Source organism: Pseudomonas sp. NFX71 (assembly GCF_048079215.1).
Taxonomy (GTDB): Bacteria; Pseudomonadota; Gammaproteobacteria; order Pseudomonadales; family Pseudomonadaceae; genus Aquipseudomonas; species Aquipseudomonas fluorescens_B.
Genome location: NZ_CP182230.1, coordinates 2,077,642 through 2,305,932 on the forward strand (window position 1 = coordinate 2,077,642; position 228,291 = coordinate 2,305,932).

A 228,291-nucleotide genomic window follows, 5' to 3' on the forward strand; every position below is an offset into this window, starting at 1 on the left:
GCCGGGTGCTCGCGGGCGGTTCATCGCCGATGACCCGATGCACTCGGCGATCGCTGTGCAACTCATTGAAGTCGACACCAACGGTGCGGCCTATGTCGATCAGGAAGCGCTGACGTCCGACCACCACGGGCCGATTGCCGTGCGCCGGGATCCGCAGCAGCGGGCCGAGCCGGTGCAAGGGCAATATGGTGCGCGTATGAGCAGTCTCGATGAGGCGCCAACACCTGTGCAACCGTTGCGCGGCGTGGTGGTGTTGCAAGGGCGCGGCGAATCGGTGCTGGGTGTTGCATGGCGGCGCATGGCCGCGCTGGGTGTCAGGGAAAGCGGTTTCTAGGGAGAGCAGCGATGGCGAATACGGACTCCGTGGCGGTCGAGGGTTTGGTGGTGCGACCGTCGCGAACCAGCGATGGGCCTTTTCTACACAGCCTCTATCAGTCGGCACGAGCGGACCTGCAATGGATCGACGGCGAGCGAGAGGTCGTCGAACACGTGGTGTCCCAACAATTCCAGGTACAGGAACAAGGGCTGGAGGAGCACTTTCCCAATGCCATGCACTACGTGATCGAGAAGCTCGGCACGGCCATCGGCGCGTTGACCACCGACTTTGGCCCCAATGAAATTCGCGTGCTGTACCTGGCGTTTCTCCCGCTGGCTCGCGGGCAGGGTTACGGTCGTGCAGTGCTGCAAGGCGTGCAAAAAGCCGCGCAGCAGATTCGCTGCCCGGTGGCCACGGTGGTCTGGGCCAACAATACCCATGCGCGCCAGCATTACCTGGCGCTGGGGTTTCAGGTTGTTGAGCGTAATCCGGCGGCGGAGCGGTTGGTGTGGTATCCCGTCTAGGCCTGTCGGCCTTTTCAGTTTTTCAGTTGAATGCGATGCAGAAGTAACCCAAGCCCGGATCGCGGCCCATGGCGGGGACCCGGGAGACAAAAATATCCTCCACTTGGCCCAGTGCCGGTAACTCCAGCGCGCACAATCCATCGACGAACTCCGTGGCTTGCAGGCTGTTGAGCTCGACTCGGAACGGCATGCGCTCGCTGTTTGGCATCCGCGATCGAGGCGTTTCCACCAGGCTTTCGATATGGATCGGCAGCTCGCTGCCATCTGGCAGCCGCAGCGTGCGAGTCTTGCCCAGCAGCGTCTGGAAATGTTGGTGTTGAACCTGTTGCAGCATGGCGTCACTCCCAAAAATGAAAGTGACCGGGGGGTGAATCCCCCCGGCCGAACCTCAACCGCGCGAAGGGAAAAGCCCCTCGAGGGCAATGCTGAAGTTGAGCACCAGGAACGGGTTCATCGTGTCCATGGGCAGGCCGTTGCCGGCCGACGAGATTTCCCCGGTGACCGTCGTGGCTACACCCTTGAGGGGTACGGCCGCAGCACCTTGCTGATCGGAGTAGATGCTCGCCGAGCCCGGTCCGCCGCCCGAAGCGCCGATGTACGAGTTGGTCGCGGTGGGAGTGGTGACCGGGTTGCTCGCCGGGCTGGCCAGTTGCAGGGTGGTGGTGGCCGTCAGCCCGGAGAGGGCGTGGGTGTGATTGGGCAGGTTGGTGATGGTCGCGGTGACGTTCTCGGTCCCGGAGAATTCGCCGATGACCCGTGGGGTCAGGTTCAGCCCGTTACCCATGCAAACAGGCATTCGGCCTTGCAGGTTGGGCAGCATGAAATTGGTCGAGCCATTGCCGCCGAAGTTGACCCCCAGCAGCGCGAACAGTGCGTTGTATTGCTGGACGGAAAGCGTCTGGCCATTACACAAGGCCCAGCCGCTGGGCGCGTAGTTAAAGGCGAAAGGCTGAATTGTGCCGATGAATACTTCCATAGTTCCTCATCCCTCAGGTTAGTTGTCTGGCGCGCTGCAAGGGTGGCCCGGACATCCAGGCCCATCGTTGCAATCAGCCGACTCCATTCATTTCCCTGGCTGAGTCACGCCAAGCCAGAGCGTAGTTGATGCGCATCACGGCCGAATGTCGTTGGTCGCAAAGCCAGCATCGACGACGTCCGTGCGCCGTCCTACAGTGTTCATCAGGTGTTGTGGTCGGGGGCTCGTTTCAGGGGGAAGCAATGGAGGCGCGCAGAGAAACACCGCTTGGCGGCACCCAGGAGCCGCACGCAGCGCCCGGCGTCTGGGCAATGGTTCAGCGCTGGTTGCGATGGGCGCAGGAGCATTGGCTGTTGCCGATCCTGGCATTGGCGACGCTGGTGCGTTTCTATGACCTGACGGCGGCGGCCATCTGGGGCGACGAAGGGTCCAGCCTGCTGCTGAGCCGGTTTTCACTGACCGATATCTGGGTACACGCGGCGCACGACGTGCATCCACCGCTGTATTTCCTGCTGCTGCATGGCTGGGTCGAGTTGTTCGGCGAAGGCATTTTTTCGATCCGCAGCCTCAGCGCCTTACCTGGCATCGCCACGGTGTGGCTCGGCGTGTGGCTGATGGACTTGCTCGCCACGCGCCGTGCGGCGTTGCTGGCCGGTTTCCTGTTGGCACTGTTGCCCACGGCAGTGCGTTACAGCCAGGAAGTGCGCATGTATTCGTGGCTGGGGTTGTGGCTGGTCGGCGCCACGATTGCCTTGGTCTACTGGATAAGAAACCCGCATCGCACGCGATATCTGGTGGCGTATGCGCTGTTGATGACTGCCGCGTTCTACACCCATTACTTCGCGGCCCTGTGCGTGTTGTGCCACTGGTTGTATCTGGGGGTGATCCGCGTACAGCCGGGTTATCGATTGCGGCATATTCAACGCCCCGCTTGGTGGCTGGCTAACGCGGCGATCGTGTTGTTGTTCCTGCCGTGGATGCCGAGCCTGATCGATCTGCTCCAGCACATGGATCAGCTCAAGGCCAATGGCGACGTGGGTTGGGAAACACCGGTCACGTTCGGCTCGTTGCCTTCGATGGTTTGGTCGTTCCTGATCCAGGACGATGGAGAAAACCTGCCGACGCTGCTTTTCATCGCACTGCCGCTGGCGTTGCCGGTCATTGCGGGCGTGGGGGTGGCGCGGGACCGCAGTGTCTTTCGTGGCAGTGTCCTGCTGGCGATCTACACGGCGTTACCGTTGTTGCTGGTGTTCGGGGTGTCGTTTATCACACCGGTGTTTATCGAGCGCTACCTGACGGCCTATGCGTTGGGACTGCCGATGATTATCGCGTTGGCGGTTGATCGACTGTATTCAGGTTTTCGGGTTCTGGCCGTGACGGTGTTGGTGCTGTTCGTCGGCGTTGAGCTGATGGGCCTGAAGAACAACGCCACGGTGGACACCCGTGATCAGATCAACGTCATGGTCGATTACGTCAACCAGCACTTCATGACCGGTGACCGGATCGTCACCAGCGATATGCTCTGGTACCTCAGTTACGTCTATTACAATCGCACCGACACCCAGCCGTTGCTGTACACGCCGCCATTGCCCAATGGCGTTTCGAGCCGGCCGAATGCCTATGGTTTCGGCACGTTGGTGACCCGGGACACATACCTCGACAGCCTCGACAGCTTGCCCAAGGGCAGCGGTCGGGTCTGGCTGATCGGCACCGTCGATGCGCCGGACGAGTTCGCGCCGTTGCCCGCCGGCTGGCAGCGTGTTGGCGAAACCCAGGCGGGCGGCGTCAATGCGCGCCTGTTCGTGCGGCAATGAGGCTGTAACGAAAGTTGCAGTTTCCCATCGGCTTAGCTTCGATTTGATATCAAAGCATCGCCGCTCATAAAGCCATTCATGGTCTACGCTCCGTCATACATAAAGGACTTATGATCAGGGGTGAAGGGATTGCACACATTCCATTTTATTTCCGGCTTGCCGCGCTCGGGCTCGACCCTGCTTTCTGCGATCCTTTTGCAAAACCCGCGTTTCCATGCCGGCATGACCAGCCCCGTTGGCGCGCTCTTTTCCGGTGTCCTTGAACAGTGCAGCGCCGGCAGCGAGTTCGGCGCGGTGATCGACACCGATATGCGCCGCCGTCTGCTTCGCGGCCTGTTCGATTCCTATTACGCCGACAAGGCTGACAAACCGGTGGTGTTCGACACCAACCGCTTGTGGAGTTCGCGCCTGCCGGCGATCAGTGATTTGTTCCCTCAAGCGAGGGTGATTGCCTGTGTGCGCAATGTCGCCTGGGTCATGGACAGCATCGAACGTCTGTATCGCGCCAACCCATTCGAAAACACCAAGCTGTTTGGCGATGCGGTCGAACGCAATACGGTCTACAGCCGCTGCGAAACCCTGGCCCAGCGCAATCGCCTGGTCGGTTTTGCCTGGGCTGCGCTCAAGGAAGCCTATTACGGCGAGCACGCCGACTCGCTGCTGATCGTCGATTACGACCTGCTGACCCAGGCGCCTGACCGGGTGATGCGGCTGGTCTACGACTTCATTGGCGAACCCTGGTTCGAGCACGATTTCGACAACCTGGCGTATGACGCGCCGGAGTTCGATCAAGCCTTGGGTGTGTCGGGCCTGCACAAGGTCAAACCCAAAGTCGAGTTGCAGTCACGGCGCACGATCCTGCCGCCGGATTTGTTCAAGCAGTACGCCGAATTGTCCTTCTGGCTCGACGGCTCAGCCAGCGCCGCCAATGTCATTCGTATGAAAGCCGATGCCGCGATCAGTTGATCGCGGCGTTTTCGTTTACGCAGCAAAAACGTTCGAGTCCGGGTGAGCAACATGTGGTGGAGCAACGGCAAGTCGCGGGTAACCCAAGGCGCACGAGCGCTGGCCTCGCCAATGATCATGTCCCTGGAGCCGCGCATGCTGTTCGACGGCGCGGTCGCAGCCACCGTGGCCGATACCGCCCAGGCTGACAGCCACACAACGGCTGACGCGGCGAAACCACCGGTCGCCGAGAAACCGGTCGCCAGTCAGGACACCCACGGCCAGGCCGACGCCACCCCCGCGGTGGCGCCCGTTGCCGTGCCGGGACAGAGCGTGGTGTTCGTCGATTCCCGGGTCAAGGATGCCGACAGCCTGCTCAAAGGCGTCGCCCCCGGCACCCAGGTGGTTCAACTCGACGCCACCAGGGACGGCTTGCAGCAGATTGCCGACTATCTGGACACCCATCAGGGCATCAGCTCGGTGCAGATCATCGCCCACGGCAATGCGGGCGATTTGTGGCTGGGCAACAGTTACCTGTCGGCCGACAACGTCGCGGCCCGCAGTGCGGTGCTGGCGGAAATCGGCAAGGACATGAACGTCGGTGGCGACATCATGATCTACGGCTGCTACACCGCCGAAGGCGAACGGGGTTTGAGTTTCGTCGACTCCCTGGCGCAACTGACCGGTCGTGATGTGGCGGCGTCCAGCAACCGCACCGGCGTGGGCGGCGACTGGGATCTGGAGATCGCCACCGGCACTATCGAAAGCGCCAACGTGCTGTCGACAATGGCCATGACCGACTATCAGTGGGGCCTGGCCACCTGGACGGCCACTAACAATGGCAACACGGGCGTCGGCTCGTTGCGTGCCGCGATCGCTTCGGCGCAGAACGGCGATACCGTCACCTTCAATGGCAGCATGACGGTGCAACTGACCTCCGAACTGCTGATCAACAAAAACATCACCGTTGATGGCGACTTGAACAATGACGGTGCGGCGGATGTGATTCTCGATGGCCAGTACCGGACCCGGGTCATCGAAGTGACGTCTGGCAGTACCGTGACGCTCGATGGTCTGGTGATCACTCGTGGTCTGGTAACGGGCAACGGTGGCAATGGTGGCTACGGTGCCACGGGCGCGATGGCCGGGGGGATTTTCAACGCCGGGATCCTGACCCTGAAAAACGTGACCGTGACCTCCAACGCCGCTTCCGGTGGCGGCGGTGGCGGCGGGGTGACGGGGGCGTTTTACGGCGGTGGCGGTGGCGGTGGTGGCGGTCTGGGTGGCCAGGGCGGCGGGCATGGCGGTTCGGCCGGGCCAGGCACCGGCACATTGGGCGGCCAGGCGGGCAGCGGTGGCGCTGGCGGTTACGGCGGCGGTTATGACGCGACCCACATGGGCGGCCGCGGCGGTACCAGCACGGGCGGGGCTGGCGGGGTGGGCGTTTCCTATTACAGCAACGGCGGTAACGGTGCGACGGCCACCAATGGCACGATTTCCATTGGCGGCGGTGGCGGCGGCGCCGGTTGGGACAAGGTCGGTGGCGCGGGCGGTAACGCGGTGGGCGGGATCTATAACGCCAGCAGCGGCGCCATCACCATCGTCGGCACGTCGACCATCAGCAACAACATCGGCGCCGGTGGGGGCGGTGGCGGTGGCGGTGGTCAAGGCAGCAATGCCAGTAATGGCGGCATCGGTGGCCGAGGCGTCGGCGCGATCTGGAACAAGGGCACTTTGCTGATCACCGCCGCCAACTTCGCGGCCCTGGCCGGTAATGCCGCCGGCAGTGGTGCCGGTGGCACTGCGCAGGGCGGTGGGACAACAGGCACCTCGCCGACCTCCGTGGCGACCATCTACAACGATGGCGGCATACTCAACACTGCGTATGCGCCGCCGCCGACCGCAACCATTGTGGTCGCCGATACCACGTTGAGCATCGGTGAAACGAGCCTGGTGACGATCACCTTCTCCGAAGCAGTGACCGGTTTCACCAATGCCGACCTGACCCTCACCAACGGCACCTTGAGTGCGGTCAGCAGCAGCGACGGCGGTATCACCTGGACGGCAACGTTCACGCCGACCGCCAGTATTTCGGACACGACCAACGTCATCACCCTCGACAACACCGGGGTAATCAACGGTCTGGGCACTGCAGGCGTCGGGACCACCAGCTCCAATAACTACGTCGTCGACACGGCGCGGCCAACCGCCAGCATCGTATTCACCGATACGGCCCTCAAGGTTGGCGAAACGTCGTTGGTGACCATCACCTTCAACGAAGCGGTCACCGGTCTCACCAACGCCGACCTGACGATTGCCAACGGCACGCTGAGTGCGGTGAGCAGCAGCGATGGCGGCATCACCTGGACGGGGACCTTCACCCCGGCGGCCAGCATGACTGACGCGACTAACCTGATCACCCTGGACAACACCGGGGTCAGCGACCTGGCAGGCAACGCCGGTAGCGGCACGACCGATTCCAGCAACTACGCCATCGATACGGTGCGGCCAACCGCGACCGTCGTGGTGACGGACACGGCACTGAAAATTGGCGAAACCTCGCTGGTGACGATCACCTTCAGCGAAGCGGTCAGCGGTTTCACCAACGCCGACCTGACCCTCGCCAACGGTACGCTGACCTCGGTCAGCAGCAGTGACGGCGGCATCACCTGGACTGCCACATTCACCCCGAACGCGAGCATCAACGACACGACCAACCTGATCACCCTGAACAACACCGGGGTCAGCGACCTGGCGGGCAACGCCGGGAGCGGCACGACCGATTCCAATAACTATGTCATCGATACACTCCGGCCGACCGCGACCATCGTGGTGGCGGACAACGCGCTGAAAATCGGTGAGACCTCGCTGGTGACCATCACCTTCGCCGAGGCGGTGAGCGGTTTCACCAACGCGGACCTGACCATTGCCAACGGTACGCTGACCGCAGTGAGCAGCAGCGACGGCGGCATCACCTGGACGGCGACTTTCACGCCAACTGCCAGCATCACTGACACGACCAATCTGATCACCCTGAACAATACGGGTGTCAGCGACCTGTCGGGTAACGCCGGCAGCGGCACGACCGACTCCAACAACTACGCCATCGATACTGTGCGGCCAACAGCAACCATCGTGGTCGCGGACACGGCGCTGAGAATCGGCGAAACGTCGCTGGTGACCATCACCTTCAGTGAAGCGGTGAGCGGTTTCACCAATGCCGACCTGACCATCGCCAACGGTACGCTGACGGCGGTGAGCAGCAGCGACGGCGGCCTCACCTGGACCGCAACGTTTACCCCGAGCGCCAGTATCAACGACACCACCAATCTTATTACCCTGAATAACACGGGAGTCAGTGATCTGTCGGGTAACGCCGGCAGCGGCACCACCGATTCCAACAACTACGCCATTGATACCGTACGCCCGACCGCCACGATTGTGCTGGCGGATACGGCGCTGACCGCAGGCGAAACGTCGCTGGTGACCATCACCTTTTCCGAAGCAGTGACCGGTTTCACCAACGCCGACCTGAGCATCGCCAACGGCACGTTGACGGCGGTCAGCAGCAGCGATGGCGGGATTACCTGGACCGCCACGTTTACCCCGACAGCAGGCATCATCAGCGCGACCAATGTCATCAGCCTGGCGAACACCGGCGTGGCCGACCTTTCGGGTAACACCGGCAGCGGGATCAGCTCCTCGGGCAACTATGCCATCGACACCGCTCCACCGACCGCGACGATCGTGCTGGCCGACAATGCCCTGAGAATCGGTGAAACGTCACTGGTGACGATTACCTTCAACCAGGCCGTGACCGGTTTCACCAACGCCGACCTGAGCATTGCCAACGGCACGTTGACGGCGGTGAGCAGCAGCGACGGCGGTATCACCTGGACCGCCACGTTCACCCCGACCGCCAGCATTACCGACACGACCAATCTGATTGTCCTGGACAACAGCGGCGTGCAGTCCGCCGCCACCGGCAACGTGGGGAGCGGCACTACCGATTCCAACAACTACGCGATTGACACCGTGCGCCCGACGGCAACCGTCGTGGTCGCGGACACGGCGCTGAGAATCGGCGAAACCTCGCTGGCCACCATCACTTTCAGCGAGGCGGTCAGCGGTTTCACCAACGCGGACCTGACGATTGCCAACGGCACGTTGACGGCGGTGAGCAGCAGCGACGGCGGCCTCACCTGGACGGCGACGTTTACGCCGAGCGCCAGTATCAACGACACCACCAACCTGATCACCCTGGCCAACACCGGCATCAGCGACCTCTCGGGTAACGCCGGCAGCGGCACCACCGATTCCAACAACTACGCCATCGACACGCTTCGACCCACCGCGACCATCGTCCTGGCAGACCCGACCCTGAGTGCTGGCGAAACCTCACTGGTCACCATCACCTTCAGCGAAGCGGTCAGCGGTTTCACCAATGCCGACCTGAGCATCGCCAACGGCACGTTGACCTCGGTCAGCAGCAGTGACGGCGGCATTACCTGGACGGCGACGTTCACGCCAACGGCGGGTGTGAACGATGGAACCAACGTCATCACCCTGGCCAATACCGGCGTGGCCGACCTTTCCGGCAACACGGGCAGCGGCACCACCAACTCCGGCAACTACACGATCGATACCGTGGCGCCGACGGCTACCATTGTCGTTGCCGACAACGCACTGAAAATTGGCGAAACGTCCCTGGTCACCATCACGTTCTCCGAGGCGGTCACCGGTTTCAGCAACGCCGACCTGAGCATCGCCAATGGCACGTTGAGTTCCGTCAGCAGCAGTGATGGCGGCATCACCTGGACGGCAACGTTTACCCCGACCAGCGCCATCACCGACACCAGCAACGTCATTACGCTGGACAACAGCGGTGTGCAAAACGGCTCGGGCAACGCGGGTAGCGGCACCACCGATTCCAACAACTACGCCATCGACACCGTGCGGCCAACGGCAACCATCGTCGTCGCGGATTCGGCGCTGGCGGTGGGTCAAACATCGGTGGTGACCATCACCTTCAGCGAGGCGGTGACAGGATTTACCATTGCCGACCTGACGGTGAGCAACGGCACCCTGAGCAATCTCAGTACCAGCGATAACATCACCTATACCGCCACGCTGACGCCAACGGCGAGCATCACCGATACCACCAACCTGATCACCCTGGACAACACCGGAGTGATCGATGGGGCCGGCAATACGGGCAGCGGTACCACCGATTCCAACAACTACGCCATCGACAGCCAGCGCCCGACCGCTACGATCGTCGTCGCCGACAGCACCCTCAGTGCGGGCGAAACCTCGTTGGTGACCATCACCTTCAGTGAGGCGGTGAGCGGTTTCGACAACAGTGACCTGAGCATCCCCAACGGCACGTTGAGTGCGGTGAGCAGCAGCGATGGCGGTATCACCTGGACCGCTACCTTCACACCGACGGTCGGCATCAAGGACACCAGCAACCTCATCACTCTGAACAATACCGGGGTGGCCGACATTGCCGGCAATACGGGCAGCGGGAGCACCAACTCGGCGAACTTTACGATCGATACGGTGCTGCCGACCGCCACTCTCGTGGTCGCCGACACGGCGCTGAAAGCGGGTGAAACGTCACTGGTGACGATCACCTTCAGCGAAGCGGTGAGCGGCTTCTCCAACGCCGACCTGACGATTGCGAATGGCACGCTCAGCAACGTGTCGTCGACCGATGGCGGTATCACCTGGACGGCGACGTTCACCCCGACGGCGAGCATCACCGACACCAGTAACCTGATCACACTGGACAACAGCGGCGTGCAAAACGCTTCGGGCAACGCCGGCAGTGGTACCACCGACTCCAACAATTTCGCCATCGACACCGCGCTGCCCAGCGCCACGATCGTGGTTGCCGACAATCGCCTGGGCATCGGCGACACCACCACGGTGACCATCACCTTCAGCGAAGCGGTGAGCGGTTTCGACCTGTCGGACATCAGCGTGGCCAACGGCGTGCTGTCGAACCTGATCAGCAGCGACGGCGGCATCACCTGGACGGCGACCCTGACACCGACCGCCGGCATGAACGACGCGACCAACCTGATCGTGCTCGACACCGGTACCGTGCAGGACGCCGCCGGCAACGTCGGTGCGAGCATCGCCATTTCCAACAACTATGCGCTGGACGCGTCCCGGCCGACGGTGAGCATTGCGGTCGCCAACCCGAACATGGGGGCTGGCCAGAGCACGGTGGTGACCTTCACCTTCAGCGAAGCGGTGAGTAATTTCGACCTGTCGGACTTGAGCGTGACCAATGGCGATTTGACCAACCTGAGCAGCAGCGACGGTGGCAAGACATGGACCGCCACCTTCACGCCCGCTGCCAATGTCAGCGACCCGAGCAACTTCATCGCCCTCGACACCAGCAACGTCACCGATCTGGCCGGTAACGCAGGTGACAGCGTGTCGGTCTCCAACAATTACGCGATAGGCATCGTGTCGGTGACCGCGGATCCGCAACTCATCAGCAGCGACCCGGTGACCGTGGCCGATCAACCCAACGTGCCGCTGCAACCCATCGTGTTCACCCCACCCACCGGGGATCTCGGTTCACCGCTGACCTTTGCACCGCTGTTCGAAGACCGGGTTATCGGCAACGGCATCCGGCCGCTGGGCGACATTTTCATGAACAACGGCGCGCTGGCGCAGAGCTTTATCGCCCAAGTGTTCAGCAGCAGCGAAAGCGGCGGCGACGGTGCAGGCCACGGCTTCCTCGGTTTCGGCGGCGGCGATGGCGGGGTGTTCAGCACCAGCACGTTGTCGAGCCTGTTCAATCAGGACGTTGGCAATGAGCGGGATTCGCTGAACTCATTCGGCAGTCATTCGATCAAGGCCAGTGATGTTTCCCAGGGCCTGCGCGGCGTGTTTGGCGCGCCCAGTCTCGTCCAGCAGTTGCAACAGCTCAAAGACACCGAGCAGCGGCAGGTCAACGACCTGGCCACTGCTTTGAAACAGGCCGGTATCAGCGAAATGCAGGCCTGACACAACAATTAAAACGGGCGACACCCAGGGGCAGTCAAGGATGAAGAGAAGTCAGAAGTTGTTCGTCGCGAGCCTGCTCGCGCTGGCAGTCAGTGGATGTGCAGTCAAAAGTGAACCGATCGAACGCAGCGTCAGCGAGCAACGCGCCAAGAGCGATCTGCAAAGCATGTACAAGGGCCAGGAACCCCTCAGCGGTCCGCTGACCCTGCATCAGGCCATGGCCCGCGCGGTGAAATACAACCTTGAAGGCCGGCTGAAGATCATGGAAGAGGCCCTGGCCAAGCGCCAACTCGACCTGGCCAGCTTCGACATGTTGCCGCGCATGGCGCTGGACGCCGGGTACGTCGGCCGCAACAACGTCAACGCCTCCAGCAGCCAGAGCGTACGGACCGGCACTCAGTCGCTGGAGCCATCGACTTCACAGGACCGCGACCGTGAAGTCGCCGACCTGACCATGGTCTGGAACGTGCTGGATTTTGGTGTCAGCTACATCAGCGCCAAGCAACAGGGCGACCAGCGACTGATCGTTCAGGAGCGTCGGCGCAAAGTCATCAACACCATCGTTCAGGACGTGCGCTCGGCGTATTGGCGGGCCATGGCTGCCGAACGGTTGCTCAAGCAGATCGACAGCCTCATGGCTCGGGTCGAGACCGCTCGCGGCAACAGCCAGAGCATGAGTGAGCAGCGCATCGGCGATCCGATCCAGGCGTTGGGTTATCAACGCTCGTTGATCGAAGCCACCCGCCAGTTAGAAGAACAGCGCCGCGCGCTGTCGCTGGCGAAAACCGAACTGGCGACCCTGATCAACCTGCCGCTGGGCACCGATCTGACGCTGGCGACTCAGGACGACTACGTCATCCCCGAATTGAAAGTGGACCTCGCCAGTCTGGAACAGGAAGCCCTGACCAGCCGTCCGGAACTGCGTGAGCAGGATTACCAAAGCCGCATCAGCGCTGCCGAAACCCGTAAAGCCATGTTGCGCCTGCTGCCGGGCCTGGAGTTCTCCGCTGGCGGGCATTACGACAGCAACTCGTTCCTGGTGGAGCAGGGTTGGGCCGACTATGGCGTGAAGGTCACGTGGAACCTGTTCAGCGTGATTTCGGCGCCGGCGGCAATCAACGTCGCCAAGGCCGGTGAAGAAGTGGCCACGGCGCGTCGTCAGGCGATGTCGATTGCGGTGCTGGCGCAGCTCTACGTGGCCAACGCCAACTACCGCGAGGCACTGCGGCAGTTCAAGACCAATCAGCAACTGTCGGACATTGACGGGCAGATTGTCGGCCAGTTGCGCAATCGCTATAAGGCGGCAGGGCTGGGCGAACTGGACTTGATTCAGGGCGAGTTGAACACCTTGCAGGCCGATCTGCGCCGCGACTTGTCGTACGCCGATCTGCGCAACGCCTACGGGCAGATTTTTGCCAGCGCGGGGCTCGATCCGCTGCCCGATCAAGTGCAGTCCACTGAAGTCCAATCCATCGCCACCGCATTGGCCAATCGCGAAGCGGCGTGGGCGGCGGGCAACATCACAGTGCCGGTGGCTCATGCCCAGGCTCAATAACCTTCAGGCGCCGACAGCGAGCATCAGCCGTGCACAACGGGAGGCCCGAAACGGCCATCGCGGCACGGCGATTCTGTTGACCGGTTTGCCGGCGGCAGGCAAGTCGACGCTGGCCCAGGCGCTGCACGCACAGTTGTTCGAGCGCGGCGTGCAGAGTGTTGTGCTTGACGGCGATGGGCTGCGGGTCGGGCTCAACCGCGATCTGGGTTTTGCTGACAGCGACCGCCTGGAAAACATTCGCCGGGCCAGTGAACTGGCGGCGTTGTTGGTGGAAAACGGGCAGGTGGTGATTCTGGCGATGATTGCGCCGTTACTGGAGTTGCGTGAACTGTTTGCCACGCGTTTAGGCGAGGATTATCGCGAAGTCTGGTGCAGCGCTTCCCTGGCGGTATGCGAGCAGCGCGATCCCAAAGGTCATTACGCCCGGGCCCGTCGCGGTGACCTGCCAGGATTTACCGGGGTTTCTGCACCTTATGAACCTCCGCCGGCTGCCGGGCTGGTTCTCGACACCGGAGCGCAGTCGGTCGAGGCCTGTCTCGACCGTTTGCTGACCTGGCTCGGAGAATGTGCGGTCTTACCCAGAGCGTGAGCCGGGTGTTTTTGTGGCGAGAGAGCTTGCTCCCGCTGGGCTGCGAAACGGCCTGCTACGCAGTCCAACGGGAGCAAGCTCCCTCGCCACAGTCTTCACTGCCTCAAGGCTTTTGCGATAGATCTGCCATGCCCTTGAGCAATTCGATCGGCAGTGGAAAGACGATGGTCGAACTCTTGTCCCCTGCAATCGAACTCAGGGTCTGCATGTAGCGCAGTTGCATGGCGCCCGGCTGGCGGCCGAGCATTTCGGCGGCCTGCATGAGCTTTTCCGAAGCCTGCAGTTCACCTTCGGCGTGGATGACCTTGGCCCGGCGCTCCCGCTCGGCTTCAGCCTGTTTGGCGATGGCGCGGACCATCGATTCGTTGAGGTCCACGTGCTTGATCTCGACGTTGGCGACCTTGATGCCCCAGGCGTCGGTCTGGGCATCGAGCACTTGCTGGATATCGATGTTCAGCCGTTCGCGCTCGGCCAGCAGCTCATCGAGTTCGTGTTTGCCGAGCACCGCGCGCAAGGTGGTCTGGGCCAGCTGACTGGTGGCCATGAGGAAATCTTCGACCTGGATAATTGCCTTCTGCGGATCGAGCACGCGGAAGTACAGCACCGCGTTGACCTTGACCGAGACGTTGTCGCGGGTGATCACGTCTTGCGGCGGCACATCGAGCACCACGGTACGCAAATCGACGCGAACCATTTGCTGCACCACGGGAATCAGCAGGATCAGGCCGGGACCTTTGACTTGCCAGAAACGGCCGAGCTGGAACACCACCCCGCGCTCGTATTCGCGCAGGATGCGAAAGGTCGATCCCGCCAGCGCAATGACCAACAGCAGCAGCGCGGCAAAACCCAGTTGCAGGCCCATGGCTATTCTCCACCCGGCGCCGCGTCAGCCGCGGCCACTTGCAGCAGTAATCCCTTGCGCGCCACCACCCGGACCCGCTGCCCTGTTTCCAGTGGCGTGGCGCTGAGGACTTGCCACTGTTCTCCTTGCAGGTGCACCCAGCCGTTGCAGGCATTGCCGGGTTGTAACGACATGATCGGCGCCACGCTGCCCACGAGCCCGGCATCGCCACTGACGGTTTGGCGCGGTCGGGTTTTGAGGGCGCGGATCACCAGGAATATCAGCAACAACGCGCTGATCAGGCCCAGGCCGATCATCAACGGGACAGGTACTTCGGTGTTGCTCAGGATCACCGCGCCGATGACGAACATCACAATCCCGCCCAACCCGATCACGCCATAATTGGGCAAGGCCGCTTCGGCGATCAGAAAGGCGATGCCCAACACAATCAGCCAGATCCCGATGGGGTTGGGGATCAGCACGAGGGTGTCCGCCGCGAACGCCGATCCGCTCAAGGCCAACAGCAACGCCACTGCACAGCTACGCGTGTTCACTTGACCCTCCTTGTAGGAGCGAGCCTGCTCGCGATGAACCTGAGAGCGCCTCGCCCATCCATTGAGTCCGCGTTCCCGTTAACGCCCATCGCTAAATACAGTCTAGTCGAGCCGTTGGTTGTACGAATTTTGATCAGTTGTCGACGATGTTCCAGTGGGCAGATTTCCCGCCGGAATGCGTCGGCAGGCCTAGACTTTCAGTACAGAGCAACGTGTTAACCCATCGTCCGTCACAGACTGTTCGCGGACACCGAGGTGCATCATGCGTATGGCAAGAACCGTGCAGAGAAGCCTGGAAAAGGCTCAATGCGAATATGACATTGTCACCCACCCACACTCGGCCAGCAGCCTGGAGACCGCGCGGGTCTCGGGCATTCCAGCCGAACGGATGGCCAAGTCGGTGATCCTCGACGATCACCACGGCCATTACCTGATGGCCGTACTCCCCGCCAGCCGTCACCTGGACCTGAGCAAAGTACGCAGTAGTGGCGAATGGCAGGTCTCCCGGGAAAGCAACCTGCCGCACCTGTTCGATGATTGCGAACGTGGCGCGGTGCCAGCCCTCGGCGAGGCCTATGGGCTGGATGTGGTCATTGACCCACTGCTGACCCGGCAGAAAGACATTTATCTGGAAGCCGGCAACCACATCAACCTGCTGCACATGAACATGCCGGAGTTTCTGAAAATGGTGCCGCATGCCGAAGTGCGGGAGTTGAGTTATTGAGTCATGTGTCGTCAGTGACGCCGCCATCGCGAGCAGGCTCGCTCCCACAGTTGACCGCGTGTCCCTGTGGGAGCGAGCCTGCTCGCGATTGACCGCTTGGCGGTCACCCAATCATCAGCCATTCCCAGGAGCCCGACATGGAATCCCCAACCCACAGCCTCCCCTCACTGTTCAAACAGCTCGGCCTCCCGGATGACGCCGAAAGCATCGATAAATTCATCGCTACCCACTCACCACTCAAGCCGGAATTGCACCTGGCGGACGCCTTTTTCTGGACCAAGAGCCAAGCGCAGTTTTTGCGCGACGAGATTCTCGATGACGCGGATTGGGCGGAGGTGGTGGATCAGTTGAATGTGCTGCTGAGGAAGGGGCGAGGGGGGTAAAAAACATCGAAAAACTGGCTTTTCCAGGATGCGATGAGGGGTGGGCAGGCAGGAGGTTTAGCGATCCCTGCTGATTTTTACGGTGTCTTGACCGCCAAATTGTTTCAAAACTTGACCAACTTTCCCCCCAAATGCCATATTGATAGTTAGCAAACTAACAGTGTGTCTATTCGCCCGTGTCAAAAAATCTCGACGTTCTTCAGATGAGCATCAGCAGTTCCATGGTGGTGGCCGCCCGGCACTGGCGGAAGATCTGCCAGACCACCTTGGTCAACTATGGAATCTCCGAAGCCTGCGCCGTTCCGTTGTTGATGATCGGGCGTCTGGGCGAGGGTGTGCGGCAGGTGACGGTGGCACAGGCGGCCGGGATGGAGAGCCCGTCCCTGGTACGTCTGCTCGATCAGCTGTGTCATGCCGGCTACGTTCGTCGAACCGAAGACGCGCATGATCGTCGCGCCAAATGCCTGAGCCTGACCGTCACCGGCCGCGAGCTGGTCCAGGCGGTTGAAATCGAGCTGGTGCGCTTGCGCAATGAAGTGCTGGAAGGGATCGCCCCGAGTGATCTGGAAGCGGCGTTGCGGGTATTGAAAGCGTTCGAAGCCGCCAACGCTCCATCGGTGGTGAACCCTTGAGCGGATTTTTTACCGGCGTTCCCCCGGCCCGGGACTGGTTCTACGGCGTGCGCACCTTCGCGGCGTCGATGATCGCGTTGTACATCGCCATGCTCATGCAAATGCCGCGTCCGTACTGGGCGATGGCCACGGTGTATATCGTTTCCAGCCCCTTCGTCGGCCCGACCAGCTCCAAGGCGCTGTATCGCGCGGTCGGTACGTTTCTGGGCGCGGCGGCGGCGGTTTTTTTTGTGCCGATGTTTGTTCAGAGCCCCTATGTGCTGGTGCTGGTCATCGCGCTGTGGACCGGGATTCTGCTGTTCCTGTCGCTGCACCTGCGCACCGCCAACAGCTACGCGTTGATGCTCGCCGGTTACACGCTGCCGTTGATCGCCTTGCCCGTGGTCGATAACCCGCTGGCGGTGTGGGACGTGGCCGAGGCGCGGACTGAGGAGATTTTCCTCGGCATCGCCGTCGCGGCGGTGGTCGGTGCGATGTTCTGGCCACGGCGGCTGGCGCCGGTGTTCAACGATTCGGTGAGCAAATGGTTCGCCGATGCCTCGACCTACAGCCTGCGCTTCCTTAGCCGCAACGTGCAGCCCGATGAAGTCAGCGCGTTGCGCGCATCAATGGTCGCAACCTTCAACACCCTGGAATTGATGATCGGCCAGTTGCCCCACGAGGGCACGCGCCCGCAAACCGTGCGCAACACCAAGGAACTGCGCGGGCGAATGATTCATTTGTTGCCGGTGATCGACGCCCTCGACGATGCGCTCTACGCCCTCGAGCGGCGCACGCCGGAGCTGGTGGACAAATTCTCGCCGTTGCTGGCCGCCACCACGGCATGGCTTGGCCACAAAGACGCCGACCTCAACCGCTGGCAAGCGTTGAAAGATCAACTCGAAGCGCTGCAACCGTCCGCCGAAGCGCTGGATGATCGCAAGCAACTGCTGTTCTCCAACGCCTTGTATCGTCTCGGCGAATGGATCGATTTGTGGCAAGACTGCCGCAGCCTGCAGTACGCGATTCAGTGCGAAAGCCAGGACAGCTGGCGCGCGGTGTATCGGCACTGGCGCCTCGGTCGGCTGTCGCCATTTCTCGACCGTGGGCTGATGCTCTACTCGGCGGCGTCCACGGTCACCGCGATCATCGTCGCCTCGGTGCTGTGGATTCTGCTCGGCTGGACCGACGGCGGCAGCGCGGTGATTCTGGCGGCGGTAGCGTGCAGTTTCTTCGCCTCGATGGACGACCCGGCGCCGCAGATTTACCGGTTCTTCTTCTGGACCGCGATGTCGGTGCTGTTCGCCAGTCTTTACCTGTTTCTGGTGCTGCCCAACCTGCATGATTTTCCGATGCTGGTGCTGGCGTTCGCCGTGCCGTTCATCTGCATCGGCACCCTGACGGTCAAGCCGCAGTTTTACCTGGGCATGCTGCTGACACTGGTCAACACCTCATCCTTCATCAGTATCCAGGGTGCTTACGACGCGGATTTCCTCAGCTTCGCCAACTCCAACCTGGCGGGCCCGGTCGGCTTGCTGTTCGCCTTTGTCTGGACCCTGATTGCGCGGCCGTTTGGCGCGGAACTGGCGGCCAAGCGCCTGACCCGTTTCAGCTGGCGCGACATTGTCAGCCTCACCGAACCCGCCTCGCTGGCCGAACATCGGCAGTTGGGTGTGCAGATCCTCGATCGCCTGATGCAGCATTTGCCGCGACTGGCCATGACCGGCCAGGACACTGGCATCGCGCTGCGGGAAGTGCGCGTGGCGCTGAACCTGCTCGACCTGCTCGCCTACACACCGCGTGTGCTCGGCGTGCCGCAGGTGCTGCTGCATCAAGTGGTGGCCGAAGTCGGCGAGTATTTCAAAGCCTGCCTCAAGGCTGGCGAGCGGTTGCCGGCGCCCGGTGCGTTGTTGATGACCATGGACCGCACGCGCCGCGCCCTCAACCGCGAGTGCGATGACGGCGCCCGCCTGCACCTGCTGCACGCCTTGAGCGGCTTGCGTCTGGCGTTGCTGCCCGGTGTCGAGTTCCTCGGCACTGGTGACCTCGAAGAACCGCTTCCCCATGGCATCGATGGAGCGCCTTTATGATCGGTGACCTGGATATCAGCGGGGTGTTCCTGCCCACGCTGCTGGTGCTGATGGGCATTACGTATGTGATTTACCTGCTGGTGCACGGGTTGCTGACGCGCCTGCACTTTTACCGTCTGGTCTGGCACCGGGCATTGTTCAACGTGGCTCTCTACGCTTTGCTGCTCGGCGCCGTGGACTCACTCAGTCGATACCTGATGACATGAAAAAACCTTTTTTGACCCTCGGCCGTGTGGTCCTGACCCTGTTGATCGTGACCTTCGCCGTCGTCGTGGTCTGGCGCATGGTGATGTATTACATGTTCGCCCCGTGGACCCGCGACGGGCATATCCGCGCCGACATCGTGCAGATCGCCCCGGACGTGTCCGGCCTGATCCAGCACGTCGAGGTGCGCGACAACCAATTGGTGAAACGCGGCCAGGTGCTGTTCAGTATCGATCAGGACCGTTTCAAGCTCGCACTGCGCCAAGCCAAGGCGGCGGTCGCCGACCGTCAGGAAACCCTGGCGCAAGCGCAGCGAGAAGCCAAGCGTAACCGCGGCCTCGGCAACCTGGTGCCGGGCGAGCAGCTGGAAGAGAGCCAATCGCGGGTGGCCCGCGCCGAAGTGGCATTGATGGAAGCGCAGGTGGCGGTAGACAGTGCCCAGCTCAACCTCGACCGCTCGACCATCCGCAGCCCGGTCGATGGCTACGTCAACGACCGGGCGCCGCGTGCACAGGAATTCGTCACTGCCGGGCGCCCGGTGTTGTCGGTGGTGGACAGCAATTCGTTCCATATCGACGGCTATTTCGAAGAAACCAAACTGGATGGCATCCATGTCGGTCAGTCGGTCGATATCCGGGTGATCGGCGACCGCGCTCGCCTGCGCGGCCACGTGGAAAGCATCGTCGCTGGCATCGAAGACCGCGACCGCAGCAGCGGCAGCAACCTGTTGCCTAACGTCAATCCTGCGTTCAGCTGGGTGCGACTCGCGCAGCGGATTCCGGTGCGGATCGCTTTCGACGAGGTGCCGGCAGATTTCCGCATGATTGCCGGGCGCACCGCGACGGTGTCGATCATTGATGACCAGCAGCGGGAGCCGGGCAAATGAGCAGGGCCTCGGGTTTGGCGGTTGCCGGATTAGGTTTTTTGCTGTCGGCGTGTCAGGTGGTCGGGCCGGATTATCACCTGCCTGACGAAGCCGCGGTACACCGTGAAGACCTGCAGGGCAACCTGGCGGTGAACGGCAAAAATGTCGTCTCGGCGCCGGTGCCCGGCGATTGGTGGCGCCTGTATCAGGACCCGCGTCTGGACCAGTTGGTGCAGCAGGCCATGGCGTCCAACACCGATTTGCGCGTGGCCGCCGCGAACCTTTCCCGCGCCCGCGCTCAGGTCGACGAAGCCCAGGCCGCAGGTGGCTGGAGTGGCGGCGTGAAGCTCGGCGCCCAGCGCTTGCAGGAGTCCGGCGAAGCCTTCCTGCTGCCGGAAAAAGTGCCGGTGGCCAATGTCGGCGACATCGGCCTTACCACCTCGTACCAATTCGACCTGTTCGGCACCTTGCAGCGCGGGATCGAGGCGGCCAAGGCCAATGCCGATGCGACGCAAGCGGCGGCGGATACGGCGCGAATCACCTTGGTGGCCGACGTTGTCCGGGCGTACACCCAAGTGTGCGCGGCCAACGAAGAACGGGAAATCGCCCAGCATTCCCTCGACCTGCAAGCCCAGGGCACCACGCTGATCCAGCGTTTGCGCGATGCCGGGCGTGGCGATGAAACCCAGGTCACCCGCTCGCAAACCCAATTCAAATCCCTGCGTGCCGACATGCCGCGTTATGAAGCGGCGCGTCAGGCGGGCTTGTTCCGTTTGTCGATGTTGCTGGCCAAACCGGTCGACCAATTGCCCGCCGGCACCGCCACGTGCGCCGAATTGCCGAAAATCGCGCAATTGTTGCCGGTCGGTGACGGCGCCACGTTGCTCAAACGCCGCCCCGATGTGCGTCAGGCCGAGCGCCGACTGGCCGCGGCGACCGCAGGTATCGGCGTTGCCACCGGCGAGTTGTACCCGGACATCAGCATCGGCGCTACCGTCGGCACGGTCGGTATTCTGGAGAATCTCGGCAAACCGGCGACCAACCGCTGGGGTTTCGGCCCGTTGCTGACCTGGACCGTGCCGTCCAATGGCTCCCGGGCGCGAGTCCGCGAGGCCGAAGCGGCGACCCAAGGCGCGCTGGCGCACTTCGATGGCGTGGTGCTCAACGCCATTCGTGAGACCCAGACCGGTCTGGCCCAATACTCCGCGCTGCTGCAACGCCGCGATGCCCTGGCGGATGCCGAGCAGTCCGCGCAACTGGCGGCGGATCAGACGCACCGCTTCTTCCAGGCGGGTCGTGAATCGTTCCTGGCAGACCTGCAAGCGACCCGAACCTACACCGATGTGCGGGCGCAACTGGCTTCCGCCAACACGCAAGTTGCCATGAGCCAGATCGATTTGTTCCTGGCGCTGGGCGGTGGCTGGGAAAGCGGACGAACGCAAGCGACGAACACCAGCAAACCCTGAGGCCGTTGCTATGCTTTGACTTGATGAGATCGTGCGTCGAACTCATCAATCAAGGCTCGCGTTGGTCATGGGGACTCTAATAATGAAAAACCCTTATGCTCCCGGCTTCTGGTGCGCTATTGCGGCATTGGTGTTGCTGTCGGCCACCTATTTCTACGGCGTCATGCTGGCTCACCAGATCGACAAGGCGCTGGTGTTCCTCGACAGCGCAGCTGCGCTGATCGCCGTGATGGCCATCGTGGTGGTGGCCTGGGCTTCGCTCCAGGGCCAGCGCATCAAAAAAAGACAACTGGAACAAGGCAAGACGCTGGTGCTGATCTGGGACACCAAGGTCGCTTTGCGTCGGGTCGAAACGGTATTCGACCGGTATTTCTGGGGCAGTTACTGGCAACCGGGGCGCACGTTCCAGGAAGTCATGGGCGAACTCACCGGCACGCCGCTGGAAAAAAGCCTCGAAACGCTGAAGAAGCAATGTCTTGAGCTGGACAAGCAAATCGCCGAAGACGACTGGCACTGGCTGAACAACGCCCGAGAGCTCTCCGACGTTGCCGCCGCCATGGCCCGCGAACGCTATCAGCTGGACTTCTGCGACCCGCGCGCGGACGTGACGGGCGGGACGGTGATCAATCGGGATTTCGAGGTGCTGGTTTATACGTGGACCGCACGGCTGAAAAGTTTTGATCATCAGCTGGATGAGATGGAAGTGCAGTATTCCTGAATTGATGTCGCCTTATCGGACGCCATCGCGAGCAGGCTCGCTCCCACAGGGTTCACTGCAATTCCTGTGGGAGCGGGCTTGCCCGCGATGGCGATTTCATGCCGCCGAAACTCTCAACCCCTTCGCACAGTCCATAGACACTCTTTAACCTTTAAACATTGGGCCACGCGGTGTGCCTGATGCTAATCTCCATCGCGCTTTAAACGCAGTCGTGACCATAGCCCGTCAAGGGCTCAGGGAAGACGACCACACCTCAGACAACGGACATTGAACGGGTCATTCATGAATAAATCAGCAGGCGTGCTTCTTGGAATTGTCGTGGCCATCGGTGCAATCAGCGCCGGCGGTGCCTGGTTCACCGGCACCAAACTCGAAGGGGTACTGAACACCTCGATCGCCGACGCCAACAAGGAACTGCAAGCCGCGCTGGTCGGTTCCAATGGCACCGCGTCGCTGGAACTGGTGTCGCTTGAGCGCCACGTGTTCAGCAGCACCGCGCACTACCGCCTCAAAGGCCAAGGCGAAATGTTCGGCGAGGCACCGGTCGAATTGCTCTTTGTCGATCACATCGAACACGGTCCGCTGCCGCTTTCGCGTCTGATGTCACTGAAGTTGTTGCCGGTCCTGGCCACCAGTCACTACGAACTGGAAAAGACGCCTATCACCGAGAAGTGGTTCGCCGCCGCCAAGGACAAATCGCCGCTCACCGGCGTGGTCAACATCGGCTATGACAACTCCACCAACGGCACCCTCCAATTGCTGCCGCTGGATGTCGCGCTGGACGACAAGTCCCACCTGAAATTCTCCGGCCTGAACCTCGATGTCTCGGCCAACGCCCAGGCGCAGAAAGTCAAAGCCAACGGCTACATGGACAACTTCACACTGACCACCGTGGCTGAAGACCAGACACCGGTAAAAGTCGAATTGAGCGGCCTGACCCTGGCCAGCAACCTGGTGAAAAGTACCTATGGCTACTACACCGGCGAGAACACCCTCGAGCTGACCGACAGCAAAACCACGTTCGGCGCGCAGCAGTCGGTGTTGGGCATCAAGAAATTCGAAATGAAGAACCAGACCGAGGAGTCGGGCACCAGTGCTTCCGGGCGTGCCGATTACAAGATCGGTGAAGTGTCCCTGAACGGCAAATCGGTGGGTTCGGCGCAGATGGCCATGAGCCTGAAGAACCTCGACATCCCGGCGACAATGTCATTGATGCAGATTTACCAGACCAAACTGCAGCCCTATGAAAAAGCCGCCGCCGAAGCGGCCGCGGCTGGCGAACCGGCACCCGAGCTGGTCTTGACCCCGGCCGAAGAAGCCCAGGTCAAAACCGGTCTGGAGAAACTGCTGGCGGCCGGTCCTCAAGTCGCCCTGGAGAACCTGTCGTTCACCACCGCCAACGGTGAAAGTCGCGCCAACCTGCTGCTCGACCTGACCAAACCACAATCCATGGACCTGCCGCCGGATCAACTGACCCAACAGCTGATCGCCCTGCTGGACGTCAATATTCAAGTGTCCAAACCGATGCTGGTTGATTTGCTCAGCGTCCAAGGGCAAATCGACGGTCAGACCGACGCCAAGGTCATCGCTGATCAGGCCACGGCCACGGCCGACATGTTCGGCGCCATGGCGGTCGGCACGCAGTTCGCCAAACTGGACGGCACCAACATCGTCACCAAGCTGCACTACGCCAACAAACAAGTGGAATTCAACGGCCAGAAAATGACCGTCGAAGAGTTTGTCGGCTTTGTCATGAGCAAGCTCGGTGGTGCTGGCGTCGTCCAGTAAAACCACAAACCCTGTAGGAGCTGCCGAAGGCTGCGATCTTTTGATCTTCAAAGGCAACAGATCGCGGCCTGCGGCAGCGCCTGCACATGTTCAGATCAATCGCGAATCAGCCGCCACGCCTCGTCAACAGGCAGCGGCTGTTTCATCCGCTCGGCCAGCATCGCCATCGCCCGCTCTTCATCGCAGGCGATGGCGGCGGTCACCACACCGTTCTTGCCGAACAGGCCGATAAACGGTGGGTGGTACGGATCGCCCTTGAACTCGACCTCGTCCCACGTTTCGGCGTGACCGAGGTAGTCGTAGTTCTTGCCGAAGTGCCAGGTCCAGAAGTACGGCACATCCAGGTAATGCTCGTCACCGCCCAGCATATTTGCCGCCGCGATCCGTGCGTGCTGTTGTGCCAGGCGCCAATGCTCGATTCGTTGCGGCTGGCCGTTGAGCGGGAAGGTCGCGATATCACCGGCCGCCCACACCCCTTCGACCACGCGCATACCGCCATCGACCTTAAGGGAATGATCTTTTTCCTTGGGCAGATCCTTGAACGGTCCCGTTGCCGGGCTGACGCCAATACCGACCAATACCAAATCCGCCGGCAAACGCTGACCGTTTTTCAGTTTCACCGCTTCAACCTTGTCTGTGCCCTCAATCTGCGCGGCTTCGCTGTCGGTGTGAAACACCACGCCGTGGGCCACATGGCGGGCAAGAATGGCTTTGCCGACCGTTGCGCCGAACTGTTTGGCGAAGGGCACCTCGTGACGGGCCAGAACCGTGACGTCCAGGCCGTATTCGCGTAGCGCCGACGCGGACTCCATCGCGATAAAGCTGTCACCGATAATCACGGCCCGTTGGCCTGGCTGGGCCGCGGCCAGAATTTTTTGTGCCTGGTCTTTCGAGCGCAGCAAAAACACCTGCGGCAGGGCGGCGCCCGGTAAATCCAGAGATTTGGGTGTGCCGCCCGTGGCGATCAGCGCAGCGTCATAGGTCAATGTCTGGCCATCCTTGAGCTGCACGGTTCGGGCCTTGGCATCCAGGCTCGCCACTTCACCGTTTATGCGATCAATGCGCTGCTCGCGATAAAAGTTTTCATCACGCAGCGGCGGGACTTCCTCTGGCGGCATCTCCCCGGCGATCACGAATTTACTCAACACGGTACGGTCGTAACCGGCCTCGGGTTCGCGGTCGATCAGCAGCACGCGGCCACCGAAACCCTTTTCGCGCAACGCCGCTGCACCCGCCGTGCCTGCGGCGCCGGCGCCGATAATCACAAACGTACGTTCATCATCGGCGGGTGGGGTGTGAGCATCCGGAAGCGGGTTTTCGTCGACCCAGACTTCATCATCGCGCACTTCCAGGGGATAGCGCTTGAGGCTGTCCAGCGACGGTGGTTCACACAACGCGCCGTCCTCGATCCGGTACGCTGCCTTGTGCCATGGGCAAATCAGGCGCCCATGGCACAGCGCCCCTTCGGCCAGCGGCGCCCCGGCGTGGGGGCATTCGCCCTGATAGGCGCGCAATTCATCGCCACTGCGCAGCAAGACGATTTTGGTGTCCCCAATCCGGACTTCCAGGCCTCGGTTATCGGGAACATCGGCAAAACGGGCAACGCGGTGCAGTGCCATGATCGTTCTCCAGGCAGGCGTTTCACTTAAGAGTCTGGCGCCTATCCCGTGGTTCAGCCAATTCCCACTGCCACCGCACGAACGGTTTGGCTATAGTTTGCACGCCGACCACGGCCCCACCCGCACAAGGTGCTCCGGTATGACCCGATTGACCTCTCTGAACCCTTGGCTGGCGGCCGTTGCCGTCGCACTTTGCGTGCAGTTTCCGGCGCAGGCCCAGGAACGCTTCACCGTCAGCATTCCCGGCGTTTCGGACAATCGCCTGTTCACCTCGGCGGCGGCCAGCGATGCGCCCGGGTGCGGCGGCAAGAACCAGTCCCCGGCCCTGAGCTGGACTGCGCCCCCGACGGGCACGCTGAGCTACGCCATCGTCATGCACGACCCGGACGGTCAGAAAGGCCTGGGTGTCGATCACTGGATTCACTACGGCATCAAACCCTCGACCCGTCAGATTGCACCCGGTGTCGGCGCCAAATCCGCCCTCGAAGGCGTGAGTGGCAGCAACAGCAAAGGCACCACCGGCTACATCGGCCCTTGCCCGCCGGTCGGCGACAGCTCCCACCACTACATCATCCAGCTCTACGCGCTCGACCTTGCGCCGGACGCCTTGCCCGCTGGCCTGACCCGCGCGCAATTGCTGGAAAAAATCAAAGGCCATGTGCTGAAAAACAGCAGCGTGGTGCGGCGTTATCACCGCTGAAGATTTTTACAGCGGGTTTAACCCGAACTGACCGGGCTGTCCGTCTCAGAGGATGAATGGATCAATTTCCTCCTGAGGTCAGCCCCCATGTCCCTCCCTCTGCATGTCCTCCGCCCGGCCGCCCAGGGTTTCACCGCCGGGTTGCTGCTGGCCGTTGCCGGTTGCGGTGTTTCGTCCAAGCCTGAATCCGCTGCGGTTCCGGTTTCGCCTCCGGCGCAAAGTATGTTGGTGCGCAATGAGGCGGTCATGGCCGATGCGACCATGACCAAACGCAGCCTGCGTCCGGCCCCCATGGCGGGGTTTGCGCCTGAATCTTCGCCGCCGGGTTATCAGGATGAGCAGCGTGAGCACTATCAAGCGCTGGCGGATAACCCGATTCACAGCGTCGCCGAAGCGCCGGTCTCCACCTTCAGCGCCGACGTCGACACGGGCGCCTACGCCAACGTTCGCCGCCTGCTCAATCAAGGTCGCCTGCCACCCGAAGGCGCGGTGCGGCTGGAGGAGCTGGTCAACTACTTCCCCTACGATTACGCCTTGCCCACCGACGGATCGCCGTTCGGCGTGACCACTGAGCTGGCGCCGTCCCCGTGGAACCCGCACACCCGCTTGCTGCGCATCGGCATCAAGGCGTCGGACCGTGCGGTGGCGGAACTGGCCCCGGCGAACCTGGTGTTTCTGGTGGACGTGTCCGGTTCGATGGATCGGCGCGAGGGCTTGCCGCTGGTCAAGAGCACCCTGAAATTGCTGGTCGATCAGTTGCGCGAGCAGGATCGGGTGTCGCTGGTGGTTTACGCCGGCGATTCGCGTGTGGTGCTCGAGCCAACTTCTGGACGGGAAAAAGCGAAAATTCGTACAGCCATTGATCAATTGACTGCGGGCGGTTCCACCGCCGGGGCGTCGGGCATCGAGCTCGCCTATCAAATGGCGCAGCAAGCGTTCATCCCCAAAGGCATCAACCGCATCCTGCTGGCCACCGACGGCGATTTCAATGTCGGCATCAGCGACTTCGACAGCCTCAAGCAAATGGCTGTGGACAAACGCAAGACTGGCGTTTCCCTGACCACCCTGGGTTTTGGTGTGGATAACTACAATGAACACCTGATGGAACAACTGGCCGACGCCGGCGACGGCAACTACGCCTACATCGACAACCTGCGCGAGGCACGCAAAGTGCTGGTGGATCAGCTCGGCTCGACCCTCGCGGTGGTGGCGAAAAACGTGAAGCTGCAAGTGGAGTTCAACCCGGCGCGGGTCAGCGAGTACCGGTTGTTGGGCTATGAGAATCGCGCGCTGAAGCGTGAGGATTTCAGCAACGACAAGGTTGATGCCGGTGAAATCGGCGCAGGGCACACGGTCACGGCGTTGTACGAAATTGTGCCGAAGGGCGAGAAGGGCTGGTTGGAGCCGTTGCGGTATGGCAAGTCCGAGTCGGTTGTTTCGGGGAGTGCCGGGGAACTGGCGATGCTGCGTGTGCGTTATCAGTTGCCCGAAGGTGGGAATAGTCGCTTGATCGAGCGGCCGATTGCGGGGGGGACGGAAGGCAAGGCCAGTGACGACCTGCGATTTGCGGCGGCCGTGGCAGCGTTTTCCCAGCAGCTCAAGGACGGCCGTTACACCGGTGATTTCAGCCTGAAGGACACCGAAGCCTTGGCTCGCGGGGCGCGAGGCGAAGACCGATTCGGTCTGCGCGCAGAGTTCGTTCAACTGGTGGAACTTGCGCAGAGCCTGCGAACCACCACAGCATCCAACAGTGAGCCGCTTAAAGGAGGCTACAACTGACATGTCTGCTCCCGAATCGAGCGACGAATCACTGCTGGCCCGCTATCGCTCGGGCGACGGGCCTGCGTTCGAGATTCTGTACGCCCGTCACCGGCAAGGCCTTTATCGATTCCTCCTCGGCCTCAGCGGCAAGTCCGAACTGGCCGAAGAGGTTTACCAGGAAACCTGGCTAAGCCTGATCCGCAGCACCAGTCAGCCACAAGGTCGGGCGAATTTTCGTACATGGCTTTACCAGATCGCCCGCAATCGCCTGATCGATCACTGGCGCAAACACGGAATCCACAACCCCTTGCACGACAGCTATGACGAACAGACCCACGCCCTGGCCGATGACACCGCCGATCCCGAACAACTGCTGAGCCTGAGCCGCGATACCCAGCGCCTCGAGGTCGCCCTGCACACCTTGCCCACCGACCAGCGCGAAGTATTCCTGCTGCGCGCCCACGGCGATCTCGACCTGCCGCAGATCGCCACCCTCACCGAAACACCGCTGGAGACCGTCAAAAGCCGCTTGCGCTACGCCCAGCAAAAACTGCGTCGGCTGCTGGCCGAGGAGGTACTGACATGACTGACGCCCGCAAACCACCGGAAGACGAAGTGCTTCAACATTTCCGCGAGCATTCGACCGGCGCACCACCGGCCCATCTTGATGCCTTTATCCTGTCCGCCGCACAGCGTGAAGTCCCTGCGCCGAAACCGAACCGGTGGCAACGCTGGGTTCAGGCGTGCCAGAAACCCCGTTGGCAGGTCGCATTTGCCAGCCTTGTCGGTGTCGCGCTGATGCTGGCGCTGGTGCAGCGAACTCCAGAACAGCCCGCGAGTTACGACTTCGCACCCAAAGCGTCCGCACCGGTCGCCAAAAAAGAGGCCGCACAGGCACCGTCGTCGGTTGCGCGCTCGCTGGCGACCCCAGCGCCAGCCGCACCGATGGCCGGTTTCGCCGCCCCTGCGCAGAGCGAATCGATCAACGCCGAAGTGGCCGATGAAGCAAAAGTCAGCAAACGCGCCGCCGCCCCGGTGAAAACCCTGGATGAGCAATTGCTTGAAGTCCTGCGCCTACAAAGTGCCGGTCAGACACTCGCGGCGGATGAATTGTTGGCGACATTGCACAAGCGCTTTCCCCAGGAAAATCTCGCGGCACGACTCAAGGAATTGAAGAAAAACTGAGGGGAGCGATGCTCCGCGATTTGGCATCAACACCCGAAAGCGCGCACTATCGGCCTATAGCCGATGCGTTGGAGGATGCCGTGGCAAAAAAAATCGACCGCATCGCCCAAATGCTCAACTGCCCGGAAAAGGGCGAGGAACTGCGGCGAGCAGTGACTGAGAGTCGTAAGGAGTTTCTTCTGGCCAAGCAGGCAGAGGCAGCGCCTGAAGAAGACGTTCTTGATGAGGAAGAGATTGAGGACGACGAGGATGATGAGTACGACGAGTTTGATTGGACGACTGAGTGACCTTCTCTGGTGAAATGATCTCCCCGTAGGAGCGAGCTTGCTCGCGATGTTCTTCCAGACAACGCGGGCATTCAGGCTGCTTGCGTCATCGTAAACGCCCATCGTCGGAACACCGCCCGGAGCCGGCTCGCTCCTACAGAAAAAGCCCCACATCCCAGTGATTTTGGGCTTGTTTAAAAGGGCTTTGGTTTACTTCTAGCAAGCTACAAACTCTTGCGCCATTACCTACGGCTACGCCAGAATCCGCCGGCTTGTGCGCTTTGGGACCGGTCTGTAATTTGACTCGCGTCACTGGTTTTCAGTGATCGGGTTTAGCAGCCCGCCGTGGTTAGTGAAGTGCATAGCATCCTCTTCAGTCAGGTTATTAACCTGCACATTATGGTGGCTGTGCGTGGGGCGCCCCCGGGCGCGCCGGTTTGCTAACTTCCCGGTCTGCTAACCCGCGCACAGCCGCCACCCATCGTTTAGCAGCGACGTGTGAACGGCTCCACTTCTGGAGTTAGTCAAATGTCCAAAATAGTCCCCGACCCACCAGCATCCGAACCACAGCAACCTGAACGCAAAGGCTCGCTCTTCACCGTCAGCCCCAACATCAATACCGAAACCCTGCTCGCCAACGCCTCGGAAGACCTGCTGTCAATCAGCGCCATCGCCGCCGACCTTGCCGACGGTGTGGACGGTTCACGCCGCTCCAAAGCCCTGGCACTCAGCCGCATGGCCGATGGCGTGCATTTGTTGGTGGAACGAGCGCTGGATCACCTGGATGAGCCAGAGATGGCCGCGATCTTCACCAGGCAGCAGAACCAAACCGCTGACGCTTAGGCGCCGGCCACAAAAAATGGGCACTGGATAATTGTGGGAGCGGGCCGGCTCTGGGCGGTGTTCCGACGATGGTCTTAAACGATAACGCGGGCTGCCTGAATGCCCGCGTTATTTTGATCAAATTATTTATTGATCCGTATCTGCCCAAGCTGGATCCACGAGCAGAGCGACACGATCTCGCAGACTATTGGTTCACCAAAGTGTTCGGCGCCATTCTTGGCGTCTGCCGCAGTTAAAACATTAAGCGGAACAGGACAGTTGAAAGATGAGCTCAGGACTATCGAAGGTCTTTCCAATCATGCTTTCAAGACCACTTACCTGCTCTGGTGATAGCTCGTATTCATAAATGGCATCTTCCGGCTCAAGCCATGCCATCAGCTCTGCCAATGTCGAAAATTGGTCAGCAGGGATTTCAATGCTGAAAACCAATTGCTCGGTTTTCTTGTCGAACGCAAGAATTTCATATTGCATTTTTTCGGGCTCCTCTCAAATTACTTTGGCGTGGTCCGGGCTGTCTCGGCGTTCAGCTGACTCAGACCGGGCGCCCTGACCGCCTCCAGCGGCGACCTGTTCTGGCGTGCTGTTAGGGGCCCAACTGGTTAGCTAGGCTTCTAGCCCAATGAATAGATCCAGGTCGTTGGGTAACTGCTCATTAATCGCGGTCGCAATCCGCTGAGATTGGTCGCCTGTAAGCAGCCATTCGCCGTCCGGGCTTTCTGCAAGGCTTTGCCACCCCAGCACTTCTAGTGCCGCTGGCTCAAACTGCGACAGTACGTCTAGTTCATATTTCAGCGAAGTATCATCACTGTCGCCCGATAAAAAACCTGTGATGCATAGGTGCATGATTTTCCCCTGAATTACTTTGGAGTTGTTCTGCCTGGCTCGGCGCCCTTGGTCCGCTCTCCTGTGTCAGGGTTGAACTCTCCCAGATGCTTTCCTTGTTTGTCGTACAACTCAACCCGGCCATTCTCGTAGTCCCACTCATAAATGCGTCCCTTGCGATCCTTCCAGCGTTTGCGTTTCTGCCCGCCACCTTTGACTGAGCTCTTGGAAGGGCTGAGCACCGCATCTGGAAAAGCCGTTAGTCCTTTGGGGGCTGGGTGATAGTTGTGGTCGCCCCCAATAGGCCGAGCAAACACCACGTACAGCGACTTCAGCCCCGCGTCCGCTGGAAACACCAGAATACAGTCGTCAGTGGTGATGTCCTCACCGGGGAGGCCTTCGAGCTGACTGTCTGTATTGTCCGGAATCGGGTGGACAAGGATGGTGCCAAGCTGTTCGCCGCTGCTGTCGGGGTAGATCAGAGGGGGCATCTGTCCCAGTGGCCCGCGCTGGGGCGTCCACAAGATAGTGATGCCATTGAGCTTGGCTTCCAAGGCAGTTTTATCGGCATTCCACGTGGCTTGCACCGTGCGTACCGTATCGTCGCCGGATGCGGTGGTGTGGATGCCGTAGACCTGAAATACCCCCTCGGTGTCTCGACGAAACTGAAATCGCACACGGGTGGGCGCGTGGGTCATGCTGCGCAACTGATTATCGGAATGGAGGGTGCCGTCGCCCATCTGAGTGGGGAGCATGCCGAGTATGAAAACACTGGCAGGCCCGCCAGCACCGCGAATCGTCCAGTTAAGACGCTGCTGCAGTATGCCGCCGCCGGCCATGCGGCCTAGTGCCAGATCGGCACCGAGTGCCGTCGCTACGGCGGTGCTGGCAGACGGAAAAAGCATGGCGCCCGCGACCATTATCTTGCCAAAGTTCGAGGCGGGCTCCGGAGCGGTGCCGGCGTCGGTGCGACACCAGTTACCGGGGATGCAGGATTTGGCAAAGACCTGATCGTCGCGAGGCTTGACCTGTGGCCATGGATCTTTTGGGGGGATATAGACCGGTTCAGGCGCTGGCGCTGATCTAACCATGAAGCCACTGCCTGAGCTGGCAAAGCGCTCCTTTACCAACAGCAAATCACCCTTGCGGACGGCCTCGATAATTTCGCTGTCGCTGCTGATGGGGGAATGGCTCCCAAAATGAGTGAGTCCGCCAATGCAATGGCGACCACGGGCCAGCGCGTCTTTAACCAATCGGGCGGCATTGGCGGGGCTTTCGGTCTGCTCGAGGCCCTTGTCGACATTCCTTATCAAACGCATGGCGTTCCCTTCGGTTTAGTCCTCGGGGAGGCATTCTGGCGAGCATGAAGCGCGCCGGGCAAAAAACAGTTTTGCGGGATTTGTCTGAATCGGAGGAGGGGGAGTAGCGCCCCTGACTGCAACACCCACAAAAAAGCCCCAGACCCTAAGGCCTGAGGCTTTCTCGTTTCTATCTATGGTGCACCAGGCGGGATTCGAACCCACGACCCCTGCCTTCGGAGGGCAGTACTCTATCCAGCTGAGCTACTGGTGCAAGCGGGCGCCATGATACTCATATGCACTGCAGGCGTCCATGCCGCTGAATCGACAGCGCTTTTGCGAAGCGTAACCTGCGTTTGCTACGTTGATCAGAAAAAATGGGCAAATGCGGCGTTTTCGTTCTTTTTTTCGAACAGGCTATTGTCCTTTAACCCCTTTGATCCTAGGATTCGTTTGAGATTTCAAACGCTCTTGTCTGGGTGCTGAACCGCACGAGTTCATTCCGTGCGCTATTTATGTGCTTCAGCCCGGTGAATGATTTCCCTGACGGCAGCCTTTTGAGGCGCCTTTCTACAATCATAATTTGCTCCGCGCCTGTCGCGGTGCTGTTAAGGAAAGCCGACATGCAGCTTAAAGACACCCAGTTGTTCCGCCAGCAAGCCTTTATCGATGGCGCTTGGGTCGATGCGGACAATGGTCAGACGATCAAGGTCAACAACCCGGCAACGGGCGAAATTCTGGGCACCGTGCCGAAAATGGGCGCTGCCGAAACCCGCCGTGCGATCGAAGCCGCCGACAAGGCGCTGCCGGCCTGGCGTGCACTGACCGCCAAGGACCGTGCGAACAAGCTGCGTCGCTGGTTCGAACTGATCATCGAGAACCAGGATGACCTGGCTCGCCTGATGACCATGGAACAGGGCAAGCCATTGGCCGAAGCCAAGGGCGAAATCGTTTACGCCGCTTCCTTTATCGAGTGGTTCGCTGAAGAAGCCAAACGCATCTACGGTGACGTGATTCCGGGCCACCAGCCAGACAAGCGCCTGATCGTGATCAAGCAGCCAATCGGCGTGACCGCTGCAATCACCCCGTGGAACTTCCCGGCCGCGATGATCACCCGTAAAGCCGGCCCGGCCCTGGCCGCCGGTTGCACCATGGTGCTCAAGCCTGCTTCGCAAACCCCGTTTTCCGCATTCGCCCTGGCTGAACTGGCCCAGCGTGCCGGCATTCCTGCTGGCGTGTTCAGCGTTGTTTCCGGTAGCGCCGGCGACATCGGCAGCGAGCTGACCAGCAACCCGATCGTGCGTAAATTGTCGTTCACTGGCTCGACCGAAATCGGTCGTCAGCTGATGGCCGAATGCGCCAAGGACATCAAGAAAGTGTCCCTGGAACTGGGCGGCAACGCGCCGTTCATCGTGTTCGACGATGCGGATCTGGATAAGGCCGTCGAAGGCGCGATCATTTCCAAATACCGCAACAACGGTCAGACCTGCGTCTGCGCCAACCGTCTGTACATCCAGGATTCGGTCTACGACGCGTTCGCCGAGAAGCTGAAAGTGGCCGTGTCCAAGCTCAAGATCGGCAACGGTCTGGAAGAAGGCACCACCACCGGTCCGCTGATCGACGAGAAAGCCGTGGCCAAGGTTCAAGAGCACATTGCTGACGCCGTTTCCAAAGGCGCAACCGTGCTGTCCGGCGGCAAGAGCATGGAAGGCAACTTCTTCGAGCCGACCATCCTGACCAACGTGCCGAAGAACGCAGCCGTGGCCAAGGAAGAAACCTTCGGTCCATTGGCGCCGCTGTTCCGCTTCAAAGACGAAGCCGAAGTGATCGCGATGTCGAACGATACCGAGTTCGGTCTGGCTTCGTACTTCTACGCTCGCGACCTGGGCCGTGTGTTCCGTGTGGCGGAAGCCCTGGAATACGGTATGGTCGGCGTCAACACCGGGTTGATCTCCAACGAAGTCGCGCCGTTCGGCGGCATCAAGGCGTCGGGCCTGGGCCGTGAAGGCTCCAAGTACGGCATCGAAGATTACCTGGAAATCAAATACCTCTGCCTGGGCATCTAAGCTCGTAACAGACAGGCCACGGCAAGGCATTGCTTCAAACGCAAAGGGCACGAGAGCGCTGTTCCTTTGCGTGTTTCAAACGGGATTTTCTCTGTGGCCGGGAACGTTGTGGCAGTCGATCATCGCATGCTGTCGCCGTTGCACCCCGCCGCATTTTCCTTGAACCACACCGCCCGATGAGCGGTGAATGAGGACTTTATGAGCAAGACTAACGCTTCTTTGATGAAACGCCGCGAAGCCGCTGTACCGCGCGGTGTTGGCCAGATTCACCCGATCTTCGCCGACCACGCGAAGAACGCTACCGTGACCGACGTTGAAGGTCGCGAGTTCATCGACTTCGCCGGCGGTATCGCCGTGCTGAACACCGGTCACCTGCACCCGAAAGTCATCGCGGCCGTGACTGCACAGCTGAACAAGCTGACTCACACTTGCTTCCAGGTCCTGGCCTACGAGCCGTACGTGGAACTGTGCGAAAAAATCAACGCCAAGGTGCCAGGTGATTTCGCCAAGAAAACCCTGCTGGTCACCACCGGTTCCGAAGCCGTGGAAAACGCCGTGAAAATCGCCCGTGCCGCTACTGGCCGTGCCGGCGTGATCGCTTTCACCGGCGCTTACCACGGTCGCACCATGATGACCCTGGGCCTGACCGGTAAAGTCGTGCCTTACTCGGCCGGCATGGGCCTGATGCCAGGCGGCATCTTCCGCGCGCTGTACCCGAACGAACTGCACGGTGTGAGCATCGACGATTCGATCGCCAGCATCGAACGCATCTTCAAGAACGACGCCGAGCCGCGTGACATCGCTGCCATCATCATCGAGCCGGTTCAGGGCGAAGGCGGTTTCTACGTCGCGCCTAAAGAGTTCATGAAGCGCCTGCGCGCTCTGTGCGACCAGCACGGTATTCTGTTGATCGCTGACGAAGTGCAGACCGGCGCTGGCCGTACCGGCACTTTCTTCGCCATGGAACAGATGGGCGTCGCTGCCGACCTGACCACCTTCGCCAAATCCATCGCAGGCGGCTTCCCGCTGGCCGGTGTGTGCGGCAAGGCCGAATACATGGACGCCATCGCTCCAGGCGGCCTGGGCGGCACCTACGCCGGTAGCCCGATCGCTTGCGCCGCGGCCCTGGCCGTGATGGAAGTGTTCGAGGAAGAGCACCTGCTGGACCGCTGCAAGGCTGTCGGCGAGCGTCTGGTCACTGGCCTCAAGGCCATCCAGGCCAAGTACCCGGTGATCGGCGAAGTCCGTGCCCTGGGTGCGATGATCGCGGTCGAGCTGTTCGTTGATGGCGACAGCCACAAGCCGAACGCTCCAGCGGTAGCCGCCGTTGTGGCCAAGGCTCGCGAAAAGGGCCTGATCCTGCTGTCTTGCGGCACCTACGGCAACGTTCTGCGCGTCCTGGTACCGCTGACTGCGCCGGACGAGCAACTGGACAAAGGTCTGGCAATCATCGAAGAGTGCTTCTCGGAGCTCTGATCGATTGGTGAGCTGATCGACAAAAAACCCGCTTCGGCGGGTTTTTTTGTCTGTATTACACACTGCGCTGTTTGGAATGCCCCGCATTGACTAAGGTACAAGCATTGAGAGGGAGCTTGTTGCATGACGGCCGTTGATTTGCCCGCTATACCCCGAGTGTTGATTGCCGAGGCCGATCCCTGGTCGCGGGATCTGCTCAAGCAAGTGCTGCTGAATGTGCGCTGTGATGCGCGCCTGGATCTGTGCGCCGATGGCCACGACGCGCTGACGCGACTGGCGGAAAACGTTTACGACCTGGTGATTGTCGACTGGGAACTGCCCGGCGTGGATGGCTTGAATGTCTTGCGCAGCGTTCGTCAACGCAAACGCAATCCGCCGTTGCCTTTCATCCTGATGAGCAACCGTAATGATGGTGCCAGCGTGCGCGAAGCCTTGCCGTATGCGCCCACCGCGTACCTGGCCAAACCGTTGAACATGGAGAGCCTGACCCAGCGTCTGCAAGGTTTGCTGCTCAATGCTGGAGAAGAAGTGTTCTGCGATGTACCGGTTTTGGCGCCGGGCATGACGTTATCGGTGTTTCTCGAGCGTCGACGTGAGCAGGCCGACGGCGCGCCGCTGATGACGGATGTACAGCTGGCGGTCGAACGCAGCCTCAACCCCAGTGGCCTCGATCTGATGCGGCTGGAAGATGAAATCCGTACCGATCCGCAGATTACCGCCGTCCTGATCGCCGCCGCCAACAGCGCCGCCCAGCACCATGGCGTCGCCGTACAAACCCTGTCCCAGGCGTTGCAGCGACTGGGCACCGGGCAGAGCATGAACCTGATTCTGGGGTTGGCGCTCAAGCGCAGTGCCCGGCTTAGCGATCCGTTGTTGGCGGACTATGCCGAGCGTTATTGGGAACTGTCGCTGCACACCGCCGAATACGCCCGAACACTGGCGCGTTTGCTGGACCTGGATCAGGACCGGTGCTATTGCGCCGGGATGTTGCATCGCCTGGGTGATCTGGCGCTGCTTCGCTGTCTGCAGGAATGGAAGCAGGCCGGCGGTGAGCTGGATGAATGGGAGGAGGTGGGTGATGCCCTCGCCGAATTCGGCGCGGCTTACGGTTCCGCGCTGCGGACCCGCTGGCGCTTGCCTCTGGAACTGCGAGAGCTGATTGCGGCGGTGTACCAGCTCGGTGGCGGGGTTTATTCCCGCGAGGCGCTGGTGATGAACATGGCGGCGCAGATGGCACGTCTGGGCGAGCATGAGGGCATTGAGGGGCTGGCCAAGAGCCGGACGGCGCGGTTGCTGAAGATCGGGTTGCCGGAATTGATGCGGCTGCGCAAAAAACAAGCCGATCGCTTGTAGAAGCGGGCTTGGTGTTAGGGCTGTCAGCCAGAGATGATCCGGTTCTTGCCCTGGCGCTTCGCTTCATACATCGCCGCGTCCGCCCGGGCAAACAGGCTCTCGATGCTTTCATCCTCGGCGGTCAGGCTGGTCAAGCCCTGGCTGACGGTGATGCCGAACGTCTGCTGATCATGGCTGAAGGTCAATCGCTGAATCTCCCGTTGCAGACGCTCGGCCACTTGCATGGCCATGTCTGGCGCGCAGCCGGGAAACACCGCGGCAAATTCCTCACCGCCGATTCGTCCGAACACATCACCGCGACGCAACGCCTCGCGACCGGTCTCGGCGATGTGTTGCAGTACGTTGTCGCCTTCCGGGTGGCCGTAGGTGTCGTTGATCACCTTGAAGTCATCGATGTCCAGCAGCAGAAACGCCAGCGGTGCGCCCTGTTGGCGAGCCAGTTCGAATTCGCGGTGGGCACAGTCGAAGAAATGCCGGCGATTGCTGCTCTTGGTCAAAACGTCGGTAGTCGCCAGGCGATGCAGCTCGCTTTCCATCTGTTTCTTGTCGGTGATGTCTTCGGCAATGCCGACGATGATCACTGGCTGGCCCGGTTCGGCCTGACGGTTGATGAAGCACTTGTCACTGAGCCAGCGCACTTGGCCATCGGCGGCGATGATGCGGTACTCGCGGTCTTCGACAGCGCCTTTTTCCAGCACTTCGGCGAGGCTGCGCTCGGCGTACTCCAGATCGTCGGGGTAGATGCTGTCGCGCCACTGGTTGGAGTCGGACAGTAACAGACCTGCGGAACGACCGAAGATCCGCTCATAGGCAGGGCTGACGTAGAGCACCTGGCGGGTTTCCCAGTTGAATGCCCAAAGCACCGCGTTGACGCTTACCAGCAGGGAACTGAATAGCTGTTCGCGTTCGCTCAGGCGTGCGACTTCGCCTTGGGCGTGCATCAGCGCCATCAGGGTTTGTGCGGCCTCGGGCCACTGGGGTAGGGATGAGTCTTGGAGGTTCTTGGTGACCATCGACACAAATCTCAAAGGGCGTGCCGCGTATTGGACAGCGGTCGCAACAAAGCCCGCCGTAGTGGCGAAGTGTCTTTGAGATAGGGGATTTGGAGCTTAGTTCCCGCCCTGAGTGGCGAGGGGGCTTGCTCCCGCCGGGCGGTATTGGCGACGCGTTTTTTTGGTTAAAACGCGTCGTCAGGTTTTGCGTCTGCTGCGCAGCCGAGCGGGAGCAAGCTCCCTCGCCACAGAAAGCCCCTCAGCAGGGTCAGACAGCGGCAGGGCGCAGGGAGTAGGTTTTCAACTGATCGGCAAAGTCGCGCAGGGATTGAATCCCGCTGGCTTCGGCTTCGTGTACCCAATCCTTGATGGCGGCCAGCATGTCGTGACCATTTGAGCTGGTCTTGACCCAGATCTGCTGCAAGGCCAGTCGTTTCTCGTAAATTACCTTCAGCGCCTGGCTGTGCTCGAGCATGGTCTGGATGCGTACGTGGTGCTTGTCATCGAGCAGGCTGGTTTCCCGGGAGAGCAGGCGTTTGGCCCGATGGAACTGGTGACGGACCGAGTGATCGACCTTTTCCAGTTCCTGTTTGACCAGCGGTGCGATCACCAGTTTGCGGTACTGGGCCATGATCTGGAAGCGGTTGTTGAGGATGGCCATGGCGGTGTCCATGTCCAGGCTGCCTTTGCCTTCGACCCGGTGGGCAATCGGTACAACCCGCTGAACCTTGGCCAGACGCAGGAAGCTGAAGACCTGGATCCAGGCCCAGCCGAGGTCGAACTCCCACTTCTTCACCGACAGTTTTGCCGAGTTAGGGTAGGTGTGATGGTTGTTATGCAGTTCTTCGCCACCGATCAGGATGCCCCAGGGCACCAGGTTGGTCGCCGCATCGCGGCATTCGAAGTTGCGGTAGCCGATGGCATGGCCCAGGCCATTGACCACGCCGGCGGCCCAGATTGGGATCCACATCATCTGGATGGCCCAGATGGTGATACCGATGGTGCCGAACAGCAGCAGGTCGATGACGCCCATGATTGCAACGCCCAGCAGCGGGAAACGGCTGTAGAGGTTGCGTTCGATCCAGTCTTCGGGGCAGTTCTTGCCGTAGATGCGCAGGGTCTCGGGGTTTTCCGCTTCGGCGCGGTACAGCTCGGCACCTTTGCGCAGAACGGTGGACAAGCCCTTGATGACCGGGCTGTGCGGGTCATCGACGGTTTCGCATTTGGCGTGATGCTTGCGGTGGATGGCGGTCCACTCGCGGGTGTTCTGCGCCGTGGTCAGCCACAGCCAGAAGCGGAAGAAATGTTTCAGGCCAGCATTGAGCTCAAGGGAGCGATGGGCTGAATAACGATGCAGATAGACCGTGACGCCGATAATCGTGACGTGGGTCATCAGCAGGGTGACTGCCACCAGTGACCAGGGCGACAAGCCGAGAAAACCTTCGTACCACATAGGCTATAGGGCCCTCGAAAAAGAAAAAAACAGCCGTTGCATTATCACTAAGCCCACAGATAAAACCAGTCGCCCTTTCAGATAAGAGTGGCCGGATGTTTCTTTAACCTATAATTCGAATCCTTTTTGTAGGGACATGGACGGCCGAATGTCTGCCACCTATCGCGACGCTTTGCGTGCAGCGCTGCTTTACCTGTTGCTATCCGTAGTCTGGCTGCAGTTCAGTGGTTATTTATTGAACAGCTTCTTCGATAGCTCTAACGAGCTACTGCGGTGGCAACTGATCAACGGTTACGCTTGGGTCTTACTCAGCACCGGGTTGATTTTTATCGCTCGAGCGCGATTGCTCCGTTGCCTGGGCTTCGGCGCCACCTTGCGTGAGCGCCATGAAGATCGTGAGCGTTTGCGTCAGGCCGCCGCCGTATTCGATTGCACCCGCGAAGGCGTGCTGGTCACCAATAGCAAGGGGGTGATCGTCCACGTAAACCGGGCGTTCATGGAAATCACCGGTTATTCGGATGAAGAAGTCCTGGGCCACCAACCCAGCCTGTTCAAGTCAGGCCGTCACCCGGCGGCTTTCTACCAGGCGATGTTCGCGACACTGAACAGTTGCGGTGAATGGAGCGGTGAAATCTGGAACCGCCGCAAGAGCGGCGAAATCTACCCGCAATGGCAGACGATCCGTCTGATTCACGACGACCAGGGCCAGCTCAGTCATTACGTCGCCGTGTTTTCCGATATCAGCGCGATCAAGAACTCCGAACATGAACTCAAGCATCTGGCTCATCACGACCCGTTGACGGACTTGCCTAACCGGATGCTGTTCACTGACCGTACCGAGCAGGCACTGACGTCGGCGCAACTGCACAAGCGTGGCTGTGCGTTGCTGATGATCGATCTGGATCATTTCAAGATGATCAACGACAGCCTTGGACACACGGTCGGCGACCAGTTGCTCAAGGCCGTGGCCGAGCGATTGCAGGCCTTGCTTGGCCCGGAGATCACGTTGGCGCGACTGGGGGGGGATGAGTTCGCAGTGCTCGCCGAAAGCTGTCCGCAGTTGATGCAGGCCGCTGCGCTGGCGCAGCGGATCATCGATGGTCTCAAAGAGCCGTTCCTGATTGGCGAGCATCAACTGTTCATCAATACCAGCATCGGTATCAGCCTGTTCCCCGGCGATGCCTTGAGCGCTGAACAGCTATTGCGTAACGCCGACTCGGCGCTGTTCAAGGCCAAAAGCGCCGGTCGCGATGGCTACGCCCTTTATACCGAGGAGCTGACAGCCCATGCCCAGAATAGGGTCGAGACTGCTGTAGAGCTGCGCCAGGCGCTGGAACGGCAGGAGTTGCGCGTTTATTACCAGCCGGTTCACGACTTCAGGACCCGTCGCCTGGTTGGCGTCGAGGCGCTGGTGCGCTGGGAGCATCCGAAGCGCGGACTGGTGTCGCCGGCTGAATTCATTCCCATCGCCGAACGCACCGGGTTGATCGCAGAAATCGATACCTGGGTGATGCGCCAGGCTTGTCAGCAAATGTGCTTGTGGCAGCAGGCAGGTGTGGCGTTGTCGTTTGTCGCAGTGAACGTTTCGTCTCGATTGTTCGCTCGTCGTGAGCTCTTTCAGCAAGTGGCGAAGGTGCTGCACGAAACCGGGCTGGATCCGGCGTATCTGGAACTGGAAGTCACTGAGAGCGCGGTGATGGAAGACCCGGAAGTGGCGCTGGAGCAGATGCATCGACTGCGCGAGCTGGGTGTGCGGCTGGCCATCGATGATTTCGGTACAGGCTATTCGTCGCTGCTGCGGCTCAAGCGTCTGCCGGTGCAGAAGCTCAAGATCGATCAGGGTTTTGTCGCCGGTTTGCCGTGGGATGAGGATGACGTGGCGATCGTGCGAGTGATCATCGCGCTGGCGCAAAGCATGGGGATGCAGGTGCATGCCGAAGGCATCGAGCAGGTCGAGCAGGCGAGTTTCCTTCTTGAACAGAGTTGCGATCTGGGGCAAGGCTACTGGTTTGGACGGCCGGTGCCGGCCGAGCAGTTGGACTGGATGCACTCACCAATTATCAGCTAAGTAAGCGGCCTGCTTTTTGTGGCGAGGGGACTTGTCCCCGTTGGGTCGCGCAGCGGCCCATTTTTTTGCGTCTGCTGCGCAGCCGAACGGGGACAAGTCCCCTCGCCACAAGGATTTTGCCGGGTTCGAAAAATCGTAGTTCCGCACAAACCCTCGCACTGACGGTTTGTTTTTCTGGTTATATAAACATTCTTAAATAGTCTTTTTAAGAATATCTGCACCTATCTACTATTGGTCTCACGCCGCAAGCAGTGCCGGACATTGCCAGGCGACCTCTCAGTCGAAGGAGCAGCACCATGAGCGCATCCCTGCGTAGCGTTGACGGTCAAGACGAAGCCACCATCTTGCGCGAGATCCAGAGCGCCCTGCGCGATCTGCGGTTCGGCGCCGTGGAAATCACCGTGCACAACGCTCAGGTGGTCCAGATCGAACGCAAGGAAAAATTCCGTTTGCAGAACCCGAGCAGCAAACCGAGCTGAACAACCGGCACCCCGACTCCCGCAACCATAAAAAAGCCAACACCCCGAATTCCAGGAGCTTTCACCATGTCGTCGATTCGTCATTTCGCTTTGGCCGCCCTGGCCAGTGCCCTTTTTGCGGGTTCCGCGGTTGCCAAGGATTACGAGCTGCTCAATGTGTCTTACGACCCGACGCGTGAGCTGTATCAGGATTACAACGCAGAGTTCGTGAAGTTCTGGCAGAAGGATCACGCCGGTGACACTGTGAAAATCCAGCAGTCCCACGGAGGTTCGGGCAAGCAGGGCCGTGCAGTGATCGACGGCCTGCGGGCCGATGTGGTAACCCTGGCCCTGGCCGGTGACATCGATGAAATCGCCAAGCTCGGCAAGACCCTGCCGGCGGACTGGCAGAAGCGTTTGCCGGAAGCGAGCACGCCGTACACCTCGACCATCGTGTTCCTGGTGCGCAAGGGCAACCCTAAAGGCATCAAGGACTGGGGCGACCTGGTCAAGAACGACGTGTCGGTCATCACCCCGAACCCGAAAACCTCCGGCGGCGCTCGCTGGAACTTCCTCGCGGCCTGGGCCTATGGCCTGAAAGCCAGCGGCGGCGACGAGGCCAAAGCCAAGGAATACGTACAAACCCTGTTCAAGCACGTGCCAGTGCTGGACACCGGTGCTCGCGGTTCGACCATCACCTTCGTCAACAACGGTCAGGGTGACGTGTTGCTGGCCTGGGAAAACGAAGCCTTCCTGGCCCTGAAAGAAGACGGTGGCGCCGACAAGTTCGACATCGTCGTGCCTTCGCTGTCGATCCTTGCCGAGCCGCCAGTCGCCGTCGTCGACAAGAATGCCGAGAAGAAAGGCAACGAACAGATCGCCGAAGCGTATCTCAAGCACCTGTACAGCCCGGCCGGTCAGGAAATCGCGGCGAAAAACTTCTATCGTCCACGTGACAAGGATGTCGCCGCGAAGTACGCCCAGCAGTTCCCGAAACTGGAGCTGGTGACCATCGACAAGGACTTCGGCGGCTGGAAAACCGCGCAGCCGAAATTCTTCAATGACGGTGGCGTGTTCGACCAGATCTACCAGGCGCAGTAATCTGCTGTAGGTCATAAACGAGCCCCGATTTGACCGTCGGGGTTTTGCGCGTTCTCAACCAAGGACTTTTATGTCGCGTCGTATCTCCCCCGTCATACCCGGCTTCGGGCTGACGCTGGGCTACACCTTGGTGTACCTCAGCCTGATTGTGCTCATTCCACTGGCGGCGATGTTCGTGCATGCCGCCCAACTCACCTGGGATCAGTTCTGGGCAATCATCTCGGCGCCCCGCGTGTGGGCGGCGTTGAAGCTGAGCTTCGGCACCGCGCTCTTTGCCGCGATCATCAACGGCATCATCGGCACGCTGCTGGCCTGGGTGCTGGTGCGCTACACCTTCCCCGGTCGCAAGATCATCGATGCGATGATCGATCTGCCCTTCGCATTGCCCACGGCCGTGGCCGGTATCGCGCTGACCGCGTTGTACGCCCCGACCGGGCTGGTGGGTCAGTTCGCGGCGGACCTTGGCTTCAAGATCGCGTATACCCCCCTCGGCATCACGCTGGCGCTGACTTTTGTAACCCTTCCATTCGTAGTACGTACGGTACAGCCAGTACTGGCCGATATCCCCCGTGAAGTGGAAGAGGCGGCGGCGTGCCTTGGTGCAAAACCGTTGCAGGTTTTCCGTCATATCCTGGTGCCCGCGCTGCTGCCCGCCTGGTTGACCGGTTTCGCATTGGCCTTTGCCCGCGGGGTCGGCGAGTACGGCTCGGTGATATTCATCGCCGGCAACATGCCGATGAAAACCGAGATCCTGCCGCTGCTGATCATGGTCAAGCTCGACCAGTACGATTACACCGGCGCTACCTCCATTGGTGTACTGATGCTGGTGGTTTCCTTCGTCCTGTTGCTGCTGATCAACTTGCTGCAACGCCGCATCGAAACCCCATAAGGAGGCGCGAACCATGTCCCAATCGTCTATTGCGGCCGCCTCTTCGGCCAACGCTGCCCGCCGTGGCAGTGCCACGTCGCGGCGAATCCTGATCGGCCTGTGCTGGCTGGTCTTCATCCTGTTTTTGGTGTTGCCGCTGTTTATCGTCGTGTCCCAAGGGCTGAAAAACGGCTTGGGCGCGTTCTTCACCGCGATCTTCGAACCGGACGCCTTGTCCGCATTGAAGCTCACGGTGATCGCCGTGCTGATTTCGGTGCCGCTGAACCTGGTGTTCGGTGTCAGCGCCGCGTGGTGCGTGAGCAAGTACTCGTTCCGTGGCAAGAGCATGCTGGTGACCCTGATCGACTTGCCGTTCTCGGTGTCGCCGGTCATCGCCGGTCTGGTCTACGTGCTGATGTTCGGCGCGCAGGGTTTTTTCGGCCCGTGGCTGCAGGATCACGACATTCAGATCGTCTTCGCCTTGCCGGGCATCGTGCTGGCGACGATTTTCGTCACCGTGCCCTTCGTGGCCCGCGAGCTGATCCCGCTGATGCAGGAACAAGGCACTCAGGAAGAAGAGGCCGCGCGCCTTCTCGGCGCCAATGGCTGGCAGATGTTCTGGCACGTCACCGTTCCCAATATCAAATGGGGCCTGATCTACGGCGTGGTGCTGTGCACGGCGCGGGCGATGGGTGAATTCGGGGCGGTGTCGGTGGTTTCCGGGCACATTCGCGGGGTGACCAACACCTTGCCGCTGCACGTCGAGATCCTCTACAACGAATACAACCACGTGGCCGCGTTCGCCGTGGCGAGCCTGTTGCTGATCCTGGCGCTCTTCATCCTGCTGGCCAAGCAGTGGAGCGAAAACCGTATTAACCGCCTGCGCGCCAGCGCCGCGGAGGAATAATTCATGTCGATCGAAGTGCGTAACGTCAGCAAGAATTTCAATGCGTTCAAGGCGCTCAATGACATCAGCCTGGACATTCAAAGCGGCGAACTCGTGGCGCTGCTTGGCCCGTCGGGTTGCGGCAAGACCACGCTGCTGCGGATCATCGCCGGTCTGGAAACCCCGGATCAGGGCAGCATCGTGTTCCACGGTGAGGACGTTTCCGGCCACGATGTGCGTGATCGCAACGTCGGTTTCGTGTTCCAGCACTACGCGTTGTTCCGCCACATGACGGTGTTCGACAACGTCGCGTTCGGCCTGCGCATGAAACCGAAAAACCAGCGTCCGACGGAAAGCCAGATCGCGGTGAAAGTCCATGAGTTGTTGAACATGGTGCAACTGGATTGGCTGTCGGATCGTTACCCGGAACAACTCTCCGGTGGTCAACGTCAGCGTATCGCGCTGGCTCGTGCCTTGGCGGTAGAGCCGAAAGTCCTGCTGCTCGACGAACCCTTCGGCGCACTCGACGCCAAGGTGCGTAAAGAACTGCGCCGCTGGCTCGCGCGCTTGCACGAGGACATCAACCTGACCTCGGTGTTCGTGACCCACGACCAGGAAGAAGCGATGGAAGTCGCTGACCGCATCGTGGTGATGAACAAAGGCGTGATCGAGCAGATCGGCTCACCGGGCGACGTCTACGAGAACCCGGCCAGCGATTTCGTTTATCACTTCCTCGGTGATTCCAACCGTCTGCATCTGGGCGAAGACAACCACGTGCTGTTCCGTCCGCACGAAGTGTCGCTGTCGCGGCATGAGCTGGATGATCACCACGCTGCCGAGGTGCGCGATATCCGTCCGCTGGGCGCGACGACCCGGGTGACGTTGAAGGTCGAAGGCCAGAGCGAGCTGATCGAAGCGGAAGTGGTGAAGGATCACGACAGCCTGATCGGCTTGGCGAAGGGCGAAACCTTGTTCTTCAAACCGAAGGTCTGGCAGAAAGTCGCCAACATCTAAAGCAAAAGCTTCGCGAGCAAGCCCGCTCCACATTTAGCTGATGTCGTACACATAATTTGTGCTCGACACAGACTTAATGTGGGCTTGCTCGCGAAAGCGATCTACGCAGCAGCGCGATTCGGATTTATCCGCACACCCCCAACCCGCGCCTCGATCTGCTCTTTCAGATCCCGTCGCATCCCCAACAAAAACGCCAGCTCAACCACCACAAACAACGGCCCGACAATCAGTCCCGTCACATCATCGACAAACGCCGGTTTGCGTCCTTCGTAATGATGCCCGACAAACTGAATCGCCCAGCCGATCACGAACATCCCGACACCGCTCGCCAGCCACACCAGCGTGCTTTGCTGTGCCAGCACCTGACCTGCCCAAATGCATAGACTGAGCAACACCGTCATCAACGCGCCAAGACGCACTTCCAGGCGCAGGTAGAACCAGGCCGACGCCAGCGCCACCAGCACCGCCGGTGAAAGCCAGCCTCCTGCCCATTGTGGACGGGAGAGCAACACCGCCACGGCCACGACAATCAGCGGAATACCGATAAAGTGGCTGGCGATATTGCGCGGGTCACGGTGGTAAGCGGCGTATTGACTGAGATGGTCAACGAGGCTTTTCATTGTTATTCCTCCTGTAGGGTGATTGATCATGCCCCGGGTTCACCTCTCGCTCTGTCAGCCAGGCGACAATCTCCAGGAGTTTTGATGGACATGCAGGTTTGGCGTTCGCGCCTGATGACGGGGCAATGGTTCAGCCATTTACCTGCTCCCTTACAGGATAGTCTGCTGGCTGCGGCCAAGGTGCGGCGCCTGTCATCGGGGCAGCGGCTGTTCCAGCGCGGTGATCCGCCGTGTGGCCTGTACGCCGTGCTCGAAGGTGCGGTGCGCATCGGCGCGGTGAGCGAGCAAGGCAAGGAGGCACTGCTGAGCCTGGTGGAGTCGCCGCACTGGTTCGGTGAAATCTGTCTGTTCGACGGTCAGCCGCGCACCCACGATGCGTTTGGTCTGGGTCAGTGCATCCTGTTGCACATCCCGCAAACGGCGCTGCTGGCCATGCTGGATGAGCAACCGGTGTACTGGCGGCAACTGGCATTGCTGATGAGCCAGAAACTGCGCCTGACCTTCATCAACCTCGAACAGCTGAGTCTGATGCCGGCGCCTGCACGGTTGGCGCATCGTTTGCTGATGATCGCCAAGGGTTACGGCGAAATCGACCCGCCACGACGGGTGTTGCAACTGCCGCAGGAACAACTGGCTTCAATGTTGTCGCTGTCACGCCAGACCACCAATCAGCTCCTCAAGGAGTTACAAGGCCAGGGGATTCTGAATTTGAAGTACGGCGAGATCGAAATTCTGGATGCCGAGCGGTTGCGGGCGTTGGCGATTTTTTGAAACACGGCGTTATTGGTGGGCTTTGTCCGCGAACGCGCCTAGCCTGTGACGACGACAATCGAGGTGTGCCATGCGTGTGCTGTTAGTGGAAGACGAACCGGAGACCGCCAAACTCCTGGCCAACGGCCTGAGCGAGGCGAGTTACTCGGTGGATGTGGCGCTCAACGGCATGGAAGGCCGCCGCTTCATCGAGTCCGGCGAATACACGTTGATCATCCTCGACGTCATGTTGCCGGGGCTCAACGGCTGGCAGTTGCTGCAACAGATCCGCAAGCTCGGTGAGACGCCGGTGCTGTTCCTCACCACCAAGGATGGCATCGAGGATCGCTTGCGCGGGTTGGAGCTGCATGAGGACGATTATTTGCTCAAGCCGTTTACGGTGAGCGAACTGGTGGCGCGGGTGCGCAAGTTGTTAAGGCGGGATCGGGGGCGTTAGGGATTACTGCGGTGTCTGGACCTGTCACCGCAACCCATCCCGAAACTGCCCCGGCGTCATCCCCGTCCAGCGCTTGAACGCGCGGCTGAAGCTGCTGGTATCGGCAAACCCCAATAAATAACTGATCTCGCTCAACGAGCATTGCGGGTCGCGCAGGTGCAGCAGCGCGAGGTTTTCGCGGCTCTCATTGAGCAGCGTATCGAACCGGCAACCCTCATCCGCGAGATGCCGTTGCAGGCTGCGCAAACTCAGGTGCAGGGCCTGGGCGATGTGCTCGGCACTGGGCTCGCCCTCCGGCAATTGCTCTTCAATGGCGTCGCGAACCTTGCGTTCCCAGGTCAGGGGTTTGAGTTGCGCCAGCGTGCGTTTGAGCACGGTTTCATTGTGTTCCGCCAGTTCCGGATTGGCGTCGTCCAGGTGACTGTCGAAATCCACCAGGGAAAACTCCAGCCGGTCTTCGCTGGCCGAAAAGTACACTGGAGCGCGAAAGACCTTGTGCCATTGATGCGCGTCGGCCGGTTCCGGGCGGCGCAGGTACACCGCCAGCGGCGCGTAGTCGCGACCGAGTCGGTTGCGGCAGGTACGCACGTAAATGGCGGCGAAGGCGTCGATGGCTTCGAACGCCGGCGCCGGGTTGCCTGGCGGGATTTTCAGGCGAAAGCGATAGCGATCTTCGGTGCGGCTCAATTCAAGCTCTAACGCATCGCTGACCACCTGGTGATAACGCACGATGCGCTCGAACACTTCCCGCAAACTGCCGCTGGCCACCAGGGCATAACCGAGCGCGTGAAACGTGGTCGGGCTGACGAACCGCGAGACGCGCAAGCCGATTGCCGGATCGCCACTGACCTGCACGGCGATTTCCCACAGGCGCGTGGTGCCGGACAACGGGTAACGGGCGTTCGGGTCGTCCATCAATTGCGGGTCGAGCCCCGCCTGGTGACACAGGGCGGTGCTGTCGAGGCCCAGCGCATCGAGTTGCTTGCGCAGGGCGCGGGTCCAGCTGGCGAGGGAGGTCGGTTCAGTCATGCTGATTGGCGCTTCCGGTCAACAGGTTGGCGTCCACGGCTACCGCGTTGTGAGGGTTCACAAGGCAGGATGCGAACATCAATAACCAGAGGATGGAAGCATGGAAGGTACTTCTGCAAGTCCCCAGCGACTGAATGCCGCCCAGCGATCTGCGCATATTCGCGAAGTGGTGCTGGCCAGAGGGGTTGAACTGCGTAGGCGCTACCCGGTTCTCAACCATCAGGACGCCTTGGGCGCGGGCATCCTGGCCTTCGCCTTGGCCGGAATGATCGGCTCTGCGACGCTCTATCTCACCGGGCATATGGCCTGGTGGGTGTGCCTGTTGATTAATGCGTTCTTTGCCTCATTGACCCATGAGCTGGAACACGACCTGATTCATAGCATGTACTTTCGCAAACAGCGCGTGCCGCACAACCTGATGATGGGCCTGGTCTGGCTGGCGCGGCCAAGCACGATCAACCCGTGGATTCGTCGGCACCTGCACCTCAACCATCACAAGGTCTCCGGCACGGAAACCGACATGGAAGAACGGGCGATCACCAACGGCGAGCCCTGGGGTTTTGCGCGACTGTTGATGGTCGGCGATAACGTGATGTCGGCGTTCATCCGCATGCTGCGGGCCAAGACGTGGGAACACAAGTTCAGCATCATCAAGCGCGCCTTGAAGGTCTATGCGCCACTCGCGCTGGTGCATTGGGGCGCGTGGTACGTGTTTCTTGGTTTTCACGCCGCCAACGGCATCGCACACCTGTTAGGGGTACCGATCGAATGGTCAGCGACCACGCTCTCGGTGATGCAGGTGATCGACATCGCGGCGGTGGTGATCATCGGCCCGAACGTGTTGCGCACGTTTTGCCTGCACTTCGTCAGCTCGAACATGCATTACTACGGCGATGTGGAGCCGGGCAATGTGCTTCAGCAAACCCAGGTACTCAACCCGTGGTGGATGTGGCCGTTGCAGGCGTTCTGCTTCAACTTTGGCAGCAGCCATGGAATCCATCATTTTGTGGTGAAGGAGCCGTTTTACATCCGCCAGATGACCGTGCCCGTGGCGCATCAAGTGATGCGCGAGATGGGGGTGCGCTTCAATGATTTCGGGACGTTTGGGCGGGCAAACCGTTTTATTCGCAAGGAAGCCGTCGAACCGCAGGAAGTGCGTGGGGCTCGGGCTTGATCGATGCATCCGGAAACTCAAACGCTGGTCATCAAATTGACCCAAAGAGACGCTAAATTGTGGCCTGGAGAGTGAATGGCATATGCGATTAAGGTCTAACAAAGTAATTAAGTATTCCTTTATTAGATAACCTTTTCCGCCAATCATCTCGCTACAGATTTTGAGTTTCCGGGGCCGTCTCCTTGGCAGGGTGCGGCCCCTTTTTTATGCCTGAGGAAAACCACAAACCCCTTGCGGGAGCTAACCTGGCTAGCGAATACGGCGGATGACTGACAGTCCGCTTTCGCTAGCAGGCTAGCTGCCACAGGAAAGCGCGGCATATTCGATAAAGGTCTTAATAAATAGCTTATTATTCCTTAACGAATATAACTCTCCTCCCTATACTCGACCGGGAACAGACACGCAGCAGGAGAGTTCCCCATGCGCAACGAATCAATTCGCTACCTGATTGTGCCGGGCTGGCAAGGATCGCCAGAAGATCATTGGCAAAGCCACTGGCAGAACAGCCTGCCGAACAGCGCGCGGGTGGAGCAGGCCGATTGGCTGACCCCGCGTCGTGAAGACTGGGTCGCGGCGCTGGCCGAGGCGATTGCCGCCGACAGCACGCCGGTGATCCTGATTGCCCATAGCCTGGGATGCATCACGGTCGCGCATTGGGCGGCTACTGCACCGCTGAATTTTCTGCGTCAGGTGCGCGGCGCCTTGCTGGTCGCGCCGGCGGACGTCGAGCGTCCGGCCTGCGCACCGGCGCTGCGTAATTTTGCGCCGATTCCGACCGACCTTTTGCCGTTTCCGAGCCAGGTTGTCAGCTCCGACAACGACAGTGCCGTCAGTGCACCGCGTGCTCTGGAGCTGGCCCGTAACTGGGGCGCCGAGGCGGGGATTCTGTCGGGTGCCGGGCACATCAATGTGAAGTCCGGTCACCAGCGTTGGGAGCAGGGTTTTGCGTATCTGTATCGCCTGCAAAACCGCATGGAACATCACGCCCTGCGCCGCGCTTAGCCTTTCCTTTTTTTAAAACGGCCCCGCCTCCCAGCGGTTCTGGCCGGGAGTCTGCCATGAGTTTTGAAGCCTTCGGTCAGCCGCTGCTGACCTTTCCCGACGCAGAAAAAAGTCCACTGAGCATCCGCGCCAAGGCGCTGGTGTTCGTTGATCCACGCTCGCGTCAATTGCGCGAGGAGCTGGAGCAACTGGCGCCGCGTTCGATTTCGGTATTGATCCGTGGTGAAACCGGTAGCGGTAAAGAGCTGTTGGCGCGGCACATCCATCGCGCCAGTGAGCGCGGTGGGTTATTCGTCTCGGTCAATTGCGGCGCGATCAGCCCGACCTACGCCGACGCCGAATTGTTCGGCTATGCGGCCGGCAGCTACAGCGGGTCGGCGAGCAGTCGCGCCGGCTGGTTCGGTTCGGCCAATGGCGGCACGTTGTATCTGGACGAGATCGGCGACCTGCCGTTGCCGATCCAGATCAAGTTGCTTGCCGCATTGGAAAACCACGAAGTCACCCGCGTTGGTGCACCTCAACCGAGCCCGGTGGACGTACGTCTCGTAGCTGCGACCAGCATCGATCTGGCGCAAGCCGTGGCTGCCGGTAAATTCCATGAGCGGCTTTATCACTACCTCAGTGAAGGTCAACTCGAACTGCCGGCCTTGCGCGAACGGGTGGGCGATATCCTGTCGCTGTCAGAATATTTCCTCGGCATTTATAGCCAGCGACTCGATTTGCCGGTGCCGCTGATCAGCGAAGCGGCTCAACAGTTGTTAGAGGCGCATAGCTGGCCGGGCAATACACGGGAGTTGGAAAACGTCATTCACTTTGCGTTGCTGGTGAGTACCGGTGACGAGATTTTGCCGGAGCATTTGAATCTGCCTGGGGTGCCTGCGCCGTTGACGCAGATCGAGCAGCAACTCGAACACATCCTCAGCAAAGGCAATGCCAGCGAGAAAACCGCTTTGAAACAACTCCTGAAAGACGCCGCGCTTCTGTAGGCGCTGGCGTAGCGTGCGATCTTTTGATCCTGGCAATGCCGAATCAAGATCAAAAGATCGCAGCCTTCGGCAGCTCCTGCACTGTATGAGCAAAATGGAATATGAAAGTGAATAAAAGATATTGTTCGGGAATAAAAAATCCCGGTATTGTCCGCCTCACGCCAGCGATAGCACTTCACTGGCACTCGTACTAAACAAGCCGTCGTCGATGACGACCGTGATTTTCGATAAGGACACTGCATGAAAAAGGTTCTGTTGTTCACCGCACTGGCGGCTGCCCTGACCGCGGGCCTGGCCCAGGCTGGTGAGAAACTGGTGGTCGCGGCGACCCCGGTCCCACACGCCGAGATTCTGGAACTGATCAAGCCAACCCTCGCCAAAGAAGGCGTGGACCTGGAAATCAAAGTGTTCACCGACTACGTTCAACCGAACGTGCAAGTTGACCAGAAGCGTCTGGACGCCAACTACTTCCAGACCCTGCCATACCTGAAAAACTTCAACGAAGGCAAAGGCACCAACCTGGTGACTGTGATCGGCGTTCACGTTGAACCGTTCGGTGGCTACTCGAAGAAGTACAAAAAACTGGCTGATCTGCCAAACGGCGCGACCATCGCGCTGCCGAACGAAGGCAGCAACAGCGGCCGTGCCCTGCTCCTGCTGCAGAAGGCTGGCCTGATCGAGTTGAAAGACCCGAAAAACGCCTTGGCTACCCCGAAAGACATCGCCAAGAACCCGCACAACTTCAAGTTCAAGGAACTGGAATCGGCCATGCTGCCGCGTGTGCTGGATCAGGTCGACCTGGACATGATCAACACCAACTACGCGCTGGAAGCAGGTCTGAACCCGGCTAAAGATGCGCTGGTGATCGAAGGTGCCGATTCGCCTTACGTGAACTTCCTGGTGGCTCGTCCGGACAACAAGGACAGCGTAGCCATCCAGAAACTGGCCAAGGCATTGACCAGCCCAGAAGTGAAGGCGTTCATCGAGAAGAAATACAGCGGCGCGGTACTGCCGGCGTTCTGATTCGACGCAGCATCGAACCCCTTCAGGGTTTCAAACGCCGACGGCTGATACTAGCGTCGGCGTTTTTTATTGGGTGTGAGATATACCCGTGGCGAGGGAGCTTGCTCCCGCCGGGTTGCGAAGCGACCCCAATAGCTGGCGGCAGGTACACCGCGTTGGCTGGTTTTGCGACTGCTGCGCAGTCGAGCGGGAGCAAGCTCCCTCGCCACAAAATCAAGAGCTATCAGAGCTATCAGAGCTATCAGAGCTATCAGAGCTATCAGAGCAATCAGAGCTGCCAGGGCGCTCAGGCCACCCTGGCCTTCAACGCCCTGCGCAACGCCATCAGCAACTTCACGATGTCCTGCGGATCCAGTCGCTGCGGTACTTTTACGTCAGCCATGTTCTCTTCCTTGTGATGGTTCGGCCGGGAGTCTGGCCAAAAGCTGTGCGTCCTTGGAAGGCTATTTCGAAAAAAAGATCCTTCCTACAGCGAAAAGGAAAATAGTCGTCTTCCTGCGCCGCAGCAAATCCGCAGGATCGTTTTTTGCGTGATATCAATATGCTTTAACGGTATTCAAAATCTTCTTTTTATACCTTTAAAGTGGTCAATTGCCGCGCCGCCTAATCCGGCCAATACCACGCCGGTTCATCCAGCATCCGTTGCCCGACAATCCCGGTCTGCCCGAGGTTTTTCTCCAGCACGATGCAGTCGCATTCCGGGTCTTCCTGCAACGCCGAGATGAGCCGCCGCGCATGGGACACCACCCACACCTGACACTGCTCCGATGCCCGGATAATCAAGCGCGCCAACGCCGGCAACAGGTCCGGATGCAGGCTGGTTTCCGGCTCGTTCAACACCATCAACGTCGGCGGGCGCGGCGTCAGCAGCGCTGCCACCAACAGCAAATACCGCAAGGTCCCATCGGACAACTCCGCCGCCGATAAGGGGCGCAACAACCCTTCCTGATAAAACTCGATGGCGAACCGGCCGCCGGCCAGCGGCTCGATATGCAGCCGTGCACCGGGAAACGCATCGCTGATCGCGCTGCTCAACGCGTCGGGGTCGCCAATTTCGATAATGGTCTGCAACGCCGCCGCCAGATCCCTGCCGTCGTGGTGCAGCACCGGGGTTCGGGTGCCCAGTTGCGGTTGACGCACCGGTGCGTCGGCGTCGCTGCGAAAGTGATCGTAGAAGCGCCAGCGGCGGATGAACTCACGCATCTCCAGAACCTCGGGCGAGGTACGCAGGCTGCCGACCTGATCGAACAGGCTGTCGAAAGTCGGCGTGTGCTGTGCCAGCACGTCCCAGGTGCGGTTGGCTCGCGTACGGATCATCGGCCCGTCGCGATCCACCAGCAGGCTCGCTGGGCGATAGAACGCCCCGGCCCACAGGCATTCGCGCTTGATCTGCGGATCGAGGCTGAACCGCGACGGAATGGGTGAACTGTGCCCGGGTAACATGAAATGACCGTTGGATTCGGGTAGCCCGAGGCTGATCGAGTAACCGAAATCCTCGCCGGCAAACCCCAGGCGCAGGCGTTTGACGCCGTGACGCACGGTCGCCTCGATCGGCACTTCACCGTTACGCATGCGCCGGGTGATGTTTTCCGGTCCGGCCCAGAACGTCGAATCCAGCCCACCCTCGCGGGCCAACGCATTGACCACGCCGCCCTGGGCGGTTTCCGCCAGCAGGCGCAACGCGCGGTAGAGGTTGGACTTACCGCTGCCGTTCGGCCCGGTGATCAGGTTCAAACGACCCAGCGGGATCACCAGTTTATTGATCGAGCGGTAATTGGCCACCGCGAGGGTTTTGAGCATGGGAAGCTTCCTGATTGCTAAGCGTGCAGCAAACCTGTGCACCTGTTGAACCCTGTTCTAAGCTCACAGTCGTATCGCCATTGGCACGTTCGTACAACGCAAAGGAGTCTGCATGGCTGGTCCCGGATTGAAAAGAGTGGTTGGCCTGAGCCTCCTTGTCCTGTTGAGTGCCTGCGGCGAAAAACCCCAGGTTGAAAAGGACCGTCCGCGGGTTTTTGTGCAGGCCGTCAAACCGGCTGATTACGCCGTATCCGTGACCCTGACCGGCGATGTTCAAGCGCGCGTCCAGACCGAACTGTCATTCCGCGTCGGCGGCAAGATCATTCAGCGTATGGTCGATGTCGGTGACCGGGTGTCGGCCAAACAAGTGCTCGCCAGACTCGACCCGAAAGACCTGCAAACCAACGTCGACTCGGCCCAGGCGCAGGTCGTCGCCGAACAGGCACGAGTCAAACAGACCGCCGCCGCCTTCGTTCGCCAGCAAAAACTCCTGCCCAAGGGCTACACCAGTCAAAGCGAGTACGACTCGGCACAGGCCGCATTGCGCAGCAGTCAAAGCGCGCTGACGGCCGCCCAGGCGCAATTGGCCAATGCCCGTGAACAACTGGGCTATACCGCGCTGATCGCCGACGCGCCGGGGATAGTTACCGCCCGCCAGGCCGAAGTCGGCCAGGTGGTGCAGGCCACGATGCCGATTTTCAGCCTCGCCCGGGACGGTGAGCGTGATGCGGTGTTCAACGTCTACGAATCGCTGCTGGCAGAGGCTCCCGAAGATAAAACGATCGTGGTCAGCCTGCTCGACAACCCGGCCATCAAGACCACGGGCACGGTTCGGGAAATCACTCCGGCCGTTTCCGCGCAGACCGGCACGGTGCAGGTCAAAGTCACCCTTGATGGTTTGCCGGAAGGCATGCAGCTCGGCTCTGTCGTCAGCGCCACGGCGAAGACGCCGGGCAAGTCGGCGGTTGAGCTGCCGTGGTCGGCCCTGACCAAAAACCTCAGCGACCCGGCCGTGTGGCTGGTGGATGACGAAGGCCGGGCGCAGTTGCATACGGTCACGGTCGGTCGTTACCTGACCGGCAAAGTCATCATCAACGATGGCTTGAAGGGCGGCGAAAAAGTCGTCATCGCTGGCGGCCAGTTGTTGCACCCCGGCGTGAAAGTGGAAATTGCTGAAAACACCTATAAAGACCTGGCCGGAGGGGCTCAGCCATGAAGCGCCTGTTGCTGGTGTTCGCCGGTGTGATGCTGGTGGCCTGTTCGGAACAAGAGCCGCCGCCGGAGCCGGTGCGACCGGTGCTGTCGATCAAAGTGCTGGCGCTGGACGAGGAAAATCTCGGCCGCTTCGCCGGCAGCATCCAGGCCCGTTACGAAACCAATGTCGGATTCCGCGTGCCGGGGCGGATCGCCAGCCGTAACGTCGATGTTGGCGCCGAGGTCGAGAAGGGCGCCTTGCTCGCCACGCTCGATCCCACGGATCAGCAAAACCAGCTGCGCTCGGCCGAGGGCGATCTGGCCAAGGTTCAAGCGCAGCTGATCAACGCCCAGGCCAACGCCCGTCGCCAGCAGGAGCTGTTCGATCGCGGGGTCGGTGCGCAGGCGCAACTGGACATCGCCCAGACGGATCTGAAAACCACTCAGGCCTCCCTCGATCAAGCGAAGGCGGCAGTCAATCAGGCCAGGGATCAACTCGGTTACGTCGAACTGCGCACTGACCACAAAGCCATCGTCACCGCGTGGAACGCCGAAGCCGGCCAAGTGGTGACCGCCGGCCAGCAAGTGGTGACCCTGGCGCAGCCGGACATCAAGGAAGCGGTGATCGACCTGCCCGACACGCTGGTCGATCAGTTGCCGGCGGACGTGGTGTTTCAAGTCGCCGTGCAACTGGACCCGAGCATCACCACCACCGCCACCGTTCGCGAAATCGAACCCCAGGCCCAAAGCGCCACCCGCACCCGTCGCGCCCGCCTGACCCTGACCGATACGCCACCGGGTTTTCGCCTGGGCACGGCGATCAGCGTGACCCTCAGCTCGGCCATCAAACCGCGTATCGAACTGCCCCTGACCGCGCTGCAAGAGGTCGATGGCAAATCGCGAATCTGGGTCATCGACCCACAGACCCAAACCGTTTCCCCGCGTGACATCAACCTGATCAGCCGTACCGATTCCATGATGGTCCTGGCCAACGGCGTGAAATCCGGCGAGCGCGTTGTCAGTGCCGGTGTGAACAGCCTGAAACCGGGGCAGGAAGTGAAAATCGACGAGGACGGCCCACAATGAAAGGGAGCTTCAACTTATCCGAATGGGCCCTCAAGCATCAGTCGTTTGTCTGGTATCTGATGTTCATCGCGCTGCTGATGGGCGTGTTCTCGTACCTGAACCTCGGCCGCGAAGAAGACCCCTCGTTCACCATCAAGACCATGGTGATCCAGACCCGCTGGCCGGGTGCGACCCAGGAAGAAACCCTCAAGCAAGTCACTGACCGCATCGAGAAAAAACTCGAAGAGCTCGATTCCCTCGACTACGTGAAAAGTTACACCCGCCCCGGTGAATCGACGGTCTTCGTCAACCTGCGTGACACCACCAGCGCCAAGGACATCCCGGAAATCTGGTACCAGGTGCGCAAGAAAATCAACGACATTCGCGGCGACTTCCCCAAAGGCCTGCAAGGGCCGGGGTTCAATGACGAATTCGGGGATGTGTTCGGTTCGGTGTACGCCTTCACCGCCGACGGTTTGTCGATGCGCCAGTTACGCGACTACGTCGAGCAGGTCCGCGCCGAGATCCGTGAGGTGCCGGGCCTGGGCAAGGTCGAGATGGTGGGTGAGCAGGACGAAGTGCTGTACCTGAACTTCTCCACCCGCAAACTGGCGGCGTTGGGCATTGATCAGCGTCAGGTCGTGCAGAGCCTGCAATCGCAAAACGCCGTGACGCCGGCCGGGGTGATCGAGGCCGGGCCGGAGCGTATTTCCGTGCGCACCACAGGGCAATTCGTTTCCGAGAAAGACCTGGAAAACGTCAATCTGCGGCTCAATGATCGCTTCTATCGTCTGGCCGACATTGCCGACATCAGCCGGGGTTATGTCGACCCGGCGACGCCGGAGTTTCGCTTCAACGGTCATCCGGGCATCGGCCTGGCCATCGCCATGAAGAAGGGCGGCAACATCCAGGATTTCGGCAAGGCGCTGCACCAGCGCATGACCGACCTGACCGCTGACTTGCCGGTGGGCGTTGGTGTGTACAACGTTTCCGACCAGGCGGCCGTGGTCGAAAAGGCCGTCGGGGGCTTTACCAGCGCGCTGTTTGAAGCGGTGGTGATTGTGCTGGTGGTCAGCTTCGTCAGCCTCGGCGTGCGCGCCGGGCTGGTGGTGGCGTGCTCGATTCCGCTGGTGCTGGCGATGGTCTTCGTCTTCATGGAATACAGCGGCATCACGATGCAGCGTATTTCCCTCGGCGCCTTGATCATCGCCCTTGGCCTGCTGGTGGACGACGCGATGATCACGGTCGAGATGATGGTCACCCGCCTGGAGATGGGCGAAACCAAAGAGCAGGCGGCCACCTTCGCCTACACCTCGACCGCGTTCCCGATGCTCACTGGTACGCTGGTAACGGTGGCCGGTTTTGTACCGATCGGCCTGAACGCCAGTTCGGCGGGCGAGTACACCTTCACGCTGTTTGCGGTGATCGCCGTGGCCATGCTGGTGTCCTGGGTTGTCGCGGTGCTGTTCGCGCCGGTGATCGGCGTGCACATCCTCAGTGCCAACGTGAAACCTCACAACGCCGAGCCCGGCCGCATCGGCCGTGCCTTCAATTACGGCATGCTCTGGTCGATGCGCAATCGCTGGTGGGCCATCGGCATCACCATTGCCTTGTTCGTGGCGTCGGTGTTTTCCATGCAGTTCGTGCAAAACCAGTTCTTCCCGTCTTCCGACCGCCCGGAAATCCTCGTCGACCTGAACCTGCCGCAAAACGCTTCGATTGCCGAAACCCGCAAAGCCGTAGACAAACTCGAAGCGACGCTCAAGGAAGACCCGGACATCGTCAGCTGGAGCACCTACATCGGCGAAGGCGCGATCCGTTTCTACCTGCCGCTCGACCAGCAATTGCAAAACCCGTACTACGCGCAATTGGTCATCGTCAGCAAGGGCCTGGAATCGCGAGAAGCCCTGAGCCAGCGTTTGCGCGAGCGCTTGCGCAAGGACTTCGTCGGCATCGGCAGCTACGTCCAGGCGCTGGAAATGGGCCCGCCTGTCGGGCGACCGATCCAGTACCGGGTCAGCGGCAAGGACATCGACCAGGTGCGCAAACACGCCATCGCCCTGGCCACCGAGCTGGACAAGAACTCGCACATCGGCGAGATCATTTACGACTGGAACGAGCCGGGCAAAGTCCTGCGCATCGACATCGCCCAGGACAAGGCGCGGCAACTGGGGCTGTCGTCGGAAGACGTGGCCAACCTGATGAACAGTATCGTGGTCGGTGCGCCGGTGACGCAGGTCGATGACGATATCTACCTGATCAACGTCGTTGGCCGCGCGGTGGACGCGGAGCGCGGTACACCGGAAACCTTGCAGAACCTGCAGATTGTCACGTCGAGCGGCAACTCGATTCCGCTGCTGGCCTTCGCCACCGTGCGCTATGAAATGGAGCAGCCGCTGGTGTGGCGTCGCGACCGCAAGCCAACCATTACCATCAAGGCAGCGGTGCGCGACGAGATTCAGCCGACCGATCTGGTGAAACAACTCAAACCTGACATCGACAAGTTCGCCGCGTCGTTGCCGGTGGGCTACAAGGTCGCTACGGGCGGCACCGTCGAGGAAAGCGGCAAGGCCCAAGGGCCGATTGCCAAGGTCGTGCCGTTGATGCTGTTCCTGATGGCGACCTTCCTGATGATCCAGTTGCACAGCGTACAGAAGCTGTTCCTGGTCGCCAGCGTCGCGCCGCTCGGTTTGATCGGCGTGGTGCTGGCGCTGATCCCCACGGGCACGCCGATGGGGTTCGTGGCGATCCTCGGGATTCTGGCGCTGATCGGCATCATTATCCGCAACTCGGTGATTCTGGTGACGCAGATCGACGCCTTGGAGAAAGAGGGGTTGTCGCCGTGGGACGCGGTGGCGCAAGCCACGGAACACCGGCGCCGACCGATTCTGCTGACGGCCGCGGCGGCGAGCCTGGGGATGATCCCGATTGCCCGGGAAGTGTTCTGGGGGCCGATGGCGTACGCGATGATCGGCGGCATCATCATCGCGACGTTGTTGACGCTGCTGTTTTTGCCGGCGCTGTATGTGGCCTGGTACAAGATTCGCGAGCCGAAGAAAGAGGCAGCGTGATCAAAAGCAAAAAGATCGCAGACTAATCCGCGCGACGCCAGACACTCGCCAACCAAGGCTGCTGCTCCCGCGGCAGCCCCGCCGGCCGGTAGTAATGCTCCAGCTCCACAAACCCCGCCGCGTTCAGCAATTCCTGCCATGCCTGAAGATCGTGATAAGCCCCATACCGCGGCCCATTCCAGCCTTCCTGATTTTCACCCCGCGGATTGGAACTGAACAACACACCGCCCGGTTTCAAAGCGGCATGCAATTGCTTTAACACCCGAGGCAATTCCTGAAGCGGAATGTGAAACAGCACCGCATTGGCGAAGATCCCGTCAAAGCGCCCGGCCGGCAAATCAAGCTTCAGAAAATCCTGCTGCCAGACCTCGCAACCACTGTCCTCGCGCGCCATCTGCGCAAACTTGTCCGAGCCGTCGAGGCCGACCGCCGTGTGGCCCATACGCGTGAACGTCTGCAAATCACGACCCGGCCCGCAGCCAAAGTCGAGAATGTCGAATGGCGCATCGCCCTGAATATGCCGCAACAGCGCATCGATGTTCTGGCTGACGTCATGGTCACGCGTGCCTTCGCGAAAACCTTCGGCCACCGAGTTGTAATGACCCAGGGTGGTGGAAGTGATCTGCTCGAGGTCGGCGGGAGTCTGTTTCATGGTCGGGCTACGCAGGCAATTGGGATTTGCCGAATATACGCCATCAGGTCTGTGGCTGCTGTGCAGCCCACGACCTGTTACTTCTTACAGTATCGGTCGGACCAAAAAGAGCTCAGTCTACCTCGACCCGAGCGAAGGACCGGCGAGACTGTGAACGCTCACCTACACACACCGAAGCTGTCGGTGATTGATCCGCGAGCCTTGGCGATCCGCAGCGTGGACTATTGTCGCCATCCGGACGAGGTCGTTATTGAACCTCGCATCACCCGGCAGATCTTCGATGAGGCCGGGCGGCTGGTTGCGTCATGGGATCCACGGCTTTGGGGCACGGCGTCGAAGCCGAACCTGACCAACCTCTACGGCTTGAGTCGCCAGTCGTTGCTGACGGACAGCGTTGATGCCGGCTGGCAGTTGAGTCTGTTTAATCGCACCGATTCGCTGCATGCATTTTGGGATGGCCGGGGCTGTCAGCGTGAATGCGAATATGACGATCAGCAGCGTCCTGTCGCGGTCACGGAGCAGGGCGCAGCCGCATTGGCTCGTGTGGTCGACCGGTTCACCTACGGTGGCTGCGACGCAACGTTTACCGAGCGTAACCAGTGCAACCGGCTGATCCGTCATGACAGCCCGGCTGGTTCTCAAAACCTCGATGATTATGGTGTGGCCGGCGCTGTGCTGGCTGAATGCATACGTTTCCTCAACGATCTTGATACACCCGACTGGCCCCTCGAAATCGATGCCCGCGACGCGTGGCTGGAGACGCAATCGTTCGTGACGCAACACACCTTCCTGCCCACGGGCGAGATTGAGCGCCAGACCGATGCCATGGGCAATACCCGAACCTTTGGCTATGACGTGGCCGGCAGGTTGAGTGAAACCTGGCTGCTGCTGGCCAAGGATGGCAAACAACCGCAGCGCGTGGTCAGCGACATCCGCTACAACCCCTACGACCAGATCGAAAGCGAAATCGCTGGCAACGGTGTGAAAACGCAAGCTGAGTACGGCGCAGATGACGGTCGGCTGATCAGGCTGGTGGCGGCGGTCGGCAATCAAAGGCCACTGCAAGACTTGAACTACATCTATGACCCGGCAGGCAATATCGTCGAGCTGGAGGACAAAGCCCAATCCGTTACCTGGTTCAACAATCAGCGCATCGAACCGATCAACCGTTACCGCTATGACAGCCTGTCTCAACTGATCGAAGCCAAGGGCTGGGAAGTCGCGAACCCCAGCCACGGACCGACGCTGCCGGACTTGCTGCCCACACCGCTGGACCCGAATCAGCGGCGCAATTACACCCAGCGTTTCGAATACGACGCGGCGGGCAATCTGATCACCCGTCACCACAGCGGTGCGCCGGGTTTCTCGATGTTCACCTCAGCCCGCAGCAATCGAAGCCTGGCGCAGCGGGATGAGGGGGCGCTGCCGGGGGAATCCGACATCGATTCAGGCTTCGATGCCTGCGGCAATCAGCTTGAGCTTCAACGCGGCCAAGCCATGACCTGGGATGTTCGCAATCAGCTAAACCGGGTGACCTTGGTCAAACGCCAGGATGAACCCGGCGATTACGAAGGTTATGCCTACGACCGCCCCGGCCATCGGTTGCGCAAAGTGCATGTCAGCCAGGCCAATCGCCGAACCCTGCGCACAGAAGTCCGTTACCTTCCCAGCCTCGAAATCCACCGACAGGCCGATGGTGAAGTGCACCACGTCATCAGTGCCGAAGCGGGACGTTGCAGTGTTCGCGCCTTGCATTGGCCCGAAGGCACCCATGTCGATCAACTGCGTTACAGCCTCTGCGACCACTTGGGTTCCAGCACGCTGGAGTTGGATCATGAAGCAGGCGTGCTGACTCAGGAACACTATTACCCCTTCGGCGGAACCGCCTGCTGGGCAGGTAAAAGTGCCTTGGTGGCGAAGTACAAAACGATTCGCTATTCCGGCAAAGAAAGGGATGCGACAGGACTGTTTTGCTACGGATTTCGGTATTACGCACCGTGGTTGCAGCGCTGGATATGTCCGGACCCTGCAGGCGACATGGACGGGCTCAATCGCTATGCGATGGTGAGGAACAACCCGGTTAATTTCTACGATTGGCAAGGCACGTTATCGATTCCAGCCGATATTTTTATCGCCGATATCGTCAACCCAATGAATAAAAGCATTGGAACGGGATGGTTCGAGGAGTTGAGATGGAATCAAGAGAAAAACACGTTCATGAGTACCGGTCCGGTTTATGGCCGAGATATGAAGGCGATCGAGGGTGGAAATTCCGAGTGGTACCCATCATCGTTCGGAAATGCCATTGCTGCATTTCGTGATCAGGACGGCAAGCTTCGTCTGTTTGCCAATATGTATCAGCAGCACATGGGCATCCAGCCCGGTATGGGCCTTCCAGAGTTCGCCGGACTATTGAAAGTGGATGAGCAAGACCCTTCAAAACTCGTCATCAACAATCATTCCGGGCACTACAAACCCGAATCGTCCATTGACGTGACGGCGATGATTCTTGAGATTGCTCCGCAGCAACAGTCCGTGAGCTATGCCCCGATTCCAGAAAGCTCGTCGTTTGATTCAGCACTTCGAATCCATTCCATTGACTCGCCCGAAATGTATGAGCGCCTGGTGAACACGTACAAGCGAGATTTCAATGGCTTGATCACGTACCTGAAAGAACAAGGTGTCTGGGAAGCAGCCAAAACGAATTGGGAGGAAAGAGAAGACCTGAACATCATTTTCAAGATGGAGACTAAAGGGATGACTGCCCAGCAGATCCGCTATGAAGAGTCTACGTTGAGGAATGCCAAGCCATTGGCTGATCCCGTGCGACCGTCCATTGGCACCCGCCGAGTCACACGTCCACTCGCTCAGGAGAAGATCAAAAAAACTTCATTTTTCCGATCTCTTGGTCACCGTTTTGTAAAGCTGTATGAGAAGTGACATCGAGTCCTTGATTGCTTGAACGGGACGGGGGCAGCGCGCTCATACGCCATACGTGGTGCCGAAGATCAACCGTGTAAACGGAATCAACGGCACCATCAAAATCGAGCGGATCAGGTTCAAAAAACACGCCAAACGGTGAGGTTTTCTGTTACTTCTTACAGTATCGGCCCGGCCAAAAATGGCTCAGTCTTTCCTCGACCCGAGCGAAGGACCGTCGAGACCGTGAACGCTCACCAACACACACCGAAACTGTCGGTCATGGACCCGCGAGCCTTGGCGATCCGCAGCGTGGGCTATTGCCGGCGCCCGGACGAGACCATCATTGAGTCACGCATCACCCGGCAGGTTTTCGATGCGGCGGGGCGCTTGGTTGTCTCGTGTGATCCACGGCTCTGGGGCACAGCGCCGAAACCGAACCTGTCGACAGTCTATGGCTTGAGCGATCAGCCCCTGATGACGGACAGTGTTGATGCCGGTTGGCAGTTGAATCTGTTGAATCACACCAGCTCGCTGTTTTCGTTCTGGGACGCCAGAGGCAGTCAGCGTTGCATCGACTATGACGATCAGCAGCGCCCGATAGCCGTTACCGAACAGGCCGCCGAAGCACCATCGCGCGTGGTTGAGCGACTGACCTACGGCGGCGCTGCCCCAGCATTCGCTGTGCATAACCAATGCGCAAAGCTGATCCGCCATGACAATCCGGCCAGCACCCGATTCGTCACCGACTACGGTTTGGCCGGTGCGGAACTGAGTGAAAACCAATGGTTCCTGATCGACCTTGAAACACCCAACTGGCCAAGTGAATTCGAGGCCCGGGACGCGTTGCTGGAGGAGCAGTCGTTCGTGACGCAACACACCTTCCTGCCCACGGGCGAGATTGAGCGCCAGACCGATGCCATGGGCAATACCCGAACCTTTGGCTACGACGTGGCCGGCAGGTTGAGTGAAACCTGGCTGCTGCTGGCCGGGGATGGCAAACAACCGCAGCGGGTGGTCAGCGACATCCGCTACAACCCCTACGACCAGATCGAAAGCGAAATCGCTGGCAACGGTGTGAAAACGCAAGCTGAGTACGGCGCAGATGACGGTCGGCTGATCAGGCTGGTGACGGCGGTCGGCAATCAAAGGCCACTGCAAGACTTGAACTACATCTGTGACCCGGCAGGCAATATCGTCGAGCTGGAGGACAAAGCCCAATCCGTTACCTGGTTCAACAATCAGCGCATCGAACCGATCAACCGTTACCGCTATGACAGCCTGTCTCAACTGATCGAAGCCAAGGGCTGGGAAGTCGCGAACCCCAGCCACGGACCGACGCTGCCGGACTTGCTGCCCACACCGCTGGACCCGAATCAGCGGCGCAATTACACCCAGCGTTTCGAATACGACGCGGCGGGCAATCTGATCACCCGTCACCACAGCGGTGCGCCGGGTTTCTCGATGTTCACCTCAGCCCGCAGCAATCGAAGCCTGGCGCAGCGGGATGAGGGGTCGCTGCCGGGGGAATCCGACATCGATTCAGGCTTCGATGCCTGCGGCAATCAGCTTGAGCTTCAACGCGGCCAAGCCATGACCTGGGATGTTCGCAATCAGCTAAACCGGGTGACCTTGGTCAAACGCCAGGATGAACCCGACGATTACGAAGGTTATGCCTACGACCGCCCCGGCCATCGGTTGCGCAAAGTGCACGTCAGCCAGGCCAATCGCCGAACCCTGCGCACAGAAGTCCGTTACCTTCCCAGCCTCGAAATCCACCGACAGGCCGATGGTGAAGTGCACCACGTCATCAACGCCGAAGCGGGACGTTGCAGTGTTCGCGCCTTGCATTGGCCCGAAGGCACCCATGTCAATCAACTGCGTTACAGCCTTTGCGATCACTTGGGTTCCAGCACGCTGGAGTTGGATCATGAAGCAGGCGTGCTGACTCAGGAACACTATTACCCCTTTGGTGGCACCGCCTGCTGGGCGGGGGAAAGTGCTTTGGTGGCGAAGTACAAAACGATTCGCTATTCCGGCAAAGAGCGGGATGCGACGGGGCTTTGTTACTACGGATTTCGGTATAGCGCACCATGGTTGCAACGGTGGATATCCCCGGATCCGGCGGGCTCTATAAACGGCCTTAATCTTTTTTTATTTGTTTCGAATCACCCAGTCAATCTCGAAGATGTGGATGGCCGTTTTTATGAGGGGGAGGGGGATAAAATTGAACGGAGTCTGTCATTTGGTGCAAAGATTGTCGCGCGTGGACTAGACCAGTTTTCAGCAGAGCAAAGAGATATTGTCAGATCGGAATTGCTCAAGCGGGAGCGTATATTTTCTGATGCTCAACGTGCACTGCTCTCAGATTTCTCCGGAGTTGGAGACATTATGCAGAGTCACTTTGGTCCCGCGTACGGCGTCGTTGCGAACAAAGTTCTGGACTCCTGGAGTCGGGGGGAAGCCCTAGTGAGAGAGTACCAAGGGAGCCGAGGAAATTATAAGTTTATAGGGTTTGAAACCGATAATAAAAACTTTTACGGAGAGGTGGATGTCAGTGATGTCCATGGAAGAATAGCGGTTAGCATTGATATGATTAATACCGGGAAGCTAAATGTGTTTTTTGGTCATGAAGTACTCCATCTAACGGGTGTGAATAACATTGCAGCGGTTGGGCCCGGTGCACTGGATGGTTTTTATTTAAGCTCAAGTGCTGATTGGACTGTGGGTCGTAGTGTTACTCAGTACATTTTTCAGGAGAGTCGAGTGTCTGAAATTATTATTCAGGGGGGAATGAGTCTGGACTATCTGAACTCATTTACAGATGTTCATAGCGATTTTATTAGTGTTGTTGAAAAATATGACGGAAGAGTTGGGTCTGGAATGGATATCCATACCGCGATATCAACTTTTAATGCTGATATATACTTGCGCGCCGAAATGGCAGCCGTGAACGCGGATAGCCTTGTATTTGCTGCGGACGCTTTGAGTCAGTCGTATCTGAATCGGCATGCTTAAGGGGGAGTGGTATGTCGATTGGAGCGGGTTACCCGCTCCATTTCAACCTAGTAAGTGTTCACATCTGCCTAGCGTTTATTCAATCCCCGCGCCAACCGATCCCCGCCCAACTGAATCACCGCCACCAACACCACCAGCAACACAATCACCGTCAGCATGATCTGGCTATCAAACCGCTGATACCCATACCGATACGCGATGTCCCCCAACCCGCCAGCACCAATCGCCCCGGCCATGGCCGATGAGTTGATCATCGTCACCAACGTAATGGTGAAACCACCCACGATCCCCGGCAGCGCCTCGGGCAGCAACACATGCCAAACGATATGCCAGCGCCGGCACCCCATCGCTTGCGCCGCTTCGATCAAGCCGAAATCCACCTCACGCAAACTGACTTCCGCGATGCGCGCAAAGAAAGGCGTGGCCGCAATGGTCAGCGGTACTACAGCAGCCCAGACACCGTAAGTGGTGCCCACGATCAACCGCGTGAACGGGATCAACGCCACCATCAAAATCAAGAACGGAATCGAGCGAAACAGGTTCACGAACGCACCCAACGCGCGGTTCAGTGCCGGTGCTTCGTAGATCCCGCCTTTGGAGCTGGTCACCAGGATCACCGCCAGTGGAATACCCGCCAGCAGCGCGATCAGTGACGACACGCCCACCATCAAAAACGTGTCGATGAAACCCTGCAGCAAGCGATCAAACCACATAACCCAGCACCTCCACCTGTTGTGCCCAATGACCGGCGCGCTGGCGCAGTTCTTCGGCGCCGAGGGACGAGCCGGCCACCGCCAGCAACAATTGCCCCAGTGCATGGCCCTGAATCCGTTCGACGCCGCCTTGCAGCAAGCGCACGCGGCCACCGAGTGCGGCGAACAGCGCTGCAAGATCCGGCTCGTCCGTGGCGCTGCCGGTGAATTGCAAACGCAGGACCACGGCGGCATCCGAAGATTGAGGCTGTGCCTGTAAACGACTCTGCAGCTCTTCTGGCAACGCGTGTTGCAACGGTGCGAGCAAGGTTTTGCTGACCTCATGCTGCGGGTTGCCGAAGACTTCCCAGACCGGGCCTTGCTCGACGATTCGCCCGTGTTCCAGCACGACGACGCGGTCGCAGATATCGCGGATCACCGCCATTTCGTGAGTGATCAGCACGATGGTCAGCCCCAGTCGCTGATTGATCTCGCGCAGCAGGCCGAGGATCGATTGCGTGGTCTCCGGGTCCAGTGCCGACGTGGCTTCGTCGCACAGCAGAATCGCCGGGTCGTGCACCAGGGCGCGAGCAATGCCGACGCGCTGTTTCTGTCCACCGGAAAGCTGTGCCGGGTAGGCTGTGTGTTTCTCTTGCAGGCCGACCAGTTCCAGCAGTTCGCGGACTTTCCGCTCGCGTTTTTCCTTAGGCACGCCGGCGACTTTGAGCGGCAATTCGACGTTCTGCCAAACGGTCTTGGCCGACATCAGGTTGAAGTGCTGGAAGATCATGCCGATGCGCCGACGCAGCGTGACCAGGCGGTCTTCATCGAACTCGCCGATGTCCACCTGATCGATCAGCACGCGCCCCGTGCTCGGTTGTTCTAGGCGGTTGATGGTGCGGATCAGCGACGACTTGCCGGCGCCGCTGCGGCCGATGATGCCGAACACTTCACCGCGCTGGATCGCCAGGTCAATGCCCTGAAGTGCGGCCACCGGACCTTGCTGGCCGTTGTAGGTTTTGCCCAGGCCGATGAAGCGCACGTGGGCACGGTTCAGGTCTGGGTGCAGTTCAGTCTGTTCGGCGTTCTGAGGCTCTGGAATTTCCAGTCGCCGTTGGATAGCGGCCGTCATGTTCAGCTTTCCCAACCGGCTTGGTAGAGCTTGCCGTGAGCCTTGTCGAGGGCGGCGCGAACGGCGGGCGAATGCTGGTAGATGTCGACGAATTTGATCAGGCGCGGGTCGGTTTTGCTTTTTGGCTGGATCACGAACTGGATCACGTATTCCTTGTGATCGAGGCCGTCGAACAGCAGCGCGGAACCGGCGTCGAAGGTTTTCGCCAGGCGAACGTACGCCGGGTAGCCCTGAACCAGATCGGCATCATCGTAGGCGCGTACCAGTTGCACGGCTTCGACCTGAAGGATTTTGATTTTCTTCGGGTTGGCGATGATGTCTTCTTCGGTGGCCTTGTAGCCGACACCCGGTTTGAGCGTGATCAGCCCGGCCTTGGCCAGCAGTTGCAGGCCGCGACCGCTGTTGATCGGGTCGTTGGCGATGGCCACGCTGGCGCCTTCCGGCAGCTCGTCGAAGCTTTTGTATTTCTTCGAGTAGAGGCCGACGTTGTTGATGATGCCCGGCGCGAACGGCACCAGGTCAAAACCGGAGGCGGCCCTGGCATTTTCCAGGAACGGGACGTGCTGGAAGTAGTTCACGTCGATGTCGCCGGCGGCGAGGCTGACGTTGGGCGCGATCCAGTCGGTGAACTCGACAAGTTCGACTTTCAGGCCTTGTTTGTTGGCTTCCTCGACGGCGGCCTCCAGGGGGATGGCGAACGCGGCGGTGGTGCCGACTTTCAGCGGCGCGTCGGCGCCGAAGGTGATGGAGCTGAAAAGGCCGAGGGCCAGGGCCAGTGCTTTGACTGGGTGAGAGAGGTAGTGCTTGGTCATGATGGTTATTCCAGTCAATTAACAATGTGTGAACGCATTGGTGGCGAGGGAGCTTGCTCCCGCTGGGCTGCGGAGCAGCCCCAAAGCCATTCGATGAGGTGCGTCAGGTAAAAACAGTCTGCGGGTTTTGCGACTGCTGCGCAGTCGAGCGGGGGCAAGCTCCCTCGCCACAGGGGATCAGTGTCGGTAGTGAGAGCCGGTGTGTTGCTCAGGCAAATGCGCTTCGCCGTGAAACAGCTTTTCCCGCAAGCTGCCGTTGTCATAGGCGGTCTTGTACGACCCACGCCGCTGCAACTCCGGAATCACCTGTGCAATGAAGTCCACATAGCTTTCCGGCGTGACAATCCGCGTCAGGTTGAAGCCATCCAGCCCGGTTTCGGCGATCCACGATTCCAGTTCATCGGCCACTTGCTCCGGCGAGCCCACCACGGTGATGTAGCGGCCACCGAGGGCGTGTTGCTCGAGCAACTTGCGTCGCGTCCAGTCGTTGTTTTGCAGGTTCTTGGTGGCCGACTGAATCGCGTTGCTCTTCACGTACTGGATCGGTTCGTCGAGTTCGTACTCGGAAAAATCGATCCCGGTCGACGCCGAGAAATGCGCCACGCCGGCCTCGGCGCTGGCGTAGCTCAAGTACTCGGCATGCTTGGCCCAGGCCAGCTCTTCGGTGGCGCCGACGATCACGTTCAGCCCCATGAACACCTTGATGTCTTCGGGATTACGCCCGGCCTCGACGGCGCTGGCGCGGACCTTGTCCACCTGGACCCTGGTCGATGGTTTGTTCTGCCCGCTGATGAATACGCACTCCGCGTGGCGCCCGGCGAACAGCAAGCCGCGATCCGAACTGCCGGCCTGGAACAGCACCGGCGTACGCTGCGGCGACGGTTCGCAGAGGTGATAACCCTCGACCTGATAGAACTCGCCCTTGTGTTCGATCCTGTGCACTTTGTCCGGTTGCGCGTAGATCCGCTGTTTGGGATCGTTGAGCACTGCACCGTTTTCCCAACTGCCTTCCCAGAGTTTGTAGAGCACCTCGAGGTATTCATCAGCCTGGTCGTAACGACGGTCGTGCTCAACTTGCTCGCTCAGGCCCATGGCCTTGGCGGCGCTGTCGAGGTAACCGGTGACGATGTTCCAGCCGACCCGACCGCGACTCAGGTGATCGAGCGTCGACATGCGCCGGGCGAACAGATAGGGCGGTTCGTAAGTCAGGTTGGCGGTCAGCCCGAAGCCAAGGTTTTTGGTGACGGCGGCCATCGCCGAGACCAGCAGCAACGGGTCGTTGACTGGCAGCTGGATCGACTCTTTCAGCGGCACGTCCGCCGAGTTCTGGTAGACGTCGTACACGCCGACGATGTCGGCGATGAACAAACCGTCGAACAGTCCACGCTCCAGCAATTGCGCCAGTTCGGTCCAGTATTCGATGGTTTTGTATTGGGTGGAGGTGTCCCGTGGATGCGTCCACAAACCATGGTTGATGTGCCCGATGCAGTTCATGTTGAACGCGTTGAGCAGGATCTTCTTTTTCGCGTCGGCCATCAGATGGTCCCCCGCAGCGGCGGGTTTTCATCGTTGAGGTAGTAGTTGCCCACGGCGTGATACTTCCAGCGCACCGGGTCGTGCAGCGTGTGCACCCGAGCGTTGCGCCAGTGGCGATCCAGTCCGTGTTCGATCAGGGTTGCCTGGCTGCCGGCCAATTCGAACAGCGTGCTGCCGGCAGCGAGGGAGATTTCGGTGCTGATGGCGCGGGCTTCGGCGACGGCAATCGATGCCGCAGCGACAGTCTCGGCGTTGGTCTCGGCCTGGGCCTTGTCGAGGAATTCGCCGGAACGCTCCAGCAGCGCTTCTGCTGCGTGCAAGCGGATGCTCAGATGGCCGAAGCTCTTGATGGTCAGCGGGTCATCGGTGGCTTTTTCATGCGTGGCGTCGATCCATGGCCGGGTTTTGGTTCGCACGAAATGCAGTGCGTCTTCATAGGCGGCGCGGGCGATGCCGGTGTCGATGGCGGCGTGAAGTATCTGCGCCAGCGGGCCGACCGGGGTCGGGCGTTCGAAGGCACTTTGAAACGCGATGACGTCTGCGGCGGCGACGTATACGTCTTCGAACACTACCGAACCGCTGCCGGTGGTGCGCTGACCGAAGCCGCTCCAGTCATCGATGACGGTCAGGCCTTTGCTGTCGCGCGGGACGAATGCCAGTTGCTGCACGCCGTTTTCATCCACCACTGACGTCGGGATGCGTTGTGCGTAGATCGCACCCGTGGCGTAGAACTTGCGGCCGTTGATGCGATAGCCGTCACCGTCTCGAGTCAGGCTGGTGACGCGGTCGTGGGCGGTCTTGGTGCCGAGTTCGGCGAGCGCGTTGCCGAAGCGCTGACCAGCGAGCACTTCTGCGTAGAGGCGTTTTTTCTGCTCTTCGCTGCCATTCACTCGCAGCACTTCGAGGGCATAAAAATGGTTCTGCGGAATTTGTCCGAGGGAGCCGTCAGCCTGGGCGATCAGGGCAATCACCTTGGCCAGCGTGACGTTCGAAACGCCAGCGCCGCCGTACTCCTTCGGCACGCTGATGCCCCACAGGCCCGAGCGGGAAAACACTTCCAGTTCAGGGTGCGGCAAACGGCGCTCGCGGTCGCGCAGGGCGCTGTCGCGTCTGAAATCTTCAGCCAGATCAGTGGCGACGATCAGGGCTTGTTCATCGCCGGTGATGACCGCGACGTGGTGAGAAAGAGTCATAGGTTTCTCCAGATATCGGGTCGTCAGATCCAGGAATGGCGAGCCGGCAGCGTGCCGTTGAGGTGGTACGCGCCGACCGCGTGATATTTCCAGCGCACCGGGTCGTGCAGCGTGTGCACGCGGGCGTTGCGCCAGTGGCGGTCAAGGTTGAATTCGGCGAGGGTGGCGCGGCTGCCGGCCAGTTCGAAAAGTTTTTCGCTGGCCAGCAGCGAGATTTCGGTGGTCAGCACCTTGGCTTCGGCCACGGCAATCGAAGCCCGCGCAGCGGAGTCGGCGGTGAGCGGCACGGCGTTGACTTGATCAAGCACTTGCCCGGCCTTGCGCAGCAGCGCTTCGGCGGCGTGCAGTTCGATTTTCAGTTTGCCAATATCAGCAATCACGTACAGGTCGTCGCTGGCGCGTTCGACCTTGGCGTCGATCCACGGCCGTGCGCGGTTTTTCACAAACTCGATGGCGTCGTCGATGGCGCCGCGGGCGATGCCGGCGTCGATGGCCGCTTGAATCAATTGCGAGACGGCACCCTGGATATTCGGCTTGTCATTGATCTTCCAGTTATCCACAACAAGCTCGGCGTCGACCCGCACGTTGTTGAGCAAAATGGTGCCGCTGGCGGTGGTGCGCTGGCCGAAACCGGACCAGTCATCGACGATGCGCAGACCCGGAGTGCCGCGACGGACAAAAGCCAGCACTTGCTTGCCGTCGTCGTTCAGCGCCTTGACCGCGACCCAGTGGGCGAACAGGGCGCCAGTGGAATAGAACTTCTGTCCGCTGATGACAAAACCATCACCGTCGGCAGTGATCCGTGCCTTGAGTTCAAGGGTGTTTTTGGTGCCGCGTTCCGGCCCGGCATTGCCGATGCGCCAGCCTTCGAGCACGCTTTTGAACAGCTGCTTTTTCTGCGCTTCGGTGGCGCTGCCGAGCACCAGGTTGAGAATGCCGAACTGGTTCTGCGGGATCTGTCCCAATGCCGGGTCGGCCGCGGAAATGATCGCGAACACCTCGGCCAGTGTGACGAATGAAACCTGCGGGCCACCGTACTCGCGCGGGATGGCAATGCTGCCCAGGCCGCTGCGGGTGAACTGTTCGATTTCCGACCATGGCAACCTGCGCTGCTGATCACGTTTGGCCGCTTGCAAGCGGGCGACGTGCGCCAGCTCATGGGCGGCCTTGATGGCTTGCGCGTCGTTGCGCAAAACCTGCGCGGGCAACAACAGGGGGGCGATATCCAGATCACTCTGGAGGGTTGCTTCTGCCAGACTGGACATCAGTGCCGCTCCTTGGCTGCACGCAATGCCCTGGCGATCTGCACTGGGGTGATTGTGTTCCGGACCATACCTACCTCACATCTCATGGAACGCTGCAATGAGTGCAGCGAAGTAAAAACAAGAATGTCCGGTGGTCCGGTGCATATACCCTAAGCGCGTATAAAAAATAAATAAACTAACTTTTAGGAATATGAATAGAAGTGTGTCGTGAGCAACTGTACGCAGGGCAACACTTTGTTTTTGTAGCAACACACCGCCCGAGATCAGTCTGTAGGAGCGAACGGTGCGGTCTGGCTTGCTCGCGAAGAACGATGACTGGGTGCGTCAAAGGCTGACGCCTTCGCGAGCAAGCTTCGCTCCTACAGTGAACGCACAACGTTCAGTGTTTTCGGGGCTCTGCAGCCATGAGCGGTTCCTTTGGCCGGACCTTTAAATAGGGATTCGCACATCCGATTTTCAGCGTGCGCGCCGGTGCCCATCGGGAATTGTTACCCACGCGGTCGAGGATGCAGTAAGTCACTTCCAGCCGCAGGTCTTCGCCGGCTTCGAGAATGATCGCGGGCGGCACCCAGACTTGAATCGGCTCACCCACGTCGCTCGCCTTGAGCCGTGGCAGGTCCATGCGCACATCGCCCCAGCGCACGGTGATTTCATCGTCGGCGGCCATGTTCAGGTACGGCTCTATGGTCAAGGGAACGCCGCGCTTGATCTGGTTCGGGTTGACGCCCTGACGACGGATGGTTTCAGGAATGCCCACCGGCGCCAGGCGCTGGTTTTCGTCACCACACAGCGCAGATGGCTGGCCGCCGGGGCAGTCGAGCTTGACCTGTACACGGGTTGCCGGTGACAGCGCAGGCCCCTGGCCGACCTGCATGAGCCGATAGTGAAGGCGTGAGGAGCCATTGGCGATGAAGCTTTCCGGCACTCGCAGACTGATCGCTTTCCCGACGTCCTGGGTATTCAGCACTCTGGAGGCCACGTAGCAGTTGTCCCAGAACAGCTCGATCAAGTCGCCTTCATCCATGCCGGAGTAAGGCGCGACGTCGATCAGCAGATGAGCTGCCGAGCTGATGTTGATGCCGCTCTTGTGTGATTGCGCCACGATCGGCGCCGCAAGTTCGGGTTTGTTCGAAGTGTTTTTCATGGGTTTCTCCTTGAAGTCTTGCAGCGAAGTCCGTTTCTGAAAGAGCTGAAGTGCCGAGTAATAAACGGATCATTACTTGGTATGAAAACAATGATTGAACCGTCAGTGATTACATCGGCTGGCGACTAGATAAGAGTGCGCATGAATAACTGTCAATAGAATGAATTAGTTGAGTAATGAATCTGACGTTATTCAGAAGTCTCCTACACTTTGAGGTTAAGAAGCCGCAGCGTGCTGTCGAACATGACCACTGAATCAGCGGTGTTTGCGCGCCGTATATGCAGATCCCGTGCACACTGAGGGCGAAGCGTCTCGAGGATTTTAGGCGAGGTTTATCGGTAGCAGGACATAGATATGTACCGCACACGATATTGAAGGAAAGATAAATAATTCGAGTTTTTGTAAGGAGGATTATGACCGTGCAATGTTACTTCCATCCGTGGAAGTTAACACTTTGTCATCGCAGCTCAGTTGTGAGAGTTGTTCAGAAACTTGCTGAGAAACTGCTTTGTACGTTCTTCTTTAGGATTGGCAAACAGCGCCTTGGCTTCGCCTTGCTCAACGATCACCCCCTTGTCGAAAAACACCACGCGGTTGGCCACGTCTCGGGCAAAACCCATTTCGTGAGTAACGATGACCATGGTGCGATTCTCTTCAGCCAGGCTGCGAATGGTCGCCAGCACTTCACCCACCAACTCCGGATCGAGCGCTGAGGTGGGTTCATCGAACAGGATCACTTCCGGCTCCATCGCGAGCGCGCGGGCAATCGCCACACGCTGTTGCTGCCCACCGGAGAGTCGTCGCGGGTAAGCATCTTCCTTGCCCGCGAGGCCAACCCTGGCCAACAGCTTTTTACCCAGGGCGACGGCTTCGGCGTGAGGGATCTTCTTCACGATGATCGGGCCTTCGATGACGTTTTCCAGGGCGGTTCGATGGGGAAACAGGTTGAAGTTCTGGAACACGAAGCCGACGTGCTGACGCAGGCGTCGCACCAGGTTCTGCTGCTGGTTCAGCGGGCGGCTGCCATCGATTTCGATGTCGCCGACCTTGATCCGGCCGCTGGTGGGTTCTTCCAGGAAGTTCAGGCAACGCAGGAACGTGGTTTTCCCCGAGCCACTTGGCCCGATGATCGCGACGACCTCGCCTTCCTTCACCTCCAGATCGATGCCGTTGAGCACGACTTGACCCTTGAACTGCTTTGTCAGTTTTTCCACGACAATCATGGGGTCAGGACTCCTGGTCGTGCCGATTGACCCGCTCTTCCAACTTGTTCTGCAGGTGCGAAAGCACCGTGGCCAGAATCCAGTAGATCAGCGCGGCGGCAAGATACATGGTGAAAATTTCGAAGGTCCGGGCGGTAATCAGCTGCGCCTGGCGGAACAGTTCCGGCACCTGGATGGTGGCGGCCAGCGCGGTGTCCTTGACCAGCGAGATGAAGCTGTTGCCCAGCGGTGGCAGGGCCGTGCGCATCGCCTGCGGCAGGATGGCCCGGCGCAGGGTTTGCGCACGGGTCATGCCGATACTCGCGGCGGCTTCCCACTGGCCACGCTCGATAGAACTGATCGCCGAACGCAGGATTTCGCAGGCGTAGGCGGCCATGTTCAGCGAGAAGCCGATCAGGGCCGCCGGCAGTGGATCAAGTTCGATACCCAATTGCGGCAAGCCGTAATAGATCACGAACAGTTGCACCAGCAACGGCGTGCCGCGAAAGAACGACACGTAGATGCGGGCGATCCAGCTCACCAGTTTGAAGCGCGACAGACGCATCAACGCCAGGCCGAAACCCATCACCAGACCGAAGAACATTCCGCCCAGACTGAGGATTACCGTGTAGTACGCACCCTTCAGCAGGAAGGGCGCGGAGTCCAGCGCAAGTTGGAAAGCTTCTTCCATTATTGAGTGACGTCAGCGCTGAAGTATTTTTCCGAAAGCTTTTTCAGCGTACCGTCGGCACGCAGCTTGTCGATGGCCTTGTTCACCGCTGCCAGCAACTCAGGTTCGCCTTTGCGCAGGGCGACACCGGCTTCCTGACGGGAGAACGCTTCGCCGGCGGCGGAGGTGTCCTTGGCTTTCTTGGCGTATTCCAGTGCAGCGAGACGGTCGATCAGGATGGCGTCGATACGGCCGACGCGCAGGTCCTGGAATTTGGTCGGATCATCTTCATAAGTGCGGATGTCTGCCTTGGGCACATTCTCTTTCACCCACTGCTCGTAGTTGGTGCCCAGGCCGACGCCCACTTTCTTGCCGGCCAGATCGGCGGCGGTCTTGATGGTGTCTTTGTTCTTGGTCAGGGTCAGCGCCTGAATCCCGGAAACGGTGTACGGCTCGGAGAAGTCATACTTCTTCTTGCGCTCTTCGGAGATGGTCACCTGGTTGATCACCGCGTCCAGACGCTTGGATTCCAGCGCCGCGAGGATGCCGTCCCATTTGGTCGGTTGCAGTTTGACCTTCACGCCCAGCTCTTTGGCCAGGGCTTCGGAGAACTCGACTTCGAAGCCGGCCAGTTTGCCGTCGGCATCGACGAAACTGAACGGTGGGTAAGTACCTTCCAGACCGACGTTGATCACGCCCGCGTCCTTGATTTTTTGCAGCTGCTCACCGGCAACCGCTTGCCCCAGCAGACCGGCGCTCAGCGCCAGGCCCAGCGAACCCACCAGCAGATTTCGACGTAGTGCGGAAAAATTCATGACAAGCCCCTGTGTTTTCTTATGAAGACGCTTTTAGGAATGTTGGCAAAATCGGGATTTGGACGACTGCAATATCCTGCCCTAAAGAAGCGTATGCGTCTCGCTGCAAATTCGCCTGCGGCGTGACTATATGACGACGCTTTTAGATAGGAAAATAATAAATATTCTGTTTGTTATTCTTTTGTTGCATATACGGTCAGTTCGATCCCCTGTGGCGAGGGAGCTTGCTCCCGCTCAGCTGCGAAGCAGTCGAAAAACCCGATCACCGCGATTCGAATGAAACACCGCAGCGCAAATTTTGGGGGCGCTCCGCGCCCCAGCGGGAGCACGCGCCCTCGCCACAAACGCTCTTCAGCCCGTTAGTGAATCCTTGTAGGCAAACAACGCCGGCGCCCCGCCGGTGTGCAGGAAGATGATCGGCCCTTGATCAAAACGCTGACGACCAATCCCGTCGAGCAAACCGGCCATGGCCTTGCCGGTATACACCGGGTCCAGCAGCAAACCTTCCTGGCTCGCCACCAGCTTCACCGCGGACAGCGTCCCGGCATTCGGCTCGCCATAGCGCGGAGCAAAATATTCGTCCCACAGCTCGACCTTGAAACTGTCCGGCAAGCTCACGCCCAACAGCGCCGCGGTACGCTCGGCCAGTCCCTGGACCTTGGGCCGCTGATCTTCATCGCTACGGGATACCGTCACGCCAATCACTGGCAAATCCGGCAATACTTCGCTCAACGCGAGTGCCAGGCCGCTGTGGGTTCCGGCGCTGCCCGAGGCCAATACCACCGCCGCGAAATTCAGGCCGGTGTCCTTGATCTGCTCGGCCAGTTCCAGCCCGGCGCGCACATAACCCAAAGCGCCCAACGCGTTCGAGCCACCGATCGGCACCAGATACGGTTTTTTGCCGTTGCTGCGCAGGCGTGCGGCCAAGGCCTCCAGTTGCTCGTCAGCGTTGTCGAGGTTTTCCACCAATTCAACCTTGGTATCGAACAGGTCGAGCAACAGCCGATTGCCGTTGCCGACATAGTCGGTGTCGTCGGTGCCCAGAGGATTCTCCAGCAGTGCTACGCATCCCAGGCCCAGTTTCGCTGCGAGAGCCGCTGTCTGGCGCACGTGGTTGGATTGCAACGCACCTGCCGTGATCAGCGTGTCCGCACCCTGGGCCAGCGCATCGGCGGCCAGGTATTCGAGTTTGCGCAGCTTGTTACCGCCCATCGCCAGCGGCGTCAGGTCGTCGCGTTTGACGTAGACGTCGCGGCCGAGCCAGGCCGACAGGCGTTCGAGTTTTTCCAGAGGGGTCGGGTGGCCGAGCAGATCGAGGCGGTCAAAACGGGCGAGCTGTTGTTTGATCATGGGTCCGTACTGGCGGTGATAGATGTCAGGACTATAGGCACGCCTATATGCAGGGGCAACCGGCAAGATTACTTATAGCCAAAAGTGCTGAGCACAGCACAATCGGTTCTTAATTCGGCTTCCAGACCTTGCCGTAAAGTAATCGCCGTCAGCGCGGCCAGACACTCCGGCCGCCCGTGTGGAGTTTTTACCGTGAGCGAGCGTTCCAGCCATTGGCAATTGCAGACCATCGTCAGCCAGTTGCGCACGGCGCGCGACCAGTGGCGTGCGCAAAACGGCCGTGCCAGCGGCGAGCAGGGCGGTCGCGAGTTGCCCTCCCGAGCGGCCATGGCGGAGATTCTTGAAGCGCTGTGCGGGGCGCTGTTCCCGATGCGCCTGGGGCCGGTGGACTTGCGTGAAGAGAGTGAAGACTTCTATGTAGGCCACACGCTGGACGTTGCGCTGAACGCGTTGCTGGGTCAGGCGCGGCTTGAATTGCGTTACGCCGCCCGCCACAGCGCCTCGGCCGACACTGAAGTCGAAGCCAAAACGATCCAGATCATCCAGGACTTCGCCCTGGCGCTGCCGGGGCTGCGCAGCTTGCTGGACACTGACGTGCTGGCGGCCTATCACGGTGACCCGGCGGCTCGTAGCGTCGATGAAGTGTTGCTGTGCTATCCGGGGATTCTGGCGGTGATTCACCATCGCCTCGCGCATCACTTGTACCGCGCCGGACTGCCGTTGCTGGCGCGGATCAGCGCAGAAATCGCTCACTCGGCGACCGGTATCGATATCCACCCGGGCGCGCAAATCGGCCGCAGCTTCTTCATCGATCACGGGACGGGTGTGGTGATCGGCGAGACCGCCATCATTGGCGAGCGCGTGCGGATTTATCAGGCGGTGACCCTGGGCGCCAAACGCTTCCCGGCGGATGAAGACGGCCAGTTGCAGAAGGGCCATCCGCGGCATCCGATTGTCGAGGATGATGTGGTGATCTACGCCGGTGCGACGATTCTGGGGCGGATCACCATCGGCAAGGGCTCGACCATCGGCGGCAACGTCTGGCTGACGCGCAGTGTGCCGGCGGGGTGCAACCTGACGCAGGCGAATCTGCAGCATGATGATGGGGCGCAGAAGTAAGTCTCGACATCTCCAGTGGTCTTGCTGACGCCTTCGCGGGCAAGCCACGCTCCCACAGGTCTTGTGTCGAACCCGGATTTTGCGAACGCCACAAAACCTGTGGGCTTGCCCGCGATTGGTTTCAAGCCGAACCGAGATAATGGCATTTCACTGATTTCCCACTGAACGAATCCCCCAAACCCCACGTCATACCCATCCTTGAGCTAGCGTACACAACAGGTTTTTGTGGCGAGGGAACTTGCTCCCGCTCGGTTGCGAAGCAGCCGCATTCCTGGCGAAAACCGGGGTGCCGCTTCGCGACACAGGGGAAGCAAGCTCCCTCGCCACACCGTACCGCCGAGCCTTGCGATTAGTCCTTAGCACCCTATTCATGTTTAACTTGAACGCTCATTCAAGTTAAACCGCCGGTTTGCTGCCCGCTCACAACAGGAGGCTTGCCCTTGCCGAGTCCGTTATTGATTGCCCGGTTTCACCCCCTTGAGGCGCACCTTTCATGAGTGCACCGTCTACCCCCGCCAGCGGCCAGGTCCGCATGAATCCGCCGGTGTTTTACTTCGCCGCGACCTTCATTCTGCTCTTCGGCCTCGTCGTCATCGCCATGCCTGAACAGGCCGGCGCCTGGCTTCTGCAAGCGCAAAACTGGGCGGCCAACACGGTCGGCTGGTACTACATGCTCGCGATGACCCTGTATCTGGTCTTCGTGGTGGTCACCGCCTTGTCCGGCTACGGCAAGATCAAGCTCGGTGCCGACCACGACGAGCCCGAATTCAGTTATCTGTCCTGGGCCGGCATGCTGTTCGCCGCCGGGATCAGCATCACGCTGTTTTTCTTTTGCGTGTCCGAACCGCTGACCCATTTGTCGCAACCGCCCCAAGGCGAGGCCGGCACCGCGGACGCGGCACGCCAGGCGATGCAGATTCTGTTTCTGCACTGGGGCCTGCACGGCTGGGGTGTGTTTGCCTTCGTCGGCATGGCGCTGGCCTATTTCGCCTACCGCCACAACCTGCCGCTGGCCTTGCGTTCGGCGCTGTATCCGCTGATCGGCAAACGCATCAACGGTCCGATCGGTTACGCGGTGGATGGCTTCGGCATCATCGCCACGGTGTTCGGCCTTGGTGCCGACATGGGCTTCGGGGTGTTGCACCTCAACTCGGGGCTCGACTACCTGTTCGGCGTCGCCCACACCCAGTGGGTTCAGGTCGGCCTGATCACGCTGATGATGGGCGCTGCGATCATCGTCGCGGTGTCCGGCGTCGATAAAGGCGTGCGGGTGATGTCCGACATCAACATGCTGCTGGCCTGCGCGCTGCTGCTGTTCGTGTTGTTCGCCGGCCCGACGCAGCACTTGCTCAACACCCTGATCCAGAACATCGGTGACTACCTCGGCGCATTGCCGATGAAGAGTTTTGACCTCTACGCCTACGACAAACCCAGCGACTGGCTGGGTGGCTGGACGGTGTTCTACTGGGCCTGGTGGATCGCGTGGTCGCCGTTCGTGGGCCTGTTCATCGCACGGATTTCCCGTGGCCGGACCATCCGCGAATTCGTCTTCGGGGTGCTGTTGATCCCGCTTGGTTTCACCCTGGCGTGGATGTCGATTTTCGGTAACAGCGCCATCGACCAAGTGCTCAACCACGGCATGAGCGCGCTCGGCATGTCGGCCATCGACAACCCGTCGATGACCCTCTACCTGCTGCTGGAAACCTACCCGTGGAGCAAAACCGTGATTGCGGTCACGGTGTTCATCAGCTTCGTGTTCTTCGTCACCTCGGCGGATTCCGGCACCGTGGTGCTGTCGACGCTCTCCGCCAAGGGTGGCAACCCGGATGAAGACGGGCCGAAATGGCTGCGGGTGTTCTGGGGCGCGATGACCGCGCTGGTGACCAGTGCGCTGCTGTTCTCCGGCAGCATCGACGCGCTGAAGTCGGCGGTGGTGCTGACGTCGTTGCCGTTCTCGCTGATCTTGCTGCTGATGATGTGGGGTCTGCACAAGGCGTTTTATCTCGAGTCACAGAAGCAGATCGCCCAATTGCATTCCCTGGCGCCGGTGTCCGGTTCCCGGCGTGGCGGATGGCGTCAGCGTTTGAGCCAGGCGGTGCATTTCCCGTCGCGCGATGAGGTCTATCGCTTCCTCGACACGACGGTGCGCCCGGCGATTGAAGAAGTGACGGCGGTGTTCGTCGAGAAGGGCTTGAACGTGGTCACTCAGCCTGATCCGGCGAACGACAGCGTCAGCCTGGAAATCGGTCACGGCGAGCAGCATCCGTTCATCTATCAGGTGCAGATGCGTGGCTACTTCACGCCGTCCTTCGCCCGTGGCGGCATGGGTTCCAAGGAACTCAACAATCGTCGTTATTATCGGGCCGAAGTGCATTTGAGCGAGGGCAGTCAGGACTACGATCTGGTGGGCTACACCAAGGAGCAGGTCATCAACGACATCCTCGATCAGTACGAGCGGCACATGCAGTTTTTGCATTTGGTGCGTTGAGGTCAGGTCTCGCTGCTCATCACCATGAACAGCACCAGCGCTGCCACCGGCACACCAAACACCACACTGCCGACCACCAGTTCCGTCGTCACGGGCTGGCCGGCAGTGACCACGCCGATGGCGCCGTTGATCATTGTCAGGGCCAGCCACAGGACGATGAAGCTGTAGGTCAGGGTCTGCCGACCGAAGCCGATTTTCTCGCCGATGAACAGCATCAGCGCGAGGAGGACCAGGCCGAAGAAGATGATGATGGTGGTGTGCATGATGTGTTCCTCCTGTCAGGTGGGTGTCGCCTGTGCAGCCGCCCTCGGTTTCCCTGCTCACTTTTGAGCATAGGCGTCGGTGCGCTCTCCGTGCTTAAACCAACCCGCCATTGACCCGCAGGATTTGCCCGTTGACCCAAGCCGCATCCGGCCCGACGAGGAAGGAGACAACGCGGGAGATGTCTTCCGGCTGAGCCAGGCGTTCCAGCGGCGGCATCCTGGCGAAGGTTTGAATGTGTTCTTCGCTCTTGCCGTGCAGGAACAGATCGGTCGCCACCGGGCCCGGGGCGACGGCATTGACGGTGATGTGGCGACCGCGCATTTCCTTGGCGAACACCTGAGTCAGGGATTCCACCGCCGCTTTGCTGGCGATGTACACGGCGTAGCCCGGCAGGTTCATGCCGACGGTACTGCTGGAAAAATTGACGATCCGTCCGCCGCTGTTCAGGCGAGTGGCCGCTTCACGCAACGTGTTGAACGTGCCGCGAGCGTGAATGTTGAAGTTCTGGTCGAACAGTTCGTCCGTGTGTTGCGCCAGCGGCATCACTTTGAGTATGCCGGCGTTGTTGATCAACACATCGACTTTGCCCAGCTGCGATTCGGTTTCATCGAACATCCGGCGCACGTCGTCGGCATTGGCCACGTCAGCCTTGATCGCTATGGCTTGATGGCCGGCCTGACGCAACTCCACGACCAGTCCGGAGGCTTCGGCGGCGCTGCTGGCGTAGTTGATGGCGACGGCGAACCCTTCGCTGGCCAGTTGTCTGGCGATGACGGCGCCGATGCCGCGAGAGGCACCGGTCACGATGGCCACTTTCGAAGTTTGAGTAGTCATGGCGGTTAATCCTTTGGGGGTGTTGGTGGGGGGGGGAAGCCAGATTCACATGTTTACTCAGGCCGATAAATGCACGAGAGTTGCCTTGACTGTTCAATAATCGCCAACAATCGAAGCTCCGGAGCTCAGCGTGGATCAAGTCAAGGCTATGAAGGTTTTCGTGCGGATCTACGAGCGCAGCAGCTTCACCCTGGCCGCCGAAGACCTGAACCTGCCGCGGGCAACCCTGACCCACACGCTGAATCAGTTCGAAGCCTGGCTCGGTACGCGTTTGCTGGAGCGCAGCACACGTAAAGTGCGTCCGACGCTGGACGGCGAGGCTTACTACCTGCGTTGTGTGCAGTTGCTGGCGGAGCTGGAAGAAGCCGAGCTGGCCTTTCGCAGCGTGGCGCCGAAGGGGCGATTGCGCATGGATTTGCATGGCACCTTGGCCAAGCACTTCGTGATCCCTGCGTTGCCGCAGTTCATGGCCCGTTACCCGGATATCGAACTGTCCATCAGCGAGGCCGACCGCTTTGTCGACCTGATTGCCGAAGGCGTCGACTGCGTACTGCGCGCCGGCACCCTCGGCGACTCGGCGCTGATCGGCAAGCGTGTCGCCAACCTGCGGCAGATCACCTGCGCCAGTCCTGCATATCTGCGCAAATACGGCGAACCGAGAACCCTCGAAGACCTGAAACACCATCGCGCGGTGAACTACGTCTCGCGCACCACGGCCAAGTTGTTTCCATTCGAGTTCATGGTTGATGGCGAGCTGAAGGAAGTGGCCATCGACGGCGCGATTTCAGTATTCGGCGCGGAAATCTATGCCGCGTCGGCCATCGCCGGACTGGGCTTGATCCAGTGCCCGCATTACCGAATGGCAACGCTGATTGCTCAGGGGGTGGTGCAGGAAATCCTCATCGACACCCCTCCACCGCCCATGCCGGTTTCAGTGCTGTATCCGCACAACCGACACCTGTCGCCACGGGTTCGGGTGTTTGTGGATTGGTTGGGGGAGGTGTTTGCGGGGGCCGTTTGAACGAAGGCTGCGATCCTGGCGATGGTTGTACCGCCGAAGATGAATAATGTGAAACGTTTCAGCATTTCCTCGAGTCGGAGGTTTATCGACGTTTGTCTGGGCGTATGCTGGGCAACTTGCGAAGCAGTCGATGCCAACTTCAAGACAGACAAGAGAGGATTCGATGACCTACACCGCTGCCGAAAACCGCTACGACTCCATTCCTTACCGCCGCGTCGGCCGCAGCGGTCTGGTGCTGCCGGCGTTGTCCCTGGGCCTGTGGCACAACTTCGGCGACAGCACGCCGATCGACACCCAGCGTTCGTTGCTGCGCACGGCGTTCGATCTGGGGATCAACCACTTCGACCTGGCCAACAATTACGGCCCGCCGTACGGCAGCGCCGAGATCAATTTCGGCCGTTTGCTGCGCGAAGACTTCAAGCAGTATCGCGACGAGCTGATCATTTCCAGCAAGGCCGGTTGGGACATGTGGCCCGGTCCTTACGGGCAGGGCGGCGGTTCGCGCAAATACGTGCTGGCCAGTCTTGATCAGAGCCTGCAGCGCCTGGGCCTGGATTATGTGGATATTTTCTATTCCCACCGTTTCGATCCGGATACTCCGCTGGAGGAAACTGCCAGCGCATTGGCTACGGCGGTGCAGCAGGGCAAGGCGCTGTACATCGGCATCTCGTCGTATTCCGGGGTGAAAACCCGTGAGATGGCGGCACTGTTGAAAGAGTGGAAAGTGCCGTTGCTGATTCACCAGCCGGCCTACAACCTGCTCAATCGCTGGGTGGAAAAGGACCTGCTGGAGGTCACCGACGAACTGGGCACCGGCGTGATTGCCTTCACACCGTTGGCGCAGGGCCTGTTGACCGACAAGTACCTCAATGGCATTCCGAAGGACGCGCGGGTCAATCGTCCGGGCGGTGGTTCTTTGCAGTCCTCGCATCTGTCGGAGGCCAACATCGCCCATGTGCGTGGGCTCAACGAAATCGCCAAGCGTCGCGGCCAGAGCCTCGCGCAACTGGCGCTGGCGTGGACGCTGCGCGATCCGCGGGTGACCTCGGCGCTGATTGGTGCGAGCCGGCCGGAGCAGATCATCGAAAACGTCGGGGCCTTGAAGAATTTGAGCTTCAGTGCGCAAGAGTTGGCGGAGATTGACCGGTTTGCCCAGGAGGGCGGGATCAATCTTTGGGAGAAACCTTCGACGGCTGAGTAAATTCGATCGAGGGTTTAGACTGAATAAAGCATCCCCTCGTAGGGGAAGGGATGCTTGATTTACATTGAGGGAAGATGCGGTCGTTATTTTTTGCTTGGGAAACCGAGTATCGCTGCAGTTTCGTTAAAGAATGTATCCCTCGCAGATCTCTTTCTGAGCTGCATGTCGATCACTTGCGATTGATCTGGGAGGGTAAAGTAACCCTTGTCCAGGCTACATAGGCTTTCAAGAATTGGCAGAGGTAGTCCCAGTAGCTGCCTGACTTGAGATCGGGAAAGTACCTTGTTTTCCACGAGCATTTTCACGCCTCGAGCAATTAACTGCGGCCTTTCAAAATCGAAATCCCCATCCATGGGCTCACCCTTGACCCAGCCTCTTGCTGACCTGGCTTTCCACAATCTTGTTGTCGTAGTGTCGTTGATTATCTCTAGGTCTAGACATCTACGAACCATCGCTGCCACAGAGACCTTCCAGCGTGGTTTCAATGCTAGCAAGGTATCCAGCGTAGGCCACCGAATTTCCCTCAGGAAGCTTTCTGCTGGCATCAGGAATGCGCTTGCAAATCGATGTGCCTGTGACTCAAGCAGCGCGTAATTCGATTCGTATTGTTCCTTGGAAATATGCCGATGGAGAACAATATGTCCAAGCTCATGGGCCGCATCGAATCGATTTCGTATGCCGTTCGCCTTGTCTGCTACAAGGAGTACATAAGGTCGCTGATCCAACTCATACCAATTTGATACACCATCCATTTTCAGATGGCCGAGCATGGTTCGAGTGCAGACGATACCGGCATTCTCCAGAACATGAACGACATTGGGTATGGGAGCAATTCCTAGCCCCCATGCCTGACGACACTCGCTAGCCATTCGTTCGATTTCTTCGTCAGAAATCAGAAGGCAATTGCTTTCTTCCAGATGAGGAACATTAACAGCGACGAATTCAAGGCTTTCCTGAAGCTTGTAGGAGATATCTTGAAGCCACTCCAGGCGTACCTCCGCTATTTCTCTTGCATTAGCGGTGGCGCTCACCTGCGAGCGGAAGAAAAACGGCGTGTTTTCACTCGTTACGATTTGCTCCTCAAGCAGCCAGTTTTCACTGACGCCAAAGACCTCGCATAACCGCTGGAAAGCATCGGCTTCAGGAACCTGAAGTCCGTTCTCCCATTTAGAAATATTTCCAGAGGCGCGTCCCACCATTTCGGCCAAGGCGGTTTGGGTGATACCACACGTGAGCCGTAACTGTTTGAGACGTTCGGACTGAAAGCCCGCGACTCCAGTTCTCATGGTTCACCTCTTGGATTTTTGCTCATCATCAGTTTGGTCTTCGATTTTTTCCGCGCGGCGCATCTTATCTCGCAATTTCACCAATTCAATCGGTTTCTGATCAATAGCTTGATTATCAGAGTAGCTCTGAAGAAGCTCATCGAACGTGCAATCCATATGGAAACCCTTACCGTTGAAATAAGGTACGGCCATCACAATCGCTACAGGCTCTGATTGATCCGCGGAACGTGGCGGTGGTGCGTGGACTACGACAAGTGCATGGATCAATTGTTCGGAAACAGTGTGGGATAGCCCATCGATCCAATCCATCTGAGTGGACGCTAATGATTCGTTCAGCGTTTTCAGTTCGCTGCGGTGTTTCGCCGCGCGAACCTCTTTTTGCCAAGGCAGAACGACAGATGTAATGCGCAGTTTTCCCAATTCCAATAGGACGTAATTATGCCCTTTGGGGTCGGTTGATTTGATAAGGGGATTCCAGCGAGTCATACCCGCCAAGGCTTCCTGAGCGAGTGAGTGGCGTAAATGCCCCCGTAGATCTTCCTGAGGGATATGAATCAGGAGTTCCTGCACCACTTTCGAAGCTTTTTGGAAGGTTTGAGGAATCAGAACGCCAAGTTCCTCAAAAAACTCTTTATCTACCTGCGCACGAATGAAACTTTGAATTTCTTCTTTTGTGACCATACGTTTCGCCACTCACTATTCGGTAAGCGGATTTTTACTTCATTTTTATTCGTTATGGAAGGGTTTGCTGGTTTTTTATACAGCTCGGTAGACGAGTGGTGGCGTCAATCCGGATATCACCTCGGGCTCAAGGCCTCACCGAAAAAACGGCACATCCCCCAACACCGTCGCCCGCTGCATCACCCGCCGCGCCGGTCGGTAATCATCCACCGCGTAATGCTGCGTCACGCGGTTATCCCAGAACGCTACGTCGTCCTTCTGCCAGCGCCAGCGAATGGTGAACTCCGGCCGCGTGGCATGGGCGAACAGAAATTTCAGAATCACCTCGCTCTCGGTTTCCGACAGCTCATTGATCTTCGAGGTGAAGCCTTCATTGACGAACAATGACCGGCGCCCGCTCACCGGGTGCGTGCGGATCACCGGGTGCGACAGCGGCGGATTCCTGCGGCGTGCTTCTTCCCACTGAGCCAGCGCCTCAGGCGTATTGCCATAGCGTTCCAGCGGAAACGAACGGGTGAAATCGTGAGTCGCGGTCAGCCCTTCAAGCAAACTCTTCATCGGCGCTGACAACGCTTCATAAGCCGCAATGCCGCTGGCCCACAACGTGTCGCCACCAAACTCCGGCAGCAATTTCGCGCTGAGCACCGCACCCATCGCCGGGGTCGGCAGGAAGGTCACGTCGGTGTGCCAGATCGCGTTGTCGCGTACGTCGGTGACGGCCGTGTCGAGGATCAGCACTTCCGGTTGTTCCGGTACATTCGGGTAGATCGGATGAACATGCAGGTCGCCGAAATGGGCGGCGAAACGTGCCTGTTGCTGCGGCGTGATCGGCTGGTCGCGGAAGAACAGCACCTGATACTGGAGCAGCGCCTGCTCGATGGCATTGCGCTGTTCCAGGGTCAGCGGCTGACTGATGTCGATGCCGCTGATTTGCGCGCCGAGCGCGTAGCTGAGAGAGACGATTGTCAGGTGGCTCATGGTGGTTCTCTTAATCCGGGGTGCCGAACTGTCGGCGTGTTCAATGACAAGTCTTTAGTGAGCCTGGCCGTGCCACGGCACCAGTTTGCGTTGCAGAGCACGCAGGCCCATCTCCATGGCAAAGGCGATCAGCGCAATCACCAGAATCCCCAGTACCACCACATCGGTGACCAGGAATTGCGCGGCCGACTGGACCATGAAGCCCAAACCGCTGGTGGCGGCGATCAGCTCGGCGGCGACCAGCGTCGACCAGCCCACGCCCAGCCCAATGCGCACGCCAGTCAAAATGTCCGGCAAGGCACTCGGTAAAATCACATGGCGAATCAATTGTGCCCGGGTTGCGCCCAGCGACTGCGCAGCGCGCAATCTGGCCGGGTCGACGGTGCGCACGCCGGTGGCGGTGGCGATGGCGATCGGGGCGAAAATCGCCAGGTAGATCAGCAAGACTTTCGACAGCTCGCCAATGCCGCACCAGATGACGATCAGCGGCAAATAGGCCAGCGGTGGAATCGGGCGGTAGAACTCGATCAGCGGATCGAGAATGCCCCGCGCGATACGGTTGGCACCGATCGCAATGCCGACCGGCACGGCGGTCAGCACGGCAAAGCCGAGGCCCAGACCGATGCGGCCGAGGCTCGCGCCCAGGTGCTGCCACAACGTTGAATCCATGTAGCCGGTGGTCACCAGCAGCCAGCCCTTTTGCAGCACGGCAGACGGTGGCGGCAGAAACAGCGGCTCGATCATTCCGGTAGCAGTCACGGCCCACCAAAGGGCAACCAGCGCGACCAGGGTCAGCACGCTGATCCAGCGCGTGCTCACACTGCGACGAACAGGAATGACCGTCGAACCCGGTTTCACCGTCACCGCCGGAATTTCATAGCTGCTCATGCGCGCTCCTGCCGCGTGGCGGCGCTGCGTTGGGAGAAGACTTTGGCGAGTACGTGTTCGCGGGTTTCGATAAAGCGCCGGTCGGATTTGATCGCCCGTGCGGATTCGCCAGCGGCATAACGCTGACCAAAATCCAGGCTCAGTCGCTCGACGATTTGCCCGGGGTTTGGCGCCAGCAGAATCAGGTCCGTGGCGAGAAACACCGCTTCTTCGATGTCGTGGGTAATCAGGAAAACGGGTTTGGCTGTGCGCTTCCACACCTGCAACAGCAGCTCCTGCATCTGTTCGCGGGTGAAGGCGTCGAGGGCGCCGAAGGGTTCGTCCATCAGCAGCACGCGAGGATCGGCGGCGAGCGCACGGGCCAGGCCGACACGCTGTTTCTGGCCACCCGATAATTGCCAGATGCGGCGATGTTCGAAACCGGAAAGGTCCACCAGCGCGAGCATTTCCCGAGCGCGGCTTTCACGTTTGTCGCGGGAAACACCCGCCAGTTCCAGACCGAAACCGACGTTGGCCAGCACGTCCTGCCAAGGCAGCAGCGCGTCGTCCTGGAACACCACGCCACGTTCTGCGCTCGGGCCTTTGACCGGCGCACCATCAAGGGTGATGCGCCCGGCGCTGGGTTCGACGAAACCGGCAATCAGGTTCAACAGCGAAGTCTTGCCACTGCCGGAAGGGCCGAGGGCCACCAGCAATTGCTGGGGGCCAAGGCTCAAGGAAATATCCGCCAGCACCGGTTCCGGGCTGCCAGGGTACTGTGCGCTGATGCGCTCCAGCTGTAGCAAAGCCATCGCGATTCACTCCCGATCAGTTGGTGATGAACTTGGCGCTGACGTACGGCGCGTAGTCCGGCAGTACGGCCTCGACTTTGCCTTGTTCCTTGAGGAACACGGCGGTGTCGGTGATGGCTTTGGTGGTCGGCGCACCGAGGGTGATCACCTGATCAGCCGCCAGCGGATAGACGTTGCCTTGCAGCAACAGCGGAATGTCGCTGGCCTTGGCGCCGGACAGCCTCACCAGTTTGTCGACGTTGGACTGATTGGCGAGCCAGGCTTGCGGATCCTTGCGGTAATCGGCGTAGGCGTCGAGGGTGACTTTAGCGAACGCGGTGACGATTTCCGGGTGCTTCTGGGCGAAGTCTTTACGCACGATCCATGCATCGAAGGTCGGTGCGCCGAACTTGGCCAGTTCGCCGGAGGTGATCAGTACTTTGCCGTTTTCCTTGGCTACACCGAGCGCCGGATCCCAAACGTAAGTGGCGTCGATGTCACCGCGCTTCCACGCCGCAATGATCGCCGGCGGCGCGAGGTTGAGCACCGTGACTTTCGACGGGTCAATGTTCCAGTGCTTCAACGCGGCCAGCAGGCTGTAGTGACCGGTGGAAACGAACGGCACGGCAATTTTCTTGCCGATCAGGTCTTGCGGCGTCTTGATCCCGGACCCGTCGCGGGCGACCAAGGCTTCCGCGGCGCCGATTTGCGTGGCAATCAGAAAAGTTTCTACGGGAACTTTACGAGTGATCGCAGCCGTCAGGGGGCTGGAGCCGAGGTAACCGATCTGCACATCACCGGACGCGATGGCGGCGATGATGTCGGCGCCGTTGTCGAATTTGCGCCAGTCGATTTTGGCGTTGGTGGCTTTTTCGTACGCGCCGTCGGCCTGGGCGACTTTCGCCGGGTCTACGGTGGTCTGGTAAGCGACGGTCACGTCAGCCGCCTGGGCAAAGAAACTCGCTGCCGCCAAAGACGCGGCTGCCAGGAGGCGAAGAGGGGAATTCAGTTTCATTGGGAAGCTCCTTTTCAGACGAACCGAGAGTCGGCGTGAAAACGAGACTAAATGATATAAGAATCCGAAAATAAATAACTTTTTCGAATGAGCTTATGAGCGGAAAATTCTAAGAGAGAGTCGTTGTCGACCGCTTTCGTGGCGAGGGAGCTTGCTCCCGCTGGAGGCCGAAGGACTCCCGATCCAGACAATCGCATTCTGGAAGATAAAACAGGGTTGTCTGGTTGTGCGGCTGCTGTGCAGCCAAGCGGGAGCAAGCTCCCTCGCCACAATGATTTGCAGTGACTGAGGGAGCGAGTGAAGGTTAGTTGCTGATTGCCAGAATGCTCGCCTGATACGAACCGACAAACACATCGAAATCGCCGACTTCGTTCTGTTCCAGCTCTACTTGCTCAGCCAGCGAGGTACGTGCACGGTCTTCAAATTTCGCCTGGTCTTCGCCTGAAAGCGGCTCGCTGCGGAAAAATTCCGCGTGGGCCTCGCTCTGACGCAGGGAGAACTGGCTGAAGCTTTCCTTGTGCTCGGCCATCGCCGCCAGCACCTGGGCCGATGGCGTCAGGGACGGGTCCTTGACCTTGGCCAGTTGCGCATCCAGCGCCTTGCTGTGCGCATCGCCGCCATGGCTCTGATCCAATAATGCCGCCAGTGGTGCAATTTTCTCTAACAGATCGCCAGCCCACTCTTTCAGGTCAACCGGTTGACCGTCGCGCTGCAGTTGCAGGCCCGGACGGCGACCTTCCTTGACCACGCTGAGGAAGTTCGAGGTGGCGTTGCCGCATGAAGTATTGGTCAGCAGCGGGCTGTCGTTCAGCGCGCAATACAGCAGGAACGCATCGAGGAAGCGCGATTCGGTGAGGTCGATGCCCATTGGCAGGAACGGGTTGATGTCCAGGCAACGGACTTCAACGTACTGGATGCCACGGGCCACCAGCGCCTGGATCGGTCGTTCGCCGGTGTAGGTCACGCGTTTCGGGCGGATGTTGGAGTAGTACTCGTTTTCGATCTGCAGGATGTTGGTGTTGAGCTGAACCCACTCACCGTCCTGATGGGTACCGATTTCAACGTACGGTGGGTACGGCGTAGCCACCGCTTTGCGCAGGCTGTCGGTGTAGCTCGTCAGATCGTTGTAGCAGGGCGTCAGACCGGCCTGGGCGTTGCTCTGGTAACCCAGGTCGCTCATGCGCAGGCTGGTGGCGTACGGCAGGTACAAAGTGTCCGGGTCCAGTTGCTCCAACTGGTGCGAGCGACCGCGCAGGAAACCGGCGTCCAGCGCTGGAGAGGCACCGAACAGGTACATCAACAGCCAGCTGTAGCGACGGAAGTTGCGGATCAGGGCAATGTAGGCCGACGACTGATAGTCGCGGTCAGTGCCGACAAAGCCTTCGGCTTCTTTGAGCAGCGGCCAGAGTTTTTCCGGCAGGGAAAAGTTGTAGTGAATCCCGGCGATGCACTGCATGGTCTTGCCGTAGCGAAGGGCCAGGCCCTTGCGGTAGACATACTTGAGCTTGCCGATGTTGGACGTGCCGTAATAGGCGATCGGGATATCTTCCTCGGCCGGCAACGGGCACGGCATCGACGGACTCCACAGGTACTCGTTGCCGAGCTTGCTGTAGGCAAAACGGTGAATCTTGTCCAGGCTCGCCAGGGTGTCGGCCGGGTCGGGCAGGGCGGGGGTGATGAACTCCAGCAGTGACTCGGAATAGTCAGTGGTGATTTGTTCGTTGGTCAGCGCGGAACCCAATTCTTCCGGGTGCGGCGTTTGCGCCAGGCGACCTTCGCCGGTCACGCGCAGGCATTCACGTTCGATGCCGTGAAGGCACTGTTCGAGCAGAGAGAGGTTAGCGCGCTCGCCGAGCAGAGCCAGGCGGCGGTTGAGAAGTTCGCTCAAGTTGGATTCCTTCACGCGTCAGTCGCCCCAATATGGGGGTGGGCAAGACGGTCTACAAGGGTGAAGTTGAAACTGGCGTTTTCGCCTGGTTTTTGAGCCGCTCAGGCCATATGCCGGTCAGTCAGTAACCGCACAATCCCTGTGGGAGCGAGTCTGCTCGGGATGAGGGAGTGTCAGGCGACATTTTTGTCGGCTGACACACCCTCATCCCGAGCAGGCTCGCTCCCACAGGATTCGTTGCGCTGAAATTAACTCAAAATGATGGCAATCATCTACAGGACAGCGAACGTGCCTTGTGCTTTTGCGACGAGTTTGTCGCCCTGCATCACGTCGGCTTCGACCACCAGCGTGCGGCGACCCGGATGAATCACCCGCGCCGTGCACATCACCTCACCGTCTGCGACGGCGCGGATGTAGTTGATCTTGCACTCGATGGTCGCGCTCTGCTGGTCAAAGCCGTGGGTGCTGGAACAGGCCAGCCCCATGGCAATGTCCACCAGGCTGAACAGGGCCCCGCCGTGCAGCTTGCCGCCGCGATTGCGCAGTTCTGGTTCCAGCGCCAGGGCGACTTGCGCCACCCCGGCCTCCAGACTGTGCAAGCGACATCCCAGCAACTTGAAAAAAGCGCTTTCGGTCAGCCCGGCCGGAATGTCCATCAGCGTTTCTTCAATTGCTTGGCGTTGGCGAACAGCGAAGCCATGGCGTTGTTGGCCGGGGCCGCCGCCGTGGTTTCCTTGCGTGGTGCAGTGTTCTGGGACTGGCGCGGTGCCGACCCCGGACGCGCACCACGGGCGCCGTCGATTTTCTCGCCCGGAGTGTCGCTCATGCGCATCGACAGGCCTACGCGTTTGCGCGGGATATCGACTTCCATGACCTTCACTTTCACCACGTCACCGGCCTTCACCGCTTCGCGCGGATCCTTGATGAACTTCTCCGAAAGCGCGGAGATGTGCACCAAACCGTCCTGATGCACGCCGATGTCGACGAACGCGCCGAAGTTGGTCACGTTGGTCACGACGCCTTCGAGGATCATGCCCAGCTGCAGGTCCTTGAGGTCTTCGACGCCTTCCTGGAACTCGGCGGTCTTGAACTCGGGACGCGGGTCACGGCCCGGTTTTTCCAGCTCTTGCAGAATGTCGGTGACCGTTGGCAGACCAAAGGTTTCGTCGGTGTACTTCTTCGGGTCGAGACGCTTGAGGAAGCTCGCATCACCAATCAGCGAGCGGATATCGCGGTCGGTTTCAGCGGCAATACGCTGCACCAGCGGATACGCTTCCGGGTGAACCGCCGACGAATCCAGCGGGTTGTCGCCGTTCATCACGCGTAGGAAGCCGGCTGCCTGCTCGAACGTTTTCTCGCCCAGACGCGCGACTTTCTTCAACGCTGCACGGGTTTTGAACGCGCCGTGCTCGTCGCGGTGGCTGACGATGTTCTGCGCCAAAGTGGCGTTGAGGCCGGAAATACGGGCCAGCAGCGCCACGGAAGCGGTGTTCACGTCCACGCCCACGGCGTTCACGCAGTCTTCGACTACCGCGTCCAGGCCGCGCGCCAGTTTCAGCTGCGACACGTCGTGCTGGTACTGGCCGACGCCGATGGATTTCGGATCGATCTTCACCAGCTCGGCCAGTGGATCCTGCAAGCGACGAGCGATGGATACCGCGCCACGGATCGACACGTCGAGGTCCGGGAATTCCTTGGAGGCCAGTTCCGACGCCGAGTAAACCGATGCGCCGGCCTCGGACACCATGACTTTGGTCATCTTCATGGCCGGGTATTTTTTGATCAGTTCAGCGGCCAGCTTGTCGGTCTCGCGGCTGGCGGTGCCATTGCCGATGGCAATCAGGTCCACCGAGTGCTTGGCGCACAGGGCTGCAAGTATCGCGAGGGTCTGGTCCCATTTGTTGTGTGGCACGTGCGGGTAAACCGTGGCGTGATCCAGCAGCTTGCCGGTGGCGTCGACCACAGCGACCTTGCAACCGGTGCGCAGGCCCGGGTCGAGGCCCAGCGTGGCGCGTGGGCCGGCCGGGGCCGACAGCAGCAGGTCGTGCAGGTTGTGCGCGAACACATTGATCGCTTCGGTTTCCGCACCGTCGCGCAGTTCGCCCAACAGGTCGGTTTCCAAGTGGGTGTAGAGCTTGACCTTCCAGGTCCAGCGCACCACTTCACCCAGCCATTTGTCGGCAGGGCGGTTCTGGTTCTGGATGCCGAACTGCTGGCCGATCATGCCTTCGCACGGGTGCATGGTGCCCGGCAGTTCGTCGCCGACTTTCAGCGCGGAGCTGAGAATGCCTTCGTTGCGGCCACGGAAAATCGCCAGCGCGCGGTGCGACGGCATGCTTTTCAGCGGTTCATCATGTTCGAAATAATCGCGGAACTTGGCACCTTCCTCTTCCTTGCCGGCAATCACGCGGGCACTGAGGGTGGCTTCCTGCTTGAGGTAGCTGCGCAGCTTGTCCAGCAAACCGGCGTCTTCGGCGAAGCGTTCCATCAGGATGTATTTGGCGCCTTCGAGGGCAGCCTTTACATCGGCGACGCCTTTTTCGGCATCAACGAAGCGCGCAGCTTCGGTGTCTGGCGTCAGGGTCGGGTCGTTGAACAGGCCGTCGGCCAGCTCGCCGAGGCCGGCTTCCAGGGCGATCTGGCCCTTGGTGCGGCGCTTCTGCTTGTACGGCAGGTACAAGTCTTCGAGGCGGGTCTTGGTGTCGGCGAGCTTGATGTCGCGTTCAAGTTGCGGGGTCAGCTTGCCTTGCTCCTGGATGCTGGCAAGGATGCTGATGCGCCGTTCGTCGAGTTCTCGCAGGTAGCGCAGACGCTCTTCCAGATGACGCAACTGGATGTCATCGAGGCTGCCGGTCACTTCTTTCCGGTAACGGGCGATGAAGGGAACGGTAGAGCCTTCATCGAGTAGCGCGACGGCCGCTTCGACCTGTTGTGGGCGTACGCCGAGTTCCTCGGCGATGCGGCTGTTGATGCTGTCCATAAAACCACCTGACAAATTGTGAAAGCAGGCTCGCGGGCGCATGAATAAAGGCTCGGCGAGTCTGGTTGAGCGGCCTGGCCTGCGCCGCTACCTGAATCAACAGGCATCCCGTTGACCCGTGAAATCGAACAAATACTGCCAGCGCCTTGAAAATAAAAAGCGGCTGCCGCAGTAATGATCAGACGTTGCCTGACACAAAAGGCCGCGCATTATAACCAGCGTTCTGTCATTCGGGGGCATCACAGGCTGTAGGCACAATGCCCGGATTCCTGGCGGTGAAGGAAAAATCTGCTAACAATGCACACGGTGCGTATAACGGCAGCTACGCCATAATGCGCGCCGAGATCAAAGGAGCATCCAATGAGCAGCACTGCAAACATTGCTGAAGGCGAAAAAATTCTTATCGTTGACGACGATCCGGGGCTCAGCAGCCTGCTGGAGCGCTTTTTCGTCAGCAAGGGCTATCGCGCCCGCGCCGTACCGAACACTGAGCAAATGGACCGCCTGCTGGCGCGTGAAGTGTTCAACCTGGTCGTCCTCGACCTGATGCTGCCCGGCGAAGACGGTCTGACCGCCTGCCGCCGCCTGCGCACGGCGAACAATCAGATTCCGATCATCATGCTCACCGCCAAGGGCGACGAGCTGAGCCGCATCAAGGGCCTGGAGCTGGGCGCCGACGATTACCTGGCCAAGCCGTTCAACCCGGACGAGCTGATGGCGCGCGTCAAAGCCGTCCTGCGTCGTCAGTCCGCTCCGGTGCCGGGCGCGCCGGGCAGCGAAGACGAAAGCGTGACCTTCGGTGACTATGAACTGTCGCTGGCCACTCGCGAACTGAAGCGCGGTGACGAAGTGCACATGCTCACCACCGGTGAGTTTGCGGTGCTCAAGGCGTTGGTCATGAACGCGCGTCAGCCTCTGACTCGCGACAAACTGATGAACCTGGCCCGAGGCCGCGAGTGGGATGCCCTGGAGCGTTCCATCGACGTGCAGATATCCCGTCTGCGCCGGATGATCGAACCCGATCCATCCAAGCCGCGTTACATCCAGACCGTCTGGGGCGTGGGCTACGTGTTCGTTCCGGATGGCGCCGCCACCAAGTGATCGGCGATTTGTAGGAGCGGGTCGCGCGGATGATGTTGTCCGCAGACTCGCGATCCGCAATATGCGAGCATCGCTCGCTCCTGCAAGTGTGTAGCGGTTATCCATGAAAACCCCCGTTTGGTTCCCCCAGAGTTTCTTCTCCCGCACCCTGTGGCTGGTGCTGATCGTCGTCCTGTTCTCCAAGGCGCTGACCCTGGTTTATCTGTTGATGAACGAAGACGTGCTGGTGGATCGCCAATACAGCCACGGCGTCGCCCTGACGCTACGCGCCTATTGGGCGGCGGATGAAAACAACCGTGAAAAGATTGCCGAAGCCGCGACTCTGATCCGGGTGGTGGGTGCCGGCGTGCCGGAAGGCGAGCAACACTGGCCTTACAGCGAGATCTACCAGCGGCAGATGCAGGCAGAGCTTGGCGCCGACACCGAGGTGCGATTGCGCATGCACTCGCCACCGGCCCTGTGGGTTCGGGCGCCCAGTCTCGGTGATGGCTGGCTGAAAGTGCCGCTGTACCCGCATCCTTTGCGCGGCCAGAAAATCTGGAACGTGCTCGGCTGGTTCCTTGCCATCGGCTTGCTGTCCACCGCCTCGGCGTGGATCTTCGTCAGTCAACTCAATCAACCTTTGAAACGCCTGGTCTATGCCGCGAGGCAACTCGGCCAGGGCCGTAGTGTGCGTCTGCCGATCAGCGATACGCCAAGCGAGATGACCGAGGTGTATCGCGCCTTCAACCAGATGGCTGAAGACGTCGAACAGGCCGGCCGCGAGCGCGAGCTGATGCTGGCCGGCGTGTCCCATGACTTGCGTACGCCACTGACGCGATTGCGGCTGTCCCTGGAACTGATGGGCGACCACAGCGACCTGACGGACGACATGGTGCGCGACATCGAAGACATGGACGCGATTCTCGACCAGTTCCTCGCGTTCATTCGCGATGGTCGCGATGAATCGGTGGAAGAGGTGGATTTGACCGACCTGGTGCGTGAAGTCGCCGCGCCGTACAACCAGAATGAAGAGAAAGTGCGCCTGCGCCTGGAGCCGATTCAGCCGTTCCCGTTGCGTCGGGTGTCAATGAAGCGCCTGCTGAACAACCTGATCGGCAACGCGCTGCATCATGCTGGCAGTGGGGTCGAAGTGGCGGCTTATGTTTCCGGGGATGTGAGCGCTCCTTACGTGGTGCTGAGCGTCATGGACCGTGGTGCGGGCATTGATCCGTCGGAGCTGGAGGCGATCTTCAATCCGTTCACTCGTGGGGATCGAGCTCGCGGTGGTAAAGGGACCGGGTTGGGCCTGGCGATCGTGAAGCGGATTGCTTCGATGCATGGTGGGAATGTCGAGTTGCGCAACCGGTCGGGTGGCGGACTGGAAGCGCGGGTGCGGTTACCGCTTGGGTTGATGTTGCCGCGGGATGCGGTTTAAAGACCAGCATTGTCAGTGGGGCTTAAGGCCTCATCGCGAGCGGGCTCGCTCTCACATTGAAATACGTTTCCCTTGTGGGAGCGAGCCTGCTCGCGAAGGCGGTCTTCCGACCGCCATAAATCTCAGGGTTTAACCTTTCCCTTTGGTCCGCGTCATATTCGGCCCGCCATTCTTCTCAAGATGCTCAATGATGATCCCCGCCACATTCTTTCCGGTGGTGGTTTCAATCCCTTCCAGACCGGGCGAAGAATTCACTTCCATCACCAGCGGCCCGTGATTGGAACGCAGGATATCCACGCCCGCCACCGCCAAACCCATCACTTTCGCTGCACGCAACGCAGTCATGCGTTCTTCCGGTGTGATCTTGATCAGGCTGGCGCTGCCACCGCGATGCAGGTTGGAGCGAAACTCCCCGGGCTTGGCCTGACGCTTCATCGCCGCAATCACCTTGTCGCCCACCACGAAGCAACGAATGTCCGCACCGCCGGCTTCCTTGATGTACTCCTGAACCATGATGTTCTGCTTGAGGCCCATGAACGCCTCGATCACCGATTCCGCCGCCGTCGCGGTTTCACACAGCACTACGCCAATCCCCTGGGTGCCTTCCAGCACCTTGATCACCAGCGGTGCGCCGTTGACCATGTCGATCAGGTCGGGAATGTCATCCGGGGAATGCGCAAATCCGGTGACCGGCAAACCGATTCCACGGCGAGACAGCAATTGCAGCGAACGCAGTTTGTCCCGCGAGCGGGCAATGGCCACCGATTCGTTGAGCGGAAACACCCCCATCATTTCGAACTGGCGCAACACCGCGCAGCCATAGAACGTTACCGATGCACCGATCCGCGGGATCACCGCGTCGAAACCTTCCAGCGGTTTGCCGCGGTAGTGGATCTGCGGCTTGTGACTGGCAATGTTCATGTAGGCGCGCAGGGTGTCGATCACCACCATTTCATGGCCACGCTCGGTACCGGCTTCGACCAGACGACGAGTGGAATACAGACGCGGGTTCCGCGACAGCACAGCGATCTTCATGCAACACCTGTGGAAGAGGTAGATACCGGGAACACCGGCTTGTCTTGTACATATTTAATGCCCGGATTGACCACCAACTGGCCGTCGATCAGGGCTTTGGAACCGAGTAACAGGCGATAACGCATGGACTTGCGACAGGCGAGGGTGAACTCGACCCGCCAGACCCGATCACCGAGGGCCAGGGTGGTGCTGACCACGTAACGCTTCTGCGCATGGCCGTTGGAGCTTTTGATGGTTTTCATCGTCACCAGTGGTGCTTCGCAGCGGCGGTGACGCAGTTGCACGACCGTGCCCAGGTGCGCGGTGAAGCGCACCCAGCTCTCGCCTTCGCGCTCGAACGGCTCGATGTCGGTGGCGTGCAGGCTGGAGGTGCTGGCGCCAGTGTCGATTTTTGCCCGCAGGCCCGCGACTCCCAAATCCGGGAGCGCCACCCACTCGCGCAGACCGATAACGGTCAAATGGTCAAATGTCTTCAATAGGAAAAACCGGCGATTATCGCGTCCAGGCTTCAGGTGGTACCTGAGCCAACGCTTTGAATGCAGGTTTGGCGAACCAGTAACCCTGCATCAGAAAAATTCCACAGTCCGCCAGGAAATCCCGTTCTCCGGCGCTTTCAATGCCTTCGGCGATGACTGTAACGTCCAACTCCGCACAGATTGTGACAATCCCCCGAACGATAGCCTGACGAACACGATCGCGGTCGACATCGCGGATCAGCGCCATGTCGAGTTTGATCAGGTCCGGTTGGAAATCAGCCAGCAGATTGAGCCCCGAGTAGCCCGCGCCGAAATCGTCGATGGCGGTCTTGAAGCCGAATTCGCGGTATTCACGCAGAATATTAGTCAAATGGCGATAGTTATCTACGTGCTCGCTTTCCAGGGTTTCGAAAATCAGACGGTCGATGGGGAAGCTGTGTGTTTTCGCGGCCTCTAGCGTGCTGCGGATACAGAGTTCGGGGCGGTAGACAGCGTTGGGCATGAAGTTGATCGATAAGTGTGTCTGCATGTTTAGACGAGCCGCGCCTGCAATGGCTCGAGTCCGGCAGAGCTGGTCAAAGCGGTAGCGATTCGCTTCTGTAATCTGCTCAAGCACAGACAGAGCGCCTTCCCCCGCGATGCCGCGTACCAAGGCTTCATGGGCGAAAACCGACTGATCCCGCAAGTCGACGATCGGTTGGTAGGCAAAGGCAAAGTCGAAGCCCAGCGGCTCGCTTTGCTGACAGCCCTGGCAACCATTTTGAGGCGAGGTCAATGAAGCCGGAAATATAGTCACTCGATCACTCCATGCCGGGGATCCGGCCTTGGTCACAGTCTATCTGGAGAGCCGGGTTGTTGCGCCCGACAGAAACGGTAGTACAGTTCCGACTATTGGCGGAAAGAGGAATTCAAGTGGCACAAAAACAGGAAGAAGACGACAAGGTCCGTCTCGATAAATGGTTGTGGGCCGCGCGTTTTTATAAAACACGTGCCTTGGCCAAGGCCGCGATTGAAAGCGGCAAGGTGCATTGCCGGGGCGAGCGCTGCAAGCCGGGCAAGGAGCCCAGGATCGGCGACGAGTTTCAGATTCGTACCGGGTTCGAGGAGCGCACGGTGGTGGTCCAGGCGTTGTCGATCGTGCGCCGTGGCGCGCCGGAGGCTCAGGCGTTGTACGCCGAAACCGAAGCCAGCATCGCCAAGCGCGAAGCGGCTGCGGCCATGCGCAAGGCCGGTTCGTTGGGCGTGAGCACCGATGGCAAGCCGAGCAAGAAACAGCGGCGGGATCTGTTTAAGTTTCGTGGGAGCAGTAACGACGAGTAGGGCTGGCAGATGTGTGTTGCCTGCAAAAAGATCGCAGCCTTCGGCAGCTCCTACGGGTGTACGCATTCCCATGTAGGCGCTGCCGAAGGCTGCGGTCTTTCAGGATCACCGCGTTACCCAGGCGAAGCGCTACACCACACACATCCGCGAAACCATCGGCATTTTTCCCAGCAGTCCGAACAACGCCAGCCCCCGGATCACCAGTGAAGCTAGATCATCCCGACCACCGCATCGAACGGGCGCAGACTTGCAATTGCCCAGCTGTGCAGCCATATCGGGTGAGTCGCCAGCGGCGAATTGAGTGGGTGAAACAGCCACTCGTCGAAAATCACACACAGCCTTTGACCCGTAGGCCATAACCAGAAGGCCAGCAGTGCCAGAGGCACAACATTGCAGAACGCCAACCGGTGGGTGTTCCACCTTGCTTGGAACAAACCCGGATTGTTCATAAAATGCCTCCCTTGGCTGAACGTCGCGCACCAAAACGGTGCCGTGTGGGCGCAATTTCACGTTCTGCAATTATTTGTCATTACTTCAGATACCCAGACCTATGACCGAGCTACCGGATACCGACTACACCCAACGCTTCATCTTCGATGACAGCGACACCCGCGGCGAGCTGGTGTCGTTGGAGCGCAGCTACGCCGAAGTCCTCGCCAAACACGCGTACCCGGAGCCGGTAAAACAACTGCTCGGCGAACTGATGGCCGCGGCTTCGTTGCTGGTCGGCACCTTGAAGTTCGATGGGTTGCTGATTCTCCAGGCCCGCTCCGATGGTCCGGTGCCGTTGCTGATGATCGAATGTTCCAGCGAGCGCGAAATCCGTGGCCTGGCCCGTTACGAGGCCGACCAGATCGCCCCCGACGCAACCCTCGCCGACCTGATGCCCAACGGCGTATTGGCACTGACCGTCGACCCGACCCAAGGCCAGCGCTACCAGGGCATCGTCGACCTGGATGGCGAAACCCTGTCGGAGTGCTTCACCAATTATTTCGTCATGTCCCAACAGGTGGGTACGCGTTTCTGGCTGTACGCCGATGGCCGTCGCGCCCGGGGCCTGCTGCTGCAGCAACTGCCCGCCGACCGTCTGAAAGACGAAGAAGAACGCGCCGCCAGTTGGCAGCATGTCACTGCATTGGCCGGCACCCTGACCGCCGATGAATTGCTCAGCCTGGACAACGAAACCGTGCTCCATCGCCTCTACCACGAAGAGCAGGTTCGGCTGTTTGATGTGCAGAAGCTACGCTTCCGTTGCAGCTGCTCGCGCGAACGTTCTGCCAATGCACTGGTCAGTTTGGGTCAGGAAGATGCCCAGGCACTGGTCATCGAACACGGTGGCCACATCGAGATCGATTGCCAGTTCTGTAACCAGCGCTACCTGTTCGACGCCGCCGATATCAGTCAATTGTTCGCTGGCGCAGGTGTCGAGACGCCGTCAGATACCCGGCACTAAAACGGTTCAGCGCAGGTAAATTCACTGGATAGCGCCGGAATAACGCCGTTCTGACGGGAGGGCCCTACTATTTTTGGGCGTTTCTGGCATAATCCGGCCCACTTTTTGTCGCGGTAGTAGTGCACGACTTTCTACTACAAAACGTTTGGAGCACACTCGGCCACTGGCCGACGGGGAATCTCATGACGCAAGCCAATAACGCCGTGTACACCGATCTGAGTGTTGATGATCTGGTAAAAGAAGCTCTGAATCGCGGTGAAGGCGAGCTTGCCGACACTGGCGCACTGGTTGTTCGCACCGGTCACCGTACCGGCCGCTCGCCAGTCGACCGTTTCATCGTTGAAGAGCCGACCACCCAGGCCGCCATCGCCTGGGGCCCTATCAACCGCAAGTTCCCGGCCGACAAGTTCGATGCCCTGTGGGCTCGCGTCGAGGCGTTCAACAACGCGCAAGAGCATTTCGTTTCCCACGTTCATGTAGGTGCGTCTGAAGACCACTACCTGGCCGTGAAAATGACCACCCAGACTGCCTGGCAGAACCTGTTCGGTCGTTGCCTGTTCATCAACCCGGAAAAATACAACCCGGCTGGCCGTGATGAGTGGCAAGTGCTCAACGTTGCCAACTTCGAATGCGTGCCAGAGCGTGACGGCACCAACTCCGATGGTTGCGTGATCCTCAACTTCGCCCAGAAGAAAGTGCTGATCGCTGGCATGCGCTACGCCGGCGAAATGAAAAAAGCCATGTTCTCGGTGCAGAACTTCCTGCTGCCGGCTGCCGACGTACTGCCGATGCACTGCGCCGCCAACATCGGCGAAGCCGGCGACGTGACCCTGTTCTTCGGCCTGTCCGGCACCGGTAAAACCACCCTGTCCGCCGACGAAAGCCGCTACCTGATCGGTGACGACGAACACGGCTGGGGCGAAGGCGTTGTCTTCAACATCGAAGGCGGCTGCTACGCCAAGTGCATCGACCTGTCGGAGAAGAACGAGCCGGTCATCTGGAAAGCCATCAAGCACGGCGCCGTCCTGGAAAACGTCGTGATCGACGACGCCAAGCACGCCGACTACGCCGATGTCAGCCTGACCCAGAACAGCCGCGCCGCCTACCCGCTGGAGCACGTTGCCAAGCGTTCCGAGAAAAACCTCGGTGGCGAGCCAAACGCTGTGATCTTCCTGACCTGCGACCTGACCGGCGTCCTGCCGCCCGTCTCGATCCTCAGCGAAGAACAAGCGGCCTACCACTTCCTGTCCGGCTACACCGCACTGGTGGGCTCGACTGAGATGGGTTCCGGCAGCGGCATCAAGTCGACCTTCTCCACCTGCTTCGGCGCTCCGTTCTTCCCGCGTCCGGCCGGTGAATACGCAGAGCTGCTGATCAAGCGCATCCGCGGCTTCGGCTCCAAGGTCTACCTGGTCAACACCGGCTGGACCGGCGGCGGCTACGGCGTCGGCAAACGCTTCAACATCCCGACCACTCGCGGCGTGATCGCAGCGATCCAGAGCGGCGCGTTGATCGGTGTTGAAACCGAGCACCTCGACACCATCAACCTCGACGTGCCACTGGCCGTACCGGGCGTTGAGACTGGCCTGTTGAACCCACGTAATACCTGGGCTGACAAGGCTGCTTATGATGAAGCCGCTAAAGCACTGGCCGGGTTGTTCGTTGAGAACTTCAAGAAGTTCGAAGTGAGCGACGCGATCAAGGCTGCTGGGCCGAAGTTGTGAGAGCTGGTTTGATGGAATGAGAAAGCCGCCCTTTGGGGCGGCTTTTTTGTATGTGCAATTCAGGCTGTCAGGCACACCGTAACTGCCATTATTCCAACCGAAAAGGCACTAAACGACCAGAATAATGGCACTTACGCGTTCGGCTAGATGCCTTCCAATTCCTGTGTCTCCCACCGTTGCACTTTGATCGCTTGGTAAAGCATTCCGATGGTTAGCGGGACTTTGTCACCGCGCCCCTTCGCCCGGCGCTTTTGAAACACATCAAACCCTTCCGGTTGGAAGTAGCGATAAGCGTCGTAGTCGATGAAGTCGATTCCAAACTGTTCTTCCAGGGCTTCCATCAGGTTTCGCGCATCGGCGCCGTCACAGCCCAGGTCGAAGTTGATCGAGGTGTTGAGGCTGATAGTTTTGCGTTCGGGCAGGCCGAGTTCTTCGTGCAGCAACTGCATGAGCAGGTGCATGGCGTGATCGTCGGGGAAGTTGGAAGCGAGGTTCATGATTGAGTCCAGTTGAAGGCAAGGCTGGCGCCGATGCTTATCAGCGCCTCCTGACACGCGCTGTTGAGTAGGTCCTTCAGAGCTCTTGAAGCCCTCAGGACTCAAGATGACCCTGCGGTTGACTCAGTCCACGGCCACTTCTGTCTAGCATGCAGTATCCGCACTACTTCTACCGTTTCATCCAGGACCATGTAGACCATGATGTAATTCGATGTGGCGACGATTTCATGAGTACCAAAAACTCTACCCCTCCTATACAGCTTTGGTCGCTGACGTGCTTGGTCTGCTTTGAGCTCAAAGATTTCGTCTAAAACAAGGGCCGCGTCAGGGTTGTCCTGACAAATATGATTCATGATGTTATCCCGGTCAGTCAGCGCCGAGGGGCGCCAAACTACCCGCATCAGCGCGCCCGTTGACGTATGGCATCACGTTTGGCAGCAAAGATTCGGCGCGCCTCTTCGTCGCTAACACTTGGCCGAGGATCATCAATGCTGGCCTGAACCTGTTTCCTGAACCACTCCTCGTAAGCAGCCGCTTCGTGAACTTGCTTCATTGCGTCGGAGCGGTCAGGGCGAGAATAGGTTTTTACTTGAAGGGGGTCATAGCTCGAAGCGTCGACATCGAAATGATTGATGCCTATTCCTTGCAAATAGATCACTAGGGTTTCGAGTCGTTTGAATAGGCGTATTTGCTGGCTGCGTTGCGCTGCCAGAGAATGCTTTTTTGATCCATGTTGGACCTGAATCGCCCAACCACCTTGCTTGGCTACGATGTGAATGGCGCTAACAGCGTCGCTTTCAACCAGTTTGACGAGTGCGCTGTGATCAATCGTTTCGGTTGTCATAAGAAGGAGCCTATGGCTGATCAGTGGCTCACATGCTACGCAATCAATAATAGTTTGCAATCTTCTGTCTCCATTAAGGATGTAGGAATTAGTATCCTTTTTCGTGGGCAGCCAGCTCACAGTGAGGCTGGCATACCCTGTGAACACGGTGTGTCAGGCCGGTGCTTTCCAGCCCATCATGCGTTGTTGGGCGACTTTCAGTAGGTCGCAGCCGTCCTGAGTCAACAGGTAGAGGGCGTGGGTGATATGCGGGATGTCTTCGACGTCACCGTTTTTGAAGCATTGGCAATGTAGGGTTTTGAGTAGGTCGCTGGAAGCGCGGATGCGCTGGAGGGCGGCTTCGAGGATGTCTTGCGGATTGGCCTCTGTGTCGATGATCAGGGGCGGGGAATCGGTGAGGTTTGTTTCGAGTGGGCGGTAGCGGTTTGGAAACGGATTTAATATGGTCACTGAAGAACACCTCTAATTAATTGGGAATATGCGTTCTCTTTGTCGAGTGACCAAGCCCGAGTCGCTGATTTGGCAGCGACGGTCTGACTATAGGTGTGAGTCGCCGGTTGGCGATAGGCGACAAGGTGCCTTCTGTTGTAGGACCGGGATGAAGCTTTGATAGGGCGTTGCCTACGTACTTATCCCCCGTCGAATTTCTCTCGTTTATTGATATGCAGGCACACCGCGTTATCGTTCTTCGCGGGCAAGCCTCGCTCCTCCAGGGGGGTGTGGGTGGGCATTAACCAGCGGTGAGTTTTGGGAGGCGTTGGCGGGCGATGTCGAGGAGTTCGTTGCCGTCCTGGGTCAGCAGGTAAAGCGCGTTGACGATGTTGGGAATGTCGCTCGCGTCCGCCTGTTTGAAGCATAGGCAGTACAGCGTTTCGAGCAGGTCGCTGGCGGCGCGGATGCGTTGTCGGGCGGCGTCGAGGATTTCGTGCGGGTCGGCCTCGGTGTCAATCACCAGGACCGGGGTGTCGCTGTAGCGGCTTTTGAGTGGGCAATAGCGGTCTTGCATCTGGGTCCGTCCTGTAGGAAGTCTGGCAGGCCGACACTGTTTCAGCCGCGCCGAAAACTATGAAGCGGACGACGCGTTGCGGCAATACGGCTGCAATCGACACAGTTTGTAGGGGATTTACTGGCCCTCGGGCATTCGCCCTACGCGTTTCCCGAGGTTTTTTTAATCGAAACCCTTACAGGTGAATTTTCCTACGTGTTTCTCAGGCGCAGCGCAGCAAACCTCTGTATCGTGCGCGCCAGAATCTGTAGGGCATTTCGAAAATGCCTGGTTAAGCACTTAAAGGGAATTAGGTATGCAATGGCTACGTATGGCCTCGGTTTTGTTGTTGTGGGCGGGGGCGTGTCGTTTGACCGGCGCGGCTGACGCGGGTAACTCGATGGTGCTGGCCAACATGGACCGCACGGGCTGGCCGGACGCGCTCACCACTCAGGCGAACATGGACACCGCGTCTCGCGCTGAGGTGTTGATGTTCGGCAAGGCGCTGCTGGCCAGCGAAGCGCTGGACGAACAGGGTCTGAAACAACGCCTGGGCGTGCAGGCGGTGAAGCTCAAGTCTGTACGCCAGGTGCGTGATGGCTTGTGGGATCGATTGCTGACCACCTACCGCAATGCCAGCCAAGACTGCGACGGCGAACCGTTCTGCCCCCGTGTGCGAAGCGTCGCTGATTTGCGTCAGTTGGCCGCGGCGTTCACCGGCGAAATCAGCCCGGCCCACGCGGCGTGGGCGAGCAAGAGCCAGGTGTTTCATGAGCAGGCGTTGAATGAGCAACTTCGGGTGGCGGTGTTGGTGCCCTAGTGCTGTCTAGGGCAAGTCCCGGTGACGCTGTCCTCCCCGTTTCGGCTTAGTTGATCGTGGATTTCGGAGCCTGGCGCGAAGCCGCTTCAAGATCCATCAAACCTCGACCGTACGCCTCACTGTTGGCATAGATACCTGTTCGGTTCGCTGTTGCCAGCAGGCGTTCGCGTACTTGTTGCGCGGTAAGTTCGGGGTATCGGCTTTGCAATGCTGCCAGGGCTCCGCTGACCATGGCGGCAGCCGGCGAGGTGCCGGCGGTCTGCACGTACTTTCCGTCCTTGCTGGTGGTCAGCAGTCCTTGCCCAGCGCCGGAATCGCCGCCCGGTACCGCGATGCACCAGGCAGCCGCCACGCCGCAATAGTTGGACTTGGCATTGATGGCGCTGCCGTCGTTTTTCAGTGCAACCACGGCGATCCAGCCCTTTTCCAGTTCGGGTATGGCGATCGGCAAGCCGGGTTCAGCCAACGGTTCCCGTTTCAGTTCGTTACCCGTCGGGAACACAAAAACAGCGCCTTCCTGAACCAGTTTCCGGGCAGTCACCAACGACTCCGGCATGACCTGCTTGTAACGCGCCTCATTGATCTCTGTCGCCGGAATGGCATTGGCCCACGAGTTGTTGAGAATGCGCGCACCTTTGTCGAAGCCGGCCTGCCAGGATTGTGCAATCTCGGTGTCGAAGAAAAATGGCTCGTTGTCGTCGCCGAAACGAAAGGGGATCAGTTGTGCGTTGAAGGCGACACCGTGCATGCCCTGGTCATCTTTGTTGGCGGCGAGAATGCCGGCCATCTGGGTACCGTGACCCACCCGGTCGAAGGTGCCGGCACGGTTCTCGACATAGTCAAAACCCGGGTCAGCGATTCTTCCCTGAAATTCCGGCAAGTTGCTGTTCAGGCCTGAGTCGACAAGCGCTACGGCCACCCCCTGGCCAGTGCCGCCTCGGGCGTAGAGGGCTGACGCGTTAATCACCGCCAGGCCTTGCTGGCCCTGATATTCCAGTGTCTCGAACGGGGTCGGGTCGATGGACGGCTGCGTGGGGTTCGTCAGGCAGCCGCTTAACAAAAAGGTCAATGCGAGCACGGGGGGGAGTAAAAAAATGGGTCGTTGAGGCATGGTCGTTCCTTCGTAAATCTCCGCGCACATCAGGCTTTCCTGCCGTGTTGAACATTGCGCGAAGAGGGCAATTTTTTTTGAAGGTGAACCTTACCGGTGAAAAGGGGTGAAGCGTCAGGGAGGCAAAGTGCCCCGTTTGTTTCAACCTGTGGCGAAGGTTTGGCCTGATGGACGCTGTATCATCCCGTATCGTTTTTGCCCCCGACCTTTTCTCGACTCGCTGCGATCACCGGCTAGGCTTTGGGCTTCGCAGCGGTCAACGGAGTGACAGCTTATGCACAACACCCTGGAACAGGTTTTCGGTTATCCACAGTTTCGGCCCGGCCAGGAGGCGACGATCAGCGCTGTACTGGCCGGGCGTTCGGCGGCGGCGATTTTCCCCACGGGTTCAGGCAAGTCCCTGTGTTACCAGATGTCGGCGGTATTGCTGCCGCACCTGACGCTGGTGGTCTCGCCGTTGTTGGCATTGATGCAGGACCAGTTGGCGTTTCTTCAGCGACACGGGATCGCAGCGGGCAGTATCGATTCGGCCCAGAGCCGCGACGACGCCAGCGATGTGATGGCTCGCGCCAAGTCCGGCGAGCTGAAGATTCTGATGATTTCCGTGGAGCGCCTGAAGAACGAGCGCTTTCGCCATTTCTTGCAGCAGGTGCCGATCTCGCTGCTGGTGGTGGACGAGGCGCATTGCATCTCGGAGTGGGGTCATAACTTCCGCCCCGACTATCTCAAGCTCCCGGACTACCAGCGCCAGTTCAACATCCCTCAGGCGTTGCTGCTGACCGCCACCGCGACCCCGAAAGTGATCGCGGATATGGAAGCGAAATTTTCCATCGCTCCTGAAGACGTGGTCACCACCGGTTTCTATCGGCCGAACCTCAACTTGCTGGTGGAGCCGGTGCGCGGCCAGGACAAACGTCGACGCCTGGTCGAATGGATGAGGGAGCGTCCCGACCAGCCGAGCATCGTCTACGTCACCTTGCAGAAAACCGCCGAGCACATCGCCGAACACCTGGGGCGCAACGGCGTGCAGGCCGAGGCCTATCACGCCGGTTTGCCCCATGAACAACGGGAAGCGATTCAAAAGCGCTTCATGGGCGGTCAGTCCAATTGCATCGTCGCTACCATCGCTTTTGGCATGGGCATCGACAAGAGCGACATTCGCAACGTGGTGCATTTCGACTTGCCCAAATCCATCGAAAACTACAGTCAGGAAATCGGTCGCGCCGGGCGTGACGGGCAACCGTCGGACTGCCTGGTACTGGCCAACCGCGACAGCCTCAACGTGCTGGAAAACTTCGTCTACGGCGACACGCCGGAATTGGACGGCATCCGTCACGTACTCGACGAATTGCAAGCCGCTGCACCCGAGGGGCAATGGGAGTTTCTGCTGGGACCGTTGGCCGATCAGAGCAATATCCGCCAGTTACCGCTCAAGACCTTGCTGGTGCAATTGGAGCTACGCAGGATCATCGCCCCGCGTTACGCCTATTACGCCGAATACCGCTTCAAGTATTTGCAGGAGCCGGAAGACTTGCTGGCCCGCTTCGAGGGTGAGCGCAAGGACTTCGTAGCGGCAATCATCCAGACTTCCACCCGCGCGCGGACCTGGGCCACGGTGAATTTCGATGCGTTGTACGAGCAGCATCGGGCCGAGCGCGATCGGGTGGTCAAGGCACTGGATTATTTCCAGGAAAAGGGCTGGGTCGAGCTGGAAAGCAAACAGATGACCGAGGTCTACAGCCTGCTGCAAACGGACTTCGACAGTCAGGCACTGAGTGCCGAACTGCATGCTTGTTTCACCCAGCATGAACGCACCGAGATCGCGCGAATCCACGCCATGCTGGATCTGTTCGCCACCGAGCATTGCCTGGGTTATCGCCTGGCCGAGTATTTCGGCGACGAAAATGCGCCGCAGCAGTGCGGGCACTGTTCGGTGTGTCATGGGCATGTGGCGCGGCTGCCCGCACCGCCAGAGTTGCCCGCGCTTGTGGATAAAAACTTCGAGGCGCTGTGCGGTGATTTTATCCACAGGCATGAACAGCACGTCGGCAGCGTTCCCTCAGCGGAGCGCGTGACGCGGTTTTTGTGCGGGATCAGCGTGCCGCTGTTTACCAAGCTCAAGGCCCGGTCGATTCCAGGGTTTGCAGCGCTGGAGGATTATCCGTATGGCGATGTGCGGAGTTGGGCTGAGGCGCATTTGCCGGGTTAGATCCATCCGCTGAATGTCCCCCATCACAGTAATAAATTTCAAAAATGCCCGGTGGCTGACTATGGTGGGGACTGTCTTTGGATCGCCAACAAGAGAACAATCATGAGCCAGACACCGTTCAACATTCAGCGCGCCGCCGTCATCGGTGCGGGCACCATGGGCCGTGGCATTGTCATGTGCCTGGCCAACGCCGGGGTGCCGGTGCAATGGGTGGATAACAATCCGCAGATGCTTGAGCAAGCGCTGGCCAGCGTGGCCGAGACCTGCGCGCACAACGTGCGTCAGGGGCGGATCGATCAGGCCGAGGCGGACGCTCGTATTGCGCGGATCTCGGCGGCTGCCGATTACGCAGCGATCCGCGATGTCGATCTGGTGATTGAGGCGGTGTACGAAAACCTTGAGCTCAAGCAGAAAATTTTCCGTGAGCTCGATGGCCTGCTCAAACCCGAAGCCATTCTGGCGAGCAACACGTCAGCGCTGGATATCGACGCGATCGCTGCGGCCACTCGCCGTCCGCAACAAGTGCTGGGCCTGCACTTCTTCAGCCCGGCGCACATCATGAAACTGCTGGAAATCGTTCGTGGCGCACAGACTGCGCCGGCGGTACTGGATGCCGCGCTGGAGCTGGGCAAGCGCATGGGCAAGGTCAGCGTGGTGTCGGGCAACTGCGAGGGGTTCATCGGCAACCGCATGCTCAATACCTACGTGCTCGAAGCGCGCAAGATGCTGCTCGAGGGCGCTTATCCCTATCAGGTGGATGCGGCGTTGCAGGGCTTCGGTTTCGCCATGGGGCCGTTTCGCATGTTCGATGTGGTCGGCATCGACCTGCAATGGCGCGCTCGAGAACTGGCCGGTGTCGGGCAGGATGCGCCGCAGGTCCAGGTGGACAACCGCCTGTGCGAACTGGGGCGTTTCGGCCAGAAGAGTGGCAACGGTTATTACCACTACGAAGCCGGCAGTCGCCAGGCTGAGCACGATGTGGAAGTGGATGCGCTGGTGCTGCAAGTCAGCGAGGGATTAGGCTTCCAGCGTCGTGAAATCGGCCCTGAGGAGATTCTGGAGCGCTGCTTGCTGGCGCTGGTCAACGAGGGCGCGAAAATCCTTCAGGAAGGGGTTGCTGCAACGGCGCACGACATCGATCTGGTGTACCTCAACGGCTATGGGTTCCCGGCGGACAAGGGCGGGCCGATGGCCTGGGCGGATCAGCAAGGGTTGACGGACATTCATCAGCGGTTGTTGGCGCTGGAGACCCGGCAGGGTGATCACTGGCAGCCGGCGCGGTTGATTGGGGAGTTGGCGGCGGTGGGTAAGGGGTTTGCTGATTTGTAGTGTCTTTAATGACGCCATCGCGAGCAGGCTTGCGATGAGTACGACGCGGTTTCCGCCTTAAACTCGCCATCCAACTCCAGGAATCGAACCTGATGTCCAACCCGATGCCTCAACGCACCGACTACCCGCACTTCCAGCCCATCACCACTCGCTGGCACGACAACGATGCTTACGGTCACGTCAACAACGTCACCTACTACAGCTTTTTCGACACGGCGGTGAACACGTATCTGATCGAAGTCGGCGGCCTGGATATTCATGACGGCGAAGTCGTGGGTTTTGTCGTGAGTTCGGCGTGCGATTACTTTGCCTCCATCGCTTTTCCCGACCGGATCGAGATCGGTTTGCGGGTGGGCAAGCTGGGCAACAGCTCTGTGCAATACGAACTGGCGGTGTTCAAGGCGGGTGAAGACGACGCCTGTGCGGCGGGTCGCTTCGTGCATGTGTTCGTGGATCGGACAACGAATCAGCCGGTGGCGATTCCTGGCGGATTGCGCGGTGCGCTGGAGCGGTTGGTGGTTTGACCGGCAAAAAAAAATCGCAGCCCGAAGGCTGCGATTTCTTGATCTACCGGTAAACGAGGCGATTCAAGCCTCAGTCGCGATAGCGATGGTGATGCTTGCGGTGGCCATAGGCGTGACCGCGACCGGGATGACCATCACGGTAGTAGCGACGGTCGTCACCACGGCCGCGATAGGAGCGACGATCATCGTCCTCATCGCTCTTGTTGCCCATGTAGTTACCCAGCGCGCCACCAGCGCCGCCGCCTGCCGCGGAGCCGATCAGGCTGCCGGTGGTGCCGCCCATGCTGCGACCGACCACGTTACCGCCCGCTGCGCCCAACGCACCGCCAATGGCCGCTTCGCCACGGCTGCGTTTGTCTGCGCCGACTGCGCTACCACCCGCGCCGCCCAGGGCTGCGCCGATGGTGGAACCTGTGTTGCCGCCTAACGATTGACCGACGACCGAGCCCAAAACCCCACCCAATGCGCCGCCCACACCTGCTTCGGTGGTGCCTCCGGCAGAAGCTAAGCCACTGACCAGGCCAAGGGACAACAAGAGAATCGAGGAGAACTTCATAGAGGAACCTCAAGGGGATGACGGCGCGATCCTGAGGCTGAGGCAGGGTGCTTACAATCGAAATCCGACGAATGACACGACTTCAGCAGATATACCTAAGTTACTGTTTTTTGGGCGGAACTTAAGTGTTTTTCGCCGGTCTTTAGCTACTTCGGACAGGCCGTTTTTGTGAAAAAACGGCCTTTTTTGTGGGCGTTGGGAAAGTTGGCTTGCCGCTGAAAATCAGGCGCGTACATCGTGTTGTGGCGAGGGAGCTTGCTCCCGCTGGGCCGCGAAGCGGCCCCAAAAAAAGCAGCGGCTGCTGCGCAGCCGAGCGGGACGGTGCGGCGTTCCGACAAGCTTCCTCGCCACAGGGTGTGCGCGTTAAGCAGACTTCGCCAAAATCAACCCGGTCTCACTCGCCGCTTCCAACCGGATCGCCACAAACTTCGACGTCGGCGTATGGCTGCCATCCCCGATGCTCTCCAGAGGCACCAGCGGGTTCACTTCCGGGTAATACGCAGCCGCTTGCCCCGCAGGAATATCAAACGCCAGCAGCGTGAAGCCCTTCACCCGACGCTCTACGCCATCGTCCCAGATCGACACGATGTCGGCCTTCTGCCCAGGCTTGAAGCCCAGGCGAATAATGTCGGCTTCGTTGACGAACAACACGTCACGCTGACCTTTCACGCCGCGATAACGGTCATTCAAGCCATAGATCGTCGTGTTGTATTGATCGTGGGAACGCATTGACTGCAGGATCAGGTCCGGCAATACGCCCGTGGCGCGGGTGCGTTCGTGCACCAGGTCCTTGGGCAATACGTTCGGGCGGAAATTGGCCCGGCCTGATGCAGTGTTCCATTTGCGCGCACCGGCACTGTTGCCGAGGTAAAAACCACCAGGGTTCTTGATCCTCTCGTTGAAGTCCTTGAAATTGGGAATGGTGTCGGCAATCAAGTCGCGGATGCGGTTGTAGTCCGCTACCAGCCAATTCCAGTCCACGGGGTGGCTGCCCAGCGTGGCGGCCGCGATACCGGCAAGAATCGCCGGCTCCGAGCGCATCTGGTTCGACAGCGGCTCCAACTGGCCATTGGAGGCGTGGACCATGCTGAACGAGTCTTCGACGGTCACTGCTTGAGGGCCTTCGGTTTGCCGGTCGATGTCGGTCCGGCCCAGGCACGGCAGGATCAGCGCGTCTTTACCGTGGGCCAGGTGGCTGCGGTTGAGCTTGGTGCTGATCTGCACGGTCAGGTCACAATTGCTCAGCGCCTGGAAGGTCCGCGGACTGTCAGGGGTGGCTTGGGCGAAGTTGCCACCCAGGGCGATGAACACTTTTGCCCGACCTTCGGCCATGGCGTGAATCGCTTCAACCACGTTGTGGCCGTTTTCACGCGGCACCTTGAACTGGAAACGACGTTCCAGGGCGTCGAGGAACGCCACCGGCGGACGCTCGTTGATACCCATGGTCCGGTCGCCCTGCACATTACTGTGGCCACGCACCGGGCACAGGCCCGCGCCCGGCCGCCCGATGTTGCCGCGCAAGAGCATCAGGTTGGCGATTTCCTGGATGGTCGCCACCGAATGACGATGCTGGGTGATACCCATGGCCCAGCACATGATGACGTTCTTGCCTTTGGCGTACATGCGCGCGGCTTTTTCGATTTCGACTAGGGGCAGGCCAGATTGCTCGACGATCTGCTCCCACGAGGTGTCGTCGACGACGCCCAGGTAGTCCAGCACGTTGACGCTGTGTTCATTGAGGAAGTCGTGGTCGAACACGGCAGGCTCACCCGCCTTCTGCGCATCGCGCTCCCATTGCAGCAGGAACTTGGCCATACCGCGCATGATCGCCATGTCGCCGCCCAGTGCCGGACGGAAGTACGCGGTGTTGGTCGGCTTGTCGCCGTTGGTGAGCATTTCGAGCGGGTGTTGCGGGTGCTGGAAACGTTCCAGTCCCCGTTCTTTCAGCGGGTTGATACACACCACTTGAGCGCCACGTTTGACCGCTTCGCGCAACGGTTCGAGCATCCGTGGGTGGTTGGTGCCGGGGTTCTGGCCCCAGACGAAAATCGCATCGGCGTGCTCGAAGTCATCGAAGGTCACGGTGCCTTTTCCGACGCCAACGCTCTGCGACAACGCAACACCGCTGGCCTCGTGGCACATGTTCGAGCAGTCGGGGAAGTTGTTGGTGCCGTAGGCGCGCACGAACAATTGATAGAGGTACGCCGCTTCGTTGCTGGCACGTCCCGAGGTGTAGAACTCGGCCTGGTCCGGGCTCGACAAACCGCGCAGATGCTTGGCGATCAGGGCGAACGCATCGTCCCAGCTGATCGGTTGGTAGCGATCGGTTTCGGCGTTGTAGCTCAATGGCTCGGTCAGGCGGCCCTGATATTCAAGCCAGTAGTCGCTCTGCTCCAGCAGCTGGGTGACGCTGTGTTTGGCGAAGAACTTGCCGTCGACACGGCGTTTGGTCGCTTCCCAGTTCACCGCTTTGGCGCCGTTCTCGCAGAACGCCACCATGCCGGCTTCATTGGAATCGCCCCAGGCGCAACCGGGGCAGTCGAAGCCGCCGTTCTTGTTGGTCTTGAGCATCATGCGCAGGTTTTTCAGCGCGTTGTCGCTGGTCAACCAGGCCTGGGCAACGCTGATCAGCGCGCCCCAACCACCGGCTGGGCCTTTGTAGGGCTTGTAGCGGGGGACGGGTGTCTGGTCGGCTTGACGATGTTGACTCACGCTTGATTCTCCAACGCAGGGCTATATACCCGCGGCGCACTTTTCTGCGGCAGGTGGATGAGATTGAGGTTATGGCGGCGGGCCCATTGCACGGCCAGGCCCGTGGGCGAGGACAGGCTGACGAGGGTCTGGATGCCTGCGCGCAACACTTTCTGGATCAATTCGAGGCTGCAACGGCTGGTGACAATCGCCAGGCCGCCGGTGGTCGGGATTTTTTGCCGGATCAGCCCGCCGATCAGTTTGTCGAGGGCGTTGTGCCGGCCAATGTCTTCGCGACCCAGCAGCAATTCGCCTTCGGCGTTCATGAACACCGCCGCATGCACCGCGCCGCAATGCTGACCCAGAGGCTGAAACGCGCTGATGCGCTGGCGCAAGCCGTCAAGCCATTCGGCGGGTGGCAGGGGGGCGCCGGGCAACACCTTGAGGTCCGGCAAGGCCTGCTCTACCGCTTCCACGCCACACAGTCCGCAACCGCTGGTGCCGGCCAATTGCCGACGCTGCTGCTTGAGGTTCCAGAAGGCGCGGTTGGCGATGGTCACTTGCGCGTATTGCGCCGAACCCGAGCCGCTGAGTTGCAGGTCATAAATGTCGGAGGCGTCTTCGATGATGCCGCTGCCGAGGCTGAAACCGACAATGAAGTCTTCCAGATCCGTTGGCGTCACCAGCATCACCGCCTGGCTGATGCCGTTGAAGGCAATCGCCAGCGCGACTTCTTCGGCCAGCGCGGTGCTGGCCGATTCGGTGTATTGAAGATCGCTGTAACTGTAGGTTTGGCTGGCGGCGGGCGCGGGCGCTTCGAGGGCTGGCGCCGCGCAAACAGGGCGCTTGGCTTTCATCAGGCATCACCGACGGTTTAGTCAGGTTTAAGCCTATGCGCGTCAAAGTGTCGCGTCTAATCGCTATTACTGATCTGCCGATAGATGACGTCGATCAAGAGATGGTTGGCGATTTCTGATAGATCGCAAAACAGGCTTCCGCCAGCGCTGACCGCGGCGCGCTGCGACGCATGATCAGCCCCAGTTGGCCGAGGGTCTGCGCGTTTTCGATCGGTTGCAAACGCAGATGATCGGTCAGGTTTTCCAGCCCACCGTCCAGCGGCATCACGGCGCAACACAAACCACCGTGCACAGCTTGTAACAGTTGATGCACGGCATCGGTCTGCAACAGCGGCTGGGGGGTGAGGCCGCGGCTGTGGAAATTGTGATCGATGGACTGGCGGAAATGCATGCCGCTGGTGAGCATACCCAGCGGCAGTTCAATCAACGACTCCCAGCTCAGCGGTGCCTCGCCGAACGTGAAGAAGCGCTGATCGTAGAGCAGGCCCATGCGGGTTTCGCTGAAGGTCAGGGAGTCGAAGCGTTCGGCGTCCAGGCGTTCCAGGTACGACACACCGAGGTCCAGGCGATTGTTCGCCAGTTGTTCGAGGATCTGCTCGGAGCTCAGCGCAGAGAGTTCGAAACGCAGGTTCGGGTGTTCGGTGTGCAGGCGTTGTAGCAGGGGCAGCGGATCGAAACTCGACAAGGGCACCACGCCCAGACGCAGCGTACCGACCAGGTTGCCGCGACAGGCGGCGGCCTCGGCCTGCAAACCGTCACAGGCCGCCAGCACGGTGCGCGCCCAGGCCAGCACTCGCTCGCCAGGCGCGGTAAAGCCTTCGAAGCGTTGGCCGCGGTTGACCAATGGCAGCTCCAGCTCTTCTTCGAGGCTGCGCAGACGCATGGACAAGGTCGGCTGGGTGATGTGACAACGTGCGGCGGCCTGGCCGAAGTGACGGGTTTCGTCGAGGGCGATGAGGAATTTCAGTTGCTTGATGTCCATCTTCGCTCCAGGGCGCGGGAAGGTCGGGATTCTAGCGCCTGGGGGCAAGCGGCGTCATTGGTCGGGTGAGAACCGAGGGTTGCAACCTTGGTCTAGGCTTTTGCGTCTGGAACCCAAAACCCAAGGAGCGTGCACCATGAGTATTTTTAGCTTTGTGAAAGAAGCAGGCGAAAAACTTATCGATCTGCTGACACCCGGCAATGCCAATGCCAGCGAGCAGTTGAAGGAACACATCAGCAAGGTCGGCCTGGGTAACCCGAATGTGCAGGCGACAGTGGATGGCGACAAGGTCACGGTGACAGGTGAAGTCGGCAGTCAGGAAGAGAAGGAGAAGATTCTGTTGGCGGTGGGCAATATCGCCGGCGTCGGGAGCGTGGATGACCAGATTACGGTGACCGGGCCGGTGGTGAAGGCTGCGACCTTTGTCACGGTTGTGAAGGGCGACACCCTGAGTGCGATTTCCTTGCGCGTATATGGCGATGCCAACAAGTATCAAAAGATCTTCGAGGCCAACAAGCCGATGCTCAAGGATGTGAACAAGATTTATCCGGGGCAGTCGTTGCGGATTCCGGAGTAACACATAAACCTGTGGCGAGGGAGCTTGTCGGAACGCCGCACCGTCCCGCTCGGCTGCGCAGCAGCCGCAATTCTCTGAAGGAAACTTCAGCCAGATTGGGAGCGCTTTGCACTCCAGCGGGAGCAAGCTCCCTCGCCACAAGTCTCAAAGCCCGGCAATCAGCTCCCGATAATCGATCACCGCCACAAACTCCGCCGTGTCTTTCGGCCCTTTGCGGCTGTCCGGTTCCCGCACTGCCAACAAATGCGCAACACCGAAATCCCGCGCACTGCGCAGGATCGGCAACGTATCGTCGATAAACAGGCTGCGCGCCGGATCGAAGCCGATGTCCGCCTGCAAGGCCTCCCAAAACTGCGGATTCTCCTTGGGGAAGCCGTAATCGTGAGAGCTGATCAGCCGCTCGAAGTAGGGCGCCAGTTCAATTCGTTCCAGCTTCAGTGACAACGAGTCCCGGTGCGCATTGGTGATCATCACTACCCGTTTGCCCGCCTTCCTGATCGCCTCAAGAAATGTATCCGCATCGGGGCGCAAAGCGATCAGGTGCGCGGTTTCCAGTTTCAGTTCGCGCACCGGCAGCTTCAGCTCGGCGCTCCAGAAATCCAGGCAATACCACTGCAACTGACCGGCGTTGCGTTCGAACAGCGGCTGCAATTCCATCTCGGCCATGGCCCGGCTCACCCCGTGCAACTCGGCGTAACGCTGGGGCAAATGCTCCAGCCAGAAATGATTGTCGAAGTGCAGGTCCAGCAGCGTGCCGTCCATGTCCAGCAGAACGGTGTCGATGTCGTGCCACGGCAGCAGTGACATAAAAAACTTCTCCAACGGTAAAAAAGATATCCGAGGTCAACAATCAGGATAGGCCGGGTATAGTAACGCGTTCACGCCAAGGAGCTTTTCATGCGCCAGAAACCCACCGTCCTCGCCCGCGAGATTGTCGCCACCAGCCGTTTATTCTGCGTCGAAGAGCTGAAACTGCGCTTTTCCAATGGCGTGGAGCGTACTTATGAGCGACTGGTCGGCAAGGGCGCCGGGTATGGCGCGGTGATGATCGTGGCGATGATCGATGCAGACCACGCGGTGCTGGTCGAGGAATATTGCGGCGGCACCGATGAATACGAGATGTCTTTGCCCAAGGGCTTGATCGAACCGGGTGAAGACGTGTTGGCGGCGGCGGAGCGCGAGCTCAAGGAAGAAGCCGGTTATGGCGCACGACAGCTGGAGCATCTGACCGAGTTGTCCTTGTCGCCGGGTTACATGAGCCAGAAAATTCAGGTGGTCCTGGCCACCGACTTGTACGAAGAACGGCTAGAGGGTGACGAGCCCGAACCTATGGGCGTGGACAAGATCAATCTGCGTGAACTGTCCGGCCTGGCACAGAACCCGCGATTCACCGAGGGCCGTGCCTTGGCGGCGCTGTACCTGGCCCGCGATCTGCTGACTCAGCGCGGGGTATTCCTGCCATGAATTTTCCGCATCCCTTGATGGCGCCGGTGGTTGAACTGGCACTGAAGGCGGGCGACGCCATCCTGCCGTTTTGGCGTACCGGCACTGCGGTGATCGCCAAGGCTGACGATTCACCGGTCACCGCGGCCGACCTTGCCGCTCATCATCTGATTCTGGCCGGGCTGACCGCGCTGGACCCAAGCATTCCGGTGTTGTCCGAAGAGGACGCCAACATCCCGCAGAGCGTGCGTGCCGGCTGGCAGCGCTGGTGGCTGGTCGATCCGCTGGACGGGACCAAGGAGTTCATCTCGGGCAGCGAAGAGTTCACCGTCAACATCGCGCTGATCGATCAAGGTCGCGTGGTGTTTGGTGTGGTGTCGATGCCGACCAACGGGCGTTTCTATGTTGGCGGTGCGGGTCTTGGCGCGTGGCGTGGTGATCGAGAAGCCGAGCCATCGCCGATTCAGGTTCGCAATGCTCTGGCTCCTGGAGAGGCGTTCACGGTCGTTGCCAGTCGTCGGCATTCAAGCCCTGAACAAGAACGCTTGCTGGCCGGACTGAGCGACAGCCTCGGTGAGTTGCAACTGGCCAATATCGGCAGTTCGCTGAAATTTTGCCTGCTGGCGGAAGGCGCGGCCGATTGTTATCCGCGCCTGGCACCGACTTCGCAGTGGGATACGGCGGCGGCCCAAGGTGTGCTGGAAGGAGCCGGCGGTGAAGTGCTGGAGTTGAGCGGCGTGCCGTTCAGTTATCCGGCGCGGGAGTCTTTGCTGAACGAGTTTTTCCTGGCGCTGCCGGCGAAGGCTGCCTGGCGGGAAAAACTGCTGGAACTCGCCCGTTCCTGATCTGCGCACACGCCTTGTGGCGAGGGAGCTTGTCGGAACGCCGCACCGTCCCGCTCGGCTGCGCAGCAGCCGCAATTCAGGCACCGGGATTTAAATGATATCGCGCGGTGGCTGGCCTTGGGGCCGCTCCGCGACCCGGCGGGAGCAAGCTCCCTCGCCACAGGTGTTGTGTCGTTATCGGTGAAGGACGTACTGCCCGGTGAACGTTACTGCATCGTCATCGCTATCGGCATTCACAATCCGTGAGTGCAACGTCAACCGCGCCCGCCCATAGCGTCCATACATCGCCAAGAACTTCTTCCATACCGCCGCACTCGGCGCCTGGCAAATCGCCGTCGCGTCCATGGTCACCGGCAGCGGATAGCTGATCTGCCCTTCCTGGATCACGATGTGCCCGTCCTCAATCCCTTCCTCGCGCAGACGCAAGTGCAGCCAGCCCCAGCCCGCCAGCACCGCGCCGCAATACAGGCTGCCGCCGAACATGGTGCTCTTGTGATTGACGTTGGCTTCCAGCGGCAAGTACAGGCGCAATTGCTGGTCATGCCAGTCGAGCACTTTGACGCCCATGGCCTGCGTCAGGGGAATGTCGCGGTGCAGGACTGATTCCAGATGACGACTGTCGCGGTTCATGAATAGGCCTTTTGCTTGAGGAGTAAGGATTGCCGGTCGCTCAATCGAGTTCGTCGGTCGGGTGATGGTCGGCAAAGTTCAGCCCGTGCTTGCGCAGTTTGTCGTGCAAGGTCTTGCGTGGAATGCCGAGGGCTTCGGCGAGGCTGCGGACCGAGCTGTGAGAGCGCGCCAGTTCGGCGGCAATCAGCGATTTCTCGAAGTTTTCCACCTGTTCGCTCAATCCGCCGCTGAACGCTTCAACCGTTGTGCTCGCTCCAGCCTCCGGCGCGCTGTTGTCCAGTGCCAGTTCCAGGCCCAGGGCGAAGCGTTCGGCGGCGTTCTGCAATTCCCGCACGTTACCCGGCCAGGTGTGACGCAGCAGCAGCGCCCGTTGCCCCGGTTGCAGTTCATGGGGCGGCAAGCCATGGCGAGCGCTGGCTTCATCGGCAAAATGCTGGAACAGCATCAGCGCGTCTTCACCGCGTTCGCGCAGCGGCGGAATCCGCAGCGGTGCGACGTTGAGACGGTAATACAAGTCGGCGCGGAAGCGTCCCTGATCGGCGGACTGGCGCAGGTCTTCCTTGGTCGCGGCGATGATGCGGATGTCCAGCGGGATCAGCTGATTGCCCCCCAGACGCTCGACCACCCGCTCTTGCAGCAAGCGCAGCAGCTTCACCTGCACGTCCAGGCTCATGCTTTCGATTTCATCGAGGAAGACCGTGCCGCCGCTGGCGAATTCGAACTTGCCGATACGGCGCTTCTGCGCCCCGGTAAACGCGCCCGGTTCATGACCGAACAACTCGCTTTCCACCACTGATTCGGCGAGGGCCCCGGCATTAATGGCCACGAACGGGCCGTTACGCCGGTTCGACAAATCGTGCAGGGCCCTGGCCACGACTTCTTTGCCGGCACCGGTTTCGCCGAGGATCAGCACGTCGGCCTTGGTCGCGGCCAGTGCACCGATCTGTTCGCGCAAACGCAGCATCGGCGCCGATTGCCCGACCAGTCTTGCGCTCAGTTCATTGCGGTCGCTCAGGGCCAGACGCAGACTGCGGTTGTCCAGCACCAGCCGGCGCAAGGCCAATGCACGGCGCACGCTGTCGAGCAGGGCGTCGCTGGCGAAGGGTTTTTCCAGAAAGTCATAAGCTCCGGTGCGCATCGCTTGCACGGCCAGCGGCACGTCGCCGTGACCGGTGATCAGCAGCACGGGCAGCTCCGGGTCTTGCGCGTGCAGTTCGGTCAGTAGCTCAAGACCGTCCATGCCCGGCATGCGAATGTCGCTGACCACTACTCCCGGCCAGTCACGTTCCAGTTGCCCGGCCACGCCCTTGGCTTCGGCGAGCGGCAGGATTTTCAGGCCCGCCAGGTCCAGCGTCTGGCTCAAGGCTTGGCGCAGATGCGGATCGTCGTCGATCAACACGACCTGGATGCGGTTGTCGATGGTCATGCACTTCGGTCCTCGGACGGTTGCAGGCTCACGCCCGGTGCGCCTGCGCGCAGTTTCAGGGTAATCAAGGCACCGCCTTCCTTGTGGTTGGCGAACGACAGTTCACCCCCGAAGGCGCGCATCAGGGTCTCGCAAATCGCCAGCCCCAGGCCCAGGCCCTGCGTGCGGGTCTTGGTGGTGTAGAAAGGCTCGCTGGCGCGGCCGAGGGCTTCCATGCAAAAGCCAGGGCCGTTGTCGCGAATGTACAGAATGACGCCATCGGCGGTGGATTGGGCACTCAACCAGAGTTTACGCGGCGGGCCTTTTTCCGTCAGCGCGTCCAGCGCGTTGGCCAGCAGGTTGCCGAGCACCTGACGCAAACGGGTTTCCCCGGCTTCGACCCACAGCGTGGCGGCCGGCAAATCTCGGATCAACTCGACCTCCATGCTCCGCCGGCGCTTGGCCAACAGCGCCAGCGCGTCATCCAGCGCCGGTTGCAGCGCAACGCTTTCCGGGGCGTGGCGATCACGCCGGGCAAAGGCACGCAGGTGCGCGATGATCGAGGCCATGCGCCCGGTCAGTTCGCTAATCAGCTTGAGGTTGCCGCGCGCATCGTCGGTGCGCTCGTGATCAAGCAGCACTTCGGCGTTTTCCGCGTAGCTGCGAATCGCCGCCAGCGGTTGATTGAGTTCGTGGCTGATGCTCGCCGACATGGTCCCGAGCGCCGACAGCTTGCCCGCCTGCACCAGATCATCCTGGGCGCGCACCAATTCCTGCTGGGCATTTTCACGCTCCAGCACTTCCTGTTTCAGCCGACGGTTGAGGCCTTCGAGGTCGCTGGTGCGTTCGGCGACGCGGCCCTCCAGTTCCCGACGGGCCTTGGCTTCGAAGGCGATTCGATCGAGGTAGTGGCGGCGGCGTTGCATCATCAGGCCGAGCAGCAGCATCAACACCAGCAGCGTCGCGCCGCCAATGGCGACCACCGTGCGCACCGGGCGGTCGATCAGGGTGCGCGGCGCAAGGATGCTGACGCTCCAGCCGGTTTCATCGATCTGCCGGGTCTGGGTCAGCCACGCGTCCGGATCAAGGTTCAACGGCTTGGGTTCTCGGGTCGGGTAGGGCTGAATCGCGGTGATCGCCTCGCGCTCCGCGTCGCTCAACGGACGGGTCGCGCGAAAACGCCATTCCGGCCGCGAAGTGAGAATGACCACGCCGTTGTGGTCAGTCACCAGCAGTTGTTCCGGGGTTTTGCCCCAGAGGCTTTCGGTGTGGTCCAGGTCAACCTTGACCACCAGCACGCCGATGATTTTTTCGCGATCCCGGACCGCGGCTGCGAAGAAGTAGCCGCGTTTGGCCGACGTGGTGCCCAGGCCGAAGAAGCGCCCCAGACGCCCGGCCATGGCTTCACTGAAATACGGCCGAAAGGCGAAATTGCGCCCGACGAAACTGTCGTGTTTGTCCCAGTTGGAGGCGGCGAGCGTCTTGCCCGTGGTGTCCATCAGGTACATGACTTCGGCGCCGGTCTGGGCGCTGATGTTTTTCAGCAGCCGGTTGGCGTTGCCTTGGATGACGCCATCATCCGGTGCAGACAGGTCAGCACGCAGGGCCGGCAGGTCGCCAAGAATCTGCGGTAGCACTTCATAGCGATGCAGTGTGCCCAGCAGGTTGGCGACGTACAGGTCGAGGGTCTGACGGTTCTGCCCGGCCAGTTCGCTGCGGTAATAACGCTCGGCCAGATGCTCCAGCGGCCACAGCAATGGCGCGAGGCACAGCGCAAGCAGAGCCAGGCTGCGCCAGCGGGGTCGGCGTGGAAGGGTCGAGTTCATGAGCATCAGGCGCCTGTGGGTACAGGCGCATTATGCCTAGGCTTGTCCGGCAAGACACTCGCGCAGCGCGGTTTGCCAGTCAGGTTGACTGACGCCCCATTCGCGCTGCAGGCGACTGCAATCCAGGCGCGAGTTCAGCGGGCGGCTGGCGGGTGTCGGGTAGTCGCTGGTGGTAATCGGCAGCAGGTTTGCGCAAGGCTTTCCCTGTTCCCGCAGCGCTTCGCCGATGGCCTGGGCGAAACCGAACCACGAGGTCTCACCCTGCGCGGTCAGGTGATAAGTGCCCCAGGCGCCAGTCTCGCCGGCCTGCCAGCGTTCGATCAGGGCGAGGGTGCTGTTGGCGATCGTGCCGGCCCAGGTGGGTGCTCCGATCTGGTCGGCGACGATGCGCAGCTCCGGTTTTTCCTGCAGAAGACGTTGCATAGTCAGCAGGAAGTTGCGGCCGTGGGTCGAATAGACCCAACTGGTGCGCAAGATCAGGTGCTTGCCTTTTACCGCCGTAATCGCCTGTTCGCCGGCGAGTTTGCTCTTGCCGTAAACGCCCAATGGGTGAGGTTCGTCAGCTTCGTTGTAAGGCGCAGTCTTGCTGCCGTCGAACACGTAATCGGTGGAGTAGTGGATCAGCGGGATGCCCAGCGCCGCCGCTTCTTCCGCCAGAATGCCTGGGGCCTCAGCGTTGACGGAGAACGCCGCTGCTTTCTCGCTTTCAGCCTTGTCGACCGCCGTATAAGCCGCGGCGTTGATGATCAGGTCGGGACGAACACGCCGCACCTGCTGGCGGATCTGTTCCGGTTGCGCCAGGTCAAGCTGATCGCGACCCGGAACCACCAACTCCCCCAAAACCGTCAGGCGTTTCTGCAACTCACTTGAAACCTGTCCATGTTGACCGCTAATAAGAATTCTCATGGAAACAGATCGATCTCTTGCAAGGTTTTGCCTAGTTGGTCTTTGGCCGAAAGCTGGGGGGCTTCATCCAGTTGCCAATCGATGGCGAGCGTCGGGTCGTCCCAACGGATGCAACGTTCGGCGGACGGGTTGTAGTAGTCCGTGGTCTTGTAGAGGAACTCGGCGACGTCGCTCAGTACTACAAATCCATGGGCAAAACCTTCCGGTACCCAGAGTTGGTGACGGTTTTCCGCGGTCAGACGCACCGCCACCCATTTGCCGAAATTCGCTGAGCTGCGACGAACATCCACCGCGACATCGAGCACTTCGCCAACCGTTACCCGCACCAGTTTTCCCTGGGTGTTTTCCAGTTGGTAGTGCAGGCCGCGCAGGACGCCTTTTTGCGAGCGAGAGTGGTTGTCCTGAACGAACTGTCTCTTCAGGCCGGTCGCCTCTTCGAAGGCCCTGGCATTGAAGCTTTCGTAGAAAAAACCGCGCTCGTCGCCGAAGACCTTGGGTTCAAGGATCAACACACCGGGCAACGCGGTTTCAATCACATTCATTGTCCACCCTCAGCCAGTTTGTAAAGGTACTGACCATAACCGGTCTTGCCAAAATACTTGGCGCGCTCGAGCAAATGCTCGCGGTCGATCCAGTCTTTTTCGTAAGCGATTTCTTCGAGGCAGGCGACTTTCAAACCTTGGCGATGCTCGATGGTCTGCACATACTGGGACGCTTCGAGCAAGCTGTCGTGAGTGCCGGTGTCCAGCCAGGCAAATCCGCGGCCGAAGCGCTCGACCTGCAGATCGCCACGCTTGAGGTAGGCATTGTTGACGTCGGTGATCTCCAGTTCGCCGCGAGGCGAGGGCTTCACGGCCTTGGCGATCTCGATCACATCGTTGTCGTAGAAATACAGGCCGGTCACGGCATAGCTGGATTTCGGGGCTTTCGGCTTTTCTTCGATCGACAGGGCACGGCCTTCGTCGTCGAAATCGATCACGCCGAAGCGCTCCGGGTCTTTGACCCAGTAGCCGAACACGGTGGCGCCAGAAGGACGATTGACGGCGTTAATCAATTGCTCGCTAAAGCGTTGACCATGGAAGATGTTGTCGCCGAGGATCAGGCACACCGGATCCTTGCCAATGAATTCCTCACCAATCAGAAAGGCCTGGGCCAGGCCATCGGGCGAAGGCTGTTCGGCATAGCTGAAATGCACGCCGAACTGACTGCCGTCCCCCAACAGGCCGCGATATTGCGGCAGGTCCTGCGGTGTGGAGATCACCAGGATTTCCTTGATGCCGGCCAGCATCAGGACCGAGATCGGGTAGTAGATCATCGGTTTGTCGTAGATCGGCAACAGCTGTTTGGACACGCCCAGCGTGATCGGGTGCAGACGTGTGCCCGAGCCCCCGGCCAACACAATTCCTTTCATCATGCGATCAACTCCTTGGTATTGATGGCGCCCAGTCGTTCACCCTGATAGCTGCCGTCCTGAACTCGGCGGCACCACTCCAGGTTTTCCAGATACCACTGGACGGTTTTGCGCAGGCCGGTCTCGAAGGTCTCTTCGGGCGTCCAGCCGAGTTCGCGCTCAATCTTGCTGGCATCGATCGCATAGCGCAGGTCATGGCCAGGACGGTCCTGGACGAAAGTGATCAGGTCGGCGAAATGCGCGACGCCTTCAGGTTTGTTCGGCGCCAGCTCTTCGAGCAGGGCGCAGATGCCACGCACTACATCAATGTTCTTCTGCTCGTTGTGACCGCCGATGTTGTAGGTCTCGCCGACCACGCCTTCGGTGACCACTTTGAACAGTGCGCGGGCGTGATCCTCGACAAACAGCCAGTCGCGAACCTGCAGGCCGTTACCGTAGACAGGCAGCGGCTTGCCGGCGAGGGCGTTGAGAATCACCAGCGGGATCAGTTTTTCGGGGAAGTGGAACGGCCCGTAGTTGTTCGAGCAGTTGGTCAGCAACACCGGCAGGCCGTAGGTGCGTTGCCAGGCGCGGACCAGATGGTCGGAGGCCGCCTTGCTGGCGGAATACGGTGAACTTGGCGCGTACGGGGTTGTTTCCGTGAACAGGTCATCGACGCCATGCAGGTCGCCGTACACCTCGTCCGTGGAAATGTGGTGAAAACGGAAAGCGCTTTTTTCGGGCTCGGCCAGGGTCTGCCAGTAGGCGCGGGTTGCCTCGAGCAGGCTGTACGTGCCGACGATATTGGTTTGAATGAAATCCGACGGACCGTCGATGGAACGGTCGACATGGGACTCGGCCGCCAGATGCATGATCGCATGCGGCTGGAAACGGGCCAGTACCGCGCTGACGGTGGCCTGATCCACGATATCGGCCTGCACGAATTCGTAGCGTGTGTCGTTGGCAATGCTGGTCAGCGATTCCAGATTGCCGGCGTAGGTCAGTTTGTCCAGGTTGAGCACTTCATGCTCAGTATGCCGGATCAAGTGACGAACCAGGGCAGAGCCAATGAAACCGGCACCGCCGGTGATGAGAATACGCATGTTGGCCAGCCTTTATCTGTAAGACGATTGAAGCAAATGAGCATAGCTTGTCGGCAGGAGAGGGGTGGTGCAATAGGGTTGTGACAGCTATTTGGGTTTTGTTGGGCGCGCGGGGGTTGATTATCGACCGACGTGGTGGCGATATAAGCGACTAATAAAATTTCAGGGGTCGTTGTATGCCGCTCGCCACGTTGATTCATCGCGCCAGTTTGCCCAGCCCGCAGGTCTCTGCGGCGCAAGCGCTCGAGCTGCTCGAAGGGCATTACGGGCTGAGCGGAAAGCTGCAGGCGCTCGGCAGCCAGCAGGACCTCAACTACCGCGTTGACAGCCAGCATGGACGTTTCGTCCTGAAAATCTGCCGGGGCGACTATTCGGCGCTGGAGCTGCAAGCCCAGCATGCGGGGCTCAAGCATCTGGCCGAGCACTCCAAGGTGCCGGTGCCGCAAGTGATTTCCGCCCAGAACGGCGCTGACCTGCTGTCACTTGAAGTCGGCGGACAACCGGTGCATGTGCGCCTGCTCGAATACATCGAGGGCCAGTCGCTCACACACCTGGATCATTTGCCTGGGGCCGTGGTGGCCGGTTTCGGCCGGCTCTGCGGTGAAATGGACCAGGCGCTGGCCGATTTCAACCATGCGGGTCTTGAACGCACCCTTCAGTGGGACGCGCGCCATGCCAAGGCGTTGATCGCGCATTTGCTACCGGTCATCGAGGATGACGCGCAGCGAGCGTTGATCGCGCAAGTGACCGAAGAGGCCGAGCGGCATTTGCAGCCGCTGGTGGACAAGTTGCCGGTGCAGGCCATCCACATGGACATCACCGATGACAACGTGGTCTGGCAGCGCGATTCGCAACGCCAGTGGCAACTGCAAGGCGTGATCGATTTCGGCGACCTGGTCCGCACCTGGCGCATCACCGACCTGTCGGTGACTTGCGCGGCGTTGCTGCACCATGCCGGTGGCGATCCGTTCTACATCTTGCCGGCGGTTCAGGCTTATCACGCGGTCAACCCGTTGCAACACGAAGAACTGCAGGCCCTATGGCCATTGATCGTCGCGCGGGCGGCGGTGCTGGTGCTCAGCGGCGAACAGCAGGTCAGCATCGACCCGGGTAACCAATACAGTCGCGACAACCTGACCCACGAGTGGGAGATTTTCCGCGTGGCGACCTCAGTGCCGCTGGCGTTGATGGAAGCGGCGATCCTCACCGCTGTCGGCCAGAGCCTGCCAGCCATCGGCAGTGAAGGCTTTGCGCCACTGCTGCCGAGCCTGGTCGGACGTGAATTTGCCTTGATCGACCTGGGTGTACTCAGCCCGCATTTCGAGGCCGGTAACTGGGAGCAGGAAGGGATCGATCAACGCCTGTTGAGCGAAGCGGCGGCGGCTCACGGTCTGGCCGCAAGCCGTTACGGACAATACCGTTTGTCCCGTACCCGCCCCGACAGTGCCAGCGAACCGGACACGTGCCCGCTGCATGTCGAGTTGCGGGTGCCCGATGGCACCGCGGTCGAATCGCCATTTGCCGGCGTGGTCCACCAACCGGCGCCGGGTGTGTTGCAACTCGACGGCCCACAGCTGAGCGTGCGGCTGTGGGGCGTGACGCCGTCGCTGCACACCGGCGCGGCGCTGGTCAAAGGCCAGGTGTTGGGCGCGGTCAGCGGTCCGTTGCGGGTGCAGTTGTGCCGAGGCGCTTCGTTCGATGCGCCGTTGTTCTGCACGCCGTCTCGTGCGGCGGCCTGGCAAGCGTTGTGTCCATCGCCGGCGGTGTTGCTGGGGTTGGCTTGCGATGCGGAGGTTGAGCTTGATTCGCAGACTTTGCTGGAGCGCCGCGACGCCAGTTTCGCCCGGACGCAGAAACACTATTACGTCGACCCGCCACGCATCGAACGTGGCTGGCGCAACCATTTGATCGACATGCAGGGCCGCTCCTACCTCGACATGCTCAACAACGTCGCGGTGCTCGGTCATGGTCATCCACGCATGGCCGCAGTGGCCAGCCGCCAGTGGTCGCTGCTCAATACCAACTCGCGCTTCAATTACGCGGCGGTTGCCGAATTTTCCGAGCGTTTGCTGAGGTTGTCTCCGGATGGCATGGACCGGGTGTTCCTGGTCAACAGCGGCAGCGAGGCCAATGACCTGGCGATCCGTCTGGCATGGGCCTACAGCGGCGGTCGCGACATTGTCAGCGTGCTGGAGGCTTATCACGGCTGGACAGTGGGCGCGGACGCGGTCTCGACGTCGATTGCCGACAACCCCAAGGCCTTGAGCAGCCGTCCGGACTGGGTGCACCCGGTGACGGCACCGAACACCTATCGCGGTGAATTCCGGGGCCCGGACAGTGCGCCGGATTATGTGCGCAGCGTCGAGCACAACCTGGCGAAAATCGCCGGGCAAGGACGCCAGCTGGCCGGTTTCATTTGCGAGCCGGTGTACGGCAATGCCGGCGGCATCTCGCTGCCGCCGGGGTATTTGAAACAGGTCTACGGGATGGTTCGCGCCCAGGGCGGCGTGTGCATCGCCGACGAAGTGCAGGTCGGTTACGGGCGCATGGGGCACTTCTTCTGGGGCTTCGAAGAACAGGGCGTGGTGCCGGACATCATCACCATGGCCAAGGGCATGGGCAACGGTCAACCGCTGGGCGCTGTGATTACCCGTCGGGAAATCGCCGAGGCGCTGGAAGCCGAAGGTTATTTCTTCTCATCGGCGGGTGGCAGCCCGGTCAGTTGCCAGATCGGCATGGCCGTTCTGGATGTGATGGAAGAGGAAAAACTCTGGGATAACGCCCAGGTCGTGGGCGGGTATTTCAAGGAGCGTCTGGAAGCGCTGATCGATATTCATCCGCTGGTGGGCGCGGTGCACGGGTCCGGTTTTTATCTGGGCGTTGAATTGATCCGCGACCGCGAGACCCTGGAACCGGCGACCGAAGAAACCACGGCGTTGTGTGATCGCCTGCGGGAATTGGGGATCTTCATGCAGCCGACGGGGGATTATCTGAACGTCCTCAAGATCAAACCGCCGATGGTGACCTCGCGCCGCAGTGTGGATTTCTTTGTCGATATGTTGGCGAAGGTGCTCGCGGAGGGGCTGTAAATACATCTCCCCTGTGGGAGTGCTTAATTCGATTATTATCTGGTTTAAGTGCTGTTGTTTTCGACGGAAGGAAGATTAATCGCTTTTAAAGCCGATTTTTATCGGCTATAAAGTCGCCATTGCCGCGGCGTGCCTCATCACGCCCGCCACTTCCCTTTCTGTCATCGGTCGATGGGAAACTCGACCCACAGCACTTGCCCGGAGATGATTCATGAGCCGTATCGTTACCGTCGCCGCCACCCAGATGGCCTGTTCCTGGGACCTTGAAGCCAACCTCGAAACCGCTGAAAGGCTGGTCCGTGAGGCTGCGGCCAAAGGCGCGCAGATCATCCTGATCCAGGAACTGTTCGAGGCGCCGTACTTTTGCCAGAAGCCCAATCCGGATTACCTGCAACTGGCCACAACGGTGGAAGAGAACGTCGCCATCAAGCATTTCCAGAAAATCGCCAGGGAACTGCAAGTGGTGCTGCCGATCAGCTTCTACGAACGGGCCGGCCGTGCGCGTTTCAACAGCATCGCGATCATTGATGCCGACGGCAGCAACCTCGGGATTTATCGTAAAAGCCATATCCCGGACGGCCCTGGCTACCACGAGAAGTACTACTTCAACCCGGGCGACACCGGTTTCAAAGTGTGGAACACCCGTTACGCGAAAATCGGCGTGGGCATCTGCTGGGATCAGTGGTTCCCCGAGTGCGCCCGCAGCATGGCGTTGCTGGGTGCGGAGATCCTGTTCTACCCGACCGCCATCGGCAGCGAGCCGCACGACAAGACCATCTCGTCCCGCGATCACTGGCAGCGTGTGCAGCAGGGCCATGCCGGCGCCAACCTGATGCCGTTGATCGCCAGCAACCGTATCGGCAACGAGGAGCAGGACGGGTACGACATCACCTTCTACGGCTCGTCGTTTATCGCCAACCAGTTCGGCGAGAAGGTCCAGGAACTCGATAAAACCGAAGAAGGCGTGCTGGTTCACAGCTTCGACCTCGACGAGCTGGAGCACATTCGCAGCGCGTGGGGCTCGTTCCGTGATCGTCGCCCGAACCTATACAATGCGCTCAAAACCCTCGACGGTTCCCTGGAGTCCTGACTGCATGACCACTTTAAACAGCACCCCGCGCGCCGACGGCTTCTACATGCCCGCCGAGTGGGCGCCACAAACCCAGACCTGGATGATCTGGCCCGAGCGTCCGGACAACTGGCGCCTGGGCGGCAAACCGGCGCAAGCCGCGCATGTGGCGGTGGCCAAGGCCATCGCGCGTTTCGAACCGGTCACCGTGGCGGTGTCCGCCGGTCAATACGAAAACGCTCGGGCGCGTCTGGACGTGCCGAATATTCGTGTGGTCGAGATGTCCAGCGACGACGCCTGGGTCCGCGACACCGGCCCGACATTTGTCATCAATAACCGCGGTGAAGTCCGTGGCGTGAACTGGGGCTTCAACGCATGGGGCGGTTTTGACGGTGGGCTGTATTCGCCGTGGAACCGTGATTCGCAGGTCGGCGGCAAGATCCTCGAGATTGAACGCAGCCCGCGTTATCGCACCGAGGGCTTTGTGCTCGAAGGCGGTTCGATCCACGTTGATGGTGAAGGCACGCTGATCACTACTGAAGAATGCCTGCTTAACCGCAATCGCAACCCGCACTTGAACCGTGCAGAAATCGAAGCGGTGCTCAGCGCGAACCTGGCTGTGGATAAAATCATCTGGCTGCCGGACGGTTTGTTCAACGATGAAACCGACGGCCATGTGGATAACTTCTGCTGCTACGTGCGTCCGGGCGAAGTGTTGCTGGCCTGGACCGACGACCCGCAAGACCCGAACTACCCGCGCTGCCAGGCGGCGATGAAAGTGCTCGAAAGCAGCACCGACGCCAAGGGTCGCCCATTCACGGTGCACAAGATGCCGATTCCTGGGCCGCTGTATGCGACCGAAGAAGAATGCGCCGGTGTGGACCCGGTAGACGGGACCCAGGAACGCAATCCGACCGTTCGTCTGGCCGGTTCCTATGTGAACTTCCTCATCGTCAACGGCGGCATCATCGCGCCGAGCTTCGACGATCCGCTGGACGGCCCGGCCAAAGAGATTTTGCAGAGCCTGTTCCCGCAGCATGAAGTGGTCATGGTCCCGGGCCGCGAACTGTTACTGGGCGGCGGTAATATCCACTGCCTTACCCAACAGCAGCCTGCGCCGCACAAGGAGTGAGTGCCGTTGTAACAGCCTGAGTTGATTGAGAAATCACTCAGGCAACGGTTTTACTTCGGCACCTTGCAAGAAGCCCGCAGCCCGTCAGGACTGCGGGCTTTTTTGTATCCGCTGGTCGACTGTCCTGACACATTGGCACAGCTCTTGTATCTCTCCTGACGAGAAACAGGGAGGGGAGAACTTCGATGTTCTGTCATAAACCTTGGATAAGTTAGCCGCTCACAAACCAGGAGAGAGCGCGGAAATGAACGCCGAAATGAACGTAGTGAGCGAGCGGACACTGCATCCCCTGGCAGTAAACAGCGAATCGCTCCAGATCCTGGCGCACTGGTTGAAGTCCAATGGAACGCGTCAGATCAGGGAACCTGATCCGCGCCGGATGATGATCGAGCGCTACCCCGCTGGTTTATTCAGCGAAGCGGAGCTGGATGCGTTGTGGGATGTGATGGAAGGATAAAAAAGAACAACAACGGATTGATAAAAGCGCTGCCGGGAAGGTGGCGCTTTTTTTATGGGCGATGGTTGTGTGATCACTACAGTGCGACTCGAACACGATAGCTGCGGCTCACACCAGGCCCGCAGTGTTTAGACGCGGTAAGAGCGGGTCATTGGGTTTGCCCGGTCTCCAATTCGTGTCTTGGTAGTGACAGAACGAGGGCGGTATTCGACCGATTCCTGAAACAGTTTGAAAGCTATTCCGACGTTTTTCAGAAATAGAAGGAGGACTAATCTGCCGGCATCGAATTTCCTACCCTTTCGCCGGAGCCTCCCATGATCCTTCATTACATTTACGACCCATTGTGCGGCTGGTGCTACGGCGCAAAACCACTGGTGCAAACAGCCCGGGCAATTCTTCAGGTGATTGCCCATGGCGGCGGCATGATGACCGGCGCCCACCGCAAGAACGTCTCGCCACAGTTGCGCAACTACGTGATGCCCCACGATCGGCGAATCGCCGAGTACACCGCGCAGCCATTCGGCGAGGCCTACTTCGAAGGTTTGCTGCGCGATGAGACGGCGGTGTTCGATTCTGCGCCGCCGATTGCCGCCGTACTGGCGGCTGATCAGGTCGCTGACCGTGGACTGGCGTTGCTGGGCCGTTTGCAGAGCGCGCATTACGTGGAAGGTCGGCGCATTGCCGATGAAGCGGTGTTGTTTGAACTCGCCCACGAGATCGGCCTGGAACCTGAAGCCTTTCAGACCGCATTCAAAAACGCCGACACCGATCGCCACATCAAGGCCAGTCGCGACCTGTTGGCCAGCATCGGTGGTCATGGTTTCCCGACCTTCGCACTGGAGCAGGGTGGCCAGTTCACGCTGGTCGACATCGGGCCGTGGTTCGGCAAGCCGCAAGCCTTTGCGGCCTGGCTGATGCAGTCGCTTCCCGCACACGCCGCTTCATCCGGGTTTCAAACCTGTGGGCTCAACGGCTGCAATTAGAAAATTCTTAGACGATTTTCGCCTATTCACAGACGATTCATGAAATTGACACAGGGTTCAGGGCGGGACTAGGATTCGCCTCAACGCCTGTGGCCAACCGCCATGACTCAAAAATAATAAAAAGGCCCGCCGCGATTTTTCGTGGGCGGGCCTTTTTGTTTCGGGGTGAAAAAAGAGTGCGATAGCGCCGTTTCAGCCGTTCGACACAGCGCGTATCAACCCGTAATAAGGAAAAGAACAAAATGTTGAACAAGCGAATCAGCCTGATCGCTCTGGGGATGTTGAGCGCGACACAGGCCATGGCAAACGACCAGGCCGAATCCAAGGGTTTTGTTGAAGACAGCAGCCTCAAAGTGCTGCTGCGCAATGCCTACATGAACCGTGATTACAAAGACGGCCGACCGGACAAAGCCGAGTGGGGCCAAGCGGCCATCGGCACGTTCTCGTCCGGTTTCACCCAAGGCACCGTCGGTGTGGGTGTGGACGCGTTCGGTCTGTACGCATTGCGTCTGGATGGCGGCAAGGGCCGCACCGGCGCACAAGGTATCGACTTCTTCAAAAAGGGTGACAATGGAACCGGCGACGCCGCCGATGACCTGTCCAAAGGTGGCGCAGCGGTCAAATTCCGCCTCTCCAGCACCACGCTGACTTACGGCGACCAGATGCCGGCCCTGCCGGTGTTGAGCTACGACAACTCGCGCCTGCTGCCGGAAAGCTACACCGGCACCCTGATCACCTCCAAGGAGATCAAAGGCCTGGAGCTGAACGCCGGTCGCTTCACTGCCGAATCGCGCAAGAGCGCTGAAGGCCGTGACAGCGGTGGCTTGAAGTCGATCAACGTATTGGGCGGCAGCTACCAGTTCACCGAACAGTTCAAGGCGGCGGTGTACGCGTCTGACGTTGAAGACGTATTGAAGAAACAATACGTGAACGCCAACTACGTGTTCCCGATCGACAAGGATCAGTCCCTGACCCTGGACTTCAACGGCTACCGCACCAAGCTGGAAGATTCCTACGTCCGCGAAAGCGGTGCGACCGGTGACGACAACAAGATCTGGAGCCTGGCAGCGACCTTCGCCACCGGCCCGCACTCGTTCACCGTCGCGCACCAGCGCAGCACCGGCGACAGCAACCTGGGCTACGCCTACGGCGGCTATCAGAAGGATCAAGGTCGCGTCGGTGATGGCGGCAACACCATCTACCTGGCGAACTCCTACTGGTCCGACTTCAACGCCGAAGACGAACGCAGCTGGCAGCTGGGCTACGGTCTGGATTTCAGCACGTTCGGCGTTCCTGGTCTGAGCTACAACGTGGCTTACGTGCGCGGCGACAACATCACCACTTCCACCAGCGAAGGCGGTACCGAGCGCGAAATCTTCAACCAGTTCAAGTACGTCGTGCAAAGCGGCCCGGCCAAAGACTTGAGCATCAAACTGCGTAGCTCGATCCTGCGCGTGGCGCAGAAATCCAGCGAATACAACGTCAGCGGCAACGAAGTACGTGTGTTCGTGGACTACCCGATCAACATTTTCTGATGATCGGTTGCAGTATCGACGCCTGATTCAAGGCTGAGAAAGATGAGCCCCGACATGTTCGGGGCTTTTTTTCGCCTATCAAAAAGCGTTCAGGCGCTTAGGTTATTTCCTGCATCGGATCAGGACAGTTCCCAGTACCGAAGGGGAACAAGCCGATATTCATCACTGGATTAATCGATTGAAATACCGGACGAGAAATTCAGTTGATTGTCAGCGCTCCTCAAACGGTGGAGCCGTCCATCACGCTGAAGTTGACCCCCAATAGCCTGCTCAACCAAAATGCTTGAGGTAGCGCCAATGTAGCTACAAATTAGAAATGAGGTCATTACCATGGGTGTATTGCTGAAAACCACCGACGTGCGTTGCCGCATTGATGAGGAATTGAAAGCGCGTGCTACTGAAGTCCTGAACGCTTGCGGCCTGAACATCAGTGACGCCATGCGGCTTTTTCTTCGTCAGGTCGTAGCGACCCAGGGCCTCCCGTTTGAGGTACGCGTGCCTTCGGAAAAAACGGCCCGCGCCATGAGAGAAGCACGTGAGATTCGCCAGCGGTTCGACTCGATAGACGACATGTTGAGGGACGCTGATGGCGAAACCGGAGAAAAAGCAAAAGCGCGCTGAGCTGCCCAGGCAATGTGCACAAACGTCAGAATTCAAGAAGTCGTGGGACCGTTACAAGCGTGCCGGGCGCCGTGACATGAATGAAGTTCGCCAAGTGATGGTCATGCTGTTTCTGGGTGAACCGTTGCCACCGGAATACCTGGACCATGCCTTGATGGGTGATTGGGCTGGTTTTCGAGAGTGTCATATAGGCGGTGATTTCTTGATGATTTATGAGCACACACGCTCCGATTTCATCACATTTGTTGATCTAGGAAGTCATTCAGAGTTGTTCAAGTAGCGTCTGTAAAGAAAAGCCCCGACATGTTCGGGGCTTTTTTGTGAGCGCTGCAAGGCTCTGGACCGCTTCACAGGACGACTCGATTGACCTTTCCCAGCCAAGTTTTCCTATTCAAATGATCAAAACGATCATTTGAATGATTGGTTTGCGCATTCTATAGCGAGAGCTTAAGATAAATTTGACTGAATCAATCATTGCTTGATTGTTTCAGTCAGTTTCGAGGTGAAACACGTCTTACCCCACAATTATAAAAGGAGACCCTCGTGGCCCAATTCCCTATCAAGCGCACCATTGAACGCATCCCGGGCGGCATGATGATCGTGCCCCTGCTGATCGGTTCGCTGGTCGCTACCTTCATGCCTGACACGCCCAAGTTTTTCGGCTCCTTCACCAATGCACTGTTCACCGGGGCGCTGCCTATCCTCGCGGTGTTCTATGTCTGCATGGGCGCGAGCATCAACATCAAAGCCACGCCTTACTTGCTCAAGAAGGGCGGCACGCTGCTCATCACCAAAGTCGGCATCGCCGTGCTCATCGGCATTGTGCTCGGGCATTTTCTCGGCGAGCAGCCGATTTCGTCCGGCCTGTTCGCCGGCATCTCGACGCTGGCAGTGGTCGCCGCGATGAACGACACCAACGGTGGCTTGTACATGGCGCTGATGGGGCAGTACGGTCGGTCCGAAGACGTCGGTGCCTACTCGGTCATGTCCCTGGAGTCCGGGCCTTTTCTGACCATGGTCACCCTGGGCATCGCCGGTCTGTCGGCGTTCCCGTGGCCGACGCTGGTGGGCAGCATCCTGCCGCTGGCGCTGGGCATGTTGTTGGGCAATCTCGACCGTGACATGCGCGACTTCCTGGCCAAGGCTGTCCCAGTGATGATCCCGTTCTTCGCGTTGGCGCTGGGGGCCAGCCTGGACCTGCACAACGTCTGGCAGGCCGGTTTGCTGGGTCTGGGCATGGGGGTTGCGGTGGTTGTGCTGACCGGTATTCCGTTGTTCTTCGCTGATCGTTTGACCGGTGGCACAGGCGTCGCCGGTGTTGCTGCGGCCACCACCGCCGGGAACGCTGCAGCCGTTCCTGCGCTGATCGCAGCGGCGAATCCCGTTTACGCCGAAGCCGCCAAGAGCGCGACCATATTGGTAGCGGCCTGCGTGGTGGTCACCGCGATCCTTGCGCCGATACTCACCGCCGCTGTTGCCAAGCGCATACAACAACGCAACGCCGTCGTCATCCCTGAGCAGGAGATCGAACCCCAAAAGCAGGAGGCCCTGCGATGAGGATTCTGATCATCGCGGATGATCTGTCCGGTGCGGCGGATTGCGCCATCGGTTTTGCGAGCGTCGGGCTGCAAACGGTGGTCACGCTCGATCCCTTGAACGACAAGGCCGATGCTCAGGTGATTGCCGCCGACACAGACACTCGGCGCCTGTCACCGGATCGAGCCGCCGAGCGCACCGTTGCGGCATTCAAGGCACTGCATCAGCCTGGGCAGCGGCTGTACAAGAAAATCGATTCGACCCTGCGCGGCAACTGGGCGGCGGAGGTCGCCGCCCTGCAACCCTTGGCCGGACTGGCCATCGTCGCCCCGGCGTTCCCCGCTACAGGTCGCACGTTGCGCGGCGGCCGGGTGTTCGTGAACGGCCAGCCGCTGGAAACCACCGACACCTGGAAACTCGAAAACGCCGATCGCCCGGCTGACGTCGAAGCCATGCTCATCGCCGCCGGCCTGAGCACCGCGAAGCTGGACCTCGACACCTTGCGCGGCAACGAAAAGGCGCTCGCGCACCACATCGCCGAAGTCGCCCGCAGCGGCACCCAGGCGTTGATCGTCGATGCGCAAACCGAAGACGATCTGCTGACCCTCGCTCGCCTGACCGCGTCGATGGATCAGCCGTTGTTCTGGATCGGCTCGGGCGGCCTGGCGCGGGAAATCGCCAGCCTTTCTGACTTCTCCGAAGCGCGGTTCACAACCCTGGAACCGACCGCGCAGGAAAAAAGCCAGGCATCCATTCTGATCCTCGTCGGCAGCCTGTCCGGCGTTTGCGAGCGGCAATGCGAGTTGCTCAAGGAACGTGGTGGCGTCAGCGAACTGGTCGTCCCGCCCGAGGTCCTTCGCCAAGGCACAACCCATGGCGACTGGGCGTTGTGGCAAGCGCGGATCGGCGAGCAACTGGACGGCTGGAGCGACCTGCTGCTGCGCATCGGCCGCGATGATGCGTTCGATCCGCAGGAAGGCGCGCAACTCTCGAACATGCTGGCCGTATTGGTAGAACCACACTTCGCCAAGGTCGGCGGCCTGATCGCCACGGGCGGCGAGACCGCACGGGCCATACTGACCACCGTCGGCATCGACAGCCTGCAACTACTCACCGAAATCGAAGCCGGGGTTGCCTACGCCCGGCCAACGGTTTCCCGGCAAGGTCATCGCCCCGGCATTGTGACCAAGGCCGGCGCATTCGGCACCGATAACGCCTTGTATGCGGCATGGCAACACCTGAGCGACAGCGCCGATCGCTCCCCGCCCCAACGCACACGAATCCAAGGACTCGAATGAACACTATGAGCAACTACCTGCCCGTCATCGGTATCACCATGGGCGACGCCTCGGGTGTCGGTCCGGAAATCATCGTCAAGAGCCTGACTCACGACATCGTCTACCAACAATGCCGGCCGCTGGTGATTGGTGATGCCCGTCGCCTCGAACAGGCCAATGTCATCGTCGGTGGCAGCGCCAAAGTGCGCCGTATCAAGGACGCGTCCGAAGCGCGTTACGAGGCCGGCGTCATCGACTGCATCGACCTCGACCTGATCCCCGACGACCTGCCGTTCGGCGAACTGTCGGCCATCGCCGGTGACGCTGCCTATCAATACATTGCCCGTGCCGTGCAACTGGCCGAAGCCAGCCAGATTGATGCCATTTGTACCGCACCACTCAACAAGGAAGCGTTGCACGCCGGTGGTCATAAGTACCCTGGCCACACCGAAATGCTCGCGCACCTGACCAACGTCGACGAAGTGTCGATGATGCTGGTGGCGCCGCAGTTGCGGGTGATCCACGTCACGACCCACATCGGCATCATCGACGCGATCCGCAAGATCGAGCCGGGCCTGGTCCAGCGCACCATCGAGCGCGGCAACGCGACGCTGATCAAGGCCGGCATTGCCCGTCCACGAATCGGCGTGTGCGGGATCAACCCGCATGCCGGTGAAAACGGCCTGTTCGGTTATGGCGAAGAGGAAGAAAAAATCATCCCGGCGGTGAAGCTGTTGCAGGAACGCGGCCTCGACGTCACCGGTCCGCTGCCGGCCGACACGCTGTTCTTCCGCGCTGGCCGCGGCGACTTCGATCTGGTGGTCGCGATGTATCACGACCAGGGTCACGGCCCGGTCAAAGTGCTCGGTCTTGAAGCTGGCGTGAACGTCACCGTAGGCCTCGACGTGATCCGCACCTCGGTCGACCACGGCACCGCATTCGACATCGCGGGCAAAGGCATCGCCGATGAACGCAGCCTGCTCGAAGCGCTGCGCCAGGGTGCAGAGCTGGCCACGCGACGGGGATGAGCCGCACGGGCGCTGTCGTGTAAGATCGACCACCGTCCACCACGCGAGACCCGCCATGAAAGCCTCCGAACGCCACCGCGCCATCCTCGACCTCGTACGCATTGGCGATGCCAACGTCGAGCAATTGAGCGCGGCGCTCGGGGTTTCGGAAGCCACGGTGCGACGCGACCTCACCATGCTCGCCAAACAGCGACACCTGGTGCGCACCTATGGCGGCGCCACCTCCGTGGTCGGCGTTCATGAGCCGGAAGCTTCCCTCGAAGAACGCAAAACCAGCCAGTGGGAACAGAAGGACGCCATCGCCCAAGCGGCTGCGGCCCACGTCCAGGACGGCGATACCGTGCTGCTCGACGGCGGCACCACCTGCGCCGCGCTGGCCCATCATTTGTGCTCGCGACAAGACGTGCACGTGGTCACCAATAACCTGCTGGCCGTGATGACCCTCGCCAACGCGCCGGGTATTCGCCTGACCTTGATCGGCGGCGATTTGCGCGGTTCGAGCATGAGCACGCTGGGGCCGTTGGCCGAGCTGACGTTGAGCCGATTGAGTGTCGACAAAGCCTTCCTCGGTGCGGACGGCGTGGTCGCGGAATTTGGATTGTGCGAGGCGAGTGCGCAACAGGCGTATCTCAAGGAATGCATCATCAAGCGGGCTGCGCAGATTGTGGTGTTAGCGGATACCGACAAACTCGGCCGCGCCCGCCAACAGCATTGGACGCCGATTGAGCGAGAGTGGCGATTGATCACCGGTGCCACCGCCGATGAAGCGGCACTCGCACCGTTTCATGCCCTCAAGCAAATCACCGTGGAAACCGTAACCATCGAATAATTGCACCCCCTGTGGCGAGCGAGCTTGCTCGCGCTGGGTCGCGTATCGGCCCCAAAAAATCTCACAAGCAACGCCGTTTTTTGCACTCAAGGCGGCAGCAACCTCCCTCTCTACAAGGCTCATGTCGCAGAAATCCAATTTCGGCGACACGTTCCTCCAACATGTCGTTCGCAGCGACACGTTCTCAAGACGTGTCGCAAAAAGTGAAAAATTGCGACACGTTATGGCCTCATACGCTGCGAAGCGGACGCATTGAATGCAAAAAGCCCCGATTGATTCGGGGCTTTTTATGCGTGCGATTTAGAGACAACGTCACTGGCTGCAGTTGCTACCCGGCGCATCAAGCACCTTCGCCACATCATCAATGATTGCCTTGCTCATATCCTGTAAAAAATGCGACGCCCAAGCATGCCGGTCGGAATCGCGAATCATGGCTGCGTCTGATGCCAGCAATTTGGAGATGTGGAGCAGATCTGATGCGTGGTGAAGCGCTCGGATGATCGGGACATCCCGATTGATTCGGAATAGAGGTTGGTTGTCGTGATAGGAGAAGGGAGTCAGGCCAATGGTTTTTAGATCTTGAGGGTTGGTCATTGGGCACCTCCGTTTTTTGGGCGGCGGTGGGTGGTGACCAGTGAAGCAGTAGCGCAAATTTTAGACGGATCGATAGCGGGCATTAGCAAAAACTCCTGAGTCAAAGTTAGAGCTAACACGTTCGTTCTCAGGCGAATGGGTGGCAGCTATGCGCGGGCTGAGAAACCGGAGATACAGGAACCCGGCAGACCCGAAGGTCTCCCACGCACAGCCGCCATTACACGGAAAGGCAGACACAAAAAAGCGCCGGCAACGTGATTTGGGGCGCTTGTGCGCCTGTATCTTACTTGGGTTCTCAGGCCCGGTCGCTGAATTGGCAGCGACGGGTTGAAGGTAGCTTGAGGGCTGCGGATGCGCAATCGTGGCTAGGTGGTGGCGTGGGTGGAAAATTTCAGGGTGGAGATCAGAAGATCGAGCATTGCTCAACTGTACGGCAAAGCCGTATAGTCGGGCTCATTTTCACGATTATCGAAACCGAAATTTTCAAGCGTTACGCTGAATCCATCTGGGACGATGGCGAACGCCATGAATTCATTACCTGGCTGGCGGCTAACCCGTTGGCCGGCGATATGGTTCCTGGCAGCGGTGGTATGCGCAAGGTTCGTTGGTCCCGTAGCGGGATGGGCAAACGAGGTGGTACACGTGTTATTTACTACATCACGCTTTCAGAAGGCTCCATCTGGTTGCTTATCGCCTATACCAACGCGAAATTCGACAATTTACCCGCAGCCTTCTTTAAGCAACTGAAGGAGGAAATCAGCAATGGTCAATGAACTGGAGCAATTCCAGCAGGACTTGCTGGACTCTGTACGTCAAATGAAAGCCGGCAAAGCGGCTCGCGTGACAGAGGTGCCGCTGTCAGCAGCTGCTGAAGCGCGTGCCAAAGTGGGTATTTCTCAAAGTGCATTCGCTAAACTGATTGGAGTCAGTTTGCGAACGTTGCAGGATTGGGAGCAAGGGCGTCGGCAACCGACGGGGGCGGCGCAAACGCTGCTGCGTGTTGCGAGTCAGCATCCTGAGGCGTTGCGTGACCTGCAAGCAGTCTAGGACTAGGGAAAGGCCAGATTTGTTTCACGTAACCAATCTGGCCATTTAAAGATCACTGTTCCATTTTTTCAGCGCATATCTCGAGCTAGTCATTACACCACGTAACGAATGATGTTCCCGCCCCCACCTTTATCCCCACCCCCCAAACTCCTACATTGAGCTCCAACACCTACCCATCATCCCGATGAGCAGGTCACTGGAGATCTTCCTCATGCCTTTCGTAAGCGTACGCATTACCCGCGATGGCGTTACCTCTGAGCAGAAAGCTCAGGTGATCGCTGAAATCACTGAAACACTGGAACGCGTCCTCAAGAAGGACCCGCACCTGACCCACATCGTGATCGAAGAAGTCGACACCGATAACTGGGGTTACGCCGGCATCACCACCACCCAGTACCGCAAGCAACTGGCTGAAAAGGAGGGCAAGTCGTGACTGCATCCGTCTCCATCGATTTCATTTCCGACGTGGTGTGCCCTTGGTGTGCATTGGGCGCGACGGCGTTAGAGCAGGCGATCGCGAACGTGGCCGGTGAAGTCTCGGTAGAGCTGACCTACAAGCCCTTCGAGTTGAACCCCAACATGCCGCCGGAAGGCGAGAAAGCCGTCGAGCACTTGATGCGCAAATACGGCCGCACCGCCCAAGACGTTGCCGCCGGTAAAGCCATGCAGATCGAACGCGGCAAGGCCATCGGTTTCACCTTCGATCTGGAGAAGCGCAGCCACTTCTACAACACGTTTGATGCGCATCGGTTGCTGTTGTGGGCGTTGCAGGAAGGGCGGCAGGTTGCACTGAAAAAAATCCTGCTACGCGCTTACTTCACTGACGGCCAGAACCCGAGCGATCGCGAGACGCTGGTTCGTTTGGCAGCAGAAGCGGGACTGGATGCGGCAGCGGCTCAAGACGTGTTGGCGTCCGGCGCGTTCGCCAAAGAAGTGCGTGAACTTGAAGCGTTTTACCAGCAACACGGCATCAATTCGGTTCCGGCCATGGTGCTTAACGGTCGTCACCTGGTGTCGGGTTCACAGTCGGTCGAGTACTACGAGCAGATGTTGAGACAAATGGCGAAGGAACCCGCCGAAGCCTGATTCATTACTTTTTAAACCATCATTTATCAGTTGAGGTTCATCATGAGCAATTCGAAAAAAGTCATCGTTATCACTGGCGCCTCCCAAGGTCTCGGCGCAGGCATGGTCAAGGCATTCCGTGATCTGGATTACAAAGTCGTTGCCACTTCGCGTTCGATCAAGCCATCCACCGATCCGGACATCCTCACTGTGGCCGGCGACATCGGCAACCCGGAAGTCGCTCAAAAAGTCATCCGTGAAGCCATCGCACGTTTCGGCCGCGTCGACACCCTGATCAACAACGCCGGTATCTTCGTCGCCAAACCGTTCACCCAGTACACCGCTGAAGACTACGCCAATGTGCTGTCGGTGAACCTGAACGGCTTCTTCTACATCACCCAACTCGCCATCAACGAGATGGAAAAACAAGGCAGCGGCCACGTCGTCAACATCACCACCAGCCTGGTCGATCACGCCATCGACGGCGTGCCATCGGTACTGGCTTCGCTGACCAAAGGTGGCCTGAACGCGGCGACCAAATCCCTGGCCATCGAATACGCCAAGCGCGGCATTCGGGTGAACGCGGTTTCCCCAGGCATCATCAAAACCCCGATGCACGGCGAAGAAACCCACGCAGCACTGGGCGCTCTGCACCCGGTCGGCCACATGGGCGAAATCAGCGACATCGCGCAGGCCGTTGTGTACCTGGACAGCGCCAACTTTGTGACTGGCGAAATCCTGCACGTGGATGGTGGGCAGAGCGCCGGTCACTAAGACCTGACCTGACTGTCCGCAGCGCCGTCGATCACGATCGACGGCGTTTTCATTTGGAGAACGCACCATGAACACCCACGTCCACAAGGTTTTCCTGATTACCGGGGTCAGCTCAGGCTTCGGCCTGGCCTTTTCGCAAGCAGCGCTGGCGGCGGGGCATACGGTGGTCGGTACGGTGCGGCGCGAATCCGAACGTGCAGCGTTCGAGGCGCTGGACGCCCACCGCGCCCGGGCATTCGTGCTCGACGTCACCGATTACCCGGCAATTGATCCGTTGGTGGCCGAAATCCTGCGCGAAGTAGGCCGGATCGACGTGCTGGTGAACAACGCCGGTTATGGCCATGAGGGGATTCTCGAAGAGTCGCCGTTGGCGGAAATGCAGCGCCAGTTCGACGTTAACGTGTTTGGCGCGGTCGCGATGATCAAGGCGGTTCTACCCGGCATGCGTGAGCAACGCAGCGGGCACATCGTCAACATCACCTCCATGGCCGGCTTCATCACCTTGCCGGGCATCGCCTACTACAGCGGCAGCAAATTCGCCCTTGAAGGCGTCAGTGAAGCACTGGCCAAAGAAGTGGAAAGCCTGGGTATCCACGTGACGGCCATGGCACCGGGCTCGTTTCGTACCGAATGGGCGGGGCGCTCGATGATTCGGTCGGGCCGCGCTTTTAGTGAGTACGACGCGGTGTTCGATCCGGTCCGCAAGGCGCGTGAAGAGAAGAGTGGTAAGCAGGCGGGAGATCCGCACAAGGCAGCGCAGGCATTGTTGACCCTGGTGGCGGCGGAGAAACCGCCGGTTCATTTGTTATTGGGTAAGGATGCGGTGAGGTTGGTGCGGGAGAAAATTGCGCGGCTTGAGGCGGAGATTGATGCCTGGGAGCACCTTTCCGCATCGACGGAGTTCGACTGAGTTCATACAGACAAAGCTCACCGACCCATTGAATTAAATCCGTGAAATGCCCGTTTTCTACAGATGGGGATTTCACGGAATATGAGCGTGGCTTATTCAATAGGATCGAGTTGGTCTAGTGCCCGGTTCACCGAGATTTCCGCCAGCATGATGATTTCAAAGATGCCCAACAAAGTATTGCGACTCGTCCCCGTCTCTCGGTCTGCCAGATCCATAGTGATTACGCAGGCAGATGCCAGCGATTCCGACACAGAGTCCAGTAGAGTTTGAACATCGACTTCCGGATTGACGATGTACATCGTGCAAGGTGTGCGAGGGGTGGCTCGGATGTTGGCGAAGGACAGGTGATCATCTTCGACGTTGCGATCTGCGGCTTTGTCAGGCTTTTTTGTATCGAAGCTTTGGTGAGGGGATGCGCTATCCGCATTCGGGGGATCGGGAGTTACCTTAGTCATAAATGGCATTCCAAATTAGGTGCCAATCCCTCGCTGCTAAACGAAAGGGTGGCAGCTGCACGCAGGTTAGCAGACCGGGGAATACCACAAAACCGGCGCGCCCGAAGGCGCCCTACGTACAGCCACCATCAAACAACAGGCATGGAAAAACACCTGTGTGATGGATGCACGTGCATTGGTAAACCGCAGGCTGCTAAACCCGACCACTGATGAGCAGTGGCAGATCAACCATAGAACCCGGGCTTAAACCGCACAAGCCGGCGGAGTCTGGCGTACCTGTAGGTAATGCCGCAAGGTTTTGTAGCTTTCCGGAGGTGACGCGTAACGCCTTTAAACAAGCATCGCTAAGCAAGCCATGCATCCGATATGCACGCCTTTCAAGAGAGCATTTCGACTAAGCAACGAGGAAATCTCCGACGGTCTTCGTGCTTGGGAGTCTGAGATTCAGCGCATCGTTAGCTACGAAAGTGAAAGGGGAGCCATAAAGCCGTTAGCCTGAAACGAAAAGCATCGTGAAACACCTCGCGACGACCTGCCAATTCAAGTGAGCGCTTGCCGGCGTAAGATGCCTGACAAACGTTCACCGTCGATGGCTGCCATGACCGGAATATCCTGGCGATGGACGCTCTTCGTGACTACATCGAGCACGAAAAGACACTGACGGCACAGATCGAGCAGGCGGTGCGGGAGGCCGATCAGGGAAAATTCGCCTCCGATGATCAGGTAGCGGCGATGCGCGCCCGGCGCTGGAGCAGGAGTGCGGGTTGAGTGGCTGGAAAAAGCCCTCAAAAACCTGGAAGACGAAGCTAGCTAAATTACCCTTGAAAACCCCAAGGCTGCTGACGATTTCTCCGATGCGATCTTTGCCAGCTTAGACAAGCTGGTCGAATTCCCATCCATGGGCCGTGAAGGTCGAGACAAAAACACACGCGAATGGGCAGTACCCAACTGGTCTTATCTCATTCCCTACCGGGTACGCGGTGATCGCCTGCAAATTCTCGGTGTGTTTCACACACGGCAACGTCCTCGTGCCAAGTGGCGAGAGCAAACCCCAGAAACAACAAAGCCCTCATATTTCCACGAGGGCTTCGTTTTGTATGGTGCGGCACCAGGAGTCGAAAAAATCTGTAGGTAATTGATTTGAAAATTAATTTCGTTTCAGCGGTCGAGTTTCTATCTCTAAAACTATCCTTATGAAGGAAACTGGCCTTGTGCATTAATCCGTCAATCCTAGTGAAAAGATCACGCGGATTGACTGTTACAAAGAATGACCAGTTCTCGTCTACCAAATGGGACGTTTGGTAATAAAAGCTAAGCAACTTCCGGTAGTAAGAAAAGCGGGCGTTAGGTGATAGGTTTTACAGCATCCTCACCAAACCATTTTATTGCCGTGGCAATAGCTGTGCTATTTGGATTTTTGTAATATATGGCCAAACATTTTTTTGATCTAGTGGTGCAGACATAAAAAAGTTTTTTTGTACGCTCTATTACAGAAGCGGTACCTTCTCCTTTAAATATGTAATCGAAGTTATAGCTTGACCAGTTGCCATTGTCTAAAACTACAAGAACATTATCAAACTCTGCGCCTTTGATTTTGTGCTGGGTAGAAAACGGGGTGTATCCTTCAAGATAAGAGTAAAGCTTTTGGAATTCACTAAATTTTACTTTCACAACTTGGTCATATACATAGCTGTTTTTGGTAATGAAAATTGCTAATTTATCATCTTTCCTACAGATGCCTAATTCGTCCGCTTTATCGATTACAGACCCAATGTCAGAGGTGGACATGTTGCGAAGCTGATCAATAATAAGCTTAAGTTTTCGTTTGTCGCCTATAGTTCTTATTTTGAATTCGGTACGCTTCAAGAACTCGTTGTATTTTTGTCTCTCATAGAGGCTTAAGATATCTTGTATCTTGAATAAGTGCTTTATCAGGGCATCTCTTTTGCTACCTGCTTTCGCTGATCCATCGGGGTTGTCTTTTTTATCATCTATTAACGCATCTTTGGTTAAGTATATTCGGCGGAAAATCCCATAGTTCTCCTCCTTTGCTCGTATGAAAAGCTCAGGATTTTCGGCAATGAAATTTTGCATCGCGGGCGTCGGATTGATTTTTTTTGCGTCGACCGGAAAATTATCCAACAGATGCTGAATTACTTCTCCAAATGTGTATGTTGAGAAGTCGTCGGATATGTTATTGGCTTTGATATATTTTTTGATGCGGTCGCGATATTCTAGTACCTTGTCTCCGTCATATATGAGCATTAGCTCCGGGAAGCCCGCTTTTGGTGCAATTAAGTTATGAGTTAAGTTTAGTTCTTTGTTCTCTCTGCTATCGTTAAAGTTCCAGCCTAGGGCCTCTTTAACTTTTGTTAATTTATCGTCTTCTCCTTCACTATAAATAAATCTCACTTCGCCATCTATGACTTTGCCATTCAGCATATTTGGAGCGGTGTCATCAAGTGATGCTTGCTGCTCGAGTCCATCAGTCCTCAATCGGTTTGCCAATTCATAAACTAAACGAGGGTTTCGTCTGTTTTGGGTTTTTTGAACTTCAACGACTCGCTTAAGAGCGATATATTTGTTTAGGTTGCCCACGCCATCTGGATATATTGATTGCATGGCGTCGCCAAAAAAACCGACAATGTTTCTTTTTACGCCCTGCAAGAAATGCTCCAAAAATATCTCGACAACCGCTTCGGAAGTGTCTTGGTATTCATCGATAAATATAAATTTGTATCTATCTTTCGCTATATCACAAAGTTTTGGATGGGACTTAAACATAGCGCGAGCCAGTATCAGGACTTCGTCGTGGGAAATTATGGCTTCTCTGACTAATGTATATTCTTTATATTGAACCTCTAGGCCGAGCAGAGTATGAGGATCGAAATTCTCGTCCGGATTTTTTATTGAGTCCGGGTCATCGCTTCTCAACGATGCTATTAACGACCACATTAGCTCGATTTTAAATGGGCGAATTAAGTCCCAAAGAAATTCATGGATGGTGCCGACATTTAAACGAGAGTCTGTAATTCTGCTATTGATTTCTGCCACTGCCGCATTTGTATACGTCATACATGCCACTTTGCTACAAGGATGCTCGCGTAGGACTTGTTTAATGACGTGCACTAACGAATAAGTCTTCCCGCTTCCCGCACCTCCGCTAAGTAAAAAGTTTTCCCCGTTGTCGATGTGCTTGAAAATTTCCTGTACTTCCGGCTCTAGATTTAGTCTTGCTTCAGCCATGTCAATGCCTCCTTGATATATGCAGGAGTAGACCAATTAGAGAACTCAACATCGACGGTAATATCGTTACCACTTTCAATGTCAATAACCGTAGTTGGAGTGATTGTGCTATTAAGCAGGATTTCCATAGCGAAGGAGGGTTTGCTGCCCACAGCTTTCGTTGCGCAAGTGTAAGCGTCTGTCTTGGAGTTAGCAAAATCCTTCAAGTGAACCTGGACAAGCGATGGAAATTTTGTATTTCCTATGAACTTTGAATGCTGATCAAAAGCTAAGTCTTTTATGAACGCTCTGTTTATATGGAAGAAAGAGTCCTCAAAGCTTCTCGCATGATAATCTGCACCCGTTGAATCCTTCTCCAAAGTTTGATATGCACAAAATAGGTCGCCACCTTCTTGTTGAGTCCACTTAGAGTTGCTCTCCTTTGTGAGTATCTTATCTTTATAAGAGAGTCCAGTATAGAAAGCTAAGCTTTTGTTGTTAAAAAAGAAGTTTAGAGACGCGTTTGTAGTGGAAGTCCCATGCTCTACTTTGCATTTTTTTAGCTCAGTCTTTGCCGTTCCGTCCGCGTTTGTTTTTGCGACGCCATTGTCATCTAGTACTGGATGCTCATTTGCGGCATCAATATCAGTAATGATGAGTGAGCGTACTCCAATGAAGTTAACAAATTTTTCAAAAATATGTGAGTATGCACCAACCTCAATCATCGATATGTTTTGCGATAGAAGCGGTATGGGGCTCTTTGAGCCGGTACGCAGGTCTTTAATAACATCTTCCTGGTCCACCTTCATCATCATCGCAGGGAGCAAGACGCGCTCGGTGTCTCCTTCGATGAAAACGGCCTTGTCTGCGAAAAATAACTCTGATCTATGTATAGTTAGGTATTGCTTAAGGAAAGTGTAGTGCTGCCCGTCTTCGTAGTAATCTTTCAGGTCTTTTAAATTTTTGGAGGTCACACAGTCATCTGATTTTTTGAAATATTTTATATCTTCAAAGTCGCTCTCTGATACGATGTAGGACGAGTGGGTACTTAATATTGTTTGTAAGCCCCGAGTAGTACCATCATCTCTTCTAATTCCCGGCCTGAGGAGAGATTTGATGTTTTTTATGAAAATTCGTTGAAGTTGTGGGTGGGTGTGCGCTTCAGGTTCTTCAATGAATAAAATGTTTATGTCTGAAGGTGTTTCATTAACGTCCTTGTGAAAGTCATGAAGTTTAAGCTTTATTTCAAATATCATGCTTATAAGGTTAAGGTATCCTAGGCCGTTGTAATTTTCCGGTAAGTTATGTTCGCCAGCCCCTAGGCCGTACATCACAGTAGTGTTTTCCTCCAGTAAATCACGATGCTGAAGGGATGACACAATTTTGATGACGGAATCATTCTGGCTTACCCCGCCGAATTTTTTAACGTCATCTATAACGTCCTTGAAGATTTTTTCATACACTATATTTAGCTGAGTGTCTGTATCTGTTAGAGTGTCTTTAAATTCTTCTACGATACTTTCGTTCGGGTTAGTTGCTTCCAGCTTCTTGTATATCTTTGCAGATAGCATTGAGAGCGAGTTATCAGTATCTTTGTTGGATACATTTCGGCGTGCACTGATCCATTTGAAATTTATTAGTTTGGAGATTTTTATCCCTTCGGCATCCAAATCAACAAAATCATTTATGTCGATATCTTTTGTCGTGATGTCATATCGCACACTTCGTCTAGTTATAGAAAAATAACGTGTGTGATTTTCTTTCATGTAGTCAAAAAGGCTTTTTGGGGTTTTTCCCTCGTCAACCTTTTTTGCTTTAACTTTTCTATAATCTGCAGCAATACTTTGAATATCTTCGGGTGTAACTTTGTAATCGAAAGTCAGAACTACAAACTTGTTGTCCGGGTCAAGGTCCATAATGACCTTGTCGCCGATATTTCCTAGGTCATCATGCTCGTCATACTCAATGAATATTTGTAAGGAGATGCCCAAAGTTTGATTGTTGGGGAGCTCGTTATCCACTACCTTAAGTATGTGGTCTTTTGCTTCGCTATTAAGGTCTTCAAAGGTAAAGTTGTTTTTTGGTGCACTACTGCCTATGAATTTTTCTAAGCAAAGCAGGAATGATGTTTTACCACAGTTGTTTTTTCCAATTATTAGCGATAGGTTCTTTTCTAAATCGACTGTTAAATCCTTAAGAAGTCTGAAATTGTGAACTTTGATCTTGATCACTCGCATTGCAGCGTCCTTTCTTAAGCGATTTCGGTTTATTGTTGTTCCTGCAGTTAAGTCGAGCTGGCAGTTGGATTACTTCTGAGCATCAGGGTGACATTTAAGCTCTCCTTTGCGGGCCATCAGAATCCGTTCTACCCAGTGGTTTGTGCGTAAACGGGTGCGAAGGAAAATGCCAGTGATGGCACATTAGCTTCGCTTGGAAGCGATAGCAAGACCCTGAGATAGCAGGGGCCGGCATCCCAAGGCCGAGCTGGAAGGGGCGGAGCTAAGTTGGTGATTTCCCACTCTCGGTGCGTGCGGATTGCCTGCCGGAACCAAAACCTCCTGAGTGAAGGGACGCCTCCATTGTGAGCATCCACGCAAACAGGACATTCAGTATTGGTTGTTCCGAATCTTAATCAATGTTCGCTATCAGCTTAGCGTGTGTCCACCCTCTCGAAGCGCCAAGTTTTACCGAGGCGGATAGCGACTAACTGAACGGTTAGCAGATAGTAATATCGCGTCGGCTGGGTGCGCTGATTTAGATGCAAATTTAGAAACCATACGAGGTGTTTTTGCTGCCAGGTCCATGGATTATCTCGGTGCCAGCGCCTAGCAATCGCCATCTGCATAGCCTTCGCTTGGCGAAGGTGACGCTGGCGCGTGGAGTGCGACCCCGTCAGTACACCTGCCAGGAAAAGCTCCATATCGAATGGCTTGCTCATACTCGACCACCAATGTAAGCCGACACCACGTCGATACGGCGATGCCCTAGCTCGCAGCTGATTTGCAGTCGGGCATCCTGATCTAGGCGTCGGTCGAGTTGATAGCAATGGCCTCCGTTGATGGGGACGAGATGATGGGTGATTTGCTCATAGCGTTCGCACGCATAGGCTGCCCGCAATTCGTGGAAGCCTTTGAGGTTGTGCTTATGGAGGATGTCCCGTGCGGGGCGCACGATTCGCTGTTGGAAATCGAAGTAGCTTTCGTTCGGTGCAAGCAGGTTACGGCTACCGTCGGGCGAGATCTGTTCGGCAAACCTCAGTACGTCATGAATATGATCATCTGCCGTAATCCAGCGAGGTGCCGACGCACCTGAACGGCCACCTTTGGTGCCATCCTGGATGTTGATCTTGCCGTACTGTTCTGCCTCACGTTTTAGGCGTGGTAGGTCGGCCAAAATAGCCTCGCGTAAGCGCATGCCGGTGGCTCGCGCTAACTGAGCGATGGCCGCGGCGCGCGGCATTTGGTGTTCGCAAAAAACCTCTACGATCCGCTTCACCTGTTCGCGGTCTTGGCCTTGCGGCACTGAACGACGAACACTGGTGCGCTGTATTCCCAGCGCCTTACTCGGGCTCGGCACTTTCACATACTGATCACCGCGAAGCGCGGCCATGGTCCGATTCACACTGGACAACCGGTTTTGCGCAGTCGCGATGGCCAGCTCGCCTCGTTCAACTTGTTGGCGTAGATGTCCGACGTAGTCCAGCAAGGTCTGCCAATTAATCTGCCGCGCATCGTTAAATCCTGGTCCATCCTCCGACCGACACCAACGCACAAATGCTTGCCAGCGATCACTGTGTGCCTTGACGGTCCCGTAATGCCCACCGCCAAACAGATCTTTCAATGCCTGTGGCCCGGCATAGCTCAACTGCCGACCGTAGCCAAAATTGCGTCCATCTCGCCTGCCCACCAGTGCCATGATCGAACTCTTCTCGAAGCCAAAACTTTTAAAACTTTCCCCACGTCATCCCGCCACGAATGTTGAGTGTTATCAGGGATCAAGGCCCCTGCGACCTGTGAGGGTTGTCCACTAACGCGGGACTGGCGGCTCCTTACGACCGGGAGCTTGGGCATCTCATGATCTGGCCTCCTGAGCACTTCCGAAGAAGTGGGCGGGTGGAGGCTGCGCTGGCTGACGAGACCGACGCCGCGAGTTCCTGAGTTGGGTGAAGGCAGCTATGTGATGACCGGGGCATGCCTGACTGTCAGTCAGGTGCAGTCCATTCCTTGGGCTGCGGCACCATCATCTACATCGCTGTTGCTGGTGACATCGGTGTTTGTCACGCCGATTGTCACGAGGGGGAATGCCGCAAAGCCTTGTACGAGTTGGGCTGCAGCAACGGTAGGAGCGCCCGTCTCTTTCCGGGAGAAAGAGACGGGCGCAGGTTGGCGCAATGAAATGGCCAAGCGAATAGGTTGCCGTAGGGCAGCTATGAAAGGGTATGAGTTGCCGCAGTGGGCACACTGATAAAAGTAGGCATCCATCACATCGCTGTGACCGTGCGAGCCGCCGGACGCTAATCGCACTTTGGGTGAACCACCACGGTGTGGCGTAGCCTTAAAGGTTCTGGCTACCTGGGTTGCTGTCAACGACAGCGTTTTGCGCCTCTATATTTACGCCGCTGCTCACAGTGGGTCAAGCACGAAAGCACCCCGGTCGTACGCGGTAAAATTGACGGCTAGATGCGCCTGAACTACGGTGCTTCTCCATAGTAAATATGGTCATTGCGAACAAGAAGGACCCACTGGGGCAGCAAGGGCGATGCTGTGCTATAAGTCGTGCGCCGATCACATTGCGCCACGCGAAAATGGTTAGTATAGAAAATTTACTGCCCAATACCGGAATAATAAGGTAGTAGGATGCTTTCGCCGAATTGGTCATCAGCGGCTAAAGATAGTCGCCTTGACTCGCTATAGAGCCTGATGTTTTTGGTAATCCAATTGCTATAAATGTGTCTTTAGGTATGTCTGGTATAAATTTTGAGTAAAATGTGAAGGCTAATGCTCTTTGATGCTCAGGGTATAGAGCTTTAGCTCTCATTAAAAAAATCGTCCCAAAGAAGCTATCAATTTCAGATGTTTCGATAAGGCACCTTGCTAGTTCCTCACTCCTCTCAGTGGAGGCGGAAATGAGGTCTGTGAAAAAATGATCTTTTTTAGATATTCCCAACGAAGTTATCAGGTGAACACTAGCTGCCATTGGTGCGGTTAAAAACATTTTCACCAAAGAGTCTGAGTATAATTTTTCTGAATATCGCCTTAGATCTTTTAAATATCTTATGCGTTCATTAATGTAGTTCTCTGCAAGTCGGACATCGTAACATATACTTTTAGGGAAATAACCCCAGGAATCATTGGGCCCCTTTTTTCTTAACACAAATGTAGTGGCTCGGCCGGAAATTGGCCAAATGCTATGAATAAAATCGCTCCGTTTCAAAACTTTTGTCGTACTGCCAGGAGGTAGCTCTTCTATGCTGACGCATTCCAGGTTACCCAGCTTGATGGTGCTATCTAAATTAATATGTTTTTGTTCTAAAAAAATAAAAGTGAAATGAATTCTTGAACCATTTAATGTTTTGAATGCACCAAAATTCGAATGTTCATGAATGGAGGTAACCATTGTGTCCCAACTTATTATTTCCGCAATCCAGCCGTTGGCATCGCCAAGAATGATAGAGGGCTCGCCAAAATTTTCATGCCCGGCACTCGCAACAATACTGGGTTCGATTGAACACCTGTAAATTAATTCATTGATAAGTTCGTCAGAAATATGCGGCAATGATAATAGTGTATTGTAGGCATAGTCGGCGCAAGCTGAATCATTATGGTCCATGGTTGGCGCGCTTTCTACTAGATTTTTACAATATGAAATTAGCTCGGTAACCTTCATGGTTGTCTTCCATTAGTTCGGCGCTAAATGCGCATCCATTCGTGGTTAGAAGTATCATTAAATAGTCGTCGTAATTTTTCAGCGTCGATCTTAGGGTCTGATGAAGTGTATTTGGGGTTAAGCTTTTTGGAGTGTAATGGCCGGAGCAGGTGTTAATAAATAATATCTTTTTTTTGTATCTTGAATTTTCTATAATTGAATATTCTCCTGCGCTAAGGGCAAGAAAATCATCATCATATGCTAATGAAGGATGCACTATTCTGCCTTTTTTTGGCGTACGCTTTACAATATAATCCTCAATCTTAACTGGTATTGATAAACCCCTGAATCCCACATTAGGGCAGATTACATACAAAAAAGTTGAGAAAGGATTTCCGTCCGAAGACGGTGTACTAGTAAGATATGGTTGTATTTCTCTGAATTGCTTTTTATATATTTTTAAGTTGTTGCCGATGCTTGGTAGTAGTTGAGGCGCGGGAGATGATGTGTTGTTGTATTCTATTATGGATAGGTTGTTTTTTTCGTTTAGAATTGCTGATAAAGCGTAGATGTCTCCAATAATTTCTTTAGTAGTGCTTCCGGATTTAGATAGAGTGTAACTGAGTAATAGTCGCATGCATTCATAGTCGAAGGTGCTGCCAATACCATATCTCGACGATAAGTTCTGGCACAGTATTCGAATGCTTTGCATTTACATAGCCTTCTCTTCAAGGGCTATATCAATGCTGCTTCTTGGTATTCTTAAGTACTTGGAGGTTGGGCTAAATTTCCAATTTTTTGTTTTTAACGCTGTTGTTATAGCCGCTAATATACTCAAGAACGATTCATTTATAGGTTGTGTTCCTTTTGGTTGTACCTCGATTAGAAAAAAATCCTCAGTTTCTTTACTGTTTATAAGGTACCTGTATTTGTGTGCTGATATGGTTAATATTGGAGGTTTCTTTCCGTGATGTATGTCGAAATTGGTTCTTTCAACTAGGCATTTGGCTACTTCGAAAAGAGGGGATCCTATAAGGTCTGGGCGATCCGTGAATAGTTGTTTAATGGGTTCGGAGTGGCGCTGTAGTCGGATTGCGGAAAGCGCATCCCCGTCATTAACAATGCGCTCACTTACAAGTTTACGTGCAAATAAATTATTGATTTCATAACGGGGCGGAGCTTTATAGTCTAAAAAATCAATTGGGCCTCCCTCTCGTGATCTCGTTCTTAGTGTTCGCGATGAAGCATGCAGGTCTCCCATGGCAGTGTCCCAGAATGAATCGCAGTAGGTTACGTTTCGATGCTCCCCGAGAGTTAGATTTTCAATTTTTTTTGCTTTGAGTAACTGATAAAAAGAATCGATGTTTTTTGGGTAAAAGGGTAGCTCGATTTGAAGGCTTGAGTTGGTCATTGTTTATCACCTAATCCACGTAGCCGGAGGGACGTGAAAGGAATAATGCTGAGGCCTGTTCAGGATTAGCAGTTGAGACCGCTGTTAAATTATTTAGCATTGACAGTAGAGTTTTCTCTATTGATGTACCTACTTCTTCACCAAGTTTTTCCTTTAAAATAATTAAGTGTTTATTTATGTCTTCTGGAAGCTCTGTTGCGTCACTCATTTTTAATTCCTTAACAGAGGTAAGTATTGGTGTTCTCTTAACGGTTAAAAGGTAGTATTCGATTTGGGGTCTGTCAAGTTTTCGGTTTTGGATGCATGGTTTTGGATATAGTAGGGGCTGTTGTGTGTGGTTTGTTATTGGTGGAGATTGTGAGGGATTAGTTTTTACCATTGATTTTTATGGGGCGCCTCATGCTATTAGAGTGTGTGATCGTAATTTTATTAATATTTGATAATTTAAGATTGCAATTAGCAAGCCTGGGGGGCCGTAAGCTAGTTGTCAGACTGGTATAACCCATCCCCTTGCGTAACGGCACCATTATCTTTGCCGCTATTGCTGCCGACTGCGTTATTTGTTTCTACTAGCTTTTCGGAATTGATATCAGTACTACCTTTTTCCAGAGAAAGAGGTGGGCGCAGATTGGCGCAAAAATAACGGCCCAGTAGATAGTTCGTTGTAGGGCCCTCGTAGGGCGTTGCTGCAATATGTAAGTTTTAGAAGGTGATTCATCACTCGGTTAGTGGCCGCGCGCGAGCCGCCGAATGCTAATTAGATTTTATAAGTGAGGTTCCCCCAAACAGGGCGGCTTTGCAGCCGTGTTTGGGGGAAGCCGCGTGGACAAGCGGATCACCGAGATATGACGATTGAGCGCTTACTCAGTTGCGCCACGTTTTGCTTTTAGGCGAGTGACGTTCGCTCCTGTCTGGTTCGCGAATTCGTGTGGAGTGACATGCTCCTGCCGGTTGGCCTCCAGGTACCGGCTCCACCAGTTCATGATCAGCCTGCGCTCCTCGATGAACTCGGCCTTGTGGATGTAAGCGGCGCGGACGTTGTTGCGCTCCTTGTGGCTCATCTGCCGTTCAATGGCTGTCTCCGACCACAATCCTGACTCGATCAGTGCGCTGCAGGCCATCGAACGAAACCCATGCCCGCAGATATCGGTTTTGGTGTCGTATCCCATCGTCCGTAGCGCGTTGTTCACGGTATTTTCGGACATGGGCTTCCAGGGTTTGGCATCCCCTGCGAAGACCAATGCGAATTTACCTGTGAGTGCATGGATTTTTTCGAGTAGCGCCACTGCTTGCGGCGATAAGGGTACTAAATGGATATCCCCTGCCATCTTCGTACCCCGTGTGGAAAAGGGTACTCCCTCCAACGCGGGTCGAGTGTCCGGTATCTCCCAGGTGCCGCGCTTGAGGTCGAACTCGCTCCAGCGGGCGAAACGCAGTTCGCTGGAGCGTACAAACACATGCAGCGATAGCATCACCGTCAGACGGGTAAGTGCGCGGCCTTTATAGGTGTCGATCCGCTCCTGTAGTTCCGGCAGTCGCGATAAGGGTAGAGCGGGGCGATGTACCACCCGCGGGGCTTTGATCAAGCCTTCGAGGTCGTAAGCAGGGTTTGCGGTGATAAGCCGGAGGCGTTTTGCCTCGCGCATGATGCTCTGCAGGTAGTTTTGTACCCTTAAAGCTACGTCTATCGTTCCGCGCTTCTTGATCGCTTCCAAGGGCTGCATGAGGTCATGGGTGTCGAGATCAACAATGGCGCGTGCGCCGATCAGCGGGAATACGTGGGTTTTGAGGCGGCTCATCACTGTCTTGGAATGGCCTGGTGCCCACTTGGCCGACATTTCCGTATGCCAGTCGAGCGCAACGCTTTCAAAGGTTCTGCCTTTGATTACGGCTTCCGCCTTGGCTTGGTGCTTGGTCTCTATAGGATCAACGCCATCCGCAAGCATTCGTTTAACTTCCAAACGCTTGCGGCGCGCATCGGCGAGGCCAATGACGGGGTAGTTGCCGAACGATGTCAGTCCTTCGCGTCCGTCAGGTTTGACGTAACGGAGCCGCCAGCCTTTGCGGCCATTGGGTTGGACTAGGAGGTAGAGGCCATCGCCGTCGAAAAGCTTGTAGGCGCGGTCTGTAGGTTTTGCCAAGCGGCAAGCTGCGTCGGAGAGCGGAGCTGTGGTGCGCGACATAAGGGTACTCCCTTTTATCGAAGTGACCTGTATCCCAAACTCTACCCTTAAAACGGTTGGAATCCACCAGTTTCTGACGGAAATCGATGGAACGCTAAAACGAAAAAACCCGCCAAGAGGCGGGTTTTTCGGGGGTTCCAGAGATTTTGAAAGCCTTCTATGGAACCTTGTATGGTGCCGGCACCAGGAGTCGAACCCGGGACCTACTGATTACAAGTCAGTTGCTCTACCAACTGAGCTATACCGGCGTGTTAGGGCGACGATTATAGCGATTGGGTTGGTTCTGTAAACCCCTGAATTCAGACTATTTTTGCGCAGGCGTAAGACCAGCCCCGCAGACGCTTCTGCGGGGCTGGAACGGGTGGATGTTTTGACGCCTTACACGCCGTTTTTGACCGCGTTGATCAAGTCCTGACTCAGCACCTGCGCGGGCGCTACTTGCACGCTTTGCGTATAGAACGGCGGCAGGTTCTGAGCCAGTGTCGACAACGCTTGCGGGGTGCTATTGCCCGGCAGCAGCACGTATTGCAGGTTGGACGGATAGCTCTGCGGCACGGGGCCTTCCATGGTCGAACCGTAGGCGCCGAAGGTCATCACGGCCTGCGGCGTTGTCGGGTCTGGGGCGTAGAGGAAGACGAAGGTGCCGTACTTCGGATGCGTCAGGTATTGCGCGGCTTCGGCGCGTACGGCCGGGTCGGGGTCGTTCATCAGGGTCCAGCGCATGACGGCGTAGCCGCGGGTCGTTTCCATGAACGCCGTACGAATCGGCGACTGGTTCTCGACACCGCCCATACACACCAGCAGGTTGCCGAATGGATCGATCAACGCCACCGAATTGAACACTGTGCTTTGTTGCGCAGTTTTCAGCAGGGGAGGCGCGAGCTCGGCGCCGGGATCGCGCGGGTTCGACGATTGCACAGTCAGCGCAAACGGGCTGAGCGCCGTGAGTGCCTGGCGCACTTTGCTGTTGGCCGGCAGGGTGGCCGGGTTTTTCAATTGATCCGGCGGCAGGCCACTGTTGTTACTGGCATCGCGCACGGTGTTGACGCTGGCGGAGAAGATCGAACTGCAGAGGAAGTACGCTGCCGAATCGATCGTCTGGTTGGCAAAAACAGGACTGTTCGAGCCCTGATAGGTGCGGCTGACCGGCGCTGCAATCGCGTAATAGCCCCACGTATTCTGCGCTTGCTGACGGATTTGCGGCGGCAGCGACGGAAAGTTGAACAGGCTGTTGTAGTTGATGCCCGCGTAGTCATCGATCGCACTGACTGCGACGTTGAATCCTGCGGTCAGCAGCGAGCCGGCGCACATGGCGCACGGGTCGAGCGTGGTGACAACGGTCAGTTGGCTGGGCGGCGGCAGGTTCAGTGGCGCAACGTTTTCGTAGTACCAATCCACCAACTGTCGCTCTCCGTGGGCGGTCGGGTCATGGGGTAGAAAGTAAGTCGTGCCGCTGCCGGGAAAAGGCATCAGCACGTTGTTGTGCATTGCGGCGATGACCTCGCCCGTTGCGTTGTTGATGATGGCGCCGCCCACTGCGAAGGTTTGCTGCAGCGCAGCGTAAATGGCTTCGTTGGCGACGGTATCGACGGCTTCCTGCGCACTGTTCAATGTGCTCATGTTTTCCCAGCTCCTTGCTGTCCCTGACGCCAGAGAATTCTGGCGCATGGCAAAGATAGTCGAGGATTTCAGGAGCGTTTATGTTCTTTTGGCTTAATGCTTATGCACAACGGCGCCTTCGATGCACGTGGTTAAGATCGAAAATGTGGATCCATTCGCATTTTCTCGCAAATGCCTGTTTTTCCGGTTTTTTATTCGAGTGTACGAAAATTGAACAGTTTGGTTTCAGCCCTGAAACAGCCGTGGATATTGGATCCACGATATTTCATCAACAGAGTTATCCACAGGCTGTGGCCATTTAGATGCGTTCCGCCAGCAACAGGAAATTACGCGGTGTGAGTGGGGTTTCACAGAAGGTGCCGAGTCGAACGGTGTAACCCTGCTCGGCGAGGAAAAGTGCTCGATCAAGGTTCAGCCAGAGCTCCAACGGGCGTCGGAAAAGTCCGCGTAGCAGCTCCAGATTACGAACCTCTGCCAGTCGCTTCCAACCGGCGGCTTCGAGCCCTGACCAATCCTGCGAGCCGATTGTGGATAACTCTTTAAGTGCGGCCAAGTGATGGCAGTAATCGGCAAAGGATTTGTCCAGCCAGGCGCTGGGCAGGGAGGGCGTGGGCAGGTATTCATCAACGCCGCGCACTTGTCGTTGCAACACGTCGAACGCCAGGCGTCGGGCCATGGACGTATCGCGCTGACGTCGGACGCGGGCACCGGCGGTGACGGTTTCGCTCATCGGGAGTGAGAGATCATCGAGTGACAGCTGTAGGTCGGAGCGTAAACCGACAGAGGAAACGGGCTGGTACGCAGGAAGACTGATCCGGTTATAGCAACACGGCGCAATCGCCATTTGTTTGCACCCGGCGGCGCTGGCGAGCTGAATCAATCGCACATGCAGATCGCCACAGGCGTGCAGTGCGACAGGAGTGTGATCGGCGTTCAGCAAAGTGGCGGCGTCAGGCGCAAGAACATCCTGCTCGACATGCAGTGCATGCAGTTGATGACGCTGGCTGAGCATCTGGCCACTGAGGACCAATGCGGGATCGTGCTCAAGACAAGTGAGCCATTGGCCGGGTTGCAGCAACCGTCGCCCCAGGTGGCCCTTGCCAGAACACCAGTCCAGCCAATGTTTGGGTGGCACAGCAAACGACAACCGACTGGCAAACGCCTCGATCTGCTGCCACTTGCGTCCCGGCACATCGACATTCAAGCGATGTCCGGCCGCTTCGAGTGCATGAGCCGGCAGCTCGCCCACGGAGCCCAGCTCTTGGGATAACGTCGCCAGCGAAGCAAACGGCTCCGGTGCATCCAGCAGACAAGGGTGGTTATGGCTGTTTTCCGCGTCTTCCAGCGAACGTCCGCGTAGCCATACCGCCAACTCCGGGTAGGACGCTTCCCAAGCAAGCCGCAGATGAGTAAACGGTCGAGGCTTCCACAGCGCCTGATGCTCGATCAGAAAAGCATCCAGCGCCGTGAAACGGGCGAGCAAGTCCTCGCCCGTCAACACGCGGGAATCAACGCCCCTGGCAGGCATCGACGCGCAACCAGCGCTCCAGCAGCTTGAAGCCGCGAACCAGCACGTAAGCCATCAGCAGATAGAACATGCCCGCGGCAAAGAAGATTTCCACCGGCAGATACGTTCGGGCAATGATGGTGCGGGCCATGCCGGTCAATTCCAGCAGGGTCACGGTGCTGGCCAGGGCACTGGCCTTGAGCATCAGGATCACTTCGTTGCTGTACGCCGGCAAACCGATGCGCGCCGCACGGGGGAGGATGATGTAGAACAGCGCCTTGGCTCGGGACATGCCCAGGGCGCGCGCCGCTTCGATTTCACCCGGCGGAATCGCCTGAATCGCACCGCGCAGGATCTCGGCGATGTAGGCCGCGGTGTGCAGCGTCATGGTCGCCGTGGCGCACCAGAACGGATCGCGCAGGTATGGCCACATCGAGCTGTTACGGACCGCATCGAACTGCGCCAGGCCGTAGTAGACCAGAAACAGCTGAACCAGCAACGGCGTGCCACGGAAAAAGAAGATGTAGCCGTAGGGGAATGCGCGCACCCACCACAGGCGCGACGAGCGCGCGATGCCCAGCGGAATCGCCAGCAACAGACCGGCGATCACGGCAATGGCCACAAGCTCCAGGGTCAGCGTTGCGCCCTGGGCCAGTTTTGGCAGCCACTTGATGATGACTTCCCAGTTCATTGGGTGCTCCTCGCGAAGCCGCGAGCGGCGCGTTTTTCCATGAAGTGCATGCCGGTCATGGCGAGAATCGTCAGGCCCAGGTACATGAATGCCGCCACCATATAGAAGGTGAACGGTTGCTTGGACACGGTCACGCCGATTTGCGCGTGACGCATGATTTCTTCCAGGCCGATGACCGACACCAGCGCGGTGTCTTTCATCAGGATCATGAACAGGTTGCCCAGGCCGGGCAGGGCGATGCGCCACATCTGCGGCATGATCAGCCGGGTGAAGATGCGAAATTTCGACAGGCCCAACGCAACGCCTGCTTCACGGTGACCTTTGGGAATGGCGAGGATTGCACCCCGAAACACTTCCGTGGCGTAGGCCCCAAAACACAGGCCCAACGCGATCACGCCGGCGGCGAAGGCATTGAGTTCGAGGTCGGGGTTGCCGAAAAACTCGCCCAAGGCACGCATCAGGTTGACCGTGCCGAAGTAGATCAACAGCACCCAGAGCAATTCCGGGATGCCGCGAACCAGTGTCGAATAAGTGCCGCCAAGCCATTGCAGCGGCTTGTACGGGGAAGTCTTGGCCAAGGCGCCGAGCAAACCGAGCACCAGCCCGAGACACAGGGCCGAGAGTGCCAGTTTCACAGTCATCAGCGCGCCAGCGGCGAGCGCCGGGCCGAATCCGTAGAGGTCGATAATCATGGATTTCTTTTCAAATCGCGGCAGGCAATGCCAGAGACTGGCGCCGTCAGCGAACGGCGCCAGTCAGGCAGGTCAGTATCAATAGATGCTGAACGGGAAGTACTTGTCGTTGATCTTCTTGTAGGTGCCGTCAGCAACGATTTCTTTCAGTGCGACGTTCAGCTTCTCGCGGATCGGGTCGTTCTTGCGAACGGCGATACCGATCTTGTCGCTTTCTTCCACCGGGTCGCCTTTGAACTCGTAAGACTTGCCGGCGTCGCTTTTCAGCCACTCGTAGTTGACGTATTTGTCCGCGAGGATGCCGTCCAGGCGACCGGATGTCAGGTCGAGGTAGGCGTTTTCCTGGGTGTCGTAGAGTTTGACTTCAACGCCTTCCATGTTGTCTTCAAGCCAGGTGCCGGCCAGTGTCGCGCGTTGAGCGCCGATCACCTTGCCTTGCAGCGCAGCCTTGTCGGTTTTGAAGTCGACGTTTTTCGGCGCGATGAATTGCAGCTTGTTCGAGTAGTACGGGTCGGTGAAGTCGACCGCCTGCTTGCGCTCGTCGGTGATCGACATCGAGGAGATCAGGAAGTCGAACTTCTTGGCGTTCAGGGCCGGGATGATGCCGTCCCAGTCGGACGTGACCACGGTGCATTCGACTTTCATCTTGGCGCACAGGGCGTCGCCGATTTCCTTGTCGAAGCCAACGACATTGCCACTGGCATCTTTGTTGTTGAACGGCGGGTAGGCCGCTTCGATGCCCATCTTCAGGGTTTCGGCCATGGCACCGGCGCTGAAGGCCAGGGTGACGGCGGCTGCCAGGAAGACCTTTTTGTAGTTCTGCATGCGGGTAGCTCCGTTAGCGGTTGCTGGACATGAATTGTTTGCAGCGCGCCGAAAGCGGGTTTTCAAACACCTGCTGTGGCGATCCTTGCTCTTCTATCAGGCCCTGGTGGAGGAACACCACTTCGCTGGACACCTGACGGGCGAACCCCATTTCGTGGGTGACCAGCAGCATGGTGCGGCCTTCTTCGGCCAGTGCGCGGATGACATTAAGTACTTCCTGGACCATTTCCGGGTCAAGGGCGGAGGTGGGTTCGTCGAACAGGATCACCTTGGGTTGCATCGCCAGCGTGCGGGCGATGGCCGCGCGTTGTTGCTGGCCGCCGGACAGTTGCGCTGGATAGGCGTGACGCTTGTCAGCGATACCGACCTTGGCCAGCAAGGCTTCGGCGACTTCGATGGCTTCGGCCTTGCTCTGGCCGAGCACGCGACGCGGCGCTTCGATGATGTTGTCGAGCACGCTCATGTGCGGCCACAGATTAAAGTTTTGAAACACAAAACCAATCTCGCTGCGCAGGCGATTGATCTGCTTGCCGTCGGCCGCGACCAGTTCGCCGTTCTTGGCGGCTTTGAGTTTGAGTTCTTCGCCGGCCACCAGGATCTGGCCCTGGTGCGGGTTTTCCAGCAGGTTGATGCAACGCAGGAACGTGGACTTGCCGGAACCGGAGGAACCCAGGATCGAGATCACATCGCCGTCGCGGGCGGTCAGCGAGATGCCTTTGAGCACCTCAAGCTGTCCGTAGCGTTTGTGCAAGTTGCGGATTTCAAGCGCGGGCGTGGCCTCAGCCATGTGCGTTCCTCATAGTGTTTCGCTCCTGCTGTTGGTTGGCCTTCCTGGCGAGGCGGCCAACCTAGCATAGCGTCTGAATGGCAGCCAACAGCGCTACGGGCGGTAAACGGGTGGCATGTGGCAGGTTGTCGCATCGGTACAGCAGACTGTCGCGCTGCTATCAACCGAACAGCCGTTTGAACCCTGTGTGGTGCGGCTGTCCCGTAAAAAAGGGCGCGATGTTGCCAGCTTTGGCGGGGTGTTGGAAGCGCTAACCGGCCAAACGTTCCTGATCTGCACTTTTATTGTGCGTTGAGCATTTCCTGGGTGTGTTTCCGGTGCGCAGATTCGTTCCTCAAGTGAGTCGCGGAGTAACGCTTTGGCAAAGTGCCATTATTTTCAATGACTTGCGATGACTGTCCGGTCAGGGTCAAACCGCCGGATTAGAAAGACTTGAAATATTTTGGCGCAATTATTGCGTGCAGATTCCGGAACGCCCTGTTTGTTTCTTTTTACAGAAGAAACTTCACGATGGGATGCACGCATTCGCTTTTCCTTACAAAGGTAGTTTCAATGAGCAATACCCAAAGCTCTAACGGCCTCGAACAGGGGCTCAAACCGCGCCATGTGACCATGCTGTCGATCGCCGGGGTTATCGGCGCCGGCCTGTTCGTTGGCTCGGGCCACGCCATCGCGGCAGCAGGCCCGGCCGTGCTGCTGGCCTACGCCGCCGCCGGTATGCTGGTGGTGTTGGTGATGCGCATGCTGGGTGAGATGGCGGTTGCCTCGCCGGACACTGGCTCCTTCTCGACATACGCCGATCGTGCGATTGGTCACTGGGCCGGTTTTACCATCGGCTGGTTGTACTGGTGGTTCTGGGTGCTGGTCATCCCGCTGGAGGCCAACGCCGCCGCCACCATCCTGCATGCCTGGTTCCCTGGCGTGGACATCTGGGCGTTTGCCCTGGTCATCACGATGCTGCTGACTGTCACCAACCTGTTCAGCGTGAAGAACTACGGTGAGTTTGAATTCTGGTTCGCCCTGATCAAGGTCGTGGCGATCATCGGTTTCATCGGCCTTGGCCTTCTGGCCATTTTCGGTTTCCTGCCGACCAGTCAGGTCAGCGGTGTGTCGCATCTGTTCGACACCCAAGGCTTCCTGCCTAACGGTATGGGGGCGGTACTCGGCGCTATCCTGACGACCATGTTCTCCTTTATGGGCACTGAGATCGTGACCATCGCGGCCGCGGAATCGAAGAACCCTGGCAAGCAAATCTCCAAGGCCACCAACTCGGTGATCTGGCGGATTGGTTTGTTCTACCTCGTATCGATCTTCATCGTCGTGGCTCTGGTGCCCTGGAACGACCCGGTACTGGCCAGCCTCGGTTCCTACCAGACCGTGCTTGAGCGCATGGGCATCCCGAACGCCAAGATGATCGTCGACATCGTGGTGCTGGTCGCTGTGACCAGCTGCCTGAACTCAGCGCTGTACACCTCGTCGCGCATGTTGTTTTCCCTGGGTAAACGCGGTGACGCACCGGCCGTGTCCACGCGCACCAACAAAAGCGGCACGCCATACTGGGCGGTGATGTTGTCCACTGGCGCAGCGTTCCTGGCCACATTCGCCAACTACGTGGCCCCGGCCGCCGTGTTCGAGTTCCTGCTGGCCAGCTCCGGCGCCATCGCGTTGCTGGTGTACCTGGTGATCGCGATCTCGCAACTGCGCATGCGCAAAAAGCGTATGGCTCGTGGTGAAAAAATCGTCTTCAGCATGTGGCTGTTCCCGGGCCTGACCTACGCGGTGATCGCCTTCATCGTCGCGGCCCTGACCATCATGCTGTTCCAGGACGCCCACCGCGTGGAAATCCTCGCGACCGGTCTGCTGAGTCTTTGTGTGGTGGCTACCGGGTTGCTTGTGGCACGCCGTCGTCGCAATGAGCAACTGATTGGTGCAGTGGCGCGCTAGGTTCTACGCCCACTGTCGATGTACCGAAAACGACCGCCATCAGAAATGATCGCGGTCGTTTTTGCTTTCATTCAGGGTTTTTCTCGGTCGGCTCTTTGATGGACACGATGATGTCGAGATAGTAGCCTTCCCGCCGAATGTGCATCTCGCTGTTGCGGGATGCAATGGAGTTTCAGGACATGGATTGTTCGACGCCCCCAGCCTTCCTGGCTAAAGCCACTCGACCCTTTCTTGCCTGCTCCCTCATCTGGCGCGAGTCAACGATGCATTTGCGTGCGCCTGCCGTTTACACGGCAGTCACGAGCCATCGCTGCATGGAGTTAGCCCGGCCATTCAGCCAACCCATTGGGGCATCAAGGAGAGACAGGCATGGCGTTTACATCGGTTGTGTTCAAAAACCCTAACACCGGAGCCATGAAGGAAGCCCCGATCGGCTTCTCGTGGACCGTGTTTTTCTTTGGCTTCCTGCCGCCACTGTTCCGTGGCGACATCAAGTGGGCAGCGATCATGTTCATCGTGGCCTGCTTCACATTTGGCCTCAGCAACTTCGTGTTCATGTTCATCTACAACAAGCTGTACGTGCGCGACCTGATTGGCGCCGGCTTCAAGGCTCAGTCCATCGCCAGCGGTGACCTGAGCTACGCCAGTGCCAAGGTCGGGATGGAAATCCCGCGTCTGGATGCTGTCGCTGCCTGATTGTTGTTTTCAGGTTTGCAAAAAAACGGCCGCTGTCAGTGATGACAGGCGGCCGTTTTTATTTTCGTCAGTTATTTTTCGATTCTATCAGGGTGAACCCAGTCTTCTACGCGTAATCCAGAAACCCGCTCGAACTCTTTCAGGTTGTTGGTTACGACAACTAATCCGCGTGAGCGCGCGTGCCCGGCAATCATCTGGTCGTAGGGGCCTATAGGTGTTCCAGCCTTTGCCAGCTCGGATCTAATCATTCCGGTGTGCGCAGCGGCTTCATTGTCGAAAGACAAAACCTCAAGACGTGCCGCGAACCCCTCAACCACGGCGATGTTTTTTTCGGGAGTCGCAGATTTTTCGGCGCCGTAGATCAGCTCCATCAGCGTCACCGTACTGATGCACAACTGTCCGTCATGAAGGTTGAAAGCTTCTCTTACGATTTGCGGTTTGTTCTTGATGGTGAAGATGCAGATGTTGGTGTCGAGCATGAACTTGATCATCAGAGCGACTCACGCTCCTGATCAGCGGGTTGGTCGCGGTGGGACATAAAGTCCGTGCTCACTCCATCACCGTCGAACCAGCTGTCCCATGTTTCGTCTGCCGGGGTGATGATACGAGCCCTGCCGATGGCAACTACGTTGACTCGTTTTACATCGCTCGGCATTGCCACAGCTTTCGGAAGGCGAACAGCCTGGCTTCGATTGCTCATGAAAAGGGTGGTCTGTTCCATTTTGGCCTCCTGCATTTCTGCGGCTGTTGTGAACCCAAAGAATAGAATCCTCTTGGGATATGTCAATGGGATATACGCAGCCTCTGACGAGAGGTCATATAGATTTTTGAGAGATGGCCTCCATAAAAAACGGCCGCTGTCAGTGATGACAGGCGGCCGTCTTGTTTTTGACGACGGTGCTTACTCGGCTTTTTCTTCCTGCGCGTCCAGCGACTGGCGGTAGCTGTCCAGCGCATCGCCGAAGTCGGTGATGAACTGCGGATCGGTCAGCCAGGCCTGGGCGGCATCGCGGTCCATGCCGTCGGCCCACATGCGGTAGTCGATCAGCATGTCGGCGGCCAGGTGGGTGGCGGCCATGGCTTCGTTGTCGGCGTTTTCCATGTCCAGCAGTTCAGGCTGGTCGCTGATGATCTGCGCCAGGTTCGTCAGGAGGGTCAGCAGCATGTCGTTGCGGCTGGTGGCTTCCGCGTCGCGCATTTTGCTGAACATCGCCAGGGTGTATTCCGGGATCGGCTCGCCGATGTCTTCGATGTCATCGTCCAGCGCGGCGGGTTTTCTGCCGTGGATATTGATCTGGCGGGCTTTGATCTTGGCGCGTTTGGCGCGTTTCTGTTGCTTGTTCAGGGAGGCCATGGGAACTCAGTTCGGTTTCTGTTGGGTTTGGGCTGCGATGGCTTCGGAAGCCGCCACGTAATCAACCTGGAAGGCTGGGGACTCGATCCACGCCAGGGCGCCCGCTTCGTCCACTTCGGTGGACCATTGGCGATACTCGATCAGCGCGGCAATGATGAAGTCTGTGGCGGTTTCTTCGCCTTCCTGCTCCAGCACCAGGGCGAGCAACGGGTGTTCGAGGAAGGCTGCACACATGGCTTGCTGACTGATTTTTTCGGCATCGATCATTTCTTTGAACAGTTCGGTGAGGTCCACCGATTCGAAGTCGATGCGATCGTCGTTCGGGTCCAGCTCGACCGGCGCAGCAGCCCGTTGGGTGCGGTTCTGCTTGGCCTTGGCTTTGGCGCGGGTGGCGCGTTTCTGCTGCTTGTTGGCGGAGGCCATGGGTTTTGATCCGTGGTGCGTTAAAAGGGCTCGCTGCGCGGTACTGTCCGCCCGGGGGGATCGGGGGGCAGTTCGCCGCTGTGCAGCCAGGACAATGCAATGGGCCATAGTGTGGCTTGGTATGCGCTACGAAAAAAGGCGAAATGTCCGACGACTGCTTCGCCGATGTCCTCGGGGGCGATTCGCAAGTGGGTGTTTGTGCCGCCGCTGAAGTAACGGAGCAGGCGTTCGATGGCCGGGATCGTGCCGTAAGGATCGTCGGTGATGCTGATGGCCAGGGTCTTGGCTGTCATCGCCGCGAAGGGAAGCGAGCCTGTTTTCGCGCTGATCGTGCGACCGCTGGGGCGCGTTTCGTACCGGGCGGTGGGCGTACTCCAATCGCGCACTACGCCCGCGGGCGTGTCTTCCAGCCAGCCGAGGCGCTTTCCGGGAAAATATCCGCAGACCAGCGTGATCAGCGGCATCACCACATGCCATTTGCCGACCATCCGCCAACGATGAGCAGGCGCATAGTCGCGCCAGTAGGCGAATTGCGCACCGACGGTCACCAGGCGCCGGATCAGATGCCCTGAAGCGCCCAGGCCCGCCGCACAGCCGCCAAAGCTGTGTCCGACGACATCGATGGGCTGGCCGGGAAATTCGCGCTGAGCGCGCTTGAGCATCGCCTCGAAATCCAGCGCGCCCCAGTCGGTCCATGAGGCGTCGAGATTTTTTAATGATGCAGGGCGTGACTCGCCAATGCCGCGGTAATCGTAGGTAATCACGTCGAAGCCGTTGGCGAGCAGGTATTCGGCGAATCGTGAGTAATGCCTGCAGCGGACCGAGGTAGCAGCGTTGATGATGACGACCGGGCGCGCAATGTCCTGAGAGGCATGCCGCCAAGTGAAGCCGCCAAGGATGAAGCAGTCTGCAGCGGGCTCCCTGAACGGTTCGCCAGAAACGGAGGTTGGCAGCGGCAACTCGATTTGAGTGGGGGCCGGTGACGTGTCCTGCTGCAAATTCATCGACTTCGGACCTTTGCGGGTAGCTGCCAACGATAGTCTTCACACCGCTTATGAACAATCCATTCGCGGTTATAAGGGGATCTGATCGAGCAGTCGCTCTTCGATTGCAGCCTGTTCCCTGTCCAGTTCCGCGCGCAGTTCTTCTTCGCTGGGCAGGACTGTTTTGTATTTGCTGGCGAAAAGTTGTTCGTTGTCTTTCAGTACAGAGTATCGGACCACCGATTCATCTTTTTGCGCGCAGAGAATGATGCCAACGGTGGGGCCATCCTCCGGTCCGCGTTTGAGGTCGTCATACATGCGTACGTACATGTCCATTTGGCCGACATCCTGATGGGTCAGTTCGCCGCGCTTCAGATCGAAGATGACGAAACACTTCAGCAGGTAGTTGTAGAACACCAGATCGATGTAGAAGTCTTTGCTTTCGGTGCTGATGCGTTGTTGGCGAGCGATGAAGGCAAAGCCCTTGCCCAGTTCAAGCAGAAAGGCTTGAAGCTGATGGATCAGTGCCTGTTCGAGATTGGTTTCCTGAGTTAGCCCCGCGTTGGTCGAGCCAAGAAACTCCAGCATCACCGGATCCCTGATGAAATCCCGTGGCTGTGCTTTCATTTTCTGGATATTAGTAGCGGCTTCCTGTTGGACTGCAGGTCGGTCGCGGCTTGTCAGCAAGCGTTCGTAGTAGAGAGTGTTGATCTGGCGTTCCAGGGCGCGAGATGACCAGTTTTGAATGGCTGACTCGTTCATGTACCAGTGACGGGCGTGGTCGTTATCGACACGCAGCAATCGGCGATAGTGGGTCCAACTCAATTCGGAACGCACTGCGTCCCAAATTGGAAAGGTCTGATAAAAGTCCCGCATATAGCGCAGGTTGCGCTCATCGAAACCTTTTCCATACTGGGCAGTGAGGCCTTGTGCGAGCGTCGAAAGTAAACGTTTTCCGTATGCCGCCCGCCGGGCCCCCTCCTGCTCGAACTCCACAATATGCCTCCCAATCTGCCAGCAGGTTTGCACCTGGACCGTATCGACCACCCGTAGCACCTTCTGCCGTGCCTCACGGATCAGTTCGCCAAGGTTGCCTAATAGCGAGGCGAGTTGTGGGTCTTGAGAGTTATCGGGTTTAAGTGCGCTCATGAGGTCTTCCGCGTCGATGTGAACAGGCAGAAGAGAATTGCAGGAGAGGCAGGCGCGTTGATGCCGGGCGCTGCTGGTAAATCAGAAGGAAATCCCGATTGGTTTTGCGGGATCGCTCCGACGGCGATCCATGCTGGGGGAACACATCGTGTAGTCCATTTCGCAGTGACCGCAAGATCCAATCAATCTAAAACCGTCCGCACTCAGGGAAATCAAAATCAGGTAACGAATGGGTTCTGCGGAGCCCGGGAGTACCCATCATGAAACACGTCCATGCATTCATTCTGCCGCTCGCCGCCGTGGGGCTGTTGATGTTTCCCGTCATGCTGCAGGCGGCCAGTCTGGAGCCGATCGACAGTTCAGGCGTTCAAATTCAGCGGCAAGAGCAAAACGGGGTTGCCTATCTTTCCGGTGGCGTCGGCGAGGATGAGGCGAAGGCTATCCAGCAGGCCACCGGTTACAACCTGCACATGACTTTTGCGATTGGGCCCGAGAACAAATACGTCCCCGATGTTCAGGTGGCCATTCAGAAAGCCCAAGGGCCAACCGTGCTGACCCTGAGTGAGGCTGGCCCGCTGGTATACGTTCAATTGCCGCCTGGCAAGTACACCGTTATCGCAACGCGCAATGGCGAGGAACGACGTGATACGGCGGATGTGGGAAGCGGAGCGGCTCGCAATCTGGTCTTTCATTGGAATAGCGCCGAATAGCCGGCAATCACAACCAAGCCAACGACTCGAGGACCGCAACGCGCAAAGGATTGCTTTCCACGCTTAGCAGCTTGATGGCCAAAGCGCAGCAGACCACGATCAACATGGGTTTGATCAGACGTGGACCGACGCGAACAGCGGCTCGTGCGCCCAATTGAGCGCCGATGAAGGCTGCCAATGCCATGGCTATGGCAATCGGCCAAATAATCACACCCTTGGTAATGAAGACCGACAAAGAACCCAGGTTGCATGAGGCGTTGGCCAGTTTGGTAAAACTCATGGCCCGCATCATGCCCAAGCCGCACAGGAGTACAAACCCGACAATAAAGAAAGAGCCCACGCCGGGGCCAAATATGCCGTCGTAAAAGCCCAGGATCGGCGCGACGGTAAACGAAAAAAGCAGAATGCCGATTCTCTTGCGTCGATCTTCATTGGCCAGCTTGGGAGAGAGAGCAAAGTAGATAGCCACCAGAATCAGCATGACCGGCACGCAAACTTCCAGATAGCGCTTATCAATAGAGCTGACCAGCAAGGCACCACTGGCGCCGCCAATAAATCCGCAGATCACCAGGAAACGGCCTTCGCGCCACTCGATCATTCCTTTGCGAGCAAAGGTGACAGTGGCCGAAACAGTTGCCGAAGCGGCCTGGAACTTGTTCGTTGCTATGGCGCTGATCGATCTACACCGGCCAGAAACAAGGCAGGCAAGGTGATCAAGCCTCCACCACCGGCAATTGCATCAAAAAAACCGGCGCAAAAAGCGACAAGCGCCAACATGCCTATTAAATCCCAAGACATTTCATTCCCTCTTTTATCGTTATTGGTCCGTAATCACATGACCGTCCTTCTGCCAGGCAGTGGGTGACGCCGATTTTTTCCAGAATGGGAGGCAGCGGAATGACCCGTGTAGGTTCCAGGCTCGGGTTCCACAGGGCGGAAAGTATGAGCGACGACGGAGAGGGCGAGTGCCCGTCTTTCGCGTTCACAGCGCACCAGTAAGGCGCCTCGGTGTGCGGGCCAAGCGCGAGGCCGGAATGGGAGCTCAGTTCTTTGATTTCCGGCTCGGCATTGATTTTGGTAAGTCCGCCACCCTTGAAGTTGGCGACCAATCGAACCAGCTTTCCTTCGTTGTCCATGTCATAGGCAAAGGCACTGTTATCCACCAGTTTCAACAAGATCTGATTACGGGCCGCCAGGCAAAGGACGTCGTATCGATTTTCCAGGGATGCCAGGTCTGGCAGTTCATTTGGTGGGCTGGCATCGGTGATTTTTTGCAGCCCTTCAAAGATCAACACGCAAACAAGGCCATTGGAGAAGGTCGCCAGCAGTTCGCATTGGTCTGTCGAAAGCGAGAGCTTTAATTCGGTGGCTGCCAGAGAGGCTTTGGACTGGGCGCCTGGCACCTGCGGCCCGCCGATGGCGGCCAGTTCTTCGGCGAGTCTGTGCAGCAACATCGACTGCCGAATATCAAAGCTGAAAATCCTGATGTCCTGTTCAGTAAAAAACTCAGCGTTTTCGACGTCCTGTTTGATGGCGTCAGTCATTGTCTACATCCCTGTTGTGTCTCTGCTCCCGGTTATGCGGCAGCGCCTCCTCCGATACTGCCCAATCCGATGGTCAGCGTATGTCATCCATTTCCGTTAAAGCATGCGGACCGTTCCGGTAGACCCGAGAGACTGTCGAGACTCAGCTCTTGAAAGCTTTGCAGGCGCTGGCTGGCGTAGTGGCAGGGCGTGGGGAATTGATGCTTTGTCCGGCGCTTCGATAGTGACTGGGACAGTGATCACCAAATCCCGGGCATAAAAAAACCCTGAATCTTGCGATTCAGGGTTTTCGGTATTTGGTGCCCAGAGACGGAATCGAACCGCCGACACGGGGATTTTCAATCCCCTGCTCTACCGACTGAGCTATCTGGGCAACGGGGCGCATTAAACTGGTTTTTCGGAGGGTCGTCAAGAAAGTTTTCAAAAAAATTTTAATTATTACCGTCGCTTACGTTCCGACCCTCGAAAAAACGGAATTATTCAGCCGGTGGAACGTAGCCGTCAGCCTTGGCGTATTCCTCGCCGGAGAAGTACTTGTCCATCTCGCCCTGAAGGTATTTGCGGTCTTCGGCGTTCATCATGTTCAGGCGTTTTTCGTTGATCAGCAGGGTCTGGTGTTTCTGCCAGTCGGCCCAGGCCTTGGCCGAGACGTGGTCAAAAATGTCCTGGCCTTTTGCGCCCGGGAATGGCGCGCGCTCCAGGGCGGGCAGTTCTTCTTTGTACTTGCGGCACATGATGGTGCGGGTCATGACGACTCTCCTGCGTTCAATACGGCGGCCGCGCGTTCGAGCAAGGTTTTGACCGGGGCGGCAAGGCCCAGGCGCGGCGGGGTGGCGAGGTTATACCAGAGCCAGTCGGCCTCGGCCACGTGATGGCCGGCCTCCTGGACCTGAACCAGCCAGGGTTCGATGGACAACTGAAAGTGGCTGAAGGTGTGCACCAGGCTCGGCAGCGCCTGTTGGCTGCCCAGCTCCAGCGAGTGCTGCGAAGCCAGATGCTGCAGGTCATCGAGGTCGTCGAGTTCCGGCAAGCTCCAGAGACCGCCCCACAAGCCTGTGGAGGGGCGGCGGTAAAGCAGAATCGCACCCTCGTCGTTGGCGAGCATCGGCATCAGCGTGCGCTTCTGTGGCACGGCTTTGCGCGGTTTGGGGATCGGGTAGCGGGTTTCCAGGCCGAGCATGTGTGCTTCGCAGCCCTTTTCCAGCGGGCAGAGCAGGCAGCTCGGTTTGCTGCGGGTGCAAAGCGTGGCGCCCAGATCCATCATCGCCTGGGTGTAGGCGTTGACCCGATCATGGGGCGTGAAGCGCTCAGCGTTCGCCCACAGCTGTTTGGCGACCTTTGGCTCGCCGGGATAACCCTCTTGCGCTGTAAACCGCGCCAGCACCCGTTTGACGTTGCCATCCAGGATCGGTGCCCGCAGGCCCATGCTCAGGCTGGCGATGGCGCCCGCCGTGGACAGGCCGATCCCCGGCAACTCAACCAGCTTTTCCACATCCCGCGGAAACTCGCCGCCGTACTCGGCAACGACGATCTTTGCGGTTTTCTGCAAATTGCGCGCGCGGGTGTAGTAGCCGAGGCCGGTCCACAGGTGCAGCACTTCATCTTCCGGCGCAGCGGCCAGCGCTTCGACCGTCGGCAGCGAGGCCATGAAACGGTCGAAGTAATTCAGCACGGTGCTGACCTGGGTCTGCTGCAGCATGATTTCCGAGACCCACACCCGATACGGTGTGATGCCTTGTTGCCAAGGCAAGTCGTGGCGGCCGTGGCGGTCGTACCAGTCCAGCACCGCCGATGAAAACTGCTCGGATCTCATCGCTTGAACAGCCCCTTCAATGCGTTTTTCAGCTCAGGGCTGACCTTGTCGCCCAGCTTCTCGTCGATCTTTTCGCTGATCTTGTCGCCGGCCATTTTGGTGGCGACCTGGCCCATGCGTTCATTGTCGAGGCGGCAAGCCTTGGCGCCGAGTTCCAGCGGGCCGCGGCAGCGCAACGGCCATTCGATGCCGACGAATTTGTCTCCGACCTGACAGGCTGGATCCGGCATGGCGCTGGTGTCGCCTTCGACGATGATGCCCACGCGGTAATCCATGCCCAGCACCCGCAGGTCGACGTCGCCGTCACCCTTCACGGTCATGCCCGGAATACGCACTTTCAGGTCCGGGTTGCTGGCCACGCCATTGCGGAAAGTCAGGTTGCCCTTGAGTTCCTGGAACGGTGTGTCCTTGCCTCGCGGTTCGCCGCTGAGGGTTTTGCGGTTGAGCGTGGCGATGCCTTTGCACAGTTGCTGTTCGAGGTTGGCATTGAGCAGCACGCCGTTGTTGATGACGAAACTGGCGTTGCCGTTGAGGGTTTCGATCAGCGCTTTCTGGCTGTTGCCGTTGCCGGTCAGGTTGCTGTCGAGCGTGACAAGGCCTTTGACCGGCGGATTTTTACCCTGGCTTTCGAGGATTTTTTCCACAGGCACTTTGCGGATGCTCGTCTGCATGTTCAGCGCCGGTGTCTGTTGGCGCACATCGAGGGTGCCCTTGGATTCGAAGGTGCCGTCGTACAGGTCGCCGCGCAGATTCTCGAGGGTCAGCAGGCCTTCCTTGCCATTGGCCTTGAGTGCCGCGTTCTGGATCGGCAGTTTCTGGAGGGTCAACTGGCCAAAGGTCAGGTCAGCGTCCACGTCGAGTTTGCTCAGGCGCTCCACCGGCAACAGGCGCTCGCTGCTCCACGCGTCTTTGGTGGGCTTGTCCGGCAGCGGCGTGCTACCTGCGCCGGCCATGGCGTCGGCTTCGGTGCTGGCGACTTCAGCCTTGCGCACTTGGGTTGCGCTGTCGGCTTCGGCGGATTTTGGCGGCAGGTAGCGGTCGACGTTGAACGTGTCAGCCTTGAGGACCGCTCGCAGCGATTGCCTGGCGAAGTCTTCGACGGCAATGCGGCCGGTGAAGGTACTGTCGTCGACTTTCAGGTTGATGCTGTCGAACACCACGCTGGTCGGCGTACCGGCAACGCGACTGACGAGTTCGACTTTGCTCAGGCTACCCTCCGCCATGGCCGGGAGTGTCTGGCCGATGCTGTCGACGAACTTCGCCAGGTCGAACTGGGCAATCGAAATGCCGCCGTTGATTTGCGGTGTCTTGTCGAGGTCGTTGACCTTCAGCTCACCCAGTGCGCGCAGCTGGTTGGCAGAAATCTTGATGCCGGTCCATTCGGCGACGTTTGCCGCTTTATCCAGCAACAACTGCCCTTGGGCGGCGAAAGTCACGGTTTTGCCTTGCAGCGGATCGCCGGCGACTTCACCGGACAGCTTCATATCTTCGAATTTGTAGCGTTGCAGGGCGCGCTCGAAACGCAGCTCGCCACTGAGTTCGGTACGCACCCGCAGAACCGGCTGGTTGGTGCCGAGGAACGCGGTGAGTTTGACCGGGATGTTGGTGGAATCGTGAACCGGCCCGGTGCTCAGCTGGATGCTTTCGGCGCTGAACTGCTTGCCGGTCTTCTCGTCGCTGTATTCAACGCGGGCGTTATTGACGGTCAGGCTGTCGATGTCCAGGCGAATCGGTTGCGCCGGTTTTTCCACCTGGACGGTGGTTTCCGGTGCAGGTTTGCCGGGAGTGACGGGAGGCGCAGTCGGATCGGCAGTCGTGGGAGCCTTGCCGATGTCTTCCCAGTTGCCGTGGCCATCCTTGTCACGGTTAAGGCGCAGGTTCAGGCCTTCGACGCGAACATCGCTCATCTGCACTTCACGGCGCAGCAGTGGCAGCACGCGCACCGACAGGCCGAGCATCTGCAAGTCAGCGAACGGTTCAGTGGGCTTGGCCAGGGTCGCGACACTGGCTTCGTGCAATTCCAGGCCGAGCCACGGGAACAGGCTCCAGCCGATATCGCCATTGAGCGTCAGCTCGATGTGGGCCTTGTCGCGGGCAATCTGGCGGATCTCGTCTTTATAGTCGTTGGGATCGAAGAGGTGGGTCAGGGCAAAGCCCAGCGCCACAATGATCAGCAACAGCCCGAGAAGTACCAGACCCAGGATTTTGCCGAACGCTTTCATGGGCGAGTCCTTGTAGTTAGTCGAATTCGAATATAGCCGGGGAGTATAGCGCCCCGAAGCGGACGACCGGTCAGCGATCAGTCCGGCAGTGTATCCAGCGGCACTTTCAACTTGGCCGCCAGGGCTTGTGCCTCAAGGTGCCCGGCAGGCGCCAGCAGGCGTAATGTCGCGCCCGATTGGGACGCCATTGCCTGGGCTTCGTTCACCAGCCGTTCAGCTACCCCGCGACGACGGGTGATTTTTCTCACGCATAGCTGGGAAAGATGCCAGACGTCCTGGTGCCTTTGCAGGCGTGCGGCCCCCAACAGGCGATCGTTGAAACGCCCGCCGATCAGCGAGCCGTCCCGCAGGCAGCCTTCAATCAACTGCACATCGCCGGCGAACGGGGCGAACAGCCAGTCCGGCGCGTCACGGTAGATTTTCTGTAGATCCTGCTGATCCTGATAGGTGGCTTCGTTCAGCAGCTCGACGATGATAGGCATGGCGGTTCCTTCAGTGGTACGAGAACAGACGACTTTAGAAAAGGTGATATCAGTTTGGTTTTTCTGTCACGTGCAAATGGTAACCTCTGCCAGTTCGTCCGTCCTTCTGCGACGTGATGTCGCACCAAAATGGAGCTTCACCTTAAAAACAGTCATGCGTGCGCATAAGGCTGGGGGGTGAAGAGTGCTGGCGAACCATACTAATAATTGGGGGATACACAATGACCACGAGCATCACGGCGGACGGCCTCAACGCCGACCAGCCCTCGTTCCTGTCCAAGGAGCGCATCATCGCCAAGCCCGGTTTCAACCGCTGGCTGGTACCACCGGCCGCGTTGGCCATCCACCTCTGCATCGGCATGGCTTACGGCTTTTCGGTGTTCTGGCTGCCGCTGTCAAAGGCACTGGGCGTGACCAAGGCAGTGGCTTGCGCGCCGGACATGAGTTTCATCTCGCAGGTTTTCTCATCGCAATGCGACTGGCCGATCTCGATGCTCGGCTGGATCTACACCCTGTTCTTCATCTTCCTCGGCTGTTCCGCAGCGATCTGGGGCGGCTGGCTGGAGCACGCCGGGCCGCGCAAGGCTGGCGTTGTGTCGGCTCTGTGCTGGTGTGGTGGCCTGCTGATTTCGGCGTTGGGCGTGTACACGCACCAGATCTGGCTGATGTGGATCGGCTCCGGGGTCATTGGCGGTATCGGCCTGGGCCTGGGTTACATCTCGCCCGTTTCGACCCTGATCAAGTGGTTCCCGGACAAGCGCGGCATGGCAACCGGCATGGCGATCATGGGTTTCGGTGGCGGCGCGATGGTCGGTGCTCCGCTGGCGGCGGCCTTGATGGGTCACTTCGCATCGGCAGAAAGCGTGGGCGTGTGGCAGAGCTTCCTGGTGATGGCCGCGATCTACTTCGTGTTCATGATTGGCGGCGCACTGTCCTATCGCGTTCCGCCAACCGGCTGGAAGCCTGAAGGCTGGACCGCTCCGGCGAAGAAAGCTTCGAACGCGATGATCACCCATCGTCACGTGCACGTGAATGTGGCGTGGAAAACCCCGCAATTCCGTCTGGTGTGGCTGGTGCTGTGCCTGAACGTATCCGCCGGTATCGGCATCCTCGGCATGGCTTCGCCACTGTTGCAGGAAGTGTTCGCGGGCAAATTGCTGGGCACTGACCAGACGTTTGGTCAGCTGGATGCCGGGCAACTGGCCTCGATCGCGGCGATTGCTGCCGGTTTCACCGGTTTGCTGAGCCTGTTCAACATTGGCGGCCGGTTCTTCTGGGCGTCGTTCTCGGACTACCTGGGCCGCAAAAACACTTACTTTGTGTTCTTCGCTCTCGGTTTCGCGCTGTACGCGCTGATCCCGAACCTCGGTCACCTGGGCAACGTTGCGCTGTTCGTGGCGGCGTTCTGCGTCATCCTGTCGATGTACGGTGGTGGTTTCGCGACGGTGCCGGCTTACCTGGCAGACCTGTTCGGTACGCAAATGGTCGGCGCGATCCACGGTCGTCTGCTGACGGCATGGGCGGCGGCAGGCGTGCTGGGTCCGGTGTTGGTGAACTACCTGCGTGAATATCAACTGAGCATCGGCGTTGAACGCGCCGCGGCCTATGACATCACCTTGTACATCCTCGCGGGCCTGTTGGTGCTGGGTTTCATCTGCAACCTGCTGGTGCGTCCGGTCGCCGATAAGTACTTTATGACCGACGCCGAACTGGCCGCCGAACAGGCGCTGGGCCATGACAAGGGCGCTGACGCCAGCACTGTGCTGGAGTGGAAAGCGGCGCCGGGTACCAAGCCGTTGGCGATTGCTGCGTGGCTGGTGGTGGGGATTCCGTTGGCGTGGGGTGTCTGGGTAACCCTGCAGAAGACGGCGGTTCTGTTCCACTAAGTAAACGGCAAGCGCATCACCCCTGTGGGAGCGAGCCTGCTCGCGATAGCGGTCTGACAGTCGACAGAGATGTTGAATGTCATGGCCTCATCGCGAGCAGGCTCGCTCCCACATTTGTTTTGTATTCCGTCCGATTGGCTTGTATGGACATGTCTATCCCCGACACGCCCGGATTCACTCCGTCAGTGATATCACCTCCCGTGTTTCTGTTTCCCGCCCGCGCCCCTATAATGGCTGCCTTTTTCGCCCAATGATTTTGCGGAGCTGGTGATGGCCGAACGTAAGGCGTCAGTCGAGCGCGACACTCTGGAAACCCAGATCAAAGCCTCGATCAACCTGGATGGCACCGGAAAGGCCCGATTTGATATCGGTGTTCCTTTTCTTGAGCACATGCTGGACCAGATCGCCCGTCACGGGCTGATCGACCTGGATATCGTCAGCAAGGGTGACCTGCATATCGACGACCACCACACCGTGGAAGACGTCGGTATCACCTTGGGTCAGGCCTTTGCCAAAGCCATCGGCGACAAGAAAGGCATCCGTCGCTACGGCCATGCCTACGTGCCGCTCGATGAAGCGCTGTCGCGCGTGGTGATCGACTTCTCCGGCCGTCCAGGCCTGCAGATGCATGTTCCCTATACCCGCGCCACCGTTGGCGGTTTCGACGTTGACCTGTTCCAGGAATTCTTCCAGGGCTTCGTCAACCATGCGCTGGTCAGCCTGCACATCGACAACCTGCGTGGCACCAACACCCACCACCAGATCGAAACCGTGTTCAAGGCATTCGGCCGCGCCCTGCGCATGGCCGTAGAGCTCGATGACCGCATGGCCGGTCAGATGCCGTCGACCAAAGGCGTTCTGTAATGCAGACGGTCGCGGTTATCGATTACGGCATGGGCAACCTGCACTCGGTGGCCAAGGCCCTCGAGCACGTCGGTGCCGGCAAGGTCCTGATCACCAGCGATGCCGACGTGATTCGCGAAGCCGACCGGGTGGTTTTTCCCGGCGTCGGCGCGATTCGCGATTGCATGGCGGAAATCCGTCGCCTGGGCTTCGATTCGCTGGTGCGTGAAGTCAGCCAGGACCGTCCGTTCCTCGGCATCTGCGTCGGCATGCAAGCCTTGCTCGACAGCAGCGAAGAGAACGACGGCGTCGACTGCATCGGCCTGTTCCCGGGCGCGGTGAAGTTCTTCGGCAAAGACCTGCATGAAGACGGCGAACACCTGAAGGTCCCGCACATGGGCTGGAACGAAGTGAAGCAGACGATCTCGCATCCGCTGTGGCACAACATTCCGGACCTGGCGCGTTTCTACTTCGTGCACAGCTACTACATCGCTGCCGGCAATGCGCGGCAGGTGGTGGGTGGCGGGCACTACGGTGTCGATTTCGCTGCGGCGCTGGCCGATGGCTCGCGTTTCGCCGTGCAGTTCCACCCGGAGAAGAGCCATACCCATGGCCTGCAATTGCTGCAGAACTTCGCTGCGTGGGATGGTCGCTGGTAAATGGCCGTCAAGAAGAAGCCGCCGATCCTGACCCTCACTCCCGAACAGGAGAGTGAGGCCAATCACAAGATCAAACGCTTCATGGAGGATCGCTTCGAACTGGACCTGGGTTCGTTCGAGGCGGCCGAAATTCTTGAGCTGTTTACTCGCGAAATTGCTCCGCACTATTACAACAGGGCGATTTTCGATGTGCAGACGCACCTCAAAGAGAGGTTCGAAAGCATCGAAAGCGACCTGTGGGCGCTCGAGAAAAACTGATTTTCGAGCGAAGCTGAACAATCGAATTTGAAGGTTTGCCAGATGCTGATTATTCCCGCTATCGATCTCAAGGACGGTGCCTGTGTTCGTCTGCGCCAGGGCCGCATGGAAGATTCCACAGTGTTCTCCGATGACCCGGTGAGCATGGCTGCCAAGTGGGTGGAGGGCGGTTGCCGTCGTCTGCATCTGGTCGACCTGAACGGCGCCTTCGAAGGCCAGCCGGTCAACGGCGAAGTGGTCACGGCCATCGCCAAGCGCTACCCGAACCTGCCGATCCAGATCGGCGGCGGTATCCGCTCCCTGGAAACCATCGAGCACTACGTGAAAGCGGGCGTGAGCTACGTGATCATCGGCACCAAAGCCGTGAAAGATCCGGCTTTCGTGGCTGAAGCCTGCCGCGCGTTCCCGGGCAAGGTGATCGTCGGCCTGGACGCCAAGGACGGTTTTGTTGCCACCGACGGCTGGGCTGAAATCAGCACCGTTCAGGTCATTGACCTGGCCAAGCAATTTGAAGCCGACGGCGTGTCCGCGATCGTTTATACCGACATCGCCAAAGACGGCATGATGCAGGGCTGCAACGTACCGTTCACCGCAGCGCTGGCGGCTGCCACGCGCATTCCGGTGATCGCTTCCGGCGGTATCCACAATCTGGGTGACATCAAGTCGCTGCTCGACGCCAAGGCGCCAGGCATCATCGGCGCGATCACCGGCCGGGCGATCTACGAAGGCACCCTCGACGTCGCTGAAGCGCAAGCTTTCTGCGATTCGTACAAAGGCTGAGGACTGACCATGGCGCTGGCCAAACGCATCATCCCTTGCCTGGACGTGGACAACGGCCGGGTGGTCAAGGGCGTCAAGTTCGAGAACATTCGTGACGCCGGTGACCCGGTGGAAATCGCCCGTCGCTACGACGAGCAGGGTGCCGACGAGATTACCTTTCTCGACATCACCGCCAGTGTCGATGGTCGCGACACCACGTTGCACACCGTTGAACGCATGGCGAGCCAGGTGTTTATTCCGCTGACTGTGGGCGGTGGCGTGCGCACTGTGCAGGATATTCGCAATCTGCTGAATGCCGGCGCGGACAAGGTTTCGATCAACACCGCTGCGGTTTTCAATCCGGAATTCGTTGGCGAAGCGGCGCAGCATTTCGGTTCGCAATGCATCGTCGTCGCCATCGATGCCAAGAAAGTCTCCGGTCCGGGCGAAACCCCGCGCTGGGAAATCTTCACCCACGGCGGGCGCAAGCCAACCGGTCTCGACGCCGTCGAGTGGGCGAAGAAGATGGAAGGCCTGGGTGCCGGTGAAATCCTGCTGACCAGCATGGATCAGGACGGCATGAAAAACGGTTTCGACCTGGGCGTGACCCGCGCCATCAGCGATGCGCTGGGTATTCCGGTGATCGCCTCCGGCGGTGTCGGCAACCTGCAGCATTTGGCAGACGGCATTCTTGAAGGCCACGCCAGCGCGGTATTGGCGGCGAGTATTTTCCACTTCGGCGAATACACCGTGCAGGAAGCCAAGGCCTACATGGCTCATCGCGGCATCGTGATGCGCTAAACAAACCGATACAGGCCAGTGGACATCATGGCGGGCTCAGGGCACTCTTGGGCACGCCATGGATTTCGGTAGCCAGATATGCTCAAACGCCTTCTTCTTGCCCTCGCCAGTGCCTCTCTATTGCTCATCAATGGAGTGCACGCTGCAGAAAATCCTGACACCGACCTCGTGTTGCTGACGGAAAACTTCCCGCCTTACAACATGGCCAAGAACGGCAAGAACTTCGCTCAGGACGAGAACATCAACGGCATCGCCGTGGACATCGTCCGTGAGATGTTCAAGCGCGCCGACATTACCTACAGCCTGACGCTGCGTTTCCCTTGGGAGCGAATCTACAAGCTCGCCCTCGAGAAACCGGGTTATGGCGTGTTCGTGATGGCGCGGTTGCCGGACCGCGAAAAGCTCTTCAAATGGGTCGGCCCGATAGGCCCGGATGACTGGATCATGCTGGCCAAGGCGGACAGCAAAATCAGCCTGGAAACGCTGGAAGATGCGCGCAAATACAAGATTGGCGCGTACAAGGGCGATGCGATTGCCGAGACGCTGGCCAAGCAAGGGTTGAAGCCGATTGTCGTGCTGCGCGATCAGGACAACGCGAAGAAACTGACCAGCGGCCAAATCGACTTGTGGGCCACGGGTGACCCGGCCGGGCGATATCTGGCTCGACAGGACGGCGTGACCGGGCTCAAGACGGTACTGCGCTTCAACAGCGCCGAGTTGTACCTGGCGCTGAACAAAAACGTGCCAGATGAAACCGTCGCCAAGCTGCAGGCCGCGCTGGATAAATTACGCAAGGAAGGCGTGGTGGACGAGATCATGGCGCGGTATCTCTGATACCACCGTGTTCAAGTGTGGGAGCGAGCCTGCTCGCGATGAGGCAGTGTCAGTCAACATCACTGTTGGCTGATTCACCGCCATCGCGAGCAGGCTCGCTCCCACAGTGGTTTTGTGTTGTTGCGGATTAGCGGTACACGCCATCCTTGCCATGCGCAGCCGTCGCGCGATTGCTGCGCACGCTGATCATCTGCTTGATGTCGATCCACTCAATGCCCTGAGCCTTGAGCTTGGGCAGTTCCCTCTCCAGCACCGCCAGCGTCTGCGGATACGGATGCCCGATCATCACCGCCGAGCCTTGCTTGTGCGCCAAATTAATCGCCGTCTGCAACTGCGTGAAAATCGCCGCTTCCGTGCGCTCATCATCCAGAAACACATCCCGCGAAACACTCGCCAACCCGATCTTCTGCGCCTCGGCCGCCCCCACGGTTTGCGCGCTGGTTCGACTGTCGAGGAAGAACTTGTGCCGCCGCTGCAAATCCGCCATCAGCCAGGCCATGGCAGCGGTTTGAGCAGTCATCCGGCTGCCCATGTGATTGTTGATGCCCGCGGTGTAAGGCACGACCTTGAACGCTGCATTGAGGCGTTTTTCGAGTTCGTCGATGGGCAAGTCGGGATGCCAGGCGAACGGGCCCGTGGCTGGGTCCATGGGCATGTGCAGGATGACGATCTTGCCGGCGCGATGGGCTTCGCGGGCGAATTCGGTGGCGTGGGGCGTGTCGGGCATGATCGCGGTGGTTACCGGGCCGGGCAGGGCCAGCACGCGGCGATCCCGGGGCAGGTTCTGCCCCAGGTCATCGATGATCAGTGTGAGGTAGGCCTTTTGAGGGGCGGGCGCCGCGTGAGCAACACCCGCCAGACAGCACAGCAGACCGAGAGCCAGCCGCAGGCGCATCTCAGCGGCCGGAGGTGATGCTCAACCCTTTGAGCAGGCTCAAGGCCTGGGCCAACTGGTAATCATCGTCCTGCGGCATCGCCTTGGCTTTGCCACTGGAGCCGGTCGGTTTGTCGGCGCCGCCGTTGCCATTGCCCAGGTGACCTTGCAGATCGGCTTCCTTGAAGTACTCGCCGTCCTGCTCGCTGGTGATCTTGGCCTTGCGTACTTCGATGTCCGGGACGATGCCCTGGGCCTGGATCGAGCGGCCGTTCGGCGTGTAGTACAGCGCCGTGGTGATCTTCAGCGCGCGGTCGTTGTTCAGCGGCAGCACGGTTTGCACCGAACCTTTACCAAAACTGGTGGTGCCCATGATCACCGCGCGCTTCTGATCCTGCAGGGCGCCGGCAACAATTTCCGAGGCCGAGGCACTGCCGCCGTTGATCAGCGCAACCATTGGCACGGCTTCGCTTTCGTCCTTGCCGGTGGCGGAGAAGCGCAACTCGGAGTTGGCGATGCGGCCTTTGGTGTAAACGATCAGGCCTTTGGTGATGAAGTGGTCGACCACTTCCACCGCCGCCTGTAGCACGCCACCCGGGTTGTTACGCAGGTCGAGGATGATGCCGTTGAGTTTCTTGCCGTTGTCCTTGCGCAACTTGGCCAGGGCCTTGGAGACTTCTTCGCCTGTCTTGACCTGGAACTGGGTGATACGGATGTAGCCGTAGCCGGACTCCAGCAACTGGCTCTTCACGCTCTTCACCTGAATGATGGCGCGGGCCAGGGTCACGTCGAACGGCGTGCCGCCATCGCGAACCAGGGTCAGGGTGATTTTTTGGCCGATCTTGCCGCGCATCTTGTCCACGGCTTCGGTCATGCTCTGGCCGCGAGTCGGCTGGCCGTTGATCTTGACGATGAAGTCGCCGGCCTGAATGCCAGCCTTGGAGGCCGGGGTGTCATCGATAGGCGAAACCACCTTGATGAAGCCGTCCTCGGCACCGACTTCGATGCCCAGGCCGCCGAATTCGCCGCTGGTGCTTTCCTGCAATTCAGCGAAGTCTTCCGGGCCCAGGTAGGCGGAGTGCGGATCGAGGTTGCTGAGCATGCCCTTGATGGCGTTTTCCAGCAGGGTCTTGTCGTCCACCGGCTCGACATAGGCTGCCTTGATCCGATCCATGACCTCGGCAAAGGTGCGCAACTCTTCCAGCGGCAACGGCGCCTTGGTGGTCGCAGCAGTGCCCGCAGGCGCGACCGCCGGAGCCGGTTGAGCAGCGAACGCCAGAGGCGCGCCGATCACCAGGGCGATCGTCAGGGCCAGCGAGGTAAGACGGGACAAATGCAGCATGTCGAACGAACTCCTAATGTAGGTGACTCAACGCCTATCCTTGCGCGCGGCACCATTGCGCCGGATCACTCGGGTGACCCTGCTGACGAATAGCGAAATACAGCGCTGGTGTGTCCTGCCCGCCACTGCTGCCAACAGTGGAGATGGACTCACCGGCTTTTACCACGTCACCCGCAGACTTGAGCAGCGTCTGGTTGTGACCGTAAAGACTCAGGAAACCGTTGCCGTGGTCGAGAATCACCAACAGCCCCGCACCGCGCAACCAGTCGGCAAACACCACGCGTCCGCCATGCACGGCATGCACCTGGCTGCCGGCGGAGGCGCTGATCATCACGCCGTCCCACTTGGTTCGGGAGTCGTCGCCACGGGTTTCGCCAAAGCGTGCCAGCAGTCGACCATCAACCGGCCACGGAAGTTTGCCGCGAGTTGAAGCAAAAGGGCCGCCGAAGGTTTCGCCTGAACTGGAAACCAGCGCACCGGGTGTTGATTTAACGGGTTTGCGTGGGGCGTCGGTGGCATTTGCTTGAGCCTCGGCCTCACGTAAACGCTTTTTTTCGGCTTCCTGCTGGGCGATCAGCGCTTTTTGCCGCGCCTCTTCTGCCTCTCGAGCCTGGCGGGCCAGGGTTTCTTCAATGGTTTTAAGGACTTTAGACAGGTCCGCCTGATCCTGCTCGCGGGCGGCCAGCTTCTGGTCGCGAGCCTTTACGTCGTCACTCAGCTTGGCCAGGACTCGCTGGCGTTCCTGACGGACTTTGTCGAGTTCATCCCGCTGGCTGTCGAGGCTGCTCTTCTGCACCAGCAATTGCGCTTGCTGCAGGGAAATGTCCTTTTCGACATTGGCCAGTTGGCGCAGGGTTTCGTTGAAATTCTTCAGCTGCTCCAGGCGGGCCTGGCTCAGGTAGTCGTAATAGGTGAGGGTGCGGGCGAATTTTTCCGGGTTCTGCTGGTTGAGCAATAGCTTCAAGTACTCCTGACGGCCGTTCTGATAGGCCGCGCGGGCCTGAATGGCGATCAGTCGTTGCTGTTCAATGCGCGCGCTCTGGAGTTTTTTTTTCTCACCATCGAGACGCTGCAGCTCGGATTCGCTTTTCTTCAGCTCTTTTTGCAGGGCTTCGACCTGCTTCTCGAGCTTGCCCATCTCGGTCTCGGTGCCCTTGAGGTCTTTCTGCACACCGGATTTTTCTTCCTGGAGCTTGCCCAACAGTTTTTTCAGCTCGGCAATGTCCTGACGCGTGGCGTCCAACTGTTGTTGGGTTTGCGCGCGCTCGTCAGCAAAGGCCGGTTGGAGCAGGCAAGTCAGAGCAAGGGCTATCAGGACGCGAAGCATAGAGGCGGGTGATACCAGGGAAAGGGACGGCCTAGTATGCCCGCCCCACGCTGCAAAAAAAACGCCCAATTGGGGCTGTGTGATAACTGGAGCGGTGTTGCCTCTGAAAACACTCCAAAACCACTGTGGGAGCGAGCCTGCTCGCGATGGCGCCCTGACATTCAACAATGATGTTGGCTGTCAGATGGCTATCGCGAGCAGGCTCGCTCCCACAGGGTTTGGCGTCGTCAGATGGATCTGGTTACACCAGAATCGATGTGCCGGTCATTTCAGATGGTTTTTCCATCCCCAGCAGCATCAGCATCGTCGGCGCGACATCCGCCAGCACGCCGCCATCACGCACCTTGAAGTTCCGCTTGCCGACATAGATGAACGGCACTGGCTCGGTGGTGTGAGCAGTGTGTGCCTGGCCAGTGGAGGCATCGGACATTTGCTCGACGTTGCCGTGGTCGGCCGTAATCAGCGCTTCGCCGCCAACCTTGTCCAGCGCTTCGACGATACGGCCGACGCACAGGTCCAGGCATTCCACGGCTTTCACCGCGGCATCAAACACACCGCTGTGGCCAACCATGTCGCCGTTGGCGTAGTTGACCACGATCACATCGTAACGCTGGTTTTCGATGGCATCGACGATGCGGTCGGTGACTTCCGGCGCGCTCATTTCCGGCTGCAGGTCATAGGTGGCGACTTTCGGCGACGGGATCAGGATGCGCTCTTCACCCGGGAACGGTTCTTCACGACCGCCGGAGAAGAAGAAGGTCACGTGGGCATATTTCTCGGTTTCGGCGATGCGCAGCTGGGTCTTGCCGTTTTTTGCCAGGTAGTCACCGAGCACGTTGTCCAGACTGCCGGCGGCGAAGGCCGAAGGCGCAGGAATGCTGGCGGCGTATTGGGTGAGCATGACGAAACCGGCCAGTTTCGGCTGGCGTGCCCGCTCGAATTCCTTGAAATCGTCTTCGACGAACACGCGGGTCAGCTCGCGCGCGCGGTCGGCGCGGAAGTTCATGAACACCACGGCGTCGCCGTCTTCGACTTTCACCGGCTCACCGATGGAGGTGGCTTTGACGAATTCGTCGCTCTCGCCACGTTCGTACGCGGCTTGCAGGCCTTCCTGAGCGGTGGCGGCGTTGAATTCACCGTTGCCATCGACGATCAGATTGTAAGCCTGGGATACGCGGTCCCAGCGGTTGTCGCGGTCCATGGCGAAGTAACGGCCGATGATGCTGGCAATCCGGCCTTTGCCGAGGGCCTGGAAGGTCGCGTCGAGCAATTCGATGGACGACTGGGCGCTTTTCGGTGGCGTATCGCGGCCATCGAGGAAGGCGTGCAGGTAGATTTTCTCCGCGCCGCGCTTGTAGGCCAGTTCGGCCATGGCGACCAGGTGATCCTGGTGACTGTGCACGCCGCCATCGGACAGCAGGCCCATGAAGTGCACGGCTTTGCCGGCAGCTACGGCTTTATCCACCGCGGCGCAGATAGTCGGGTTCTCGAAAAACTCGCCGTCGCGGATCGATTTGGTCACGCGCGTAAAGTCCTGATACACAACACGGCCGGCACCGAGGTTCATGTGGCCGACTTCGGAGTTGCCCATCTGGCCATCCGGCAGGCCGACGTCCATGCCACTGCCCGAGATCAGGCCGTTCGGCACGGTGGCCCACAAACGGTCCAGTACGGGCTTCTTGGCCGCAAACACGGCGTTGGACTCAGGGCTGTCACTGTGACCGAAGCCGTCGAGAATAATCAGGACCAAAGGTTTAGGCGTGGTAGTCATGGATTCCACTCGTGGCTGAGTTAAAAGAGGGCAATGGAAAAGGGAGTGGCAGTTTAAAGCGAAGTTCCGACGGCGTCACCGCCGGACGGGGTTTGGCCCACCATAGTGGCTGTGTATACTGGCCGACATTTTAACGCCCTGGAACCTCCTTCGATGGTTGCTCACCTGATTGAATTTGCCACTAACCACTATCTGCTCGTCGGTATCTTCGTCGTACTGCTGGCGTTGCTGATCGCTTATCAAATGCAAGGCGGCGGCCGCAGCCTGAGCACCGGTGAACTGACCGGGCTGGTCAACAAGGACGCGGGTGTTGTGATCGACATTCGTCCGGTCAAGGATTTCGCCGCCGGTCACATTGTTGGCGCGTTGAACATTCCTCACGACAAACTGGCCGCTCGCGTCGCCGAACTGGAAAAGCACAAGGCCAAGACCATCATCCTGGTCGACGCCATGGGCCAGACCGCCGGCACGCATGCCCGCGAACTGATGAAGTCCGGCTTCACCGCCGCCAAGCTGTCCGGCGGTATTTCCAGCTGGAAAGGCGACAACCTGCCGCTGGTGAAGTGATATGAGCAACGTCGTCGTCTATTCCAGCGATTACTGCCCTTACTGCTCGCGAGCCAAGTACTTGCTCGAGAACAAAGGCGTGGCCTTCGAAGAGATCAAGGTCGATGGCAAGCCGCAGGTGCGCGCCGCCATGGCCCAGAAGGCCGGACGTACGTCCGTGCCGCAGATCTGGATCGGCAGCACCCACGTTGGCGGCTGTGATGATTTGTTTGCCCTGGAGCGCGCCGGCAAGCTCGACGCCATGCTCAAGGCCTGAATGCCTTCCCTATAAGACCCCAAGATCAGAAAGGATCTGAGATGACTGACCAACAGAACACTGCAGCCAGCGAAGAAGACACCGCACCGCAATTCTCCTTGCAGCGCATCTATGTACGTGACTTGTCGTTCGAAGCCCCGAAAAGCCCGGCGATCTTCCGCCAGCAGTGGGAACCGAGCGTCGGTCTGGATCTGAACACTCGTCAAAAGGCCTTGGAAGGTGACTTCCACGAGGTCGTACTGACCTTGTCGGTTACCGTGAAGAACGGTGAAAACGGCGAAGTGGCGTTCATCGCTGAAGTGCAACAGGCCGGGATCTTCCTGATCAAGAACCTGGACGACGCTTCGATGAGCCACACCCTCGGCGCGTTCTGCCCGAACATCCTGTTCCCGTACGCTCGCGAAACCCTGGACAGCCTGGTGACCCGTGGTTCGTTCCCGGCCCTGATGCTGGCTCCGGTGAACTTCGATGCGCTGTACGCACAAGAGCTGCAACGCATGCAGGCGGCGGGCGAGACTCCGACCGTTCAGTAAGCGGTTCAGCAACACCCATGTGGGAGCGAGCCTGCTCGCGAAAGCGGTGTTTCAGTCGGTATTGATGTCGACTGACACGCCCTCTTCGCGAGCAGGCTCGCTCCCACATTTGTTATGGGTGTTACTTGAAACCGAGCTGGCGCCAGCCTTCGTACACGGCAACCGCCACGGTGTTCGACAGGTTCAGGCTGCGGCAGCCTTCGCGCATCGGCAGGCGCAGGCGTTGTTCACCAGGCAGGGCGTCGAGCACTTCAGCCGGCAGGCCACGGCTTTCCGGACCGAACAGGAACGCGTCGCCCTCGGCGAAGCTCGCGTCGTGGAACGGCCGCGAACCCTTGGTGGTAAAGGCAAACAGCCGCGGATGACCAAGGCTTTCCAGGCAGCTGGCGAGGTCTGCATGGCGTTGCAGGGTGGCATACTCGTGGTAGTCGAGGCCGGCCCGGCGCAGGCGTTTGTCATCCATCTCGAAGCCCAGCGGTTCGATCAAATGCAGGTGGCAGCCACTGTTGGCGCACAGCCTGATAACGTTGCCGGTATTCGGCGGAATTTCTGGTTGGAAAAGGATGACGTGAAACATGCACGGCTCCGAAGGTAAAGATGACGCGCATTCTACGCCGCAAGCGGACCCGCGTTCGAAACTATTCCCGCGGGTGATGGGTTCGCTGGCGATTGTCGGGGTGATGGTGGGGCTGATGATCGGTCGCCTGACCACGCCCGACCCCAGCGAACTGCAGCAAGTCGACGTGACGAGCGACGGGCTGGTGGTGTGGTTCAACAACGAACCCAAGTCCCACGGCGAGTTTGTGGACGGCAGCCTGGCGTTGCTGTTCGAGGCTGAGGGCAAGGCGCAGAAAGGTCAGCTCAAGCTCAACGACAAGAGCGTGAACTGGCGGGTGCGTTCGAGTGACGGGGGGCTGTTGCTGTCGGTAGTGGCGGCCCGGCCACTGCAGGGGGAGTGGGCCGGTAGCGAGGTCGATGACCGCTGGCGGCTGGAGATCCATCTCCGAGAGCAATAAAAGAGGGAATCCCCGGCCTGCCTGTACCAAGGTTCCCAAAACGGGAGGGCTCGCGCATTGCGTCGTGAGCCCGGTGTAAAGAAGGAACCCCTGACCTGCCTGTATCAAGGGCCCCAAAACTGTTTGGGCTCGTCGCAAGTGCGGTATGAGCCCGATGTAAAGAGGGGAATCCCCGGCCTGCCTGTACCAAGGTCCCCGAAACCGGGTAGTGAACTGAATCACTGAATGGACTATTGCAGGGGGCGTGCCAGGTTTTAACAAGTTGAAACAGAAACACTGATTGAAACGCCGAAAGCCCCGTATTACGGGGCTTTCGTGTTTTTTCGATAAGGGTTCGATTGCGAACGAAGGCAGGATTTCGGATCAGTTGGCGTGCGCGATTGCGGTTCACGGTGCCTTGCGGCGGTGCATTCGGCCGCCAAAAGCATCGCGGGCAAGCCCGCGATTGGATCTCACTGGCAGCGAAGTACTAACAGCCGGTTAACCCTCTTCTCCTTCATCATCATCCCCGCCATCCACCTTCATCCCCAGCTCCTTGATCTTGCGCGTCAGGGTATTACGCCCCCAACCCAGCAAAACGGCGGCATCGCGGCGGCGGCCAGCGGTATGCTTGAGTGCGGTTTCGATCATGATCCGTTCGAAGGCCGGCACTGCCGTGTCGAGCAGGCTCGACTGACCGCGAGCCAGCGCCTGATCAGCCCACTGACGCAGCGCTTGCTCCCAGTTGGTCACTGGCGCTGAATCCTGGGGCAGGCTCAGCAACTCCGGCGGCAGGTCGCTGATGTGCACTTCGCGACCCGAAGCCATCACCGTGATCCAGCGGCAGGTATTCTCCAGCTGACGCACGTTGCCGCCCCACGGCAGGTTCTTCAGGTATTCCTCTGTTTCACTTTTCAGCAGCTTCGGCTCTACCGCCAGTTCTTGCGCGGCGCGGCTGAGGAAGTGCTTGGCGAGCGTCGGGATGTCTTCGCGACGGTCCGACAGCCGCGGTATATGAATGCGGATCACGTTGAGGCGGTGGAACAAGTCTTCACGGAATTTCCCGGCGTGCACCAGGGTTTCCAGATTCTGATGCGTCGCGGCGATGATTCGTACATCAACCTTCACCGGCACATGACCGCCGACGCGATAGAACTCGCCGTCGGCCAGCACGCGCAGCAAACGGGTTTGTGTGTCAGCCGGCATGTCGCCGATTTCATCAAGGAACAGCGTGCCGCCGTCCGCCTGCTCGAACCGTCCGCGACGCAGATTGGCCGCGCCGGTGAACGCACCCTTTTCATGGCCGAACAGTTCGGACTCCATCAGATCCTTCGGGATCGCCGCCATGTTCAGCGCAATGAACGGCGAAGCCGCCCGTGGGCTGTGACGGTGCAGGGCGTGGGCCACCAGCTCTTTACCCGTGCCCGATTCACCGTTGATCAACACGGTAATGTTGGAGTGACTCAGGCGCCCGATGGCGCGAAACACTTCCTGCATCGCCGGCGCTTCACCGATGATTTCGGGTGTGCGGGTCAGGGCAACCGGGACTTCCAGGCCTTGCTGTTCCTGGGCGTGCTGGTTGGCGCGCTTGACCAGCGACACGGCTTCGTCCACGTCGAACGGCTTGGGCAGGTACTCGAACGCACCGCCCTGATAGGACGCGACAGCGCTGTCCAGATCGGAGTGCGCAGTCATGATGATCACTGGCAACCGTGGGTGTTGCTCGCGAATCCGCGCCAGAAGGTCCAGACCGCTGGCCCCGGGCATGCGGATGTCGGAGATGATCACGTCCGGCTGCTGGCGCGCCAGACGGCTCATCACGCCATCGGCGCTGTCGAAGCTTTGCGTGGTCATGCCTTCTTGTTGCAAGGCTTTTTCCAGGACCCAACGGATAGAACGGTCGTCATCGACGATCCACACGGTTTCACTACGGCTCATGTCGATGTGGCTCCTTGTTCCAGTGGCAGAAAGATCGAGAAGGTGGTGTGGCCTGGATGGCTGTCACATTCGATCAGGCCCTGGTGCTGGCTGATGATGTTCTGGGTAATGGCCAGGCCCAGCCCGGTACCGTCCGGACGGCCGCTGACCATGGGAAAGAAGATGGTTTCCTGCAGGTCTGCAGGAATGCCGGGACCGTTGTCGATGATTTCGATCTTGGTCACCAGGCGATGGCGCACGTGGCCGATGGTGAACTGGCGCATGGCGCGGGTGCGCAAAGTGATGCGGCCCAGGCGCAGCTCGTTCTGGCTGCTGATGGCCTGCATCGCGTTGCGCACGATGTTCAGGACGGCCTGAATCATCTGCTCGCGGTCGATCAGCACGTCGGGAATACTCGGGTCGTAGTCGCGCACCAGCGTGATGCAGCCTTGGCTTTCCGCCTCGACCAAATGACAGACACGTTCCAGCACTTCGTGGACGTTGCACATGGCCAGCGAAGGCAGTTTGTTGGAGCCGAGCATGCGGTCCACGAGGTTTCGCAGGCGGTCGGCTTCTTCAATGATGACGTTGGTGTAATCGCGCAGGCTCTCTTCCGGCAGTTCGCGGGCGAGCAACTGGGCTGCGCCGCGAATCCCTCCCAGCGGATTCTTGATTTCGTGAGCGAGGCCGCGCACCAGCATCTTGCTGGTTTCCTGTTTCGACAGCTGCGCCTCTTCCTTGGTGATCCGCAACAAGCGGTCTCGTGGATGGACTTCCAGCAGCAGCATGGTGGCGCCGTTGGCCAGGATCGGTGTTACCGCGTAATCGACGGTCAGCGTCTGGCCGGTGAGGGCCGTGAGCATCGCTTCGCGCTTGGTGAACGGGTGCGCCTGCTCGACCGCCTGACGCAGGGAATTCAACGCCTCGGTGGATTCAGTGAACAACTCGCTGATGAACTGCCCATGGCTTCGCTGACCGCTGATGGCCAGGAGCATCTCTGCCGCCGGGTTCATGTACTCAAGGCGCAGTTCGGCATCGAGCAGAATGGTGGCGGTGGTGAGGTTGTCGAGTAGCAAACGGTGTAGTGCGTCGCTAATGGTCATCGGGACCTCTTTTGGAGCAGGGCGCGCGCATGAATAAAGCGCTGATGCGAGGAAAATGCAAAAACCAAACCAAGGCTCCGAAAAGAAGCGTTAAAGGCCTGAAACGGGCGTTTGACGCTCGTTTGCGTGGCGTTCTGCCAGCTTTTGCGGGTACTTTCGAACCAAAATGGGTTGGAATGTGGGTACGGTGCAAGCTATTGCACCAATATAGTGCGCAAAGCTGAATGGCGTTAGAAGAAGCGCAGGAAGGGATTTTTTTCTTCTTCGGGTTTGTCTTTGAGCGGACATTCCGGTCGTTGGCCGTAGTCGGTCAGCGTGCAGGGTTTGACCTGGCGTTTCTGCGCGAGGGAGATGCGCAGCATGTGAAACGGCTGATTGGCCGTACGTTCGACGATGCGGCCCTGCTCATCGAGAATTTCTACCGACAGGTTATGGCTGCCACGGTCGATGTTGCTCAAGGCAAATACCGGACTCGGGCCGGGTTCTGCGGTGGGCTGCCCGTCCAGCAACAAACGGTAGCGATGACCCCGTTGCAGGCCGGGTTCGCTGGTGACGCTGACGATCAGCTCGCCAGCGCTGCTACGAACCGTGGCGTCGGGCTCGGGCACCAGCACTCTGAGCAGTTCGTAGCGGAACAGCGGCTTGGTTTCGTTTTTTTTCCCGGCAATCACTGGCGCTGCGCCGGTCGGGTTGGCGGACATGCTGTTGCTCGTCGCCAGCGGCACGCGTTTGGCGTTGCGGGAGCCGGGCTGGTCAGTGAAGACCCGATTACCCTGGGCGTCGATGTAGGTGAAGACTTCGGCCGACACGGGCAGCACGACCAGGCAGGCGAGCAACAGCCACCCCCTCACGGCTTGTGCACTCGCTGGACGGTGAAGGTCACGACCGGGCTCTGCTGGACGACGTCTTCCCCCTCGATCACCTGGACCGCGAGGCTGTGAGTGCCGCGATCAATGTTGACCAGCTGCAGAATTGGCACGTTGCTCGGCTGGCCATAAGGCTGATCGTCCAGCAACAACCTGAATAAATGCGGACCTTGCAGACGGGGTTTGATCAGCACGTTGACGGTGAAGGTGCCGTTGTTGGCGCGCAGCGCCTCGGTGGTGGGCAAGTTGGTCAGCTCCAGCACCTCGTAGGCGCTGCGCGGCTGTTCGCGGCTGGTGGCTTCGACAGGTGGGGCGGCAGGTGTCTGGCTCTCGACGCTATTGAGCGGCGGTAACTCGACCGGCTCCGCCTTCACGCCGTCAGGCGGCTGATTGCTGTAGGCGGTGTTCCCGGCGGCGTCGGTGTACTTATAGATCTGCGCTGCGGCGGGCAGGGCGATCAACAGCAGCATCAATAGAAAACCACGACCCATAAAATCGACCAGAAACGAAAGCGTTGGATTGCAGCATAGGTCAGTGGCGGCGGTTGGCCCAAGCTGTAAACATCCGGGAATGATTTTCGAGATCCCTCAAACACCACAGGAGTAGGGCGTTGCCGCTGAATTGCGGGCACAAAAAAGGCCTCCCGAAGGAGGCCTCTTTTTGTCACGCCGCGTGCCGCAGCGCTACCGGATCAGCAGCTGTAGTACAGCTCGTATTCCAGTGGGTGTACGAAGGTGCGGACCTTGATTTCTTCTTCGCTTTTCAGCGCGATGTAAGCGTCGATGAAGTCATCGGAGAACACGCCGCCTTTGGTCAGGAACGCGCGACCTTTGTCCAGCTCTTCCAGGGCTTCTTTCAGGCTGCCGCAAACTTGTGGGATCTCTTTCGCCTCTTCAGGCGGCAGGTCGTACAGGTTTTTGTCAGCTGCGTCGCCAGGGTGGATCTTGTTCTGGATGCCGTCCAGGCCAGCCATCAGCAGTGCAGCGAAGCCCAGGTATGGGTTGGCTGCTGGATCCGGGAAACGGGCTTCGATACGGCGAGCGCGTGGGCTGGACACGTAAGGAATACGGATCGAAGCGGAACGGTTGCGAGCCGAGTAGGCCAGCATTACCGGAGCTTCGAAGCCTGGGACCAGACGCTTGTAGGAGTTGGTCGACGGGTTGGTGAAGCCGTTCAGGGCCTTACCGTGCTTGATGATGCCGCCAATGAAGTACAGGGCGGTGTCGGACAGGCCGGCATAGCCTTCGCCAGCGAAGGTGTTCTTGCCATCTTTGGCGATGGACAGGTGAACGTGCATACCCGAACCGTTGTCGCCGTACAGAGGCTTAGGCATGAAGGTCGCGGTGCGGCCGTATGCGTCAGCAACGTTATGTACGCAGTACTTCAGGGTCTGAACTTCGTCAGCCTTGGCGACCAGGGTGTTGAACTTCACGCCGATTTCGTTCTGACCGGCAGTCGCCACTTCGTGGTGGTGAACTTCGATGACCAGGCCCATTTCTTCCATGGCGTTGCACATGGAGGTACGGATTTCGTGGTCGTGGTCGAACGGCGGAACAGGGAAGTAGCCGCCTTTGACGCCTGGACGGTGGCCACGGTTGCCGCCTTCCACGTCCTGGTCGGACATCCACGAACCTTGTTCGGAGAAGATTTTGAACATGGAACCAGAGATATCGGACTTGAACTTCACTTCGTCGAAGATGAAGAATTCTGGTTCCGGGCCAACGAATACGGTGTCACCGATACCGGTCGACTTCAGGTATTCCTCGGCGCGTTTGGCGATCGCACGTGGGTCGCGGTCGTAGCCTTGCATGGTCGAAGGCTCGATCACGTCGCAAACCAGGATCAGGGTCGGCTCTTCGGTGAACGGGTCGAGGACAGCAGTGCTGTCGTCCGGCATCAGGATCATGTCGGAGGCTTCGATGCCTTTCCAGCCAGCGATGGAGGAACCGTCGAACATTTTGCCTTCTTCGAAGAAAGCTTCATCCAGCGCGTCGCGAGCCGGCATGGTCACGTGGTGCTGAGTGCCTTTGGTGTCCGTGAAGCGCAGATCAATCCACTTGACGTCATGATCTTTGATGAGTTGAACCGACTTCGACATAGTGTCCTCCGGGTGGCTTCGGGCTTAGTAGTGGATGCCCTTAGAATGTGGGTGATGCCGGCGCGAATACTCTGCCAAGGCAACCTGCCTCACAAGGGAGCAAATTGCATGCCAGTGCCCCAGCATGGGTTTTTTGCCCCAATATCACGCTTATAAAGGCACAAATCGCATTGAGGGGCAAAATGTCGCCCTACAATGTAGCGTCGAAACCAATAAACGACCCGTTTTGGTGCGCTGAAAACCTTCTGCACATTAACTGGTTAAACCTTGAGCAATTTCCGCTATAATCCGCGCCCCCCTTTTTCGGCTGGCCCAGCGCGCGCTGTTTTCATGAAACTAATCGTAAAAGTCTTCCCCGAGATCACCATCAAGAGCCGCCCGGTACGGATGCGTTTCATCCGCCAGTTGGCCAAAAACATCCGCACCGTGCTCCGTGACCTGGACCCGGCCGTGGTGGTGAACGGTGTGTGGGACAATCTCGAGCTTGAAACCCGCGTCACTGAGCCTAAAGTCCTGAAGGACATGACCGAGCGCCTGAGCTGCATGCCGGGCATCGCGCATTTCCTGCAGGTCGACGAGTACCCGTTGGGCGACTTCGATGACATCGTCGCCAAGTGCAAGCTGCACTTCGGTGATTCGCTGGCCGGGAAGATTTTTTCGGTGCGCTGCAAACGCGCCGGCAAGCATGAATTCAGTTCGATGGATGTCGAGAAATACGTCGGCAGCCAACTGCGTCGTCAGTGCGGCGCCGCCGGAATCTCGCTGAAAGAGCCGGAAATCGAAGTTCGCATCGAAATTCGCGACAAACGGTTGTTTGTGATCCACAGCCAGCACAACAGCATCGGCGGTTATCCGCTGGGTTCCCTGGAACAGACGCTTGTGCTGATGTCCGGCGGCTTCGATTCCACTGTTGCGGCCTACCAGATCATGCGCCGTGGCCTGATGAGCCATTTCTGCTTCTTCAATCTGGGCGGGCGGGCCCATGAACTGGGCGTCATGGAAGTGGCGCACTTCATCTGGAAGAAGTACGGCAGCTCCCAACGCGTGTTATTTGTCAGTGTGCCGTTCGAGGAAGTACTGGGAGAAATTCTCGGGAAAGTCGATAACAGTCATATGGGTGTAGTTTTGAAGCGTATGATGTTGCGCGCTGCTTCCCGTATTGCCGATCGGCTGGACATCGAAGCGCTGGTCACCGGTGAAGCGATTTCCCAGGTTTCCAGCCAGACGCTGCCGAACCTGTCCGTGATCGACTGCGTGACCGACAAGCTGGTCTTGCGTCCGCTGATCGCCAGTCACAAGCAGGACATCATCGACCTGGCCAACGAAATCGGCACTGCCGACTTCGCCAAGCACATGCCGGAGTATTGCGGGGTCATCTCGGTGAACCCCAAGACCCACGCCAAGCGTCCGCGCGTGGAGCATGAAGAGAAAGAATTCGACATGGCGGTCCTTGAGCGTGCGCTCGAGAACGCCAAACTGGTGCCGATCGATCGCGTGATCGACGAATTGGGCCAGGACTTGCAGATCGAAGAAGTCAGCGAAGCACTGGCGGGCCAGATCATCATCGACATCCGACACCCGGATGCCGCTGAAGACGAGCCGCTGGAACTCGCTGGCATTGAGGTACAAGCGATGCCGTTTTATGCATTGAACGCTCGTTTCAAGGAACTGGACCCTACTCGCCAGTACCTGCTGTATTGCGACAAAGGCGTGATGAGTCGCCTGCATGCCCACCATTTGCTCAGTGAGGGGCATGCCAATGTGCGCGTTTATCGACCGAGCTAAGAGCCCGGGGCTGTTTGCCTGTGGCCTGCGTCACCGGCCCCCCGACTCTGCCGTCAAGCTGTAACGGCAAGGCCTGACTCTACTGTTAATCGCTGCCAAGACTTGTCAGCACACCGAATCCTCTGATCGAGATACACAAGTGATCGAAAATCTACGCAACATCGCCATCATTGCTCACGTTGACCATGGTAAAACCACCCTGGTAGACAAACTCTTGCGTCAATCCGGCACCCTGGAGCGCAACGAGCTCAACGACGAGCGCGTGATGGACTCCAACGACCAGGAGAAAGAGCGCGGTATTACCATTCTGGCGAAAAACACCGCCATCAACTGGAACGGCTACCACATCAACATCGTGGATACCCCGGGCCACGCCGACTTCGGCGGCGAAGTTGAACGCGTAATGTCGATGGTTGACTCCGTTCTGCTGCTGGTTGACGCTCAAGACGGCCCTATGCCGCAAACCCGTTTCGTGACCAAGAAGGCTTTCGAAGCCGGCCTGCGTCCGATCGTGGTCATCAACAAGGTTGACCGTCCAGGCGCGCGTCCGGACTGGGTTCTGGACCAGATCTTCGACCTGTTCGACAACCTGGGTGCCACCGAAGAACAGCTGGACTTCAAAGTCGTCTACGCCTCGGCCCTGAACGGTATTGCCGGTCTGGAACACACCGACATGGCTGAAGACATGACCCCGCTGTACCAGTCGATCGTCGACAACGTACCTGCGCCGAAAGTCGACCGTGACGGTCCGTTCCAGATGCAGATCTCTGCTCTGGACTACAACAGCTTCCTGGGTGTTATCGGCGTTGGCCGTATCGCTCGTGGCCGCATCAAGCCGAACACTCCGGTTGTCGCTATCGACGCCGACGGCAAGAAGCGTAACGGTCGTATCCTGAAGCTGATGGGTCACCACGGTCTGCACCGTATCGACGTTGAAGAAGCAGCTGCCGGCGACATCGTCTGCATCAGCGGCTTCGACCAGCTGTTCATCTCCGACACTCTGTGCGACCCACTGAACGTCGAAGCGATGAAGCCGCTGACCGTTGACGAGCCAACCGTTTCCATGACCTTCCAGGTAAACGACTCGCCTTTCTGCGGTAAAGAAGGCAAGTTCGTGACTTCCCGTAACATCAAGGAACGTCTGGACAAAGAGCTGCTGTACAACGTTGCTCTGCGCGTTGAAGAAGGCGACTCGGCTGACAAGTTCAAAGTCTCCGGCCGTGGTGAGCTGCACCTCTCGGTACTGATCGAAACCATGCGTCGCGAAGGCTTCGAAATGGGTGTTGGTCGTCCGGAAGTGATCATCCGCATGGTTGACGGCGTCAAGCACGAACCGTACGAAAACGTGACCATCGACCTGCCGGAAGAATCGCAAGGTTCGATCATGGAGCAGATCGGTATCCGTAAGGGCGACCTGACCAACATGGTTCCGGATGGCAAGGGCCGTGTGCGCCTTGAGTACAACATCCCGGCCCGTGGCCTGATCGGTTTCCGTAACGAGTTCCTGACCCTGACCTCCGGTGCAGGCATCCTGACCTCGATCTTCGACCGTTACGACGTGATGAAGTCCGGCGACATGTCCGGCCGTCAGAACGGCGTGCTGGTTTCGGTTGCTACCGGTAAGGCTCTGACTTACTCGCTGGAAACCCTGCAAGCTCGCGGCAAACTGTTCCTGGGTCACGGTGAAGACGTGTACGAAGGTCAAATCGTCGGCATCAACAGCCGCGACAACGACCTGGGCGTCAACCCAACCAAAGGCAAGAAGCTCGACAACATGCGTGCTTCGGGTAAAGACGAAACCATCGCTCTGGTTCCGCCTATCCGTTTCACCCTGGAACAAGCGCTTGAGTTCGTGCAAGAAGACGAACTGTGCGAAGTCACTCCTAAGTCCATCCGTCTTCGCAAGAAGATCCTGGGCGAAAGCGAGCGTACCCGCGCTGCCAAGAAAAGCGGCAACTGAGTTTCGACTTAGTTAAGGCTTAAAAAAACGCCCCCGACCGCAAGGTCGGGGGCGTTTTTGTTTGTCTGGGGTTTGTGCGGTCACTGTGGCGAGCGAGCGAGCGAGCTCGCGCTGGGCTGCGTAGCGGCCCCAGAATTTTGCAGCTGGCGCAGATTTTCTGAGTGCTATGCACTCAAGCGGGAGCAAGCTCCCTCGCCACAGTTCACAGGCTGAGGATCAGAATTTTTCGAGGGTACGACGGCTACTGCTGGTCTCGCGCGCCACTTCCTTCGGCTTGTAAGCGCAATACCCCGGCCGCGGTCCGATTTTCGGGTGATTGCGGCAAGTATCCGGGCGCTTTTCATAAATAGTGCACAGACGGCTCTTACGATCCAGGTACAGGCAATCGTTATTGCTCATGCGCTGGAGGGTGAAGATCTCGGTTTTCTGGCTGTAGCGCTCGACGATCCCTTCCTTCTGCAACCGCTTGGCGATGTTCTTCGCCGGTTCGCCGCGCTCGAACTCGTCGACGATACCGATGCGGATCAGATCCTTGATCTTGACCTCGACCGGCAGGGTGCAGCAGCTGGATACACACGAGCCACACATCGGCGCAGAATATTTGGCCCAGGTATCGAGACGATCGATTTCTGCGGCGGCGATCAGGTTGGGCTTCATCATCAGTTGTTACCAGCGTGTGTATCAGGGCGCGCGATCATACCGGGACTGGTGGATTTTTGAACAACCTTTCGCCAGATTTTTTCTTGGTCGTGCAATAAACACCGTTAATCCGGCACGGCCCCTGCATTGATTCAGGCACACGACAATGTAATGCCGGCCTATCTCGCACTAACAGGAAAAACTGCCGAACCAGAGCCCACGCCGTCTGTCTGACCGTCTAGGCTCAACTACTTCACGCTCGCTCGAGGTCTTATCGATGACTCAAGAACCACTTGTTCGCGAAGCAGAGGTGGCCGCATTTCGCGACGCCGTCTTGACCAAACTCACCTACGCGGTGGGTAAAGACCCGGATCACGCCTTCGACCACGACTGGTTCGAAGCCATTGCGCTGGCCGCGCGCGATCACATGGTCGAGCACTGGATGGATCACACCCGGCAGATCTACCGCAAAGGTCAGAAGCGGGTTTACTACCTCTCCCTGGAATTTCTCATCGGCCGGCTGCTCTACGACAGCCTGAGCAACCTCGGCCTGCTGGACGTTGCCCGCGAGGCCATGACCGAACTCGGCGTCGACATCGAGCGCATCCGCCTGCTGGAGCCTGATGCGGCCCTGGGTAACGGTGGCCTCGGTCGGCTGGCGGCGTGCTTCATGGAAAGTATGTCGACCCTCGGCATCGCCGGCCACGGCTACGGCATTCGGTATGAACACGGCTTGTTCCGTCAGGCGATTGTCGATGGCTGGCAGCAGGAACAGACCGAGCATTGGCTGGATTTCGGTAACCCATGGGAATTCGAGCGCCCCGAAGTCGTTTACCCGATCGGCTTTGGCGGCAGCGTTGAAACCGTCACCGACGACAGCGGCAAATCCAGGCAAGTCTGGTCCCCGGCTGAAACCGTGCGCGCCATTGCGTATGACACCCCGGTGGTCGGCTGGCGCGGGGCGAGCGTCAACACGCTGCGCTTGTGGCGTGCCCGTGCGATGGAAGATTTGCACCTTGAGCGCTTCAATGCCGGCGACCACTTGGGCGCGGTCGCGGAAGTGGCCCGGGCGGAAAGTATTTCCCGCGTGCTCTACCCGGCGGACAGTACCGAAGCCGGCCAGGAGCTGCGCCTGCGTCAGGAATACTTTTTTGTCGCGGCGTCTCTCCAGGATTTGCTGCGCCGCCATCGCAACATGCACACCTCGGTGCTGACCCTGGGCGATCACGCGGCGATCCAGCTCAACGATACTCACCCGTCCATTGCCGTTGCCGAGCTGATGCGTCAGTTGGTCGATGTCTACGACGTGGCGTGGGACGCTGCATGGCAGGTCACCGTCGACACGCTCTCGTACACCAACCACACGCTGTTGCCGGAGGCGCTGGAAACCTGGCCGGTCGGTTTGATGGAGCGGATGCTGCCGCGGCACATGCAGATCATTTATCTGATCAACGCTCAGCACATCGACTCGCTGCGGGCCAAAGGCATTCACGATTTCGACGTGCTGCGTGCAGTGTCGCTCATCGAAGAGGACAACGGACGCCGCGTGCGCATGGGCAACCTCGCGTTTCTCGGCTCCCACAGCGTCAACGGCGTGTCCGGGCTGCACACGCAGCTGATGCGCAAGACCGTGTTCTCCGAACTGCACAAGATCTACCCGGAGCGGATCAACAACAAAACCAACGGGATCACCTTCCGCCGCTGGCTGTATCAGGCCAACTCGGAGTTGACCTCGATGCTGGTCGACGCCCTCGGCCCTGATCTTCTGGATAACCCGGAAGAGCGCTTGCTCGATCTGGAACCCTTCGCTGAAAAAGCCGCGTTCCGCAAAGCGTTCGCCGAGCAGCGCCTGCACAGCAAGAAAGCCCTGGCGTACATCATTCATGAGCGGCTTGGGGTCGCGGTCAACCCGGCAGCGATGTTCGACGTGCAGGTCAAGCGGATCCACGAATACAAACGCCAGTTGCTCAACCTGCTGCACACCGTCGCGCTGTACCAGGCGATCCGCGCCGAGCCGGAAATCGACTGGGTGCCACGGGTGAAGATCTTCGCCGGCAAGGCCGCCGCCAGTTATCACCAGGCCAAGCTGATCATCAAACTCACCAACGACATCGCCCGGGTGGTGAACAACGACCCGACCGTGCGCGGTTTGCTCAAAGTGGTGTTCCTGCCCAACTACAACGTCAGCCTGGCGGAGAGCATCATTCCGGCGGCGGATTTGTCGGAGCAGATTTCCACCGCAGGTTTTGAAGCCTCGGGCACCAGTAACATGAAGTTCGGCCTCAACGGCGCGCTGACCATCGGCACCCTGGACGGCGCCAACGTGGAAATGTGCGAACGCATCGGCGCCGAGCACATGTTCATCTTCGGCCTCAGCGCGCAGCAGGTTGAAGCTCGCAAGCAGAACCACGAGTTCAGCGCGGTGCCGGACATTGCCGCGTCCCATCGATTGAATGACGTACTGCAAGCGATTCGCGGCGGGGTGTTTTCGCCGGACGATCCGTCCCGCTACACCGGCTTGATCGATTCGCTGATTGACTACGACCGCTTCCTGGTCTGCGCCGATTTCGATTCCTACTGGGAGGCGCAGATGCGTGTGGAAGCCCATTGGCACGATTCGAACCAATGGTGGCGTTCAGCGGTGTTGAACACGTCCCGGATGGGCTGGTTCTCCTCCGACCGGACTATTCGCGAGTACGCCACGGATATCTGGAAGGCATTGGAGTAAGTCTTCAATCGGCTCGATATACTGGCGCGCCGGAAAAGATCGCAGCCTTCGGCAGCTCCTACAGTCGGCGTTCACCTAACATTGGGTGAACGCGGTCGGTTTAGGAGCTGCCGAAGGCTGCGATCTTTGCTGTACGGGCTGCGCTAATCTTCTCGGATTGGCCACTGCGCTTAGGGATATCGACCATGCAATGGATGTTCATGCTGATTGGGCTGGTGCTGGGCTGGATACTCGACGAGTCGTTCAGCGACGCGCTGTTGGGCGCGTTGCTCGGGTTGGGGATCGGCCAGGCCGTTCGCATCGGTCGTTTGGGCACACAAGCGGCGGAACAGCGCCTTCTGCTGGAACAGGCGCAAGTAGCGCTGCATGCGGTCCAGCAGCGCCTGGCCTTGCTGGAGGTGTCTGGCGTCAAGACACCCGAAGCCAGCGAGCCGGTTGCCGAGGAACCGGTTGCCAGCGACCCCGGCCCCTCCCCTGTATTCATTCTCGAAGAAATCCCGGTCTCGGCTCCGGAGATGGTCTGGGAGCTTCCCCCCGAATTCGAACCGATCACCGCGACGGCGACGCAAGCCAGTCGTCCCTTGCCCGACGATGTCTGGAAAGCCGAGCCAGTCGCCCGTGAGCCGCAGCAACCCGTAGCTCCGCGCGGCCCAAATTTCTTCGAACGGGCCATCAGCGGCGCACGCAACTGGCTGTTCGGAGGCAACACCGTGCTGCGGGTCGGCGTGGTGCTGTTGTTCCTCGGTCTGGCGTTTCTGCTGCGTTATGCCACCGAAGGCATGGTGGTGCCGATTGAGCTGCGTTACGCCGGTGTGGCCGTGGCGGCGTTGGGCCTGCTCGGTCTGGGGTGGTGGCTGCGTCATCGCAACAACCACTATGCGTTGATGCTGCAAGGCACCGGGATTGCCGTGTTGTACCTGACGGTGTTTGCGGCCATGCGTTTGCATCCATTGCTCGATCCGACGGCGGCGCTTGGGCTGCTGGTGGCGGTAACGGTGTTCTCGGCCATTCTGGCCATCACTCAGGACTCGCTGGCATTGGCCTGCGCCGCAGCGCTGGGTGGTTTCGCCGCGCCGATCCTGACGTCTACCGGCGCCGGCAACCACGTCGCGCTGTTCAGCTACTTCGCCTTGCTCAATGCCGGCATCCTTGCCATCGCCTGGTTCAAGGCCTGGCGGCTGCTCAACCTGATCGGCTTCGTCGGCACCTTCGGCATCGGTTTCGCCTGGGGCCTGCGCTCCTACACGCCGGAATTGCTGTGGAGCACCGAACCGTTTCTGATTCTGTTTTTCCTGATGTACCTGGCCATCGGCCTGCTGTTCACACGGCGCAAGTTGCTGGAAATGAGCGACGCGCCCGAGGACGACAGCCGTGAGGCACTGCTGCGCTGGTCGGCGCATAAAGGTGATTACGTCGACGGCACAATGCTGTTCGGCCCGCCCCTGGTGGGTTTCGGCTTGCAGTTCGCGCTGGTGCAGCACCTGGAATTCGCCGCCGCTTTCAGCGCCCTCGCGCTGGGCATGATCTACATGGGACTTGCGCGTCTGCTGATGGGCGGACGGGCGCTGCTGCTGGCGGAAACCTGTCTGGCGCTGGGCGTGATCTTCGCCAGCCTGGCGATTCCATTGGGCCTCGATGCGCGTTGGACCTCCGCCGCCTGGGCCGTTGAAGGCGCCGGGATTTTCTGGCTCGGCCTGCGCCAGCAACGACCACTGGCCCGTGCATTTGCCTTGCTGCTGCAACTGGGGTCGGCGCTGGCGTTTCTCAGCGAGTTGCGGATCGGCGAAAGCAGCCTGCTCGACGGCGCGCCGCTGGGCGCGTTGATGCTCGGCGTGGCGTTGCTGTTCAGCTTCTACCAATTGCGCAACGCCTTGCCCGAGCAAACGTCGGAGTGGGAGCGTAAAAGCCTGCCGGTGCTGGCGTGCCTCGGCCTGACCTTTCTCTATCTGCTGGCGCCGCTGTTTTTCTTCACCCACGGTACGGCGATCAGTTGGGCGCTGGCCGGTCTGGCGACATTGTTTGTCGGCCTGCGCCTGCAATCGCGCACCTTCCTGTTTACCGCGTTTGCCGTGCAGTTGCTGGGTGGCGCGTTGTTCCTGTTGCGACTGCAAGGCGCAAGCGGTGAGTCCGGCGCGGTGTTCAGTGCAGGCTGGAGCGGCTTGCTCAGCGCGTCCCTGATCGGTCTGGCGTTGATCGCCGGCATGCTGCTGGCAGCGCGAGACGACATGGTGCGTAGCGACGTTCGGCTGTTGCGCGGTTTGTCAGTGGTGTTGCTGGCCGGTCTGGTGCTGATCAATCTGGCAGTGCTGTTCGTGCTGCCATGGCAAACCGCGAGCGCGGTGTGGGCGGCCAGTGGTTTGTTTATCATCTGGCTGAGCCTGTATCTGAAGCAACGCGTAAGTTTTGTCTTCGGCCTGCTGCTGCAGGTGATTGGCGGCGCGGCGTTTCTGTTCGCTGGGCCGGATCTGCTCGGGCCGCTGGCCAGCGAAGGATTGAAACCGCTGGCGCACAGCGGTTTCTGGACGCCGCTGGTGTTGGGATTGGCCGCATTGGTTGGCGCCTGGCGCTTGCAGCTCGGCAACCATGCTTCGGCGTTTGACGCGTTGGATTTGCAGCGCTTGTCCGAAGTGCTGCTGGTGTGGGGCGCGGGATGGTGGGCGCTGGCATGGATCAGTGATGTGCTGCGGTTTGCGCCGGTGAATCTTCAAGCGACGTTGCTGCTGACGGTCGCTGCGGTGAGTGTGGCGGTGTGGGCCGTGTTGGCGTTGCGCCTGAAATGGCCGTCGCTGGGCTTGTTCTGCACCTTGCTGATACCGGCCGCGGGTGTGGTGTTGCTCGCCGCTTGGCACTCGCGTTATCACCCGGCGGCGGATTTCGGTTGGCTGGCCTGGGCGGCGGTGTTTGTCGTGCATTTCATCTCGCTGCGGCGTCTGGCACCGATGCTGCCGGCGCGGGCCTTGAGCACTGCTCATGTGCTCGGCTGCTGGCTGTTGATCGGGGTGCTGGCGCTGGAATTGCGCTACGGCCTGCTGTTGTTGTCCGAGCAGTACAACGCCTGGCGCTGGTTGGGTTGGGCGATACTGCCGAGCCTGTATCTGGTGCTGATGGCTGCGCCACGCAACGGGCCTTGGCCAGTGTCGGCTTACGCGCGTGAATACCGCTTGTACGCGGCAGCACCTCTGGCGGTGCTGATGCTCGTCTGGTTCTGGCTGGCGAACATCGTCAGCGACGGTACGGCCGAACCGTTGCCTTACGTACCGCTGATCAATCCGCTGGAATTGGGCCTGCTGTTTGCGCTGTTCGGGGTTTATGTCTGGGCGCGCAGCGCGGTGACGCGACTGGCGATCCGCAAGGACACCTTCGATCACGCCACACAACTGATCGCCGGCGTTTCACTGTTTGCGTTCTTCACCGCGCTGGTGAACCGCACGGCTCATCATTGGGGCGGCGTCCCGTTCGAGCTGGATCTGCTGCTCGCGTCCATGCAGGTGCAGGCCGGTCTGTCGATCGTCTGGACCTTGATGGCCCTGAGTCTGATGATCGGCGGCCATCTACGACATCGTCGTGAAGTCTGGCTGATTGGCGCGGCGTTGATCGGCGTCGTGGTCGCGAAACTGTTCTTTGTCGAATTGAGTAACCGTGGCGGGCTGGCGCGGATCGTCTCGTTTATCGGTGTGGGTGTGTTGCTGTTGGTGGTGGGCTATTTCGCTCCGTTGCCACCCAAGCGTGCCGACGCCGCGCCGGAACCTGAAAACCCGGCCCCGCAAACCGAAGGAGTGTCATCTTGAGTTCGAAGCTGAACCTGGTCTGGTTGGGCGTTGTTGCCATGGGTATGGCGCTGTCGGCCGGCGCGCAGGAAAAACCGGTGGATTTCGCCACGCAAGTGCCGTTGACCGTGAGTGGCGAGGGGCCGTGGTATCGCCTTGAATTGCCCTTGGTCGTGCAATTGAACGCGCGGCAGACCGACCTGAGCGACGTGCGCGTGTTCAACGCGGCAGGCGAAGCTCAGGCCTATGCCTTGGCGCGGGAAACCGCGAAAACCAGCGAAAACCGTACCCTGACCGATGTGAAGTGGTTCCCGCTGTACAACTCCGCGGACGACACCGAGCGTGCGCCGAGTGTGCGGGTGCAATCGAGCGCCAATGGCACGCTGGTCGAAGTGCAGCCGTCGAGTCAGCTGGAGGTGGGCGAAGAAGTGCTGCGTGGCTGGTTGCTCGACGCCAGCGGCATCAAGGCACCGCTGCAGCAGTTGATCCTCGACTGGACCAGCGAGCGCGACGGCTTCCAGCGTTTCAGTATCGAAGCCAGCGACGACTTGCAGCATTGGCAGTCGTGGGGTGACGGGCAGGTGGCGCGGCTGACGTTTGCCGACGAGCGGGTCGAGCAGCATGAAGTCGGTTTGCCGGGTCAATCAGCGCGCTACCTGCGTTTGTTGTGGAGCACGCCGCAGTCGGCGCCGACGCTGACGTCGGCGCAACTGGAAAGCGCCAGCACCCGCAGCCTGCCGCTGCCGTTGGTCTGGTCGCAAGCGTTGGCCGGCAGCAGCGTGAAGGCCGGGGAATACACTTGGCAATTGCCGATGGGGCTGAATGTCGAGCGCTTGCAGGTCGAGTTGAGTCAGCCGAACAGCCTGGCGCCGGTGACCTTGTCCGGTCGTCGGGACAGCAGTCTGCCGTGGCAGCCGTTGAGCAGCGGTTTGCTTTATCGCCTGACCCAGAGTGGCCAGGACGTGGTGCAGAACGAGTTGCAGCTGTCGGGGCAAACGGTGCAGCAGTTGAAGCTGACGGTGGACGAGCGGGGCGGTGGCTTGGGTGCCGAAGCGCCAACTGTGAAGTTTGCCGTGCGCTCGACGCAATTGGTGTTCCTGGCGCGCGGTGCCGGGCCTTATACGCTGGCGCTGGGCAGCGCGACGGTGAAGGCGGCGAACCTGCCGTTGTCGACGCTGATTCCGGATTACAGCGCGGCCAAGTGGGCGGCGTTGGGCAGGGCGACAGTGGATAGCGGGGCGGTGGTGACACCGACATCGACAGCCACCTCGACTTCGCAGGTTGGGACCCACTGGAAGAAGTTCGGGTTGTGGGGGGTGTTGTTGCTGAGCGTTCTGTTCTTGGCGGCGATGGCGTTCAGCTTGTTGCGCAAACCCCCGGTCAAACCTTGAAGGCGGGTGCTGCGCACCCGATCGCCAGCAGGCTGGCTCCTACAGTTAATCGCATTCCCCTGTGGGAGCCAGCCTGCTGGCGATAGCGGTTTGCCTGACGGTAAAGATGCCCGTTTCGAACTACGCTGAACCCGGCACATGAACTCTATTGGGTGTTCCACGTCTGATAGGAGGAAATGCGCCCCGACTCGCGTTAAACTGCGCGGGTTTTTAGCCCCCCATTCCACCGGAGCCTTCCATGTCCCGCGTTACCCTGAGTCGCTATTTGATTGAGCAGACCCGTAGCAACAACACCCCTGCCGATCTGCGTTTCCTGATCGAAGTGGTGGCGCGCGCCTGTAAAGAAATCAGCCACGCCGTCTCCAAAGGCGCCCTGGGTGGTGTTCTGGGCAGCATGGGCACCGAAAACGTCCAAGGTGAAGTGCAGAAGAAGCTTGATGTGATGTCCAACGACATCCTGCTCGAAGCCAACGAATGGGGCGGTCACCTGGCCGGCATGGCATCCGAAGAAATGGACAATGCCTACCAGATCCCGGGCAAATACCCGAAAGGCGCCTACCTGCTGGTGTTTGACCCGCTGGACGGTTCGTCGAACATCGACATCAACGCGCCGGTCGGTACGATCTTCTCGGTGCTGCGTTGCCCGAACGAATACCTGACCCAGAACGAGCCTTTGAACGAAAAGGCCTTCCTGCAGCCAGGCACTCAGCAGGTTGCCGCCGGTTACGCGATTTACGGTCCACAGACCATGCTGGTTCTGACCCTGGGCAATGGCGTCAAAGGCTTCACCCTGGATCGTGAAATGGGCAGCTTCGTACTGACCCATGAAGACATCACGATCCCGGAGTCCACCCAGGAATTCGCGATCAATGCGTCCAACCAGCGTCACTGGGAAGCGCCGGTACAACGCTACGTCGGCGAATTGCTGGCTGGCGACGAAGGCCCGCTGAAAAAGAACTACAACATGCGCTGGGTCGCCGCGATGGTTGCCGACGTGCACCGCATCCTGACCCGTGGCGGCTTGTTCATGTACCCACGCGACAGCCGCGAGCCGTCGAAGCCGGGCAAACTGCGTCTGATGTACGAAGCCAACCCGATGTCGTTCCTGGTTGAACAAGCCGGCGGCGCCTCCACCGATGGTCACCAGCGCATCCTCGACATTCTGCCGGACGGCTTGCACCAGCGCGTAGCGGTGTTCCTCGGTTCGAAAGAAGAAGTCGCACGCATCACGGCTTACCACAAGGAATAAACCATGACCGCGCCCTGGCAGCCGTTGCTCGAATGGTGGTTCGGAAACGCCGAATCACCGATCGAAACAGCGGCAGAGAAGGGCAAGTTATGGTTCGGCAAGCGCGACAGCCAGGACCTCGAAGCGCAGACGCGTTTCGGGGACTGGGTCGAGCAGGCACTGGCCGGCGGATTGACTGACTGGGCGCAACGCCCCGACGGTTGGCTGGCCCTGGTGCTGCTGCTCGATCAACTTCCGCGAATGATCTTTCGCGACACTCCACAATCCTTTGCAGGCGATCCCAGGGCGCAGGCTCTCGTAGCGCAAGGCATTGCTGCGGATTTCGATCGACAGTTGCGGCCGATTCAGCGGGTGTTTATCTACCTGGTGTTTGAGCATTGCGAGAATCTGGCGGTGCAGAATGAAGCGGTCTCGCGCTATATCGACCTTGTGGCACAGCAGCCGGAGGCCGAGCGGAAACTTTTTACCGACTATCTGAACTATGCCGAGAAGCATCAGCAGGTGATTGCGCGGTTTGGGCGGTTTCCACACAGGAATGCGGTATTGGGAAGGGAATCGACGGCTGAGGAGTTGGCGTTTCTTTCGGGGCCAGGGTCTCGGTTTTAGATTTCCATTTCGGCTGATGCCGTCACCGCCAGCAGGCTGGCTCCCACAGGAGTTTGTGATCGACACAAACCTATTGTGGGAGCCAGCCTGCTGGCGATGAGGCCAGTAAGAGCACCTCAGATTCTGAAACTGCCCACCAACTGCTTCAACCGCGCCGCCTGCTGCTCAAGATCAGAGCACGCGCGCAACGTCGCCTGCAGGTTCTCCACACCCTCCTGATTCAGCGTGTTGATCTCGGTGATGTCGACGTTGATCGATTCCACCACGGCGGTCTGCTCTTCGGTCGCCGTCGCCACGGACTGGTTCATCCCGTCGATCTCGCCGATCCGCTGGGTCACGCTGCCCAGACGCTCGCCCGCCTGGTTGGCGATGCCCACGCTGCTTTCGCTCTGGCGCTGGCTGTCGGTCATGGTGCTCACCGCTTCGCGGGCGCCGACTTGCAGTTCCTCGATCATCTTCTGCACTTGCTGCGCCGAATCCTGGGTGCGGTGGGCGAGGTTGCGCACTTCATCGGCGACCACGGCAAAACCGCGACCGGCTTCACCGGCCCGTGCCGCTTCGATGGCGGCGTTCAATGCCAACAGGTTGGTCTGCTGCGAGATGCTGGTGATCACTTCCAGAATCTGCCCGATGTTCACCGTGTTGCTGTTGAGCGTCTCGATGTTGCCGCAGGAATCGCTGATCTTCGCCGAGAGCTGTTGCATCGCCGCGATGGTTTTATCCACCACCTGCTGACCGTCTTCGGCCAGGGCGCGCGCGTCGCTGGAGTGCTGCGAGGCGAGGGCGGCGTTCTGGGCGATTTCCTGGGCGGCGGCGCCCAGTTCGTTGATCGCCGCGGCCACGCTGCTGGTGCGCGAAGCTTGCTGGTCGGAGTTGAACATCGACGAGTTGGACGCGGCGACGACCCGCAGTGCGACTTCGTTGACCTGGCCGGTGGCTGAGGACACTTCGCGGATCGAGGTGTGAATACGTTCTACAAAACGATTGAACGAGGTGCCCAGTGCACCGAATTCGTCATGGCCGTGAATGATCAGGCGTTTGGTCAGGTCACCTTCGCCTTCGGCGATGTCATGCATGGCGCGGCCCATGGTCAGCAGCGGCTGCATCAGGAAACTGATCAGCATGCCCAGCAACGCGATGATGATCACTACGGCGATGACCATGGCGATGATCGCCGAGGTGCGGAATTCGCTGATCATCGAGAACGCGGTGTCCTGATCCAGCACCAGCGCCACGTACCAGTTTGCCGACGGCACACCGTTGACGTGAGTGAAGGAAATGAACTGGCGCTTGCCGTCGATCTCGACTTCTTTCAGGCCCGGGCTGACTTGCGGGGCACCGTTCGGGTAGGCGTCGGCCAGATTCTTGAGGACCAGTTTGCTGTCCGGGTGAATCAGGATCTTGCCGTCGGCGCTGACGATAAACGCATGACCGTGACCGCCGAAGTTCAGCGAGTTGATGATCGCGCTGACGCTGGACAGGTCAATATCGGCGCCGGCGACGCCGATCATCTGGCCCTGGCGCTGTACCGGCGTGGCGACGGTGATCACCAGTTTGCCGGAGGACGCCGCGATGTAGGGTTCGGTGACGATGGTCTGTTGGGCGCTGTTGGCTGCCTTGTACCAGCCGCGTGCGCGAGGGTCGTAGTCCGCGGCACGATTGCCGGCCGGAACCGAAAACATCACACCGTCGGTGCCACCAAAGTAGCTCAGCTGGAAGTTGCTGGTGTAGGCGGGCAGGTCGATGACCCGCTTGAGGCTGGCCAGGGCACTGCCATCCACTACGATCTGCTGGGACAGCGACTGCAGCAACTGAATGCGGCTTTCCAGCCAGGTCTGGATGTTGCTGGTGGTCAGGCTGCCGAGTTCCTGCATCGACGATTCGGTACTGCTGCGCAGGGTCTGCCGCTGGCGGTAGTCGTTGAAAAGGATGAAACAAGCGAATGCGACGGCCACTACGAGGGCAGCAGCCAGCAGAATCTTGTGGCTGAATTTCATGTTTCTGGTCATTAAATGAGCTACCGCGGAGGGGCTGGTCAACAAGGGGCGCCAATTTGCCACAGGAGCGGGCTTTGCGCTGCATTTATGTCGACTCGCCGGCGCCAAAGATTAGGCGACTTTTGCCAAAACCGATGAAATGCTCAACGGCGAAAGAAAGTGGCTGATTTTTCGGCAAAAGGCAGACGAGCGGCCCAACAAATAGGCGCTCGGTCAGGGAACCAGACAGGGCTTTTCTCTTCTAAGCTTCAGCTTGGCAGCCATGCCATTCCCCTTCGCCCCAGGAGCTACACCATGTCGCTGCGTTCCATCGCTTTGCTTTCGTTCTGCGTGTTGCTGGCCGCATGCGGCAAGATCAATCAGGAAAATTATTCGAAGCTGTCGACAGGCATGCCCAAGGCCGAGGTGGAAACCTTGTTGGGCAAACCGACCGACTGCTCGGGCGCGCTCGGCATGTCCAGTTGCACCTGGGGCGACAAGAACAGCTTTATCAGCGTGCAGTACGCCGGTGACAAAGTGTTGATGTTTTCCGGCCAAGGCCTGAAGTAATCCGGGGCGATGCGCCCGCGGGAGAAAAACAATGAAACGGTTATTGATCCTCCTTTTTGCCGGCCTGGTATTGGCTGGCTGTGCCACTTCTGGCGAAGATCCATTGGCGCCGAAAACCGTCGCCAGCGTCAATTTGAAGAAGTACCAAGGGACCTGGTACGAGTTGGCACGTCTGCCGATGTATTTTCAGCGCAACTGTGCGCAATCCGAAGCCCATTACACGCTCAAGCCGGACGGTAACGTGCTGGTGCTGAACCGCTGCCTGACTGCGGATTGGCAGTGGGAAGAGGCCAAGGGCACGGCGTATCCGCAAGTGCCAGGCAAGACCGACAAGCTGTGGGTCGAGTTCGACAACTGGTTCTCGCGATTGCTGCCGGGTGTGGCGAAGGGGCAATACTGGGTGTTGTACGTCAGCGATGACTACAAGACTGCCATCGTCGGTGATCCTAGTCGCCGGTATCTGTGGCTGCTGTCGCGAACCCCTACGGTCAACGGCGTAGTGCGCGAAGAGCTGCTGAGCAAGGCGCGTCAGCAGGGATATGACACGACGCGGCTGATCTGGCGTGCGACGGATACGCAGATGGCCAAGACCTCGAACTGACGGCTAGTAAAGAACAAATATGGGAGCGAGCCTGCTCGCGATAGCGGAGTATCAGTCAACACTTCTGTTGAATTTGATCGCCCTGTCGCGAGCAGGCTCGCTCCCACATTTCGTTTGTGTCAGCCCAGGAGGTCGCGCAGGACTTGGGTAAACGCGCGGTTACTTTCTTCTTCTGCTGCATGACGCCCGTCACGCACCACCCACTGGCCATTGACCAGCACATCGCGCACCTGGCGATCGCCGCCGGCAAACAACCAACGATTGAGGATCCCGTCACCGCTGGCCGTTGCCAGGTACGGATCGCTACCGTCCAGCACCAGCCAATCCGCCCGTTTGCCAACCGTCAGCGCACCGATCGGCTGCCCCAGCGCCTGAGCGCCGCCATCCAGCGCAGCGTCATATAGCGTGCGGCCAACCATCGGCTGATCCGCGCCATACAGCCGATTACGCCGCTGATCGCGCAGGCGCTGGCCGTATTCCAGCCAACGCAATTCTTCCACCACGCTCAATGAAACATGGCTGTCGGAACCGATGCCCATGCGCCCGCCCTGGGCGAGGAAATCCACCGCCGGGAAAATCCCGTCGCCGAGGTTGGCTTCGGTGGTCAGGCACAGACCGGCGATGGCGCGACTCTTGGCCATCAGCGCGACTTCTTCCGGGTTGGCGTGAGTCGCGTGCACCAGGCACCAGCGCTGATCGACATCGGTGTTTTCGTACAGCCATTGCAGGGGGCGACGACCGCTCCAGCTCAGGCAGTCATCGACTTCCTTCTGCTGTTCGGCGATGTGAATGTGCACCGGACACTGCTTGTCGCTGGCCGCCAGTACTTCGCTGATTTGCTGTGGGGTGACCGCGCGCAATGAGTGGAAACACAGACCCAGCGATTGCGCCGGTTGCTGCGCCAGGATCGGCTGCAAGCGCGACTGCAGCTTCAGGTAATTTTCAGTGCTGTTGATAAAGCGACGCTGGCCATCGTTCGGCGTCTGGCCACCGAAACCGGAATGGCTGTAGAGCACCGGCAGCAAGGTCAAGCCGATACCGGCGGAACTGGCCGCCTGGCTGATGCGCAGCGCCAGTTCGGCCGGATCTGCGTAAGGCTGGCCGTTGGTGTCGTGATGCACATAATGAAATTCCGCGACCGAGGTGTAACCGGCCTTGAGCATTTCGATGTACAGCTGACGGGCGATTACACCGAGCTGATCGGGGCTGATTTTTCCGACGAGCCGGTACATCAGATCGCGCCAGGTCCAGAAACTGTCGTTCGGATTACCGGCCACTTCGGCCAATCCGGCCATCGCCCGCTGGAAGGCGTGGGAGTGCAGATTCGGCATGCCCGGCAGCAGTGGACCGCTTAGCCGTTCGGCGTCATCTGCGTTGGAATTGGCCTGGACATGGGTCAAAACGCCGTCGGCGCTGACCTCAAGACGTACATTGTTGGCCCATCCACTAGGCAGCAGCGCGCGTTCGGCAAAGAAGGCGGACATGGTTCAGCACCCCATCGTGTGTTATTTGTATATACATATACAGACGTTTGCCTGCTCGGTAAACTCCGGCAAGCTAGCAACCCTCACCAAATGAACAAGGATTTACCGTGCCGACTCCGCCTACAGTGTCACCGTTGGCCGCGAACATGGGCGACAGTCCGGCGCCCTTGTACGCTCGCGTCAAACAAATGATCACCCAGCAGATCGACAGTGGAAACTGGCCGCCGCACTACCGCGTTCCGTCGGAAAGCGAGTTGGTCAGCCAACTCGGGTTCAGTCGCATGACCATCAACCGCGCGCTGCGCGAGATGACCGCCGACGGCCTGTTGGTGCGTATGCAGGGCGTCGGCACGTTCGTCGCCGAGCCGAAAAGCCAGTCTGCGCTGTTTGAAGTACACAACATCGCCGACGAAATCGCCTCCCGTGGCCATCGCCATACATGCCAGGTGATCACGCTTGAAGAAGAGGCCGCCGGTTCCGAGCGCGCCCTGGCCCTGGACATGCGTGAAGGCCAAAAGGTCTTCCACTCGCTGATCGTGCATTTCGAAAACGACATTCCGGTGCAAATCGAAGACCGTTTCGTCAACGCGCTGGTGGCGCCGGACTACCTCAAGCAGGACTTCACCCTGCAAACGCCTTACGCCTATCTGAACCAGGTCGCGCCGCTGACTGAAGGCGAGCACGTGGTCGAGGCGATTCTGGCCGAGGCCAGCGAGTGCAAATTGCTGCAGATTGAAAAGGGCGAGCCGTGCCTGCTGATCCGTCGCCGTACCTGGTCCGGCCGTCAGCCAGTGACTGCCGCCCGTTTGATCCACCCCGGTTCCCGTCATCGTCTGGAAGGTCGGTTTCACAAATGAGTCAGGTCAAGGTTTTACGCGCTGTCGATTACCCACGCATGCCATGGAAAAATGGCGGTGGCAGTACCGAAGAAATCACCCGCGACGCGGGCACTGGCCTTGATGGTTTCGGCTGGCGCCTGTCAATTGCCGATATCGCCGAGTCGGGCGGGTTTTCGACCTTCGCCGGTTACGAGCGGATCATCACGGTGTTGCAGGGCGACGGCATGACCTTGTCGGTGGATGGCCAGTTCACGCGGCCGTTGTTACCGTTGGACCCCTATGCCTTCAGCGGCGAGAGCCAGGTGTCCTGCACGTTGCTGGGTGGTCCGATTCGCGACTTCAACCTGATTTATGCGCCGCAGCGTTACAGCGCGCGGTTGCAGTGGCTGGACGGCGAGCAGCGGTTTTTCAGCGAGGCCGGGACGGTGCTGGTGTTCAGTGTGAGCGAAGCGCTTGAGGTGACGGTCGAAAACAATGCCCAGCAATTGGGTCGTCATGATTGCCTGCAACTCGTCGGTAACACCGGCCTGCTGGACGTCTCCAGCAACGGCGCCTGCTGCGTGATCGAGCTGACTGCACACTGATCCAACTGTTTACAACATCTCTGTGGCGAGGGCGCTTGCTCCCGCTCGGCGGCGAAGCCGTCGTAAAAAGCCCGCTAGCGAAATCTATCTGACAAATCTCGGTTGAATGGTTTAAGGGCTGCTTCGCAGCCCAGCGGGAGCAAGCGCCCTCGCCACAAAAGCAATCACCTTTCCTGTTTCTCAGCGCGCACCACTTTGTTACCGAACGCCCCAGCGTGGCGCAAAACCACGCTCAAGTAACGAGCCATCATCCCTCCGCACAATCCCCCCGAAAAATTTCATCTTCCTCATAACCCTTGATCTACAGGCTTCCCAGCCTTTTCAGAATTTTTCTCGAATGCCCATCCAATAAGTTGGCCGCTTGATTGCATATGCTTGTATGTACAAGTAAAGACGTATGCGTATGAGTCGACCGAGACTCTCCGCAGCGTCCACTGATTCGCTTGTGTCGCTGTGACGCGCACAGGCTGGCTTACCCACCGCCAGGGTTGGTTTGGATTGATCGCTGAGGAGTCTTTTTCGTGACTGACATTAAACCTACTAAGTTTCGTGACGTTGAAATCCGCGCTGCCCGCGGTAACAAGCTGACCGCCAAGAGCTGGCTGACTGAAGCGCCGCTGCGCATGCTGATGAACAACCTCGACCCGGAAGTCGCCGAGAACCCTAAAGAACTGGTGGTTTACGGTGGTATCGGTCGTGCGGCGCGTAACTGGGAATGCTACGACAAGATCGTTGAAAGCCTGACCAATCTGAATGACGACGAGACCCTGCTGGTGCAATCCGGCAAGCCGGTCGGCGTGTTCAAGACTCACACTAACGCCCCGCGCGTATTGATCGCCAACTCCAACCTCGTACCGCACTGGGCGAGCTGGGAACACTTCAACGAACTCGACGCCAAAGGCCTGGCCATGTACGGCCAGATGACCGCCGGCAGCTGGATCTACATTGGCAGCCAGGGCATCGTCCAGGGGACCTACGAAACGTTCGTCGAAGCCGGTCGCCAGCACTATAACGATGACCTGAAAGGTCGTTGGGTCCTGACCGCAGGCCTGGGCGGCATGGGCGGCGCTCAACCTCTGGCTGCAACCCTGGCCGGTGCTTGCTCGCTGAACATCGAATGCCAGCAGGTCAGCATCGATTTCCGTCTGAACAGCCGTTATGTCGACGAGCAAGCCACCGACCTCGACGACGCACTGGCCCGCATCGACAAATACACCAAGGAAGGCAAGGCGATTTCCATCGCTCTGCTGGGCAACGCGGCGGAAATTCTGCCGGAACTGGTCAAGCGCGGCGTGCGCCCGGACATGGTCACCGACCAGACCAGCGCCCACGACCCGCTCAACGGTTACCTGCCGGCCGGCTGGACCTGGGAAGAGTACCGCGCTCGTGCCAAGACCGAGCCTGCAGCCGTGGTGAAAGCCGCCAAGCAATCGATGGCCGTGCACGTTAAAGCGATGCTCGAATTCCAGAAGATGGGCATTCCGACCTTCGACTATGGCAACAACATCCGTCAGATGGCCCAGGAAGAAGGCGTGGAAAACGCATTCGACTTCCCTGGCTTCGTACCGGCCTACATCCGCCCACTGTTCTGCCGTGGCATCGGTCCGTTCCGTTGGGCTGCACTGTCGGGTAACGCTGAAGACATCTACAAGACCGACGCCAAGGTCAAAGAACTGATCCCGGACGACGCCCACCTGCACAACTGGCTGGACATGGCGCGCGAGCGCATCAGCTTCCAGGGGCTGCCGGCTCGTATCTGCTGGGTTGGCCTGGGCCTGCGCGCCAAGCTTGGCCTGGCGTTCAACGAAATGGTTCGCAGCGGTGAATTGTCCGCGCCAATCGTGATCGGTCGCGACCACCTGGACTCCGGTTCGGTCGCCAGCCCGAACCGCGAAACCGAATCCATGCAGGACGGCTCCGACGCCGTGTCCGACTGGCCACTGCTCAACGCTCTGCTCAACACCGCGAGCGGCGCGACCTGGGTTTCCCTGCACCACGGCGGCGGCGTCGGCATGGGCTTCTCCCAGCACTCGGGCATGGTGATTGTCTGCGACGGTACTGACGAAGCGGCCGAGCGTATCGCTCGCGTTTTGCACAACGACCCGGCAACTGGCGTTATGCGTCACGCCGATGCGGGTTACCAGATCGCGATCGACTGCGCCAAGGAACAGGGCCTGAATCTGCCGATGATTACCGGCAAGTAATGCTTGCTCCTACAGGGAGCCCGCCAACCCACAATAACAATCCACAGAGGTTGAACCATGGCAGTTAACAACGATCGTGCAGGCAGTAAACCGTTGATCGAGAAACGCTCGATCGACTACATCCCGGAAGCGGAGAGACACGGTCGTCTGTTGAGCCAGTTCACCCTGTGGATGGGTGCCAACCTGCAAATCACCGCGATTGTCACCGGGGCCCTGGCCGTGGTGCTGGGCGGTGATGTGTTCTGGTCATTGATCGGTTTGCTGATCGGGCAACTGCTCGGCGGTGGGGTGATGGCGCTGCATGCCGCGCAAGGGCCAAAGCTTGGCTTGCCGCAGATGATCTCCAGCCGTGTGCAGTTTGGTGTTTATGGCGCGGCCATCCCGATCGTGCTGGTCTGTTTGATGTACCTCGGTTTCACCGCAACCGGAACGGTACTTTCCGGCCAGGCGCTGGGCCAGTTGTTTGGCGTCAGTGACACCGTCGGTATCCTCATCTTCGCCAGTGTCATCGTGCTGGTCACGGTACTCGGCTATCGGGTGATCCATTGGATTGGCCGGGTTGCCAGTGTCATTGGGGTGATTGCCTTTGTTTACTTGTTCAGTCGTCTGATAAGCCAGACTGACGTTGGCGCACTCCTGCAAATCCGCCACTTCAGCTGGAGCAGCTTCCTGCTGGCGGTGTCGCTCGCGGCGTCCTGGCAGATCGCCTTCGGCCCTTACGTGGCTGACTATTCTCGCTACTTGCCGAGCAAGACTTCCTCGGTGAAAACCTTTTTCGCCGCGGGTGCAGGTTCGGTCATTGGCGCACAGGTGGCGATGATCCTCGGCGTGTTTGCCGCCGCCTCGGCCAACGGGCAATTCGTCGGCCACGAAGTGGCCTACATCGTCGGTCTGGGCGGTGCCGGTGCCACGGCTGCGCTGCTGTACTTCAGCATCGCGTTCGGCAAGGTCACCATCTCCACGCTGAACTCCTACGGCAGCTTCATGTGCATTGCGACCATCATCAGCGGTTTCCGTGGTGACCTGAAAGTCACGCGCTTGCAGCGTCTGCTCTTCGTGCTGGTGATCGTCGGTGCTGCGACCCTGATGGCGTTGCTCGGCCAGCACTCGTTCCTCGGTGCGTTCAAGTCTTTCATCCTGTTCCTGCTGGCGTTCTTTACGCCATGGAGCGCGATCAACCTGGTGGACTACTACTGCATCACCCGTGAGCGCTATGACGTGCCGGCGCTGTCCGATCCAAACGGTCGCTATGGTCGCTGGAACATGCTCGGTATCAGCGTCTATGTGTTCGGTGTGCTGGTGCAGCTGCCGTTCATTTCCAGCAAGTTCTACACCGGTCCGCTGGTGGCCGCGCTGGGTGATGTGGATATTTCCTGGATCATCGGTCTGGTGATTCCTGCAGCCCTGTATTACGTGTGTGCGAAAAAATGGCACGGCACCGTGCCCGATCACCTGATTCTGCCGGTCGAGCAGGACAGCGTTGTACAACCTAAAACAAGCGGGGCCGGTCGCGCTGCGGCGCAGGCCTGATTGGACGTGGACAGGGCTGGATGCCTCTTGACTGCCGTAAGCCAATTCATGATTAGGAGCGTCAAACAATGAAATCGAACAAGACCCTGCTGACCACATTGCTTTCCATGGGCCTGTTGGCCAGCGCCGGCGCCACTCAGGCTGCCGGTTGGTGCGAATCGGGCAAACCGGTGAAATTCGCCGGCCTGAACTGGGAAAGCGCCATGTTGCTGACCGACGTGCTGCAAGTCGTGTTGGAGAAAGGTTACGACTGCAAGACGGATAGCCTGCCGGGCAACTCCATCACCATGGAAAACGCCCTGAGCAGCAACGACATTCAAGTGTTTGCCGAAGAATGGGTCGGCCGCAGCGAAGTCTGGAACAAGGCCGAGAAGGCCGGCAAGGTCGTCGGTGTCGGTGCGCCAGTCGTAGGCGCAGTCGAAGGCTGGTACGTGCCGCGCTACGTGATCGAAGGCGATGCCAAGCGCAAGCTGGAAGCCAAGGCGCCGGACCTGAAAAATATTGCTGACCTGGCCAAGTATTCCTCGGTGTTCAAAGACGCCGAAGAGCCTTCCAAGGGCCGTTTCTACAACTGCCCGGCCGGCTGGACCTGTGAGCTGGATAACAGCGAAATGCTGAAAAGCTACGGTCTGGAAAGCAGCTACACCAACTTCCGCCCAGGCACCGGTCCGGCGCTGGATGCCGCCGTGCTGTCGAGCTACAAGCGTGGCGAGCCGATCCTGTTCTACTACTGGTCGCCAACACCGCTGATGGGCCAGGTTGACCTGGTCAAACTCGAAGAGAAACCAGGGGTGAACAAGCAAGTGACGATCAAGGTCGGCCTCTCCAAGACCTTCCACGAGCAAGCCCCGGAACTGGTGGCCGTGCTGGAAAAGGTCAACCTGCCGATCGACCTGCTGAACCAGAACCTCGGGCGCATGGCCAAAGAGCGGATCGAGTCACCAAAACTGGCGAAAATTTTCCTCAAGGAACATCCTGAAGTCTGGCACGCATGGGTGAGCGAAGACGCAGCCAAAAAGATCGACGCGGCCTTGTAGGTTGAGCCTCTCCGACTGTCGGCAACGGCAGTCGGACGCTGAATCGCAACCCCTTGATTGAGAGTCTCTTATGTTTCCCGAAAGCTTTACCTTTTCCATCGCCGACTGGGTCAACGGTTGGGTCGATTCGCTGGTCACCAACTACGGCGACGTGTTCCGGCACATCTCCGACACCCTGTTGTGGGCCATCGTCAATCTTGAAGGGCTGCTGCGCGCGGCGCCCTGGTGGCTGATGCTGGCGATCGTGGCGGGCATTGCCTGGCACGCGACCCGCAAGGTCGTGACCACCGCCGTCATTGTCGGTCTGTTGTTCCTGGTGGGCGCGGTCGGGCTCTGGGACAAGCTGATGCAGACCCTCGCGCTGATGATGGTGGCGACGGTCATTTCGGTGCTGATCGGCATTCCGCTGGGCATTCTCTCGGCGCGCAGCAATCGCCTGCGTTCGGTGCTGATGCCGCTGCTGGACATCATGCAGACCATGCCGAGTTTCGTGTACCTGATCCCGGTGTTGATGCTGTTCGGTCTGGGCAAGGTCCCGGCGATTTTCGCCACCGTGATCTACGCTGCGCCACCGCTGATCCGCCTGACCGATCTGGGCATCCGCCAGGTCGACGGCGAAGTGATGGAAGCGATCAACGCCTTTGGTGCCAACCGCTGGCAGCAACTGTTTGGTGTGCAATTGCCGCTGGCCCTGCCGAGCATCATGGCCGGGATCAACCAGACCACCATGATGGCCCTGTCGATGGTGGTGATTGCCTCGATGATCGGCGCCCGTGGCCTTGGCGAAGATGTGTTGGTGGGGATTCAGACCCTCAACGTCGGACGTGGCCTTGAAGCCGGTCTGGCGATCGTGATTCTGGCAGTGGTCATCGACCGCATTACTCAGGCGTATGGTCGGCCACGGCATGAGGTGAGCAAATGAACAACGAAGCCATCAGCAAAATCGAAGTCAAAAACGTCTTCAAGATTTTCGGCAACCGTTCCAAGGAAGCGCTGGGCATGATCGGCCAGGGCAAGACCAAGGATCAGGTGCTGGCCGAAACCGGCTGCGTGGTCGGCGTGAACGACCTGTCGTTGAGCATCGGTAGCGGCGAGATCTTCGTGATCATGGGCCTGTCCGGCTCCGGCAAATCGACCCTGGTGCGCCACTTCAACCGCCTGATCGACCCGACCAGCGGCGCGATCCTGGTGGATGGCGTGGACATCCTGCAATACGACATGGACGCCCTGCGCGAATTTCGCCGGCGCAAGATCAGCATGGTGTTCCAGAGCTTCGGCCTGCTGCCGCACAAGACCGTGCTGGACAACGTCGCCTACGGCCTGAAAGTGCGTGGCGAGAGCAAGCAAATGTGCTCCGAGCGCGCGCTGCACTGGATCAACACCGTGGGCCTGAAGGGCTACGAAAACAAATACCCGCACCAGCTCTCGGGCGGCATGCGTCAGCGTGTGGGCCTGGCCCGCGCACTGGCGGCGGACACCGACATCATCCTGATGGACGAAGCGTTCAGTGCGCTCGATCCGCTGATCCGCGCGGAAATGCAGGACCAGTTGCTGGAACTGCAAAAGACCCTGCACAAGACCATCGTCTTCATCACCCACGACCTCGACGAAGCCGTACGCATCGGCAACCGCATCGCAATCCTCAAGGATGGCCGCCTGATTCAGGTCGGCACGCCGCGAGAGATCCTGCATTCGCCGGCGGATGAGTATGTGGACCGGTTCGTACAGCGGCGTGCGGCGGTGGTTTAAACGCTTTTGTGGCGAGGGGATTTATCCCCGTTCGGCTGCGAAGCAGTCGTAAACCAGTACACGCGTTATGCCTGAGAAACTGTGGCGGTAGGTTTTGGGGCCGCTTCGCTGCCCAACGGGGATAAATCCCCTCGCCACAGGGTTTCAGTGTTCAACAGAATTGGTATGAGGCTCCAGATGTCCCAGGCTGAAAAAATCGTTATCGCCGACGCCCCTCTGCGTTGGCAGGATGTAGTCGCCGTCGCCCGCCACGGCGCTCAGCTTGAGCTGTCGACCCAAGCCTGGGCGCGGATCGAGAACGCTCAGGCGATCGTCCAGCGCATCGTCGCCAGCGGCGAACGCGCTTACGGCGTCAACACGGGCTTGGGCGCGTTGTGCAACGTCTCTCTGAAAGACGAACAACTCAGCCAGCTGTCGCGCAACACCTTGCTCAGTCACGCTTGTGGCGTCGGCGCACCACTGGCCGACGACCAGACCCGGGCGATCATGTGCGCCGCGATCCGCAACTACAGTCACGGCAAGTCCGGCATTCATCGCCGGGTGGTCGAAGCGCTGCTGGCACTGCTCAATTGCGGCATCACCCCGCAAGTGCCGTCCCAGGGCTCGGTGGGTTACCTGACCCACATGGCGCACATCGGCATTGCGCTGCTGGGCGTCGGCAATGTCAGCTATCGCGGGCAGATCGTTTCTGCGCAACAGGCCTTGGCCGAAGAAGGTCTGCAACCGGTTCAACTCGGCGCCAAAGACGGCTTGTGCCTGGTCAACGGCACGCCGTGCATGAGCGGCCTCAGCGCCCTTGCGATTGCCGATGCCACGCGCCTGCTGCAATGGGCCGACGTGATCGGCGCCATGAGCTTCGAAGCCCAGCGCGGCCAGATCGCAGCGTTCGATGCCGAAATCATCGCCCTCAAACCGCATCCCGGCATGCAGCAGGTCGGCATCAATCTGCGGGCGCTGCTTGATGGCAGTGAAGTGATTGCGTCGAGCAAAGGTATCCGCACCCAGGATGCGCTGAGCATCCGTTCGATCCCACAGGTCCACGGTGCTGCACGGGATCAACTGGCGCACGCGATCCAACAGATCGAAACCGAACTCAATGGCTGCACCGACAACCCATTGCTGCTGGGCACGCCGGACAATTTCCGCATCATGTCCCAGGCCAACCCGCACGGTCAGTCCGTGGCCATGGCCGCTGATCTGCTGGCCATCGCCATGGCGGAAATAGGTTCCATCGCCGAGCGACGTCTCGACCGCTTGATCAACCCGCACGTCAGCGGTCTGCCGGCGTTCCTTGTGGCCAATCCGGGTGTGAACTCCGGAATGATGATCGTGCAATACGTGGCTGCTTCGCTGTGTGCGGAAAACCGTCAACTGGCGCAACCGGCGGTCCTCGACAACTACGTGACGTCCGGTCTGCAAGAAGATCACCTGAGCATGGGCACCAACGCCGCGCTGAAGCTGCATCGCGCGCTGGAAAACTGCACGCAGATCCTCGCCATCGAGTACCTGCTGGCGGCTCAGGCCTTTGAGTTCCTGAAAGAACAACGCTTCGGCGCGGGCACTGATACGGCCTGGCGTCTGCTGCGCGAGCGCGTTCCGGCCTACGACCAGGACCGATGGCTGGCACCGGATATCGCGGCGGCGGCCGGGGTTTTGAAAGATTCGAATTTGCTGCGCAAGGCTTTACCGAATCTGAACTGATTTCTACATCAAACCAGCGTGCCAAGGCGCAGCCCCCCCACAAGGCGGGAAGCGACGGACAACGGACATCTCCGGAGCGTCTGGTTAGTTAATAACAAACTCTCATAAGGAGCTCAAAATGACTGCGCTAAACCTGATTCCCGGCCAACTGAGCCTGGCCCAACTGCGTGATATCTATCAGCAGCCGGTCCGGATCACCCTCGACAACAGCGCCTCGGCTCAGATCGAAGCCAGCGTTGCCTGTGTGGAACAGATCCTCGCCGAGAACCGCACCGCTTACGGCATCAACACCGGTTTCGGTCTGCTGGCCTCGACCCGCATCGCCAGCGAAGACCTGGAAAACCTGCAGCGCTCACTGGTGCTGTCCCATGCCGCCGGTGTGGGCCAGCCGATCAGCGACGCCTTGGTGCGGCTGGTCATGGTGCTCAAGGTCAACAGCCTGAGCCGTGGTTTCTCCGGCATTCGCCGCGTGGTCATCGACGCGCTGATCGCCCTGATCAACGCCGAGGTTTACCCGCACATTCCATTGAAAGGTTCGGTCGGTGCCTCCGGTGACCTGGCGCCGTTGGCCCACATGTCGCTGGTGCTGCTGGGTGAAGGCAAGGCACGCTACAAAGGCGAATGGCTGGAAGCGACCGAAGCGCTGAAAGTCGCCGGTCTGACCCCGCTGACCCTGGCCGCGAAAGAAGGCCTGGCGCTGCTCAACGGCACTCAGGTGTCCACCGCTTATGCGTTGCGCGGTCTGTTTGAAGGTGAAGATCTGTTCGCGGGCGCCCTGGCCCTGGGCGGCCTGACCGTCGAAGCGGTGCTGGGTTCGCGCTCGCCGTTCGACGCACGCATTCACGCCGCGCGTGGCCAGAAAGGCCAGATCGACGCCGCTGCCGCTTACCGCGACCTGCTGGGCGAGCGCAGTGAAGTCTCCGACTCGCACCAGAACTGCGAAAAGGTTCAGGACCCGTACTCCCTGCGCTGCCAGCCGCAAGTCATGGGCGCCTGCCTGACCCAGTTCCGTCAGGCTGCCGAAGTGTTGGCCGTTGAAGCCAATGCCGTCTCGGATAACCCGCTGGTGTTCGCTGCTGAAGGTGACGTGATCTCCGGCGGTAACTTCCACGCCGAACCCGTTGCGATGGCTGCCGACAACATGGCTCTGGCCATCGCTGAAATCGGCTCGCTGAGCGAACGCCGCATCTCGCTGATGATGGACAAGCACATGTCGCAACTGCCGCCGTTCCTGGTGGCCAATGGCGGCGTGAACTCCGGTTTCATGATCGCCCAAGTGACCGCTGCGGCACTCGCCAGCGAGAACAAAGCGCTGGCCCATCCACATTCCGTGGACAGCCTGCCGACGTCGGCGAACCAGGAAGACCACGTCTCCATGGCACCGGCTGCCGGCAAGCGCCTGTGGGAAATGGCCGAG

At 59.0% G+C, this 228,291-nt stretch carries 205 protein-coding genes, 3 tRNA genes and 6 pseudogenes (2 of these 214 cut by a window edge); 110 read left to right on the forward strand and 104 right to left on the reverse strand.

Annotated features, from left to right (window positions below; translation table 11 throughout):
• Both ACM1ZW_RS09630 and ACM1ZW_RS09635 read left to right on the forward strand, forming a co-directional pair.
• Window positions 1–334: the 3' end of a biotin/lipoyl-binding protein gene (locus tag ACM1ZW_RS09630; protein WP_416740448.1), read on the forward strand. The gene continues 1,763 nt to the left of window position 1, outside the view; 334 of the gene's 2,097 nt are visible here — the last part of the coding sequence; its start codon lies beyond the left edge, outside the window; it ends in the stop codon at window positions 332–334.
• Window positions 335–345: 11 nt separating this feature from the next.
• Window positions 346–840: a GNAT family N-acetyltransferase gene (locus ACM1ZW_RS09635; RefSeq protein WP_416740449.1), complete on the forward strand. Its 495-nt coding sequence runs from the start codon at window positions 346–348 to the stop codon at window positions 838–840.
• Window positions 841–862: 22 nt separating this feature from the next.
• Here the strand turns inward: ACM1ZW_RS09635 and ACM1ZW_RS09640 are convergent, their stop codons facing one another.
• Complete coding sequence (locus tag ACM1ZW_RS09640; RefSeq protein WP_017335835.1) at window positions 863–1,174, reverse strand: DUF6916 family protein; 312 nt, start codon at window positions 1,172–1,174, stop codon at window positions 863–865.
• 54 nt (window positions 1,175–1,228) lie between these two features.
• Entirely contained in the window at window positions 1,229–1,816 is a 588-nt protein-coding gene (locus ACM1ZW_RS09645) for a phage tail protein (protein ID WP_017335836.1), read from the reverse strand.
• Window positions 1,817–2,058: 242 nt separating this feature from the next.
• Here ACM1ZW_RS09645 and ACM1ZW_RS09650 point away from each other — a divergent pair, with 242 nt between their 5' ends.
• The 5 genes from ACM1ZW_RS09650 (at window position 2,059) to cysC (ending at window position 13,745) form a co-directional block, all read left to right on the forward strand.
• Window positions 2,059–3,630 (forward strand): glycosyltransferase family 39 protein, encoded by a 1,572-nt coding sequence (locus tag ACM1ZW_RS09650; RefSeq protein ID WP_416740450.1) that lies wholly within the window; start codon window positions 2,059–2,061, stop codon window positions 3,628–3,630.
• Window positions 3,631–3,750: 120 nt separating this feature from the next.
• Window positions 3,751–4,596, forward strand: a complete 846-nt coding sequence (locus tag ACM1ZW_RS09655) for a sulfotransferase family protein (RefSeq protein ID WP_017335838.1) — start codon at window positions 3,751–3,753, stop codon at window positions 4,594–4,596.
• Window positions 4,597–4,647: 51 nt separating this feature from the next.
• Complete coding sequence (locus ACM1ZW_RS09660) at window positions 4,648–11,601, forward strand: Ig-like domain-containing protein (protein WP_416740451.1); 6,954 nt, start codon at window positions 4,648–4,650, stop codon at window positions 11,599–11,601.
• A gap of 40 nt (window positions 11,602–11,641) precedes the next feature.
• On the forward strand, window positions 11,642–13,156 hold the full coding sequence (locus ACM1ZW_RS09665) for a TolC family protein (protein ID WP_017335840.1): 1,515 nt from the start codon (window positions 11,642–11,644) through the stop codon (window positions 13,154–13,156).
• On the forward strand, window positions 13,140–13,745 hold the full coding sequence (gene cysC, locus ACM1ZW_RS09670) for an adenylyl-sulfate kinase (RefSeq protein ID WP_017335841.1): 606 nt from the start codon (window positions 13,140–13,142) through the stop codon (window positions 13,743–13,745). The genes ACM1ZW_RS09665 and cysC overlap by 17 nt, the downstream gene beginning before the upstream one ends.
• A 103-nt stretch (window positions 13,746–13,848) precedes the next feature.
• Here the strand turns inward: cysC and ACM1ZW_RS09675 are convergent, their stop codons facing one another.
• Together ACM1ZW_RS09675 and ACM1ZW_RS09680 are read right to left on the reverse strand one after the other, a co-directional pair.
• On the reverse strand, window positions 13,849–14,607 hold the full coding sequence (locus tag ACM1ZW_RS09675; RefSeq protein ID WP_414879208.1) for a slipin family protein: 759 nt from the start codon (window positions 14,605–14,607) through the stop codon (window positions 13,849–13,851).
• A gap of 2 nt (window positions 14,608–14,609) precedes the next feature.
• The gene (locus ACM1ZW_RS09680) at window positions 14,610–15,140 is read right to left on the reverse strand and encodes an NfeD family protein (RefSeq protein WP_017335843.1); all 531 of its coding nucleotides are present in this window, start codon (window positions 15,138–15,140) and stop codon (window positions 14,610–14,612) included.
• A 262-nt stretch (window positions 15,141–15,402) separates the two neighbouring features.
• On the opposite strand from ACM1ZW_RS09680, the gene ACM1ZW_RS09685 reads away from it, so the two are divergent.
• The 9 genes from ACM1ZW_RS09685 to ACM1ZW_RS09725 all read left to right on the forward strand — a co-directional run bounded on the left by ACM1ZW_RS09685 (window position 15,403) and on the right by ACM1ZW_RS09725 (window position 23,989).
• Complete coding sequence (locus tag ACM1ZW_RS09685) at window positions 15,403–15,864, forward strand: aminoacyl-tRNA deacylase (protein ID WP_017335844.1); 462 nt, start codon at window positions 15,403–15,405, stop codon at window positions 15,862–15,864.
• A 137-nt stretch (window positions 15,865–16,001) separates the two neighbouring features.
• Window positions 16,002–16,247, forward strand: coding sequence for a DUF2789 domain-containing protein (locus ACM1ZW_RS09690; protein ID WP_017335845.1), 246 nt, complete (start codon window positions 16,002–16,004; stop codon window positions 16,245–16,247).
• 203 nt (window positions 16,248–16,450) lie between these two features.
• On the forward strand, window positions 16,451–16,879 hold the full coding sequence (locus ACM1ZW_RS09695) for a MarR family winged helix-turn-helix transcriptional regulator (RefSeq protein ID WP_416740452.1): 429 nt from the start codon (window positions 16,451–16,453) through the stop codon (window positions 16,877–16,879).
• Window positions 16,876–18,948: an FUSC family protein gene (locus ACM1ZW_RS09700; protein WP_416740453.1), complete on the forward strand. Its 2,073-nt coding sequence runs from the start codon at window positions 16,876–16,878 to the stop codon at window positions 18,946–18,948. The genes ACM1ZW_RS09695 and ACM1ZW_RS09700 overlap by 4 nt, the downstream gene beginning before the upstream one ends.
• On the forward strand, window positions 18,945–19,154 hold the full coding sequence (locus tag ACM1ZW_RS09705; protein ID WP_008034684.1) for a DUF1656 domain-containing protein: 210 nt from the start codon (window positions 18,945–18,947) through the stop codon (window positions 19,152–19,154). The genes ACM1ZW_RS09700 and ACM1ZW_RS09705 overlap by 4 nt, the downstream gene beginning before the upstream one ends.
• Window positions 19,151–20,038: an efflux RND transporter periplasmic adaptor subunit gene (locus ACM1ZW_RS09710; protein WP_414879205.1), complete on the forward strand. Its 888-nt coding sequence runs from the start codon at window positions 19,151–19,153 to the stop codon at window positions 20,036–20,038. The genes ACM1ZW_RS09705 and ACM1ZW_RS09710 overlap by 4 nt, the downstream gene beginning before the upstream one ends.
• Entirely contained in the window at window positions 20,035–21,483 is a 1,449-nt protein-coding gene (locus tag ACM1ZW_RS09715) for an efflux transporter outer membrane subunit (protein WP_416740454.1), read from the forward strand. Before ACM1ZW_RS09710 ends, ACM1ZW_RS09715 begins: the two co-directional genes overlap by 4 nt.
• A gap of 82 nt (window positions 21,484–21,565) precedes the next feature.
• A complete protein-coding gene (locus ACM1ZW_RS09720; RefSeq protein ID WP_017335850.1) occupies window positions 21,566–22,201 on the forward strand; it encodes a hypothetical protein in 636 nt (211 codons plus the stop codon).
• Between the two features lie 282 nt (window positions 22,202–22,483).
• Window positions 22,484–23,989 (forward strand): YdgA family protein, encoded by a 1,506-nt coding sequence (locus ACM1ZW_RS09725; protein ID WP_017335851.1) that lies wholly within the window; start codon window positions 22,484–22,486, stop codon window positions 23,987–23,989.
• A 95-nt stretch (window positions 23,990–24,084) separates the two neighbouring features.
• Here ACM1ZW_RS09725 and ACM1ZW_RS09730 read toward each other — a convergent pair whose 3' ends face one another.
• Window positions 24,085–25,608, reverse strand: a complete 1,524-nt coding sequence (locus tag ACM1ZW_RS09730; protein ID WP_416740455.1) for an FAD-dependent oxidoreductase — start codon at window positions 25,606–25,608, stop codon at window positions 24,085–24,087.
• A gap of 139 nt (window positions 25,609–25,747) precedes the next feature.
• Here ACM1ZW_RS09730 and ACM1ZW_RS09735 point away from each other — a divergent pair, with 139 nt between their 5' ends.
• The 6 genes from ACM1ZW_RS09735 (at window position 25,748) to ACM1ZW_RS09760 (ending at window position 30,363) form a co-directional block, all read left to right on the forward strand.
• On the forward strand, window positions 25,748–26,308 hold the full coding sequence (locus ACM1ZW_RS09735; RefSeq protein WP_414879203.1) for a YbhB/YbcL family Raf kinase inhibitor-like protein: 561 nt from the start codon (window positions 25,748–25,750) through the stop codon (window positions 26,306–26,308).
• A gap of 87 nt (window positions 26,309–26,395) precedes the next feature.
• Window positions 26,396–28,087: a vWA domain-containing protein gene (locus ACM1ZW_RS09740; RefSeq protein WP_416740456.1), complete on the forward strand. Its 1,692-nt coding sequence runs from the start codon at window positions 26,396–26,398 to the stop codon at window positions 28,085–28,087.
• Between the two features lies 1 nt (window position 28,088).
• Window positions 28,089–28,655 carry an RNA polymerase sigma factor gene (locus ACM1ZW_RS09745; RefSeq protein ID WP_414883353.1) on the forward strand — a complete coding sequence of 189 codons (567 nt, stop codon included), beginning with the start codon at window positions 28,089–28,091 and terminating at the stop codon, window positions 28,653–28,655.
• Window positions 28,652–29,254, forward strand: a complete 603-nt coding sequence (locus ACM1ZW_RS09750) for a hypothetical protein (protein ID WP_416740457.1) — start codon at window positions 28,652–28,654, stop codon at window positions 29,252–29,254. The genes ACM1ZW_RS09745 and ACM1ZW_RS09750 overlap by 4 nt, the downstream gene beginning before the upstream one ends.
• 20 nt (window positions 29,255–29,274) lie before the next feature.
• A complete protein-coding gene (locus ACM1ZW_RS09755) occupies window positions 29,275–29,541 on the forward strand; it encodes a hypothetical protein (RefSeq protein ID WP_414879228.1) in 267 nt (88 codons plus the stop codon).
• 507 nt (window positions 29,542–30,048) lie between these two features.
• The gene (locus ACM1ZW_RS09760; protein WP_416740458.1) at window positions 30,049–30,363 is read left to right on the forward strand and encodes a DUF6124 family protein; all 315 of its coding nucleotides are present in this window, start codon (window positions 30,049–30,051) and stop codon (window positions 30,361–30,363) included.
• Window positions 30,364–30,603: 240 nt separating this feature from the next.
• On the opposite strand, the gene ACM1ZW_RS09765 is transcribed toward ACM1ZW_RS09760, so the two are convergent.
• The 4 genes from ACM1ZW_RS09765 to ACM1ZW_RS09780 all read right to left on the reverse strand — a co-directional run bounded on the left by ACM1ZW_RS09765 (window position 30,604) and on the right by ACM1ZW_RS09780 (window position 32,757).
• Window positions 30,604–30,834 (reverse strand): hypothetical protein, encoded by a 231-nt coding sequence (locus tag ACM1ZW_RS09765; protein WP_416740459.1) that lies wholly within the window; start codon window positions 30,832–30,834, stop codon window positions 30,604–30,606.
• Window positions 30,835–30,966: 132 nt separating this feature from the next.
• A complete protein-coding gene (locus ACM1ZW_RS09770) occupies window positions 30,967–31,206 on the reverse strand; it encodes a pyocin S6 family toxin immunity protein (RefSeq protein ID WP_416740460.1) in 240 nt (79 codons plus the stop codon).
• 14 nt (window positions 31,207–31,220) lie between these two features.
• Window positions 31,221–32,504: an S-type pyocin domain-containing protein gene (locus ACM1ZW_RS09775; protein ID WP_416740461.1), complete on the reverse strand. Its 1,284-nt coding sequence runs from the start codon at window positions 32,502–32,504 to the stop codon at window positions 31,221–31,223.
• Between the two features lie 176 nt (window positions 32,505–32,680).
• Window positions 32,681–32,757, reverse strand: a tRNA-Arg gene (locus tag ACM1ZW_RS09780).
• Between the two features lie 349 nt (window positions 32,758–33,106).
• Here ACM1ZW_RS09780 and gabD point away from each other — a divergent pair.
• From gabD to ACM1ZW_RS09795, 3 genes are all read left to right on the forward strand, one after another.
• Entirely contained in the window at window positions 33,107–34,549 is a 1,443-nt protein-coding gene (gabD, locus tag ACM1ZW_RS09785) for an NADP-dependent succinate-semialdehyde dehydrogenase (protein ID WP_017335862.1), read from the forward strand.
• A 198-nt stretch (window positions 34,550–34,747) separates the two neighbouring features.
• Window positions 34,748–36,025 carry a 4-aminobutyrate--2-oxoglutarate transaminase gene (gene gabT, locus ACM1ZW_RS09790; protein WP_017335863.1) on the forward strand — a complete coding sequence of 426 codons (1,278 nt, stop codon included), beginning with the start codon at window positions 34,748–34,750 and terminating at the stop codon, window positions 36,023–36,025.
• Between the two features lie 123 nt (window positions 36,026–36,148).
• The gene (locus tag ACM1ZW_RS09795; RefSeq protein WP_416740462.1) at window positions 36,149–37,378 is read left to right on the forward strand and encodes an HDOD domain-containing protein; all 1,230 of its coding nucleotides are present in this window, start codon (window positions 36,149–36,151) and stop codon (window positions 37,376–37,378) included.
• 23 nt (window positions 37,379–37,401) lie between these two features.
• Here the strand turns inward: ACM1ZW_RS09795 and ACM1ZW_RS09800 are convergent, their stop codons facing one another.
• Together ACM1ZW_RS09800 and desA are read right to left on the reverse strand one after the other, a co-directional pair.
• Window positions 37,402–38,391, reverse strand: coding sequence for a GGDEF domain-containing protein (locus tag ACM1ZW_RS09800; RefSeq protein ID WP_017335865.1), 990 nt, complete (start codon window positions 38,389–38,391; stop codon window positions 37,402–37,404).
• Window positions 38,392–38,638: 247 nt separating this feature from the next.
• A complete protein-coding gene (gene desA, locus ACM1ZW_RS09805; RefSeq protein ID WP_416740463.1) occupies window positions 38,639–39,823 on the reverse strand; it encodes a delta-9 fatty acid desaturase DesA in 1,185 nt (394 codons plus the stop codon).
• A 148-nt stretch (window positions 39,824–39,971) separates the two neighbouring features.
• Between desA and dibA the strand changes: the two genes are divergently transcribed.
• The 6 genes from dibA (at window position 39,972) to ACM1ZW_RS09835 (ending at window position 46,218) form a co-directional block, all read left to right on the forward strand.
• Entirely contained in the window at window positions 39,972–41,891 is a 1,920-nt protein-coding gene (gene dibA / locus ACM1ZW_RS09810) for a phosphodiesterase DibA (protein WP_017335867.1), read from the forward strand.
• A gap of 296 nt (window positions 41,892–42,187) precedes the next feature.
• Window positions 42,188–42,370, forward strand: a complete 183-nt coding sequence (gene oscA, locus ACM1ZW_RS09815; protein WP_150633166.1) for a sulfur starvation response protein OscA — start codon at window positions 42,188–42,190, stop codon at window positions 42,368–42,370.
• Window positions 42,371–42,436: 66 nt separating this feature from the next.
• Window positions 42,437–43,450, forward strand: a complete 1,014-nt coding sequence (locus tag ACM1ZW_RS09820) for a sulfate ABC transporter substrate-binding protein (protein WP_017335868.1) — start codon at window positions 42,437–42,439, stop codon at window positions 43,448–43,450.
• Window positions 43,451–43,520: 70 nt separating this feature from the next.
• Window positions 43,521–44,339, forward strand: a complete 819-nt coding sequence (gene cysT / locus ACM1ZW_RS09825) for a sulfate ABC transporter permease subunit CysT (RefSeq protein ID WP_017335869.1) — start codon at window positions 43,521–43,523, stop codon at window positions 44,337–44,339.
• 13 nt (window positions 44,340–44,352) lie between these two features.
• Window positions 44,353–45,225, forward strand: a complete 873-nt coding sequence (cysW, locus tag ACM1ZW_RS09830) for a sulfate ABC transporter permease subunit CysW (RefSeq protein ID WP_017335870.1) — start codon at window positions 44,353–44,355, stop codon at window positions 45,223–45,225.
• Between the two features lie 3 nt (window positions 45,226–45,228).
• Window positions 45,229–46,218: a sulfate/molybdate ABC transporter ATP-binding protein gene (locus ACM1ZW_RS09835; RefSeq protein ID WP_017335871.1), complete on the forward strand. Its 990-nt coding sequence runs from the start codon at window positions 45,229–45,231 to the stop codon at window positions 46,216–46,218.
• Between the two features lie 101 nt (window positions 46,219–46,319).
• On the opposite strand, the gene ACM1ZW_RS09840 is transcribed toward ACM1ZW_RS09835, so the two are convergent.
• Entirely contained in the window at window positions 46,320–46,838 is a 519-nt protein-coding gene (locus tag ACM1ZW_RS09840; RefSeq protein ID WP_017335872.1) for a DUF962 domain-containing protein, read from the reverse strand.
• 84 nt (window positions 46,839–46,922) lie between these two features.
• Here ACM1ZW_RS09840 and ACM1ZW_RS09845 point away from each other — a divergent pair, with 84 nt between their 5' ends.
• Both ACM1ZW_RS09845 and ACM1ZW_RS09850 read left to right on the forward strand, forming a co-directional pair.
• Window positions 46,923–47,609, forward strand: a complete 687-nt coding sequence (locus ACM1ZW_RS09845; protein WP_017335873.1) for a Crp/Fnr family transcriptional regulator — start codon at window positions 46,923–46,925, stop codon at window positions 47,607–47,609.
• A 70-nt stretch (window positions 47,610–47,679) separates the two neighbouring features.
• Window positions 47,680–48,045 carry a response regulator gene (locus tag ACM1ZW_RS09850; protein WP_017335874.1) on the forward strand — a complete coding sequence of 122 codons (366 nt, stop codon included), beginning with the start codon at window positions 47,680–47,682 and terminating at the stop codon, window positions 48,043–48,045.
• A 24-nt stretch (window positions 48,046–48,069) separates the two neighbouring features.
• On the opposite strand, the gene ACM1ZW_RS09855 is transcribed toward ACM1ZW_RS09850, so the two are convergent.
• Window positions 48,070–49,074, reverse strand: a complete 1,005-nt coding sequence (locus tag ACM1ZW_RS09855; RefSeq protein ID WP_017335875.1) for an AraC family transcriptional regulator — start codon at window positions 49,072–49,074, stop codon at window positions 48,070–48,072.
• 100 nt (window positions 49,075–49,174) lie between these two features.
• Here ACM1ZW_RS09855 and ACM1ZW_RS09860 point away from each other — a divergent pair, with 100 nt between their 5' ends.
• From ACM1ZW_RS09860 to ACM1ZW_RS09875, 4 genes are all read left to right on the forward strand, one after another.
• A complete protein-coding gene (locus tag ACM1ZW_RS09860; RefSeq protein ID WP_414879193.1) occupies window positions 49,175–50,248 on the forward strand; it encodes a fatty acid desaturase in 1,074 nt (357 codons plus the stop codon).
• Between the two features lie 420 nt (window positions 50,249–50,668).
• A complete protein-coding gene (locus tag ACM1ZW_RS09865) occupies window positions 50,669–51,250 on the forward strand; it encodes an alpha/beta hydrolase (RefSeq protein WP_414883324.1) in 582 nt (193 codons plus the stop codon).
• A 56-nt stretch (window positions 51,251–51,306) separates the two neighbouring features.
• Window positions 51,307–52,236 (forward strand): sigma 54-interacting transcriptional regulator, encoded by a 930-nt coding sequence (locus ACM1ZW_RS09870; RefSeq protein WP_416740464.1) that lies wholly within the window; start codon window positions 51,307–51,309, stop codon window positions 52,234–52,236.
• Between the two features lie 240 nt (window positions 52,237–52,476).
• The gene (locus ACM1ZW_RS09875; protein ID WP_416740465.1) at window positions 52,477–53,259 is read left to right on the forward strand and encodes a MetQ/NlpA family ABC transporter substrate-binding protein; all 783 of its coding nucleotides are present in this window, start codon (window positions 52,477–52,479) and stop codon (window positions 53,257–53,259) included.
• Between the two features lie 603 nt (window positions 53,260–53,862).
• On the opposite strand, the gene ACM1ZW_RS09880 is transcribed toward ACM1ZW_RS09875, so the two are convergent.
• Entirely contained in the window at window positions 53,863–55,059 is a 1,197-nt protein-coding gene (locus tag ACM1ZW_RS09880) for an AAA family ATPase (RefSeq protein ID WP_416740466.1), read from the reverse strand.
• A 112-nt stretch (window positions 55,060–55,171) separates the two neighbouring features.
• Between ACM1ZW_RS09880 and ACM1ZW_RS09885 the strand changes: the two genes are divergently transcribed.
• Genes ACM1ZW_RS09885 through ACM1ZW_RS09895 form a run of 3 tightly spaced genes read left to right on the forward strand, consistent with a single transcriptional unit; the run spans window position 55,172 to window position 60,389 of the window.
• Complete coding sequence (locus ACM1ZW_RS09885) at window positions 55,172–56,275, forward strand: efflux RND transporter periplasmic adaptor subunit (RefSeq protein ID WP_017335882.1); 1,104 nt, start codon at window positions 55,172–55,174, stop codon at window positions 56,273–56,275.
• Window positions 56,272–57,339, forward strand: coding sequence for an efflux RND transporter periplasmic adaptor subunit (locus tag ACM1ZW_RS09890; protein WP_017335883.1), 1,068 nt, complete (start codon window positions 56,272–56,274; stop codon window positions 57,337–57,339). Before ACM1ZW_RS09885 ends, ACM1ZW_RS09890 begins: the two co-directional genes overlap by 4 nt.
• Entirely contained in the window at window positions 57,336–60,389 is a 3,054-nt protein-coding gene (locus tag ACM1ZW_RS09895; RefSeq protein ID WP_416740467.1) for an efflux RND transporter permease subunit, read from the forward strand. Before ACM1ZW_RS09890 ends, ACM1ZW_RS09895 begins: the two co-directional genes overlap by 4 nt.
• A gap of 22 nt (window positions 60,390–60,411) precedes the next feature.
• Here the strand turns inward: ACM1ZW_RS09895 and ACM1ZW_RS09900 are convergent, their stop codons facing one another.
• Complete coding sequence (locus tag ACM1ZW_RS09900) at window positions 60,412–61,041, reverse strand: class I SAM-dependent methyltransferase (protein WP_017335885.1); 630 nt, start codon at window positions 61,039–61,041, stop codon at window positions 60,412–60,414.
• Between the two features lie 150 nt (window positions 61,042–61,191).
• Between ACM1ZW_RS09900 and ACM1ZW_RS09905 the strand changes: the two genes are divergently transcribed.
• Window positions 61,192–63,981, forward strand: a complete 2,790-nt coding sequence (locus ACM1ZW_RS09905) for an RHS repeat domain-containing protein (protein ID WP_416740468.1) — start codon at window positions 61,192–61,194, stop codon at window positions 63,979–63,981.
• 45 nt (window positions 63,982–64,026) lie between these two features.
• On the opposite strand, the pseudogene ACM1ZW_RS09910 reads toward ACM1ZW_RS09905, so the two are convergent.
• Window positions 64,027–64,116 (reverse strand): annotated as a pseudogene (locus tag ACM1ZW_RS09910) (ABC transporter permease); the annotation flags it as partial.
• A 90-nt stretch (window positions 64,117–64,206) separates the two neighbouring features.
• On the opposite strand from ACM1ZW_RS09910, the gene ACM1ZW_RS09915 reads away from it, so the two are divergent.
• Complete coding sequence (locus tag ACM1ZW_RS09915; protein WP_416740469.1) at window positions 64,207–66,978, forward strand: RHS repeat-associated core domain-containing protein; 2,772 nt, start codon at window positions 64,207–64,209, stop codon at window positions 66,976–66,978.
• 68 nt (window positions 66,979–67,046) lie between these two features.
• Here the strand turns inward: ACM1ZW_RS09915 and ACM1ZW_RS09920 are convergent, their stop codons facing one another.
• From ACM1ZW_RS09920 to ACM1ZW_RS09970, 11 genes are all read right to left on the reverse strand, one after another.
• Complete coding sequence (locus tag ACM1ZW_RS09920; RefSeq protein WP_017335887.1) at window positions 67,047–67,691, reverse strand: methionine ABC transporter permease; 645 nt, start codon at window positions 67,689–67,691, stop codon at window positions 67,047–67,049.
• Complete coding sequence (locus ACM1ZW_RS09925; protein ID WP_414879879.1) at window positions 67,681–68,802, reverse strand: methionine ABC transporter ATP-binding protein; 1,122 nt, start codon at window positions 68,800–68,802, stop codon at window positions 67,681–67,683. Before ACM1ZW_RS09925 ends, ACM1ZW_RS09920 begins: the two co-directional genes overlap by 11 nt.
• A gap of 2 nt (window positions 68,803–68,804) precedes the next feature.
• Window positions 68,805–69,614 (reverse strand): MetQ/NlpA family ABC transporter substrate-binding protein, encoded by an 810-nt coding sequence (locus ACM1ZW_RS09930; RefSeq protein WP_017335889.1) that lies wholly within the window; start codon window positions 69,612–69,614, stop codon window positions 68,805–68,807.
• A 177-nt stretch (window positions 69,615–69,791) separates the two neighbouring features.
• Window positions 69,792–71,150 (reverse strand): LLM class flavin-dependent oxidoreductase, encoded by a 1,359-nt coding sequence (locus ACM1ZW_RS09935; RefSeq protein ID WP_414879880.1) that lies wholly within the window; start codon window positions 71,148–71,150, stop codon window positions 69,792–69,794.
• Window positions 71,150–72,343: an SfnB family sulfur acquisition oxidoreductase gene (locus ACM1ZW_RS09940; RefSeq protein WP_414879881.1), complete on the reverse strand. Its 1,194-nt coding sequence runs from the start codon at window positions 72,341–72,343 to the stop codon at window positions 71,150–71,152. Before ACM1ZW_RS09940 ends, ACM1ZW_RS09935 begins: the two co-directional genes overlap by 1 nt.
• A gap of 23 nt (window positions 72,344–72,366) precedes the next feature.
• On the reverse strand, window positions 72,367–73,608 hold the full coding sequence (locus ACM1ZW_RS09945; protein WP_017335892.1) for an SfnB family sulfur acquisition oxidoreductase: 1,242 nt from the start codon (window positions 73,606–73,608) through the stop codon (window positions 72,367–72,369).
• 379 nt (window positions 73,609–73,987) lie between these two features.
• On the reverse strand, window positions 73,988–74,752 hold the full coding sequence (locus tag ACM1ZW_RS09950; protein ID WP_017335893.1) for a hypothetical protein: 765 nt from the start codon (window positions 74,750–74,752) through the stop codon (window positions 73,988–73,990).
• A 467-nt stretch (window positions 74,753–75,219) separates the two neighbouring features.
• On the reverse strand, window positions 75,220–75,975 hold the full coding sequence (tcyN, locus tag ACM1ZW_RS09955) for an L-cystine ABC transporter ATP-binding protein TcyN (protein ID WP_017335894.1): 756 nt from the start codon (window positions 75,973–75,975) through the stop codon (window positions 75,220–75,222).
• A gap of 4 nt (window positions 75,976–75,979) precedes the next feature.
• On the reverse strand, window positions 75,980–76,645 hold the full coding sequence (gene tcyL / locus ACM1ZW_RS09960; protein ID WP_414879883.1) for a cystine ABC transporter permease: 666 nt from the start codon (window positions 76,643–76,645) through the stop codon (window positions 75,980–75,982).
• Window positions 76,645–77,439 (reverse strand): cystine ABC transporter substrate-binding protein, encoded by a 795-nt coding sequence (gene tcyJ, locus ACM1ZW_RS09965; RefSeq protein ID WP_017335896.1) that lies wholly within the window; start codon window positions 77,437–77,439, stop codon window positions 76,645–76,647. The genes tcyL and tcyJ overlap by 1 nt, the downstream gene beginning before the upstream one ends.
• 351 nt (window positions 77,440–77,790) lie before the next feature.
• Complete coding sequence (locus tag ACM1ZW_RS09970) at window positions 77,791–78,789, reverse strand: D-cysteine desulfhydrase (protein WP_017335897.1); 999 nt, start codon at window positions 78,787–78,789, stop codon at window positions 77,791–77,793.
• A 192-nt stretch (window positions 78,790–78,981) separates the two neighbouring features.
• On the opposite strand from ACM1ZW_RS09970, the gene epsC reads away from it, so the two are divergent.
• Both epsC and betT read left to right on the forward strand, forming a co-directional pair.
• Window positions 78,982–79,908: a serine O-acetyltransferase EpsC gene (gene epsC, locus ACM1ZW_RS09975; RefSeq protein ID WP_017335898.1), complete on the forward strand. Its 927-nt coding sequence runs from the start codon at window positions 78,982–78,984 to the stop codon at window positions 79,906–79,908.
• Between the two features lie 532 nt (window positions 79,909–80,440).
• Entirely contained in the window at window positions 80,441–82,396 is a 1,956-nt protein-coding gene (betT, locus tag ACM1ZW_RS09980; protein ID WP_193393013.1) for a choline transporter BetT, read from the forward strand.
• A gap of 2 nt (window positions 82,397–82,398) precedes the next feature.
• Here the strand turns inward: betT and ACM1ZW_RS09985 are convergent, their stop codons facing one another.
• Window positions 82,399–82,659: a hypothetical protein gene (locus tag ACM1ZW_RS09985; RefSeq protein WP_017335900.1), complete on the reverse strand. Its 261-nt coding sequence runs from the start codon at window positions 82,657–82,659 to the stop codon at window positions 82,399–82,401.
• A gap of 94 nt (window positions 82,660–82,753) precedes the next feature.
• Window positions 82,754–83,494: an SDR family oxidoreductase gene (locus ACM1ZW_RS09990; protein ID WP_416740470.1), complete on the reverse strand. Its 741-nt coding sequence runs from the start codon at window positions 83,492–83,494 to the stop codon at window positions 82,754–82,756.
• A gap of 130 nt (window positions 83,495–83,624) precedes the next feature.
• On the opposite strand from ACM1ZW_RS09990, the gene ACM1ZW_RS09995 reads away from it, so the two are divergent.
• Entirely contained in the window at window positions 83,625–84,515 is an 891-nt protein-coding gene (locus tag ACM1ZW_RS09995; RefSeq protein WP_416740471.1) for a LysR family transcriptional regulator, read from the forward strand.
• Window positions 84,516–84,678: 163 nt separating this feature from the next.
• On the forward strand, window positions 84,679–85,716 hold the full coding sequence (mgrA, locus tag ACM1ZW_RS10000; RefSeq protein WP_416740472.1) for an L-glyceraldehyde 3-phosphate reductase: 1,038 nt from the start codon (window positions 84,679–84,681) through the stop codon (window positions 85,714–85,716).
• A gap of 83 nt (window positions 85,717–85,799) precedes the next feature.
• On the opposite strand, the gene ACM1ZW_RS10005 is transcribed toward mgrA, so the two are convergent.
• From ACM1ZW_RS10005 to ACM1ZW_RS10045, 9 genes are all read right to left on the reverse strand, one after another.
• The gene (locus ACM1ZW_RS10005) at window positions 85,800–87,002 is read right to left on the reverse strand and encodes a helix-turn-helix domain-containing protein (RefSeq protein WP_416740473.1); all 1,203 of its coding nucleotides are present in this window, start codon (window positions 87,000–87,002) and stop codon (window positions 85,800–85,802) included.
• 3 nt (window positions 87,003–87,005) lie between these two features.
• Entirely contained in the window at window positions 87,006–87,683 is a 678-nt protein-coding gene (locus ACM1ZW_RS10010; RefSeq protein WP_416740474.1) for a hypothetical protein, read from the reverse strand.
• A gap of 135 nt (window positions 87,684–87,818) precedes the next feature.
• On the reverse strand, window positions 87,819–88,661 hold the full coding sequence (tauD, locus tag ACM1ZW_RS10015) for a taurine dioxygenase (protein ID WP_416740475.1): 843 nt from the start codon (window positions 88,659–88,661) through the stop codon (window positions 87,819–87,821).
• Window positions 88,662–88,715: 54 nt separating this feature from the next.
• Window positions 88,716–89,549, reverse strand: a complete 834-nt coding sequence (tauC, locus tag ACM1ZW_RS10020) for a taurine ABC transporter permease TauC (protein WP_017335905.1) — start codon at window positions 89,547–89,549, stop codon at window positions 88,716–88,718.
• Window positions 89,546–90,340 carry a taurine ABC transporter ATP-binding subunit gene (tauB, locus tag ACM1ZW_RS10025; RefSeq protein ID WP_414879888.1) on the reverse strand — a complete coding sequence of 265 codons (795 nt, stop codon included), beginning with the start codon at window positions 90,338–90,340 and terminating at the stop codon, window positions 89,546–89,548. Before tauB ends, tauC begins: the two co-directional genes overlap by 4 nt.
• A gap of 16 nt (window positions 90,341–90,356) precedes the next feature.
• Entirely contained in the window at window positions 90,357–91,334 is a 978-nt protein-coding gene (gene tauA, locus ACM1ZW_RS10030) for a taurine ABC transporter substrate-binding protein (RefSeq protein ID WP_416740476.1), read from the reverse strand.
• A gap of 304 nt (window positions 91,335–91,638) precedes the next feature.
• Complete coding sequence (gshA, locus tag ACM1ZW_RS10035) at window positions 91,639–93,222, reverse strand: glutamate--cysteine ligase (RefSeq protein ID WP_031318224.1); 1,584 nt, start codon at window positions 93,220–93,222, stop codon at window positions 91,639–91,641.
• Between the two features lie 272 nt (window positions 93,223–93,494).
• Window positions 93,495–93,878, reverse strand: coding sequence for a PaaI family thioesterase (locus tag ACM1ZW_RS10040; RefSeq protein WP_017335909.1), 384 nt, complete (start codon window positions 93,876–93,878; stop codon window positions 93,495–93,497).
• Window positions 93,878–96,202 (reverse strand): Tex family protein, encoded by a 2,325-nt coding sequence (locus ACM1ZW_RS10045; protein WP_414883313.1) that lies wholly within the window; start codon window positions 96,200–96,202, stop codon window positions 93,878–93,880. Before ACM1ZW_RS10045 ends, ACM1ZW_RS10040 begins: the two co-directional genes overlap by 1 nt.
• A 360-nt stretch (window positions 96,203–96,562) precedes the next feature.
• On the opposite strand from ACM1ZW_RS10045, the gene ompR reads away from it, so the two are divergent.
• Complete coding sequence (gene ompR / locus ACM1ZW_RS10050) at window positions 96,563–97,303, forward strand: two-component system response regulator OmpR (protein ID WP_008149284.1); 741 nt, start codon at window positions 96,563–96,565, stop codon at window positions 97,301–97,303.
• A gap of 103 nt (window positions 97,304–97,406) precedes the next feature.
• Entirely contained in the window at window positions 97,407–98,720 is a 1,314-nt protein-coding gene (locus ACM1ZW_RS10055; RefSeq protein WP_017335911.1) for an ATP-binding protein, read from the forward strand.
• A 129-nt stretch (window positions 98,721–98,849) separates the two neighbouring features.
• Here the strand turns inward: ACM1ZW_RS10055 and rimK are convergent, their stop codons facing one another.
• From rimK to ACM1ZW_RS10070, 3 genes are all read right to left on the reverse strand, one after another.
• Window positions 98,850–99,755: a 30S ribosomal protein S6--L-glutamate ligase gene (gene rimK, locus ACM1ZW_RS10060; RefSeq protein ID WP_007949201.1), complete on the reverse strand. Its 906-nt coding sequence runs from the start codon at window positions 99,753–99,755 to the stop codon at window positions 98,850–98,852.
• Window positions 99,752–100,171, reverse strand: a complete 420-nt coding sequence (locus ACM1ZW_RS10065) for an ATP-dependent zinc protease (protein WP_238588336.1) — start codon at window positions 100,169–100,171, stop codon at window positions 99,752–99,754. The genes rimK and ACM1ZW_RS10065 overlap by 4 nt, the downstream gene beginning before the upstream one ends.
• 76 nt (window positions 100,172–100,247) lie before the next feature.
• A complete protein-coding gene (locus ACM1ZW_RS10070; protein ID WP_017335913.1) occupies window positions 100,248–101,027 on the reverse strand; it encodes an EAL domain-containing protein in 780 nt (259 codons plus the stop codon).
• 116 nt (window positions 101,028–101,143) lie between these two features.
• Here ACM1ZW_RS10070 and ACM1ZW_RS10075 point away from each other — a divergent pair, with 116 nt between their 5' ends.
• Window positions 101,144–101,551 (forward strand): RNA-binding S4 domain-containing protein, encoded by a 408-nt coding sequence (locus ACM1ZW_RS10075; RefSeq protein WP_017335914.1) that lies wholly within the window; start codon window positions 101,144–101,146, stop codon window positions 101,549–101,551.
• 212 nt (window positions 101,552–101,763) lie between these two features.
• On the opposite strand, the pseudogene ACM1ZW_RS10080 reads toward ACM1ZW_RS10075, so the two are convergent.
• Window positions 101,764–102,000, reverse strand: a pseudogene (locus ACM1ZW_RS10080) (phosphoesterase); the annotation flags it as partial.
• Between the two features lie 101 nt (window positions 102,001–102,101).
• Between ACM1ZW_RS10080 and hslO the strand changes: the two are divergent.
• Window positions 102,102–103,004 carry an Hsp33 family molecular chaperone HslO gene (hslO, locus tag ACM1ZW_RS10085; RefSeq protein WP_017335916.1) on the forward strand — a complete coding sequence of 301 codons (903 nt, stop codon included), beginning with the start codon at window positions 102,102–102,104 and terminating at the stop codon, window positions 103,002–103,004.
• A gap of 182 nt (window positions 103,005–103,186) precedes the next feature.
• A complete protein-coding gene (locus tag ACM1ZW_RS10090) occupies window positions 103,187–104,728 on the forward strand; it encodes a phosphoenolpyruvate carboxykinase (RefSeq protein ID WP_017335917.1) in 1,542 nt (513 codons plus the stop codon).
• Window positions 104,729–104,871: 143 nt separating this feature from the next.
• Here ACM1ZW_RS10090 and ACM1ZW_RS10095 read toward each other — a convergent pair whose 3' ends face one another.
• The 5 genes from ACM1ZW_RS10095 to ACM1ZW_RS10115 all read right to left on the reverse strand — a co-directional run bounded on the left by ACM1ZW_RS10095 (window position 104,872) and on the right by ACM1ZW_RS10115 (window position 107,075).
• Window positions 104,872–105,225, reverse strand: coding sequence for a DUF1493 family protein (locus ACM1ZW_RS10095; protein ID WP_017335918.1), 354 nt, complete (start codon window positions 105,223–105,225; stop codon window positions 104,872–104,874).
• 101 nt (window positions 105,226–105,326) lie between these two features.
• Entirely contained in the window at window positions 105,327–105,626 is a 300-nt protein-coding gene (locus ACM1ZW_RS10100) for a type II toxin-antitoxin system RelE/ParE family toxin (protein ID WP_017335919.1), read from the reverse strand.
• Window positions 105,626–106,069: a hypothetical protein gene (locus ACM1ZW_RS10105; protein ID WP_031318228.1), complete on the reverse strand. Its 444-nt coding sequence runs from the start codon at window positions 106,067–106,069 to the stop codon at window positions 105,626–105,628. Before ACM1ZW_RS10105 ends, ACM1ZW_RS10100 begins: the two co-directional genes overlap by 1 nt.
• Before the next feature lie 153 nt (window positions 106,070–106,222).
• Window positions 106,223–106,519, reverse strand: coding sequence for a hypothetical protein (locus ACM1ZW_RS10110; protein ID WP_017335921.1), 297 nt, complete (start codon window positions 106,517–106,519; stop codon window positions 106,223–106,225).
• Window positions 106,520–106,799: 280 nt separating this feature from the next.
• Window positions 106,800–107,075 (reverse strand): hypothetical protein, encoded by a 276-nt coding sequence (locus ACM1ZW_RS10115; protein WP_017335922.1) that lies wholly within the window; start codon window positions 107,073–107,075, stop codon window positions 106,800–106,802.
• 295 nt (window positions 107,076–107,370) lie between these two features.
• Between ACM1ZW_RS10115 and ACM1ZW_RS10120 the strand changes: the two genes are divergently transcribed.
• Window positions 107,371–107,874, forward strand: coding sequence for a hypothetical protein (locus tag ACM1ZW_RS10120; RefSeq protein ID WP_017335923.1), 504 nt, complete (start codon window positions 107,371–107,373; stop codon window positions 107,872–107,874).
• Between the two features lie 46 nt (window positions 107,875–107,920).
• Here the strand turns inward: ACM1ZW_RS10120 and ACM1ZW_RS10125 are convergent, their stop codons facing one another.
• On the reverse strand, window positions 107,921–108,985 hold the full coding sequence (locus tag ACM1ZW_RS10125; protein ID WP_031318230.1) for a S8 family peptidase: 1,065 nt from the start codon (window positions 108,983–108,985) through the stop codon (window positions 107,921–107,923).
• 274 nt (window positions 108,986–109,259) lie between these two features.
• Here ACM1ZW_RS10125 and ACM1ZW_RS10130 point away from each other — a divergent pair, with 274 nt between their 5' ends.
• The 3 genes from ACM1ZW_RS10130 (at window position 109,260) to ACM1ZW_RS10140 (ending at window position 113,047) form a co-directional block, all read left to right on the forward strand.
• Window positions 109,260–111,194: a RecQ family ATP-dependent DNA helicase gene (locus ACM1ZW_RS10130; RefSeq protein ID WP_416740477.1), complete on the forward strand. Its 1,935-nt coding sequence runs from the start codon at window positions 109,260–109,262 to the stop codon at window positions 111,192–111,194.
• A gap of 102 nt (window positions 111,195–111,296) precedes the next feature.
• Window positions 111,297–112,523 (forward strand): 3-hydroxyacyl-CoA dehydrogenase NAD-binding domain-containing protein, encoded by a 1,227-nt coding sequence (locus ACM1ZW_RS10135; RefSeq protein WP_414883309.1) that lies wholly within the window; start codon window positions 111,297–111,299, stop codon window positions 112,521–112,523.
• A 92-nt stretch (window positions 112,524–112,615) separates the two neighbouring features.
• Window positions 112,616–113,047, forward strand: a complete 432-nt coding sequence (locus ACM1ZW_RS10140) for an acyl-CoA thioesterase (RefSeq protein ID WP_416740478.1) — start codon at window positions 112,616–112,618, stop codon at window positions 113,045–113,047.
• Window positions 113,048–113,117: 70 nt separating this feature from the next.
• On the opposite strand, the gene ACM1ZW_RS10145 is transcribed toward ACM1ZW_RS10140, so the two are convergent.
• The 4 genes from ACM1ZW_RS10145 to ACM1ZW_RS10160 all read right to left on the reverse strand — a co-directional run bounded on the left by ACM1ZW_RS10145 (window position 113,118) and on the right by ACM1ZW_RS10160 (window position 118,133).
• Window positions 113,118–113,603, reverse strand: coding sequence for a glycine zipper domain-containing protein (locus ACM1ZW_RS10145; RefSeq protein ID WP_017335928.1), 486 nt, complete (start codon window positions 113,601–113,603; stop codon window positions 113,118–113,120).
• Window positions 113,604–113,966: 363 nt separating this feature from the next.
• The gene (locus ACM1ZW_RS10150; protein ID WP_416740479.1) at window positions 113,967–116,315 is read right to left on the reverse strand and encodes an FdhF/YdeP family oxidoreductase; all 2,349 of its coding nucleotides are present in this window, start codon (window positions 116,313–116,315) and stop codon (window positions 113,967–113,969) included.
• Window positions 116,312–117,151: a formate dehydrogenase accessory sulfurtransferase FdhD gene (fdhD, locus tag ACM1ZW_RS10155; RefSeq protein WP_017335930.1), complete on the reverse strand. Its 840-nt coding sequence runs from the start codon at window positions 117,149–117,151 to the stop codon at window positions 116,312–116,314. The genes ACM1ZW_RS10150 and fdhD overlap by 4 nt, the downstream gene beginning before the upstream one ends.
• 94 nt (window positions 117,152–117,245) lie before the next feature.
• Window positions 117,246–118,133, reverse strand: a complete 888-nt coding sequence (locus ACM1ZW_RS10160; protein WP_017335931.1) for a LysR family transcriptional regulator — start codon at window positions 118,131–118,133, stop codon at window positions 117,246–117,248.
• Window positions 118,134–118,269: 136 nt separating this feature from the next.
• On the opposite strand from ACM1ZW_RS10160, the gene lysM reads away from it, so the two are divergent.
• A complete protein-coding gene (lysM, locus tag ACM1ZW_RS10165; RefSeq protein WP_017335932.1) occupies window positions 118,270–118,710 on the forward strand; it encodes a peptidoglycan-binding protein LysM in 441 nt (146 codons plus the stop codon).
• Window positions 118,711–118,854: 144 nt separating this feature from the next.
• On the opposite strand, the gene yrfG is transcribed toward lysM, so the two are convergent.
• Window positions 118,855–119,517: a GMP/IMP nucleotidase gene (gene yrfG, locus ACM1ZW_RS10170; protein WP_416740480.1), complete on the reverse strand. Its 663-nt coding sequence runs from the start codon at window positions 119,515–119,517 to the stop codon at window positions 118,855–118,857.
• A 90-nt stretch (window positions 119,518–119,607) separates the two neighbouring features.
• Here yrfG and nudE point away from each other — a divergent pair, with 90 nt between their 5' ends.
• Together nudE and cysQ are read left to right on the forward strand one after the other, a co-directional pair.
• Complete coding sequence (gene nudE / locus ACM1ZW_RS10175) at window positions 119,608–120,174, forward strand: ADP compounds hydrolase NudE (protein ID WP_416740481.1); 567 nt, start codon at window positions 119,608–119,610, stop codon at window positions 120,172–120,174.
• Window positions 120,171–120,998 (forward strand): 3'(2'),5'-bisphosphate nucleotidase CysQ, encoded by an 828-nt coding sequence (gene cysQ / locus ACM1ZW_RS10180; RefSeq protein WP_416740482.1) that lies wholly within the window; start codon window positions 120,171–120,173, stop codon window positions 120,996–120,998. Before nudE ends, cysQ begins: the two co-directional genes overlap by 4 nt.
• Window positions 120,999–121,172: 174 nt before the next feature.
• On the opposite strand, the gene ACM1ZW_RS10185 is transcribed toward cysQ, so the two are convergent.
• The 7 genes from ACM1ZW_RS10185 to rfbB are packed head-to-tail and all read right to left on the reverse strand — an operon-like array spanning window position 121,173 to window position 128,258.
• Window positions 121,173–121,628: a thioesterase domain-containing protein gene (locus ACM1ZW_RS10185; protein WP_017335936.1), complete on the reverse strand. Its 456-nt coding sequence runs from the start codon at window positions 121,626–121,628 to the stop codon at window positions 121,173–121,175.
• Window positions 121,629–121,668: 40 nt separating this feature from the next.
• The gene (locus tag ACM1ZW_RS10190; RefSeq protein ID WP_017335937.1) at window positions 121,669–123,054 is read right to left on the reverse strand and encodes a sigma-54-dependent transcriptional regulator; all 1,386 of its coding nucleotides are present in this window, start codon (window positions 123,052–123,054) and stop codon (window positions 121,669–121,671) included.
• Window positions 123,051–124,859, reverse strand: coding sequence for a sensor histidine kinase (locus tag ACM1ZW_RS10195; RefSeq protein ID WP_031318232.1), 1,809 nt, complete (start codon window positions 124,857–124,859; stop codon window positions 123,051–123,053). Before ACM1ZW_RS10195 ends, ACM1ZW_RS10190 begins: the two co-directional genes overlap by 4 nt.
• Before the next feature lie 36 nt (window positions 124,860–124,895).
• The gene (gene rfbD, locus ACM1ZW_RS10200; RefSeq protein ID WP_416740483.1) at window positions 124,896–125,765 is read right to left on the reverse strand and encodes a dTDP-4-dehydrorhamnose reductase; all 870 of its coding nucleotides are present in this window, start codon (window positions 125,763–125,765) and stop codon (window positions 124,896–124,898) included.
• Window positions 125,762–126,307 carry a dTDP-4-dehydrorhamnose 3,5-epimerase gene (gene rfbC / locus ACM1ZW_RS10205; protein WP_414883304.1) on the reverse strand — a complete coding sequence of 182 codons (546 nt, stop codon included), beginning with the start codon at window positions 126,305–126,307 and terminating at the stop codon, window positions 125,762–125,764. Before rfbC ends, rfbD begins: the two co-directional genes overlap by 4 nt.
• Window positions 126,304–127,179, reverse strand: coding sequence for a glucose-1-phosphate thymidylyltransferase RfbA (gene rfbA, locus ACM1ZW_RS10210; protein WP_017335941.1), 876 nt, complete (start codon window positions 127,177–127,179; stop codon window positions 126,304–126,306). Before rfbA ends, rfbC begins: the two co-directional genes overlap by 4 nt.
• Entirely contained in the window at window positions 127,176–128,258 is a 1,083-nt protein-coding gene (gene rfbB, locus ACM1ZW_RS10215) for a dTDP-glucose 4,6-dehydratase (protein ID WP_017335942.1), read from the reverse strand. Before rfbB ends, rfbA begins: the two co-directional genes overlap by 4 nt.
• 176 nt (window positions 128,259–128,434) lie before the next feature.
• On the opposite strand from rfbB, the gene ACM1ZW_RS10220 reads away from it, so the two are divergent.
• The 12 genes from ACM1ZW_RS10220 to ACM1ZW_RS10275 all read left to right on the forward strand — a co-directional run bounded on the left by ACM1ZW_RS10220 (window position 128,435) and on the right by ACM1ZW_RS10275 (window position 141,814).
• Window positions 128,435–131,347, forward strand: a complete 2,913-nt coding sequence (locus ACM1ZW_RS10220; RefSeq protein ID WP_416740484.1) for an aminotransferase — start codon at window positions 128,435–128,437, stop codon at window positions 131,345–131,347.
• Window positions 131,348–131,558: 211 nt separating this feature from the next.
• Window positions 131,559–132,437: an N-carbamoylputrescine amidase gene (aguB, locus tag ACM1ZW_RS10225; protein ID WP_017335944.1), complete on the forward strand. Its 879-nt coding sequence runs from the start codon at window positions 131,559–131,561 to the stop codon at window positions 132,435–132,437.
• 4 nt (window positions 132,438–132,441) lie between these two features.
• Complete coding sequence (gene aguA / locus ACM1ZW_RS10230) at window positions 132,442–133,548, forward strand: agmatine deiminase (RefSeq protein ID WP_416740485.1); 1,107 nt, start codon at window positions 132,442–132,444, stop codon at window positions 133,546–133,548.
• A 244-nt stretch (window positions 133,549–133,792) separates the two neighbouring features.
• Complete coding sequence (locus tag ACM1ZW_RS10235; protein ID WP_017335946.1) at window positions 133,793–134,005, forward strand: hypothetical protein; 213 nt, start codon at window positions 133,793–133,795, stop codon at window positions 134,003–134,005.
• Between the two features lie 314 nt (window positions 134,006–134,319).
• Window positions 134,320–134,988, forward strand: a complete 669-nt coding sequence (locus ACM1ZW_RS10240; RefSeq protein WP_416740486.1) for a DsbA family protein — start codon at window positions 134,320–134,322, stop codon at window positions 134,986–134,988.
• Between the two features lie 242 nt (window positions 134,989–135,230).
• Entirely contained in the window at window positions 135,231–136,523 is a 1,293-nt protein-coding gene (locus tag ACM1ZW_RS10245; RefSeq protein WP_416740487.1) for an OprD family porin, read from the forward strand.
• Window positions 136,524–136,853: 330 nt separating this feature from the next.
• Entirely contained in the window at window positions 136,854–137,144 is a 291-nt protein-coding gene (locus ACM1ZW_RS10250) for a type II toxin-antitoxin system RelB/DinJ family antitoxin (protein WP_416740488.1), read from the forward strand.
• Window positions 137,110–137,424 (forward strand): type II toxin-antitoxin system YafQ family toxin, encoded by a 315-nt coding sequence (locus ACM1ZW_RS10255; protein ID WP_033037147.1) that lies wholly within the window; start codon window positions 137,110–137,112, stop codon window positions 137,422–137,424. The genes ACM1ZW_RS10250 and ACM1ZW_RS10255 overlap by 35 nt, the downstream gene beginning before the upstream one ends.
• A gap of 263 nt (window positions 137,425–137,687) precedes the next feature.
• Complete coding sequence (locus ACM1ZW_RS10260) at window positions 137,688–138,701, forward strand: 2-keto-3-deoxygluconate permease (RefSeq protein ID WP_416740489.1); 1,014 nt, start codon at window positions 137,688–137,690, stop codon at window positions 138,699–138,701.
• A complete protein-coding gene (locus tag ACM1ZW_RS10265; protein ID WP_416740490.1) occupies window positions 138,698–139,978 on the forward strand; it encodes a four-carbon acid sugar kinase family protein in 1,281 nt (426 codons plus the stop codon). The genes ACM1ZW_RS10260 and ACM1ZW_RS10265 overlap by 4 nt, the downstream gene beginning before the upstream one ends.
• A 5-nt stretch (window positions 139,979–139,983) precedes the next feature.
• The gene (gene pdxA / locus ACM1ZW_RS10270; RefSeq protein ID WP_017335953.1) at window positions 139,984–140,985 is read left to right on the forward strand and encodes a 4-hydroxythreonine-4-phosphate dehydrogenase PdxA; all 1,002 of its coding nucleotides are present in this window, start codon (window positions 139,984–139,986) and stop codon (window positions 140,983–140,985) included.
• Window positions 140,986–141,040: 55 nt separating this feature from the next.
• The gene (locus ACM1ZW_RS10275) at window positions 141,041–141,814 is read left to right on the forward strand and encodes a DeoR/GlpR family DNA-binding transcription regulator (protein ID WP_017335954.1); all 774 of its coding nucleotides are present in this window, start codon (window positions 141,041–141,043) and stop codon (window positions 141,812–141,814) included.
• A 312-nt stretch (window positions 141,815–142,126) separates the two neighbouring features.
• On the opposite strand, the gene ACM1ZW_RS10280 is transcribed toward ACM1ZW_RS10275, so the two are convergent.
• Window positions 142,127–142,408 carry a DUF3077 domain-containing protein gene (locus ACM1ZW_RS10280; protein WP_017335958.1) on the reverse strand — a complete coding sequence of 94 codons (282 nt, stop codon included), beginning with the start codon at window positions 142,406–142,408 and terminating at the stop codon, window positions 142,127–142,129.
• A 455-nt stretch (window positions 142,409–142,863) separates the two neighbouring features.
• Here ACM1ZW_RS10280 and ACM1ZW_RS10285 point away from each other — a divergent pair, with 455 nt between their 5' ends.
• The 6 genes from ACM1ZW_RS10285 to ACM1ZW_RS10310 all read left to right on the forward strand — a co-directional run bounded on the left by ACM1ZW_RS10285 (window position 142,864) and on the right by ACM1ZW_RS10310 (window position 146,204).
• Entirely contained in the window at window positions 142,864–143,181 is a 318-nt protein-coding gene (locus ACM1ZW_RS10285) for a transcriptional regulator (protein ID WP_416740806.1), read from the forward strand.
• A complete protein-coding gene (locus ACM1ZW_RS10290; protein WP_017335959.1) occupies window positions 143,171–143,455 on the forward strand; it encodes a helix-turn-helix domain-containing protein in 285 nt (94 codons plus the stop codon). Before ACM1ZW_RS10285 ends, ACM1ZW_RS10290 begins: the two co-directional genes overlap by 11 nt.
• A 211-nt stretch (window positions 143,456–143,666) precedes the next feature.
• The gene (locus ACM1ZW_RS10295; protein ID WP_008025002.1) at window positions 143,667–143,888 is read left to right on the forward strand and encodes a tautomerase family protein; all 222 of its coding nucleotides are present in this window, start codon (window positions 143,667–143,669) and stop codon (window positions 143,886–143,888) included.
• Complete coding sequence (locus tag ACM1ZW_RS10300; protein WP_017335961.1) at window positions 143,885–144,541, forward strand: DsbA family oxidoreductase; 657 nt, start codon at window positions 143,885–143,887, stop codon at window positions 144,539–144,541. Before ACM1ZW_RS10295 ends, ACM1ZW_RS10300 begins: the two co-directional genes overlap by 4 nt.
• 42 nt (window positions 144,542–144,583) lie before the next feature.
• The gene (locus ACM1ZW_RS10305) at window positions 144,584–145,294 is read left to right on the forward strand and encodes an SDR family NAD(P)-dependent oxidoreductase (protein WP_017335962.1); all 711 of its coding nucleotides are present in this window, start codon (window positions 144,584–144,586) and stop codon (window positions 145,292–145,294) included.
• A 67-nt stretch (window positions 145,295–145,361) separates the two neighbouring features.
• A complete protein-coding gene (locus ACM1ZW_RS10310) occupies window positions 145,362–146,204 on the forward strand; it encodes an oxidoreductase (protein ID WP_416740491.1) in 843 nt (280 codons plus the stop codon).
• A gap of 92 nt (window positions 146,205–146,296) precedes the next feature.
• Here ACM1ZW_RS10310 and ACM1ZW_RS10315 read toward each other — a convergent pair whose 3' ends face one another.
• Complete coding sequence (locus ACM1ZW_RS10315) at window positions 146,297–146,659, reverse strand: DUF6124 family protein (protein ID WP_416740492.1); 363 nt, start codon at window positions 146,657–146,659, stop codon at window positions 146,297–146,299.
• Window positions 146,660–147,271: 612 nt separating this feature from the next.
• Between ACM1ZW_RS10315 and ACM1ZW_RS10320 the strand changes: the two are divergent.
• Window positions 147,272–147,427 (forward strand): annotated as a pseudogene (locus ACM1ZW_RS10320) (CopG family transcriptional regulator); the annotation flags it as partial.
• A gap of 46 nt (window positions 147,428–147,473) precedes the next feature.
• Window positions 147,474–147,698, forward strand: a pseudogene (locus tag ACM1ZW_RS10325) (type II toxin-antitoxin system RelE/ParE family toxin); the annotation flags it as partial.
• Between the two features lie 305 nt (window positions 147,699–148,003).
• On the opposite strand, the gene ACM1ZW_RS10330 reads toward ACM1ZW_RS10325, so the two are convergent.
• The 15 genes from ACM1ZW_RS10330 to ACM1ZW_RS10400 all read right to left on the reverse strand — a co-directional run bounded on the left by ACM1ZW_RS10330 (window position 148,004) and on the right by ACM1ZW_RS10400 (window position 165,465).
• Window positions 148,004–149,905 (reverse strand): UvrD-helicase domain-containing protein, encoded by a 1,902-nt coding sequence (locus tag ACM1ZW_RS10330; protein WP_416740493.1) that lies wholly within the window; start codon window positions 149,903–149,905, stop codon window positions 148,004–148,006.
• A complete protein-coding gene (locus tag ACM1ZW_RS10335; protein WP_416740494.1) occupies window positions 149,887–152,121 on the reverse strand; it encodes an ATP-dependent nuclease in 2,235 nt (744 codons plus the stop codon). Before ACM1ZW_RS10335 ends, ACM1ZW_RS10330 begins: the two co-directional genes overlap by 19 nt.
• Before the next feature lie 413 nt (window positions 152,122–152,534).
• A complete protein-coding gene (locus ACM1ZW_RS10340; RefSeq protein WP_416740495.1) occupies window positions 152,535–152,822 on the reverse strand; it encodes a hypothetical protein in 288 nt (95 codons plus the stop codon).
• Complete coding sequence (locus ACM1ZW_RS10345; RefSeq protein WP_416740496.1) at window positions 152,819–153,799, reverse strand: integrase domain-containing protein; 981 nt, start codon at window positions 153,797–153,799, stop codon at window positions 152,819–152,821. The genes ACM1ZW_RS10340 and ACM1ZW_RS10345 overlap by 4 nt, the downstream gene beginning before the upstream one ends.
• Before the next feature lie 969 nt (window positions 153,800–154,768).
• Window positions 154,769–155,770 carry a hypothetical protein gene (locus ACM1ZW_RS10350; RefSeq protein WP_416740497.1) on the reverse strand — a complete coding sequence of 334 codons (1,002 nt, stop codon included), beginning with the start codon at window positions 155,768–155,770 and terminating at the stop codon, window positions 154,769–154,771.
• Window positions 155,771–156,461: 691 nt separating this feature from the next.
• Window positions 156,462–157,160, reverse strand: coding sequence for a hypothetical protein (locus tag ACM1ZW_RS10355; RefSeq protein WP_416740498.1), 699 nt, complete (start codon window positions 157,158–157,160; stop codon window positions 156,462–156,464).
• A gap of 10 nt (window positions 157,161–157,170) precedes the next feature.
• Window positions 157,171–157,368 carry a hypothetical protein gene (locus ACM1ZW_RS10360; RefSeq protein WP_416740499.1) on the reverse strand — a complete coding sequence of 66 codons (198 nt, stop codon included), beginning with the start codon at window positions 157,366–157,368 and terminating at the stop codon, window positions 157,171–157,173.
• 652 nt (window positions 157,369–158,020) lie between these two features.
• Window positions 158,021–159,343: a tyrosine-type recombinase/integrase gene (locus tag ACM1ZW_RS10365; RefSeq protein WP_110651109.1), complete on the reverse strand. Its 1,323-nt coding sequence runs from the start codon at window positions 159,341–159,343 to the stop codon at window positions 158,021–158,023.
• A gap of 172 nt (window positions 159,344–159,515) precedes the next feature.
• Window positions 159,516–159,591: transfer RNA gene (locus ACM1ZW_RS10370), tRNA-Thr, on the reverse strand.
• Window positions 159,592–159,721: 130 nt separating this feature from the next.
• Window positions 159,722–160,963: a nucleoside deaminase gene (locus ACM1ZW_RS10375; protein WP_416740500.1), complete on the reverse strand. Its 1,242-nt coding sequence runs from the start codon at window positions 160,961–160,963 to the stop codon at window positions 159,722–159,724.
• A 298-nt stretch (window positions 160,964–161,261) separates the two neighbouring features.
• Window positions 161,262–162,491: a methyltransferase gene (locus ACM1ZW_RS10380; RefSeq protein ID WP_416740501.1), complete on the reverse strand. Its 1,230-nt coding sequence runs from the start codon at window positions 162,489–162,491 to the stop codon at window positions 161,262–161,264.
• Entirely contained in the window at window positions 162,472–163,161 is a 690-nt protein-coding gene (locus ACM1ZW_RS10385) for an ABC transporter permease (RefSeq protein ID WP_008024975.1), read from the reverse strand. The genes ACM1ZW_RS10380 and ACM1ZW_RS10385 overlap by 20 nt, the downstream gene beginning before the upstream one ends.
• Complete coding sequence (locus tag ACM1ZW_RS10390; protein ID WP_017336014.1) at window positions 163,158–163,853, reverse strand: ABC transporter permease; 696 nt, start codon at window positions 163,851–163,853, stop codon at window positions 163,158–163,160. Before ACM1ZW_RS10390 ends, ACM1ZW_RS10385 begins: the two co-directional genes overlap by 4 nt.
• A gap of 78 nt (window positions 163,854–163,931) precedes the next feature.
• A complete protein-coding gene (locus ACM1ZW_RS10395; RefSeq protein ID WP_017336015.1) occupies window positions 163,932–164,678 on the reverse strand; it encodes an ABC transporter substrate-binding protein in 747 nt (248 codons plus the stop codon).
• A gap of 13 nt (window positions 164,679–164,691) precedes the next feature.
• Window positions 164,692–165,465 carry an ABC transporter ATP-binding protein gene (locus ACM1ZW_RS10400; protein ID WP_017336016.1) on the reverse strand — a complete coding sequence of 258 codons (774 nt, stop codon included), beginning with the start codon at window positions 165,463–165,465 and terminating at the stop codon, window positions 164,692–164,694.
• A gap of 552 nt (window positions 165,466–166,017) precedes the next feature.
• Between ACM1ZW_RS10400 and gabP the strand changes: the two genes are divergently transcribed.
• A complete protein-coding gene (gene gabP / locus ACM1ZW_RS10405; RefSeq protein ID WP_416740502.1) occupies window positions 166,018–167,409 on the forward strand; it encodes a GABA permease in 1,392 nt (463 codons plus the stop codon).
• A 369-nt stretch (window positions 167,410–167,778) separates the two neighbouring features.
• Window positions 167,779–168,105, forward strand: coding sequence for a hypothetical protein (locus tag ACM1ZW_RS10410; protein ID WP_017336019.1), 327 nt, complete (start codon window positions 167,779–167,781; stop codon window positions 168,103–168,105).
• A 71-nt stretch (window positions 168,106–168,176) separates the two neighbouring features.
• On the opposite strand, the gene vapC is transcribed toward ACM1ZW_RS10410, so the two are convergent.
• From vapC to ACM1ZW_RS10440, 6 genes are all read right to left on the reverse strand, one after another.
• Window positions 168,177–168,596 carry a type II toxin-antitoxin system tRNA(fMet)-specific endonuclease VapC gene (gene vapC, locus ACM1ZW_RS10415; protein WP_414879906.1) on the reverse strand — a complete coding sequence of 140 codons (420 nt, stop codon included), beginning with the start codon at window positions 168,594–168,596 and terminating at the stop codon, window positions 168,177–168,179.
• On the reverse strand, window positions 168,596–168,826 hold the full coding sequence (vapB, locus tag ACM1ZW_RS10420; protein ID WP_416740503.1) for a type II toxin-antitoxin system VapB family antitoxin: 231 nt from the start codon (window positions 168,824–168,826) through the stop codon (window positions 168,596–168,598). The genes vapC and vapB overlap by 1 nt, the downstream gene beginning before the upstream one ends.
• A gap of 180 nt (window positions 168,827–169,006) precedes the next feature.
• A complete protein-coding gene (locus ACM1ZW_RS10425; RefSeq protein WP_017336022.1) occupies window positions 169,007–169,459 on the reverse strand; it encodes a hypothetical protein in 453 nt (150 codons plus the stop codon).
• 6 nt (window positions 169,460–169,465) lie between these two features.
• Window positions 169,466–169,882, reverse strand: coding sequence for a hypothetical protein (locus ACM1ZW_RS10430; RefSeq protein ID WP_017336023.1), 417 nt, complete (start codon window positions 169,880–169,882; stop codon window positions 169,466–169,468).
• Window positions 169,883–169,902: 20 nt separating this feature from the next.
• On the reverse strand, window positions 169,903–170,886 hold the full coding sequence (locus ACM1ZW_RS10435; protein ID WP_416740504.1) for an alpha/beta fold hydrolase: 984 nt from the start codon (window positions 170,884–170,886) through the stop codon (window positions 169,903–169,905).
• A 69-nt stretch (window positions 170,887–170,955) separates the two neighbouring features.
• Window positions 170,956–172,014 (reverse strand): PDDEXK nuclease domain-containing protein, encoded by a 1,059-nt coding sequence (locus ACM1ZW_RS10440; RefSeq protein ID WP_031318256.1) that lies wholly within the window; start codon window positions 172,012–172,014, stop codon window positions 170,956–170,958.
• Window positions 172,015–172,274: 260 nt separating this feature from the next.
• On the opposite strand from ACM1ZW_RS10440, the gene ACM1ZW_RS10445 reads away from it, so the two are divergent.
• Window positions 172,275–172,724, forward strand: coding sequence for a carboxypeptidase regulatory-like domain-containing protein (locus ACM1ZW_RS10445; RefSeq protein WP_414879909.1), 450 nt, complete (start codon window positions 172,275–172,277; stop codon window positions 172,722–172,724).
• Window positions 172,725–172,731: 7 nt separating this feature from the next.
• Here the strand turns inward: ACM1ZW_RS10445 and ACM1ZW_RS10450 are convergent.
• The 7 genes and pseudogenes from ACM1ZW_RS10450 to ACM1ZW_RS10480 all read right to left on the reverse strand — a co-directional run bounded on the left by ACM1ZW_RS10450 (window position 172,732) and on the right by ACM1ZW_RS10480 (window position 178,785).
• A pseudogene (locus ACM1ZW_RS10450) lies at window positions 172,732–173,522 on the reverse strand (TSUP family transporter).
• On the reverse strand, window positions 173,507–174,268 hold the full coding sequence (locus ACM1ZW_RS10455) for a hypothetical protein (protein ID WP_416740505.1): 762 nt from the start codon (window positions 174,266–174,268) through the stop codon (window positions 173,507–173,509). Before ACM1ZW_RS10455 ends, ACM1ZW_RS10450 begins: the two are co-directional and overlap by 16 nt.
• Before the next feature lie 297 nt (window positions 174,269–174,565).
• Window positions 174,566–174,641: transfer RNA gene (locus ACM1ZW_RS10460), tRNA-Phe, on the reverse strand.
• 103 nt (window positions 174,642–174,744) lie between these two features.
• Window positions 174,745–175,017, reverse strand: coding sequence for an oxidative damage protection protein (locus tag ACM1ZW_RS10465; RefSeq protein ID WP_010464608.1), 273 nt, complete (start codon window positions 175,015–175,017; stop codon window positions 174,745–174,747).
• A complete protein-coding gene (mutY, locus tag ACM1ZW_RS10470; RefSeq protein ID WP_017336051.1) occupies window positions 175,014–176,081 on the reverse strand; it encodes an A/G-specific adenine glycosylase in 1,068 nt (355 codons plus the stop codon). The genes ACM1ZW_RS10465 and mutY overlap by 4 nt, the downstream gene beginning before the upstream one ends.
• On the reverse strand, window positions 176,078–178,303 hold the full coding sequence (locus tag ACM1ZW_RS10475) for an AsmA family protein (protein WP_414879912.1): 2,226 nt from the start codon (window positions 178,301–178,303) through the stop codon (window positions 176,078–176,080). Before ACM1ZW_RS10475 ends, mutY begins: the two co-directional genes overlap by 4 nt.
• A gap of 77 nt (window positions 178,304–178,380) precedes the next feature.
• Complete coding sequence (locus ACM1ZW_RS10480; RefSeq protein WP_414879913.1) at window positions 178,381–178,785, reverse strand: acetyl-CoA sensor PanZ family protein; 405 nt, start codon at window positions 178,783–178,785, stop codon at window positions 178,381–178,383.
• Window positions 178,786–179,006: 221 nt separating this feature from the next.
• On the opposite strand from ACM1ZW_RS10480, the gene ACM1ZW_RS10485 reads away from it, so the two are divergent.
• From ACM1ZW_RS10485 to ACM1ZW_RS10515, 7 genes are all read left to right on the forward strand, one after another.
• Window positions 179,007–180,671 (forward strand): OFA family MFS transporter, encoded by a 1,665-nt coding sequence (locus tag ACM1ZW_RS10485; RefSeq protein ID WP_017336054.1) that lies wholly within the window; start codon window positions 179,007–179,009, stop codon window positions 180,669–180,671.
• A gap of 270 nt (window positions 180,672–180,941) precedes the next feature.
• Window positions 180,942–181,535, forward strand: coding sequence for an imidazoleglycerol-phosphate dehydratase HisB (gene hisB / locus ACM1ZW_RS10490; RefSeq protein WP_003218037.1), 594 nt, complete (start codon window positions 180,942–180,944; stop codon window positions 181,533–181,535).
• Window positions 181,535–182,173, forward strand: a complete 639-nt coding sequence (gene hisH, locus ACM1ZW_RS10495; protein ID WP_084318199.1) for an imidazole glycerol phosphate synthase subunit HisH — start codon at window positions 181,535–181,537, stop codon at window positions 182,171–182,173. Before hisB ends, hisH begins: the two co-directional genes overlap by 1 nt.
• Entirely contained in the window at window positions 182,174–182,431 is a 258-nt protein-coding gene (locus ACM1ZW_RS10500; RefSeq protein ID WP_008005317.1) for a DUF2164 domain-containing protein, read from the forward strand.
• 42 nt (window positions 182,432–182,473) lie between these two features.
• Complete coding sequence (hisA, locus tag ACM1ZW_RS10505) at window positions 182,474–183,211, forward strand: 1-(5-phosphoribosyl)-5-[(5-phosphoribosylamino)methylideneamino]imidazole-4-carboxamide isomerase (RefSeq protein WP_017336056.1); 738 nt, start codon at window positions 182,474–182,476, stop codon at window positions 183,209–183,211.
• Between the two features lie 9 nt (window positions 183,212–183,220).
• Entirely contained in the window at window positions 183,221–183,991 is a 771-nt protein-coding gene (gene hisF / locus ACM1ZW_RS10510) for an imidazole glycerol phosphate synthase subunit HisF (RefSeq protein ID WP_007897430.1), read from the forward strand.
• Window positions 183,992–184,069: 78 nt separating this feature from the next.
• The gene (locus tag ACM1ZW_RS10515) at window positions 184,070–184,825 is read left to right on the forward strand and encodes a substrate-binding periplasmic protein (RefSeq protein WP_017336057.1); all 756 of its coding nucleotides are present in this window, start codon (window positions 184,070–184,072) and stop codon (window positions 184,823–184,825) included.
• A 127-nt stretch (window positions 184,826–184,952) separates the two neighbouring features.
• Here the strand turns inward: ACM1ZW_RS10515 and ACM1ZW_RS10520 are convergent, their stop codons facing one another.
• The 4 genes from ACM1ZW_RS10520 to gpmI all read right to left on the reverse strand — a co-directional run bounded on the left by ACM1ZW_RS10520 (window position 184,953) and on the right by gpmI (window position 190,139).
• Window positions 184,953–185,720 (reverse strand): divergent polysaccharide deacetylase family protein, encoded by a 768-nt coding sequence (locus tag ACM1ZW_RS10520; RefSeq protein ID WP_414879915.1) that lies wholly within the window; start codon window positions 185,718–185,720, stop codon window positions 184,953–184,955.
• 1 nt (window position 185,721) lies between these two features.
• Window positions 185,722–187,041: a S41 family peptidase gene (locus ACM1ZW_RS10525; RefSeq protein ID WP_416740506.1), complete on the reverse strand. Its 1,320-nt coding sequence runs from the start codon at window positions 187,039–187,041 to the stop codon at window positions 185,722–185,724.
• Between the two features lie 34 nt (window positions 187,042–187,075).
• Window positions 187,076–188,368, reverse strand: coding sequence for a murein hydrolase activator EnvC family protein (locus ACM1ZW_RS10530; protein WP_017336060.1), 1,293 nt, complete (start codon window positions 188,366–188,368; stop codon window positions 187,076–187,078).
• A 241-nt stretch (window positions 188,369–188,609) separates the two neighbouring features.
• On the reverse strand, window positions 188,610–190,139 hold the full coding sequence (gene gpmI, locus ACM1ZW_RS10535; RefSeq protein WP_017336061.1) for a 2,3-bisphosphoglycerate-independent phosphoglycerate mutase: 1,530 nt from the start codon (window positions 190,137–190,139) through the stop codon (window positions 188,610–188,612).
• 153 nt (window positions 190,140–190,292) lie between these two features.
• Here gpmI and ACM1ZW_RS10540 point away from each other — a divergent pair, with 153 nt between their 5' ends.
• Genes ACM1ZW_RS10540 through secB form a run of 3 tightly spaced genes read left to right on the forward strand, consistent with a single transcriptional unit; the run spans window position 190,293 to window position 191,495 of the window.
• Window positions 190,293–190,706: a rhodanese-like domain-containing protein gene (locus ACM1ZW_RS10540; protein WP_008024918.1), complete on the forward strand. Its 414-nt coding sequence runs from the start codon at window positions 190,293–190,295 to the stop codon at window positions 190,704–190,706.
• A gap of 1 nt (window position 190,707) precedes the next feature.
• A complete protein-coding gene (gene grxC / locus ACM1ZW_RS10545) occupies window positions 190,708–190,962 on the forward strand; it encodes a glutaredoxin 3 (RefSeq protein ID WP_008149430.1) in 255 nt (84 codons plus the stop codon).
• 41 nt (window positions 190,963–191,003) lie between these two features.
• On the forward strand, window positions 191,004–191,495 hold the full coding sequence (gene secB, locus ACM1ZW_RS10550) for a protein-export chaperone SecB (RefSeq protein ID WP_017336062.1): 492 nt from the start codon (window positions 191,004–191,006) through the stop codon (window positions 191,493–191,495).
• A gap of 121 nt (window positions 191,496–191,616) precedes the next feature.
• Here the strand turns inward: secB and ACM1ZW_RS10555 are convergent, their stop codons facing one another.
• Window positions 191,617–192,072 carry a tRNA (cytidine(34)-2'-O)-methyltransferase gene (locus ACM1ZW_RS10555; protein WP_007949025.1) on the reverse strand — a complete coding sequence of 152 codons (456 nt, stop codon included), beginning with the start codon at window positions 192,070–192,072 and terminating at the stop codon, window positions 191,617–191,619.
• Between ACM1ZW_RS10555 and ACM1ZW_RS10560 the strand changes: the two genes are divergently transcribed.
• Complete coding sequence (locus tag ACM1ZW_RS10560; RefSeq protein ID WP_017336063.1) at window positions 192,071–192,511, forward strand: hypothetical protein; 441 nt, start codon at window positions 192,071–192,073, stop codon at window positions 192,509–192,511. The genes ACM1ZW_RS10555 and ACM1ZW_RS10560 overlap by 2 nt on opposite strands.
• 480 nt (window positions 192,512–192,991) lie before the next feature.
• On the opposite strand, the gene ntrC is transcribed toward ACM1ZW_RS10560, so the two are convergent.
• The 5 genes from ntrC to glnA all read right to left on the reverse strand — a co-directional run bounded on the left by ntrC (window position 192,992) and on the right by glnA (window position 198,474).
• The gene (gene ntrC, locus ACM1ZW_RS10565; RefSeq protein WP_017336064.1) at window positions 192,992–194,428 is read right to left on the reverse strand and encodes a nitrogen regulation protein NR(I); all 1,437 of its coding nucleotides are present in this window, start codon (window positions 194,426–194,428) and stop codon (window positions 192,992–192,994) included.
• The gene (gene glnL / locus ACM1ZW_RS10570) at window positions 194,425–195,510 is read right to left on the reverse strand and encodes a nitrogen regulation protein NR(II) (RefSeq protein WP_017336065.1); all 1,086 of its coding nucleotides are present in this window, start codon (window positions 195,508–195,510) and stop codon (window positions 194,425–194,427) included. The genes ntrC and glnL overlap by 4 nt, the downstream gene beginning before the upstream one ends.
• Before the next feature lie 230 nt (window positions 195,511–195,740).
• Window positions 195,741–196,361, reverse strand: coding sequence for a DUF4124 domain-containing protein (locus tag ACM1ZW_RS10575; protein ID WP_416740507.1), 621 nt, complete (start codon window positions 196,359–196,361; stop codon window positions 195,741–195,743).
• Complete coding sequence (locus tag ACM1ZW_RS10580; protein ID WP_416740508.1) at window positions 196,358–196,867, reverse strand: DUF4124 domain-containing protein; 510 nt, start codon at window positions 196,865–196,867, stop codon at window positions 196,358–196,360. The genes ACM1ZW_RS10575 and ACM1ZW_RS10580 overlap by 4 nt, the downstream gene beginning before the upstream one ends.
• A 200-nt stretch (window positions 196,868–197,067) precedes the next feature.
• Window positions 197,068–198,474 carry a glutamate--ammonia ligase gene (gene glnA / locus ACM1ZW_RS10585; RefSeq protein WP_017336068.1) on the reverse strand — a complete coding sequence of 469 codons (1,407 nt, stop codon included), beginning with the start codon at window positions 198,472–198,474 and terminating at the stop codon, window positions 197,068–197,070.
• A 330-nt stretch (window positions 198,475–198,804) separates the two neighbouring features.
• On the opposite strand from glnA, the gene thiI reads away from it, so the two are divergent.
• Together thiI and typA are read left to right on the forward strand one after the other, a co-directional pair.
• Entirely contained in the window at window positions 198,805–200,259 is a 1,455-nt protein-coding gene (thiI, locus tag ACM1ZW_RS10590; protein ID WP_416740509.1) for a tRNA uracil 4-sulfurtransferase ThiI, read from the forward strand.
• 139 nt (window positions 200,260–200,398) lie between these two features.
• Complete coding sequence (gene typA / locus ACM1ZW_RS10595; protein WP_017336070.1) at window positions 200,399–202,219, forward strand: translational GTPase TypA; 1,821 nt, start codon at window positions 200,399–200,401, stop codon at window positions 202,217–202,219.
• A 216-nt stretch (window positions 202,220–202,435) separates the two neighbouring features.
• On the opposite strand, the gene ACM1ZW_RS10600 is transcribed toward typA, so the two are convergent.
• A complete protein-coding gene (locus ACM1ZW_RS10600; protein WP_027922155.1) occupies window positions 202,436–202,876 on the reverse strand; it encodes a YkgJ family cysteine cluster protein in 441 nt (146 codons plus the stop codon).
• 259 nt (window positions 202,877–203,135) lie between these two features.
• On the opposite strand from ACM1ZW_RS10600, the gene ACM1ZW_RS10605 reads away from it, so the two are divergent.
• The 5 genes from ACM1ZW_RS10605 (at window position 203,136) to ACM1ZW_RS10625 (ending at window position 212,599) form a co-directional block, all read left to right on the forward strand.
• Window positions 203,136–205,586: a glycogen/starch/alpha-glucan phosphorylase gene (locus tag ACM1ZW_RS10605; protein WP_017336072.1), complete on the forward strand. Its 2,451-nt coding sequence runs from the start codon at window positions 203,136–203,138 to the stop codon at window positions 205,584–205,586.
• Between the two features lie 185 nt (window positions 205,587–205,771).
• A complete protein-coding gene (locus ACM1ZW_RS10610) occupies window positions 205,772–209,374 on the forward strand; it encodes a DUF2339 domain-containing protein (protein WP_416740510.1) in 3,603 nt (1,200 codons plus the stop codon).
• The gene (locus tag ACM1ZW_RS10615) at window positions 209,371–210,744 is read left to right on the forward strand and encodes a DUF3999 domain-containing protein (RefSeq protein ID WP_416740511.1); all 1,374 of its coding nucleotides are present in this window, start codon (window positions 209,371–209,373) and stop codon (window positions 210,742–210,744) included. The genes ACM1ZW_RS10610 and ACM1ZW_RS10615 overlap by 4 nt, the downstream gene beginning before the upstream one ends.
• Before the next feature lie 238 nt (window positions 210,745–210,982).
• The gene (locus ACM1ZW_RS10620; protein ID WP_017336075.1) at window positions 210,983–211,993 is read left to right on the forward strand and encodes a class 1 fructose-bisphosphatase; all 1,011 of its coding nucleotides are present in this window, start codon (window positions 210,983–210,985) and stop codon (window positions 211,991–211,993) included.
• A gap of 3 nt (window positions 211,994–211,996) precedes the next feature.
• Window positions 211,997–212,599 (forward strand): DUF924 family protein, encoded by a 603-nt coding sequence (locus ACM1ZW_RS10625; RefSeq protein WP_416740512.1) that lies wholly within the window; start codon window positions 211,997–211,999, stop codon window positions 212,597–212,599.
• Window positions 212,600–212,715: 116 nt separating this feature from the next.
• On the opposite strand, the gene ACM1ZW_RS10630 is transcribed toward ACM1ZW_RS10625, so the two are convergent.
• Window positions 212,716–213,480, reverse strand: coding sequence for a methyl-accepting chemotaxis protein (locus ACM1ZW_RS10630; protein ID WP_371927683.1), 765 nt, complete (start codon window positions 213,478–213,480; stop codon window positions 212,716–212,718).
• 93 nt (window positions 213,481–213,573) lie between these two features.
• Window positions 213,574–214,608: pseudogene (locus tag ACM1ZW_RS10635) on the reverse strand (cache domain-containing protein); the annotation flags it as partial.
• Between the two features lie 282 nt (window positions 214,609–214,890).
• Here ACM1ZW_RS10635 and ACM1ZW_RS10640 point away from each other — a divergent pair.
• Both ACM1ZW_RS10640 and ACM1ZW_RS10645 read left to right on the forward strand, forming a co-directional pair.
• Window positions 214,891–215,145, forward strand: a complete 255-nt coding sequence (locus ACM1ZW_RS10640) for a hypothetical protein (protein WP_007907841.1) — start codon at window positions 214,891–214,893, stop codon at window positions 215,143–215,145.
• A gap of 31 nt (window positions 215,146–215,176) precedes the next feature.
• Window positions 215,177–215,746, forward strand: a complete 570-nt coding sequence (locus tag ACM1ZW_RS10645) for a lipocalin family protein (protein ID WP_017336078.1) — start codon at window positions 215,177–215,179, stop codon at window positions 215,744–215,746.
• Between the two features lie 119 nt (window positions 215,747–215,865).
• Here the strand turns inward: ACM1ZW_RS10645 and ACM1ZW_RS10650 are convergent, their stop codons facing one another.
• Complete coding sequence (locus tag ACM1ZW_RS10650) at window positions 215,866–217,230, reverse strand: formimidoylglutamate deiminase (protein ID WP_416740513.1); 1,365 nt, start codon at window positions 217,228–217,230, stop codon at window positions 215,866–215,868.
• A 146-nt stretch (window positions 217,231–217,376) separates the two neighbouring features.
• Between ACM1ZW_RS10650 and hutC the strand changes: the two genes are divergently transcribed.
• From hutC to hutH (ACM1ZW_RS10695), 9 genes are all read left to right on the forward strand, one after another.
• Window positions 217,377–218,087 (forward strand): histidine utilization repressor, encoded by a 711-nt coding sequence (gene hutC, locus ACM1ZW_RS10655; protein ID WP_174602685.1) that lies wholly within the window; start codon window positions 217,377–217,379, stop codon window positions 218,085–218,087.
• Window positions 218,084–218,653, forward strand: a complete 570-nt coding sequence (locus ACM1ZW_RS10660; protein ID WP_017336081.1) for a HutD family protein — start codon at window positions 218,084–218,086, stop codon at window positions 218,651–218,653. Before hutC ends, ACM1ZW_RS10660 begins: the two co-directional genes overlap by 4 nt.
• Before the next feature lie 521 nt (window positions 218,654–219,174).
• Complete coding sequence (hutU, locus tag ACM1ZW_RS10665; protein ID WP_017336082.1) at window positions 219,175–220,857, forward strand: urocanate hydratase; 1,683 nt, start codon at window positions 219,175–219,177, stop codon at window positions 220,855–220,857.
• Between the two features lie 57 nt (window positions 220,858–220,914).
• A complete protein-coding gene (locus tag ACM1ZW_RS10670; protein WP_416740514.1) occupies window positions 220,915–222,387 on the forward strand; it encodes a purine-cytosine permease family protein in 1,473 nt (490 codons plus the stop codon).
• A gap of 68 nt (window positions 222,388–222,455) precedes the next feature.
• Window positions 222,456–223,424 carry an ABC transporter substrate-binding protein gene (locus ACM1ZW_RS10675; RefSeq protein ID WP_017336084.1) on the forward strand — a complete coding sequence of 323 codons (969 nt, stop codon included), beginning with the start codon at window positions 222,456–222,458 and terminating at the stop codon, window positions 223,422–223,424.
• A gap of 70 nt (window positions 223,425–223,494) precedes the next feature.
• The gene (locus tag ACM1ZW_RS10680; protein ID WP_017336085.1) at window positions 223,495–224,346 is read left to right on the forward strand and encodes an ABC transporter permease; all 852 of its coding nucleotides are present in this window, start codon (window positions 223,495–223,497) and stop codon (window positions 224,344–224,346) included.
• Window positions 224,343–225,173, forward strand: coding sequence for a quaternary amine ABC transporter ATP-binding protein (locus ACM1ZW_RS10685; protein ID WP_414883476.1), 831 nt, complete (start codon window positions 224,343–224,345; stop codon window positions 225,171–225,173). Before ACM1ZW_RS10680 ends, ACM1ZW_RS10685 begins: the two co-directional genes overlap by 4 nt.
• A 177-nt stretch (window positions 225,174–225,350) precedes the next feature.
• Complete coding sequence (gene hutH / locus ACM1ZW_RS10690; protein WP_416740515.1) at window positions 225,351–226,874, forward strand: histidine ammonia-lyase; 1,524 nt, start codon at window positions 225,351–225,353, stop codon at window positions 226,872–226,874.
• A gap of 118 nt (window positions 226,875–226,992) precedes the next feature.
• Window positions 226,993–228,291, forward strand: partial view of a histidine ammonia-lyase gene (gene hutH, locus ACM1ZW_RS10695; RefSeq protein WP_416740516.1) — the 5' portion only. The gene runs 234 nt beyond the window's last position; only the first 1,299 of its 1,533 coding nucleotides appear in the window; its start codon is at window positions 226,993–226,995; the stop codon falls past the right edge of the window.

Coding starts and splice junctions, on each gene's coding strand:
- ACM1ZW_RS09635 (WP_416740449.1), top strand. CDS start 346: ATGGCGAATACGGACTCCGTGGCGGTCGAGGGTTTGGTGGTGCGACCG.
- ACM1ZW_RS09640 (WP_017335835.1), bottom strand. CDS start 1,174: ATGCTGCAACAGGTTCAACACCAACATTTCCAGACGCTGCTGGGCAAG.
- ACM1ZW_RS09645 (WP_017335836.1), bottom strand. CDS start 1,816: ATGGAAGTATTCATCGGCACAATTCAGCCTTTCGCCTTTAACTACGCG.
- ACM1ZW_RS09650 (WP_416740450.1), top strand. CDS start 2,059: ATGGAGGCGCGCAGAGAAACACCGCTTGGCGGCACCCAGGAGCCGCAC.
- ACM1ZW_RS09660 (WP_416740451.1), top strand. CDS start 4,648: ATGTGGTGGAGCAACGGCAAGTCGCGGGTAACCCAAGGCGCACGAGCG.
- ACM1ZW_RS09665 (WP_017335840.1), top strand. CDS start 11,642: ATGAAGAGAAGTCAGAAGTTGTTCGTCGCGAGCCTGCTCGCGCTGGCA.
- cysC (WP_017335841.1), top strand. CDS start 13,140: ATGCCCAGGCTCAATAACCTTCAGGCGCCGACAGCGAGCATCAGCCGT.
- ACM1ZW_RS09675 (WP_414879208.1), bottom strand. CDS start 14,607: ATGGGCCTGCAACTGGGTTTTGCCGCGCTGCTGCTGTTGGTCATTGCG.
- ACM1ZW_RS09685 (WP_017335844.1), top strand. CDS start 15,403: ATGCGTATGGCAAGAACCGTGCAGAGAAGCCTGGAAAAGGCTCAATGC.
- ACM1ZW_RS09690 (WP_017335845.1), top strand. CDS start 16,002: ATGGAATCCCCAACCCACAGCCTCCCCTCACTGTTCAAACAGCTCGGC.
- ACM1ZW_RS09695 (WP_416740452.1), top strand. CDS start 16,451: ATGAGCATCAGCAGTTCCATGGTGGTGGCCGCCCGGCACTGGCGGAAG.
- ACM1ZW_RS09705 (WP_008034684.1), top strand. CDS start 18,945: ATGATCGGTGACCTGGATATCAGCGGGGTGTTCCTGCCCACGCTGCTG.
- ACM1ZW_RS09710 (WP_414879205.1), top strand. CDS start 19,151: ATGAAAAAACCTTTTTTGACCCTCGGCCGTGTGGTCCTGACCCTGTTG.
- ACM1ZW_RS09715 (WP_416740454.1), top strand. CDS start 20,035: ATGAGCAGGGCCTCGGGTTTGGCGGTTGCCGGATTAGGTTTTTTGCTG.
- ACM1ZW_RS09720 (WP_017335850.1), top strand. CDS start 21,566: ATGAAAAACCCTTATGCTCCCGGCTTCTGGTGCGCTATTGCGGCATTG.
- ACM1ZW_RS09725 (WP_017335851.1), top strand. CDS start 22,484: ATGAATAAATCAGCAGGCGTGCTTCTTGGAATTGTCGTGGCCATCGGT.
- ACM1ZW_RS09730 (WP_416740455.1), bottom strand. CDS start 25,608: ATGGCACTGCACCGCGTTGCCCGTTTTGCCGATGTTCCCGATAACCGA.
- ACM1ZW_RS09735 (WP_414879203.1), top strand. CDS start 25,748: ATGACCCGATTGACCTCTCTGAACCCTTGGCTGGCGGCCGTTGCCGTC.
- ACM1ZW_RS09740 (WP_416740456.1), top strand. CDS start 26,396: ATGTCCCTCCCTCTGCATGTCCTCCGCCCGGCCGCCCAGGGTTTCACC.
- ACM1ZW_RS09745 (WP_414883353.1), top strand. CDS start 28,089: ATGTCTGCTCCCGAATCGAGCGACGAATCACTGCTGGCCCGCTATCGC.
- ACM1ZW_RS09750 (WP_416740457.1), top strand. CDS start 28,652: ATGACTGACGCCCGCAAACCACCGGAAGACGAAGTGCTTCAACATTTC.
- ACM1ZW_RS09760 (WP_416740458.1), top strand. CDS start 30,049: ATGTCCAAAATAGTCCCCGACCCACCAGCATCCGAACCACAGCAACCT.
- ACM1ZW_RS09765 (WP_416740459.1), bottom strand. CDS start 30,834: ATGCAATATGAAATTCTTGCGTTCGACAAGAAAACCGAGCAATTGGTT.
- ACM1ZW_RS09770 (WP_416740460.1), bottom strand. CDS start 31,206: ATGCACCTATGCATCACAGGTTTTTTATCGGGCGACAGTGATGATACT.
- ACM1ZW_RS09775 (WP_416740461.1), bottom strand. CDS start 32,504: ATGCGTTTGATAAGGAATGTCGACAAGGGCCTCGAGCAGACCGAAAGC.
- gabD (WP_017335862.1), top strand. CDS start 33,107: ATGCAGCTTAAAGACACCCAGTTGTTCCGCCAGCAAGCCTTTATCGAT.
- gabT (WP_017335863.1), top strand. CDS start 34,748: ATGAGCAAGACTAACGCTTCTTTGATGAAACGCCGCGAAGCCGCTGTA.
- ACM1ZW_RS09795 (WP_416740462.1), top strand. CDS start 36,149: ATGACGGCCGTTGATTTGCCCGCTATACCCCGAGTGTTGATTGCCGAG.
- ACM1ZW_RS09800 (WP_017335865.1), bottom strand. CDS start 38,391: ATGGTCACCAAGAACCTCCAAGACTCATCCCTACCCCAGTGGCCCGAG.
- desA (WP_416740463.1), bottom strand. CDS start 39,823: ATGTGGTACGAAGGTTTTCTCGGCTTGTCGCCCTGGTCACTGGTGGCA.
- dibA (WP_017335867.1), top strand. CDS start 39,972: ATGTCTGCCACCTATCGCGACGCTTTGCGTGCAGCGCTGCTTTACCTG.
- oscA (WP_150633166.1), top strand. CDS start 42,188: ATGAGCGCATCCCTGCGTAGCGTTGACGGTCAAGACGAAGCCACCATC.
- ACM1ZW_RS09820 (WP_017335868.1), top strand. CDS start 42,437: ATGTCGTCGATTCGTCATTTCGCTTTGGCCGCCCTGGCCAGTGCCCTT.
- cysT (WP_017335869.1), top strand. CDS start 43,521: ATGTCGCGTCGTATCTCCCCCGTCATACCCGGCTTCGGGCTGACGCTG.
- cysW (WP_017335870.1), top strand. CDS start 44,353: ATGTCCCAATCGTCTATTGCGGCCGCCTCTTCGGCCAACGCTGCCCGC.
- ACM1ZW_RS09835 (WP_017335871.1), top strand. CDS start 45,229: ATGTCGATCGAAGTGCGTAACGTCAGCAAGAATTTCAATGCGTTCAAG.
- ACM1ZW_RS09840 (WP_017335872.1), bottom strand. CDS start 46,838: ATGAAAAGCCTCGTTGACCATCTCAGTCAATACGCCGCTTACCACCGT.
- ACM1ZW_RS09845 (WP_017335873.1), top strand. CDS start 46,923: ATGGACATGCAGGTTTGGCGTTCGCGCCTGATGACGGGGCAATGGTTC.
- ACM1ZW_RS09850 (WP_017335874.1), top strand. CDS start 47,680: ATGCGTGTGCTGTTAGTGGAAGACGAACCGGAGACCGCCAAACTCCTG.
- ACM1ZW_RS09855 (WP_017335875.1), bottom strand. CDS start 49,074: ATGACTGAACCGACCTCCCTCGCCAGCTGGACCCGCGCCCTGCGCAAG.
- ACM1ZW_RS09860 (WP_414879193.1), top strand. CDS start 49,175: ATGGAAGGTACTTCTGCAAGTCCCCAGCGACTGAATGCCGCCCAGCGA.
- ACM1ZW_RS09865 (WP_414883324.1), top strand. CDS start 50,669: ATGCGCAACGAATCAATTCGCTACCTGATTGTGCCGGGCTGGCAAGGA.
- ACM1ZW_RS09870 (WP_416740464.1), top strand. CDS start 51,307: ATGAGTTTTGAAGCCTTCGGTCAGCCGCTGCTGACCTTTCCCGACGCA.
- ACM1ZW_RS09875 (WP_416740465.1), top strand. CDS start 52,477: ATGAAAAAGGTTCTGTTGTTCACCGCACTGGCGGCTGCCCTGACCGCG.
- ACM1ZW_RS09880 (WP_416740466.1), bottom strand. CDS start 55,059: ATGCTCAAAACCCTCGCGGTGGCCAATTACCGCTCGATCAATAAACTG.
- ACM1ZW_RS09885 (WP_017335882.1), top strand. CDS start 55,172: ATGGCTGGTCCCGGATTGAAAAGAGTGGTTGGCCTGAGCCTCCTTGTC.
- ACM1ZW_RS09890 (WP_017335883.1), top strand. CDS start 56,272: ATGAAGCGCCTGTTGCTGGTGTTCGCCGGTGTGATGCTGGTGGCCTGT.
- ACM1ZW_RS09895 (WP_416740467.1), top strand. CDS start 57,336: ATGAAAGGGAGCTTCAACTTATCCGAATGGGCCCTCAAGCATCAGTCG.
- ACM1ZW_RS09900 (WP_017335885.1), bottom strand. CDS start 61,041: ATGAAACAGACTCCCGCCGACCTCGAGCAGATCACTTCCACCACCCTG.
- ACM1ZW_RS09920 (WP_017335887.1), bottom strand. CDS start 67,691: ATGTGGTTTGATCGCTTGCTGCAGGGTTTCATCGACACGTTTTTGATG.
- ACM1ZW_RS09925 (WP_414879879.1), bottom strand. CDS start 68,802: ATGACGGCCGCTATCCAACGGCGACTGGAAATTCCAGAGCCTCAGAAC.
- ACM1ZW_RS09930 (WP_017335889.1), bottom strand. CDS start 69,614: ATGACCAAGCACTACCTCTCTCACCCAGTCAAAGCACTGGCCCTGGCC.
- ACM1ZW_RS09935 (WP_414879880.1), bottom strand. CDS start 71,150: ATGGCCGACGCGAAAAAGAAGATCCTGCTCAACGCGTTCAACATGAAC.
- ACM1ZW_RS09940 (WP_414879881.1), bottom strand. CDS start 72,343: ATGACTCTTTCTCACCACGTCGCGGTCATCACCGGCGATGAACAAGCC.
- ACM1ZW_RS09945 (WP_017335892.1), bottom strand. CDS start 73,608: ATGTCCAGTCTGGCAGAAGCAACCCTCCAGAGTGATCTGGATATCGCC.
- ACM1ZW_RS09950 (WP_017335893.1), bottom strand. CDS start 74,752: ATGAAAAACACTTCGAACAAACCCGAACTTGCGGCGCCGATCGTGGCG.
- tcyN (WP_017335894.1), bottom strand. CDS start 75,975: ATGATTGTCGTGGAAAAACTGACAAAGCAGTTCAAGGGTCAAGTCGTG.
- tcyL (WP_414879883.1), bottom strand. CDS start 76,645: ATGGAAGAAGCTTTCCAACTTGCGCTGGACTCCGCGCCCTTCCTGCTG.
- tcyJ (WP_017335896.1), bottom strand. CDS start 77,439: ATGAATTTTTCCGCACTACGTCGAAATCTGCTGGTGGGTTCGCTGGGC.
- ACM1ZW_RS09970 (WP_017335897.1), bottom strand. CDS start 78,789: ATGATCAAACAACAGCTCGCCCGTTTTGACCGCCTCGATCTGCTCGGC.
- betT (WP_193393013.1), top strand. CDS start 80,441: ATGAATCCGCCGGTGTTTTACTTCGCCGCGACCTTCATTCTGCTCTTC.
- ACM1ZW_RS09985 (WP_017335900.1), bottom strand. CDS start 82,659: ATGCACACCACCATCATCATCTTCTTCGGCCTGGTCCTCCTCGCGCTG.
- ACM1ZW_RS09990 (WP_416740470.1), bottom strand. CDS start 83,494: ATGACTACTCAAACTTCGAAAGTGGCCATCGTGACCGGTGCCTCTCGC.
- mgrA (WP_416740472.1), top strand. CDS start 84,679: ATGACCTACACCGCTGCCGAAAACCGCTACGACTCCATTCCTTACCGC.
- ACM1ZW_RS10005 (WP_416740473.1), bottom strand. CDS start 87,002: ATGAGAACTGGAGTCGCGGGCTTTCAGTCCGAACGTCTCAAACAGTTA.
- ACM1ZW_RS10010 (WP_416740474.1), bottom strand. CDS start 87,683: ATGGTCACAAAAGAAGAAATTCAAAGTTTCATTCGTGCGCAGGTAGAT.
- tauD (WP_416740475.1), bottom strand. CDS start 88,661: ATGAGCCACCTGACAATCGTCTCTCTCAGCTACGCGCTCGGCGCGCAA.
- tauC (WP_017335905.1), bottom strand. CDS start 89,549: ATGAGCAGCTATGAAATTCCGGCGGTGACGGTGAAACCGGGTTCGACG.
- tauB (WP_414879888.1), bottom strand. CDS start 90,340: ATGGCTTTGCTACAGCTGGAGCGCATCAGCGCACAGTACCCTGGCAGC.
- tauA (WP_416740476.1), bottom strand. CDS start 91,334: ATGAAACTGAATTCCCCTCTTCGCCTCCTGGCAGCCGCGTCTTTGGCG.
- ACM1ZW_RS10040 (WP_017335909.1), bottom strand. CDS start 93,878: ATGGACATTCCGGCCGGGCTGACCGAAAGCGCTTTTTTCAAGTTGCTG.
- ACM1ZW_RS10045 (WP_414883313.1), bottom strand. CDS start 96,202: ATGGACAGCATCAACAGCCGCATCGCCGAGGAACTCGGCGTACGCCCA.
- ompR (WP_008149284.1), top strand. CDS start 96,563: ATGAGCAGCACTGCAAACATTGCTGAAGGCGAAAAAATTCTTATCGTT.
- ACM1ZW_RS10055 (WP_017335911.1), top strand. CDS start 97,407: ATGAAAACCCCCGTTTGGTTCCCCCAGAGTTTCTTCTCCCGCACCCTG.
- rimK (WP_007949201.1), bottom strand. CDS start 99,755: ATGAAGATCGCTGTGCTGTCGCGGAACCCGCGTCTGTATTCCACTCGT.
- hslO (WP_017335916.1), top strand. CDS start 102,102: ATGACCGAGCTACCGGATACCGACTACACCCAACGCTTCATCTTCGAT.
- ACM1ZW_RS10090 (WP_017335917.1), top strand. CDS start 103,187: ATGACGCAAGCCAATAACGCCGTGTACACCGATCTGAGTGTTGATGAT.
- ACM1ZW_RS10095 (WP_017335918.1), bottom strand. CDS start 105,225: ATGAACCTCGCTTCCAACTTCCCCGACGATCACGCCATGCACCTGCTC.
- ACM1ZW_RS10100 (WP_017335919.1), bottom strand. CDS start 105,626: ATGCGGGTAGTTTGGCGCCCCTCGGCGCTGACTGACCGGGATAACATC.
- ACM1ZW_RS10105 (WP_031318228.1), bottom strand. CDS start 106,069: ATGACAACCGAAACGATTGATCACAGCGCACTCGTCAAACTGGTTGAA.
- ACM1ZW_RS10115 (WP_017335922.1), bottom strand. CDS start 107,075: ATGCAAGACCGCTATTGCCCACTCAAAAGCCGCTACAGCGACACCCCG.
- ACM1ZW_RS10120 (WP_017335923.1), top strand. CDS start 107,371: ATGCAATGGCTACGTATGGCCTCGGTTTTGTTGTTGTGGGCGGGGGCG.
- ACM1ZW_RS10125 (WP_031318230.1), bottom strand. CDS start 108,985: ATGCCTCAACGACCCATTTTTTTACTCCCCCCCGTGCTCGCATTGACC.
- ACM1ZW_RS10130 (WP_416740477.1), top strand. CDS start 109,260: ATGCACAACACCCTGGAACAGGTTTTCGGTTATCCACAGTTTCGGCCC.
- ACM1ZW_RS10135 (WP_414883309.1), top strand. CDS start 111,297: ATGAGCCAGACACCGTTCAACATTCAGCGCGCCGCCGTCATCGGTGCG.
- ACM1ZW_RS10140 (WP_416740478.1), top strand. CDS start 112,616: ATGTCCAACCCGATGCCTCAACGCACCGACTACCCGCACTTCCAGCCC.
- ACM1ZW_RS10145 (WP_017335928.1), bottom strand. CDS start 113,603: ATGAAGTTCTCCTCGATTCTCTTGTTGTCCCTTGGCCTGGTCAGTGGC.
- fdhD (WP_017335930.1), bottom strand. CDS start 117,151: ATGAAAGCCAAGCGCCCTGTTTGCGCGGCGCCAGCCCTCGAAGCGCCC.
- ACM1ZW_RS10160 (WP_017335931.1), bottom strand. CDS start 118,133: ATGGACATCAAGCAACTGAAATTCCTCATCGCCCTCGACGAAACCCGT.
- lysM (WP_017335932.1), top strand. CDS start 118,270: ATGAGTATTTTTAGCTTTGTGAAAGAAGCAGGCGAAAAACTTATCGAT.
- yrfG (WP_416740480.1), bottom strand. CDS start 119,517: ATGTCACTGCTGCCGTGGCACGACATCGACACCGTTCTGCTGGACATG.
- nudE (WP_416740481.1), top strand. CDS start 119,608: ATGCGCCAGAAACCCACCGTCCTCGCCCGCGAGATTGTCGCCACCAGC.
- cysQ (WP_416740482.1), top strand. CDS start 120,171: ATGAATTTTCCGCATCCCTTGATGGCGCCGGTGGTTGAACTGGCACTG.
- ACM1ZW_RS10185 (WP_017335936.1), bottom strand. CDS start 121,628: ATGAACCGCGACAGTCGTCATCTGGAATCAGTCCTGCACCGCGACATT.
- ACM1ZW_RS10190 (WP_017335937.1), bottom strand. CDS start 123,054: ATGACCATCGACAACCGCATCCAGGTCGTGTTGATCGACGACGATCCG.
- ACM1ZW_RS10195 (WP_031318232.1), bottom strand. CDS start 124,859: ATGAACTCGACCCTTCCACGCCGACCCCGCTGGCGCAGCCTGGCTCTG.
- rfbD (WP_416740483.1), bottom strand. CDS start 125,765: ATGAGAATTCTTATTAGCGGTCAACATGGACAGGTTTCAAGTGAGTTG.
- rfbC (WP_414883304.1), bottom strand. CDS start 126,307: ATGAATGTGATTGAAACCGCGTTGCCCGGTGTGTTGATCCTTGAACCC.
- rfbA (WP_017335941.1), bottom strand. CDS start 127,179: ATGATGAAAGGAATTGTGTTGGCCGGGGGCTCGGGCACACGTCTGCAC.
- rfbB (WP_017335942.1), bottom strand. CDS start 128,258: ATGCGTATTCTCATCACCGGCGGTGCCGGTTTCATTGGCTCTGCCCTG.
- ACM1ZW_RS10220 (WP_416740484.1), top strand. CDS start 128,435: ATGCCGCTCGCCACGTTGATTCATCGCGCCAGTTTGCCCAGCCCGCAG.
- aguB (WP_017335944.1), top strand. CDS start 131,559: ATGAGCCGTATCGTTACCGTCGCCGCCACCCAGATGGCCTGTTCCTGG.
- aguA (WP_416740485.1), top strand. CDS start 132,442: ATGACCACTTTAAACAGCACCCCGCGCGCCGACGGCTTCTACATGCCC.
- ACM1ZW_RS10235 (WP_017335946.1), top strand. CDS start 133,793: ATGAACGCCGAAATGAACGTAGTGAGCGAGCGGACACTGCATCCCCTG.
- ACM1ZW_RS10240 (WP_416740486.1), top strand. CDS start 134,320: ATGATCCTTCATTACATTTACGACCCATTGTGCGGCTGGTGCTACGGC.
- ACM1ZW_RS10245 (WP_416740487.1), top strand. CDS start 135,231: ATGTTGAACAAGCGAATCAGCCTGATCGCTCTGGGGATGTTGAGCGCG.
- ACM1ZW_RS10250 (WP_416740488.1), top strand. CDS start 136,854: ATGGGTGTATTGCTGAAAACCACCGACGTGCGTTGCCGCATTGATGAG.
- ACM1ZW_RS10255 (WP_033037147.1), top strand. CDS start 137,110: ATGGCGAAACCGGAGAAAAAGCAAAAGCGCGCTGAGCTGCCCAGGCAA.
- ACM1ZW_RS10265 (WP_416740490.1), top strand. CDS start 138,698: ATGAGGATTCTGATCATCGCGGATGATCTGTCCGGTGCGGCGGATTGC.
- pdxA (WP_017335953.1), top strand. CDS start 139,984: ATGAGCAACTACCTGCCCGTCATCGGTATCACCATGGGCGACGCCTCG.
- ACM1ZW_RS10275 (WP_017335954.1), top strand. CDS start 141,041: ATGAAAGCCTCCGAACGCCACCGCGCCATCCTCGACCTCGTACGCATT.
- ACM1ZW_RS10280 (WP_017335958.1), bottom strand. CDS start 142,408: ATGACCAACCCTCAAGATCTAAAAACCATTGGCCTGACTCCCTTCTCC.
- ACM1ZW_RS10290 (WP_017335959.1), top strand. CDS start 143,171: ATGGTCAATGAACTGGAGCAATTCCAGCAGGACTTGCTGGACTCTGTA.
- ACM1ZW_RS10295 (WP_008025002.1), top strand. CDS start 143,667: ATGCCTTTCGTAAGCGTACGCATTACCCGCGATGGCGTTACCTCTGAG.
- ACM1ZW_RS10305 (WP_017335962.1), top strand. CDS start 144,584: ATGAGCAATTCGAAAAAAGTCATCGTTATCACTGGCGCCTCCCAAGGT.
- ACM1ZW_RS10310 (WP_416740491.1), top strand. CDS start 145,362: ATGAACACCCACGTCCACAAGGTTTTCCTGATTACCGGGGTCAGCTCA.
- ACM1ZW_RS10315 (WP_416740492.1), bottom strand. CDS start 146,659: ATGACTAAGGTAACTCCCGATCCCCCGAATGCGGATAGCGCATCCCCT.
- ACM1ZW_RS10330 (WP_416740493.1), bottom strand. CDS start 149,905: ATGGCTGAAGCAAGACTAAATCTAGAGCCGGAAGTACAGGAAATTTTC.
- ACM1ZW_RS10335 (WP_416740494.1), bottom strand. CDS start 152,121: ATGCGAGTGATCAAGATCAAAGTTCACAATTTCAGACTTCTTAAGGAT.
- ACM1ZW_RS10340 (WP_416740495.1), bottom strand. CDS start 152,822: ATGAGCAAGCCATTCGATATGGAGCTTTTCCTGGCAGGTGTACTGACG.
- ACM1ZW_RS10345 (WP_416740496.1), bottom strand. CDS start 153,799: ATGGCACTGGTGGGCAGGCGAGATGGACGCAATTTTGGCTACGGTCGG.
- ACM1ZW_RS10350 (WP_416740497.1), bottom strand. CDS start 155,770: ATGAAGGTTACCGAGCTAATTTCATATTGTAAAAATCTAGTAGAAAGC.
- ACM1ZW_RS10355 (WP_416740498.1), bottom strand. CDS start 157,160: ATGACCAACTCAAGCCTTCAAATCGAGCTACCCTTTTACCCAAAAAAC.
- ACM1ZW_RS10360 (WP_416740499.1), bottom strand. CDS start 157,368: ATGAGTGACGCAACAGAGCTTCCAGAAGACATAAATAAACACTTAATT.
- ACM1ZW_RS10365 (WP_110651109.1), bottom strand. CDS start 159,343: ATGTCGCGCACCACAGCTCCGCTCTCCGACGCAGCTTGCCGCTTGGCA.
- ACM1ZW_RS10375 (WP_416740500.1), bottom strand. CDS start 160,963: ATGAGCACATTGAACAGTGCGCAGGAAGCCGTCGATACCGTCGCCAAC.
- ACM1ZW_RS10380 (WP_416740501.1), bottom strand. CDS start 162,491: ATGCCTGCCAGGGGCGTTGATTCCCGCGTGTTGACGGGCGAGGACTTG.
- ACM1ZW_RS10385 (WP_008024975.1), bottom strand. CDS start 163,161: ATGAACTGGGAAGTCATCATCAAGTGGCTGCCAAAACTGGCCCAGGGC.
- ACM1ZW_RS10390 (WP_017336014.1), bottom strand. CDS start 163,853: ATGATTATCGACCTCTACGGATTCGGCCCGGCGCTCGCCGCTGGCGCG.
- ACM1ZW_RS10395 (WP_017336015.1), bottom strand. CDS start 164,678: ATGCAGAACTACAAAAAGGTCTTCCTGGCAGCCGCCGTCACCCTGGCC.
- ACM1ZW_RS10400 (WP_017336016.1), bottom strand. CDS start 165,465: ATGGCTGAGGCCACGCCCGCGCTTGAAATCCGCAACTTGCACAAACGC.
- gabP (WP_416740502.1), top strand. CDS start 166,018: ATGAGCAATACCCAAAGCTCTAACGGCCTCGAACAGGGGCTCAAACCG.
- ACM1ZW_RS10410 (WP_017336019.1), top strand. CDS start 167,779: ATGGCGTTTACATCGGTTGTGTTCAAAAACCCTAACACCGGAGCCATG.
- vapC (WP_414879906.1), bottom strand. CDS start 168,596: ATGATCAAGTTCATGCTCGACACCAACATCTGCATCTTCACCATCAAG.
- vapB (WP_416740503.1), bottom strand. CDS start 168,826: ATGGAACAGACCACCCTTTTCATGAGCAATCGAAGCCAGGCTGTTCGC.
- ACM1ZW_RS10425 (WP_017336022.1), bottom strand. CDS start 169,459: ATGGCCTCCCTGAACAAGCAACAGAAACGCGCCAAACGCGCCAAGATC.
- ACM1ZW_RS10430 (WP_017336023.1), bottom strand. CDS start 169,882: ATGGCCTCCGCCAACAAGCAGCAGAAACGCGCCACCCGCGCCAAAGCC.
- ACM1ZW_RS10435 (WP_416740504.1), bottom strand. CDS start 170,886: ATGAATTTGCAGCAGGACACGTCACCGGCCCCCACTCAAATCGAGTTG.
- ACM1ZW_RS10440 (WP_031318256.1), bottom strand. CDS start 172,014: ATGAGCGCACTTAAACCCGATAACTCTCAAGACCCACAACTCGCCTCG.
- ACM1ZW_RS10445 (WP_414879909.1), top strand. CDS start 172,275: ATGAAACACGTCCATGCATTCATTCTGCCGCTCGCCGCCGTGGGGCTG.
- ACM1ZW_RS10455 (WP_416740505.1), bottom strand. CDS start 174,268: ATGACTGACGCCATCAAACAGGACGTCGAAAACGCTGAGTTTTTTACT.
- ACM1ZW_RS10465 (WP_010464608.1), bottom strand. CDS start 175,017: ATGACCCGCACCATCATGTGCCGCAAGTACAAAGAAGAACTGCCCGCC.
- mutY (WP_017336051.1), bottom strand. CDS start 176,081: ATGAGATCCGAGCAGTTTTCATCGGCGGTGCTGGACTGGTACGACCGC.
- ACM1ZW_RS10475 (WP_414879912.1), bottom strand. CDS start 178,303: ATGAAAGCGTTCGGCAAAATCCTGGGTCTGGTACTTCTCGGGCTGTTG.
- ACM1ZW_RS10480 (WP_414879913.1), bottom strand. CDS start 178,785: ATGCCTATCATCGTCGAGCTGCTGAACGAAGCCACCTATCAGGATCAG.
- ACM1ZW_RS10485 (WP_017336054.1), top strand. CDS start 179,007: ATGACCACGAGCATCACGGCGGACGGCCTCAACGCCGACCAGCCCTCG.
- hisB (WP_003218037.1), top strand. CDS start 180,942: ATGGCCGAACGTAAGGCGTCAGTCGAGCGCGACACTCTGGAAACCCAG.
- hisH (WP_084318199.1), top strand. CDS start 181,535: ATGCAGACGGTCGCGGTTATCGATTACGGCATGGGCAACCTGCACTCG.
- ACM1ZW_RS10500 (WP_008005317.1), top strand. CDS start 182,174: ATGGCCGTCAAGAAGAAGCCGCCGATCCTGACCCTCACTCCCGAACAG.
- hisA (WP_017336056.1), top strand. CDS start 182,474: ATGCTGATTATTCCCGCTATCGATCTCAAGGACGGTGCCTGTGTTCGT.
- hisF (WP_007897430.1), top strand. CDS start 183,221: ATGGCGCTGGCCAAACGCATCATCCCTTGCCTGGACGTGGACAACGGC.
- ACM1ZW_RS10515 (WP_017336057.1), top strand. CDS start 184,070: ATGCTCAAACGCCTTCTTCTTGCCCTCGCCAGTGCCTCTCTATTGCTC.
- ACM1ZW_RS10520 (WP_414879915.1), bottom strand. CDS start 185,720: ATGCGCCTGCGGCTGGCTCTCGGTCTGCTGTGCTGTCTGGCGGGTGTT.
- ACM1ZW_RS10525 (WP_416740506.1), bottom strand. CDS start 187,041: ATGCTGCATTTGTCCCGTCTTACCTCGCTGGCCCTGACGATCGCCCTG.
- ACM1ZW_RS10530 (WP_017336060.1), bottom strand. CDS start 188,368: ATGCTTCGCGTCCTGATAGCCCTTGCTCTGACTTGCCTGCTCCAACCG.
- gpmI (WP_017336061.1), bottom strand. CDS start 190,139: ATGACTACCACGCCTAAACCTTTGGTCCTGATTATTCTCGACGGCTTC.
- ACM1ZW_RS10540 (WP_008024918.1), top strand. CDS start 190,293: ATGGTTGCTCACCTGATTGAATTTGCCACTAACCACTATCTGCTCGTC.
- grxC (WP_008149430.1), top strand. CDS start 190,708: ATGAGCAACGTCGTCGTCTATTCCAGCGATTACTGCCCTTACTGCTCG.
- secB (WP_017336062.1), top strand. CDS start 191,004: ATGACTGACCAACAGAACACTGCAGCCAGCGAAGAAGACACCGCACCG.
- ACM1ZW_RS10560 (WP_017336063.1), top strand. CDS start 192,071: ATGCACGGCTCCGAAGGTAAAGATGACGCGCATTCTACGCCGCAAGCG.
- ACM1ZW_RS10555 (WP_007949025.1), bottom strand. CDS start 192,072: ATGTTTCACGTCATCCTTTTCCAACCAGAAATTCCGCCGAATACCGGC.
- ntrC (WP_017336064.1), bottom strand. CDS start 194,428: ATGAGCCGTAGTGAAACCGTGTGGATCGTCGATGACGACCGTTCTATC.
- glnL (WP_017336065.1), bottom strand. CDS start 195,510: ATGACCATTAGCGACGCACTACACCGTTTGCTACTCGACAACCTCACC.
- ACM1ZW_RS10580 (WP_416740508.1), bottom strand. CDS start 196,867: ATGGGTCGTGGTTTTCTATTGATGCTGCTGTTGATCGCCCTGCCCGCC.
- glnA (WP_017336068.1), bottom strand. CDS start 198,474: ATGTCGAAGTCGGTTCAACTCATCAAAGATCATGACGTCAAGTGGATT.
- thiI (WP_416740509.1), top strand. CDS start 198,805: ATGAAACTAATCGTAAAAGTCTTCCCCGAGATCACCATCAAGAGCCGC.
- ACM1ZW_RS10600 (WP_027922155.1), bottom strand. CDS start 202,876: ATGAAGCCCAACCTGATCGCCGCCGCAGAAATCGATCGTCTCGATACC.
- ACM1ZW_RS10605 (WP_017336072.1), top strand. CDS start 203,136: ATGACTCAAGAACCACTTGTTCGCGAAGCAGAGGTGGCCGCATTTCGC.
- ACM1ZW_RS10610 (WP_416740510.1), top strand. CDS start 205,772: ATGCAATGGATGTTCATGCTGATTGGGCTGGTGCTGGGCTGGATACTC.
- ACM1ZW_RS10620 (WP_017336075.1), top strand. CDS start 210,983: ATGTCCCGCGTTACCCTGAGTCGCTATTTGATTGAGCAGACCCGTAGC.
- ACM1ZW_RS10625 (WP_416740512.1), top strand. CDS start 211,997: ATGACCGCGCCCTGGCAGCCGTTGCTCGAATGGTGGTTCGGAAACGCC.
- ACM1ZW_RS10630 (WP_371927683.1), bottom strand. CDS start 213,480: ATGTTCAACTCCGACCAGCAAGCTTCGCGCACCAGCAGCGTGGCCGCG.
- ACM1ZW_RS10640 (WP_007907841.1), top strand. CDS start 214,891: ATGTCGCTGCGTTCCATCGCTTTGCTTTCGTTCTGCGTGTTGCTGGCC.
- ACM1ZW_RS10645 (WP_017336078.1), top strand. CDS start 215,177: ATGAAACGGTTATTGATCCTCCTTTTTGCCGGCCTGGTATTGGCTGGC.
- ACM1ZW_RS10650 (WP_416740513.1), bottom strand. CDS start 217,230: ATGTCCGCCTTCTTTGCCGAACGCGCGCTGCTGCCTAGTGGATGGGCC.
- hutC (WP_174602685.1), top strand. CDS start 217,377: ATGGGCGACAGTCCGGCGCCCTTGTACGCTCGCGTCAAACAAATGATC.
- ACM1ZW_RS10660 (WP_017336081.1), top strand. CDS start 218,084: ATGAGTCAGGTCAAGGTTTTACGCGCTGTCGATTACCCACGCATGCCA.
- ACM1ZW_RS10670 (WP_416740514.1), top strand. CDS start 220,915: ATGGCAGTTAACAACGATCGTGCAGGCAGTAAACCGTTGATCGAGAAA.
- ACM1ZW_RS10675 (WP_017336084.1), top strand. CDS start 222,456: ATGAAATCGAACAAGACCCTGCTGACCACATTGCTTTCCATGGGCCTG.
- ACM1ZW_RS10680 (WP_017336085.1), top strand. CDS start 223,495: ATGTTTCCCGAAAGCTTTACCTTTTCCATCGCCGACTGGGTCAACGGT.
- ACM1ZW_RS10685 (WP_414883476.1), top strand. CDS start 224,343: ATGAACAACGAAGCCATCAGCAAAATCGAAGTCAAAAACGTCTTCAAG.
- hutH (WP_416740515.1), top strand. CDS start 225,351: ATGTCCCAGGCTGAAAAAATCGTTATCGCCGACGCCCCTCTGCGTTGG.